The sequence below is a fragment of the Marisediminitalea aggregata genome (assembly GCF_900129565.1).
Classification (GTDB): Bacteria; Pseudomonadota; Gammaproteobacteria; order Enterobacterales; family Alteromonadaceae; genus Alteromonas; species Alteromonas aggregata.
The window spans coordinates 1-230,686 of record NZ_FQWD01000002.1; the positions used below are offsets into that span (position 1 = coordinate 1).

The following is a 230,686-nucleotide window of genomic DNA, read 5'->3' on the forward strand; positions in this document are numbered from 1 at the left end:
AGACACGGCTGATGCAGACGCCGAAGAACTGAGCCCTGAAGCTCAGCGCAAAGCAAAAATTGCCGCCGCTGTTGCTCGTGCCAAAGCCAAAAAAGCAGCACGAGAAAACAGTGAGGATCAGGAGCAAGATAACGCATGAAGTTAACCTTATCGAGTTCTCCCCACCAGCATGTCAGACGCACTACCGATCAGGTTATGCGCTGGGTCCTGTACGCAATGGTGCCTGGCATTATTGCTCAGGTCATCTTCTTTGGCTGGGGCGTCATTATCCAAATGTTATTGGCGGCAATCACAGCGCTTGTAACAGAAGCCACCATTGTCGCCCTACGTAAGCGTGAGATTGGCCAGGCCCTTGGCGACTACAGCGCCATTGTTACCGGCCTGTTGCTGGCAGTCAGCCTTCCTCCCTTTCTGCCATGGTGGATGACCGTACTGGGTACCTGGTTTGCTATCGCTATCGTAAAACAACTTTATGGCGGCTTGGGTTTTAACCTGTTTAATCCGGCAATGGCAGCCTATGTCATGCTACTTATCTCCTTTCCGGCAGCAATGAGTGGCTGGTTGCCTCCCTCTTCGCTCGCCCTACACGACATTTCGTTTGGCGACGCTGTATCAGTTATCTTTACCGGCTTCAGTCAGGCCGGGTACGACTTAACCCAGTTACGCGCCGGGGCCGATGGTTTTACTATGGCCACACCGCTGGACTACGTAAAAACCCAGTTGAGCCAGGGGTACACCTACACGGAAGCGCTCTCACACCCGTTGTTTGGACAAGGCATAACAGAAGCAGCCGGCGCTGGCTGGGGCTGGGTTGCAATAGCTTACCTTGCCGGCGGTCTCGTGCTGCTCCAGCAACGCATCATAAGCTGGCATATTCCGGTATCTCTGATTGCAGGCGTTGCAATTACCGCGACCTTTTTACAGCTCATTAATGGCGACTTGTATGGTTCGGCCCTTTTCCACTGGACCAATGGTGCGGTGCTCTTTGGCGCATTCTTTATTGCTACCGACCCGGTTTCGGCCTCGACTACACCTAAAGGGCGTTTAGTCTTTGGTGCAGCCATTGGTTTTTGGATCGTTATTATTCGCACTTTCGGCGGCTATCCGGACGCCATCGCTTTTGCTGTTGTTATCATGAATATGGCAGTACCGCTGATTGACTATTACACCCAACCAAGGGTGTATGGGCAGCGTGCTAAACAAAAGCAGCGGGAAGGAGACGCCTGATGCCAAATAGCATAATTAAAAACGGTGCCCTGCTAGCCTTATTTGCTGTGGTTACAACGGCATTAATTGCGTTTACTTTTGCCGGTACGGAACAAAAGATTGCGGAGCAAAGGGCTAAGCGTTTGCTCACTACCCTGAACGAAGTAGTGCCACCAACACTTTACAATAATCAATTAGCTCTGGACTGTTTACAGATTGATGATGCAGCCCTGGGACGAGGTTCTCATGCTATTTACCGTGCCCGGCTAGACGGTGAAAATCAGGCTTTAGCCGCTGAGTTTACGGCCCCCGATGGCTACAGTGGTAACATTCACTTAATTTTGGGTGTTAACACACAGGGCGAAGTACTGGGCGTTCGAGCACTCGACCATGCCGAAACGCCCGGACTGGGTGACAAAATCGAAATGGCAGTCAGTGACTGGATGCTTTCATTTAACGGTAAAGTCTACAAAGCAGAAGACGCCAAACGCTGGCAAGTAAAGAAAGATGGCGGGCAGTTTGACCAGTTTACCGGCGCAACCATTACGCCCCGCGCTGTCGTTGGTGCTGTGGCGAAAACACTGGCCTACCTGAACCAACAGCAAGCCACGCTGTTTAGTCAACCCGCTAACTGCCCTGCCCCGGCAGAATCTCAGGAGTAAGTGCGTATGTATCAACAACTCACACTCGAGGGCCTCTGGAAAAATAACCCTGCCTTAGTGCAGCTATTGGGCCTGTGCCCATTGCTGGCAGTCACCTCCAGCGTCATTAACGGACTTGGATTGGGGATTGCCACCACACTGGTTCTTGTAGGCTCCAACGCGACTGTGTCACTGATTCGGCACTACGTTACGTCAGCCATACGGATCCCGGTATTTGTGATGATCATTGCCGCCTTTGTTACCGTGATCCAGCTACTCATGAATGCCTACACGTATGAACTGTACCTGGCATTGGGTATCTTTATTCCGCTTATTGTGACCAATTGTGCCATTATCGGCCGTGCCGAAGCCTTTGCTTCCAAAAACCCGTTAGGCACCTCAGCTTTTGACGGCTTAATGATGGGCGTCGGTTTTACACTGGTTCTGGTCATCCTGGGAGGACTTCGCGAAGTATTGGGTAATGGCACGCTGCTTCACGGCGCTGATCGTCTGTTTGGCCCTATCGCATCAGACTGGTCCGTTACTCTGTTTAGCCCGGAGAATCCTTTCTTACTGGCAATCCTGCCGCCCGGCGCCTTTTTAGGGCTTGGCTTCCTGATTGCCGTTAAAAATATTATTGATAAAAAACTGGCCGACAAAGCAGCCGCAAACGCCCCGAAGAAAGTCGTGCGCGCGCGTGTCACTGCAGAAAGCTAGCCAGCGATAGCGTTGAACCGGTACCTTTTATGAGCAGTTCGTTGACCAAACAACAAAAAGTGCAAGCCATTATGGACATTCTGGATGAGCTTTATCCGGAAATTCCCATTCCATTGGATCACAAAGACCCTTACACACTCCTGATAGCGGTGCTGCTGTCTGCGCAATGCACCGATGAAAGGGTAAACCAGATCACCCCTAAATTGTTTGCCCGCGCCGATAACCCCTTTGACATGGTGCTCATGAGCATCGATGAAATCAAAGAGATCATCAAACCCTGCGGATTGTCACCCATGAAATCAAAAGGGATTTGGCATCTGTCTGATATGATCATCAAGCAACATGGCGGTGAAGTACCACAAGACTTTGAGGCGTTGGAAGCCATGCCCGGTGTCGGTCACAAGACCGCATCTGTGGTAATGTCCCAGGCATTTGGTGTTCCCGCCTTTCCGGTTGATACCCATATTCACCGACTTATGTATCGCTGGGGGTTGTCGAACGGTAAGAGTGTGGAGCAAACCGAGCGCGATGCAAAACGCCTGTTCCCACGAGAACGCTGGAATGACCTGCATTTGCAAATCATTTATTACGGCCGAGAGTATTGCCCTGCACGGGGTTTCTCGCTGGACAAATGCATAATTACTCGCCAATTTGGCCGCAAAAGTTTTATAAACGAAGTACTGAAAGAGCAGGAAAAAAAGCTACAGGCAAAGCAAAAGAAAGCCGTCAAAAAGCCAAAAAAATAGGCAGAGCCTGAAATAAGTACCAAAGGCGTATTGACGGATACGCCCCATTTTCTGACATATTACCCCAGTATAATCATCATTTTTTCAAGGAGAATGCAATTTGGAAGCATGGGTTGAGCGCGTTATGTATGCATCGCGATGGTTACTTGCGCCCATTTACATTGGATTAAGTCTGGCCCTGGTGGCGTTGGGTATTAAGTTCTTTCAGGAGCTCTTTCACCTGTTACCCCATGTACTGGAAATCAGCGAGGCTGACATTGTACTGGTGGTGTTGTCACTTATAGACATCGCGTTAGTGTCTGGCCTGATCATTATGGTGATGTTCACCAGCTATGAGAATTTTGTCTCGCAAATTGATTTAAAAGAAGGCACAGAAAAGCTGGCCTGGCTGGGCACACTGGACACCAGCTCACTGAAAAGCAAAGTTGCCGCTTCGATCGTCGCTATTTCGTCCATTCATTTACTCAAAGTGTTCATGAATGCCAAGAATATCGATAACGACAAACTCATGTGGTATGTGCTTATTCACCTTACCTTTGTTGTCTCGGCTTATGCCATGGGCTCGCTGGATAAAGCCAGTCGCAAGCACTAGTTCCTAATTCCTGAAACCAGCCATATGGCTGGTTTCAGTCTCATTTGTCTTTAAGACGCCGTAGACTGTTAAGAAGCAGCTGCGACACGCAAGCGTTCAACTGGCCGTTCATCTATCCACAAATGTAACAGCGCAGTAATGATAGCGATGCCGCATGCGGCCCACCACACCACGTCGTAAGAGCCGGTTACGTCAAACAGATAACCACCTAACCACACGCCGCTGAACGAACCAAGCTGATGGCTTAAAAACACGATGCCGTAAAGCAATCCCATGTAAGGCAAACCGAACATTTGCGCAACCAGACCTGACGTCGGCGGCACCGTTGCCAACCACAACAGGCCTGTAACTATCGAAAAAGCGTACACCGACGTGGCCGACATCGGGAAATACATAAATGCGGCTATCGACACAGCGCGTAACGCGTAAATCCAGGTAAGCAGCTTGGCTTTGGAATATTTCCCCGCCCAGGAACCTGACAGTAAACAACCGAATATATTAAACAGACCAATTAACGCCAGACTGGCCACTGCGACATCAGACTCAAAGCCCCGGTCACTCAAAAATGCCGGCATGTGCACGGTAATAAACGCCAGTTGAAATCCACATACAAAGAAACCTGCCACCAGCAGCCAGTAATGTGGATAAACACACGCTTCTTTCAGCGCTTCTTGCATAGATTGCTTTTTTGCCGACACATTGCCCCCTGAATCAGGCACCGATGCATCGCGTAACGGAGACGCTAACAACATCATCAGCAACGCACAGGCTGCCATGAGTAATAATGCAGTACTCCAGCCATAACCTGCGATAAACGACTGGGCAACCGGTACTACAAGCAATTGTCCGGCTGAACCCGCCGCACTGCCCAGACCTAATGCAAAAGACCGTTTCTCTGGCGAAACCATTCGCGCCATGGCGGGCAATACCACGCCGAATCCGGTGGCCGCAATCCCCATTCCCATTAACAGCCCTGCCCCTGTGTTGAGGCCCAACACAGAATCTGTCGTCGCTGTTACATAAAGACCCAGTGCGTACAGCAATGTACCAGCAACAACGGTTTTGACTGTACCGAATCGATCGGCAAACGCACCAGCAACAGGCTGGAATAATCCCCACCACAAATTTTGTAGTGCTAACGCAAAGGCAAACACTTCTCTGCCATAACCAAATTCGGCAGACACCGGTGCCATAAAGAAGCCCATCGAAGAGCGCAGACCAAAGTTCAGAGCCAACAACACACACGCAAATGCAATAGCAATGCTGAGTAATTTCTTATATTGAGACATAGTGAATCCTTCTAACTGGTCTCACAGTATCCCTTTTACTCTCAGGTAAGCAAGCCAAGTCATATGAATGTATAAAACCATCGGATGAGTTCTGTTTAAATAATCAACTCGCGTCCGATATTTAGCGCATTGTGTAAGGATCTTAGCGAAGAAGCGCTATTTTAAATCCAATTCGTGGTAACTTTACCCATGTTCATGACACACTGTTTCAACATATAAATACAAAAGAAAAGACGCTGTCATTACAGTGACATGAACACCAACCAGACTGTCTGAAAGAGGAGAATCACAATGCGAATGCTTCACACCATGTTACGCGTCAAAGATCTTGATACGTCACTGGCGTTTTACGTCGATACCATGGGCATGAAATTGCTGCGCAAAAGCGTAAACGAAGAATACGAATACACACTGGCTTTCGTGGGGTATGCCGACGAGTCAGAACAAGCCGTGCTGGAGTTAACCTATAACTGGGGCGACAACGAGTACGATATGGGTACTGCTTATGGTCACGTTGCGTTTGCAGTTGACGATATTTATGCTTTTTGCGAGCAATTGGAATCGAAAGGCGCAGATGTATATCGCAAGCCTGGGCCTGTCAAAGGTGGCAAAACGGTCATCGCGTTCGTGCGCGACCCGGACGGTTACGCCATCGAACTCATTCAACCGGAATAATTTGTTATGCGTGTAGTCCCCTTATCTTTTGTTTTATTGTTATCAACGAGCGCGATGTCGTTTGCCAGTCAGGCTTTCGATATTGTTGCTCACCGCGGCGCTTCGGGTTATCTCCCTGAACACACGCTGGAAGCTATGGCGCTTGCGCACGCTCAGGGCCCGGCCTTTATTGAACAGGATCTGGTACTCACGCGCGACAACGCACTGGTGGTATTGCACGATATTCATCTGGAAACCGTAACAGACGTCGAGCAGAAATTCCCAAATCGAGCCCGTGAAGACGGCCGTTTTTACGCCCTCGACTTTACCCTGGCAGAGCTAAAAACCCTGCAGGTCCATGAACGTGAAAACGCTGACGGTACGCCGGTATTCCCCAATCGCTACCAGGGCAAAAGCCATTTTACTGTTGCCACCTTTGAGGAACAGCTGACCTCTATTGCTGAATTGAATCGCCTCACTGGTGCCAACATCGGGTATTACCCGGAAATCAAGTCACCGGCCTGGCATCGGGCTGAGGGCTATGACATCAGCAAAATCGTGCTGGACACGCTGAGAGCGCATAACTTGGATACCCCGGACGCGAATATTTATTTGCAGTGCTTTGACTTTGAAGAAGTGAAGCGTATCCGTAACGAATTGGGGGCCAAAGTGAATATGGTGCAACTGATTGCGGATAATGACTGGGGTGAGTCCCCCACCAATTACGCAATGCTAAAAACACCAGCGGGCATGCGAGAGGCTGCGCAATATGTGCAAGGCATTGGCCCCTGGCTAGGTCACGTCACGCAATCCACTAACCCACCTTCATTTGAATTGGCGGACTGGGTGCAAACAGCGCAAGCTGAAGGTCTGCAAATTCACCCATATACATTCAGGCTCGACGCTTTACCGCCGGGTATTACCGCAGAGCAATTGCTTCAGCTTATTGTGGGTAAATGGAAATTTGATGGCGTATTTACCGATCAGGTGCCGCCGGTAAAAGCCTTTATTGAGCACATTGAACAAACAGCACACTAGGCGTGTTGTGTATTGAATAGCAAAACGGCCGCATCATGATGCGGCCGTTTTCGTTCAAATCAGTTTAAATCTATGACTTCGCCAGCCTGACGACTACGCGACGGTTAGCCGCTCGGGAATGACTGGTAGTATTCGGTGAGATATGGCGCTTCTCACCGTGACCAGTTAATTCGATGCGATCCGGATTGACGCCTAGGTCTGTCAGATAACTTTTTACCTCATTGGCGCGACGCACGGAAAGCTGCTGGTTGTTCCACGAACCGCCGTAGCTGTCGGTATAGCCGTCTAACAACACCAACTCCAGGTCGTTGTCTTCTCGCAGGTAATCGCCAATCATGGCCAGACGTTTCTTAGAGTATTTAGACAGCTCGACGCTGTTTTTCTCGTAACTCAACACCGTATAGCTGATATCTTCAAAACTGTAAGGCAACAGGTTTGACACACAGCTTACAAATTCCTGATACACCGGCATGAAATTACTGGCATTCAGGCCAACCGCTACCTTGTCTGCGGGGTTGTACCAATCCTGATAGTAAATGGTTGGCCAGAAACCTTTTTCGAGTTCACTGAGCATGGTCCAGGCGGTGTCTTCCGGCAAATCGCCATCGTACTGAGTGCGAATGGTCATATCCGCTATCTGACGGGCGCGCTGTCCTGGCATCCAGGCCGGCGGCACTGAATACACAGCAGCAGTATCAAAACGTTTCGGCAAGCGTTGCATATCCAGCACAAACTCCATGTTGAGCTGCTTTGATGCGACACTGGTAAACTGAGCCTCACCGTAACCCGGCAACGCATGCGACAGCGTGCAGCTTAACCTTGATGGTTCGCTGACCTGCCAATCCGACGATTCTACCGTGGCGTGATACTGACGCATGGCGCCGTTAGCAGCGCATGTTGTCAGACCCAATGCCAACACAATTGAACTATGCAAAATGGATTTAACCATACTAGCCTCTGAATATGCCTCGTTAACTTATCGACAATTGCCGAGAAAAGTTTAGTTCCAGGTAGATACTCTTGCCTAATGTTGACATAATTTGCCCCTGAATGAGAACTGACTTTACGTTTAATTCGCGACTTCCGCGTTATTCGATTCGTCCACAACGTTTTTTTGAGTGATATGTCCGACACCAAACCTCAGCTTGCACACCGTTTCAGAGGCTACTTTCCCGTTATTATCGACGTTGAAACCGCCGGCTTTAACGCTAATACCGATGCCTTGTTAGAAATTGCCGCCGTAACCCTTCATATGGACGAAGAAGGTATGCTGCACCCGGATCAGACGTATCACGCCCATGTTACGCCGTTTGAAGGCGCGAACCTCGAGCCAGCCGCGCTGGAATTTAATGGCATTGATCCGAACTGCGCATTGCGCGGTGCCATCGACGAAGATGAAGCCATGAAAGAGCTGTGTAAAACGATTCGGAAACAACAAAAGGCCGCAGAATGCCAACGTTCTGTCATCGTTGCGCATAATGCTACTTTTGATCAAGGCTTCGTTAATGCTGCCATTGAGCGTTGCAACATCAAACGCACGCCGTTTCACCCTTTTGTTTCTTTCGATACCACAACCCTGTCAGGTCTGGCGGTCGGTCAAACCGTGCTGGTAAAAGCCTGCCAGGCTGCGGGAATTGCCTTCGATCAGAAAGAAGCCCATTCCGCGTTGTACGATGCACAGAAAACTGCCGAGCTGTTTTGCTACATCGTCAATCGGTATGCCTCGTTAGGCGGATGGCCGCTTCCTTAGCAGACCATCTCTCCCCACTTCGTTAAATAATTGTAAAAAAGCATTGTAACTTCGTCGTTGAGTTGTACACTTAACAAACTTAAACGATTAAGATCCTATTATGCTGAACAATAAATTACTGCTTTGGAGTATTACCGTCGCCTGTGCCGGGTTCTTATTTGGCTTTGATACAGCTGTAATATCCGGAGCAGATCAACCCATCCAAGCCTTGTGGCAAACCTCTGATCTGACCCATGGTTTGTTTATCATGTCATCGGCCCTATGGGGCACAGTACTGGGGGCATTAGGCGCTAACATTCCCTGTGACCGGTTTGGCCGCAAAACCACACTGATTGCTATTGGGGTGCTATATCTGCTGTCTGCATTGGGTTCAGCGCTGGCAACAGATCCTGTTACTTTCAGTGTAATGCGCTTTATTGGCGGTATCGGCGTCGGTGTCTCCTCGATAGCGGTGCCCGCCTACATTGCTGAAATAGCACCAGCGGCTCAGCGTGGTCGACTGGTTGCGCTTTACCAGTTCCAAATTGTGTTTGGCATATTAATCGCGTTTTTATCGAACTATCTGCTGGCAGATACATTTCTGCTCAGTTGGCGCTGGATGCTGGGCATAGAAGCCCTTCCTGCAGCTATCTACCTGCTGTTGGTTTTCTTTGTACCAGAAAGTCCCCGGTGGCTGCTGCTACACAAACAGGATCACCAGGCAGCCAGTCAGATTCTGCATGCTGTAGGGGAACCTTCGCCGCAACACCTGATAACCCAAATTGAAAGTGAACATCAGCAACGCGCTAGCGAGAACCTGTTCAGTCATGCGTATCGCTGGCCAATACTGCTGGCGTTTTTACTGGCTTTCTTTAACCAGCTCTCGGGTATTAACTTTGTGATTTACTTTGCCCCACGCATCTTCAGTCTGGCGGGGCTGGACAGCAGTGCCGCGTTGTTGTCGAGTGCGGGCATTGGCCTGGTCAACCTGTTATTTACCGTGTTGGGGATGGTGCTTATTGACAAGGCTGGCCGTAAAACCCTGCTCGTCATAGGTTCAATAGGCTACATTCTGTCTTTAGCCGCACTCACGATAGCGTTTCAGTTGTCGTTAGCGGGTAATTTAGTGGTTGCCTTTATATTCATGTTTATCGCGTCACACGCGGTGGGCCAGGGTGCGGTGATCTGGGTGTTTATTTCTGAAATATTCCCCAACTCGGTGCGCACCAAGGGGCAAAGCCTGGGCTGCGGTACCCATTGGGTTCTGGCGGCTTTGATTACGCTTGTGATGCCAGCTGTGTTAGGCAGCTTTACGCCCACTGTCATCTTTGGCTTCTTTACCGTGATGATGGTCCTGCAGCTAATATGCGTGCTGTGGTTGTTTCCTGAAACCCGTGGCAAATCCATTGAGGAACTGGGTATGTCACTCTCAGACAGCCGCTAACACCAACGAAAAAGGCGCCAACCGGCGCCTTTCACTTAAATATCGTTCAAGCTTAGAGCTCTTCTGATTTTTCAGCCAGGTACTTAGCAACACCTTCAGGGCTCGCGTCCATACCAGATTTTCCTTCAGTCCAGCCAGCCGGACATACTTCACCGTGCTCTTCGTGGAACGCCAGTGCGTCAACCATGCGCAGCATTTCGTCGATATTACGGCCCAGAGGCAGATCGTTAACTACCTGGTGACGTACCTGACCAGCTTCGTCGATCAGGAATGAGCCACGGAACGCTACACCTGCTTCAGGGTGCTCTACGTCATAGGCCTGGCAGATTTCGTGCTTCACGTCTGCAACCAGAGTGTACTTAACCGGACCAATACCGCCTTGGTTAACCGGCGTATTACGCCATGCATTGTGAGAGAACTGAGAATCGATAGACACACCAATCACTTCCACACCGCGCTTGGCAAACTCGTCATAACGTTTGTCGAAAGCGATCAGCTCTGAAGGACATACAAAGGTAAAGTCTAATGGATAAAAGAAAACAACGGCTTTTTTACCCTTAATGGCTTCGCTTAAAGAAAAGCTATCAACAATTTCACCGCTACCTAGCACTGCAGCAGCAGTAAAGTCCGGGGCCGGACGGCCTACCAGTACGCTCATAATTTGCTCCACTTGTGTTTGTGATTATTCCTAATGGCAGTATTGCCATGGGCGCTGACACTGTTGTACCAGCCATGTCTATTATTGGTGCGCTTTTTTATAAAACAACAGCATCTGATTAAAACTTTCAAATAATCCGACCAGTTTTTTTGTGATTGATGACGCATAAAAGCAAATCCGGGTTTTCCCCTATGGCATTTGCCTAGGGGCTGTTCAAAAATCACTACAGCCTGATAAAAGCACATAGCTAACTTTTGGCTAAATTTGCGGAAAAGCATTTGCAAAGATAACAAATAACAATTATTATCATTTGCAACACTAGTTAGAGGTTTTTTTATGTACGTGTGTATGTGCTACGGCATTACCGATACTGCTATTAAACGCGCTGTCACTGAAGACGGTGTGGGCAACATGCGTCAGTTAAAAGAGCAACTGCAAGTGGGTTCACAATGCGGGCGTTGTATCCAAATGGCCCAGCAAATAATTGATTCTACTATCATCGACGAGTCTTTATTCAAAGACGTGGGCTAGTACCCGCCCCGGTAGTACTGCGCTTTACAATCACAGTTACCACTTGGCATTGATTGCCGCAAAATAATAGCTTCCGTCAATGCCACCCGGACTGGTTGAAGGATATTTCGCGCCTGCAACAAACTGATAAGGGTTGATATCGGGTTGGGTGTTAAACAGGTTATTTACCCCAAACGTCACCCCCCACACCGGGGTAAAGGCATATTGCCAGCGCGCATCCAGCGTGAAACGCCCGCCTGACTCTATATCCAATCCTGCAGCAGCATCGAGATGATCTTCATAGAAGCTGCCGTAGTAGTTGAGCCGCCAACTTAATTCATTCGGTCCGAATTGCTGATTCAACGTCACATTCGCACGCCAGGCTGGTAAGTTATCTTCCAGCATTCGAATGCGTTGACGCGTCAGATTAGTATCCTCGCTGGCACCGGTGTCATTCAAGGTAACTCGGGTAACCTGCGTATCCGTCCAGTTCACACTGGCCAGCAGATCGTTCTGCCAGTCACCAGACGCAAAACGCCAGTGGAAAATAAGATCCATGCCCCGGGTCAGGGTGTCAAAATCATTGGTGAAATACTTGGCGCTGCGATAGGTTTCGGCTTCTTTGAAACCCTGTGCCAACAGCAAATCAATAGTATCCTCAGACAGCGGAATCGCAGAGGTTGTGCTAATCCGGTCAGACAATCGAATCTGGTAAAAATCCAAAGTCAGTTGGGCGACAGATTTTACTTTTGCTACCAGACCGACACTGATGTTAGTTGACTCTTCTGGGGCCAGTGCCGATGCACCCAATTGCTTCGCTACCGGATTAGAGGGCGGCAATGTCACCTGGTCTTCTAACCCGTTCAAGCCGAACTTGGTACTAATATTAATGATATTGCTCTGGCCAACTGTTGGCGCTTTGTACCCCGTACTCACTGAGCTACGCAGAGCCATCGACGAGGTAAATTGCCAGCGCGCACTGAATTTTCCATCCAGGTGGGTACCGAAATCCGAAAAATCTTCAGCACGAATGGCTGCGCCAAACAGCCATTCAGCCGAAAAGGGAATAGACGCATCAACGTACACAGCACGATTACTTCGCTGCCATTGACCGGATGTTTCCGGGCGATATCCCGGAAAGCCATTGGCGCCTACCGAAAACCCTGAATGAACACCCGTCACATTCTGCGCAAAGGGACCTACTACGTATGACGCTTCCTCACCTTTAACCTGTTTGTACAACTCGCTTCGCCATTCAATGCCCATGGCCAGCGTAACTGGCTGAAACATCTGTGCATCCACTTCTTTCACCAGATCCACGCTGGCGTTTTTCTCCAACTGCGCAGCGCCACCGGGGTTAAAGGAAGTAGGCGAATCCGGCCCTAAAGAGGGATTGACCGTATTGTCGATATAATACTGAATTCCCGAATACCCCACTCCGGCACTGACATCGAAAAACCAATCATTGCCCAGGTCACCACGTACGCCTGTGTACCAACTGCCGTCTTTCACCTTGCCACCGAAACGGGGAGTAAACCCGCCGGGGAACCATTCGTTGAAGGCAAAACAATTGCGCCCAACATCGCTAGAGGGGTCATTTATTTGCAGAAAAGCCGGGTTGGTCAGTACGTTTTCATTACCGAGTGTAATAACGGGGCACGCTATCCCCTGCCCTAAGCCATCCAAATCTGCAATTAGCAGTTGCCGGGGGCCGGTTGTATTATCGGTTACAAACACCCCCTGGCGGGTTTGCGGATTGCGGAAATAAAACTCCCCTTCCATTTCCCGTAGTGTACCTAACGCGAAGCTATACCATTCAGTGCCATTCGATAAAGGAACCGCAGTATTTACAGCTAACTTCAAATCACTGTCCATATCGGCACTGCCCCACTGTTGAGCAGGGTTTGCAATAAATGAATTCCCAGCCTCTATGAGACTTTGAGCGTCACTTCGCTGCACACTTCTTGAGGTTGGTTGTTGCTGTTGAAATTCGGTACTGATATGTAAAAAGCCGCCGCCTTCAAATCCCATACCCTGGCTGTATTGCACGCCAATCATCTCACCGTCACCCGCGCTGTGCTGACCAATGGTCAGGGTAAATGAGCCGCTCTCCGGGGCACTCTTCAACTTAAAATTCATAACACCGGCGATGGCGTCTGAACCATATTGAGCTGCAGCGCCATCTCGTAGTACTTCCACCTGCTCAATGGCACTCACGGGTAACACGGAAATATCCGGTCCTTGCGCACCGTCGGACAATCCACCGCCGAGAAACGTGATCACCGCTGAGCGATGCCGACGTTTGCCGTTTAACAAGGTTAAAGTATGGTCCGATGCGAGACCACGCAAATTGGCAGGGCGCACCAGCATGGCGGCATCGTTGGTTGTTTGAGCATTAACGTTTAGCGAAGGTACCGTCTGCGTCAGGGCATCCAGCATATTCTGGCTACCCTGAAAAAACGGCTGATCCAGGGCAATAATATCCAGTGGCACTGCTGAGTCGTATGCGCCGCGTGCCGATGCCCGGGTGCCAAGTACCGAGATCCGCTCAAATTGTGGCAACGTTTCTTCTGTTGCCGCTAAGCGAACCGCGTCAGGTAGTTCATCGTTATTGGATGGCGGCGGTAATGCTTGTCGCTGAACAATAGTAAGGAAGCCGTTTTCATCCGTATTGATTGCCAGTGGCGTGTTAACAAGCAAATGTTGTAACACCTCTTCGAGCGTATAAACCCCCTCTACGCCGGGCAGTGCGACCTGTTGAGCAAGTTCAAAAGGAAATAACAGTGTGGTTTTAGCCTGGGTGGCAACCTCAATGAGCGTTTTGTCAGCCGTTTGAGGGTGTATCGAAAAGTGATATCGCTGCGCTGTTAGCTGGCTATTTGCGTGTTCTGTTGACTGGGCATGCACAGATGCTGGCGTGGCGAGGCCGCCTGAAGCCAGTAACAGAATGAGAGAAGCGTTTGTCCAATGCCTAACGTACAATGAAAAATAAAAATGCCGCGTAAAATTCCGCTAATATTTACATAAACTCAACCGCAGTGCACCCATTCTCTGTAAATAGCTGTTTGTATGCAGTTAAATCGAGCTATCTGCCCGGTGTAAATGGATATTTTGCTCGGCGTCCTGATAAGACTGAATGTCAAAACTGTTTTCCAGTGCCGCTAATAAGCCATTGATGTCGCCCACGCGGAAGTAGCCAGCAATACGGGTATCAATAATGCGATCGTCATCAATCACAAATTTCACCTGGGTGTACCGGCTGATTTCATCCAGCGCTTTGTTAAGCTGTTGACCGGTAAAAACGATCTGTCCGTCTTGCCAGGCCAGACTCTGGGCAATTTCTGACTGGGTTAAAGCCGTTCTGGCTGACACGCTCTCTTTCACCAGCGCCTGTTCACCAGCAAACACCATCACACCTTCCAGCTCAATAGGTAGTGGCGCCCGATTGCGTTCTGCTGTTGTAGTGCTGTCAGAGACCGATTGTTGCGATACACGGACTTTTCCTTCGGTCACCACCAATTCAAACGCATTGTCCCGGGTGAATTCCATATTGAAAGCGGTACCTACCGCTGTAACCGCATTCTCGCCCGCGAACACGGTAAAAGGTCTGGCCGGGTCGTGGGCAACGTCAAAATGCGCTTCCCCTTTCAGTAACTCAATTTGTCTGAAACCCGGATAAAAATTAACACGGATTTGTGTATCCGTATTCAGAAATACTTTGGAGCCGTCGGCCAATAGCACCGTTTTTTGCTCACCGATCTCGGTTGCTGATTCTTGTGTAACGCTGGCAACGGTTTCAGTAGGCTCGATAGCAGACAACATGTTCCAGCTCAGCGCGCCGGTGACAGAGACTGCGAGCACCGCAGCGGCCGCCAGCCACTTGTTAACACGTCGGGGTGTTTTGTGAGGTTGATAGGTCACCAGTCCTTGTAAGGCGTGCATTACGCTCATATCGTCCCAAAGACGGGCCATTTCGAACAGCATTTTCTGATGCGACGGATTGGCCGCCATCCACTCTTGAAGCGCAGCGCTTTCTTCCGCTGACAGACCGCGGTCGATGGCCGCTATCCACTCACAGGCTTTAGCCTGAATGGTTTCTTTGCTGTTGAATTGACTAACGTTATTCATGACTACTGCTCTGCTCTACCCCAGATTAGACTGGCTTTCGTCCCTGTTATGGGGTTGCTGCTGCCGCGCTAAAAACTGTGCACACTGCATCAAACCTTTAGCGACATGCTTTTCAACAGTGCTTTCACTGATTTGCAAAAGCTCTGCAATGTCCCTCTGGCTCATATCGTACACTTTCTTTAACAAAAATACGCGTTTTACTTCAGCTGACAGGTTTTCAGTAGCCTGACAAAAATGAATAAATCGCTGTTTGCTCTCAACCTGCCGCTCAATCATTTCGTCACTAAAGTCGGTAGCAAGTACATCCATATTCTCAATTTGATCATTGAGCTGATGTGCTGCTCGGTTGACGTGATTCAGCGCCAGATTCCGCACTGTTCTGAGCATGTAAGTGCGTTCGTATTGTATCTCTTGCTTTAATTCTGCTTCGTAACTTTTTACAAAAGCATCCTGCACAATGTCTTCTATATCGTTAGCATCCACAATTGAGCTTATCGCGCGCATCAGTTTGCTGCGATATTTCATGTAAGTGGAGGCGATCTTCGATTTTTCGCTCATTGCCAGGTCTTATAAACTCGTTTTTACTGCTAAGTATAGTCGTGACCAAAATGGCCGGCCGGCATTATACCGGTCGGCCAGGTCACAGGGAAAAACAATTACCTTAGAAAGTGTAAATACCCCTTAGGTAATAGAAGCCACCGTTAATACCGATTGGTGACGTTGTTGGGTACTGAGAACCGGCAATTTCATTGTCGTACAGTACGTTTTCGTCAGGACGCTCGTCGAACAGGTTTTTCGCACCAGCAACCAACTGCAGGTTGTCTGTGAAGTGATAACCCACTTCTAAATCGAATGTGTATTCAGAGCTAACCTGACCGATTGGCAGGCCTGAATCCAAGTGATCTTCGTAGATACTACCCGCGAAGTTCAAGCGGCCCAGTACGCGCCAGTCACCATTGGTGTGGTTCGCAGTGAAGCTGTAACGTGTAGCAGGCAGGTTGTTTTCCAACATGCGAACACGCTCTGCTGAGATGTTATCTGATGCTTCATCTACAGTGGTGGATGTCCAGTTATAGGCCAGTGAGAACTTGGTATCACCGCCTAACATGTCCATTGAGTAGTTAGCAACAATGTCCACACCTTCAGTCGTGGTGTCGAAGTCATTGGTGAAGAAGCTAACTTCTGAGAAGCTTGACGCGTCATCAACACCTTGTGCTAGCAGCGCTGCGATGTCTTCTTCAGTTAACTTGATACCTGACGTAGTACTAATACGGTCAGTCACTTCGATGTGGTAGTAGTCAACGGTCAGGAACAGGCCGCTATCGAATTCAGCAACCATACCAACGCTCATGCTTTCTGACTCTTCAGGCGTGAGCTGCGTACCGCCTTTTTGTACAGAAATCGGGTCTGTTGGTGGTAACGTTGCACGGTCGATTAGCTTACCATCAGTACCAAACGCAGTCGTTACGTTACGTACGTTGCTTTGACCAATTGTAGGTGCTTTAAAGCCTGTGCTGTAGGCACCACGGAATGCGATGCTGTCAGTAGCCTGATAGCGCAACGACACTTTACCTTTAGTGGTATCACCAAAGTCAGAGAAATCTTCGTAACGGATTGCCGCAGTCAGCAACAAATCGTCAGTCAGATACGCTTCTGCATCAACATACAATGCAATGTTGTGACGAGATGCTTCACCCGCACTACGCGCAGACAACCCAGGGAAGCCGTTTGAACCAATACCAAAGCCCTGAGATGCCAATGGACCAATCGCCCAAGACGCATCATCACCAGCGATGCTTTCATACGTTTCATGACGGTACTGGAAACCACCGGCTAAGTACAATGGCTCAGACAAACCCACTTCAATTGGCTTGTTCAGATCAACGTCGAATGATTTTTCAGTCTGGATATATTTACCCGGCTTGAAAGATGTCGGCGTATCTGGGCCCAAAGACGGGTTGATGGTGTTGCTGATAGCGAAATCAACTTCGTTCTGACCAAAGTTCAGGCTAACGTCGTAGCCGATTTCATTGCCAAATTCGCCACTGGTTCCCAAAATCAATGACATGTCTTGTACGGTACCACCGAAACGTGGTGTGAAACCACCCGGGAACAGTTCATTGAAAGCAAAACAGTTTGCGCCAATCGGCGTTGAGTTATCTGCGATAAGAGCATAATCAGCGTCGTCAAGTACGTTACCGTCGGTAATACGCACCGTAGGACATTCAAGCCCCATACCTACGCCATCCAGGTCACCTACCAGCAACAGTGGCGTATCGTTGTCGTCAGTACCACCGTCGTATACACCACCACGGGTGTGCGGGTTACGGAAATAAAAACCACCTTCTACTTCACGCTCAGCGTAGTTACCGAACAAGTACACGCGTGAATCAGAACCCAGGTCCATACCGAGGTTAGCAAATAGTTTCACGTCGTCTTTGATTTCAGGACTACCCCAGATTTGCGACGGGTTAGCAACGAAGGTGTTACCTGCGGAAATCAGTGCTGCAGCATCGTCACGCTGAACGCTACGAGAGGTTGCGTCAGAAGTGCGGTATTCCGCAGTGAAGTTTGCGAAACCGTCATCACCTAAAGGCATGCCCACGTTACCAGTGAGCTGAAGCATGTCGCCGTCGCCTTCGTAGTAAGAACCAGTGCGCGCTTCGAACATACCGCCTTCAGCGTCGTCTTTCAGCACGAAGTTCACAACCCCAGCAATCGCGTCAGAACCGTACTGTGCAGCAGCACCGTCACGCAGTACTTCAACCTGCTTCAACGCAGCAGCCGGAATGGTAGAAATGTCAGGGCCCTGTGCACCGTCTGACAAACCACCACCCAGGAAGGTGATAACTGCAGAGCGATGGCGACGCTTACCATTTACCAGTACCAGAGTATGGTCAGAAGCCATACCACGTAAGTTCGCAGGACGAACCAGGGTTGAGGCGTCGTTAATAGGCTGGTCGTTAACGTTCAGTGAAGGCACAACTGTTTGTAACATGGATACCATGTCGGTAGAGCCTTGGTTAACAAACTCTTCTTCTGAAATGATATCGATAGGTACTGCTGAGTCGCCTATAGAGCGAGGTGCAGCACGCGTACCAACAACAGCGATTTTTTCAACGTCTTTTGCGTTGCTTTCTTCTTGAGCTAGTGCAGGCGTTGCTACCACACTACCAGCAGCAACCGACGCTGCCAGAATCAGCCTTAGCTGAGAAGTTAGTTTCGTCAAACTTGTGTTCATAATGGTTTCCCGGTTTTTTGTCAGGCCATTTTTTGGGTGACATTTGCTGTGCAAAAATCACCGGCCTTTTATCTGTAAATTTAACCTTCAACACCATCTCGTAGATTCGAAATAGCCCTTGCGTTATAGTCGCTAAACCATTAGAAAACAAACAAAATATACTAAATTAAAAATATATTTTTTTATGATGGAGGATCGTGAATTGTGACTTGTCTATGTACTTTTAGGCGGGGTAAAAATCACGTGTTTTTAGCGTAATTTTGATTAAAAAACGACTAAATAGCACTCATAAAAAAACGGCTTATAAAAAGCCGCTTTTTCGAAATCGATATGTGTGCCAGCACACTTTTCAACGCTTATTCTGCTTTATTTTTCTCAGCAGTTTCTTTGATTAGCGTTTGTAACTCACCTTGCTGGAACATTTCTAACACGATGTCACAACCACCCACCAATTCACCATCTACCCACAACTGAGGAAACGTTGGCCAGTTCGCGTATTTTGGCAATTCGGCGCGAATATCCGGGTTCTGCAGAATATCAACATATGCGAACGGTTCTCCGCATGACATCAGCGCCTGTGACGCTTGCGCAGAAAATCCGCAGCTTGGGAGTTTGGGTGAGCCCTTCATGTATAACAGAATCGGGTTTTCCGCGATTTGCTGTTGAATACGTTCTACTGTGCTCAGTTCACCATTGTTTTCCATGAGTGCCTCGTTAAATCTGATTCTGAATGACCAATATGGTCATGGTTTACGCTTTTTCAAGCTGTCATCGTTAAATGTTAAACTGCGACAGCTTGTAATGGCGAGCACTTTATCATCTTTTGTGCTTTATCCCTATGCGTGCACTGACAGCAATCCGGTTTATGCTTAGATCACATCACTCTATGCCATTCTCTTTTGGATTGATCAGATCCGTCGTGTTCGCGGTATTATGTTTACACTTAACATTTATTGGCATTTGCGCAAATCATCATATAGTCTGATGATTCTTAGCAGTCGCTGTCGACGAATTAACCTGAAAAAACACCAACCCATCGAAAAATCCGAAATTTGTCATTGGGTTAGTGAGATTCGTCCCTATATATCAAAACAGTCGGGGTAACCCCCATGTATAACAACACTTACTCTGACAACAGACTACGTACAATCAACCACGAAAATGGAGACTCATATGGCTTTTGAATTACCAGCGTTACCTTATGAAAAAGATGCACTGGAGCCACATATTTCAGCAGAAACGCTTGATTTTCACTACGGCAAGCACCACGCCACTTATGTGACCAAGCTAAATGGTCTAATCGAAGGAACAGACCTGGCATCAAAAAGCCTGGAAGAGATCGTTAAATCTTCTGAAGGCGGCGTATTCAACAACGCAGCACAGATCTGGAACCACACGTTTTACTGGCACAGCCTGAGCCCGAATGGCGGCGGCGAGCCAACAGGTGCGTTAGCAGACGCGATCAACGCGAAATGGGGTTCATTTGACGACTTCAAAGCGGCGTTTAATGACAAAGCAGTGAACAACTTCGGTTCAAGCTGGACCTGGTTAGTTAAGACTGCTGACGGCGGCCTTGATATCGTAAACACCAGCAACGCAGCTACTCCGTTAACTGACGAGAGCCTGACTCCGCTGATGACTGTAGATTTGTGGGAGCACGCGTACTATATCGATTACCGCAACGTGCGTCCTAAGTACCTGGAAGGTTTCTGGGCACTGGTTAACTGGGAATTTGCTTCTGCAAACTTCGCAGCTTAATTGCAAAAAACTAAACAATTAGTGTAAAAATACCCGGCCATGGCCGGGTATTTTTTTGTCTGATAATTCATCGTTTCATCAGCTTTTCAGCATAAACAACTCCGCGAACAATGTCGCCGAACATTCACTAAAATACCGCTAAAATTCATGAACTCCATCTGATATCACAGCCCAATAAATCTGTGGCCTCCATGATTTTATTAACATTTTTGTTGCAAAAATAAACGATAAATAACCGATCGCCCCCCTTTGTTTTCTCGTATTTAAGGTCTATGCTGGAACTACGGGAGACCGTTTTTTATACAGGGGTATTTATGGGTATTTTCGAGCATTACCAAGAGCGCTATGAAAAACATAAGCAAGAAGAGTTCACCATCCAGGAGTTCTTAGACATCTGTAAAAACGACCCGATGGCCTACGCAAACTCTGCGGAGAGACTGCTACAGGCCATTGGTGAACCCGAGATGATAGACACTTCGACCGATCCAGCGCTCAGTCGTATTTTTTCAAATCGTATCATCTCGCGTTATCCGGCTTTTCACGAGTTCTTCGGCATGGAAGAAGCAATAGAGCAAATCGTTTCTTACCTCAAGCATGCCGCTCAGGGCCTGGAAGAGAAAAAACAAATTTTATATTTACTGGGGCCAGTGGGTGGCGGTAAGTCGTCTTTGGCTGAACGTCTCAAAGAGCTTATGCAAATGGTGCCTATTTACACCCTGCAGGGCTCACCGGTAAACGACCATCCGTTCTGTTTGTTCGACGTTAACGAAGACGGCAACATACTTGAACAGGAATACGGCATTCCGAAGCGCTATCTGAAAACCATCATGTCGCCCTGGGCACGCAAACGCCTGCACGAATTCAATGGCGACATCACCAAATTTAAAGTGGTTAAAACCTTTCCGTCTATTCTCGACCAAATTGGGATTGCGAAAACCGAACCGGGCGACGAAAACAATCAGGATATTTCGTCACTGGTGGGTAAAGTCGATATTCGTCGTCTTGAGCAGTTTGCCCAAAACGACCCGGATGCATACAGCTACTCTGGTTCACTGTGTAAAGCAAACCAAGGGCTGATGGAATTCGTGGAAATGTTCAAAGCGCCCATTAAAGTGCTGCATCCACTGCTGACCGCGACACAAGAAGGCAACTACAACCCTACCGAAGGTTTCTCAGCGCTGCCTTTTGACGGCTTAATTCTGGCCCACTCTAACGAGTCGGAATGGCAATCCTTCCGCAACAACAAAAACAACGAAGCCTTCCTGGATCGTGTGTATATTGTGAAGGTGCCTTATTGCTTACGCGTTTCAGAAGAAATGCGGATCTACAACAAACTATTGGAGAACAGTGAATTATCGGGCGCGCCTTGTGCACCGGACACATTGAAAAGCCTGGCGCAATTCATTGTGTTGTCACGTTTGAAGGCCCCAGAAAACTCCAGTATTTATTCGAAAATGCGGGTTTACGACGGTGAAAGTCTGAAAGACACCGATCCAAAAGCCAAATCATACCAGGAATACCGTGATTACGCGGGTGTCGATGAAGGTATGGAAGGTCTGTCCACGCGTTTTGCATTCAAGATCTTGTCACGGGTATTTAACTTCGACCACACCGAAGTGGCGGCCAACCCGGTGCACCTGTTCTATGTATTGGAGCGTCAAATCGAGCGCGAGCAATTCCCACAGGAAACCGCTGACCGCTACAAAGAATTCCTGAAAGGCTACCTGATCCCCCACTACGTGGAGTTCATTGGCAAAGAAATTCAAACCGCGTACCTGGAGTCTTATTCAGAGTACGGTCAAAACCTGTTCGACCGCTATGTCACTTATGCTGACTTCTGGATACAGGATCAGGAATACCGCGATCCGGAAACCGGCCAGTTGTTTGACCGGGCTTCACTGAATGCCGAACTGGAAAAAACTGAAAAGCCAGCCGGTATCAGTAATCCGAAAGACTTCCGCAACGAAATTGTGAATTTTGTACTGCGTGCCAGAGCCAATAACGGCGGTAAAAACCCAACCTGGACCAGCTACGAAAAACTGCGCACGGTCATTGAGAAGAAAATGTTCTCGAATACCGAAGACCTGCTGCCTGTTATTTCGTTTAACACCAAAGGCAGCGCGGAAGACAAGAAGAAACACGATGACTTCGTCAATCGTATGGTGGAGAAAGGCTATACCCAAAAACAAGTGCGTTTATTATGCGAGTGGTACCTTCGCGTCCGCAAAGCATCGTAAGCCAGTAGCATTCCGCGAGTAAAGCTTGAATGAAGGGGTTGTATGGCACATTTTATCGACCGCCGGTTAAACAGTAAGGGAAAGAGTACGCTTAACCGGCAGCGTTTCTTAAAACGCTATAAGCAACAAATTAAACGCGCCGTTTCTGACGCCGTGGGCGAACGCTCAGTGACCGACGTTGATTCTGGCGAACAAATTAGTATTCCAAAGCGCGATATTTCCGAGCCGGTATTTCATACCGGCAAGGGCGGAAAGCGCACAGCGGTACATCCTGGCAACGACCAGTTTACTGCCGGAGACCGAATCGACCGTCCGCCTCAACAAGGCGGTGGTGGCAGTGGTCAGGGCGACGCCAGTGATTCAGGCGAAGGTCAGGATGATTTTAGTTTTTCAATTTCAAAAGACGAATATTTGGACCTGCTGTTCGAAGACCTCGCCCTACCCAACCTGAAAAACAGTCAGTTTGATCAGGTGGTGCAATACGAAACTTATCGGGCTGGTTTTCAAACCGACGGGGTGCCCAGCAATCTGGATATAGTGCGTTCATTGAAAGGCTCTATGGCCCGCCGAATCGCATTAACCGCCGGTGATCGTCGTAAATTGCGCGAGTGTGAAGAAAAACTCGAAGCGCTTCGCAACGACAAGCACGACAACACGGTTGCCATACTGGAACTGGAACAGACCATCGCGAAGTTGAAAGCCAAAATTGCCGGGGTGCCGTTCATCGACACCTTCGATCTGCGGTTTAAAAACTACGCCAAGAAGCCGGTTCCCACCAGTAAAGCCGTTATGTTTTGCCTCATGGATGTCTCTGGTTCAATGGATCAGGCCACCAAAGACATGGCAAAACGGTTTTATATTTTGCTGTATTTGTTCTTAACCCGCACCTATGAAAACGTTGAGGTGGTCTACATACGCCATCACACTCAGGCCAAAGAAGTCGACGAACAGGAGTTTTTCTACTCCCAGGAAACCGGCGGAACGATTGTGTCCAGTGCACTCAAGCTAATGGATGAAATTATTCAGGCCCGCTACCAGGACAGCGATTGGAACATTTACGCCGCACAGGCATCCGATGGCGACAACTGGGCTGACGACTCGCCCCAGTGCCGTGAGCTCCTGACGAAAAAGCTACTTCCGGTAACGCGGTATTTTGCTTATATCGAAATCACCGAGCGCCAGCATCAAAGCTTGTGGCGTGAATACCAAACCGTGGAGGAAGGCTGCGAAAACTTTGTGTGTAAACATATTACGTCGGTGAATGACATCTATCCGGTATTCCGGGAGTTGTTTGAAAAGACCAATTCATCGACTGCTTCGGGAGGAAGTTAATGGCTGCAAATTCTGCTGTAAAAACACAGCCTTTGAGTGACGGTCCGGACTGGACCTTCGACATGCTGGAGCAATACGAAGCCGAAATCGACCGCATTGCTAAAGCCTTTCGACTGGATATTTACCCCAACCAAATAGAAGTGATCACCGCTGAGCAAATGATGGACGCCTATGCGAGCATAGGCATGCCCATCAATTACACGCACTGGTCCTTCGGCAAAAAGTTTATTCAAACTGAGCAACAATACCGTCGTGGCCATATGGGGCTGGCCTACGAGATAGTGATCAATTCCAATCCGTGTATTGCTTATCTGATGGAAGAAAATACTATCACCATGCAGGCGCTGGTAATGGCACACGCCTGCTATGGGCATAACTCGTTTTTCAAAGGCAACTACCTGTTCCAAACCTGGACAGATGCCAGTTCCATTATCGATTACCTGGTATTTGCCAAAAATTACATCGCCAAATGTGAGCAAAAATACGGCTATGAGGAAGTTGAACAAACCCTCGACTCCTGCCACGCATTAATGAATTACGGCGTTGACCGTTACAAGCGCCCACAGAAGTTGTCTCTTCAGGAAGAAAAAAGCCGCCAGAAGCAACGGGCAAAATATTTGCAGTCGCAGGTAAATGAATTATGGCGTACCTTGCCTGAGGTAAAACACGAATCCAGTAAAGAAGCCCCTCGCTTCCCCGCAGAGCCTCAGGAAAACTTGCTGTACTTTATTGAGAAAAACGCCCCGCTACTTGAGCCCTGGCAACGGGAACTCGTCAGGATAGTTCGCAAAGTCTCACAGTACTTTTACCCGCAAAAACAAACGCAGGTAATGAACGAAGGCTGGGCCTGTTTCTGGCACTACCATATTCTAAACACACTGTATGACGAAGGCCTGGTTACCGACCGCTTTATGCTGGAGTTTCTGCACAGCCACACCAGCGTGGTCACCCAACCCGACTATAACAGCCCGTATTACAGTGGGATTAACCCCTACGCTCTCGGGTTCAATATGTTTATGGATATTAAACGCATCTGTCAGGAGCCAACGGAAGAAGACCGCTACTGGTTCCCTGACATCGCCGGTAAAGACTGGTTGGACACGGTGCATTTTGCCATGCATAACTTTAAGGATGAAAGCTTTATCAGTCAGTTTCTGTCGCCCAAAGTAATGCGGGACTTTAAGCTGTTTGCGGTTGAAGACGACGATAGCAAACCCTATGTCAGCGTATCGGCTATTCACGATGAACAGGGTTATCACGCAATAAGAGAAAAACTGTCGGCCCAGTACAACCTCAGCAACCTTGAGCCTAATATTCAAATCTACAACGTTGATGTGCGTGGCGATCGCTCGCTGACGTTACGCTATGTGCCACAAAACGGTATTCCGCTGGCGGACAGCAAAGACGAAGTCATGCGTCACCTGCACCGCTTGTGGAAATTTGATGTAAAACTTGAGCAAGCTGACGAAAACGGGGACAGTAAGGTCCTCGCCAGTTGTCTGAGGGTCAATGGCGCGGCCTGAACGAAAGTCATCTCAGCCGGGCATGTCACGTTGCCCGGCTTACACTTTACCTACAATTTCACTGCCACCAACGCTTTAATGCAATGCATGCGCAGTGGCCTTTAACTGTGCAGAGGGTGTCGTTGACTCATTTGAGCAGGCTTAATCAACAGTAACAGTAGCCCACCAGCAACAGCACATAGCGATGCCGCGGCAAACGTTTCGAATGCCCCACTGCCCTGTTGCCATATTTGTCCGGCTGCGTAATTGCCGATAGCGCCCCCCAAGCCGAAAGCCAGGCCAATGTAGGCAGCCTGAATACGCCCGTGAATGTGTGACGGAAAATAGTGATGAATAAACTGCATCGAAGTCGAATGATTCAAGCCAAAACTCAATGCATGAATAAACTGGCTGAAGAATACCAGCCAGAAATGCTCAGCCAGCGTTCCTAACACCCACCAGCGCAGTCCGGTAGCCAGCAAACACAGCATAAGCAGTCGCCACACGCCGAATCGGGCGATCAGTTTTTGTGCGATAAGGAAGATACCCACTTCGACCAACACGCCCAGCGCAATCAACAGGCCGGTCTCCATTCCCGTATACCCCAAATCGCGCATATACAAGGCAAAGAAGCCGTAATAGGCCCCAAAACTCACCTGCAGCAAACCATTGACGATAAGAAATACAATCACAACCTTATTGCGCAAATAGCCCCAGATACTGCCAGACTGACTGTGATTACGCTGCATAGTGTCAGGCTGCCTGAGTGCCAGTGTACTGACAAACAACGCGCTGAGAACCAGCATAGAGGCATAAATCGGTGTTTCTGTAGAAAAAAAGTCCAGTGCCTGCCCCACCAACACGGTCAGCACAATAAAACCAACACTTCCCCAAAGCCGCACTCTGCCATAGCGCTTTGAGTCACCATCCACGGTATGAAGGGTCAACACTTCCAGCTGCGGTAACACGGCAGTCCAGAACATCATCATCAACCCCATGGTCAATGTGAGGTACCAGAATGAAAACGCCCAGAACACACCAATGAAGCTAAACACCGTGAGTGCACAACCAAGGCGAAGAATAAACAGGATTTTACCGGTCTTGTCGGCTATCCCTGCCCACAGCGAAGGCCCGATAATGCGCGCCAGGGTAATTACAGCGAACAATTCGCCAATTTCGGCAGAGGTGAACCCTCGTCCGTCTAAGAAGACGCCAAGATAAGGGGTAATAACACCAAGTTGGCCGAAATACAGCGCGTAGGTAAGGCTGAGTGCGACAACGGTAAAGCGATTTACCGTTGTCATGACAGATTTAATATTGCAGGTCGAATCACTTGGCTGCGTTGCCAGGGATCACGGGGGTTTGACTCATTACATCGGCATTCTGCGCACGATGACGCAGGCAGTGATCCATTAATACCAATGCCAGCATGGCTTCAGCAATTGGCACTGCCCGAATGCCCACACACGGGTCGTGACGACCTTTAGTAACGATATCAATGGCATTGCCTTCGGTATCGATGGTTTTACCCGGTACCGAGATACTCGAGGTCGGCTTAAGTGCCATGTGTACCACCAGATCCTGTCCGGTAGAAATACCACCCAATACACCACCTGAGTGATTTGAGGTAAAACCTTCCGGTGTCAGCGTATCGCGATGCTCGCTGCCTTTTTGTGTGATCACTTCAAAGCCGTCACCCACTTCCACGCCTTTCACTGCGTTAATGCCCATCATTGCACCGGCAATATCTGCATCCAGACGATCGAAGACGGGTTCGCCTAAGCCAACCGGCATGTTGGTTGCCACTACCGACACTTTGGCACCAATTGAATCACCGGATTTCTTGAGGTCACGCATGTACTCATCCAGCGCTTCCAGCTTGCTTTCATCGGGGCAGAAAAACGGGTTCGTATTGATCACATCGTAATCAACGCTGTCGATGCCAATCGGTCCTAATTGCGACAAGAAACCGTGGATTTCGATACCGTACACCTGCTTGAGGAATTTTTTAGCAATTCCCCCCGCAGCAACCCGAATCGCAGTCTCGCGGGCCGATGAGCGGCCGCCACCGCGGTAGTCTCGCATACCGTATTTTTGCTGGTAGGTATAATCCGCATGCCCCGGGCGAAAACGGTTGGCGATATTGGAGTAATCCTGACTGCGCTGATCTTTGTTTTTGATCAGTAAACCAATGCTGGTACCCGTGGTTTTACCTTCAAACACGCCCGACAGAATTTGTACTTCATCGTCTTCACGACGCGCCGTGGTATACCGCGAGGTACCCGGTTTTCTGCGGTCCAGGTCGACTTGTAAATCTTCTTCACATAACGCTAATCCTGGCGGGCAACCATCAACCACGCCACCTAAAGCGATACCATGACTTTCACCAAAGGTGCTAACGGTAAAAAACTTTCCGAATGTATTTCCGGCCATTTACACACTATTCCTGTTGTTAAATCGTTCAAGTGCCGCTTTGGTTACGGCAAAAATCCCATGGCCCCCTTGTGCCAGCTCAACCCATTCCAGTTCTAACCCCGGGAAACGGTTGTCCATATGCACCAGTGAATTACCCACTTCCACTAACAACACACCATTATCAGACAAGTGTTGTGGGGCCTGTTGTAATATAGTCTCAACCAGATCAAGACCATCGTCGCCTGCGGCGAGTGCCAGCTCAGGCTCGTGTTGGAATTCGTTTGGCAAATCAGCCATGTCCTGTGCATCCACATAAGGCGGATTAGACACAATCAGGTCGTATTGCTGTCCTTCAAGCTGGTTGAACAAATCTGAATACAGCGGGAACACACGATGCGATAACCCGTGTTCCTGAATATTCATTTCAGCCACGGTTAACGCATCTTCGCTGATGTCCACCGCATCAACCTCGGCTTCGTCAAACGCGTACGCCAGGGCAATAGCAATACAGCCGCCGCCGGTACACAAATCCAGAATGCGTGACGGTGGCTCACTCAACCACTGAGCAAATTTGTTCTCGATGAGTTCGGCAAACGGTGAGCGAGGAATCAATACGCGCTCGTCGACGTAAAATGGCAACCCGCAAAACCAGGCTTCGTTGGTAATGTATGGCAACGGCAAGCGGGTTTGCACGCGCTGCAACACCAGCTCAGCCACTTTACTGCGCTCACTTTGCGTTAGCCTGGCAGCAAACAGACCGTCACCGGTTTGTTGCGTTAACCCATGGGGTAAATGCAGCGCCTGAAACACCAGACTGACGGCTTCATCCCAAGCGTTGTCGGTACCGTGTCCAAAAAACAAATCTGCGTCGTTAAACCGACTCACCGCCCAGCGCACCATATCTAAAATAGAGTGCAAATCGGCAATGGCCTCGTCGAGGTAAAATTTGTCTGTCATGTTGCTTAATATGCCCGGCTTTAAGAAAGGTGGTATGATACATAATGTTGACCATTTCGGACATGCTTAATTTGTCCAATATATGCAGTTCGTAACCAGAGGAATGTTGAGCGTGAAAAAGTATTCGGCACCGTCCGCAGAAGAACCGGACGACCTGTCTCTTTTTCAGTCAGAAGTAAAAGGGGTTAAGCCGCTCACGCAGGATACCTATGTGCCCCCGCAACCGGCCAGGAAAATCGCCGTAAAGCGCCAACAAAAGGCAGAGCGCAACGCCCATGCCAGCTTCGAATTCTCCGATGCCTTTGAAGGCTTTATTGCCCCGCAGGGTGCACTGCGTTACTGCAGGGAAGACGTCCCTGCTTACGAACTAAAACAGCTAAGACGGGGCGACTACAGCCCGGAGTATATTCTGGATTTACACGGCATGACCCGGCAACAAGCCAAGATGGAACTGGCCAGTCTGCTCCATACAGCCAAACAGGAACACGTCGACTGTGTTTGCCTGGTACACGGTCACGGTACCGGCGTGCTAAAACAAGCACTGCCCCACTACCTGATTCAGCACCCGCAAGTACGTGCATTCCACCAGGCCCCGCTGGAATACGGTGGCCAGGGGGCACTATTGGTATTACTGACGGTTGACTCGCCTTTCGCCAAAAAGCGCTAAGCCAACCGTAATTAACAGTAACCGCGTTAGTATCACTGAGGGTTATTTGTGGTCATCGGCACTGTTGTGAATAAACATATAGGCGTAATACGCCATCATCACGCAGATAATAAAAATACCTAACAGAGAGCCCCATACCACTGGATCTTTAAATAACATGCTCCACATAACGTTCACCTTTTTTGCAATTTCTATGGGTTAAGTTTGCCCTCATTCCCTTCCAAAAATGCTGATCCAAATCAATCCCCCCGAGCTGCCCTCGCGTGCAATATGATGTAGATCAAAGGTTGTGGTAAATCTTGATAGCCTAGTGTGAAGGAAGCCTTGTTAGCACAGACTATTCGAAGAATATTAGCCCCATATACGCGGTAACTAGGAGGTAATACTTGTGATGGGAACTTGGTGAATGTGATCGTTCTTTGATTTACCGCCCCGGCTGTTCAATGCCGTTATCAAACGTCCCCTTATACAGCATTTCCTCTTTATCATTATAAATAAAGTAGACATCTGAAAACGAGGTAGGGGTAGCGTTAGGTGCTGCGCATTTTGTCTTAAGTAACTGAAGGGCTTGCTCCAGGTTAGGTAGCTCATCGATGAAATATTCGCTGTAGTCGTATTGATCGTAACCAACCACACGGTATTTGCCTGTCGACGCTTTGTTACTGAATGTATTTGACATACTCATCCTCTTACATATCACTACCTGGAAAACAACATTCACTTTTGGTTGTGGTTTCGTTTATGCCTGAACCTAAAAAACCATTTTAAACAATAACTTAATTGAATTCTCTTTCGAATTTCTATGGTTTGATGATGTCGAGTGAATAGCGAGATTTGGGGCAACTGAGTCGTATGAAACACGTTTAACTATCACGTTGTGATATCGCTATGTTATTTCACGACGAAAAAAAACCAAATCACAACTTGATAATAATTATCATTTAGATTACCGTAGTTATGCCTGTTGGGTATCTGATGATTGACGGTCTTGGGCAGATACCCATTTCTTTGGGCAGGCATTTTGCCTGCCCGATTTTTCTTTACTCTTTTTCTATACTCTGCCTTTATACCGAAGCCAATTTTGCCGAAATCATCTATGTCGCCAACATGTTGGCTAACATAATTTATATTGCAAGCGCTTGTAGCTCAATCAAACAATTTCCAGAACCAGCTTTTTTGCAAGTCCGCTTCGCAGGTTTTCAACTGACTCGCATAACGCAGTGAGCGGTCTTTAACGCGTTTAGCCACTTGTTTTAACCAGGCCTTTCTGTTGTATGTTTTCTTGCGGTAGCCGCCCCAACCTTCGTGATAATTCAGGTATTGCGCATAAGCGTCCCACTTCGAAATGCCATTTACCGTGTGTGTTTTACTAATGAACCAGCCCATAAAGTCCATGGCGTCTTCAAAATCATCGCGGTCCGCACCACTGTTACCCGTTTCACGAATATAGTCGCTCCAGGTGGGTGTTTTAGCCTGAGAATATCCATAAGCTGAACTCACCCGGCCCCAGGGAATTAAGCCGAACAGAATATAATCGCGAGGAGGTAACGCATCGTGCCGGAATGAGCTTTCCTGATACATCATGGCCATAGGTACATGAATGGGTACGCCCCATTTGTCACGCATCTCTGCAGCGGCATCGTACCAGTCTTCTTTTTCGTAGAAGATTTCACACAGGTTACTGATGTCTTTTGGCGGTGTTGTGGCACACCCCACAAGCATCAGCGGCATTAACACCACCCAACCCGAAAAAAAAATACAAAATTGTTTGAACTTTTTGTACATACATTGTCCAACCTAGTGTTCCGAATGTGTGTTTCCCTGGAACGAATTCTTTATGCCTGACCCGTGTCAGGCATTTTTTTTGCCCTAATTTTGTGGCGGACGGGCAAAGTATTCCTGGATAAACGCGTCAAATGACACCTTGTCAGCAGCCTCAATGTCTTGCTGGGCAGCGTGAGAACGCGTGGCCTCTTCAACAAAGTCCGCTGCCGTCTTATAACGGTATTCAAAGGCTTTAATGTCATTGCGATAGCTATTTGCCAACTCTCGCCCTACCACCGCGTTGTCGCCTTCACTTAATAATTTATTTAACCAGCGACCTGAAAAAGTCTTATCGGGGTCAGTGATTTTTTGCCACTCTCGTTCAACTGCCAGGCTATAGCGATTGTCATCATAGGCGTTATCCATGAACTGCGCTACGTCGCCGAACCTGGCAAACAATTGCTCAGCCCACACCTGCATGCTGACTTCCTGTTGGTTGTGCAGCAAGGTTAATCCAGGCTTACGTCCTTCCAATACAATGCGGTTTAAGTTCACTTCCGTTTCTTTGTAACGATCTGCGGTGAACTCCGGGCTGTCCATAAGCAAACAACTGATCAAAAACACGTCAAGAAAATCGATTTGTTCCCGGGAAATGCCTGTCGCACTGAAAGGATTAACATCCAGCGCACGTACTTCTATATAACTAACCCCACGGGTAGCCAGCGCATCGGTTGGCTTTTCCATGGAACGGGTTGGCTGCTTGGGGCGTATCGGAGAATAGAATTCGTTTTCAATTTGTAGCACGTTTTTACTGAGCTGCTGGAAGTTCCCCCCCTCACCGGCTGCAAATCCCGCATAGCGCTGCGATGGCTGATACATCGCCTCTCTGAGCACGCGGATGTAATTATCCAGCTCGTTGTAACAAATCCGCAGCGATGACTGTTCGGTGCTGGTGTAGCCCAGTCCGCTCATACGCAGTGACGTCGCATAGGGCAAATACAAGGTACCTTTGCCCAGTTGCTTAAAATCAAGACCGTGTTCGCGCCCGGCGACAAACGAACTGCACAGTGCCGGCGACGCACCAAACAAAAAAGGAATTAACCAACAGGTTCTGCGGTAATTCCTAATCAGGCTGAAATACTGTGCAGAGATCCAATCCTGAGTCGGTTCAACGTTTTGCTTTTCCGCCAGGTATTGCCACAGGCTGTCAGGTACCGAAAAGTTAAAATGCACACCCGCGATGACCTGCATCATGCTGCCATAGCGGTTGCGCAAACCAACCCGATACGCTTTTTTCATTTTACCGACATTTGACTCACCAAAGTACGCAATCGGGATTTCAGCTTCGCTTTTAATAAAGCACGGCATGCTAAGCGGCCAAAGGCGCTCTTCACCCAGATTGTCCAGGGTAAACTTGTGTACGTCAGCCAATTGCGCCAGGGTTTTATTCGCGTCGGTTTCTGGCGGCGTAATAAATTCCAATAAGGATTCTGAGTAGTCAGTTGTAATACTATCGTGCGTCAGCGCCGCGCCAAGTGACACCGGGTGGGGTGTTTGTGCCAACGAGCCTGTGGGGTTGATTCTGAGACATTCTCTTTCTACGCCGCGTTTAATGCCTTGAATACTATTAATGGCAGAGGAATGACTTAACGCGTTTAGGTCGTAGGTAAAATCTGAAGTCAATGGAAGCAATGTCAATATCCAGGTGTACCCCCGCAGCGTACGTGCTGCGGAGTGGTTAGTTCTGCGGGTATCTTATCAAATAAATCACCAGTGTTAATGCCTGATTGTCTGAATTTCACGTGGGTCTGTGGTTATCTCAAACAAGTCACTGGATCACTTGCTTTGACGAATGCCTGGTGTGGCTAACCACCAGCAAAGGAAATATCGTAAACTGGCATCGCCAATGCTTCCAGCTGCGGTTGCAACGCTTGTTTGTCACCGACAATAATAATTTGTAAATCCTGCGTATTTAACAGGCGGCTAGCCACTTTGTCGAGCTCAGGCTTGGCAATGCCTCGAATTATCGACTTTTGTGTTTGCTTGTAATCACTGGGCAAATCATACGCCACCAAACGGCGTAGAAAAGCCGCTTTATCCATTGGCGTTTCATACTCCAGCGCTTCACTTAACGTAAACGCGTTCTGCATAAACGCTAGCTCTGCTTCGGTTATCCCTTGTTGTTTATACTGGTTAATTTCTTTCATTAGCTCAACAATACCCGCTTCGGTATATTGCTGTTTAAGCTCGGCGCCCGCTTCAAACCACCCTAATGATTTGCCACCGTTAAACGAAGAATAAGCGCCGTAGGTGTATCCTTTGTCTTCCCTCAGGTTTTGGTTGATGCGACTGTTAAAGTCGTCACCCAACGGGAAGTTCATTAATTGGGCGTGAAAATAGTCACCCGTGGCGTCATAAGGCAGAGAACGCGAGACCATTCTTACCGTACTTTGTGTCGCCCCGGGCACATCGACCAGATAAATCTGGTTAGACTGATACTCCGGGAAGCTGGCATAGCCCGGAATGGTATAATCACTGCCCTGCCAGTCAGATAAAAAAGCCAAACGGTCAATCAGCGCCGCCTGCGATATATCCCCCACCATCACTAGGGTGCTTTTAGCCGGCACATAATAGTTTGCATAAAATCGTTTAACATCGTCGAGTGTGATGTTTTGTATGGTTTCTGCTGTTCCGGTTTGCGACAAGCTAATACGGTTTTGTTTACCCCATAACACTAACGACGTGGCTCTCTCGGCAAGCGCAGAAGGATTTTTAGCCTGGGAATTGATGCCATCAATCACTTGCTTTTTCAATCGGTCGAAATCTGACTCAAGAAATGCAGGGCGAAACAATTTCTCTTTCAGTAAAGCCAGAGTGGCGTCGAGGTTTTCTGTCAGGCTGGATACAAATACCTGGGTGTATCGTCCATTACTGGTGAAGCTAATAGAGGACCCAAGTTTAGCCAACTCATTAGACATGGCTTCGTTGCTGTAGCCCTGAGTCGTTTCGTTCATCATCATAGCTGTCATTTGTGACAGCCCGGCTTTTTCCATTGGATCCAGTAACATGCCGCCTTCCATGTCCAGGGTAAAACTGACTGTAGGCGTCTCATCGCTGGTCACACCGATAATTTGCATACCGTTGTCTAAACGGTCGCGCCAGTACTCAGGTACGGTAACGGATGGCGCAGGTCCGGCTTCTGGTACCACGGAGCGGTCAAAGCCGGCGGACGACGTCCGGGACGTTTGTCTGGCAACGTCAATTGAAGTGGTTTCTTGTTGAATTGCGAATTCACGCGGGGCTGATTGAAAGGTTTGTGGCGCAGCTGCCAGTGCAGACTGACCGTGAGGCACTACACTCAATACAACCGCTTTCTGACCTTTGATGTATTTTCGGAACACGCGGTAAACATCTTCTTTGGTGACGTTATTATAACGGGCAATGTCCTCGTTAATCAGGTTCGGATTGCCAAAGAAGGTTTCGTTATAAGCCATTGTTGACACCTTCCCACTCACGCTCTGCAATCCATAGATGGTAGACGCCTTAATACTCGCTTTTACCCGCAGGAGTGCGTCGTCGTCAAACGGACGCGACTCAAACGTATCCAGCATGGTTTGAATGGTATCGTACATGCCGGCCAGACTTTCTCCGGACTCCGGAGAAATTAGTGCCATCAGATTAAATTCGCAGGCCAGCTCGCTACAGGGGTGCGACACGCCCGCTTGAACGGCTTTACCGGTTTTCACTAACGACTCGTAAAACAGTGACGTTTTACCACTGCCCAGAATATTCGACAGTACGTCCAGCGCAGCTTCATCTTCATGTCGGGCATGTACTGTTGGCAGCACAATTTGCAACAACGGTAAATGAATATTGTCTTCCAGCGTGACAAAGCGATTGTCAGATAATTGCGCTATCCCAGGCGCTTGGGCCGGAATATCGGGTCCTGCAGGTATTTCACTAAAGTACCGGGAAATCCAGGCTTTTGTTTGTGCTATATCGATGTCGCCGCCGATGGTAAGTACGGCATTGTTAGGCCCATACCAGCGCTGAAAAAACGCTTTTAAATCGTTTACATTAACTCTGTCCAGATCTTCAACATAACCAATAGTCAGCCACCCATAAGGATGGCCCTCGGGATACAGGGCCTCGGCAATTTTTTCATGGCGACGTCCATAAGGTTGATTGTCTACCCGCTCGGCCCGCTCGTTTTTTACGGTTTCACGCTGTATTTCAAACTTTTCCTGCGTTACCGCAGGCAATAAAAAACCCATTCGGTCGGCTTCCAGCCAAAGTACTTTTTCCAGCTGATTCGCGGGTACGGTCTGGAAGTAATTCGTGCGATCGCGGTTGGTTGTGCCGTTCAGGGTGCCACCTGCGTCCGTCACTATTTTAAAGTGCTGCTCATCGGCCACATTTTCTGAGCCCTGAAACATCATATGTTCAAAGAAGTGGGCAAAACCGGTTTTGCCCGGTAACTCTCTGGCAGAGCCAACGTGATACGTCATATCAACGTGCACCAGTGGATCAGACTTATCCTGATGCAAAATAACAGTTAACCCGTTGGCCAGTTTATATTTTTCATAATTGATGTGAACTGGCTGTGCTACACTGTCAGACGACGCCTTTGATACAGCAACAAGGGCAGAATCGGTTGTGTTATTCGCATACTGGCAAGCTGACACCACAAAAATACACAAACCGACTAAAATGAATCTAAACAACATGAAGTAATTCCAGGAAAATGATCGCCAGTAGCTGAAGATAGGAAAACGTTAAACTAAAGTTGAGCACTTTAACAATAAATATAACTAAAAGTGTACAGCAAATACGAATACCATATACAAATACATTACACAAAACTCCACAGTTGAAACGAAAGGCGCTATGACAACAACAAACGAACCTATTGATTTCGAGTTTGGACTCAGACAACTCAACGGCAACGAAGCGCTACTCCATCGCCTGTTGCGAAAGTTCGCCGATGAATACAGAGACATCGGCACCCGGCTTCCTGCACTGTTAAGCGCTCAGGATATTGCTGGCGCTGAAATTCTTGTGCACACATTAAAAGGCGTTTCCGGAAACCTGGGTTGCAATGCCGTGTTCGAAGCAAGTCGCTCGATCAATCAGCAACTCAAAGCATCTGACGTGAATAACAATGATATTGCCGATTTATTGCAGCAGGTCAACCAGACTATTGCCCTTATAGACGCGTTGCCCAGCGGCGATGACGCAACGAATAGTACCAGTGAAGAAAAGCCTGAAAGTAAAATTGCGCTGCAGGCACTGACTGTCGCGCTAAACAACCATGAGTTTATCAGCAACGACAAGCTTAATAGCTGGTTAGACGCCATGCCCGCTTCACCGATGCAGCGACAGCAAATTACCAACGCCATCGACGAACTGGATTACGATGCCGCTAAAGCGCTGTTGTCAGAATTAGCCTAATCGCGGGCAATCAGGTTGAACATTCTGTTTTCTCATCCCGACTTTATCGTAATTGATAAACCGCCGGGAACAACTATGCATGATCCACAAGAAGGTGTGGTTCATCAGGCTGAAATGGCGTTTGGCCTGTCTGATCTTCATTTGGTACACCGGCTTGACGACGGTACATCGGGCTGTCTGATTCTGGCAACAAACCGAGCAGCAGCCGCTCACTTTGAGCTGCTTTTCCGCACTCACCAGGTGCAAAAATACTACCTTGCGCTAAGTGACAAAAAGCCGAAGAAGAAACAAGGCACCATCCTTGGTGACATGAAAAATCGCCGTCAGGGCCAGCATATACTGCTGAAAAGCCGGCATAATCCGGCCATTACACAATTCTTCAGTTATGGGTTTGACGGGGCTCCCCGAACGTTTGTCGTTCGCCCATTAAGCGGCAAGACACATCAAATTCGCGTGGCCCTGAAAAGTCTCGGCAGTCCGATTTTGGGCGACGCATTGTATGGTGGGACGCATTCGGATAGGCTTTATTTACATGCATGGTGCGTGGCTTTCCAATGGTATGGAGAATCAATTGCTGTGTTTAGCTGTCCACAGCAGGGGGAAGCGTTCATCAATCCGGTATTTTCAACCTGGCTCAACAGCCAGTCAGACCCGGCCCTACTTGCCTGGCCAAGCGCGCCAGGAAAACCCAACGCTTAATAAAAAGGAAAAATGGATGTCCTGGCGTATTAATATACTCGGCAGTGGTGCCATCGGTGGTCTTTGCGCAGCCGGGGCCCACAAGGCTAAACTGACTTATCGGTGTTTTGTACGCCAGGATCGCAATCCCCTGCGCTATGCAGAGGGCCTGGACGGCCAGATAACAACGCTGGAATATGCGTCAAATGACAGCTACCCATTGGGTGACACTGACTTGCTGATCATGCCACTGAAAGCCTTTCAGCTTGAAGACGCGTTGCGTCAGTGGCAGGGGAAAATCAGTCTGAATACGCCTGTTTTACTGCTGCACAATGGCATGGGTGGCGTTGAATTAGCCAGAGATATCATTCCTGACAACCCGGTATTGCTGGCTACTACAAGTCACGGTGCATTAAAGCTGAATGCAGATACCGTGAAACACACCGGTTTGGGCGCTACCATGCTGGGTATGGCTTTTCACCACCCTAAGGCAATTTCGCTGCAACATCAGCTCACCCCAATTATGGAGGCCTGTATCGGTCCGGTTACCTGGCGTGATGACATGCACAACGCACTGTGGCAAAAGCTGCTTATTAACTGTGCCATTAATCCGCTGACCGCATTGGCCAATGTTAACAACGGTGAGCTCGCTCAGGCCTCGTATCGCCCTACCCTTCAGGCTATATGTGAAGAGGTATGCCTCACTGCGCAAGCTTGCGGCATTTTCATCGATGCCAAATCAGCATTGGAGCAGGTCTTAAACGTCATCGAAAATACCGCTGAGAATTATTCCAGCATGCACCAGGATATCGCCCATAAGCGTCCCACTGAAATCGATGCAATCAATGGCTATGTGGTAAAACAGGCACAAAAAAAGGGTATTGACGTTCCCGTCAATACCCAGATGTTACTCGCGATTAAAGCGTTATAAACGTCGCTTACTGATCCTGGCTCTCTGGCTTCATGTGCGGGAACAGGATCACGTCTTTAATGGTCGGGCTGTCTGTAAACAACATGGTCAGACGGTCAATACCAATGCCTTCACCGGCCGTAGGCGGTAAACCGAATTCCAGTGCGCGGATATAATCTTCATCGTAGTGCATGGCTTCGTCATCACCCGCGTCTTTCTCTTCCACTTGTTTGCGGAAACGTTCGGCCTGGTCTTCCGGGTCATTCAACTCGCTGAAGCCGTTTGCCAGTTCACGGCCGCCAACGAAGAACTCGAAACGGTCAGTAATAAACGGGTTGTTGTCGTTACGACGCGCCAGCGGTGATACTTCCCACGGGTATTCAGTAATGAACGTAGGCTGTTCCAGCTTCTCTTCCGCCGTCGCTTCAAAAATTTCGCAAAGGTATTTACCTGCACCCCAGATACCGTCAACTTCCGGCTCCTTGATATGCAGTTGTTTAGCCATTGCTTTCAGCTCGTCCAGATGCGCTTCCGGATCGCGGATTGCCACTTCGTTCGCTTCCGGCCAGTATTTCAGGATAGCTTCACCCATGCTCAGACGATCAAACGGCTTACCAAAATCGTACTTCACTTCGCTCAGCACATTGCCTTCGGCGTCTTTGGTGGTGTTTGTAATGATCGCTGTGCCCAGAATATCTTCTGCCAGTGTACGCAGCATGTCTTCTGTCAGGTTCATCAGGTCATTGTAATCCGCGTACGCCTGGTAGAACTCCAGCATGGTGAATTCAGGGTTGTGGCGCGTAGACAGACCTTCGTTACGGAAGTTACGGTTGATTTCGAACACGCGCTCAAAACCACCTACTACAAGGCGCTTCAAATACAGTTCAGGGGCGATACGCAAATACATATCGATATCCAGTGAATTGTGGTGCGTAACGAACGGTTTTGCAGTCGCACCGCCTGGGATCACCTGCAACATTGGCGTTTCCACTTCAATGTAGTTACGGGTAGTCAGGAAGTTGCGGATACCGTTAACAATTTTGCTTCGAACCACAAACGTTTCACGGGTTTTTTCGCTGGTGATCAGGTCAACATAACGCTGGCGATACTTGGTTTCCTGGTCAGTCAGGCCGTGGAATTTCTCAGGTAGCGGACGCAGAGACTTAGTCAGCAGTTCATACTGACTCATGTTGACATAAAGATCGCCTTTACCCGACTTGTGCAGCGCACCAGCCACACCGATGATGTCACCGATATCCAGCGAGCCGTAGCGCGCCTTGATGTCTTTTTGCGTGTCTTTGTCGGCATAGGCCTGAATACGGCCAGTCATGTCCTGTAATAACAGGAATGGGCCACGTTTAGCCATAATACGGCCGGCAATGCTCACCTGATTGTCTTGTTCAATCAGGGTTTCTTTGTCCAGTTCACCAAATTGCTGCTGCAATTCGTCGGCGTAATTTTCACGACGAAAGCTGTTAGGAAAGCCATTGGCACGGCAGGTTTCCCGAATCGCGCTCAGTTTCGCGCGGCGCTCGGCAATCAATTTGTTTTCGTCGAGTTGTTGGTCGCTCATAATCTGTTCACTTTCTGTTAAATGGCTTAAAGACCTGACTTAAGGCTGGCCTGAATAAACTTGTCTAATCCGCCGTCAAGAACCGCTTGTGTGTTGCGGGTTTCAACGCCGGTGCGCAAATCCTTAATACGGGAATCGTCCAGTACGTAAGAGCGGATTTGGCTACCCCAGCCGATATCAGATTTGTTGTCTTCCATCGCTTGTTTTTCGGCAGTTTGCTTTTGCAGCTCATACTCATAGAGTTTGGCTTTCAATTGCTTCATTGCCTGATCTTTATTCTTGTGTTGCGAGCGGTCATTCTGGCACTGCACTACGATATTGGTAGGTACGTGCGTGATCCGCACCGCGGAGTCAGTCCGGTTAACGTGCTGACCACCAGCGCCTGACGCGCGGTAGGTGTCGATGCGCAAATCCGCCGGGTTGATTTCGATTTCGATATCGTCGTCAATTTCCGGATAAACGAAGGCCGATGCAAATGACGTATGACGGCGATTGCCTGAGTCAAAGGGCGATTTACGTACCAGGCGATGCACGCCGGTTTCCGTGCGTAGCCAGCCAAAGGCATACTCGCCTTCAAAGCGAATCGTCGCACTCTTAATACCGGCAACGTCACCGTCTGACACTTCAATCAGTTCAGTTTTAAAGCCGTGCTCCTCACCCCAGCGCAAGTACATTCTGAGCAGCATATTGGCCCAGTCCTGCGCTTCGGTGCCGCCAGAACCAGACTGTATGTCGAGGTAGCAATCGCAGCTGTCGTTCGGGCCGGCGAACATGCGGCGGAATTCCAGCACTTCCAGTTGCTCTATCAGTTCATCGAGCTCACTTTTCGCTTCGTTGAAGGTGTCTTCGTCTTCGGCTTCTACAGCTAATTCAAGCAGACCTTCGACGTCTTCGGCACCTTGCTCCAGTCGCTGAATGGTTTCGACAACCTGTTCTAGTGCGACTTTTTCTTTACCAAGGGCCTGCGCGCGCTCTGGCTCATTCCAGACATCCGGACTTTCCAGCTCGCGGTTAACTTCTTCTAGACGCTCCGACTTAACATCGAAGTCAAAGATACCCCCTAAGCGCTTCACTACGCGCCCGGATATCCCGAATCGCATTTTGCACTGGGTTAACTTCAAACATGGGTAACCTTAATACGTTGGTGTTGTAGATAAGACGCGCGATATTACCGAATTTAGCCGATATTTAACAGCCGTTTGTCAGTACCGCGCGTTATGGATTATTCGCTTTTCAGCTTAGTGGCCAGGTCGACAACCTGTTTCGCCAGATTCGCCAGTTGCTTTTTCGTTTTCTCGTCGCTGATAGCACCCGACTCATCAAGCTTGTCGGCGACATTACCTACTGCGACCTGGGCTGGGGCAACAATACAGCTCAGGTTCTGCATTAGCATGCGCAATACCACCAGCACACGCATGCCGCCCAGCGCACCTGGCGAAGCCGCCATTAAGCCAACCACTTTTTGCTTATACGCCGCAAGTACAGGCTCATCTCCCGCTTTACGCGATGCCCAGTCAATGGCGTTTTTCAGTACCGCAGGATAGCTGCTGTTGTATTCCGGACTGGCGATAAGGATACCATCGTGCTCAATCATAAGCTGTTTAAAAGCCTGAGCGCGCTCCGGAATACCGTACTCAGCCTCTTCATCTTCGTTAAAGATCGGCATCGCATAGTCAGCCAGGTTGATCACGGTTACTTCCGCACCGGCATCTTTAGCAGCCTGCGCCGCACATTCAACCACGGCCTGGTTGTAAGAGTTTCGCCGGGTACTGCCTGAAAACGCAAGAATCTTAGTCATGGTATAAGCCTTCCTAGGTCTGTTATCTGTAATTAGGGTGAGAGTGCGGCTTCTCTGAGCCGCTACATTTTATCCAGCGTTTCGATGCCCAGCAGGTCTAAGCCCAGCTTCAGCTGTTTTGCGACCAATGCAGACAACGCCAAACGGCTTTGACGCGTGTTACTGTCTACGTCGTCCTTGAGAATCGGACAGGCTTCATAGAAACTCATGAAGTGGCTAGCTAAGTCGTAAAGATAGCTACACAGCACGTGTGGCGTTGCATCACGGGCAACTACAGCCAATTGTTCTTCAAACTGCAATAGCTGAACAGCCAACGCATGTTCCTGAGGGTGTTCGATATGAATAGCCTGAGACAACTGTGTTGGCGCAACATCTGCCTTGCGGAACAAGCTTTGCACACGGGTAAACGCATACTGTAAATACGGTGCCGTATTTCCTTCAAAGCTCAACATGGTGTCCCAGTTAAACATATAGTCTGTGGTACGGTTTTTACTCAGGTCTGCGTATTTCACCGCACCGATGCCCACTTTACGGGCTACCGCGTTCAGTTCATCTTCTGACAATTCCGTATCACGTTGAGCAAGTAATTTCGCCGCGCGTTCAACCGCCTCGTCCAGTAGCTCAACCAGTTTTACAGTGCCGCCAGAACGGGTTTTAAACGGTTTGCCGTCGCTGCCCAGCATCATACCAAACGGGCAATGCTCGTAGCTTTGCTCTGGCTTCATAAAGCCCGCCTTACGGCCTACAATTTCGGTTTGCTTGAAGTGCAGAGCCTGACGCGCATCCGTCAGAATCAGGGTTCTGTCGGCGTTCAGTGTACCGCTGCGATAGCGGATTGCGGCTAAATCCGTGGTGGCATACAAGTAACCGCCACCGGATTTTTGTACGATGTACACCGCTGGATTACCTTCTTTGTCGGCCAGTTCAGGAATAAACACGACCTGTGCGCCCTGATCTTCTACCGCAATGCCTTTTTCTTTTAACTCAGCAACCACGTTAGCCAAATCGTCGTTATAGGCTGACTCGCCCATAATGTCTTTTCGGGTCAGGCTAACGTTCAGCTTGTCGTACACTTCTTCACTGTGTGAAATCGAGACGTCGATAAACTGTTTCCACAATGCCAGACACTGTGCATCACCGCCCTGAAGTTTTACAACATACTCACGGGCGCGGTCGGCAAAGCCGTCTTCTTCGTCGAAGCGGACCTTGGCTTCACGATAGAAATCTTCCAGATCAGACAGCGCCGTTTCTGCAACTTCGTTGTGGCTGAGTTTGTCGCTTAAGTGTGCCAGCAACATGCCAAACTGCGTGCCCCAGTCACCCATGTGATTCTGACGAATCACCTTGTGGCCAAGAAATTCCAACAACTTAACAACCGCATCACCAATAATGGTTGTGCGTAAATGGCCAACGTGCATTTCCTTGGCCAGGTTGGGCGAAGAGTAATCGACTACAACAGTTTGCGGTTGTTGAGCTGGAATGCCTACCCGCGCATCATCCAGTGCCGCATTACATTGTTCTGCTAACCAGTCATCGCGCAGGTGAATGTTAATAAAACCCGGACCGGCAATTTCCAGCTTGCTGGCAACGTCGTCCAGTTTTACCTGTTCTAAAATTTGCTGTGCGATATCGCGAGGTTTTTGCTTCAGCGTTTTTGCCAGCGCCATAGCACCGTTGAACTGATACTCACCAAATTCCGGGCGACCACTGCGCGCAACCGGTACTGGTGCGTCAGAAATACCCATTGAGGTTAATGCCTCGGAAAAACGTGATATTAGTAAAGCGTGAATATTCATATCGGTGATTAGTGCTCGCGTGTTGTTGTAAATTCAATATCCGGGTAACGCTCCTGCGCTAACTGCAGGTTTACCATAGTCGGGGCGATATAGGTCAAGTTATCACCGCCATCCAGAGCTAGGTTTTGCTCGGCCTTACGCTGGAATTCGTCAAGTTTTTTGGCGTCTTTGCTGTAAACCCAACGCGCTGTTGCCACGCTAACGTGCTCATATATCGCGTCAACGTTGTATTCCGCTTTCAAGCGGGCAACCACCACATCAAACTGCAGCACACCCACTGCGCCTACAATTAAATCGTTATTGATTAACGGGCGGAACACCTGCACAGCCCCTTCTTCTGATAGCTGAATCAGGCCTTTTTGCAGTTGCTTCTGTTTAAGAGGATCTTTCAGGCGGATACGCTTAAACAATTCAGGCGCGAAGTTAGGGATACCGGTAAAACGGTAATCCTCGCCGGAAGAAAACGTATCGCCAATGCGAATAGAGCCGTGGTTATGCAAACCAATGATGTCGCCTGCGTACGCTTCTTCAAGCAGTGCACGGTCGCCAGCAAGAAACGTCAGTGCATCGGAAATTCGTACATCCTTGCCAATCCGCGTGTGGCGCATTTTCATGCCTTTTTCGTACTTGCCTGACACAATACGGCAGAATGCAATACGGTCACGGTGTTTCGGGTCCATGTTGGCCTGGATCTTAAACACAAAGCCACTGAATTTCGGATCAGTCGCTTCGACTGCGCCGCTGTCGGTTTCGCGTCCCTGAGGCTCAGGCGCCCAAGCCACCAGCCCATCCAGCATATGGTCAACACCAAAGTTACCCAATGCCGTACCAAAGAATACCGGTGTAATTTCACCGGCCAGGAATAACTCCTGATCAAATTCATTGGATGCGCCCATCACCAGCTCAAGCTCATCACGAAACTCTGCTGCTAATCCGTTGCCTACGGCTTCATCTAACTCCGGGTTGTCTAACCCTTTGATAATTCGCACGTCCTGGATGGTATGGCCTTGGCCAGACTGATACAGGATCGTTTCATCGCGGTGAATATGGTACACACCTTTGAATTGTTTACCGCAGCCAATGGGCCAGGTAACAGGGGCACAGGCAATATTCAGCTCGGTTTCCACTTCATCCAGCAACTCCATAGGGTCACGGATATCGCGGTCAAGCTTGTTCATAAAAGTAATGATTGGCGTATCGCGCAGACGGGTAACTTCCATTAGTTTGCGAGTGCGGTCCTCTACCCCTTTTGCCGCGTCGATAACCATTAAACAGGAATCAACCGCAGTCAGTGTACGGTAGGTGTCTTCCGAAAAGTCTTCGTGTCCGGGGGTATCGAGTAAGTTCACAAGATTATCGGCGTAGGGAAACTGCATCACCGAGGTGGTTACGGAAATCCCACGTTCCTTTTCCATTTCCATCCAGTCAGATTTAGCATGCTGACCTGACTTTTTGCCTTTCACGGTACCCGCTGTTTGCAAGGCATTTCCGTACAACAGCACTTTTTCTGTGATGGTGGTTTTACCGGCGTCGGGGTGCGAAATAATCGCAAACGTGCGGCGACGACTAATTTCTTGTTGAACTGTACTCATTAATCCAATGCTTTTCGGTTAAAGAACTGCAGATTGAAGCTGTTGCTCCAATAATTTATTGGCCGCGATTATATAGGTATTTGGCCGGTGTTGGTAGGTTAGTCCGCCTGAATCGTTTTTCACTGTATGGTGACTCTCTGATCTCGTTATCAGACACAACCGTAAAAATTGCCAAACGCTAATTTGAACAAATTCAACACATTAACGAATTTCAATTGTTTGTAAATTTGAATTTATAAAATCCTATGATCTTTTAGGTTACCTCCAGCGTTAAATAGTTGTTAACAATGTAAACGACACTGGAGAACACCATGAAGTTACACAAGTTTGCAGTCGTGGGGTGCGCGGCATTCCTCGCTGCTTGTATGCATGACGATGATAAAAAAGAGGAAGTGGTCACTCCACCTCCTGCCCCCACCTTCAGCGCGAGCGCAACATTCGATATCGATCTGAGTGGTAAGCAGCAAGTCCCTGCCAACATGTCGATGCAAATGGGCACCGCCACCATTGAGCTGGACGAATCCCTCGGACTAATTCGTGCCTCAGTTGACGTGAGCAATGTTGAAGGGGTACAGGCTGTCCACATTCATGATGGAGATATTGGTCGAAATGGTGATGTAGCATTTGGTTTTGAAAGTGCTGGCGACGGCACCTACACTCTAGATGAAACCAGTGTTGACGCAGACCTGATTGAAGACTTGCTGGGAGGCGAATGGTATGTAAACGTGCATACTGAGACCTTTTCAGACGGTGAACTCCGTGGTCAGATAGTGTCTGATGACATGGCGATCGTAACCTTCATGCTGGATGGCGAACAAGAAGTACCGGCCGTCTCCACCCTCGCCGACGGTTATGGTTACGCATTGGTATCCACCGCAACCTACGATCTCGATTTAGTTGTTTATACCGACGGCATTGATGACGCAACAGCGGCTCATATTCATACCGGTCGCGCTGGTAACAACGGCGATGTGTTGGTGGCTCTCGAGCAATCAATGGACGACATGACCATGTGGATGACGCCTGAAGGTACCATGATTGACGAAGATATCTTCGCAGTACTGGCGTCAGGCGGCCATTATGTCAACGTACATACCACCAGCCAGCCAAGCGGTGAAATTCGCGGTCAAATCCTGACCGACGATTATCAACTGGCGACGTTTGCGCTTAGTGGCGCTCAAGAAGTACCCGCAGTTGATACCGATGCATATGGTAGTGGGTATGCACTAATTAACACTTCCACATATGCCGTCGAGGTTACGGTAGTGACTGAGGGCGTAGACGATGCTACTGCGGCACACATTCATACTGGTCGTGTGGGTATGAACGGTGATGTGCTGGTCGCGCTTGAACAGTCGGCCGATGACATGGGCAAATGGGTAACGCCAGAAAATCTCGCCATCGAAGCGTCAATTGTCGACGTGCTCATTTCAGGCGGTCACTATGTGAATGTGCACACCCCGGCCAACGGCAGCGGAGAACTAAGAGGCCAGATCCTAACCAACGACTATGCGCTGGCAACGTTCGAACTTAACGGCGACCAACAGGTACCCGTAGCCTCGACATCTGCGATGGGAAATGGTTATGCCGTTGTGAACACGTCGACATATGATTTAGAACTCGTTGTTCATACCACTGGCGTAGACGATGCAACAGCTGCCCATATTCACACCGGCGGTATTGGCATGAACGGTGATGTTCTGGTGGGATTGGAACAGTCAATGAGCGATCCAGGCATGTGGATGACACCGGCGGATACAGCGATTAACGCTGATATTCTGGCAGTGTTGGCCTCAGGCGGCCATTATGTGAACGTGCATACGCCAGCATTCCCGGGTGGTGAAATCCGTGGTCAGATCGTAACGCCAGAATATGTTATTGCGACCTTTGGACTGAGCGGCGCTCAGGAAGTGCCAGCTGTAACGACTATGGCGTCAGGCAATGGCTATGCATTAGTGAATACAATGACTTACGCATTAGATCTTGTTGTGCACACCGAAGGCGTTGATGACGCAACGGCTGCTCACATTCACACTGGTCGTATCGGCATGAACGGTGATGTGCTGGCTGCCCTTGAACAATCTATGGACGATCCGGGCATGTGGATGACAGCGGAAGGCACAATGCTAACGGCTGAAATCTTTGCGGTACTGGCTTCAGGTGGACACTATGTCAATGTACATACGCCAGCCAATACGAGCGGCGAATTACGCGGTCAAATCCTTACCGACAATTACGTAATGGTAGCGTTCGGGCTGAGCGGTGAACAGGAAACTCACGCAGTGACAACAACTGCAACGGGCAGCGGCTATGCGTTGGTCAACACCGACGATTACAGTCTAGAACTGCAAGTGGTTACCAGTGGCGTAGCAGATGCAACGGCTGCGCATATCCATACCGGTGCAGCAGGTGTAGACGGCCCGGTACTGTTGGCACTTGAACAAGACGCTAGTGATGTAAATCGTTGGATGGCACCAAGTGGTGCAATGCTAGACGCGGCCATCTTTGCGGTACTGGCCTCAGGTGGTCATTATGTCAATGTCCACACACCAGCTTACACTGCAGGTGAGCTTCGAGGGCAAATCCAGTAGTCACAATTTAACTTTCTACAAGAGGTGCTTTATGCACCTCTTTTTTATTTCCACAAATGCACAGGTTACATCTTGCGATTCACAGGCTGTGTGCGTAACGTATAGAAAACATACAATAAATAACAATAAAACTCGCAAAGGAGTGGCTACATGAACCGACTTAAAACCGGAATGCTGTCGTGCTTATTCGCAATTTCTCCCTCCCTGATGGCCGATCAATACCACTACGGTAATTTGTTAGTCGGCGGCCGTGCCATCGGTTATGGCGGCGCTTTTATCGCAGTAGCTGATGACCAGTCTGCAATGTATTACAACCCTGCAGGTCTCAGTTTTCAGTCGGGAGCCAAATCAGCCTCTGTAAACACCATGGCATTCGAACGCACCCGTTTCGAACAGGTTTATTCAAACGGCGACGATTTTGAGCGCGCCTCATTTGCTGTTGTACCCGGTTTCCTAGGGATCAGCACAGAACTGGAAAACTGGCACATCGGTAGCTACTTTACCGTTACCGACTTTTCTCAGGAACGGGTCGACAGTCGCTCCGACTATACCCTCCCCGCTACTGAGGTAAGTGCACAGCAGCAGGTAACAGAATCGGTCGTTTACGATTTCGACAATGCGGCCTACCGCTTAGGTGGTGTCGCTGCCTATAAAATAAATTCAACGTTTTCACTTGGCTTTGGTATGAACCTACAATATGCCGAGACAGTACTTAATCAGTCATCAGGTGCGGCTATTGTGATCGATTCCCCAATGGGGGAGATTTATACCGGTTTTGATGCGCGGCGACGTATTACGGAAAAGCAGTTTTTTATTTCTCCTCAGCTCAGTGTGCTCTACAAAGAAAACGGTTGGCGCCTGGGTGCTTCTGCTACCTATACGGCATCATTAAATCGAAGCTATCGTTCAAACAGTGTCATAGTGGCGCCGATGGTGACTTTACTCACCGGTTCCCCAAACACCACCTTCCGCGATGAAATCAACACCGACAAAGACCAAAAGCAACCGCTTAAATTGTCTGCCGGTGCTGCCTATGAAAGCAATGGCTGGCTGATTACCGGGCAGGTTAACTATTTCACTAAAGTAGATTTAGCCAACAAAACCACCGACAGCGTGCCACTAAACCGGGAATTAAAGCAAGTGACCAACTACGCCCTTGGCGTAAAAATTCCGGTTAGCAACACTTCGGCAGTCACCTTCGGTGTATTCACTGATAACAGCAACAGTGTGATTGACCTGACTCAACCGTTCCAGCGCGAAGAAGCCATCGATACAACCGGCGTCAGTGTGGCATTTGAAACGCATATCATGAGTTACCCGCTGACAATCGGCATGTATGCGAAACATGGCAGTGGGCAAGTACGCTATGCTGACGTGCGGTATGTTGAAGCCGTAACGGGTCTGTCGCTTTACCCTGAAAATGACTCGTTTGATGTAAAACCGGCATCGAAACGATCATTTGTGTTATTCGCCAGTATGGATTTTTAAACCAACAGTCTTAATTAATCACGTTATGTTGCCTTGGAGGTCGTAACTATTTACTATTCGGTGTGAGAGTTGTTGTAATTTTCTTAACAATAACGACAGCAACTCAATCTCTTTCTAAAATCCAATGGTTTAAATTTTGATTCCAATAATAATAATAAATTTAGATGACAGCATTGAGCGATGGGAAAGTCTGAGTAAGCAACTCTCTAATATCGGACTCAATCCTATCAGACTTGCCGGCACCTTGGGGTGCGCTCTAAGCGAACAGGACAAGTCAATATGGGCGAATCACAAAAAAAATCGCAAGCAACATCACCGCAATCTCACGGATGGTGAAATTGGCTGTTACATAAGCCATTACCGGGCCTGGGAAAAGATTGTAGAAGACAATATTTCTGCCTGTATCGTGCTGGAAGACGACTTAAATGTTGATCCTGGTTTTACGTCTGCTATCGAGACAATAGAAACACTGCCTAAAAGTTGGGATCTCATAAAACTCTATGATGGCAGACCCACTCCATTTTATCATTCAACGCCCATAGACAATGAATTCTCAGTGGGAAACTACAAAACTGTACCCAACGGTTGTCAGGCATATGCAGTTAGTTTAACTGGCGCAAAGAAACTCTTGGCCAGAAAGCCTTTTTTCCGTCCTGTGGATATAGATATTCAATTTCATTCAGAAATTCAATTAAATGTAATTGGAATAAAACCCTACAAAATCAAAGTGAACCGCGAGTTTGAGAGTGATATTGAGCGGGTAAATAAAGGGCGACATTCCAATCACAGTTCTTTGATGAGAAACCTTAAGTATCGGATAAACATGTTCATAGAACGTCAAAAAGTATCGGGAAAGCTACCTGAGTAGATCGCGCTTCATTACAATCGCATCTTCTCGCCCCGATGACGTCGGGTAATAACCTTTTCGCGTTTCTACGGTTTCAAATCCCTGTTTGGTATAAAGGTGAATAGCAGGTGCGTTAGACGCTCTCACTTCAAGCCAACAGCTGTGCATGCCTTTCGCTTTACAATGAGACAGTACAAATGTCAGCATCTCTCTGCCCAGTCCTTTGCCCTGTTGCTCCGGCGCGACCGCGATTTCCATTAGCGTTACTTCGTCCAGTACGTACAGTAAAATACAAAAACCGTTAATGCTGCCATCTTGCTTAAGCATCCAACCTTCATAGGGCTGGGTCAGGCAATCTTCAAAGGTTTTTCTCGACCATGGCTTGTATTGAACAGCGGTGTGTATGGCGTGGGCTTGCTCTGCATCGGCCGCTAACAGAGGGAGTAATGTCATAACAGGGTTCAGCTTGCTGACAGCGCAACCAACGCTTGCCATAACGCACGTTTGTGCTCTGCTGTTAGTTTGTCAGGTTGGGCAGGTAGTACCAACTCTTGCTGGTTTACGCTTAGTTCTTTACCTATCCAGACGGCTGCTTTCTCATTAAGCTTGAGAGATGCTAAGGCGTTAGAGACATCATCAGTAAATGCGCTGAACTGTTCGCCAACCGGCTGCTTTGCAGGTGCTGAATTGGTTACAGAAACAGCAGCGGTAGTTTGATTTTTATCGGCTTTACCCTCTGACGACATGGCTGCTTTGAGACTGGCTAGACGAGATTGTGCATCAGACTTTGAAACGGGTGTGCGCTTGGGCTTATCTGCAGGTACCGGGCTGGCAACCTGTTCTGCTGACTGCGTTACCTTTTGTGCATCCTGGCGTTGGAATACCGGAATGTTCATGGCTTGCAATACAGCAATTTGATAATCAGACAATCCTGTCGTCATTTACGACACCTGATGGAAAAAACGAAGTAGGAAAAGTGTATCAGATTAAAGAGAGAAGTGGCAGGGGTGGAGGGACTCGAACCCCCAACCATCGGTTTTGGAGACCGCTGTTCTACCAATTCGAACTACACCCCTAGCGCGCTGTGAATTATACGTATGCCCGATCAAAGGTAAAGCACTTTTAACGGAAAATCGTCAAAATTGAGCCAACCGGGCAATAAATAACCATATCGGTAAACCTTATGGTAATGCCGCCATCCATAAGTCGTTGGTAAATTGAACAATGGGTAGAAATATGTCGGTTTGCTGCTTTACGGTATGAAGCGAAATGGCAGAGACATCCGCATAGGCTTCACATAAAGCCTGTTGCTGTGCACTATCCATTTCATTGATCACGACACACGCGGCTAAATCGAAATAGCGATTGCCAATTGCCGCGTATTCCCAATCAATAATCAGGTCTCGCTGCGCACCCACCAAATGGGCAAACGACAGGTCATTATGGCAAAAACAGTAATCGTCATAGTGACTGTAGCGAGCAAGTAACTGAGTCAGCTTGTCTCGCTGTGCAACAAATGGCCTGGCTTCCCGTGAGGAAAGCTGTTCCAGGTAATGCTGCCATACTGGAACAAGGGCTAAGGTCGGTGCGTTTACGTCACACTGATGTACCCGCCATAACGCGTTGGCCAGTAACCTGGTATCAAGGTGAGTTTGTTCCGGCGTTTCAATCCAGCTTTCCACCCAAATTCTGGCGTGCTTGTCAAAACCGCAGAGAGACGGAGCAACGCCCTGCTCGCTCAACTGTTTCTGCAAACCGTACACGTTTGTATAATCAACGGCGCTGAAGGTGTCCGGACCAAGTACTTTGACCGCCCAGGCCTGATGACCATCAGAGACTTTGAATACCCTGTTTGCCGGCCCTTGACGCACTAACTGCCAGTCAAACGCTGATGCATTAGGTAAGATGGGTACCAGTGTCCGTACTAATTCATCACTGGGGAATGACTCACCCATTCTTTTTTCCATTGTATATATCCGTACAAAGAGAATCCCACATACCCAACAAACAGGCAAGCAGACAACGCCAGTCCGCTCTGCCAGTACAAGTACACTGCTGCACAATTAATGAAAAACCAATACACCCAGTTCTGCAGCACTTTATGGGCAACCATAAAGGTAGTCACCACACTGAACACGTTGACCGCCGCATCCAGCCATAAATGCTCGTGATTAAACTGCGAGGCCGCCAGTTTTCCCAACAGCACAACAACGCCTGCCAACACCATTACCAGCAACGCGTGGAGCCAGAAGGGCCAACTTACCACCTGGTTGTTATCCGTTGCTTTGTGATGCCATTGCCAATAGCCGTAAACGGCCATCACCATATAAAAGACATTTAAGGCAGATTGGAATGGCAGGGACACCTGCCAGAAAATCCAGGTATACAGTGCGGTGCTGGTAAATGCAGCAGCCCAGCACCATACGTTCTGACGAGCAGCCAGCCACACATACGCTATAGCCAGTATTACTGCCAACCATTCCAACACCGAGGTCTGCAGAAATTGTGACACAAACTGTGTAGCCAACTGTTCCATGGTGAGTTACCTGCTCTGCATCGCGTCAAAATTCAGGAATTTGGCCACAAAGATTGCCTGGCCCACTTCCTCATGAACGCGCTGCATTTCCGTTCCCAGGATTTGCATTACGGTCTGGTAATCGCCGGTTACCTGCGTGCTGGTAGAACAGGTTGTCACTGTCAGTGCCTGATGACTATTCAGCCGTTCAATAAAGGCTTTAATGGGCGGAATAAACTCGTTCACCAAAGGATAAAGCGACAACTCAACCATGACTTGCATCAGATATTCTCCTAAAACTGATATCGAACCGTGACACCGACCTGACGACCATTGCCGAACTGATAATAAGGTTCTTCAAACTCGTAATAATCCCGCGGGTCGTTACTGAATCCGCCGAAACCGCGCGTGTAATAGGTCTCGTCGAACAGGTTGTTAACCCACAGCGTGGTTTCCAAATCGTTTTGTTGCCATACCAACTGCGTGTGCACCAGGGTCGCGGCTGGCGATTTCACATCGTGACCATCTGAGAAACGGTAGCTGGCCGTATAATCGACCTCAAGGTTCCACGTCAGGCTGTCAGTGAAGCTGTACTGACTGAATGCGTTAGCAGTTACAGATGGCGATTGCGCCAGCGTTTGCTTTGCAATGAAACTGTCGTCCACACGCGTGTAGTTTTCAAAATACGCATCAAGATAACCAACAGATGCATTCAGGGACCAGCGATCATTTGCCTGCCAGCTCAGTTCAACTTCCGCGCCCTGATTGGTGCCTAGGTCGGCGTTGGTAATAATGCTGAAGAATTCAGCCGAGTTGTCCTCGCGGTACTGCAGGTCGAAATCGCTCACCTGAGTATCTTCACGCTTCATGACAAATACCGCAGCACGCAGATTAACGCTGTCGGCTAAGGGTGCCTTCACCCCGATTTCATAGTTCCAGTTGTATTCAGCATCGAAAAAGCGATTCACTTCCTGGACGTTTTGGTCAGGGTTAATACCTGCCCCTTTGAAACCACGTGAAATACTCGCGTACCACAATTGATCGCCCATCAGGTAATTCAACGCCAGCTTGCCGCCTAACATGGTTTCGTCATGCTCACGGGCCAGCCCTTCATTGTCTGCATAAGAGAAATTGTAGTTTTCTGCACGCAATCCAAATGACAAACTCAGGTTGTCTGCGAGTTGACTGTCGAGCTGACCGTAAAATGCAATCGTTACTGGCTTGTACTGACTGGCGAAATCACCATCGGCATAAGTATATTCACGCAACAGGTCCTCCTCTGTACCTTCGAGGCGCGCACCGACGACCCAGCGGGTTGTATCATTGAACAGGGACACTGCCTCGCTGCCAACAAAACGAATTTCGGCAGTATTGGTATCCACTTCGCGGTAGTAATGGTCGGTGGACGTATAGCCCCACGGGTGGAAACCGGTGTAGGTCCAGTCTTCATCGTAACCATAGCCGATATTGTGGCTGGCATGGGTTACGATTAATAGTAATTCACCCGCCTGTAGTTTGGTTGCCATGTTGGCACTTACCGCGTGTGTTTGCTGACGATCGAAGCCTGGTTCATCAGACTGGGTAATGTTGTCGTTATCCAGCGAGAACGCATCGTAGCCATTGTCAATGTCGTACCAGCGATAAGCCAGGTTCAGCGTCGTTGCGGTATCGATTTGCCATTTTGCCGCCAATTTTACCGCCGACTCATCAATGTTATTGGTGTCTTCGCGATTAAGGTGCGCATTTTTTACGAAGCCGTCACTGCGGTTATGGTACACCGCAGCCCTGACTGCAAGATCGTCGCTCACCGCGACACTGTTAGCCAGCTCAACGCGATAGCTGTCTTTCGTAGCTACGCGTGCGCTTACGAAATTATTGTCAGTGGCATCAGCGTCATTCGACTTTATTAACACCGCGCCGGCCAGAGCGCCAGTACCAAATACCGTGGCTTGTGGCCCTCTGAACACCTCGACTTGTTGGGTGTCAAACAAAATGCCCGAAGCGCCCAGCCCGGAGAAATCGAAGTCATCTACCATTAAGGCTACAGACGGATTAATGGGCTCTGCAAACTGTGAACGCTCACCGATACCACGAATTTGAACAAAACGACCACGCGACGCGCCGGCACTAAAATTAACGTTAGGGGCAACACGCAACAAGCCATCCAAGTGGTCGGCCTGACGTGATAATACGCGAGTATCATCGATAACCGACGCACTGGCGCTTAGCTGAGACAAGGTTTGCTGGTAAAAATCACCGTAAACGGTGACGCGCTCGATATCGGATTCTGGTTCTGCTGCAGCGCTGAATGCAACGCTTAACAACGACAATGGAAACAGTGTTTTAGAAACTTTCATACAGGATCTCTTGTGCAATAGTGACCAAAAGATCCGGCTTTTACGGCAGGTGAATAGGCTGTTTTGTTAACCATCCCTACGCCGGTATTATCCGGATCAGGTAAAAGGGTTCCCACGTGGTGGATCTCAGCCTCATTCGGCACCCCTTGGTACGCGCTGAACCTAGAAAATAAAGACAGGTATGTCAGCGCGAGGGAAGTCTACCAATACGCACCGTGAATGCAAGTGATTCTGTATTCAGAAAATAAAATGCCCGCCTGTGACGTGGCGGGCATGACGGTTATCGCTGTCCGGACCGGACAGATTCCGGTGGTGACGTCACCGGACATTACCTGCACTAACTACTCGGAGTAACTTCGCGGTTGGCATCGCATACTCACTAGTGCCGGTAACGCAATCCGTACTACTTAAACCGGATTGTGTATGAGTTAACTATAAAGTTGCGGGGAAAATCAGAGTAGGACATTTAATACAAAACTTTAGGACAATTTTGTTCAACTTCCTTCGAAATCTGACAGTTATGTGCAATGATTAGCTCATATAAACGACAAGGAGCTTTCGATTGACCTACACAGGAACGTTTTGGTCCGCCGTATTGCGTGCTTTACTAAGCCTGCGTCGCGACAAACAGCTAAACACCAAGGATGATGAACAGGTTGTTGCTTTGCTACCTCGGGTAGAGTCCAATGAAGTAACGGCGCAACAATTAGCTCAGCTTTGCGATATGTTAGTGGCTGAGAATACCGCGCTCACAGGGCAGTCTTTGCTTGGCTACCTGGATTTCAACAAAATGGGCGCCGTACATTGCTACGCCTCTCTTAGCAAAGATATCCGGTCGGCATTGAGTGCCAGTGAGAACATCACTCAGGCCTGGTTTCAACCCGAAGAAACCCTGCAGTTGTGTACTGATGATAACGTGGCGACACTCGTATTGAAGCATACACTTCCGGTTTCACTCGTCCCCTTTCAGATTGCTTTCTTTCTCCTGCTGTTCAGACATTTAGCCGGGCGCGATTTCGAATTTACCGCGATCGACGTACCAACAAATGACAACCTGGCGTTGCTGACACCCATCAGCCGGGCGCCAATATCGGTAACAGAACAGCAAACCGAATTGCGGTTGTCTTTCAACGCAGACTGGCTGGACAGGCAGTCTTTTTTCCATAGTCCTAATCTGCAGCAGGTACTGGCCCGAAACTTTCAGCAATATGCACACCAGGATAGCGAAAACTCACTGCTGGTCACCCTGTTAAAAGCCTTCGATACCTATCACCAACCAGCCCGGATCCGCGCCGAGGGCATTGCTGAAAAACTCAATATGAATATGTCGACGTTCAGGCGCACCCTGCGCAACGACGATATTTCATTTAGTGCGGTGCTGAAGGGATATATTCACGAGAAAAGCGTGCACTACTTGTTGAGCGGAAAAAAAGTCGATGACGTCACAGACTTGCTGGGCTTTTCTGACAGACGGGCATTTGACCGCAGCTTTAAGGAGTTTACTGGTGTTAGTCCGGGGCAACTGCGTCAGATAGGCAGTCGCCTGCGTTTTCAACGGGGTAACCAGGCCTTGCTGGAGGTGTCAGATAACCTGCCGCCGTTGCCGGAGACAATTAATCAGATCATCCAGTTACCCGAGGAACAACAGACTGTGGGCAAACTTGTGGCGCTTATTGCGTCCGACCCGGTGTTCCAGGCACATATTATGGGCAAAGCCAGTCGCGCCGTTTACGGAACCACGCCGGTATCACTGCAACAGGCTATCGGGCGCAACCTCGGTGTCAGTCAGGTGCGTCATCTGGCGGTATTATTCGCAGCACAACAATTCCTGACCGTTCAGAGCGTACATCCGGACGTGGCCAAGCTGATTGATGCAATGTTATTGAGCCATACGCTGTTTCAGGCACTATTCGCCAACGAATACAGTGAGGCCCAGAACGACATCCTGAATCAGGTGGTGATGTTTGGCCCCTTATCGTTACTGCTTATTTTTCACGCTGAACACATTTCCAGTGAGACGCTCTATGCACAGTGGAGCCAATCAGTCAGCTTTGAAGCGTTTGTGCAGCAGCTCGACGCAGAATTTAATGTGTGTTTGTACGGCGCCTCTTCACTGCTATTGATTAACTGGGGCATTACCAGTGAAGTGAATCAAATGCTGTGGCAGTTATGTCGTGGGGGAGAGTCGCTGATGCAGCAGCGCATCTTGCTTTGTCATCAAATGGCGTTTAACAGTTTGTTTTTCGATAGTGACGTCAGCACGCTGTCAGATATCAGTCAGGAACAAGGATTGAGTGCTGCTCAGCTTTCTGCGATGCAAGCCGTGTTGGAAAAGTGGTAGTTTTACAGGCTGGCGGCTAACGCTGTTGCCGCCAGACTATTACTCAACGCTACACATCAATATTGAGTTTGCCAATCTCTTCGGCCGTCTGCTGCTCCAATACTTCCATGGTCTTTCCATGCGGCACAGGCAAGCGGGTTTCAGGATCTACTTTTACAAACACAATATCATCTGCCAGACAGATGGTTTTCTTGGTTGCCTTGTTTCGCACCAGGCAGGAAACGCTAATTGAGGTTCTCCCAACGGCTTTCGTCGCCAGTCCGAACTCGACAATGTCACCCTGTAAAGCCGGTGATTCAAATGAAATTTCACCAATGTGTTTTGTTACCAGACAATTGGTTTCCAACTGACAAATGGCATAAATAGCGGCTTCTTCGTCTATCCACTGCAATAAACGACCACCGAATAAAGAAAAGGCATAATTGAGGTCATTCGGCATGACCAGCCTGCGCGTTAAAAATCGCATAGTAATCTCTGTAATTTGTTGCTGTGGCTTTATTTTACCTTATCAGGATGCGCAAGCCCATGTGTCTTCGCAGTTGAAAATGATAAACTCAGACACGACAGTTTAATTACCAGTCTCTGTGGTGCTTAGTTGCTCATTCACACAACAATTACCCACAGACGCTGACAACACGGTAGCGATAACGGTCAGTAACATGAGCGGTGTAGACTCACAACAAATATCAGATTGGTTGCTTGCCAGAAAACAGCGTTGCTGTCACCGGCAACTCGTTGTTATTAGCGGTAGCCCGGCATTTTGTAAACAGCAGCTGTTACCGTTTGTTAGCCATTTCAGCACTGAGTCGGTTCTTGCATTGGGGCGTTCACAGGTTAGCGTCCCGGGCGCCCTGCCCCTCAAGCAAGCTACACAACTACTCGGACAATCCTGCAAACTGGGCATATACGATGCTTTCGAGGCATTCAGACCCAGCGCCCTATTGTCGTTAGCAGGGACAGTAGCAGATAACGGGATACTGTTACTTTGCGTCCCTCCAACTGCTGAGTGGTCTTACTACACTGAGCACACAACTAACCATTATTTGAGCTATGGTCAAACGTGCGAAAACAGCCTATTCAGAGCTTATATGGCCCAGTTATTTTGTTCCCGACAAGACATTGCCCTGATAGAGGACGGTGGTATATGCCGACTTCCCAAGCCAGAGCCTGTAGCACAAAATCTAAGTCTGCTCGCCCCTGCCCCGTTTGCATCATTAGACCAGCAACAGGCATTCGACCAGCTTAGTCCCGTCAGAGAGTCCGGTATGTGTGTTTTAACTGCCGACAGAGGCCGCGGTAAATCGACGTTATTAGGTATGTTAGCGGCTCACTGGTTAAAGTTCGGTAAATCAGTGATCATTTGCAGCCGTTTCCCTGACTCAGTAAACGCCATATTTAAGGGAGTCAGACACATCGCCCCCGATATACCCGAAACGTCAGCCCGACAAATACAACAAGGTGAACATTGCATTCGCTGGCTACCTGTTGATCACCCTGAACTGTATAAAGACGCTGAAGCGGTTCTGATCATTGATGAAGCAGCCAATTTGCCTATTCCCACATTACAATCTCTTTGTCTTCACTTTAAGCGCGTTGTACTAAGCACAACAATGCGCGGTTATGAAGGTACCGGCAGAGGCTTTCTAACGCGCTTTATTCCCTGGCTTAAACAACAATTTAAAACGTATGAGCGTGTATCGCTTTCAATGCCATGCAGATGGGCGCCTGATGATCCTGTTGAAGAGACGTTATACCAGGCTCTGCAATTGGATGATGAACCTTCGCAAGGCGACTCAGTGACTCTCCCAACATCAACAAAAGGGAAAGATACCGAAGAGGTTCGGTACACCTTTCTGTCTGCTGAATCGCCAGAGTCGTTTAACAAAGTGCTGTCTTTACTAATGACCGCTCACTATCAAACGACGGTAGACGAATTAATCAGACTCTGTGATTCACCAGAGAACTATACGCTGGTTGCAACGCATCAGGATGACGTGATGGGCGTCATCAATATCCAGATAGAAGGCGGTACAATTCTACAACCAGTGGCCAACGATATAGCTAGCGGAACACGGCGGGTCAATGGCCATTTATCGGCTCAGGCGCTTAGCTTGTATCTCGCCGACCCTGCAATGGCAACTCAACGCTATTGCCGGATTAATCGAATTGCCGTGTCTGAAGCCTATCGCCGTAAAGGCATTGCAACTAACCTTATACATGCTCTGATACATTGGCTGAACGAACAGTCGATAGACGCGCTTACGACCTCCTTCGGCGCCACCGAATCGCTGATGAGATTTTGGCAATCATGTGGGTTTGAAGCGGTGAAAGCCGGCTTGAAACGCGATGCCTCAAGTGCCGAATACAGTTTGTTAATGTGGAAACCCTTCACAGCAACAGCACGTAGTAAACGGAATCTGGTTGCACAACGGTTTTATCAGGAGCTCTCTGTTCACCCTACCCCCGAGTTTTTCAACGCAGTGATAAAACAAGACGGGGCTTCGGAGACTTGCTTAGCGGCAGAGAATGACGATTTTGTAACCTGCAATACTGACATTCTGAAACAAGTAATAAATGGGCACCGACAAATTCAACATGCAAGAGGCAGTGTGGTTTGGTTATTGGCACGTTGTAACGCGACAGCATCAGATATGAATAATAAGATGACTCACTCTTTAGACGTACTTAACAATTTTGTAGCTTGTTTTGACGACTTGTTTCCGTTTATTAAGCAATATGGCTTAACCGGTAAAAAACAGGCTTATGAATTTGCAACTAGACAGCTAACGCCATTAGTGTCACATGGCAAATATGGTTGAATGAAACATGTTGCGCAAGCAGGTAATAAAAAAGCGCCCTGAGGCGCTTTTTTGATTAGATATTGATGCCGCGATTCTTCGCTTTTTGCTTAATGTAAGGTTCCCATGCATTCGCGTTACGACGCATAGATGAATCCTTTTTCGCTTCCTTCACGTGCTCGTAGGCTTGTTTAAAATTGCCTGCGTAGAAGTTAGCTTCCATCAAACTGAAGTGTACTTTACCTGCGTCTTCAGTACCACGTGCTAGGGCGTTGTTTAACGCTTTAATTGCACCTTTGTAGTCTTCAGCAACCAGTAATAATACGCCTTGCTTACGATAGAATTCAGGGTCAGAAGACAGTTCAGCAGCTTGCTCGTAATACTTTGCTGCTTCCTTGTATTCCATTGCCTGGTGATAGCTGTTCGCAATCGCCGCAAGGTTATCTGCAGTTTTCTCAACTACGCCTTTATTTACATTTTCAGCCAGTACTTCAGCTGATTTGAAAGGCATGTTGTTGGTAGAGTATAACTGCGACAACATCTTGATCAGGTTTGGCTTAGTCAGAAAACCGTTGTTGTAGGCAATTTCCAAAGTTGACAGAGACTTTTTAAAATCTTCTACCATCAAATAGAATTGACCTAACTGAACCCACCATTTACCTTCTTCAGGGAAGGTGTTTACGATATCTTCTGCAACCTTAACCGTTTCAGGATACATCTTACGCTCATAGTAAGATGACAGTTTCAGAACATAAGGATTCTTATTCGGCTTCTCGTACAACGCAATGGCTTTGTCAGCAGGAGCGATAAGCTTATCGAACTGCTTAAGCTCGTAATATGCGTTTGCCATACGTGTATAAACTTCTGGATCTTCCTTACAGGTAAAATCCAACCACGCCTGATAATACTTAACCGCATCGGTGTACTTCTTCTCCTGAAGGCTCAAATCAGCAATCAGCTTTAACGTTTGAGCATGTTCAAGATCATTCAGTACTTTGGGGTTAACAGAAGACGCCAGATAACCAAGAGCTTTCGGCCCTTGCCCATCTTTAGTCGCCAACATGTTACCCAATAAGCGATTTACATAAGCTTTGTCGAAGTCTTCTGACGCATCGATGTCCATTAACTGGGCAATCGCTTCATCAACTAGATCTTCGCCATACGCTTCATACGCTTTCTGTACTTTCTTACCGACGCGTTCGCCAACCAGATTAGTTGTACCCTTTTCGTAGCCCGGACACACAACTGGCGGATTAGACTGCGCCAGAACAGGTGCTGATACAGCAGCACCCAGTGTGAAAGCAACGGCTACAAGTGACTTTTTGAACATTGCTGATTTCATCATCATTATTGCTCCAGTTTAAAGTCAAGTTGTACGAACATGTTAGGTTGTTTTACAGGTTTGCCGTCAACGATCTTAGGCTTGTATTTCCACTTTGCCAAAGCACGACGTGCTTCGCGGTCGAAAATACGTTTTGGGTCAGCATCCATTACTTCAATATCGCCCACTGAACCGTCTTCGTTGATTGTAAACTGTAGTTTAACCCAGCCTTCTTTACCATCGCGTGCAGCTTGCGGAGGATATTTAGGATCGATACGTACAATTGGTGTAGCGTCACCATCGCTTTGCATCGCGCCAACACCACCAATGTTTACACCAACACCGCCGGTGTCAACATTTGGGATATCCAAACTAAATCCATCCGCATCCGGCTCCGCATCTTCCGGCTCTACTGGCTCCATTTTAGGAGGCTGTTGAGGCGGCGGCGGTGGAGGGGGTGGAACACGAGTACGCGTCTGCACATCCTCATCCGGAGCTTGCATCACAATATCAATTACCGGCGCAGGTGGTACTTCGTCTGCCGGGCGAGCGGAGTTTTCAATCAACTTCGCCATTACCACAAACAGTCCGAATGCAACCGCTGCACCTACTAAAATAGAAGCAATCAATCGTCCCATGTTAATTCCTCGCTGCTACCGCAATACGGTCAATGCCTGCAGCTTTAACCTGGTCCATAACTTTCACCACTACACCGTGCTTTGCTTTTATATCAGCTTGAATAAAAACATAGTCCGTTGGCTGTTCAGTTAGCAGACGCTCTAAATTTGCCCTTACGCTGTCTAGCGCAACCTCACGTTTATCCAACCACACATCTCCATCTTCTGTAATAGCAATGAAGACGTTGGCATTTTTGTGTAGGAACGCTTGGCTCGCATCGGGCTTGTTAACTTCAATACCGGCTTCTTTTACGAAAACCGTTGTCACGATAAAGAAGATAAGCATGATGAACACGATGTCCAACATGGGCGTCATGTCAACCTGAGCATCTTCTTCTTCGGTTCTGACTTTTCGAGCCATAATCTCTCTCTCTACTCAAACGGCAGGCTATCGACTAGCTTTTCCCGCGCGATCTTAACTTTGGCCTCTATACGCGTACTGATAAACAGACCTGAGAGCGCTGCTACCATTCCAGCCATAGTTGGAATAGTTGCCATCGAGATACCGCCCGCCATAAGACGTGCGTTACTCGTGCCCTGCGTTGCCATTGTTTCGAATACGTTGATCATACCGGTAACCGTACCAAGCAGACCGATAAGCGGACACATGGCAACTAACGTACGTATAATCAGCATTCTGGCATTCAGTTCATCAGATGCTTCAGAGATCCACGCTTCACGGATTCTATGCGCATACCAAGACTTGGTATCTGACCGTGCTTTCCAATTATGAATAATTTGATTTCTCATTTTTGGAAACACTGCTGTCACAAACCAGTAGCGCTCAATCATTAATACCCACATGAGAAAGAGCGCGGCAGCAACGAAGTAAAGTACGTCACCGCCGGTAGCGATAAAGTCCCTGACCGATTCCCATAATCCAATCAGGTAAACCATATTATGCTTTCTCCGACTCTGCGTGAGCAGCAATGATACCCGCAGTCTGCTCGTCCAGGATGTGAACGATTGACTTGCTCTTAGAAGCAACAATGCTGTGCGTTAAGATCAACGGCAGTGCTGCAATAATACCTTGAGCGGTAGTTACAAGTGCCATTGAGATACTTCCTGCCATCATACGTGGGTCACCAGTACCGAACAGTGTGATAGTTTGGAAGGTTGCAATCATACCAAGTACTGTACCTAACAGACCCAGTAACGGTGCAATTGCAGAGAAGATTTTAATGATGTTGATACCCGCTTCGATACGTGGCAGTTCTTTCAGAATTGCTTCGTCCAGTTTCAACTCGATGTTTTCAGCGTCAGTGCCTTTGTTCTCAGCATACACTTTCAGGATGCGGCCCAGAGGGTTAGATTCTGAAGGTGAACCTGGGTTTTTAAGCTGTGAACGGATTTTGCCACCAACCAGAGTCAGAGTGATCAATTTATACAGACCAATCAACAGACCCAAGATCAACATACCAGTGATAACGTAACCTACTACACCACCAGCGTGATAACGCTCAGACATAGTCGCTTTTTGCTTCAACAGGCCCAGGATTTGGCCTTGTGAAGGGTCAGCATAGAAAGGAACGATACCTGAAGTAGCATTACGCAGCGCTTCAGCAGAAGCAACTAAGTGGCTGTCAGGCTGACGACCAAGTGGTTGGATTACTTTGTTTTCGCTGTCGTAAGTCAGGTAACCTTCGTCACCAATCAGGTTGAATGTACCAACACGAACAACTTCTTGTGTGTTTGTACCACCGTCAAGGTCGATTACGTCCGCAGAGAATCGAACAACCTGACCCTGTTCAGTCATTTCAGTTTGCAGAGAGAACCACAGTTCTTCCAGCTCGTTGATGTTAGGCAGACCTTTTGATTCTTCTGACATGCGAGCCAGGAATTCATCACGACCTGGGTATTGTGCGCTAACGATTGAAGTAGCAATACGACCAAACGCTTCAGAAGACGCCTGACGTACAACACCGAACATCTCACCCAGCGTACCTGTAGCTTGATCTAATTCAGCAGCTTTCTCGTTTAACGTTACTTCGTTATCAGAGAATTGTTTCTGCAGACGATCACCGCGTGCTTGCTCTGCTTTCAGGTCAGCTTCAGCTTTGCGCAGCAGTGCTTGCTTGTCAGCACGTGCTGATGTGAATTCAGCTTCACGTTGTGCATTGATTTTTTGCTCAGATGCACGAGAAGCCTTAACAGAATTTAACAGGTCTTCTAAAGATGCAGGCTCCTGAGCCTGAACTGCTGTAGAAGACATAACCGCGACTGTAGCTGCGGCAATTAGAGATTTAAATACTGGTTTCATTAACGCTTACTCCGCCGCTTTGATAGGAAGTTTAATCAACTCAGGTGGGGTCAGACCTTTCGCCATTTTCACAGCGTCGTTTACTGAACCAAGATATTCGTCACCCAAAGTTTCCCATGAACGCGTGTCATTGTTCCAAACCCAAGCGTGTTTTTGGTCCAAAGACAGCGCTAGCATTGCCGCACGGCCTAAGTTAAAGAAATCAACGGTTACCTGAGTACCTGCGTTATCAAGTGTACCTTGATAAGACGCGATACGAGTACCGTATTCAGTTTCGATAAGGTATGCATCAAGTACCTGACGGAACTGCTCAGAAACAGTTACGTTAGAGTTAGCCATCAGATCGCGAAGTCTCTCGATACGCGCTTGACGCTCAGCCAGACGAATAGGAACGTCAAGCTCTACAAATTTTTCCAGGCTATCGATCATACGGAACATCAGAGGAACGATACCTTTCTTAGTATCTTCGATGCTGTCGATTTGGCTCTGTAAAGAATCAATACCACGCTGCTGGTCAGCAACCAGGCTTGCAAGGTAATCGTTATAAATTTTCAGGTTTTCCGTTTCGTCAACAACCGCACGGTATTCAACCAACAACTCCTGTGACTGTTCGAAAAGTGAGTTGATTTTTTCCTGAGATTTCGCTGCAGCCGCATGCATCTTTGCTTCTTCTTTATGAAGATCGCTCAGAGTAGTTGCAGAGACGAATGCGCTACCAGTCAGTGCGAATGCACCCATCACAGTAGAAGCAATAAGAGTTCTCTTGCTCATTTTGGACATAGTTCCCAACCAATTTCTTATTTGAATCCTTGCGTTTGTAATAAAAGTACTGTCACGCAAGGGGCGTATAAATTTCTATATTTAGGAAGGTAGTATTAGCCGTCGAGACGGTAGTACTACGAACTTCTTATAGTCACACGAGATTGTGGAAAGAGTCAAGTAACAAGCTCTTTACACAAGCCCAATGACAGGTTAATTGCTCAGTGAATATACAAACAGATTGTTTTATTGTGTCTAGTCAGTCATGAAATTGTAAATAAATTACATAACCTTAACAATACAAGTCATTCTCAGTTACTGAATCATCGGACCAGACACTTGTGCAATCGAACGCGGAATGACTTTCCTTTTCACTATCGCACTGTAAAAAGTATGAAAAACAGACTTTCACCGAACCATATTTGCACAGCACAGAGTTTTATAGGATGCATTCTGTCTTTAATTTAATTGAATACAACGCAGATTCTATAAAATATCTAAGGGAGAGTTAATTCAGCGAAAATATGACCACAGTCATAAAATAGCGACAAAAGATACACGGTTGTTCGGGTGTTGCTGATCACGTTACATTTTTCACTTAACGAACTTCACCTATGTCATGCGTATGTTATTGATCAATACTCTCGTTTTCTAGTTAACCTATTTATAAGTAACTACATAGAAGTGTATAGCCGTGGATAGATGAGGCTTATACCGGTTCATCACAATTTTGTAATATTACCCAGATGTTTCTCTGTGCTAATTAGCTCTTCGATAAAATAGCGGATAAATCAAACGACCATTTTCAGGCGTATTACCGAAACTTTTACCTGCATCGTGAAACAGCCATGGCCTGAATAGAATTAAACGATTATAGCGCATAGGTATATGTGTCGTTAATGTCCACTTTGCATAATCAACATTGTCTCGTTGCATTATGTTTTTCCAGAAAGATTCGAAGTTATCCAATCCCATTTTTACTAGATCTTGCTTCGTTAAAGGAGCTCTATCACTGTTCAACTGATTGTGCCGATAAAAATCTGTCCCTCCCTGACAATCTTTGTCTTTTGACAGATACAGAATACCTGACCAATCACAGTTGTCGATATGCACACCGCCTTTGCCTCTTTCCCCCTCTAGCGCCAATCTGAATTTTCCATGGCTGGTACCTTCCGCAGGCTGCAAGGGTTCTCCTACAATTCTGCTAATTAACTCGTCCATCCCCTGGATACGTAATGATTCGGCTGAGTTTCTACCTGGAAAATACTGTTCTCCTGGTAGTACCGGATAATCCATAGCCAATGCTCTGGAACGAATCTCGTCCGCAATGTCCAAAAAGTCGTCAATAACCACAAGGGTCTGATACATATTTGCTCCGAAAAAAAAGGGCTTCATAAAGAAGCCCGTTTATCACTTAATAACAGTACGTTAGAAGTTGGCGGTGAAACCTACATTGTAAGTTCTTCCATAGGTATAGCGTCCAATTGAAATTTCAATTGGGTTTGGATACCAGTCTGTTGCATTTTGAACACTTGCACGCATCAAAATATTTTCCGTTAACTGATAAGTCGCACCCACATCAATTAACATGCGAGAAGGCACTTTAGTGTACGGATTACCATTTTGATCAATATACTGTAGCGGTTCAGTCTGCTCAACGTTACGCTCTGTTTCTGCGGTATAGTTGAAGTCAACAAACGCGAACAAGTCACCTACAGAATAAGAAACTTGTAGGTTAGCTGTCAGGTCTGGATCATTCCACTGACCAGTATCGTCTGTAAAGTCGAAACCAGTGTTTGAAATTTCGTTTTTACGCTGCTTGAATGCACGTAATGACCAGTTCAGATCACCACTGCCTTCACCGAAGAAACTTCCCACCAGCGGATAGTCTGAAAGTTCATTGCGATAGTTAACAGCGTATTCGATACCTTCGAAATTACGTAATGCTGCGTTCACATAACCAGATGTAAATGCGTTAACACCAGGGAACTGGCCATTTTCCATACGGTTAAACTGACTACAGAAAGAATTCGGGAAGTCAGTCGCATCGTAACAGGCATTCAGAATGTCTGTAATCGAGAATTCAACAATCGCATCAGAAATATCAATTTTGATAAAGTCGATTGACAAATCAAGACCTTCAGCCCAACTTGGCGTATAAACGATACCGTAGTTAACACTTTCTGCCTGTTCGTTATTCAGCGTTGCATTTCCACCTGTAAAGCCCCGACGAGACGCATTTTGTATCTCACTCAGGAAGCCTTCAGGAATACCGTCTGCGCGACAGTTAGCTTCACGTACTGAAGGGTTAGGCCCATCACCAATGTTACGGTTATCACAAGGGTCTGTAGCAAATGAGCTTGTTTCTACTACTGGCAGGAACAACTCAGTTACAGCTGGTGCACGGACTGTTTCAGCGATATTACCACGAATCATAACGTCTTCAATTGGACGCCAATTCAAACCTAATGCCCAAACATCATCCGAGCCAGAGCGAGAATTATCAATTTTACGATAAGATGCATCAAGACTCAGAGAGTAGAATACAGGAATATCCATGTCTTCAGAGAAAACAGGAACGCTGATCTCTGCATAAGTATCTTCAGTCTTATATGAACCCGCAGTCGCATTTGGTGCAAAACCTAAAATTGTTGCTGTACCGTCAGGACGGAACTCGGCAGATTCAATACGACGCTCGTAACCAGTTGCAAAGGCTAAAGGACCAGCTGGAAGTTCAGCGATTTCACCAGAAAGGTACGCATAGAACATTGACTGTTCTACTCGGCTTTGGCCTTGGTCGTTATACAATACGTAAGAAGCTGCTGCATCGGTAATCGAACCGAAAGGGTTCAAAGGCGCACAGTCTCCAACAGGGCCAAGCACATTTTCAAACGCTGCTACACCACTACCTGATGGAACAAATCCACCTTCGAAATCCGGATCATAATTGTAACGACAATCAACTTCACCAGTTTCGGGGTTGATACCTACGTCCATAGCATTAAGCCACTTAGCTGTATCAAGACTCTGTCTTTGCGAATAGATAGTGCTGATACCTTTCTGGTACCCAACCGACCAATCAAAGAATTTATCGTCCAGCTCAAATTCACCATTTAACTCGGCGTTTGCACTGTAAACATTAGATTCGTTAATGATTTGACGTTGACCCAAATTTACCCATGCTTTGTGCATGTAGAATTCACCAGGTCCACCCAGATAACCTTCCAGCGTTTCACGAGCACTGTCCACAAGGAATGGGTTGTCTGTAGAAAATTTTAGTGCGGCCCCGTCATACTGGAAAGCACCGGAGCTGTACTGAACTGCTTGATAACCTTGGTTAGACGCATCTGAACGGTTCGCAAAAAATGAAACGTCTAAATTCACGTCATCGGTAATTTTATAGCTACCGAGTACAGTCAGGTTATATCGCTCGAAGCCTTCACGAGCTGTATTTGCTTCGCCCAGATTTAGGCCATCACCGCCTGAAGCCCAAACAGCATTATCTTGTGCGATACCCGGATCGTAAGGAACGATTGTACCGGAGCCATCAGGATTAAACTGAATGAAGTTCCCATCCCATGCGCCAATTCCATAGTTTGTCAGCCCCAGTGAACCCGGAGTGATCAAACCTGAATTTGACAGAATGCCTGCTCGAGGGTTTGGAACCAAACGTACCTGGTTTACAGGGATTTCACCGTCTGCATTTGGTACACCATTTTCAGGGAATGGAGTGAAGCTACTCCAGTCATTGGCGAGACTTGGAACTCTGAATGCTGCAATATTGTCTTGTTCGTTATATTCGAAGGCTACCGTTACGTTACCACGGCCACCGTCGAAGTTTCCGCCTAATAAAGTACGTACAGACTGGTCGCTTGAAATACCATCCTGATAAGTGTAGTCGTAGGAAATTTCAAAACCTTCATAATCGCGCTTCAGAATATAGTTAACTACACCGGCGACGGCATCGGCGCCGTATACAGGTGCACCACCTACCTTCATGACTTCAACGCGGTCAATCAATGATACAGGAATATTGTTAACGTCAACCTGCGCTCCCGGCGCACTGCCGCCACCAACAGGTGAGTTACTGGAAATAAAACGTTTGCCGTTAATCAGTGTCAGCGTACGTTGAGATCCCAAACCGTACAGACTGATCGTGTTTTGACCTAAGCCTTGAGAGCTTGCCGCTGTGTTACCACCAATTTCAGGCGTTGTACCCGCAGCAACGCCAGGCAGGTCTAAGAGCGCGGTAATTGCATTAGTCATACCGCGGTCGCGGATATAGCTGTCGTCGATAGCATCTACAAGCTGAGTCGGCTCCATGTCGATGCGAGAAATACGTGAGCCGGTGACTTCAATTTTCTCTACAAGTTTGCCTTCTGTCTCGTCAGTATTTTCGGCATCTTGTGCAAATGCTGGCGTCGCCGCCGTAACTGTACCGAAAAGTAGTGCCAGTCTAACGCTTTTTGATAGCTTAGACATGTTATTTTTATTCATTGTAATCCCCTGGATTAATGTAATTTTTTTATATATAAAAAACAGCGTTACATCGATTTACAAACATTTACACAATCTTTGCCAACCGTACGCTCATATTCTTTTAGCAAATAAATTTGAACCAATCAATTAATTGGGTGGTCGGAGTGGCATTTTTACTTTTACGCTTATCAAGAGACGTTAAGCACAAATACTTACTTGACTTTTACAAAAAAACACATAAATGGAACAAAAAACCAACAAAACGACCTTGCACCTAGCAATTTTCGACCACAAATAAATTAGATAGTCAAGTTTATTTTAGATTTAAAAAGTAATGATTATTGCAATACATAAACACCCTCGGGCCTTTATTTACAAGGTACTAAAGCTATTGGCCAAGCTAGGTTCGACTCAATATCCGTTATAGATGAAGGTTATAATAGGGCGTCAGCCATTCTGCACGGAAGTGTAACCATATATTTACACATATAAAGGAGTTATTTTTATCTAAGACGGAACTTTAAGTCACGTTGACTGTTTTGTAGCCGAAGTTCAGTCTTCATGATGTTTGGCAAAGGCTAATATAGAACACAACCTCAATAATTTAATTCAAGCACGCTAGTCGAGTTAAATTTACGAATAACGACTGATGACTTGCATTGTTGAAAGACGAAAAAAAACCCTCACGATGTGAGGGTTTTTTGTTTTACGCTAATCAGAATTTAACAAACTTCTTAGTATCTGAAGTTTACACTGAATCGAACGTAACGAGGTGACTGCCAAGCAGTTGGCAAACCGAAGTTCGGGTTAACTGCACCAGAACCAGCTACATCACCTTCGTCATCATAGATTTCATTAACTTCAGTAACGGTGTCGTTATTAAGAACGTTAAAGATATCTGCACGGAGTGTCAGATCGTAATCTTCACCAATTTCTACATTATAAGAAGCGGTAAGATCTAAGTTCCAATAGCTGTTAGTGCGACCTTCTGAGCCACGTGGAGCCAGAACACCGTTTTTGTAGAATGACTCAGAACCGTACGCCTGAGCAAACACGTCTGTAGGGTGGTAACCGAATGCATTTTTCGGACGACCAGTCCAGAACTGAAGGTTTGCACCAAGGTTAAAGTTTTCAGTTACAGCATAAGAACCAAATACTTTGAACTGATGACGTCTGTCATTAGGCAGATCGCCATAAGCCCCGTCAAGTAATCCCGGTTGGTCGAACAAGGTCGTCAAACCCGCATCGTCCTGACCGTTGTCTGAACGCACATAACCTTCGTTGTTACCCCAGCTGTGTGACCAAGTATATGCTGCGTTTAACAACCAAACACCGTCCCATGCTTTTTCAAAAGTAACATCTACTGACGCATATTTACGAATTGACTCTGGATAGCCTAGATCTTCTGCAGACAGGTCCATGTAAATCATTTCACCGTCAGTTCCAGGCAGCTCATTTGTACCAACAGTTATGTCTTTGCCAGGATTAATTAGTACATACTGGTGGAAACCCGTCCAAATGTCAGTAACATCACCGTATCCATTTTCTGCCGCCCAATCAATAACTGCAGCATCGATTGCAGCATCTTCAATGGTTGTAGACAGTTCACGGTAAGTACCTTGAATTGCCATACTCCAGTCGTCACTTAGCTGGAACTGATAACCAGCAATAAATTCATCTGAATACATGGAATCAAGATTACCAGCCACAATAGCATCAGGAGCAGCGGCCTGACCGTTAGCAAAAACTTCGTCTGGACGCGTTTGAGCACCAGTTAGATTTGGAATACCTAGAGCTTCATCGGCAAAACCTTCAAACTCATAGTACTCCTGGATGTATGTTTCTGCGCCGGCCAAACGGATGTTTGTATTTGCTGCAACAGGCAAATAATAACGACCGTAGCTCGCCCATAATTTAGACTCGCCATCGCCCATCACATCATAAACAGCACCTAAGCGTAATGCCCATTGGTTATCAAGCTTCACAAAGGTTTCGCCGTTGGCATTGAAGTTTTCGAATGAGTCGTTACGGATACCCATGTTAAGTACAAGGTCATCCGTTACTTGCCACTGATCATTCACATAGAATGCAAAGTTTTCAGATTCAAAATCACCACCAACTTCATAAGTACGATGACGAACCTGGTAGATTTCATTTGCATCAGTACTGTCATCGACGTAGTACAAGTAATAAGCGCCACCAGAGTTAATTGTACTCGAAGTAGCCGTTAGTTTTTCGTAATCCACACCAAAACGAATAGAGTGATCACCAACAAACCAGTCAGCATCTACACGGAAAACTTCTCGCTCATCTTCACCTTGTTCTACAGTGAAGTTAGCAAACGTACTTGCCGGAACAAAGGCAGCAGTACTGTCATAACGATAATAAACAGCTGGGTTCGCATCCAATGCACTACCAACAGTACGGTCTTGCTTGTTGATACCATACATAGCAGATACTGAGAAATCGTCTGTCAGAATACTGGTCCATTTCACGCTGGCGTTTAAGCCACCGTCGTTTTCTTCGGTAACTGTAGGCTCGTCGTCCTCAACGCCGTCACTATAGAACCCCTTAGTTACTTTCGTTGTTCTTTCATCAGAAAAGGCGGTAAGTTCAAGAATGTTGTTTTCGGTTACATACCAGTCTACCTTTGCAACCCAAAATGTATCGTCGTCTTTTTCTGTGTAACGGTTTTCGAATACCCCACCTTCAACGATAGACTGTTGACCACGGTACGATTGTTCAACATCACGCGGGTTTACCAATACATAGTAGAATAATTTATCTTCGATTAATGCGCCGCTTGACCAGATGTTATAATCCAGTGAGTCGCTTTTATCGAAGTCGTTGTTGATTCTGTAAAGATCATTGGCTGGAGAAAAAGACGAAGGACGATCTTCGCGTAATGAATCAGGCTCATAGTAAGCGTTTACGCCCCACTTGAATTCGTTTGTACCGCTCTTAATTTTGGCGTTAATAACACCACCAGTTACGCGACCAAACTCTGCTGAATAACCACCTGTTTTTACTTCAAACATGTCGTACATATCGAATGGTGGTTCACTAGAACCAACACCAGTACGGAAGTTAGTGATGTTCAGGCCGTTTACATAATAAGCATTCTCACCTACAGATGCACCACCGATAGAAGGTAAATCACCGAATGCAGAGTCACCACGCGTTGTGCCTGGCGCCAATAAAGCAACTGACGTCAAATTACGAGGCACCGGAACTTTATCTAAAGTAAGCGTGTCTACAACAATACCTGTAGTCGAACTGGTAATGTCTACCATTGCAATTGAAGAACCAACAACTTCAATTGTTTCAACATCTTCACTTGCCAGAGAGATATTGATGTTAGTTTTACCACTGATACCAACCGCTACACTTTCTTGAATGGTTGTTTTGTACCCGCCCTTTTCGGCAACAATTTTATAATTACCTGGAGGTAGTAATGGAAAACGGAAAACGCCATTTTCATCAGTCACAACTGAGCGGGTCAGACCGGTTTCCAGATTAGTAATTGAAACACTGGCATTACTCAACTTCGCACCTGAAGTTTCAACCGCATTACCTTGAATATATCCTGTCGTGCCATCTGCATATACTGGAACAGATAAGCCTAGGCCAACCGCGATACTAATCGCAGTAAGGCTCTTTTTCATATTTATCATGTGTTGTCTCCCTGGACCACAATATTGGAATAACTAAGTCGTTTTATCTCGACTTTTAGACTGGGGAACCCCACCAAGATAATAACTGCATGATAAGTTTGGGGTCAATAGCGATAAATTATTCAATAGCAATTATACAAAATGATGAATCAACCACCTCCAAATTTTGTACACATATATTTACAAAATGTAAAAAGTTAAGCATCCTTCAGCGCTAACAACGCTAACTCAGCAAGTCACCATCCATACTATAAAAGGGGAAAGCAAAATTATAGACAAATATAAAACATAAAATAAATCAGAAAATACATATAATAATACACATTAAAATTAAATATTTTATTGCAAATAAAACGTAAATATACGAATTAATTATTACTTATTTATTACCACTTAACTCACATAAATGTCACTTATCGCATATATTGGTATTTTATTTCTTGAAGTGTTCTGAATTTCGCCGCTTTTGTCACAATAGCTGTCCTTCGGGGCTGTCTTTTTAGGCATGAATATAGGAGTTAGGTGCTTGTGACATTTGATTGTAAAGATATTCTGTTTACCCGTGCCGCATTAATTCTCAATGTCATTTTTTTCAGATTTATAGGAATCAACTCGACATACCCTGCAGACAAGCTATAAATGAAGAGAACATAACAACAAGGAAAACACTGTGAAGTTAGATGACGACATCCATAATTATTACGAGCATCTGGTTTTAGAACGCATTGCACATCTGGGACTAGACCGAACAAAATCTGCAGACTACCTGGCTGATTTGTGTTGCCTGGCATTAAATCAGGTGCCGCCACGCTACATTCGATACGAAGTGGACATGGCATTTTATTTGCCGCAAAGCGAACGCCAACAAATGGAGATGAACGTGGAATATGCGGTGGAAAAAGCGATTAAGTTTCTGGATCAGGTCGTAAAGAAAGACGAAGAATAGTAAAAGCTGGATTGGGAATTTGGGTGGCAGGCTCTCAGCCACATCCCGGCACATGAGTCGTCTGCTGCGGCTGCTCCCTTCCGGGCCTGACCGGGTTCACAGAGTATCATTGCGAGAGGACCAAGAGCCCACCATAGAAACCTGCGCTCCTTTGCAGGAGCGCGGCGCATTATGACGACTTGTGTCGCAAAGTTCAACCCTGAGTTGTAAAACGTTCCTCAGCAATTTGATTTGCAACCAGGTTCGTCGCGCGATTTTCTGCTTCTGCGCGCTCGTAAACCTCTACCAGGGTTTCGCCAATTTTGGCAATATGTGCTCGCATAGCGTCGTCTGAAGAGTCATCCAGCTTCTGGTGATAGATATCGATGATACCACCCGCATTTATGACGTAATCCGGCGCATACACAATGCCTTTTTCTTTTAATGCGGTACCCAGTGACTCCCTTGCGAGCTGGTTGTTTGCAGCACCGGCAATAATTTTTGCCTGAATGTCAGGCAACGACTCATCGTTAATGGATGAACCCATTGCACAAGGTGCTATTACGTCCAGTGGTAAAGTCAGAATCTCTTCTGGCGCTACAATCGTTGCACCCAGCTCTGCTTCGGCTTTAGCTAATCCTTCAGGATAAATATCTGCCACGTAAAGCTTGGCCCCTTCGGCATGTAATTGCTTTGCCAGACGATAGCCTACGTGTCCCATGCCCTGAATGGCGACTTTTACACCGTTTAAGTCACTTTTAAGTACGTGTTGTACCGTGGCTTTTAATCCCACAAACACACCGTATGCCGTTGACGGAGCCGGGTTGCCGGTTGGCGTTTCGCCCAGAGCATTATACTGCGCCGACGTGCCTGCAATGTGTGATGACTGTGTCGCCATAGCCTGCAGGTTTTCAACGCTAATCCCTGAGTCTTCTGCAGTGATGTAACGACCATTGAGACTTTCAACAAAACGTCCCATGGCCTTCATCATGTCTTCCGTTTTATGCTTGCGCGGATCACCGATGATTACTGACTTGCCACCACCCTGTTTCAGGTTTGCCATGGCTGCTTTGTACGTCATTCCTTTAGAGAGACGAAGTACATCAGTCAGCGCTTCAGCGCTGTTCAGATATGGCCACATGCGACACCCACCCAATGACGGGCCAAGGTTCGTATTGTGAATGGCAATAATGGCTTTTAAGCCACTGGCTTCGTCATGGCAAAATGCCACGTGTTCATGTTTATCAAATTCCGGGTGATCAAAAACAGACATAGGGTAAACCGTTCCTGGACAAGAAAACGCTATACTAGCGCACACCACTGAGGACAGGTTTTGCGAGTTTATGCCGTTTAATTTACAGCGTAGAACGGCAATTTTTTTCGTCAGTGCTTTGTAGGATGTATATCCTAGTATTATAATGTACGCACAATAACTATCATAATAGCGAAATCACGAGTACCTTAATGAAACTGGATAAATTCGACCGCGAAATCCTACGTGTGTTGCAGCAAGATGCCACGATTTCCATGGCAGATCTCAGCCAACAGGTTGGCTTGTCGCACACCCCTTGCTGGCGTCGGGTTAAGCGCCTGGAAGCCGAAGGGATCATCCTTCGCAAAGTGACCTTACTCAACGGCAAAAAACTCAATTTAGGGGTGTCGGTATTTATTTATGTCTCGCTGAAAAATCACGATGGCGATTCACTTACCGACTTTGAAAAAGCCGTTCAGTCCATCGACGAAATTGTAGAGTGCCACACCACCAGCGGCGAGAAAGACTATCTGTTGAAAGTGATAGTGGAAAGTATTGAAGAGTACGAACACATTCTCAAAACCAAGCTCACGCATCTCCCCTGCGTCGATCACTTAAGTTCCACCTTTGCGTTGAAACAGGTGAAGAACACAACGGCGCTACCTATTAAAAGTCAGTAGCAAATTCGATTTCTATAACATGACATCCCGACGCTATTGCGCGTCGGGTTGATTTTCCGGTTCTGCCTGCTGAAACGCTTCTAACGCCTGGCAATTATCGTATATACGCAATATGAGTGGGTAGCGTGTCATATCAACACCAAATCGCTTCGCGTTATAAACTTGTGGCACCAAACAAATGTCAGCCATGGTGACATCAAAATCAAAACAGAATCGTCCTGCCTGAGTCTGTAGTCGACGCTCGATACCATCGAAACCTTTTTCAATCCAGTGTTTGCACCAACCGTTAGTCTGGTCACTGGACAACTCATACTGATTAGACAGTGACTGCAAAACACGCAGGTTCGCCAGCGGCTGAATATCACAAGCAATATCTTGCGCCAGTCCTCTCACTCTGGCCCGCTCAACCGCATGAGCCGGCATAAGCGAATAGGGCTCAGGGTAACGTTCATCAAGGTACTCAATAATACTCAGTGATTGGTTCAGAATAATGTCTTCGTCATCATCAACAAACGTGGGGACTAGATGTGAGGGATTCAGGGAATCGTAAGCGGCCTGGTGTTGTTCGCCACCGTCTTTAACTAAGTGCACCGGCACGTATTCATACTCCAACCCTTTCAGGTTCAGCGCAATGCGGACCCGGTAGGTAGCCGAAGAACGCCAGTATCCATATAACTTCAAACTCATCATGGATTTCCTAATTGTGCGGTACCCGCCAATCGCAGGTACCGGTTAGCACGTAGCCGTTAGTTCAGCACACTTACGCGTTGCTCAATGGCACCAAAAATACTTTGTTGCTGGTCATCGAGCATTTCAATACGCACAGTGTCACCGTTGGCCATAAAACTGGTCGACGGTTTGCCATCACGGATGGTTTCAATCATGCGAACTTCGGCAATACAGGAGTAACCTACCCCTCCCTGAACTATAGCAGATCCATAATCAGTGCCCTGTTTATTTGACACTGTACCTGAACCAATTATCGTTCCCGCGCCCAGATTCCGGGTGCGAGCCGCATGCGCAACTAACTGAGCAAAGTTAAATGTCATGTCCACACCGGCATTAGGTTTACCAAACAGTTCATTGTTATAATGGGTCTGTAGCGGCAGATTTACCTTAGTATCGGTCCAGCTGTCACCCAGCTCGTCAGGCGTCACAGCTACCGGCGAAAAAGCACTGGCCGGCTTGGATTGATAAAATCCAAACCCTTTAGCAAGTTCACCGGGAATCAATCCGCGCAATGAAACGTCATTTACCAGCATCAGTAGTTTGATGTGATTACCAGCCTGTTCTGCTGTAACGCACATTGGTACATCGTTAGTGATAACCGCTATTTCAGCCTCAAAATCGATTCCCATTGCAACATCTGGCACAACCACATCGTCGTAAGGACCAATGAAATCGTCACTACCGCCCTGGTACATCAGCGGATCTGTCCAGAATGATTCTGGAATTTCTGCGCCTCGGGCTCGGCGTACCAGCTCTACGTGATTGACATAGGCACTGCCATCGGCCCAATGATAAGCGCGTGGTAAAGGCGAGTGACAGCGTTTCGGGTCAAACGCCTCGCATTCAATTTCACCACTGTTGAGCTTTTCATAGCGCGACTGCATTTGCGCCTCAAGCGCATCCCAGTTATCAATAAACTGTTGCAGAGTTTGCGCAACCGGCGCCGCCGACACTGCGCGTGTCAAATCGCGGCTTACCATCATTAACTCACCATCACGCTGCGCATTCTTATAAGTAGCAAACTTCATTCTGTTCTCCTGTTAACCTTTCCAGCTGTACACGTATTCCGCGTTTTCTACAGCCTGACTTGCTGCCGTGATCTCAAGCGCATCGCGGGTATCGAGCATGACAGCAACTTCGTCGGTAAAGGTTTTCTTATGTGCCTGACCGGCAGCAAACGCTTTTGGATGAGGCCCGTGGGTAAAGCCTGCCGGGTGGAACGTCACCATGCCCGCCTCAATGTTGTCTCGACTGAAAAAGTCACCCGCGTGATAAAACAACACTTCATCAAAATCGTCGTTACTGTGATAGAAAGGCACCTTGAGCGCGCCAGGATCGCTTTCAATAGGGCGCGGTACAAATGTGCAAACCACAAAACGCTTAGCGACGAACGTCGTATGCGCTGACGGCGGCAAATGATAGCGATGGCTCATTAACGGACGAATATCCCGCCAGTTAATTTTCATTACTGTCAGGTCACCATGCCAGCCCTGAGCATCCAGTGGATTAAACGGGTAAGTTATCCGCGACAAACGTTGATGTCGCTTCACCTCAACCTGCCAGGTATTTTCATCCTGCTGTGCCAAAAACTGGTCGTTAATCTCGGGATAACGAAGCATAGCCGGATCGAAGATGGCGTGATTACCTACCAGGCCTTTTTCGGGCAACTGGTAACTATCGTCCGTTGCTTCGATCATCAGCAACTGCATTGGCACGCGAGGCGCCAGTCGCCACATAGTAGAGCGAGGGATCACAACGTAATCCCCTTCTGTTACCACAAAGTGACCGTAATCACAGTATAAGTCACCTTCTCCCTTGTGCACGAAGAGCAAATCGTCTCCATCTGCGTTACGAGCCAGCTTTTGCATCGGCTCATTACAATGCCAGAAACGATACTGACAATGGGCGTTATGCAAAATAACCGGAGCCGAAAACGGCGAGTTGCCTTCAGCTAGCTGATTAAGCTGCATCAGGTCGAACGCACGTGGACGCAGCTCCCCTTCCCACTCAGTCCAACCTGTTGGCGCATGCTTATGATGAATATGAGATGCCGGGCCAAAAAAGCCGTCCCGTCCTACTTCGCGTTCATACAGTGCCTGCTCAGGTAAATCAGCATGGGCCTGACGGGAATGCAGGCCTTGCTTTATGGGAAAGCGCGCTGGATTACGCATTGTCACCCTCGGCATTCAATACACCGCGACGGATTTGGTCTTGCTCAATGCTCTCGAACAAGGCTTTAAAATTGCCTTCACCAAACCCTTCATTGCCTTTGCGCTGAATGATTTCGAAGAACACAGGACCAATTACCGTGTCGGTGAAAATTTGTAGCAAAATGCCATCCTGCTCTGGCGCACCATCAATCAGGATCCGCAAATCCCTTAGCACATCAATCGATTCACCGTGACCCGGAATACGGGTGTTCACAGCATCATAATAAGTGTCTGGAGTATCCATAAAGGCCAGCCCGCGCCCTTTCAGCTCTGATACTGTTTTATAGATATCGTCGGTAGATAAGGCAATGTGCTGAATGCCCTCACCGTTGTAGGCTTTTATAAACTCCTCAATCTGAGAGTGATCATCAACCGACTCGTTAATTGGGATGCGAATACGGCCACAAGGTGATGTCATGGCTTTACTTACCAATCCGGTGAGCTTTCCTTCGATATCGAAGTAGCGTATTTCACGGAAGTTACCGATGTTCTCGTAAAATTCAGCCCATACCGCCATATTTCCGCGTTTCACGTTGTGTGTGAGATGGTCGATTAACTGCAGGCCGGCATCCGCTTTTGCAACACGCTCCTGCCAGTCGGGATAGAACGAGAAGTCAACGTCGTAGATGCTGTCTGAGCCATAGCGGTCGACAAAATAAAGCGTGCTTTCACCGATACCGTAAATCGCCGGAATATTCAGCTCCATGGGCCCCAAGTTGCCGCGGAACAGCTTGCCACCATTGGCCAGGGCATGTTCAATGGCTACCCCGGCGTCTTTCACTCTGAATGCCATGCCGCACACGCTCGGCCCGCGCAAGCGCGCAAATTCTTCAGCTTGTGATGCGGGTTCTGCGTTGATAATAAAATTGATATCACCCTGGCGAAACAACCATACACGCTTGGATTTGTGAACAGCGACTTCAGCGAAGCCCAGTGAAGTGAACAGCGCTTTTAGCACCTCGATGCCCTCATCATTCGCTGCCGTGTATTCGACAAATTCGAAGCCGTCAGTGCCCAGAGGATTGTAGTTATTAGAATGCGTTGTCATTGATGTCTCCGATTAACATGTTTGCAACAATATAATCAGAGAACAGCCTGCGACAGAAGCTTTAGCAATCAGACAATTAGCAAGCTGTATTTACATCTTTTGTAAACATAAAGTAACAGGTTGATATAAACCTTTTTTAAGACACAAAAAAGCCGCGCAGAGCCCGTCAGCGCGGCTTTGTCGGCATTTCAACAATGTAACTATAGCTTTACAGTGGCTTTGTTTATGCCATATTCACGGAGTTTATTGGCGATCGCCGTATGACTTAACCCCAGCTTTTTCGCCAGTTGACGAGTACTTGGATACGACGGATAAAGTTTCTTGAGCAAATCACGCTCAAACTTCTTCACTTCCTCATCGAGCGTACCTTCGAAGTTTTCATCGACGTAGGTCATGCTGGGTGTACAACTGGGCAGTTGAATGTCTTCTTTGGTTATTTCGTTTCCGTCCAGTAACGACAAGGCGCGAAACAAAGCATTTTGTAATTGCCTTACGTTACCAGGCCAAGGGTAATGCTGTAGGAAGTCCACACACGACTTACTGAGTTTGGCTGGGCGTCGTCCAAGCTTGGCACTATGTTGAAGAATAAATGCCTCAGACAAAGGCACAATGTCTGAGCGACGTTCGCGAAGCGACGGCACGACCAGACCCAATACGTTTAACCGGTAATACAGCTCTTTACGGAATTTACCTTCTTCTACCAATTGCCCCAAGTCCTGACAGGTGGTGCAAATAAATCGCACGTCAACGCCGACCGGGTTTACGTCACCAATGCGACGAAACTCACCATCTTCCAGTACTCGCAACAACTTTGCCTGGAGTTGGGTTGACATGTCGGCGATTTCATCGAGTAGTAAAGTACCACCTGCGGCCTGTTCAATCAGCCCCACTTTGGCCTGGGTTTGGTTGAATGTACCTGCCGCATAGCCAAACAGTTCAGTTTCAGCCACGTTATCGGGTATAGCACCGCAATTTAGTGCAAGAAAAGGTTTGTCGGCTCGGCGACTGCTCTGATGACATGCTTTTGCCAGCATTTCTTTGCCCGTACCGGTTTCACCAAAAATAAGAATAGGGGCATCGAGATCAGCAATGCGTTTTGCCTCGTCGATAGTCTGCTGCATGGTCGGCGACTGCGTGATCAATTTGTCAAAGCTACCGGTATCGTGTTGTTGAAACACAGTAATTTGCTGACCCAGACGTACTTCTGACTTCAACATTACAACCGCCCCCGCCAACACGGTTTTGTCGTCGGAATCATCGACGGTAATGGGTAAAATATCTGCAACAAAATCTTGTTGTATAAACTTCACCTTAGTGCTGTGTGGCGTTGGATTTTTACTTTCCAGCCAACGGCTGAAATTAAATCCCTTAACATACTCGCCAATCTCAGTGAGCAACAGGTCGTTTTCATCCATCTCGAGGCCGCTGGTCACTGCATCGTTGCACAACAACAGTTTGCCGCGGTTATCAATGGAAAAAACCGGATCAGGCAACGTTTGGACAATCGCAAATAATTGATTACGCTCCCGCTCACCTGGCATAAACAGCGTGGTTTTTACGTCTTCAATCCCAGGAATACGGCGAATTTTCGGCATCAAATGCTGAAAATCTTCGAATTTGATATTAGGAAAGTTGAGGAAGATTTTACCGACTTCGTCGATTTCTATACCGCGGAGGTCAATGTTATGGGTAACTAAAATATCCAGCACATCCTGGGCGATCCCGAGTCTGTCCTGACAACTGATTTCTAAACGCATCCAAACACCTGGCAGCTGTAAACTATATTTTACAGAATATCACAATTTAATAACTATTCTAGCGTAATACGCAATTAGCAACTGAAATGTTCATTTTTCCATAAAAATGCAAAAAACCGTGCATGACAGGCATGCACGGTTGCTAATTTTAGTATAGTTAGCTTGCTTTTTTCTTGGGTTCGAAGAGAGGTTCAAACAACCCCAGCTCTTTGGCTTCCTGAACAAGTGCCATCAGATCCATTTCTGAAATGTCCAGCAACTGGTCGAAGTTTTCCAGAATGTAGTAAAGCGGTTGCAGAATATCGATGCGATATGGCGTTCTGAGTACATCAGTTACCATAATGTCGCGACGAACCGGTACGTCACTTTCCAGCGCGTATTGCGTTTCTTTCGGCGAAGACAGTATTCCACCACCGACAATGCGCAGGCCGTCGTGCTGTTTTACCAAACCAAACTCAACGGTGAACCAGTACAAACGAGCCAAAAAGACACGGTCTTCTTTACTCGCAGCCAGACCCAGTTTGCCGTATGTTTCTGTAAATTTGGCAAAGGCCGGATTGGTCAACAGCGGACAATGTCCCATAACCTCGTGGAAAATGTCCGGCTCTTGTAAGTAATGAAAGTCTTCTTCGCTACGAATAAAGGTGGCAACCGGGAAACGCTTGTTCGCCAGCAATTCAAAAAACTCGGCAAAGCTGATCAACGCCGGCACCGCAGCGGTTTGCCATCCGGTAGCTGCCTGCAGCGCCCGGTCTATATCAGGGAGCTGGGGAATAACGTCAGGCTGCAAGCCCAGTAACTCCAGGCCGTGAAAATACTCATCACAGGCTCTGCCTGGTAGCAACGCCATTTGTTGGTCATACAATGCCTTCCACACGCGGTTCTCTTCCGCTGACCACTGAATAATTCCGCCTGGGCCGGGAGTTTTTGAATGATATTTTAATTGCTTAGCCATACACCGAATTTAGTTAACAATTTATTGACTAAAGTGTAATGATTTTGGCGCTCAGCAACACTCCCGAGCGCTTCACACCTGCTCATTCGATGTAACATTAAATTTACAAAATACGACTTAATGACACTGCCGGAAATTTATAAAAGGCATTAAAAAAGCCCGCTAAATCAGAGACTAGCGGGCTTGTTTATGTTGGTTGAGTGCAGTGCTATAAACGGCTGATTTCGCGGTTTAACTGATACTCTCTGGACGTTACGTAAGTTTCAATTTTGCGCAAACGTTTTTCGATTCCCTGGAAACGGTTCGCAATATCGTGAAAAGCTTGTCTTGGCGGCTCACCGGCCTGCCACACCTTGGTTTTCACTTCTACGCGCTCGTTGTCGTCGGCTCCACCGGCATCACTGTTCCGCCATCCCTTGCTGGTGTCGCTGCCATCGCGGTAGGTGGGCACTTGCTCCACGTTCGCCGGGCGCTTGTCAAAAATAAACCAGCACGCAATGTAGGTAACGAAAACAAACGGCCCTGCAAGTAAGAAAAACGCCGTGACCGTCAGGATACGTACCAACCAGACTTCAAGTCCGAAGTACTCGGCGATGCCGGCGCACACACCGGCAATCCGGCCGTGCTTGGTGTCACGATAAATCGTTTTCTTAGTCATGCGCGATTTCTCCACTCAGGTGCTTCTGAATCAAGAATTGCTTCCAGGGTTTTAATTCTGTCTGCCATCATTTCGGCTTTGCCAGCCAGTTCCTGTAGTGCAATCTGATCTTCAGCCGTTAAGCCCTGGTTGACCTGCTTCTTACTGCGATAGTGCAGAATCAACCAGATAGGTGCAACAAAGATCAAAAAGATAATCAATGGTGCAAGTATTAGTGCAACCGTGCCTTCATCCATAATATACCTCCGATATGAAGCGCTGAAATCAATCAGCCGAATACGTTATTAACTTATTTCGCTTTGGCTGATTTGCCAGCAGGCTTTGCAGACTGCTTCATTTTGGCTTTCAATGCTTCCAGCTCATCATTAATTTTATCGCCGGCTTCTAACTCTGCAAATTCATCGTGTAACGATTTTTTACCCAGGTCATACGCTTCGACTTGCGATTCAATGTCGTCAATTTTGCGCTCGTATTGCTCAAAACGTCCCATTGCTTCGTCGATTTTACCGCTATCCAGTGTTTTGCGAACTTCCAGTCGCGAAGTCGCGGTTTTCTGACGCATGATAATGGTTTTCTGACGTGCCTTGGCATCGGCCAGTTTTTCCTGCAGCTGTGCGGTTTCAGTTTGAAGCTTACCGATTTGTTCTTCAACAATCTGTAGCTCTTTGCTGAGTGACTCAGCCGCTTCGTTACTCTTTTTCTTTTCCTGAAGCGCTGCGCGTGCCAGGTCCTCACGGTCTTTGCTCAGTGCAAACTCCGCTTTGGCCTGCCAGTCTGCGGCATCCGCTTCCGTTTTACTAATTTGTGCCACGATGTCCTTTTTACTGGCAATGGTTTTGGCTGACGCTGAACGTACTTCTACCAGCGTGTCTTCCATTTCCTGGATGATCAGGCGAACCATTTTCTCCGGATCTTCAGCCTTATCGAGTAATGCATTAATATTTGAGTTCACAATGTCAGTGAAACGCGAGAAGATACCCATAATTACTTACCTCTGGCTCGTGTTGAAAACGAATGGTTAATCTTGGTACTAACCATACAAATACCCTGCCAACTTCAAAAAATATTTTAACACACTGTTTTTAAACAGTTTAAATAGAAAAAAAGAAATACTCGAATCGGCATCTTTTTTAATCTACACTATTAATTGGTCGATTTGGCTACTTTTTGAGGGAATTAATGAGTCGGTTTCGCCAACAGGACAATTTGCTCGGGCAAGCGAACAGTTTTTTAGAGATTCTGGAACAGGTTTCTCAAATTGCGCCGCTAAATAAACCCGTATTGATTATCGGTGAACGTGGAACCGGTAAAGAACTCATCGCAGCGCGTTTACACTTCCTGTCAAAACGCTGGGATCAAAACTATGTGAAGCTCAACTGTGCCGCGCTGAACGAAAATTTACTGGAAAGTGAATTGTTCGGGTATGAAGCCGGGGCATTTACCGGCGCAGCCAAACGCCGGGAAGGTCGTTTTGAGGTTGCTCACAACGGTACCTTGTTTCTGGATGAGCTGGCCAACACCTCGGGATTGATTCAGGAAAAACTACTGCGTGTTATAGAATACGGTGAATTTGAGCGCGTAGGTGGCAGCCGAACGTTAAAAGTCGATGTTCGACTCATTGCCGCAACCAACGAAGATTTACCTTCGCTGGCAGACTCAGGCGAATTCAGAGCCGACTTACTCGACCGACTTGCTTTTGATGTTATTACCATCCCCCCGCTTCGCGAACGCAAAGACGACATTTTATTGCTGGCAGAGAACTTTGCCATCAACATGGCGCGGGAACTGGAAATGGAACTGTTCAGTGGCTTTACCGAAAAAGCCAAGCGGACCCTGCTTGAATATGACTGGCCCGGTAACATCCGTGAATTGAAGAACGTGGTAGAGCGGGCCGTGTACCGTTGTAATAATCCAAACCTACCGGTGCACGAGATTATCCTCGACCCGTTTGAATCTGCATTTCGTCCACAGGCCAGAGTCAAAACCCAGGATAGGATTGCACAATCGCCGTCAACCGCACCGACAGATACTCAGCCGGTTGCCTCGGCGCCAACAGCTCAGCCAGCGGCAGCTGAACCTCCAACACTTATGCCGGCTATTGCAGACTATCCGTTGGATTTAAAGCAGCTCAGCCAGGATTACGAGATCAATATGATCCAACAGGCATTAGCTGACAGTCAGTACAATCAGAAAAAGACCGCTGAAAAGCTCAGTCTGACTTACCATCAACTGCGTGGTTATCTGAAGAAATACAACCTGCTTGATTCCACGGCCGAGGAAAACTGATCATGCGCTATCCGTCAGCCAGTCATTTGCTTACGGTTATTTGTTTTTTTAGCCTGGCTGGTTGTTCGCCGCAAAAATACAGTGAAAAATTTCAGGAAGGGCTGGTGTATTGCTCTGAGAGCGATCCGTTATCGATGAATCCACAATTGGATACATCAACCACCACGGCCGATGCTACCGCACACCAAATCTATGACCGCCTGTTAGAGTTCGATACCGAAACCGGCCGTATTCAACCGTCTTTGGCCAGCGAATGGTCAGTCAGTGAAGACGGCCTGATTTACCGATTTACGCTGCGGCCAGATGTGGTGTTTCACAGTACCGCCTATTTCACGCCTACCCGACCGTTTAATGCATCAGATGTGGTGTTTTCGTTCAATCGCTGGCGTTTAACTGAACACCCGTTTCACCGTGTTTCCGGTGGCTATTACCCGTATTTTGAAAGTCTGGGCCTGGCGTCAAACATTGCTGATATTCGTCAAATATCTTCGAACGAGGTAGAAATAGCGTTGTTCGAGCGAGACAGCTCTTTTTTGGCCAATATCGCCAGTGACTTCTCGGTCATATTGTCGGCTGAATACGCTGACTATCTGATGTCCATGGGAACGCCCGAAGAGCTGGACGAATTCCCGATCGGTACCGGCCCTTATCAATACCAGAGCTATAAAAAAGACCACTATATACGCTACAACGCCAACCCTTCTTACTGGCGGGGACAACCCGACAGTAACACATTGATTTTTGATATCACGCCCAAGAGCTCCCTGCGACTGGCAAAACTCATGACCGGTGAGTGTGATGCGATTGCATTCCCGGCCCGAGTCGACCATGAAATTATTCGTGAACGCGACGATTTGGTCCTGGCTGAGAAAGCCGGTTTGAATATTGGCTTCTGGGCCTTTAATACCGAGCGTCCGCCGTTCGACAATCCGGATGTTCGCAAGGCGCTGGCCTATGCCATCGATAAAAACACCTTGTTGGAAGCCGTGTATTTCGACAGCGCGACCCGCGCCAGGTCCTTGCTACCAGCTGCGAGCTGGGCGTATCAGGCTGACGCCGATGACACTGGCTATAATCCGGTACTGGCGCGTAAGTTACTGGACAATGCCGGTGTACCACCCGGGTTCACTATGAATGTATGGGCCATTCCGGTAGAGCGTGCCTATAACCCCAATGCGAAAAAAATGGCAGAACTCATTCAGAATTACCTGGCGGAAATCGAAGTAAACGTGAACATTGTGAGCTACGACTGGACCACATTCAGACGCTTGCTAAGAGAAGGCAATCACGATTCAGTGTTAATTGGCTGGTCTGCTGACAATGGCGACCCGGATAACTTCTATCGGCCGCTGCTAAGTTGCGATGCGATCCCTTCCGGCACCAATCGCGCACGTTGGTGTGAGCCTGCCTACGATGAAATTCTCGACAAGGCGCTGCAAACCGAAGACATTGAAGTGCGAAAAGCGCTATATTTGCAAGCTAATCAATTAATTTTTGAAAAACTTCCACTGGTGCCTATTGCGCATGCATACCGCTATCAGGCCTACCGGAAAGAACTCAATGGCATGATCATCAATCCATTCGGTGGCGTTCGACTTGGCGGGGTAACCAAACCCCGTGATTAATATCCTACTGCGCTACACTATTTTGTTTGTGCTGACATTGCTGGCTTTGTCAGCTTTGTCTTTTACATTGATATACCTGTTCCCTGCAGAGCCGATCATCAATCTCACTGGTATCACCCCGCAGAATAGTATTCAACACGATGCCCTTGTTCGCCAATACCGGCTGGACAGTGCCTATTTAATTCAGTTTTGGCACTACCTGGAGCAGCTATTCAGCGGCAACTGGGGCTACAGCCTGATCTCGGGTCAACCACTCAAGGAAGAAGTACTTACCGCGCTCCCCGCTACCGTAGAACTTAGTACATACGCGATGATGATTGTGATATTGGTGGGTATTCCCATTGGCTGTTATAGCGGTTTACGCGCCTACACGAATGCCGATTTCACCATTAACTCGCTCAGCGTCACCGTCTATTCGGTACCGGTATTTTGGCTTGCCGTGTTGTTTATACTGACGTTTAGTCTGCAATTTGGCTGGTTGCCTTTATCTGGCAGACTGAACTTATTGTTCGATATACCCAGTCAGACCGGCTTTTTGTTCATTGATATTCTGCTTGCAGATGACGTTGATACCTCTCTGGCCATGCGGGATGCATTCTTGCATCTGATTCTGCCGACGTTGTCGATAGCCTGTATTTCAACGGCGGCGATTATTCGTATCACCCGTCGCTCTATTATTGATGTACTCAATAAGCCCTATATCACAGCAGCTAAAGCGCGCGGACTATCAAATCGCCAGATATTTTTCCGGCACGTATTGCGCAACGCGCTGCTGCCAATATTGCCGCTCATGGCCATGCAGATTACAACCCTGATCACGAACGCTATGATTGTAGAAACCTTGTTTTCCTGGCCAGGTATTGGCAACTGGCTTATTCAGGCAATTTATCAGCGTGATTATTCAGCACTGCGGATTGGCATGCTGGCGGTATCGACTCTGGTAGTCATTATTACCATTTCGATAGATTTGTTTAACCGGTTAATTGACCCCAGCAGGGAAAAATTCGAAAGTGTCACGATTTAGTCTCTACGAAGATGAAATTCGCCCGTCACCGTGGCAGCACACATGGCGCGAGTTTAAATCCAGTCACGTAGCTCTGGTGGGGTTAGCGATTCTGCTGCTGTTTGTCTTCTTTGCATTCTTCGCTCCGTTGGTTACGCCTTATGATCCTTTATTCCAGAATACGGAGTCCATTTTAGTGGCCCCAAGCTGGCACCCGAATGGCTCGATTACCCATTTATTTGGCACCGATGCACTGGGCCGGGATCTATTTTCACGGATTATGTATGGCTGCCGGGTAACCTTTGGTACCAGTCTTCTGGTGGTCATCATCGCCATGGCGGTGGGCGTGTCTATAGGCACCATTGCGGGCATGTTAAGCGGAGTGCGCTCAAGCGTCGTCAATCACTTACTGGATGCGTTAATGGCCATCCCTACCCTGCTGATTGCCATTATCATCGTTGGTATTTTAGGCAGTGGTCTGGTCAACAGTATGTGGGCCATCACACTGGCGCTTATCCCGCAGTTTATTCATCACACCCGTACCTTTGTGCGCGCCGAAATGAAAAAAGACTACATTCAGGCGTCGACATTGGACGGCGCAAATCGCCTGCAGATTTTTTACTATTCAATTTTACCCAACATGATTGAAATGCTGGTCGTGCAAGGTACCCTGGCCTTGTCTATTGCCGTTATTGATATAAGCGCCCTGGGCTTCCTGAATTTAGGCGCACAGCCGCCATTACCCGAGCTTGGCGCTATTCTGGCAGCAGGTCTGGATGTCGGGTATTTGTCGCCGTGGAATATTGCCATTCCGGGGATCGCCATATTCCTGATGGTACTGTCGATCACCGTGGTAGGTGATGGCCTTCGTTCAGCATTGAGAAAAAGGGTAAATCGCTAATGCCATTGTTAGACATTAAAAACCTTACCCTTGAAATCAATACCGGCTCCCAGTCCATTAAAGCGCTGGATAAAATTAACTTAACGGTGAACTCCGGCGAAATTCGCGCGCTGGTTGGCGAATCGGGTTCAGGGAAAAGCCTGATTGTACAAGCCATCGCTGGTGCTACGCCCGGCAATTGGCATCTTACCGCCGACCGCATGAGTTGGAACGGTGAAAACTTGTTGTCGATGTCTGTTGAGCAACGCCGTCAGGTATTGCGCAAAGACATCGGCGTGGTGTTTCAACACGCCATTGCCTCGCTCGACCCTTCCGTGACGTTGGGAGAACAGCTTGAGGAAGCCGTACCGGATGAATTAATTGAAGGTAAGTGGTTCTGGCAACGCGCTCAACAACGGCGCAGGGAAGTCATTAGTACCGTGCACAAAGTCGGAATAAAAGATCACAACCACTACCTGCGTGCTTATCCCCACCAAATTCCAACCGATATCGGGCAAAAGCTGATGCTGGCCATGGCGTTGGTGAATCAGCCTAAAATGCTGATAGCCGATGACCCGACCCGAGGCATGGAAACCACCACCAAGGTGCAGGTACTGAAATTGCTCTCGCGGTTGAACCAAACACGCTCACTTGGCATTTTATTCGTCAGCCACGACCTGCTGGCGATTGCCAGTATGTCGCATACCATGACGGTATTGTATTGCGGGCAAACCGTTGAGTCCGGCAAAATGAAACACATACGCAAGCGTCCATTGCATCCTTATACCAAGGCGCTATTAGACAGCGCGCCCAGTTTCAGTAAAGATTTGCCGCCCAAGTCCCAGTTACCCACACTGGCGGGGACGATCCCAACGCTACAGCACTTGCCTATTGGCTGTCGTTTAGGGCCGCGCTGTCCAAGAGCACAGCGCGCCTGCGTAAACGTTCCGGCGGTGCGTAAAATCCACGATCACAGTTACAGCTGCCACTTCCCGCTGCATATGGAGAAATTATGAAGCAGGTATTGGATGTCAGTGGCCTGACGTTCAGGCACAGCAGTAAAAAACGTTGGTTGAAGAAACCTGAGATTTTTTCGCTAGGCCCAATTGATATGCAGGTAACCAAAGGCGAAACCATTGCTATCATTGGCCAGAACCGCTCGGGGAAATCACTGCTGGCAAAAATGCTGGCCGGCGCGGTAGAGCCTGATGAGGGTAATATTCACCTCATGGAAGAGAAGTACTGGTCTGTTCGACATCGCGCAGCGCGCAAAAATGCCGATATCACCGGTATTCGTATGATCTTTCAACACAGCAGCGAGTCCATGAACCCTGGCATTACCGTTGGCCAGATACTCGATGAACCTCTGCGTTTGAATACGGGCCTGTCAGATGCTGAACGCAAGGCCCTGATTGCCGATACCCTGGTGAAGGTAGGGTTACTGCGTGAGCACATCTACTTTTATCGGCATATGCTGTCTGACGGACAGCAACAACGTGTCGCCCTGGCCCGTGCCATTCTGCCCGAGCCCAAAGTATTAATTGCCGATGAACCATTCGCGGCATTAGACCCGACGATACGATCACAAACCGTGAACCTGATCTTAAAGCTGCAACAAGAGATGGGGCTGGCTTTTATATTTATTTCTCACAACCTGGGGATCGTTCGACATATCGCCGACCGGGTGATTGTGATGGATGGTGGTCAGATTATAGAGAGTGGAAAAACAGAGACCATCTTTCGATGGCCTCAGCATGAAACAACCAAGAAACTGGTGTTGTCTTATCAGTCACTGATCCCGCAGCAAACGCTGCGGTGATCAGCAGTTAATAGACTAGCCTACCAGCGCCAGTAATACACCGGCAGCCACAGCAGATCCCAATACCCCGGCTACATTCGGGCCCATCGCATGCATCAACAGGAAATTGTGCTGGTTTGCTTCCAGACCGACTTTATTCACTACCCGTGCAGCCATTGGCACGGCAGACACACCGGCAGCGCCAATTAATGGGTTAATAGAACCACCTGTTAAGCGGCTCATCAACTTCGCCATTAATACCCCTGCCGCCGTACCGATACCAAACGCAACCGCACCCAGTCCTAAAATACCTAAGGTTTCCACCGTCAGGAATTTATCGGCAGACAGCTTTGAACCAACCGCCAGACCCAGGAAGATAGTCACAATGTTGATCAGCTCGTTTTGCGCGGTTTTGCTTAAACGGTCAACCACACCACATTCTTTCATAAGGTTACCGAAGCAAAACATGCCCACCAACGGCGTAGCCGACGGCAGGAACAAAATAGTAAGCAGCAGTACGCCCAATGGGAACAGGGTTTTCTCTTTCTTACTGACATGACGCAATTGCGCCATTTCAATTTTGCGCTCTTCCGGCGTCGTTAACGCTTTCATGATTGGCGGCTGAATAATTGGCACCAGCGCCATGTAAGAATACGCTGCTACCGCAATTGCCCCCAGTAAATCAGGTGAAAGGCGCGAAGCCAGGAAAATAGCTGTCGGACCATCCGCCCCGCCGATAATGGCAATCGCAGAGGCATCTTTAAGGGTAAAGTCGAACCCAGGAATGAAATTCAGCGCAATCGCACCAAACAAGGTGGCAAAAATACCAAACTGCGCGGCTGCACCGAGTAATAACATCTTGGGGTTTGCGATTAACGCACCGAAGTCAGTCATAGCCCCTACGCCCATAAATATGAGCAGGGGGAAGACGCCTGAGTGAATACCGACCTCATAGATGTAATACAACAATCCGCCCGGATCGGTAAAACCTGCCAATGGAATGTTGGTCAGAATAGCACCAAAGCCAATTGGAAATAACAGTAGAGGTTCAAAACCACGCACAATGGCAAGGTAAAGCAATAGCGCCCCTACCGCCATCATGATCACCTGCCCCAGCTCAAAGTGAGCTAAGGCGGTGCTGTCCCATAAAATTGCTAACTGTTCCATGGGCTTACCCTAATTCAATTAACGGCTGACCGTTGGTAACGCTGTCGCCTTCTTTCACCAACACAGACGAGACTGTGCCATCGAATGCGCTGCGGATTTCGGTTTCCATTTTCATGGCTTCCAAAATAATAACAACATCACCATTACTCACCTGATCGCCAGGGCCTACCAGTACTTTAAACACGTTACCGGCTAACGGTGCATTGATTGCCTGACCACCTGCCGATGGTGCTGGCGCAGCGGCTTGTGCTGGCGCAGCAGAAGCAACCGGTGTAATCGCCCCCAACTGGCCAGACGCAGCCACTTCCACACTATACACTTTGCCGTCGACACGAACGTCGTAACTGCTTGGCGCATCTGCACTCGCAGTGGCTACAGGAGCAGCAGGCGCAGCGGCTGTTTGTTCAGAAGGAGCCGGCTCAAAGGCATCCGGATTACCGCGGTTTTCCAGGAATTTAAGGCCAATTTGAGGGAACAATGCATACGTCAGTACGTCGTCAATTTTTTGCTCCGCCAAAGTAATTGACTTCTCCGATGCCAGTGAATCCAGTTCTGTTTCCAGTTTTTCCAGTTCAGGGTCGATCAGATCCGCCGGGCGACATGTAATGGCTTCACCGCCATCCAATACGCGCTGTTGTAATTCGGCGTTTACTGGCGCCGCTGTGGCACCGTACTCACCTTTCAACACGCCAGCGGTTTCTTTGGTAATGCTCTTGTAGCGCTCACCGGTCAGCACGTTCAGTACTGATTGAGTGCCGACAATTTGTGATGTGGGTGTTACCAGCGGAATAAAGCCTAAATCTTCACGAACGCGCGGGATTTCTAACAGTACGTCGTCGAACTTTTCTTCTGCGCCCTGCTCTTTAAGCTGATTTTCCATGTTTGTCAGCATGCCACCTGGTACCTGAGCAAGCAGAATACGGGCGTCCACGCCTTTCAGGCTACCTTCAAACTTCGCGTATTTTTTGCGAACTTCGCGGAAATAAGCGGCAATTTCGCTTAAATCCGGCAATGACAATCCGGTATCACGCTCGGTGCCTTCCAGAATAGACACCATCGTTTCGGTCGCAGAGTGACCATAGGTCATGCTCATCGACGAAATCGCGGTGTCGAGGATATCAATGCCGGCATCAATAGCTTTCTGATAAGTGGCCGTACTCAAACCTGTGGTTGCGTGACACTGCATGGCAATCGGTACATCTACCGTTTGCTTAAGTTGCGTTATGAGCGTTTCACACTCGTAAGGCTTTAACAGGCCAGCCATGTCTTTAATGCAGATGGAGTGTACACCCATGTCTTCAAGCTGCTTGGCCATGTCCAGCCACAACTGCAGGTTGTGTACCGGGCTTACGGTATACGAAATCGTTCCCTGAGCATGAGCACCACAGTTGACTGCAGCTTTTACCGCCGTTTCCAGGTTACGAACGTCGTTCATTGCATCGAAAATACGGAATACGTCTACACCGTTGTCGTGCGCGCGCTCAACAAAACGCGTTACCACGTCGTCGGCATAATGGCGATAGCCCAGCAGGTTTTGGCCACGCAGTAACATTTGCTGCGGTGTGTTTGGCATGGCCTGCTTCAACAAGCGAATACGCTCCCAGGGATCTTCACCCAGATAACGAATACAGGCATCAAACGTTGCCCCACCCCAGGACTCAATTGACCAGTATCCGGCCTTATCCAGTTTTTCAGCGATTGGCAGCATATCCTCTATGCGCATTCTGGTGGCGAGCAGGGATTGGTGTGCATCCCGAAGCACCAGTTCGGTAATGGCCAGTGGCTTTGACATGTGAGCTCCTAAAGTGTGTTAACGGTTAGCTTGACGGTGTGCATGTACGGCAGCAGTAATAGCAGCAACGATATTTTTATCTTCATTTGCCTGTGCTGGACGTGCAGCCTTTGACGACGCTCTGGTTGGCGCCTGAGGCTCCTGGCCTGGAAAGCGTTCACAGAACGCCTTCAGAAGGTTCACCGCCGCGATCAATATGGTAAGAAATACGAACACGAAACCCATCCCTACCATGAGCAAGGTAGCAGCTTCGAACAATAAATCGTTTATAGATTGTGCGGACATAGATTTTCCCGGCCAAAATTTTGGAAACGAATAAGTACCATGTCGGTATATAAAACACAATACAAACACCCGTTTGAATTGCATAAAAAGTCAATATAGGCGTTTTAACTGAAATAATTATTCGTTTTTGTGAATAATATATTCATTTGGTGATGGGTCACATAGATTTGATGAATATATCAAACCAACTAAAAACGGTGCTCACTGCCACCCATCAGAATATCATTTAAATTTATACATCCCATAAACAACAATGATAAATAGTGCTTTAGCACTATTTATCATCCCACTCGAAGACATCATTCACGCTAACGTCAAATACCCGCGCTATGCGAAACGCCGTTTCCAGCGAGGGCGAATAGCGCCGTTGCTCGATGGCCGCCACGGTTTGACGCGTTACCCCTACGGCTTCCCCCAATTGGGATTGCGTCATCTCTCCATGTGCTTCTCTGAGCGCTTTTATTGAATTAGTGATCAGTAACTGCTTTGCCATTAAATAATCGCGCTCCGGTGCAATACAATGCGATATACGTAATCGACAATGGCTGCTAATGCCATACTGCCCAGCACCATATAAAACAGCATGTCTCCGTTGTTCCAATGCAGATAGTGCGACATCGATACAACAGCGCCTACCCCCATGATCCAGCCCGACGTATAGCCAGCCTTCCGCTCAATATGTATTTCCCGTTCATCGGCTGGTGTTGATGCCTGTTTGGGCGAGCAGATACTGATCACAACCTGCCCAGCCACCACAATGACTACCAATACCAGGGTGTAGGATGAAATCAATCCAATAGACGGTGACACTAAGCCACCCGCCGCAACTGATGCTTTATACACGGACCACCCGCACATAATAGATATTACTGTTAGTGCCAGCGCCATGACCCACGCTGATTTTTCCTGAAATGACATTTTGTTCACCCATGTTAACTATTTTTAACATGGTTAGTATTTACTCAGCTCAGTTTGATGTCAAAAATTTTTAACATAGCAATTGTTAGTGAATGTGTCGGAGTTGATATATCAGAGTGTAGCCAGGTTAATAATAACGGTACTGATCCAGGTCAGTATGCGGCGCTTAAATTGTCTCGCAGACAAGTTTGTTATGACACGGCATCATGCCCAACGTCTTATTAGTTTAAACGGGGAAAAGGGTGTGAGTTATGAAATTGATATTTACGTTTAGGCCTGTAGCGCAAACCAAGGCGCTGCGTGGCAAACTGAGAATGGCGTGAGTTAAATACTAGAAAGTGTGTAGCAATGTAATCAGGTCATTTGCGAAGTAATATACTCAGCCCGTTCTGACGCAGGCCAAAAACAAAAAAGCCCGTTCGCATTGAACGGGCTTTCGTAATGTGGCGCGTGTGGAAGGATTCGAACCTCCGACCGCCTGGTTCGTAGCCAGGTACTCTATCCAGCTGAGCTACACACGCGTGGTGCATTTTAGTGAGTGGCGCGTGTGGAAGGATTCGAACCTCCGACCGCCTGGTTCGTAGCCAGGTACTCTATCCAGCTGAGCTACACACGCGCAATATCACTAAAATTAATGGCGGAGAGGGAGGGATTCGAACCCTCGATACGTGTAATACGTATGGTTCCTTAGCAGGGAACTGGTTTCAGCCACTCACCCACCTCTCCGTCATGTGGGGCTGCATTCTAATGACTAACGGGTAGAAGTCAATGCTTTTTTAAGGAAAAACAAACCGTATGCCGGGATTTTGTGCAATCCGGTTTTTTTGCCTAAAAAGCAGACAAAACAAACCCTGTTCCTGGTTAAATATAGCGCAAATCCCGTTTTTAGTCCCATTTCCCACAAACCGTTGAGATTTTTCTCTCGCGTACAAAAAAGGCCGGATAAACCGACCTTAGTATGATTATTCTGCGTCTGAGGGTTGCGACCCTTTTTCAGCCTGAATTCTCATATATATTTCTTCGCGATGCACTGATACTTCTTTAGGCGCATTCACACCGATTCGTACCTGATTACCTTTTACACCTAAGACGGTTACTGTGACATCGTCACCAACCATCAGTGTTTCACCCACACGACGAGTTAAAATAAGCATTCTTTTGCTCCTGTTCCTTTAATACGGCGCCTTCCTGGCCAATCTGACGTCTCCGTCCGTACAGACGCGGTGATGGATGCTGAAACCCTGGTGTCACGACAGGGTTTCTCCATCGATACTTGCATTATAGCTTATCTTTTAGCCATGCGTTAACTGACTGTAACGCTTCTGATAAATTTTCTGGCTGACTGCCGCCGGCCTGTGCCATATCCGGACGACCACCGCCTTTACCGCCAACCTGAGCAGCGATGAAATTAATCAGTTCACCCGCTTTCACTTTATTGGTCAGGCCTTTGGTCACGCCGGCGATTAAACTGACTTTTCCATCAGCGGGAACGCCCAGCACAATCACCCCTTCGCCAATACGGTTTTTCAGGTCGTCGACCATACCGCGCAACGACTTGGCTTCAACACCCTCAAGCTCAGCAATAAGCGCTTTAACGCCATTAATTTCAACAATGTTAGACAATACGTCTGCACCCTGCTGGCTGGCCAGCTTCTGCTTCAGGGCAGTCACTGTTTTTTCCAGTTCTTTCTGCTGTGTTTGGGTTTGCGCCACTTTCTCGGCAACGCCCAGTGCGTCAGTTTTCAACAAACTTGCAGCTTGTTGCAGCACCGCTTGTTGTTGTTGTACAAACGCCAGTGCCCCCATACCGGAAACCGCTTCAATACGGCGAACACCCGACGCAATCCCCCCTTCAGAGATAATCTTAAACAAACCAATATCACCGGTTTGTTTGACATGCGTTCCACCACACAGTTCCGTCGAGAAGGGTCCCATGGACACAACGCGTACTTTTTCATCGTACTTCTCGCCGAACAATGCCATTGCACCAGACGCTTTGGCTTCATCCAAATCCATTAACTGTGTCGTCAATGCATGGTTAGCCTGAATTTCTTCATTCACACGCTGCTCAATGGTTTGCAATTGCTCCGCCGTTACACTCTCAAAATGCGAAAAGTCGAAACGCAAACGTTCGGCGTTCACCAATGAGCCTTTCTGAGTAACGTGATCGCCCAGCACTTCACGCAGTGCTGCGTGTAATAAGTGAGTTGCACTGTGATTCTTACGAATCGATGTGCGTTTTGTATCATCAATTTTTGCAGCGGCTTTATCGCCTTTCTGAATAACACCTTTTACAATGCCTTTGTGAGCAAAAGCATTACCCAGTTTTTGGGTATCTGTTACCAGGAATTCGCCGTTGGCCACTTTGAGGACACCCGTGTCACCCACCTGACCACCAGACTCAGCGTAGAATGGGGTGCTGTCTAACACCACGACACCTTCTTGTCCATCAGTCAGCTGTTCACAGAAGTCGTTGCCACAAATTAACTCAACGACATTAGACTCTTGTTCACCTTTGTCATAACCAGTAAACGCAGTCTCCTGCTCCACTCTGAGCGTATCGTTGTAATCTGCACCAAACTGACTGGCTTCCTGCGCGCGTTTGCGCTGAGCTTGCATCGCAGCCTGGAAACCGTCTTCGTCGATGGTGTAATCGTGCTCACGGGCAACGTCAGCCGTTAAATCGGTTGGGAAGCCATAGGTGTCATACAGCTTAAAGACCAATTCACCCGGAATCACCGTACCTTCCAGTGCTTCAAGGGCTTCGTTAAGGATGTTCATCCCGCGAGACAGTGTCTTACTGAACTGCTCTTCTTCAACTCGAAGTACTTTTTCAATAACCGGCTTCTGATCTTTCAGTTCAGGGTATGCTTCACCCATCTCTTTGATCAGCGCTTCAACCAGCTTGTAGAAGAAGATATCGCTGGCACCTAACTGATAGCCGTGGCGCACAGCACGACGAATAATACGTCGCAATACATAACCACGACCTTCATTGCTAGGCATAACACCATCGCAAACCAGGAAGGCACAAGAGCGAATGTGGTCGGCAATAACGCGCAATGACTTGTTCGACAGATCTTCGGTACCGACAATCGTCGCAGCGGCTTTGATCAGGTTATCAAACAGGTCTATCTCGTAGTTACTGTGTACGTGCTGCATGATCGCAGAAATACGTTCCAGGCCCATACCGGTGTCAATCGACGGCTTAGGTAACGGCTCCATAGTGCCATCTGCCTGACGATTGAACTGCATGAATACCAGGTTCCAGATTTCAATAAAACGGTCACCGTCTTCTTCTGATGTGCCCGGAGGACCACCCCAGATATGTTCGCCGTGATCGTAGAATATTTCAGAACAAGGGCCGCAAGGACCCGTGTCGCCCATCGACCAGAAGTTGTCTGATGTCGCGATGCGAATAATTTTTTCTTTCGGCACGCCAATCTGGTTTTCCCAGATATCGAAGGCTTCATCGTCTTCGGCGTACACGGTCACCAGCAGCTTGTCTTTGGGTAGTTTTAATTCTTCAGTCAGAAACGACCAGGCAAACTGAATGGCTTCTTGTTTGAAGTAATCGCCAAAGCTGAAGTTACCCAGCATTTCGAAAAAGGTATGGTGACGCGCGGTATAACCAACGTTTTCCAGATCGTTGTGTTTACCCCCTGCACGAACACAGCGCTGTGACGAGACTGCGCGGGTGTAGCTTCGTTTCTCAGAGCCAAGAAACACGTCTTTAAACTGGTTCATACCGGCGTTGGTGAACAACAAGGTAGGATCATCTGCCGGTACCAGAGAAGAACTGGCAACGGCCTGGTGGCCATTACGACTAAAATACTCGATGAATTTACGGCGAATATCGGCAGTTGATAGAGTCATTGAGAACCTGAAATCCTTTGTTGTTTATAAAGCCTGTATGCGGTTTTATTGTCGCTGATTAATTGGTCTGGCTGCACAAAAACCGCATGTTCTTGAGGGTCGCAACAATATCATGGATGATGGCGCTTTGTTAAGCAATGGCGTGGTCAGAGGGCAGAAATAATTACTATCAGGCAGATTGATTGTTTCGATTAAACCACAGTATTTATTCTTCTGTTACTGAAAGCGCGTATTCAATGTGGTCCTGATAAAATCCACGATACTGTAAAAAACGCATTTGTTTGTAGCGTAGCTCTCGGTCTGAGATGCGTTCAATGCCGTATTTTTTTGCCCGTACTTGCAAAGCAAGTTCAAACCAGTCGATTTCGTTTTCCTGAATGGCTTGTTCTACTAAGTGTTCATCGACCTGCCACTGCTGACAGTCCATTTTTACCCGACCCGGGCCCTGTCCTTTCGCGGCGCCTGCGCGCACCTTCATTTCGGCAAAACGGGCATCGCTTTGGATACCGGCTTCGCGATATTCTTCTAACACCGGCACAAACGCGTTTGTCTGAAAGCCTTTTTGCTGTAATTTTCGTATGAGCTCAGCATACGCATGTTCTCGTCGTGACAACATGCGTGTAATCGAATCCATAATGATTTTGCGGTCGCTATCTGTCATGTTTAAATCAACTTTTTTCATTACCGGGGCATACTAACGAAATGGCGTACGAAGTAAATATCCAAGGGTACCGCGTGCGATGCCTTGATGCCATTTCAGAAATCGCTCAGGACCAATGGGACTCACTGGCTGTTCATGCAGCAACGGGCGGCCCCTTCGTGCAGTATAACTGGCTTGCACTGCTGGAGGACACTGGCTGCGTAGGTCAGGATACCGGTTGGCAACCTGCCCATTGGGTTATCTACAAGGACGATGTGCTGGTCGCACTGGTGCCGGGTTACATTAAAACCGACAGCTATGGTGAATACGTTTTTGATCACAGCTGGGCCAATGCTTATCACCAGCATGGGTTTGCATATTACCCAAAGTGGATTGCAGCGATACCGTTCACTCCGGTTACAGGGCCTCGCCTGCTATTGCGGCCTGGCATACAGCTTAACGATTGCCTCAGCACCTTAAAACAAGCTCAGGAAGCCTGGGCCAACCAGTCAGGTATTTCGTCTTTTCACTGGTTATTTCACGATCACAATTGCGCTGCGTTTGAACAGCTGGCTCTCCCCACTCGCAGAAGTGTGCAGTTCCAATGGGTCAACCGCAATTATTCAAGCTTTGACGATTTCCTTGCGGTGTTAACATCGCGCAAGCGCCGGGATATCAGAAAAACACGTCAACGCCTCGCGGGTAACGGGCTCGTCATTCAAACGTTAACCGGGGAGCAGCTCACCACTGCGCACATGACCACTTTTATTGATTGCTACCAAGATACCTATCTAAAACGCAGTGGGCACACTGGGTATCTGACACCGGCGTTTTTCTATGGATTGCAGGAAATCATGGCAGATAACGTGTGTTTGGTAATGGCCAGCCTGGATGAGCAACCCATTGCTTCCGCGTTGTTCCTCTATGATAAAACCGGCTTATACGGTCGCTACTGGGGCTGCTTGCAGGATATTGATTCATTGCACTTTGAGTGCTGTTATTTTCGGGGAATTGATTTCGCCATTGAGAAGCAATTGCCTGTCTTTAACCCGGGGACTCAGGGAGAACACAAAATTCTGCGCGGATTCGAACCCATATTTTGTTATTCCCAACACGCCATGCGGCACCCAGATTTTCATCAGGCTGTAGACAACTTTTTACAGCAGGAATCGCCAGTTATTGAACAGTATTTCAATCAGGCGCAGGATGTATTACCTTTCAACAACACTTTTATAACAAAATACATTAACATCAACAATAAACCGTCTTCTGACGACATCTAACACAGAGTATCAAAATGAAGTACACGTTAATTGCAGCATCTGTTGCAGCTACACTAGCCCTAACGGCTTGTAGCAAACCTGAGAACCAAACCACACAACAAACTCAGACCGAAGCGCAAGCCAGCGCTCAGATTGGGTCTTTTGGCGTCGATTTAACTGCCCGTGATATGAGCGTTAAACCTGGCGATGATTTCTTTATGTATGCCAGCGGTACCTGGTACAAAAACTATGAACTGCCTGCAGATAAAACCCGCTATGGTGCATTCTCTCAGCTAGCGGATCGCAGCGAAGAACAGGTCAAACAAATTATTGATGACATTATGGCATCGGATGATTTAACACCTGACGAACAGTTAGTGCACGACTTCTACACGGCCTACATGGATACAGACACCATCAATGCAAAAGGCATTGCACCATTGAAGCCAACCATTGAGGAAATCAACAACATCAACTCGGTTGACGCACTAACAACCTTCTTTGGTAAGAGTTGGCTACACGGCACTAACTCGCCACTTTGGGGTGGTTTAGGCTATAACCGACTGGACCCGAATGAATATCAGGTGTCTGTTGGTGTAGGTGGTCTTGGCCTGCCAGATCGTGACTATTACCTGAGTGATGCAGAACGATTCGTAGATATCCGCAGTGCCTACCTCAAGCACATTGAAACTATGCTGAGTTTTGCGGGTGAGACCGACACAGAGCAGAAAGCGCAGACAATTCTTGCACTGGAAACCCGCATTGCAGAGATTCAATGGCCAAGAGAAAAGCGTAGAAACCGCGACCTGACCCTGAACCAGATCGCGCGTGAAGAACTGAGCGATGCTTACCCTAACTTCAACTGGAACGCTTGGTTAAATGCGCAGGGCTACAAAGCGCCGGAACTTAACATTTCACAACCCGAGCCGGTTAACGCGGTCATTGAAATTGTAAATGACACATCGCTGACAGATTGGAAAACCTACCTGACTTACCATGCGATATCTAACAACGCGTCTATGTTGTCAGACGATATTTACATGGCGAATTTTGATTTCTTCGGGAAAACATTGTACGGACAGCAAGAGCCTCGTCCACGTTGGAAACGTGCAATAGGCGCAATGTCAGGGACTGAGTCCCTCGGCTTCGCTATTGGTAAGAGCTATGTCAATCGCTTCTTCCCGGAAAGTTCAAAAACGCAAATGGCCGAACTGGTTGAAAATCTTCGCGCTGCACTTGGCGAACGCATTGACGGCCTGGATTGGATGGGCGAAGAAACCAAAGTCAACGCCAAGGCCAAGCTGGCTGCATTCCGTCCTAAAATTGGCTACCCCGATGAGTGGATTTCTTATGAAGGCTTGTCGATCACAGCCGATGATTTGCTGACAAATGAACACAATCTGCGTAAGTTCTTCAGAGCGCAGGAACTGGAAGAAGAATTAAAACCCACAAATCGTGAGAGATGGGGTATGACACCACAGCGAGTGAACGCCTATTACAACAGTTCATTCAATGAAATTGTGTTCCCTGCTGCGATTCTTCAGCCTCCGTTCTTCGATCCAAATGCGGATCCAGCGGTAAACTACGGTGCCATTGGTGCGGTAATTGGCCACGAAATGGGTCACGGCTTTGACGACCAGGGTTCTAAGTCAGATGCGAACGGTATTCAGCAAAACTGGTGGACCGATGAAGACCGCGCCGCGTTTGAAGCTAAAGCCGATGCCCTTGCTGCGCAGTACAGCGCATACGAGCCTATCGAAGGTAACTTCGTAAATGGCCGCAACAGCCTGGGTGAAAACATTGGTGATGTAGGTGGTCTGGCAATGGCATATCACGCCTATCAACTAAGCCTGAATGGCAAAGAAGCGCCTGTCATTGATGGCCTGACTGGCGACCAGCGTTTCTTCCTGGCCTGGGCTCAGGTATGGAAAGAAAAGCGCACAGAACAAAGCATGCTGAGTCAGTTGCGTGCAGGTACTCACGCTCCGGGTCAATTCCGTGCGTTAGCACCGCGTAACCACGACGCTTGGTACAAAGCTTTTGACGTGCAGCCAGGTGATGCACTTTACCTGGCGCCAGAAGAGCGTGTACGTATCTGGTAATAATTTGCTAAAACGTAAATCAAGCCACCGTTAATCGGTGGCTTTTTTTTGCCAGATAAGCAACAAATTATTGGCCGGCATTGGACGAATCTCGGTGAGTTGTAACCCCTCTCCCGCCCAGACCTTCAGGCTGTTAATGTCTTTGTAGCCGCCATATCCGCGGCTTAGCAAACTGTCGTGGAACTGCTCGTTACTCAGTGATGAAAACTGGCCATTCAGCGTGAAAGGACCATATTGACAAAATATCCCCTGTGCAGGCAATTGTTGGGCAATGCTACGCATCATTAACGCCACTTCATCAGCAAACATAATGTGAGCAGTATTGGCAGAATATACGGCGTCGAAGGGGATAGCAGGGAACGGATGTTCACCAATTTTCAACGTGATGGGGTCAAACAGATTCACTAACCCGGCTTCATGTATCCAGGCCTGAATGCCAGCGTGATTGTCTTCAACATCGCTGGTGTGCCAGCTGAGATGAGGCAGGTTACGCGCAAAATGCACCGCATGTTGCCCGGTACCACTGCCTATCTCCAGCACCGTTTTGCTGTTAGCAAATGCCTGCGACAACTCAGCCAGTATCGGCTGTTTGTTGTTTTCGCAGGCCTGGCTAAAAGGCTTAGTCATTCAGATTGGGACCCAACCAGCGCTGAGCAGTTTCGATATCCCACCCTTTGCGCGTAGCATAATCTTCAACCTGATCCTGTTGGATTTTCGCTACCGCAAAATAACGGGCTTCCGGATGCGCAAAGTACCAGCCCGACACTGACGCGCCAGGCCACATTGCATAGCTTTCGGTGAGCTTCATGCCGGTGTGTTCTTCCGCGTTCAACAAGTCCCAGATCAATTGCTTTTCAGTATGCTCAGGACATGCCGCATAACCAGGTGCCGGTCGAATGCCTTGATACTTCTCGCGGATCAGGTCGTCATTGCTCAGCGATTCGTCCGGAGCATAGCCCCAGTATTGCTTACGAACCTGTTCGTGCAGATATTCAGCAAAGGCTTCTGCGAGTCGGTCTGCAACCGCTTTTACCATAATGGCATTGTAGTCATCGCCTTTTTCTTCATAAGACGCTGCCAGCTCATCTTCGCCAATGCCGCCTGTCACTGCAAACGCGCCGACATAGTCATTAATGCCAGAGCCTACTGGTGCCACAAAATCACTTAAGCAGTAGTTCGCGCCCTTTGGCTTGTCGGTTTGTTGACGTAAATGGTGCGCCACGCCCAGGGTTTCCTGACGACTTTCATCGGCATAAATCACCACATCGTCATCCTGGCGATTGGCAGGAAACAGTCCGATGACACCTTTAGCCTGCAGGCTTTGATTGGCAATCACGGTGTCCAGCATGGCATTGGCATCGTCAAACAAGCTTTGAGCCTGCTCGCCAACAACGTCATCGGTCAGGATGCGCGGATACTTGCCGGCCAGTGACCAGGTCAGGAAAAACGGCGTCCAGTCAATGTAATTGCGCAGAGTTTCAAGCGGCACCGTTACGGGCGTTACGCCTAATTTATTGGGTGTGACCGGCGCAGTGCTGAAGTCTGGTACATGCGCATTGTCGCGCGCTTGCTGCAAGCTTACCGGCTTACTGCGCGGTTGCTTACGCGCATGCTGATCACGCACAATGTCGTATTCTTTGCTGAGCTGCTCAGCAAACTCAGCGCGGGATTGTGCATTCAGCAGCTTCTGACACACACCCACTGCACGACTTGCGTTGGGTACATACACCACGGGCGCATGGTAGTGCTGTTCAATTTTTACAGCAGTATGCGCTTTAGAGGTGGTCGCGCCGCCAATAAGCAGAGGCAAGTCGAACTCCAACCGCTCCATTTCCTTCGCCACGTGCACCATTTCATCAAGAGACGGGGTAATGAGCCCGGACAGCCCAATCATGTCGACGTCTTCTTCTTTGGCTTTTTGCAGGATACTGGCACACGGCACCATCACGCCCATGTCGATAACTTCAAAGTTATTACACTGCAGAACCACACCCACAATGTTTTTACCAATGTCATGAACATCGCCTTTCACGGTCGCGAGCAGGATTTTGCCGTTGCTCTTCTGACCTTCTGATTTTTCTGCTTCAATATAAGGCTGTAGGTAGGCAACGGCCTTTTTCATGACACGCGCGGATTTCACAACCTGCGGCAGGAACATTTTTCCTTCGCCAAACAAGTCGCCCACTACGTTCATGCCGTCCATCAGCGGGCCTTCGATTACGTTCAGCGGCTTTTCTGCAGCCTGTCGTGCTGCCTCCGTGTCGTCTTCAATATAATCCGTAATGCCTTTTACCAGCGCGTGTTCCAAACGCTTATTCACCGGCAACTCGCGCCAGGCCAAATCTTCCTTAACAACAGTTTTACCGTCGCCCTGATACTTAGGAGCCAGCTCAAGCAACTTGTCGGTTGCGTCTTCATGACGATTTAAAATCACGTCTTCAACGGCATCGCGCAGTTCTTGCGGGATCTCGTCGTACACTTCCAACTGCCCGGCATTCACAATCGCCATATCCAGGCCCGCGCGAATGGCGTGATACAGGAAAACTGAGTGCATCGCTTCACGAACCGGGTTATTGCCCCGGAACGAGAATGAAATGTTCGACAAACCACCCGATACGTGTGCATAAGGACAGGTCTGACGAATGACTCTGGTTGCTTCAATGAAGTCGACGGCGTAGTTGTTGTGCTCTTCGATCCCCGTCGCGACGGCGAAAATATTGGGGTCAAAAATGATATCTTCCGGCGGGAAGCCAACTTCTTCCACCAGTAATTTGTAACTGCGCTGACAAATCTCAACCTTACGCGCCTGCGTATCGGCCTGTCCGGTTTCGTCAAATGCCATTACCACAGTAGCGGCACCGTAGCGCTTGATAAGGCGCGCCTGATGCAAGAACGGTGCTTCACCTTCTTTTAAGCTAATTGAGTTCACAATCGCTTTGCCCTGCACACACTTAAGGCCGGCCTCGATGACTTCCCACTTAGAGGAGTCAATCATGATAGGCACACGGCTAATGTCGGGCTCTGACGCGATCAGGTTCAAAAAGGTCGTCATCGCGTTCACCGAATCCAACATGGCTTCGTCCATGTTGATATCGATGATTTGGGCACCGTTTTCAACCTGCTGGCGGGCTACGTCTAATGCGGTTTCGTAATCGCCATTTAAGATAAGGCGTTTAAACACGGCTGAACCCGTCACGTTAGTGCGTTCACCGATATTAATAAAACTTGAAAATTCTGCAGACACGTCAATACCTTAATGCACGAAGGGTTCTAAGCCAGACAACCGCATTTTGGGTTCAAATGCAGGAACGGCGCGAGGTGCAACACCGGCAACGGCGTTGACCAAATCCTGGATATGCTCGGGAGTGCTGCCACAACAGCCGCCGACGATGTTGACCAAACCTGAACCGGCCCACTCTTTAATATGTTCAGCCATTTCAGGCCCTTCCATGTCGTATTCACCAAATTCGTTTGGTAAACCGGCATTGGGGTGAGCAGACACCAGGCATTCTGATACAGAAGCAATTTCGTCTACATACTGACGTAACAAATCCGGCCCCAGTGCACAGTTTAGACCGAAAGAAACGGGCTTAATGTGACGCAGTGAATAATAAAACGCTTCGGCGGTTTGGCCAGACAGCGTGCGACCTGATGCATCGGTAACTGTCCCGGAAATCATAACCGGCAATCTGAACCCTTGCGCCTCAAAGACGGTTTCCACCGCAAATGCGGCAGCTTTGGCGTTTAACGTATCAAAGATGGTTTCAATAAGAATGATATCGGAACCGCCTTCAATTAAAGCTTCACAGGACTCAGTATAAGCCTCTACGAGTTGGTCAAAGGTCACGTTGCGCTTTCCCGGATCATTCACATCTGGCGATATGGACGCCGTGCGGTTTGTCGGGCCCAGTACTCCGGCGACAAAGCGCGGTTTATCCGGTGTTTTCGCCGTGAATTCGTCTGCGGCTTTGCGCGCCAGCTTAGCGGCAGCCACATTGATATCCCTCGATTGCGCTTCCATGTCATAGTCAGCCATGGCAATGGTGGTCGCATTGAAGGAGTTTGTCTCGATAATATCTGCACCCGCAGCCAGGTACTGACAATGGATGTCGTAAATGATATTTGGCTGAGTAATGGACAACAGATCGTTATTGCCCTTGATATCGCAATGCCAGTCGGCGAATTCCTTGCCCCGGTAATCTTCCTCTTCCAGTTTGTGCCGCTGGATCATGGTGCCCATTGCGCCATCCAAAATGAGAATGCGCTGAGCCGCCAGGGCATAAAATTGCTCGTCTGTTAACCTGGTCACGTGTTACCTCTTATGCTGGTTCTTTTCTACCAGCTGATTCAAATCGTACGGCGTTGTCTGGTAAACATAGTAGTTTATCCAGTTAGTGAAAAGAAGGCTGCCGTGAGAGCGCCATCTTACTAGAGGAGACTGTGTCGGGTCATCCCCGGGGAAGTAATTACATGGAATATTGGGATTCAGACCAGCCTGAACATCACGTTGATATTCGTCTGCCAGTGTTTCAGGATCGTATTCTGGGTGCCCGGTAATAAACACCATGCGCTTGTCATCAGATGCCACCACATAAGCCCCGGCCTCTTCAGATTCGGCAATCACTTTAACGCCCTCAATGCTCTCGTATTCATCGGTATTGATATAGCCGTAACGCGAATGTGGCGCGTAGAACTCCGGGTCAAACCCTCGCAACAACTCGTTATGCGGGTCTTTTACCTGATGATGGTATACCCCGGACAGCTTTACATCCCGGAGTTTTCGCTGGATACCATAAAAATGATACATGGCCGCATGCGCCGCCCAACACAGATACAATGTTGACTGCACGTTGCGATTTGCCCACTCCAGAATGGTTTTCATGGTGTCCCAATAGTTGACGTCTTCGTAATCGAGCAGCGCCAAAGGCGCGCCGGTTACAATCAGGCCATCATAGCGTTTATCTGCCACATCGTTGAAGTCATGATAAAACGCATCCATATGCGATTGTGGAGTGTGCTTTGGCGCGAGATCATTAATGCGAATTAAATCGACATTGATCTGCAATGGCGTATTGGACAACAGTCTCAACAGTTGCACTTCGGTCTCAATCTTATTTGGCATCAGATTAAGAATAGCCACCTCCATAGGGCGGATATCCTGACTCGCAGCACGCTGGCTATCCATGGTGAAAATATTCTCACCCAACAACACATTTTGTGCAGGCAAATTTTCTGGGATCCTGATAGGCATAGTCACTCCGGGCATAAATCTCGTTGTGCTATTGTCGCTAAAGCGCAGGCAATGTCAACATCTTTACGTCTAGACGTCTAAATGTTTATACGGGCATTTACCATGACGTGACTCCTAGCGTTTCGCATTCGGAAAGAAAAACACATTATGAGTAACGCAACGCAGACAACACCCACACTGCTCTGTAATGATAATCCTCAGACCTTAGCCTGTTGCTTTACCCACACTAAACAACAACGTTCAGTTTGAAAGTAGCTAACGAGAGTAGCTAAACGAAAATAAGAGTGATAAGGACGATTAAAAATGCCTGACCAACTATACAAACTGGCGTTGTCTCGCAGGCAGTTTATTCAGGGCAGCCTTGCCTGTGCTGCTTTATCAGGATGTTCAACAATGAAGCAATTACCCGGGCAGACTTCACTGCCAGCAACAGAAACCATCAAGGTGAACGCGCCTTTTGCAATGCCGGGAATCACTGTTCCCGATTTTAGTCAGGCTATAAAGTTTGATATCCGCGATTTCGGTGCAGTCGCGCAGGACAAATCCGCAAACGATAGTGCACTACGCAGCGCGATAGCTGCAGCCAATCGTGCGGGTGCGGGCACCGTCATAATTCCACCTGGTGAATGGCTATGCGGGCCCATACACTTGCGTAGCAATGTAAACCTGCACCTGACAGCCGGTGCCACTCTGTTGTTTTCTGAAAACCCCAACGATTACCTGCCTGAAGTGAAAACCAGTTGGGAAGGCATGGAGTGCTATAACTATTCGCCACTTATTTATGCTTATGAATGCAGCAATGTAGCCATTAGCGGTACAGGAACACTTCGGGCTAAGTTAGATATTTGGCAAGACTGGTACGCGCGCCCCAAAGCCCATATGGACGCCATTGCCAGCCTTTATCACATGGCGTCGAAGGATATCGCCGTTGAAGAACGGCAAATGGCTTATGAAGGTGCAAACCTTCGCCCTCACTTTATTCAGTTTAACCGTTGCCAGCATGTGTTAGTCGAAGGGATACATATTCAGGACAGTCCGTTTTGGGTATTGCACCCCTATATGTGCAGAGATGTTGTATTACGCCATGTAAGCGTATCAGCCCATGGCCACAACAATGACGGTGTCGACCCCGAAATGACGCAAAATATGCTTATAGAGCATTGCACATTTGATCAGGGCGATGATGCCATAGCGGTAAAAGCCGGGCGCAACCAGGATGCCTGGCGCTTACATACCCCGTGCCGGAATATTGTTATGCGCCATTGTCGAATTAAACGCGCACACCAATTACTCGCCATTGGCAGTGAGCTGTCCGGCGGCATAGAAAATATATGGGTACATGATTGCCACTTTGACGGCGGGGAAGCGTTCACCTCTGATGAACACAAATACCGCGGAACGGGCAACATCGTGTTTATCAAAACCAATGAACGTCGCGGAGGCTTCGTGCGAAATATCATTGTTGAACGCGTAAACGCCGATACTATTGGCGGTGGTGTACTGGCCATTGACACAGATGTGCTTTATCAGTGGCGAACCCTGGTTCCAACCTATGAGCGACGCCTGACAGCCATTGAGAATATACAAATAGCCGATATTACTGTGAATAATGCCGCTTTCATCAGTCAGATATCAGGTCAGGCAGAATTACCAGTAAATGGCGTGCAGTTGTCTAATCTTGCAGTGAGTGCTTTGTCCGGAGACGCTTTTCTACACGAGCACGTACACAATGTGCGGATTGAATAGCTGATTGTGCGACCTGTTTTAAAGTTAAGTCGCCTCGGGCTACGCGGGTTTGTGAATATTCATTAGCAACTGGACTTCAGCGGCAGGTAGGTCGCAGCTATGCATGACTTCATCCATACTGGCGCCTGCTTGCAGCATCTCAGCAGCACGCTGATAGAGGCGGCTATCGGGATCCTGTTCACTAACCGTTTTAATTTGCTTTGCCAGTGCTGCTATATCATTTTCCAATGACGTTACTGAGCGCGCCACCGCCATACTGCGGGCCTGCCCTTCTTCAATCGTATTGTAAAAATTTTGCTGCGATCGGGTCAATTGCGCTATCAGCTTTTTATGATCGTCGAGCTCCAGCTTGAGTAAGCGGATTTGTTTGCGCGTATTCAGCCAATTAACTAAAAAGCCTCCTGTCGCCAGGAGGCAAGCGAATACGGCAATAAGAAGTGGTTTTGATACTTCCATGTGTTCGTCAGGCCGTTACAGGCTGCTCAGTTCGTCCCACTCTTCATCGCTTAATAACTTGTTCAGATCTACCAGAATAAGCAGTTCACCATCGCGGTTGCTTACGCCCTGAATGAACTTCGCACTTTCCTCGGTACCTACGTTAGGCGCACTGTCGATTTCTGAAGAGCGCAGGTAAACGACCTCAGCAACACTGTCTACCAGAATACCAACGACTTGCTCGTCAGATTCAATGATAACGATACGGGTATTGTCAGTGACGTCTTCTGGCGGCAAACCGAACCGGGCACGGGTATCAATAACGGTAACAACATTGCCCCGTAAGTTGATAATCCCCAGAACATAGTCCGGTGCACCAGGCACAGGCGCAATTTCGGTGTAACGCAGCACTTCCTGAACCTGCATTACATTAATGCCATAGGTTTCATCACCCAAACGATAGGTGACCCATTGCAACACCTGATCGTCTACATTTGCAGCGTTATTATTTCTATCATCACTCATGTACTTGGCTCCAATTGACTATGGCACCTGGTCTTTACTGCCCAAGCCATTATCTAGCATTGCAATTAGTTCATCAACGTCAAGCAATGCACACATTTTATCTTTCACCATACCCGCCAACCAAGGCCGTTTGCTGGACGCTTCACGCCACTTCACATCAGCTTTTGTCAACGATACAGTATTGACTAGTTTTTCACTGGCGAGTCCCCACGAACTATCGCCTAACATAATAAGATATTGATAGTTTAGCTGATCTGCCAGATTTTGATCGTATTTTTCGGGCATAACCCATTGTGCAGTATCAACAACACTCAATTTTTCTTCCCGATGCAGCATGATCCCCATAAACCATTTGGGTTTACCGAAAAGCGGACCGAGCTTGGTAAGCTGGTGAATACCGCCCAACGTTATCAAAGGCACTGCCAGGGTTAACCCCGCCACTTCAAAGAACAACGCCTGAAACTTATCATCAAGTCTTTTTTCAAGTGGTAGTGCAGGCGCATTTGGCGGCGCAGCATTTTGCTGTTGTGCAACGACCGCAACCTGCTCTTCTACGTCTTTTATCACCTGCTCGTCGGGCGATGACACCTTGGCGACGACCCGTTCCCGGGGCTTCTCTACAACTGGTTTTTCTACAACAGGCAGCGGTACGACAGGCGTAACATCAGGCACTTCAACGGTAGCTTGCTCGAGTAATTTTGCCGTACGCGCAGTCGCCTCCGCAGGATCCTCGACATCCCGCAGTAAACTGCTGAGGTACTCTTCCATTACCTCCTCTTTGGCGAACGGCGTGTTTTTACTCATTACTAGTCGTCACTGTCCAATGTATTCAATAATTTCTGATACGCAAACACCCCACGAGCTTTCGGATAAACAATCGAAGCGGGGGCCTGCATCTGGCTGGCATCACGGAACCGGGTGTCTACCGGAATCATGCCCATCCAGGTTTGCTCTTTGTAATCTAACAATAACTGTTTGTGGGCTGCGATGGCCGCGTTTATTCTCCGGTCAAACATGGTAGGCACAATAATGGTGTCAAATTCACGTCCTAGCATTTTGCCCATAATCGCCATGGTATGCATCATTCTGTCCAGGCCTTTGAGTGCAAGGAATTCAGTTTGCACCGGCACAACCACTTTTTCGCAGGCTGCTAACGCATTCACCATTAACACGCCAAGCACTGGCGGACAGTCAATCAGCACATAATCAAACTGTGATTCGATTTGCTTCAAGGCCTTTTTTAGTACCAGGCCCATGCCCATCTGATTGCCCATTGAGCGATCTAAGGTGGCCAATGCCATTGTCGACGGCAAAATAAATAAGCTGTCCAGCTTACTTGAACACAAACAGTCTAGGACTTTATCGTCGCTTAATCCGGAAGGATTAGCAAAAATATCGTAAATTGAATGTGATAGCTCTTCAGAATCAATGCCGAAGTAGTAGCTCAATGAAGCGTGCGGGTCCATATCAACTAGCAACACATTGTGGCCCTGCTTTGCCAGCAGCCCACCCAGTGTGACCGTTGTGGTTGTTTTCCCTACCCCGCCTTTTTGATTGGCAATGGTCCAGATTTTCACCGCTACTCTCCCAACAGCGCTAATATTGGCTCACCGGTTACATCTCGGTGATAATGCAGCTACCTATATCATCTATATTAATATTCACTTCCGCCAGTTTATCGACGGTAACCGCTTGTGGCATGCCATAAACCACACTGCTTGCCTGGTCTTGCGCCCATACTTTAGCCCCCAGGCCTTTCAATGTTCTGCATCCCTCACGTCCATCAGCGCCCATTCCGGTTAAAATAATGGCTAGCGTATCACCGCCGTAGATTTTTGACAGACTGTTGAAGGTAGTGTCGACACTGGGCTTATAACCAATATCCGACGCGTCAGATTCAGTTATTACAATTTTAGGCTGTCCTGACGACTTATCCACTGTCATCTGCTTGCCGCCGGGGGCAAGATACGCCCAGCCATTCTGCACAACATCACCGTGTTCTGCTTCTTTGATGCGGATATTACAGTGCTGATTCAGCCGCTCGGCAAACGCTTTCGTGAACGTGCCTGGCATGTGCTGTACCAGAAAAATCGGATACGCAAAGCCTTCAGGCAATACGCTAAGTACTTTTTGTAATGCCACCGGACCGCCTGTCGAAGCGCCTATAGCAAGACAACGATAGCGCTTTCCGCTGCGGCGTACCTGCGAGACGACCTGTGGTTCTACCTGTTCACTCCGACCAGCTAACAGCGAAGAGCTTCTTAAAAAAGACGCTTTAGGCGCATTAGTGGGTAACGTTCTGGTCGGTGCAGAAGGTGCTGGGCGACGTGAGGTAATACTCGAGGGTGTCGTCAGCGGTCTGCGCTGTGTAGACAGTGGTGTCCGTCTTGCGAGAAGCCTGACTTTCGTTCTCAGAATAGTTGCCGCATCGCTGCGGTCTTTGGCTATTTCTTCAAATCGCTTGGGCAAAAAGTCGACAGCACCCGCGTCCAGCGCGTCCAATGTCGCTTTGGCTCCCTGATGCGTGAGAGAAGAAAACATGATTACGGGAACAGGACATTCATCCATAATCCGTCGCACTGCAGAGATACCGTCCATGACAGGCATTTCTACGTCCATGGTGACAACGTCAGGGCGCAGCTTTTTGATTAATTCAATCGCTTCGCGCCCATTTTTTGCTTCGCCAACCACATCCAGTGAACGGTCTTCATTCAGAATATCTTTAACCCGGCGGCGATAAAAGCTCGAATCGTCGACCACCAGGACTTTGAAGGCCATTTAACAAGAATCCTCTATTATTATTTTAATGCTTTTCGTGCGTAGCGTTTCAGCAGACTTGGGATATCCAGAATCAAGGCAATACCACCATCGGAGGTTATCGTTGCTCCCGCCATACCCGGCGTGCCCTGTAACAGCGCATCCAACGGCTTGATAACTACTTCTTCCTGTCCTATCAGTGCGTCAACCACAAACCCGACTTGCTGAGTACCAATTTGTACCACAACAACATGCCCTTTGTGACGGTCAATGTTTTTGGGTCCGCGTATCAACCATTCTCCAAGGAAGAATAACGGGATAGCTTTTGAACGCACAATCATGGTTAGCTGGCCATCAACCGTATTGGTTTTCTTGATGTCCATATTGATAATTTCGTTCACCGCACCCAATGGCAGTGCAAAGGTTTGTTTGCCTACCACAATCATTAATGTAGGCAGGATAGCCAGGGTGAGCGGCACTTTGATTTCAAGGCGGGTGCCCCGGCCCAGTTGCGAGTCGATATTAACGGTACCGTTGAGCTGGTTAATTTTGGTTTTCACCACGTCCATACCAACCCCACGACCAGAAATATCACTGATCTCGGTCTTGGTTGAAAAACCTGGTGCAAAAATCAAATTAAACGCTTCGACGTCAGACATACGGGCTGCCGCATCGGCATCCAACACACCGCGGGAAATCGCGATGTCTTTGAGTTTGTCCGGGTCCATCCCTTTACCGTCATCTTCAATGACGAGCAGGATGTGGTCGCCTTCCTGAGACGCCGACAATTTAACTTTACCCATTCGGGGCTTCCCAGCTGCCGCCCGGTCATCCGGCATTTCAATACCGTGGTCAACTGAGTTTCGAACCAGGTGAACCAATGGATCGGCCAGGGCTTCAACCAGATTCTTATCCAGATCGGTTTCTTCACCTTCCAGCTCTAGGGTAATTTCTTTTTTCAGGCTTCGCGCCAAATCCCTGACAACGCGAGGAAAACGACCAAATACCTTTTTGATTGGCTGCATGCGGGTCTGCATTACCGCACCCTGCAAGTCACCGGTCACCACATCGAGGTTGGCGATGGCTTTGGACATTGATTCATCATTGATGTTTATGCCCAGACTTAACAAGCGGTTACGCACCAATACCAACTCGCCCACCATATTCATGATCTGGTCCAGACGTCGGGTATCTACCCGAACGGTCGTTTCAGCTGGTGGTGGCGCAGGTGTGGCTTTCTTTTCGTCTTTTTTAGCTGTAGCGGGTGCCGCAGCGGGCTTGCTCTGCGCTGCAGGTGCAGCAGGCTTAGCTGCGGGAGCAGGCTTTTCAGGCGCTTTTGGCGCAGGCGTCGGCTTCGCTTCGTTTTCTACCTTAACCCGAGGTTTTTCGGCAGGTGCAGGTTTTGCGGCTTCAGCGGCTTTTGTCTCGCCCGGGCCTTTGCCCTGTCCGTGTAACTGATCAAGTAACGCTTCAAACTCATCGTCGGTAATTTCATCATCACCGCCAGCTGGCGTAGCCGCTGGTGCTGCAGCAGGCGCTGGCGCGCTAGGCGCTTCAGCTTCACCGCTAAACTTACCTTTGCCGTGAAGTTCGTCCAGCAGCGCTTCGAATTCGTCGTCGGTTATATCATCGTCACCAGCAGGTGCAGCACTAGCTGCAGGCGCAGGTTTTGCGGCTGGCGTTTCTTTGGTTTCGTTCTTACCCGGCGCGCCACCCGTACCGTGAAGTTCGTCTAACAGTGCTTCAAATTCGTCTTCGGTGATATCGTCGATAACACCAGACGTGTCGCTTGTTGCACTCTCGGTTTCCTCGGGCTCTTCTTCCAGCTCGAAGGTTTCCTCAACAACTTCCTCAGCAGCAGGCGCTTCAGAGGCGGCACCGTCAAAAATATTTTCGTCGGCCGTTTCGGGATGGCTCAGCTTGTGGAGGATATCTACCAGGTTGGCGTCTGCCGGCTCTAGCGGCTCACGCAGTTTTACTTTTTCGAACATCTCTACGACAACATCCGTTGCCTGCAGAATCACGTCCATTAATTCTGGTGTCAGCGAGCGCTGTCCGTTTCGCATGACGTCAAAGACATTTTCAGCGCCGTGACAAATTTCAACTAACTCGGTTAGTGACAAGAAACCAGCGCCACCTTTCACCGTGTGATAACCACGGAATATGGCATTGAGCAGATCTTTGTCTTCTGGGTTATTTTCCAGATCTACCAGTTGCTCTTGTAATTGTTCGAGGATCTCTCCGGCTTCAACCAGAAAATCCTGCAAAATATCTTCATCGACATCAAAAGACATGCACCCGCTCCCCTAGAACCCTAAGCTGGACAAAAGGTCGTCAACATCATCCTGACCAGACACCACGTCATCACGGGTCTCTGCATCAATAATCGGTCCTTCAGCTTTGATTTCATCGTTATCGGCTTGTTTAGTGGAAGCTTTGACGTTTTTCGTCACTTCTGAACCACCAAACACTGTCAGCATGTGAACCAGACTATCTTCAACTTCTTTGACCAACTCGATAACCCGGCGAATAACCTGACCAGTCAGGTCCTGGTAACCCTGTGCCATAAGCACCTCAGTGAGTAACGACATGAGGCGATCTGCATTTTTGGACGAATTTTCCAGAAAAGAATCCAGGTCCAGGCACAACGATTTGAATTCTCCGAGCTCGATTTCACGATTCATCAGCTTTTTCCATTCAGGCAAAACACCGTCGATTTGCGCTTTCATGGTTTCCACAATTGGCATGCTGTTTTCAACAGCGTCCATTGTAGTATTAGCCGCTTTTTCAGTTTCTTCAATAACGTAAGTCAATCGGCTTTGTGCGTCAGGGATGTCTTCGTTAGCGAGGCCAGCAATACGCTCGTCTAATTGGAAATTATTCAGCGCATTGTGTAATTGGCGGGTAAGCTTGCCTACTTCGGCAAATAACTCGACAGACTCTTTCATTGCCACGGCATCAAGCAATGCATTGGCTGATTCGTCATCTCCGTTCTCCAGAAATACGACCAACTGCTTTGCTTCTTCCAGAGTCATCGGAACTTTTCTGTTTTCTGTCATCCAGTTATCCTCAGGCGGTTAAACACTTAACTGGATTAACCCAAGCGTTCAAAGATCTTTTCTAGTTTTTCTTTTAGTGTTGCTGCAGTGAATGGCTTAACGACATACCCGTTAACACCGGCCTGTGCGGCGGCAACAATCTGTTCTTTCTTCGCTTCTGCGGTAACCATTAAAACAGGTAAATGCTTCAATTTGTCGTCGGCGCGAATAGCGCGCAACAAATCGATTCCCTGCATCCCGGGCATGTTCCAATCAGTGACTACGAAGTCAAAATCGCCTTGCTGTAACATAGGCAGCGCCGTGCTGCCATCGTCGGCTTCCTGAATATTGGAAAAGCCCAGGTCTTTGAGTAAGTTTTTGATAATTCGTCTCATTGTAGAAAAATCATCTACAACAAGAATTTTCATATTCTTATCCAAAATTGCCTCCAGTGAGGATAGTCATATTGTTAGTATAGTTATACGAATCCGTATAGATGTTACTCACCAGTCCGCCAGGACTTCATACGAGCTTTTAATTTTAACATCGCCTGACTGTGAATCTGGCTCACTCTGGACTCACTGACTTCGAGAACTTCACCTATCTCGCGCAGGTTAAGTTCTTCATCGTAGTACAGAGACAACACTATAGCTTCACGTTCCGGTAATGTAGTAATAGCATGCGCCAGCGCTTTTTGAAATGCGCCTTGCATTAAATCATCTAACGGCGCATCGGAGCCACGCGAATCTTCCGTGGTAATAACATCTTCCGACACACCTAAATCTTCGATACCGACCAATTTGCCTGCGTTTACTTCAGACAACATCTGATGGTATTCCGCCAGGCTGACATTGAGTTTTTCTGCAATGTCCACATCCCGGGCATCACGGCCAGTTTCTTTTTCTACCTGAGCTATCGCCTCAGAAATCGCCCGGCCGTTTTTGTGTACTGAACGCGGCGTCCAGTCGCCTTTTCTAATTTCGTCGAGCATTGCTCCACGAATGCGAATCCCTGCAAAGGTTTCAAAACTGGCGCCTTTGCTGCCGTCAAAATTCTTGGCGGCTTCCAGCAGGCCAATCATGCCTGCCTGAATTAAATCATCAACAATAACACTGGATGGCAAGCGCGCCATTAAATGATGGGCGATACGTTTAACTAATGAAGCGTGTCGCTCAACCAGCTGCGCTTTATCTATTTGTTGTTGATACGCTGCTGCTCTGCTATTCACACTCAGTTACCTGCCACCTTACCTGCAACCAGTTGTTCTACGAAAAACTCTAAATGGCCACCTGGCTGTGCCGGGATTGGCCATCCCGCAGCTTTGGTCGCTAACTGGCTGATTGCTACTGCTGCCGGTGATGCCGGGAACGCATCAACAATGGCACTTTGCTTGCGAACCGCACGCCGGATATTCTCGTCGAACGGCACGGTCGCCACTAATTCTAATGCAACATCCAGAAAACGCCCGGTTACTTTCGACAATTTACTGAATAATTCTTGCCCTTCCCGCACATCGCGCACCATATTGGCCACAATTTTAAAGCGGAATACGCCGTAGTCCCGGTTGAGAATTTTGATCAACGCGTAGGCATCTGTTAACGAGGTAGGCTCGTCGCACACAACCACCAGGATATCCTGTGACGCCCGGGCAAAGCTCAGTACCATGTCTGAGATACCCGCCGCTGTGTCCACAATCAACACGTCAACCTGAGAGCGCAATTCACTAAACGCGCGAATTAATCCCGCGTGCTGCGTGGGAGATAACTCAGTCATTGACTGCGTGCCTGACGTTGCCGGCGCAATTTTAATACCATGAGGCCCGGTTACCAGCACTTCGTCTAAAGTACATTCGCCAGACAATACGTGGGACAGGTTTTTCTCTACCCTTAACCCTAACATCACGTCGACGTTAGCCAGGCCGAGGTCGGCATCCAATACCATTACCCGTTTGCCCTGCTTTGCCATTGCAATAGCGGTATTCAGGGTAATGTTGGTTTTCCCTACGCCACCTTTACCGCCGGTTACGGCGATAACTTTGATTAATCGAGATTGATTCATCTTTCTTAAGCTACTCGCTTGGTCTTCAATCATACTGCCTGTGCTGAATTTACTGCTGTATTCCCATTAGTATGATTCAATCCATACTTTTTATAAAGCTTTGCTGCTAAAGAGATTATAGATTTTGCATTTGCCACATGAATATCCTCTGGCACCTGCTGTCCATCAGCCACATAACTCACCGGAAGCTGCGCTTCGATGACGCTGCTGATCACCTCCCCTAAACTATAGCACTCATCTAACTTAGTGATGATACAACCTTGCATATCAATACTGCTGTAAGCACCAATGATATGTTTTAGTGTAGCCTGTTGCGTATTACCCTGCACAACTAAATAATTTTTTATTGTTTGACCGCCAGCTTGCTGGAACGTAGCTAACTGACTGATTAAACGGCTATCCCGCTGACTGAAGCCCGCAGTGTCAACCAACACCAGGCGCTTGCTGCGGAACTGAAACAGCAAATCAGCAAGTTGTTCACCCGACTGCGCTTTGCGTACCGGGCAACCAATGATCTTACCGTAGGTTGCCAATTGCTCGTATGCCGCGATGCGGTAAGTATCGATGGTAATCAATGCAACCTGGTCAGCGCCATACTTTTGTGCGTATTTGGCAGCCAGTTTGGCAATCGTGGTAGTTTTACCTGTACCAGTTGGCCCAACCAGTGCAACTACGCCCTTCTGGGATAAGATATCATCATCGTTGGTCATTAATCGATTAGACAGAAGTTTGAGTAAGTACAACCAGGACTCGCGCTCATTGGCCTGTGCAGGCGCGTAGCTAACCAACTGTCGCGCCAGCGGTGCGGAGATCCCCATATCAATCATCTGCTGATTCAAGAAACGCTGCTGTGGCTTCATGCGTGACTGATGCTGTTGCTGCATATCCGACAGTTGGAACTGCAAGACATTGCGCAACGAGGCCAATTCAGCGCGGATATCTTCCAGATTACCCTGAGATGCAGCAGAACCTGACTGCTGAGACGGCGTATCAAACTCATCGTCAAAGCCCCCCATTGCAGGCTTAGCCGCTGACTGTGTTTGTTGCTGAGCTGGCTGAGCAGGTGCCGCAGGCGCTGAGGTTTGCATGGCTTTGGCAATAGACTGCGCTTGCTGCCTGCCTGCATGTTGTTTGCCCGCTTGTTTTTCCAGTAACTCTCGTAGGCTGTCCGGGCCGTCATCACCAATGATCTCACTGAGGGTTGGTAACGGTTTTTCACCCGGATGCCCTGGCTTGCCCTGCTGTGCTTTGCCAGCTTGCATGTCCAGTTTAGCAGCAGGCTCTTTGTCGTAGGCTGCTACCAATTCAATGCCATCGGCCACCTTGCGATTTGACATGATCACGGCATCAGCACCTAATTCATGCTTTACCTGATTAAGCGCTTCGCGCATGTCTTTACCAAAAAAACGTCTGATTTTCATAATGACCTCGTTAAATCGGGTGCGTCAGTTTATTGACCCACCGATGCCACAATTTTTACCTGCTTGTCGTCGGGGATTTCCTGATAAGACAACACATGAAGCCCGGTTACCGCATTCTTAAGGAAGCGGGATAACACCGGACGCAACATGCCCGATGTCAGTAATACTGCGGGCTCACCCGCTAATTCCTGCTGCTGCCCTGCTTGCTGCAACGATTGTTGTAAGCGCTCAGCTAAACCAGGCTCAATACCTGCGCCATCGTCCCCGCCTGCCTGCAACGACTGATGCAACATTTGCTCCAACTCTGGCGCCAACGTAATGACAGGCAATTCCCGACCGCCGTTATTGATTTCCTGCACAATGAGACGCTTCAGAGAAATCCGCACCGCTGATACAAGTACGTCAGGATCCTGACTCTTCGGCGCGTACTCTGTCAGCGTCTGCACAATGGTGCGCATGTCACGAATAGGCACGCCTTCATACAGCAGGGTTTGCAACACTTTCACCACGGTAGACAGCGACACCAGATCCGGAACCAGACCTTCAACCAGCTTAGGACTATGCTTAGCCAGCATATCCAGCAGTTGCTGTACTTCTTCGAATCCGAGTAACTGATAAGCGTTGGTGGTCAGTAGCTGACTGAGGTGAGTGGCAATAACCGTTGCCGCATCGACTACGGTGTAACCCAGTGTTTGCGCGTGTTCACGCTGATTAGGCTTAATCCACACCGCATCCAGTCCGAACGCAGGATCCTTGGTAACACGACCTTCCAGTTTGCCGAATACCTGACCCGGATTAATAGCCAGTTCTTCATCGTGGCTCACCTGCGCATCACCAATGGTGACGCCCAGCATTGAGATATGATAAGCATTGGGGTCTAAGTCGAGGTTGTCGCGAATATGCACGGGGGGCACCAAAAAGCCCAATTCCTGGGACAGCTTTTTACGCACCCCTTTGATCCGGCTCAGCAGTTCGCCCCCTTGGGCTTTATCTACTAAAGGAATTAACCGATAGCCCACTTCCAGTCCAATGGTGTCAACGTGTTGTACGTCATCCCAGCCCAGTTCTTTTACTTCAACCGGCGCTGCATCCTGATCATTAGTGACAACGGGTTTAGCCGGTTCCATGGCACGTTTTTTCTCCTGATACGTCTGATAATAAGCATACCCGCCTGCAAGCGCAGCGAATGTCAGGAAAGCCAGGTGTGGCATGCCAGGCACAATGCCCATCACAAATAAAATCACCGCTGCAATGTACAAGGCCTGTTTGTTCCCCAATTGCTGCTGAATTTCAGAACCCATTTCCTGGGTCTCGTTTTCACGCGTAACGATTATTGCTGTCGCAACTGACAGCAATAAAGATGGGATCTGCGCGACCAGGCCATCACCAATGGTCAGGATGGTATACACTTCGAGCGCGTTGCCGAAACTCAAATCGTGCTGGATCATACCGATGAACAACCCACCCACGATGTTGATTAACATAATGAACAAACCGGCGATTGCATCGCCTTTTACGAACTTTGACGCACCGTCCATTGAACCGTAGAAATCCGCTTCAGCGGTAATGTCTTCACGGCGGCGACGGGCTTCATCCTGGTCGATATAGCCGGCATTAAGGTCGGCATCAATGGCCATTTGTTTGCCGGGCATGGCATCTAAGGTAAAACGTGCGCTGACTTCCGAGATACGACCTGCACCCGCGGTAACAACCTTAAAATTAATGATCAGCAAAATAGCAAAGACGACCACACCGACTGCATAGTTGCCACCGATGACCACTTCACCAAATGCTTCAATTACGCGGCCTGCGGCATCTCCACCTTCGTGTCCGTATAGCAATACCACTCGGGTAGAGGCTACATTCAACGCCAAACGCAAAACCGTGGCGATAAGTAAAACCAGAGGAAAAATACCAAAGTCGACAGGCCGTTGCGTGAGAACAGCTACCAGGATAATGACTAATGAAAGCGCAATATTAAAACTGAAGAGCACGTCCAGTAAGAGGGGTGGCATAGGCAGGATAACCATGCCCATTATTGCCAGTAAAACTAAAGGTACACCCATTCCCTGGGACAGTCTTTGCAACTGCGCTTTATCAAAGCGTTGTAGATAATCAGATAGCACCATAAGTTAAATTCTTACCAACAGATTTTTGACGCAATAACGTTTCTTTCTGTAGGTATATCAATCTACGTGCCAGCTTTTACTGCTGTGGTGCTAACTGATTATTAATCCATCACAAAAACACAACAGCCCGCATAAGCAGGCCGTTTAATGTCAATTTAATAGCGCATATCCGGTGGGATCGGCAGATTATTTGAAATTGGCTTAGGCCGTTTGCCCTTACCTGCTTTAAAGGCTTTAAGCTGGAATACATAGGCCAACACCTGAGCGACAGCCATAAAGAGCTTGTGAGGAATTTCCTCATCGACTTCGGTCGTGTAATAAATTGCCCGGGTGAGCATAGGTGTCGCAACCAGTGGCACACCATGAGCGTTAGCAATTTTTCGAATATGCATAGCCAGCTCATCGCCTCCTTTGGCAACCACCACAGGCGCTCGGTTACCATTCTGGTCATATTTTAATGCCACTGAATAGTGTGTCGGGTTAGTCACAACCACGTCGGCCTTCGGCACTTCCTGCATCATTCGGCGAGCGGCAGCCTGATACTGCAAGCGACGAATGCGCCCTTTAACCTGAGGGTCACCATCAGCGTTTTTCCGCTCGTCTTTGACCTCCTGCTTGGTCATCTTCATTTCTTCTTTGTGCTTATGCGACTGGTATGGCACATCAATCAACGCAATGGGAATCATACCCAGCGTAAGGAAGAAAAACGCCCATTCAATCATGTCCAGCGCGTGAAACACATTAAGCGGGAAGATCTCCTGATCAAGATGTAACGCCTCGTCCTGGAAAAAAGACAATGACAATAGTGCCATACCGCCAATAACAAAAAATTTAGCAATGGCTTTGAGTAGTTCTACCAGGCCATTCATACCAAACATACGTTTAAAACCAGCCATCGGGCTAAGCTTATTCCAGCGTGGTTGGGCGGAATACCAGGTAAAGTTGTAACCACCCAGCGCAATCGACCCATATACCCCGGCGATCATAGCGACAATCATATAACCAAGTACGGGAATACTGACCGCGGTTAATGCCTCTCCCCAGGCCGAGAACATGTGAGTAGGATCGTAGGTTTCATCACGAGACAGTGTGAAAACACGCTGCATGACAGCAAATAACGCATCGGCAATATACCCCCCCATCAGCAGAAACATTACACTGCTGACAACAAGCACTAATGCGGTAGAGAGTTCACGGGAGCGGGCAATCTGCCCTTTTTTACGGGCATCGCCCAACCGTTTCGACGTCGCGTCTTCTGTTTTATCACTCGTATCAGCCATACTGGCCTACCCCCATTTAGGTCGGACACACTGCCAGCAGTTCACACATAAACTGCAAGGCACGCTGCCATTGGTTTTCGAAGTGGCTGGTAAAATTGTCCAGCGTGAGCCAGATAATGATCAGGCCCATTATTTGCGCAATCGAAAAACCGATACTGAAAATATTTAACTGTGGTGCCGCTTTGGTCATCACACCAAAGGCCAGGTTAACAATAAGCAATGAAATAATCGGCGCTAACGCCAGAGTCAAAGACGCGACAAACATCCACCCTGCCCAATGGGCGATATCGCGAAGTTGCTCGGGTGCAAACCAACTTTCACCAATAGGAAACGCATCGAAGCTCATCACCATCATCTGAATCATCGATAGGTGGCCATCTAATTGCCAAAACAATAACGTTGCCAGAATCAGGTAGAACTGACCTACGGCCGGCACGTTAATCCCATTCACGGGGTCGACAATGCTGGCAAAACCCAAACCAGTTTGCATGGCTATCACCTGACCGGCCAGTACGAACGTATTCAGCACCATCATGGAAATAAAGCCGATGGCAATACCGATAAGTAATTGCTGAATACCCAGTAAAAACACACCGACATCAACAAGATTAGTGACCGGTGATGGCGGCACTACCGGCATGATCACCAGTGACAAAAAAATAGCTAGTAACGCGCGAACAGGTGTTGGAATCGATTTAGCACTAATGCCAATCATGGCGGCAAACATGCCGCTGATGCGCATAAAGGGCAGCATTAAATCAGCCAGAAACTGATTAATGGCAACCAATGAAACATCCATTTAGCCAATCACCTGAGGAATTTGATCGACCATATGGAAGGTAAAGTCCATCAGCTTTTGCACCAGCCAGTTTCCGCCCCAACTCAACGCCAGCAACGTGACGATTAAACGAGGCAAAAAACTCATGGTTTGTTCGTTGATAGAGGTTGCCGCCTGAAATACGGCAACAATAAGACCAACGATCAGGCTGGGGACAATGACCGCAGACACCAGCAGAATAACCATGAACATGGATTCGCGCAGGATTTCAACAAACACTTCTGGTGACATGACGCTCTCCTACACACCCATACCAAAACTGGTTGCGAGCGTGCCGAATATCAGGTTCCAACCGTCCACCAGCACAAACAACATAAGTTTAAACGGCAATGACACAATCATGGGTGACAGCATCATCATACCCATGGCCATTAGAATGGAAGCAACGACCAAATCGATGATCAGAAAGGGAATAAACAACATGAAGCCAATCTGAAACGCGGTTTTTAGTTCACTGGTGACAAACGCGGGGATCAGAATATTCAATGGCACATCAGCAGGATCCTGATATTTGTCCTCGTCTCCGGCAATCGATACGAACGTTTCTAAATCCTTCACTCGGGTTTGCGACAACATGAAAGCCCGCATTGGCCCTTTTGCTTGCTCAATGGCTTCCATTGAGGTCATTTCTTCTTCCAGATACGGTTGCAATGCCCGTTCATTAATCTCGTCAAATACCGGAGCCATGATGAACATCGACAAAAACAAACTGACCCCAATCAGGATCTGGTTCGACGGAGACTGCTGTAAACCAATCGCCTGACGCAGAATAGACAACACCACAATAATTCGGGTGAATGACGTCATCATCATAATAAACGCAGGCAGCAAGCTCAGCGCTGTCATAATAAACAGCGCTTGCAGCGTCATGGTGTAATCCTGACTACCGTCGTTGTTGGTGGTTACCGTGACTGCTGGAATCCCCTGCTGAGCCAATACTGGCGCAGCCAGCAAGTAAATTGGCAGGGCTACCCCCAACCATTTCATAAGTTTACTTGTCATCGCCACTCTCCTTAAGCGATGGATTCATTTTTTGCGCCATCGCCTGCACCAGTTTTTGTTTGAACATCGCGCCGCCCTGATTGTCTTGTTGCGTAACAATCGGGGTGTCTAGTTTGCTCAGGTGATTAATGTTCTGTGCGGTAACGCCTATCAGATGTTGCTCTTCGCCAACCTGAATGACCATCACCCGTTCTCTGGCCCCTGCAGAAAGGCTCGCAACGACTTTTAAGTGCTGGCTGTTACCGGGAGTGACATTAAACCGACGCATTACATACGCCAGCGAAAAAATGATGCCGACTATCAGCAAAAGTGATAGAAAAATTGACAGTACCGAGGTCGGGTTGGTGATACTGGCAGCGGCGTTTGCCGTAGGTGAAAGGAGGATTGCCAGCGGGGTAAAGAAATACCCCACTGATTTTAATAGGTTTTTACCTGAGCTTTTTAATTCTTTCGATTTGACTAATAACATCCGTTAACCGAATACCAAATTTATCGTTGACCACTACTACTTCTCCATGAGCAATCAACGTGCCATTTACAAGCACGTCCAGTGGTTCACCGGCAACTCGGTCCAACTCAACCACGGAACCCTGATTAAGTTGCAGTAAGTTTCGGATGCTGATCTGGCTACGGCCCACTTCCATTGAAATGGTCACGGGAATATCCAGAATCGTATCTAGTTTTTTCTTTTCTTCCTGAGTAATGGGTGCATCGTCAGAGAGCTCGTCCAGTTCTGCGACTTGAACATCATCATCGGCGCCGCCTTCGTCAGCCTCTGCTTCAGCCTGTTCAGCCATGGCTGCGGCCCAATCGTCCATACCGTCTTCTTCACTCATGATCCTGCCTCTTTCTATCGCTTAGGATTATAAATCTTCTTCTAACACCTGCAGCTCTGCATCATTGTCGATAATGCGTCCGCCGCGGGTAAGTAACTGTAATTCCGACTTCACGGAAGTCGGCCGTGCTATTTTCTCAGTGATCTTCAGCGCCAAATGTTCTCTGGAGCGCCCTAACTTCGCCCTGAACGAAGGTAATTCTTCAATTAACACCGTGATGTACTCCGGCATTTCCACCGGAATAATGTCGCCGGCTTTAAAGTCCATCACGTCGCGTAAAGGTATCTCAAAATCCAGCATATGGGTGGTAAGTGCCACTTTGACATCCATGATTTCGTCGCGCAGTGCTTTACTCCAGCGTAAGTCGGTGTCTTCCTTGTCGCTTTGTACACCCGCGTCAAGCAATTCACGGATGGGTTCCAGCATCGAGTACGGCAGTGACACGTGGAAATCACCGCCCCCCCCATCAAGTTCAATGTGGAACGAGCTGATCACCACGACCTCGGTGGGACTCACAATATTCGCCATGGCCGGGTTTACTTCTGAATCCAGGTACTCAAATGACACGTCCATCACCGGTGCCCAGGCTTCTTTGTAATCCTCAAAGATGATTTTCAGCAACATCTGAATAATACGCCGTTCGGTTGGCGTAAATTCACGACCTTCAATTTTGGCATGATAGCGCCCGTCGCCACCAAAGAAGTTGTCCACCAGAATAAACACCAAGCGCGCTTCCATGGTGATCAAGCCAGTACCTTTTAACGGTCTGAAACGCACCATGTTCAAACTGGTTGGTACAAACAAGGTATGAATGTACTCACCGAACTTGATCATCTGGATACCGTTAATCGACACTTCCGCACTGCGGCGCATCATATTGAACAAACTCACCCGCAAGTGTCGGGCGAAACGTTCGTTCACAATTTCCAGCGTTGGCATGCGGCCACGAACAATCCTATCCTGCGATGAGAAGTCATATTCCAGGGCTGATGTGTCCCCGGGTTCTTGTGTAACCTCTTCTTCTTCGACGTCGTCTACCCCGTGTAACAGGGCATCAATTTCATCTTGAGATAATAAATCGCTCACGGCTCGCTCCGGTTACTGCATCACAAAGTCGGTAAACAGCACTCGCTCTACCACTTCACTGCCCGCAATGTCTTTCAATGCTGACTGCACTGATTCCAAGGCATTTTCACGCAGTTCAATCTTTCCAGCTTCGGTGACTAAGTCATCGGCATTGCTGGAACTGAATACTTGCAACAAGGTTCCCTCTATCAGAGGGATATGGGTTTTAGCGGCTTCTTCGTTGTCAGAACCACGCACCATGAGTTGCACTTTAATTTGTACTAATCGGTCGCGACCAGACCCAGGTACGTTAAATACGATTGGCCGTGGCATAGCCACGTACAGCGCAGTACCAACGCTGGCATTAGTTGGTGCTGCTGCCGCAGGCGCGGGTTGTCCTGTGCCATCGGCTGCCAATTGCTCAGCCGCAGTCGGCTCGTCACCACCAGCAAACAAAAAGAAGTAGGCTGCTGCACCACCGCCAATTAACACTACGGCAATAATGATAATCAGCATCAGTTTGCTTTTCTTACCGCCTTCTTCTTCAATTTGTAATTCTTCTTCCGCCATCTCACACTTCTCTCAATTTAAACTAGGCGTATTATCTATCACAGCCAACAAATCGCAACGACTAATGCCATGCTGTTGACTGCTTAGTGTTAAACATAGTCGTCAATCAGGCCATTTGCCTGTCGAACAACCCGGGTTTCATTCATTTTTGCGTCTTCGGGCACATTGTCATCGAAACCGCCACCTGATTGACCACCGCTCTGTTGTTCTCCTTGTTCCCCTGTTTGTTGTTGACTCACAAAGGATTCACCCAGGTCGATACCCTGTTCAGAAAACATATCTCTTAAGCGCGGCATTGCATCAGCCAGCATCTCTTTGGCGTGCTGAGATTGCACGACAAAGCTCACTGATGCCGAGTCACCCGACACGTTGAGTCGAATCTGCATGCTTCCCATTTCAGGAGGGTCCAGACGAATTTCAGCCATTGATTGTCGGCCATTCACCATCCAGCGAATTTTTTCAGCCAGTTGTTGCTGGCCTTGAGGCTGATTCAACGGCACTGGCTTGTCTAATGCTGCTTGCTGTTGAATGGATTTCACCGTTTCAGAATGTTGCTGACGCGTTTCCTGAGTAATCAAATCACGGGTGTTATGAAGCAATTCGTTGAGCTGCAGCTCTTTTTGATCGGACATCACTGACGTGGCTGCCAATTGTGCAATGTGCTGTGCATCCTGCAGTAGCTGCTGAGGTAATACAGGCTGTTCTGGCTGAACTTCAGCTGATACCTGAGCGACTAAGGCCGTTAAATCAATCGCCGGCTGATGCCCCTGCTTTAACTGGGCACGCATTTCTTCCATGCCGCTTACCAGCATGCCTTTCATTTGCGACTGCTGCGCTGCACTCAGCTCCGGATTTGCCGCTGACGCTGTGTCTGTAATTACCTGTGCTACCTTGGCAAGCGTGTCATCGCTGGCTTGCTCCAGCATAGACTCAAGCGCAACGACACTGTCTGCCGGGTTGATTACCGCTTCTGTTTTCGCTGCGGCCACCTGACCCGACGAAGCGGTTTTGTCTGCTGTTGGCTGTGTCATTAATCCCACCAGCATCGCTGCCTGGTTCAAAAGTGGATCGGCGCTTTCCTCGACTTCAATGACCGATTCATTGATCTGCTCAACATCCAGAGTGAGCATAGTGTCGGCATCGGCTATTTGGGTTACCAGCTCCTGCTCGGGAGCAATCTCTGCGTTGTCTTTTTTATTCAACGCTTCAATTTTTGACAACAAACTAATGGCGACTGACAAAGGTTGTGGTGCAAGCGCGGTATCGGTATCGACATCAGCAGCGAGCTCGGCATTTTCAGTTTGCACTTCCACCGGCAATACGTTGTCAGTCAGACCCAGCGTTGGCTGAACGGGCTTTTCCAGACTCGCGCCGTCATTACCTTCCGCGCCTTTGACTTCAGATTTGTCCGCTTTACCTTTGAACTGTGCAATCAGCGTCATAAAGTCAGCCAGGATGGCTTCCGACTGCTCCACGGTGATTGCAGCTGATTGGCCACTGGCATCCAACTCAGGCGCTTCGGCAATTTGTGCCATTAATGCATTGAGGTCTTCAATGATTTGCGCTTTACCATTTTCCAGTTGATGCACATCGAGTCCGTCAACGGGGGGCTTCATTTCCGGCGCAACCTCAGCCGGCAGAGGCTGTTTATCGCCGGTTACGCCCGGCCATTTCTGTTCAAATGTGCGCAGTGCCTCCACCAAAGCCAGGTAATCCGTTTCAGATGCTGTATTGTCTACCTCAACGGCGGGAATGACGGCATCAGGCAGCGTATTTAACGAAACGTCATCTGTGTTTGCTAAATCAGCGCTTTCTGACGTCGAGACGTCGTCGGTTGTGGCTGTAGACGACGTGTTTTGGGAATTACCTGACGTAACCGTTTTGTCTACAGTAGCGGCTTGAACCTGTTCGCTCGCTTCAACAGACTCTGTGGGGATACTGTCCTGCTCTGTTTGGGTTGCCGCATCGTCCGCGTTTTTCGGTGCGGTTTGTGGCGGAACGGCTTCTGACTTTGGCGCAGCCTGAGCCGCTTTTCCGGGCCTTTCAAGCGCACGTTGATGTTGAGAAAACACGTCAGCAAATTGTCCGGATTCAGCGCTGGTTTGCGTTGAATCAGGGGAAAGCGTTACCGGATTGTCCGGCAAGGCGGCAATTTGTGAACCCTGCGTGGCAAGCTGTTGCATCATAACCGTGTCCTCATCACCTAACTGCTTGATAATTGGTGTTTGTTGTTTTGATGTTAAGGATTAGAGCAAAGACCGTTCCAACTTTGGAAACAAACGGAAGTGTGTGTTATTAACCCGCGAAGTACTGGTTCCGCAATAACCGTTGAAGCGCAAACTCATCCATGGCTTGCTGTTCCTGACGGTTGTCGAGCTGTTGCAACGTAGCGTGTTTTTTGCCGATGAGCTTCTCTACGGCCTGACGTTTGCGCTGCTGCGCCAACCATTGTCTTTTGCGCTGGTCGGCTACTACACTGGCTTGCGCAATGATTTGATTTTGTTGTTCACAGGCCTTGTCCAGCTTGGCAACGAAGGATAAGCGCTGTTGGTAATGCCGTGCACCAACCCCATTGCCCCCTTCCTGTTGCAACTGACGAAAGTAGTCCAGACGATATTGCTGCAAACTGGTTAGTTTTGCTTTTTGTTGTTGATAGTAATCCTGAGCAACGTTAAAGGCGTGAAGGGTATTTTTCTCCTTGTCTGTTTCCAGACGCAGTACCACATTCATTTGCTGTAGCGACTTAGCCACCTGGGTGCGACTCATTTACTCACCCCTTTCCTAATCCGCCAGCCAGTTGCGCCATGGACGCGAGGCTCTCGTCGTAGGGCAGCACTTGCTTCATACCCTGTTGCAATAACGCGTTAATGGCAGGCTCGGCATTGATAGCCAAATCCACACGGGGATCGGTCCCGCGGGTATAGGCGCCAAGTGTAATTAAATCTTTGTTTTGCTGATACGTGGAGTAAACCTGACGCACCCGACGCGCTTGCATCAGGTGCTCTTCACTGACTACCTGCGGCATCACCCGGCTGATTGACGCCTCGATATCAATGGCAGGATAATGCCCACTGTCGGCTAATTGACGCGACAAGACTATATGCCCATCCAATATAGCCCGTGCTGCGTCGGCAATGGGGTCCTGCAAGTCATCGCCTTCGGTGAGAACCGTATAAAACGCCGTGATGGAGCCTTGGTTTTCACTGCCGTTTCCGGCGCGTTCCACCAATGCGGGCAGCCGCGCAAATACCGATGGCGGGTAACCTTTGGTTGCGGGCGGTTCGCCGACGGCCAGCGCAATTTCACGCTGGGCCATGGCATAGCGAGTCAGTGAATCAATCAATAGCAGTACATTCATGCCCTGATCGCGAAAATACTCTGCCACTGTCACCGCGGTTTCGCACCCTTTAAGGCGCATCAGCGGTGACGTATCGGCGGGTGCGGCAACCACAACAGCGCGCTCACGCTCTTCGGGAGTCAGAATATCGTGAATAAATTCTTTAACCTCTCGTCCCCGCTCTCCTACAAGGCCGACAACGACGACATCGGCTTTCGCGCCGCGGGTCATCATGCCCAGTAATACACTTTTACCCACGCCACTACCGGCAAACAGGCCCATGCGCTGACCTATTCCAACGGTATTCAGCGCGTTAATGGCTCTTACGCCAACGTCCATGGGTGAGTCAATCGGTCTGCGGGTGAGAGGGTTAATTGGCGGCTTTACGGTTGGCACTCTTGTTGTGCTTTCTACTGGCCCTAAACCGTCAAGCGGCTGACCATTGCCGTCGATAACCCGGCCTAGCAACCCCAGGCCAACCGCCAGGCCACTTTCCCGGTTCAACGGTAATACCCGGGAGCCAGGTACAATGCCACGCACGGCTTCGGTTGGCATCAGGTAGGTAATGTGTTCGCCAAAGCCGACGACTTCGGCTTCAATTTCGCCGTCTACTGTTTGCACCATGCACTGACTGCCAACCGGTAACTGACAGCCCACGGCTTCCAGCGTCAGCCCAATACCGCGAACCAGTTTACCGGCCGCGACAACGGGCGGTGTGGGCACCTGTTTTTGCAGTTGTTGCAAATGCGACAACAGACTAGTGGTCATCCGGCAGCCCTTGCTCTAGCAGGAACTTGTCCAGCACATTCTTACAACGGCGTTCGATAGACAAATCAACCGCGTTGTTTTGCGTAACAATATCACAACCGCCCCGCGACAAGGCGGGCGTGTCAATTAAGGTCCAGCCTTTTGCCTGAATCGTCTCTTCGCCGAAATGCTCGGTAACCAGGGCGATGTCTTCAGGGTTGAGGTGAATCTTGTATTGGGTTTCTTCTACCGGCAGGGCTTTCAGGCCTTCACTCAGCGCCTGTAAAATCACATTTTCAGACAGCGTGACTTCGGTGCGAATAACCGAACGTGCCAGTGCGACCGACAGTTTCACTATTTCTTTGCGGACCTGCTCGTCGGCCTGCTGTAACGGTGCATGCAGATTTTCAACCAGGGATTGCCATAGCTCAGTTTGCTGCTCGATTTGCGCTTTACCGTCTTCCAAACCCTGCGCCAGTCCTTCCTGGTGGCCCTGTTCAAGACCTTCTGCCTTACCGGCTTCCAGTCCTTCCGCTTTCCCTTCATCAAAGCCGTTTTGCTTGCCTTCTGCAAAGCCTTCATCGTAAGCGGCTTGGCGAATAGCTTCGATTTCTTCAGCCGTAGGCGGAAGAATTTCCTCCGGCTCTTCCGGTGGTTCGTACTTCCAGTCACTGCGACGGTTTAATGCATTTGTTCGGGTCAGGTCCAGCTGATCGGTTGTCTCTACATGAGGCAGCTCCCAGCCTTTGGCCTCTTCGAGTTCTTCTACCGTAAAACGTTTAGTGGTTGCCATAGTTTATGCCGGTGCTAGAGGAACTCTTCACCACCGCCTCCACCAAGCATGATTTCACCGGCGTCAGCCAGGCGACGTGCCACCGACAGAATTTCTTTCTGAGCGGTTTCCACCTCACTGATACGCACAGGTCCAAGCGCTTCCAGATCATCCACCAGCATTTCAGCTGCACGTTTAGACATGTTCGCCGTAATTTTGTTTTTGAGCTCTTCGTCCGCACCCTTAATGGCTTTAAGCAGCGAGTCTTGCTGTACTTCGCGTAGAATCGCCTGAATGCCGCGGTCGTCCACGTCCACCAGGTTGTCGAAGACAAACATCAGGTCCTGAATCTGCTGACTCAACTCTTCGTCCTGCTCGCGGATAGCATCCATTAGCTGGCCTTCGATGTTGGTATCCAGGTAGTTCATAATATCGGCAGCTGACTTCAGGCCGCCCATCTTCGCCGCCTGTGTACCCGCCTGACCGGCGAACTGTTTCTCCATGATCTCGTTGAGTTCCTGCAGTGCCGCTGGCTGAACTTCTTCCAGGTTGGCGACCCGCATCAGCAAATCGAGACGAACTTTCTCCGGGAACTGCGACAAAATCTCGGCGGATTGCTCTGGCTCCAGATACGACAATACAATGGTCTGAATCTGCGGGTGCTCGTTGCGAATGATGCTGGCAACCTGTTTGGAGTCCATCCACTTCAATGAATCCAAACCTTTGGCCCCTGATCCCATGAGGATCTGGTCGATTAGGTTGGCCGCTTTGTCTTCGCCCAGTGCCGCAGTTAAGGCACGCTTCACGAAATCCTGACTCTGGAACCCGATGGTCGAGTAGTTTTGAATTTCATCGATGAAGTTTTTATGCACGGCGGTGATTTTAGCCTGCGTCATATCATCGATACGGGCCATTTCTGCACCGAGCTTTTGTACCTGCTTGGGTTCGAGATGCTTTAAAATCTGCGCGGCATCTTCTTCCGACAAGCTCAGCAGCAAAATAGCGGCTTTCTCGACGCCTTCCAGTTTACTGACGTCGTAGGCAGGTTCTTGTTGTGTTGCGAGTTCTTCTGCCATGGTCTACCCCTTACTCATCCTGCATTAACCAGCCTTTCACCACTTGCGCAGACAGCTCTGGCTCATTGGCCACCAGCGCGCGCACGGCTTTCAGGACATCTTCATCTTTGTGTAAATCAGGCAACATCAGTGAGCCATCTGGCGCAAAGCCCACCTGACCTTCATCAAATTCTGATGACAACATATTAATGGTGTCATCGCCCAAATCCAGCCCTTCGTCGGCGTCAAAGTCATCGCCAGACTGTCCATCATCAGGATTGATAAGGCGAGACAGCATTGGACGTATCACCGCAAATATTAGCGCAATAACCACCAGACCGCCCATTACCCACTTCACCAGTGGCATAAAAAACGGCTGCTCCCAGATAGGCAACTCTTCTTCGGCACCGGTGTCGATGCGACTAAAAGGCATGCTTACCACTTCCAGGCTATCGCCCCGGGTTACGTCAAAGCCTATTCCGCCTTGCAGTAATCGACGAATGCTTAACAACTCTTCCGGCGTACGAGCTTCACTGGTTACAGTGCCGTCTTCACCGGTTGTTTGCAGATAATCGACAGCCACAGACACGCTCAATCTGCGGATCACACCGGTTTGCTGCTTAGTATGACTAATTGTAGTATCCAGCTCGTAATTGCGCGTTGATTCTTTCGTCGTTCTACCAGGCACTGGCGCTACCTGGCCATTGCCACCTGCCTGCTCAGGAATATTAGCATCCAGTGGCGGCTGATTGCTCACAGCGCCAGGAATACCGGCAGCAATGGAACCTACAGAATTTTCTTCTACTACCATTTCGCTGCGCACGGCAGGCAGATCAGGATTGTAACGACGCTGGGTTTGCTCGACGGCAGTAAAGTCCATGGTAACATCGACCTGGGCGGTATAGTTACCAATGCCAATAACCGGAATCAGAATAGAATCGATTTTTTCCTGGTATTCTGCTTCGCGTTGACGTTCGATTTCATATTCTTTGCGGGCTCGTGCACTCAGCGAATCCTGAGAACCAGAATTCAATAACCGGCCATTGCTGTCGGTTACAGTAACACGTTCTGGTTCCATGCCTTGTACCGCTGAGGCGACGATATCAACCACAGCGTCTACTTCTTCGCCGCTGATAACCGCGCCGCGGTTAGCAGTAAGCACGACCGTTGCACTGGCTTTCTTTTCGCGACGGGCAAATACATTTTCTTTTGGTAACGCCAGCAACACGCGGGCTTTTTTGATACTGGCAATGTCTTCGATTGTGGCGGCGATTTGTTTTTCACGCGCATGTTTCAGGCGTTCCATTTCAACGCGCTGGCTCACACCAAAGCCCATGTCCTGCATGATGATATCAGCCCCGGCTTGTTCAGCTTGTGCCAATCCTTCACGGCTCATACCCAGTTTGATTTTCTGGTATTCGTCGACCCGCACCTGAATAATGTTGCCTTCCAGTTTATAGTCAATCAGATTGGCGTCGAGGTAATCGAGGGTTTCGATGAGCTCTTCCGTATCCATTTTGGCTAGTGGACGATAATCAGGCTCTTGCACAAACAACACCACGAAAATCGCAATGGCAACGGATATCACCAACACCACTACTAACGTCATCTGACGCATCATGTCGGTATTACCAATGCTATCCATGAAGCCAGACTTTTGCTCAGTCTCGCCGCCTGCTCCCGCGGAGTCACTTACTGCCAGATTTGTACCGGTTGCTTCAGCCACAGTTCACTACTCCACTTACACAGGCATATTCATGATTTGTTTGTAGGCTTCCAGCACTTTATTTCTGACCTGCACGGTCGCTTCAAACGCAATGCCTGACTTCTCTTTTGCCAGCATTACATCAGCCATGCTCAAAGAGCGATCGCCCATTTCAAAGCGCTGCTGCATGTCTTTGGATTCCAACTGCATGTCGTTAACCTTCTCAATGGCATTACTCAATAACTGCGAGAAATCACTTTTAGAGGTGTTGAGTTCGACCTGCGGCTGCGGATTTACGTCCAGACGAGTCTGCGCGATCATAGCCTGCATTTCCTGATACAAACTGTTGGCTTTAACGTCCATAACGGCTCCTGATTGATTATTTGTCACTTCCATCGTCGGGAATATGACATTTTCTTTGACTTATGCAGAGATACAGCAAGGACCAGACCAACTTTTCAAGTTAATAAAAATCAGTGGGTTAGCATGAAATGCCAAAAATATGACGGCAAAGGTAGGTAGGTAGATAGATAGGTTGGTATTGAGGTTACCAATAAAAAGAGGCGCAATTACTGCGCCTCTCAAAACATAACATTTTTCGTTAAGCCGGTACGTCAATACCCTGATCGCGCATTCGCGCTAACTTGTATCTCAAGGTACGAGGGCTGATCCCCAGTTTTTCAGCCACGTCTTTCCGCTTGCCTTTGCAGGCGGTCAGGGTATCCAGAATGATCTGATGTTCCTGATGACGCAACTCATTGCCTAATCTGCTGTTGTCTTCATCTGGCTCTTCGATGGTTGGTACCGCAACGGCTTGACCTGTTGCAGGTTCTATCATTAGATCGGTCGCATCAATCGTGTTGCCTTCACATAAAATTAATGCACGCTGACACACGTTTTCCAATTCCCGCACGTTACCTGGCCAGGCGTGTTGCAGCAGTTTATTGCGCGCAGACGCACTTAACGTAAAGCTGCCAAGACCTTGCTGGGAAGCATGCCGCGAGATCAGGTGCTCTGCCAGCGGAATAATGTCACCGCTGCGTTGACCCAAAGGCAACCAGGTAATAGGAAATACGTTCAGGCGGTAATACAAGTCTTCACGGAACTCGCCTCTGGCAACCGCTTCTTTCAGGTCGCGGTTACTGGTTGCAATGACCCGTACATCCAAAGAGATGGTTTTACGTGCACCCAGTCGCTCGACTTCTTTTTCCTGTAGCACACGTAATAATTTGGCTTGTAACGCCAAATCCATTTCGGTGATTTCGTCGAGTAACAGCGTACCGCCCTGGGCTTGCTCAAACTTACCCGGACAGGCCTGAATTGCGCCGGTAAACGCCCCTTTCTCGTAACCAAACAAGGTGGCTTCCAGCATATTCTCCGGAATGGCGGCGCAATTAATTGCAACAAACGAACTATTTGCCCGCTGGGAGTTGTCGTGAATATAGCGAGACAAGACTTCTTTACCCGAACCACTTGGCCCCAACACCATCACAGTCGCTTCTGAACGCGCGACTTTGCGGGCTAACAGCAGCAACTCTTCGCTGCGCGGATCGCCTACTACCGGCTGACGGGATTCGACCTTTTGCGCAGGTGCATACCGGCCCACAAGGTTTAACAATACTTCCGGCGCGAATGGCTTGGAGAGATAGTCTGTCGCGCCGTCGCGCATAGCCTGCACGGCATCGTCGATAGTGGCATAGGCCGTCATCAACAACACGGGCAGATTGGCGTCTTTGGCTTTAATTGCTTTCAACAATGCCAGGCCATTCATTTCGCCCATTTGGATATCACTCACCACGATATCAACAGGTTGACGGCCCAGCATCATAATGGCTTGCTCGGCACTGTCGGCAGCAACGACCTGATAATCTGCTAATAACAGGGTATCGACTAATGCTTCGCGCAGACCGGCATCGTCTTCTACGATCAAAACAGTTGTTTTTGACATGGTTTACCCCTCTTGTACCGACGTTAATGGTTCAACGTCGCTGGAAAACGCCCGAGGTAGCATCATGGCGAAACACGCGCCGCCCTCTGGCAAATTGGTGACTTGAATTTTACCCTGATGGGCTTTAGCGACCGATTGCACTACAGCAAGTCCCAGGCCTGTGCCATGGGTTTTGGTAGTGAAGAACGGTTCAAATATCTTTTGCTTTGTGGCATCGGTAATACCCGGCCCCTGATCGGACACGGCCACCACCAGCCAGCGATTACTCACGCGAAACTGCACCTGAATCGTACTTTCTTTCGGGCTGATCTGGCTGGCATTTTGAATCAGGTTTAATACTGCACCCTGCAGCGCCGTGAGGTTGCCGGTAATGCGTGCGTCAATATGCTGACCTTTGAACACCAGTGTCTGATTCATTCCCACTGCCATGGTTTGCGCGGTGGGCTCAATGGCGTCGAACAAAGTTGCTACGCTTATGTCATTAACCACTTGCTGTTCACCACTCTTGGCAAACAACAGCATGTCGTTAACCTGATTTTCCAGCTCTTTCAGACGATCCTGCAGTTTATTAGCAAACTGATGACTGGCATCAGCGCCTAATCCTTTGCGGGTCAGGTTGGCTGCATACAACATGGCAGCCGACAATGGCGTGCGAATTTGATGCGCCAGTGACGCGACCATTTTACCTAGTGATGACAAGCGTTGAAGGTGACTCAGACGCGCTTGTAACTGACGGGTTTCTGTTAAGTCGGTTAGCACGATAAGCTGACCCGGCTCATTCACAAGTGGCGTAATGGACAGCTTAACCCGGCGTCCATCGTACAAAGACACCTCGTGACCATCGTCGGCGCGGGGTTTAAACGAGCGCGCGATAATGGTACGCCACAGCTCGCCTTCCAGCGGTTCCCCCAAAAAGACTTTTGCCTGCTCATTTGCCTGACGAACAATCCCCTGACCATCGATAACCACCACGCCTGCAGGCATAACCTGCAATAAGTGGTTAAGACGAGAAGCCTGTTGTTTCAATGAGGCCAGCTCTTGCTGCTGAGTTTGAGCCTTGTCTCGGGCAACACTCAAATCGGTGAGTGTTGCGCCGGCGCCGCTTGGGGCGTCGGTGATATCCTCAATAAGATTGGCAGAACGACTTTTTAATGCCATGGGATCCTCGTCAATTTGCAGACACTGATTAACTTACCCAATGATTTAGCATTTGCCGTGCCAGAAATTACACTTTTAATTTCATATAGTTACAGCGATTTTGATAATTTAGTTTTACGTCAATTAACTGACGGCGAGGTTAATTAGCAATTGACGGAGGGATGAACATTTGAAAAAAGTGGTGTTCAGAATAAGGTTAAGACGCTTGTAGCGTTAGTATTGAGAGGCAAACACTATCGCTGAATATCGTATTTACGCATCTTTTCAACCAGCGTAGTCCGGCGCATACCCAGTTTATCGGCGGCCCTTGCAACCACCCATTCCTGCTGCTCCAGCGCCTGTTGAATCAAATTGATCTCAAGCTCTGAAAGGTACTCTTTCAGGTTTACGCCTTCATCAGGCAAGAAGCCATTGATGGCAGGTTCCGCTTCAACATCGTCCTGTGCGGCGCTTTCGGCAAACAATTCATTGAAAGCTTCGCGCTCAAGCACTTCTTCAGGGTAGTCCGGCTCGAAAGGTTCAACGTCGCCATACTGGTATTTTGCAGGTAGTTCCTGCACGTCGACAATTTGGCCCGGATACAGAATCATCAAACGTTCGACCAGGTTAGACAACTCCCGCACGTTACCCGACCAGGTATGTTCCATTAACGAGCTGATAGCGCGTTCGGTAAACTTAACCGGCTCAACGCCCTCGCCATGAATACGTGTAATCAGTTCCTGTAACAACAACGGAATATCTTCACGGCGCTCGCGCAATGCAGGGCTGTCGATTGGGAATACGTTCAAACGATAATACAAGTCTTCGCGGAATTTATCGTCGGCGATCATTTTTTCTAAATCGCGGTGCGTTGCGGCAATGATTCTGACGTTACACTGCATGGGCTTGTGGCCGCCTACGCGTTCAAACGTGCGTTCTTGTAATACGCGAAGCAACTTAACCTGCATTTGCAGTGGCATATCGCCAATTTCGTCGAGGAATAATGTGCCGCCTTCGGCGAGTTCAAAACGGCCTTTACGGGCACTGATAGCACCAGTAAATGCGCCTTTCTCGTGGCCAAACAATTCACTTTCCAGCAGTTCACCGGGTATTGCTCCGCAGTTTACCGGAATAAACGGCCCGTCTTTGCGCTCAGACAAAAAGTGGACATTACGCGCGACTACTTCTTTACCGGTACCCGACTCGCCTAGGATAAGCACGGTCGCGTCTGTTGGCGCTACCTGCTCCACCAAGCGGCGAACCAATTGAATTTGTTCACTCTTACCGACCAGACTGCGGAACAGTCGGGTTTTCATAGGCACCGCACTATTGCGGACCGGATGGCTGCGAATGTATTCCTGACAACGGTGTATAGCCTGCGTGAGCACCGGATAAGTAATGGGCAGACTGACATGCCCCACCAAATTGCCAACCGTTGGCGTTGGTTGGTCGTCAACGTTAATCGCAACAAAGGGGTGCATAGGGAAAGTTTTAACCAGGGCTAACGCCTGTTCACCTGACGCGATATCCAATAGTACGCCGGTTGGCGACAGCTCGGTTAATTGCTCAGACGCTTCGGATACCGAGAAGGAACGACAAGATTCACCCAAAAAGGTCAGAATTGTATGTAAATTCTGAACCAGAGCATTGTTGTCGCTGACCAGCAGGATATCCTTCATTCGTTCCCCGAAACGCTTTTGTTATTATTACTAGTTTATACCAATCCTCACAAATGTGTGCAGTCGCGCAGTAAAGTTCTTGCCGATACCGCCTGCTCTGCTATGCAAAAACAAATTTGAATAACGATGCACTGTTGAAAAAGCGTGAGAATTGCAAACTGTGCACAGCAATTGTAGCGGTAACGCAGTGAATCGCAACGAAAAACCGGTTCTTCAGATACAAAAAAGGCAGGAAACCCTGCCTTTGATTAATTTTGCGACAATTTAGCCGTTCAACAGACTCAGTACCTGACCTTGTTGTTGGTTGGCCTGCGCTTGTACCGTTAATGACGCTTGCCCTAATACATCGTTTGCGGCTTGTTGAGACACAGCCTGGGCATAATCGGTATCCTGAATACGGCTACGTGCCGCGGCGGTATTCACGTCAGACTGTGTTAAGTTTCGCGCCGTGCTGGCTAATTGATTCTGCACTGCGCCCAAATCGCCCCGGGCACTACCAACAACTTCTACTGCCGCATCAGCCGCTGCAAGGACATCCTCACTGGACTGGCTGGTAACATCAATATTCAGCACACCGTTTAACTCGCTGGCGATGTCACGCGTGTTCACACTGATTTGCTGACCAGCCTGAGCACCCACCTGAAAATTAATCTCGCTGTCAGACGACAATAATGGCTTACCGGCGAAACTCGTTTGATCGATGGTTTGGGTAATGTTTTCCTGCAGTTGGGTGATCTCAGACTGGATAGCCTGTTTGTCCGCAGCACTTAAAATGCCGCTACCGGCTTGCACCGACAGCTCCCGAATGCGGTTAACGTCATTATTGATGCCTTCCAGACCGCCTTCGGCGACCTGAGCAAGTGATATACCGTCGTATACGTTATTAATCGCCTGGCGGTTGCCTTCTACTTGCGAAGTCAGACGATCGATAATCTGCTGCGCAGCCGCACCATCAGCAGCGCTGTTGATTTTTTTGCCTGAAGCCAGTTTTTCAAACAGCGAGTCCTGCTTTTTTTGAACTTGCTGGAGCAACGAGCTTCCGGAATCCGAATTGAAGTTGATCATCATCCTCTCCTCTACCTCTATCAAATATAACAAAACATCGACGAAAAAGTAAGCAATCCAGGATTATTCAGTTATCCATTTTAATAACTATGTATAATCCCTCGCCATGCATAGCGTCAATATTCTAACGTCGGACACTGGAATGATTTTTGAATACTAATTTTGAATAGTATTATAGATTGTGCATGCATTACCTCCGTAGGCCAGAAAACTCACCGGTTAAGGCAAACGGAAAACAGGCCGATAACCTAATTATCGTCGACAAAAAGTATCATGATGACTATTACAGCCGCAGTGCTTACTGAATGTGGTAAGCCATTGGAAATCATTGAAAATATAGCGATCCCTGAACTGGGTCGTGGTCAGGTGCTGGTGAAGATTCACTATACGGGAGTTTGCCACTCTCAGCTAATGGAGGCGACCGGAGCGCGTGGCGAGGACCGCTACCTGCCTCACATGCTGGGGCACGAGGCAACGGCTACCGTGGTTGATATAGGACCAGACGTGTCCACTGTTTTGCCTGGCGACAAAGTCGTGCTGGGCTGGTTGAAAGGAACGGGTATTGACGCCGGTGGTTGTGTTTATGAATCCCCCATTGGCAAAATCAATGCAGGCCCGGTGACAACATTCAGTAATTACAGCGTGGTGTCCGAAAACCGCTGCTATTCGTTACCTCCGCAAATAGGACTGCAGGAAGGCGTACTGTTTGGCTGTGCGCTGCCTACCGGGATGGGGATGGTGCAAAACCAGTTGTCGCTGTCATCAGAGCACAGTGTAGGAATAATGGGACTGGGCGGAATAGGTATGTCTGCACTCATCGCAGCGGTAAATTGTGGTGCACGACTCATCGTAGCCATTGATACGAACGATGACAAACTCGCACTCGCCAGGCATATTGGAGCGCACATTACGCTGAACCCAACGTCCGAATCACTGGCAGAATCAATTCAACAAGCCAATCAGGGTGAATTGCTCGATTTTATTGTAGAAGCTGCCGGCAGTTGCCGTACCATCGAATCTGCCTTTTCATTGATTCATCGCCAACACGGTAAATGTGTCTTTGCTTCACACCCCAAACACGGCGACAAAATTCACTTAGACCCGTTTGAGCTTATTTGCGGAAAAACCATTGAAGGTTCCTGGGGAGGCGGCGCTAACCCATTGACCTTATTGAATCAGGCCGCAAATAATAAACAATCATTAGCGCCTCTGCGCCATTTGTTGTCTGACGCATATCCGCTGTCACAGATAAACCAGGCCCTGGAAGATCTCGCCAATCAAAAGGTAGTCAGAGCCATCATTAAACTGGATGGTAACGAAGATGAATGATAAACATGCCTCGCTCCAACACATCCTGACTGAGAAACAGGCAGGGAAATCTGTCTGTTTTGTGTCGGGCAACTTTAACATCATCCATCCCGGGCATTTGCGTTTTCTGCTATTTGCAGCAGAGCAGGCAGATATGCTGGTAGTCGGACTGTATGACAGACATGAATCCCTAAGCGCTTGTTTCGACAATGAAGAACGGTTACTCGCATTAAAGGCGCTGACGTGTGTCGATGAGGTATTAGTGGTCAACGGCGATCGTTTGGATGTCATTGCCCAGATTCAACCTGACGTTATTGTGAAAGGGAAAGAATTCTCCAAAGCAGACAACCCGGAGAAAGCCATTGTTGAAACCTATGGCGGGCGCTTAATTTTCAGTTCCGGCGAAAAATTGTTTTCCAGCCGAGAACTACTGCAGCAACAGTTACGTCAAAATTCACAGTTGTCGCAACAGCTGCAGCGATATCACGAACGCTATGACGTTGCTCAGGATACGCTGTCTCATTTTCTGGAAAAGTTTGGCAATCTGAATGTCGCAGTGCTCGGCGATATTATTGTCGATGAGTATCAGGAATGTCTGGCAATTGGTATGTCTCAGGAAGATCCCACTATTGCCGTTAGTCCGTTAGAGTCTTTTCGGTATTTAGGCGGAGCAGGTATCGTTGCGGGACATGCCGCAAGTTTAGGCGCAAACGTGACCTTTTTTAGTGTCTGTGGACGCGATGAACACGGCGAATTTGCCCAGCAAAAACTCAATGAATACGGCATCGAGGCCGTCCTTAAATACGACGCTTCCCGCCCCACCACACACAAACTGCGCTATCGTGCCAAGGATAAGACGCTTCTGCGAGTTAACAGTTACCGCAGACACGATATTGACGCCCCACTGATCAATGAATTTGTTCAGGCATTTGAAGCGAATGCGGCGCATTATGACATCGTACTGTTTGCCGACTTTAACTTTGGCTTGCTGTGTCCCGCGCTGGTCAATCGAATCAGTGACATATGCCGGGCGAAGAACATCCCCATTGTGGCTGATAGTCAAACCTCTTCACAGGTCGGTGACTTAGGTAAATTTAGAGATTTACTGCTGACAACGCCAACTGAGGTGGAAGCGCGTCAAACCATGCAGGATGACAGCAACGGTCTGATTGAGGTGTCCAAAGACCTGGTAGAAAAGCTAAACGCACAAAACCTCATGGTGACACTGGGAGGCGAAGGTGTACTCATTCGCCATATGAACGAGGACGGTTTACTGGAAACCGATAACCTGCCTGCATTTGCAGACTCAGCCATTGATACCGCAGGCGCCGGTGATGCTATGTTTGTTACCTGTGCTTTGATGTTGGCCAGTGGTGCCAGTATCTGGCAAGCCGCCTTTGTTGGTAGTGTAAGCTCCTCCATTCAGGTAAGCGTGAGAGGTAACGTGCCTATCGCTAAACAAGCGATCTATCGCAAACTGGGAGAACTCTGATCCATGCAGGCAGTTTTGCTGGCCGCAGGACTTGGCACCCGACTACGGCCGATTACCAACTCGCAGCCTAAATGCATGGTGCCCATCAACGGACAACCGCTACTGGATATCTGGTTGAAGCAGCTTACCCATTCTACATCAATCTCCGACATTTTTGTTAACACGCATTACTTTTCAGATGCAGTAGCAGTCTTTCTCAACGACAAATGGGCTGCCTTCCCGCAGGTGAAAAACTGGTATGAGCCTGAACTACTGGGAACTGCCGGCACTTTGAAACACAATGCTTCACAACTACTCAATGAGGATGTTGTGGTGATCCACGCCGATAACCTGTCGGTCTTCGACCTGGATGCTTTTATTCAGGCACATCAGCAACGCCCTGATGGCTGTGAAATGACCATGATGGTATTTGAAACCGATACGCCGTCGTCTTGCGGCATTGTCGAATTACAGGGAAAAACTGTGGTAGCCATGCATGAAAAGGTGGCTAATCCGCCAGGTAATCTGGCTAATGGTGCGGTTTACATCATGAGCCAAAAGGTGTTGCATTGGATTGTAGAGCATGACGCAGAGGATATCAGTACGCAGGTCATTCCAGCCATGCTGGGCAAAATCCAGGCCTGGACCAATCACACATACCATCGGGATATTGGCACACCGGAGAGTTATACGCGGGGGCAACAGGAATATAAAGCAATAGTCAGACATGACTAAATTTGCCTGCGCTTGCCTCCATCAATGGTAAAGTCGGAACCCGTGATATAAGCCGCACCCGGCGATGCCAGATAACTTACCAATCCAGCGACGTCTTCTGCTGTACCCAGCCGTTTCAAAGGAATATTAGTACCCGCCTGTTGCCTTGCATTCGCTAGTTTTTGTTGTAAATCGTCATCGCCCAATGAGTGACGCATATGTTCTCGCCAGCCCTCGGTTTCGATGATGCCCGGTGAGACTGAATTGACGGTTACACCTTGACTGGCAGCGATCTGAGCAAAGTGTTTGGTGAAATTATTCTGTGCCGCTTTGGCTGCAGAGTAATGCGGGTTGTAATGACCAGGCTCGTTAGCGGTAATGCTGGATATATTAATAATTCTGCCGTCTTTGTTTATACGTGGCAGCAAAACTCTGCAAAGCCGTACTACTGAAAATACATTAACCTCAAACGTTCTATACCAGTCTTCGTCTGTCAATTCACTGAAAGGCGCACTGGTTTCAACGCCTCCGGCATTGTTTACCAGCACCTGTAAAGTGCCGTTATATTGGCTTAGCCATTCCACGATCAGATCGGCAGAATCCGGATTGTATAGATCCGCGGACAAAGCAAATACATTGGTATTGGTTAACGCCTTAACTTCAGACTGACTTTGCTGCAATTTATCTTTATTACGAGCAACCATTAATACATCAAAGCCTTGTTGAGCTAACGTTATGGCGCATGCCTTACCGATACCTGCACTTGCGCCGGTAACAATAGCTAAAAGATTGCCGGATATTGCCACCATCGCGTCAGCCCTTCAATTCAAAGTCGTTCAACTGGCACCACCCATCCCTAAGGTTAAGACCGCCATCAACACTGAGTGTCTGACCGGTAATAAATGCAGCATTCGACGATGCCAAAAATAACACGGCGTCAGTGACGTTTTGCTCAGAGCCCACACGATTAAGCGGATGTGCCTTACAGGCCTTTTCACGATATGCGGTGTTTTCTTCTGAGTTAAACCTGTCGCTGTGCGCATCTGCCACAATAAAGCCCGGCGCGACGGCATTCACTCTAACACCTTTTTTACCACCGTATACCGCCAGGTAACGGGTCATGGATTCAAGCCCGGCTTTTGCCAGATGGTAACTCACACTCTCTCCTGACACATAGCTGGCACACACCGATGAAATATTGACTATCGCTGTTTGCAGGTTCGTTTGAGAAGGAGACTGCATAGTTATGAAATGTTGTGAAAGTAATAACGGAGCCCGCAAGGCTATGTTTATACCCGCATCAAACGACGCCGCACTCTCTGCAAGAGGCGCATCGCCCCGGGGCCCACGGGCAGTATTAATCAGAATATCAACACCCCTCTTCACCTCTTCATGTTTAAAGAGATTATCTATTGAAGTGACGTCAGCAAAATCACAGGGAATGTATAGCGCATCGCTTAACACATCTTCGGGCGCAGCCTTGTCGACAATAATCACCTTTGCACCCGCAGCCAGGAGACGCTGGGCAATTTGCGCCCCTACTCCGTTGCTGCCACCAGTTACCATCGCAGATTTGTGTTTAAACGCCTCTGTGTTGAACATGATTAACCCTTATCTTTCATTGCCTGCAGCATGTTACTGGTTTCAGTCACGATATTATCAACCGTGTCGTGGGCGATACACATTTTTTGTCCCTCAATCGCAAACGGAAACTGATTGTTCTGATTGAGCTCTCTCGCCATGATATCTGTATGATGACCGATGTGTTTCCACACTCGATAAGGTTTAGCGCCCAGTATTGCCGCTGCGCAAAACGCACTGGACATGCCAATAAAAGCGTCGGCCTCACACACTACGGAAAAGTAGTCACCAATACTGCCTTGGTATTTCTCAACACAATCCAATGACGCAATAGCAGTCGGAATGTCGTCGTCACCAACAATAACAAATTTGACGCTGCCATACTGCTTGCTGAGCATGACAAAAGCACTCAGCCACGCATCGTGATCGGCATTGCTTTGAATGTCATTCGGATTGTTTTTTAAGTGCACTGCCACCACTGTTTTATCGTTATTTTTGGATAAACAGTCGGATGTATTCGCGCAGGGTTGCACTCGATTGCTCTGGGCATACAAACGGCCAATCCATTGCATACTTCCCGTTCTACTGGTCGTTGACGGGTCCAATTGGTCGTGAATGAGTGACGGAATTTCTAACGTAGAAAAATCGTTTACCACGATACGATGCTTCGAAAATCGCTGACAGACGTCAATCAACCCCTGATGTTGTGGCAGAACATTTAAAAAATGTATCGTACCAGCACTTTTCTCAGCGCAATTTAACTCATGAATGAAGATAAACAGGCTGCCCAGCCTGGTATCCAGCTGTTCAAAATCCCAACAGCCAACAATACGCTCGTTGGTTTCCCACTTTCCTGTCGTTACCATACAGTAGTCTTGTTGGCGGACAGGAATAAACTGCCCTCTCTATGACTTACCGGCATGTCTTTAAGACTCGCGACCTTTTCCCAACCGGTTTTCTGACTAAACATACTAAGCCCTATTGATTGGGCATGCTCAAAGATTCGCTTCGCGTTATCGTCACTCCCCACTTCCAGCATTACGTCTGTATGTTGCCAGTCTTCGGCGTCAGTTGCACAAATAGCATCGGCTTCAGCGCCTTCAATGTCCATTTTTATAAAGTCGAATTCTGTCATTAAGGGAGCAAAGGCAAGACACGATACGGTAAACTCTTCGGTGTCACCATACACATCTTGCTTTTTGCCTTTGATATGACTACCAGTGCGGTTGCCCATCAGCCGTGTGAACACTAATTCAGCGTTTTCTGCACCAACAGCATTTTCCTTTACGGAGAGGGACGTTACCTGATTCAGTGCCATGTGTTGCTGAATCTTCTCAACATGAATAGGATCCGGCTCAAACGCAGTAACCTGCCAACCAATTTTTGACATCAACGTGCTGTGCAAACCTATATTTGCGCCCATATCAGCAACGTTTTTATAGCTTTCTTTATGACGCAAATAAAACGCAAACAGGATAAGTTCATCAAGACCAAATAATTTTAGCGAGTCGATATTGCCCATCGAATAATAAGGTAGTACCAGCGTGCCAAATGGACCAAAATCACACCCTTCCGGCTCGGTCCTGGCGAAGGCACTTGATGCAATATAGTCTGCACACACCTCATTTGTGAACTTATACAGTGGGGATTGATGACAATGAAACGCTGAAGTTTCAGAGAGCATTCCAAACAAATCTTTAAAATTAATCACAGCGAAAATCCTTCAAAAACGTTGGCTTGAAAGCGACGTTGTATAACCGACTGCAATAACGGTATGTTCTCATAGGACGTCACCAGCATGGCCGCCGTCTCCGGTATAGTTTGATCTGCAGGCAAGGACACCTGCACATTCGGTATGTTCTTATAGGTGAGTCCCGCTTTTTCCGCATCGTCATCAAGGATCACGTGAATTTCCTTAGATGCATCACCAATATGATAAAAAATCACAGGTAGCAGCAGGCTTGCCCCATAACCAAATACGATGTCTTGTTCTGTTATCCAATTGGCAATTGCATGATTGCGCTGCAAGAATGCACGCTTCGTTTCCTCAAAGCGTTGGACGCGATCAGTTTGCTGCGGTGTAGGTGCAGGGTTAGATTGAGTGTGCGACTCACTCTGTTTAAACACTACCATAAGTGCCCCTCCGCAAGTTGGGACGCTGCTTGGCTGCATCGCAACAATCTCACCGCCACACTGGTGTATTAAATGTTGCAGGCTATCGACGTGAAAGTAATGCAAATGCTGATGAAAGAATGCATCGAATCTCAACGCCCCTATCTGCCGGTCAAAACACGGCACTTCCAATGCGAAATACGTGGTTTCCGTGCAACTTTCAAATAGCTGTGAGATAAAGCCTTTAGGATCGACCATATGTTCAAGCACGTGAGAAAACACCACTAAGTCGGCATTCAATTCAGCTAAATTTATATGCTCTGCAAACGCTTTTACGAACGTGACGTCATTTTTCACTTCACTTTTTTGAATACTGGGATCAACGACATATCGCTTTGAACAGTCGAAGGTACTGACCAATGATTCGTCATTACCACCTATATCAATAACCACGTCAGGTAAGGCTGGAAGAAACTCACAAACGAAATCATGAAAACACGCGAATCGCTTTGGGGTTGCGCCTGAATTGGCGGTTTTGTAATGGTAGTCGTCCTGATTGTAGAGCACGGCAGGATCCAACTGACACTTCAGTTGAACATGCTCACAATGAGGGCACATCACCAACTGTTGATCATAATGTCTGAATGTCGGGTCGTACTTACCATACGTTTCCGACAGAGGCAGCTGTGGCAGATCCCATAACAATGTCAGATCCGCGTTATCACAGAGCGTGCAACGCTCAATCCACTTCATGATGCACCAGTGATTTCACGGCTTGTTCAATATTGGATGCAGACAATCCGCTGCGCTCACACAAGTCGTCGTAGCTGCCATAGCCGTGAATAAAGTGATCTATAGCCAGCTGTTTGCTCTGCATTTTACCGCGGCCATTCCATGCCCGTAATACAGCATTATAGACACCATCTTGTGCCGACAATTCTTCAACTACCACTACGCGGCCCGTTTTGGCAACGCTGTTGACTATTGCGTCACTGTCGAAAGGTTTGACCGAATGCACGTACAGTACTTCAGCATCAATATTCTCTTTTGCTAATGCCTCGGCTGCAGCTAACGCATTTTTGAGTTGTGGACCCAATGCGACTATGGTGGCCTCACTCCCGGTTCGGGCACAAATGATTTTGCCCGGCTGAATGTCTTTCCGGTCGAATTCCACACCGTGCGGGTTTTCTGTTAAACGAAAATAGTTGATGGCCGATGCGCGATATTCAGCGCTGAACAAGACGTCAAACTCTTCTGCAGAGCCTGGGCAAAATACCTGACTTCCCGGTAAATGCGACATAAGAGATACGTCCGTGTAGCAATGATGGCTGCAACCCAGCTGCGCGTAATCAAACGCGCCACCGACAGAAATAAAGTTACCCGCCAGATGTTGATAACCGAAATCGAGTTTCAGTTGCTCAAAAGAACGTTCAATCAAAAAAGGAGCGATGGTGTGTGTAACCGGTGTTAGCCCTTGTTTCGAAAAGCCTGCCGCAACGGATACCATGGACGGTTCTAAGATACCGATATTGAAGAACCTACCAGGGCATGCTTTAGCGAAAGGCTGAAGGATCCCATGACTGATATCCCCTACCATAACAACCAGAGAGTCATCCTGCTGGCCCAGTCTCAGCATAGTATCTGCAAATTGTTCACGTAAGCCTTTCATGACAGCACTTCCATTAATTCTTTGTATTCAGCGTCATTTGGAATACGGTGATGCCAAGGCCCATGCCCTTCCGTCAGGCTGGCGCCAAAACCTTTAATATTTTGCGCCACCAATGCCAGCGGTTTGCCCACTTTACCCACTTTAGCAAACGCATTTTCAATGTCTGCAGCATCATGACCGTTAAACACATGCACGTCCCAGCCAAATGCTGCCCATTTGGCGGGTAAATCATCTACCGGACACAATTGTGCACCAGACTGGTTCCAATCCACTACCACAGTCAGGTTATCCAGTTTTTGGTTTGCCGCAATATGAGCCGATTCCCAAATAGTGCCCTCGTGACACTCACCATCACCCACCAGGGTGATCACACGCCCTGGTAACGACTTGATCTTATTTGCAATGGCAATGCCGACCGAAAATGGAAATCCGTGACCTAAAGAGCCAGTTGACGCTTCTACGAATGGGACTGTCGTGCGATCGGGATGCCCACCAAGAATACCGTCTTTTAAGGAATAGTTCGCAAGGTCATCAGCAGATAGCAGGTTATACTTTTCCAGCACGACATACAGGCCGGCACAGCCATGACCTTTCGATAAAATAAACTGATCTCGTTGTTCCCAATTTGGGTTTGATGCGTCATATCGCAACACATGACCATAGATGTGTTCGATCACATCAACGATCGAAAAAGAGCTGGGAATATGGCCTTCTTTAGCCCGGGTAACGATTTCGACAATTCTTCGTCTTAGCGATTTATTCAACATAAGCTAGCCTTCAAAGAATACTCGTCCCTGGCCACCATCCAGTAAAACGGATGAGCCCACTGCAAACGAGGCATGTTCAGATACTAAAAAGGTCACGAAATTACTGATTTCTTCTGGCGTGCCAAAGCGTTTAATGGCCATGCGCTCAGAGAGGTATTTTTCAACATGCTCAGGACGCTCTGATAATGTCTTGTCCCAATATCCACCTTCGGTGAACACTGCGCCTGGTAAGACTGCGGTCATAATGACGTTGTCAGGCGACACATACCGGCCAACACTCCGAACATAAGCATTGAGCGCGGCTTTGGCTGCGCAATACATGGGCGTGCCCTGATTCTCCAGCGAAGCAATGGACGAAACATGACAAATCCGCCCCCACTTTCTGGCTTGCATTTCAGGCATAAAAGCATTGTTGATTTCGATGGCGTTGAACAAATTAAATTCCATCACGTCGCGCCAGCTATCTGTAGGGCTGAGTGGGTCTGGCATATCAAGGTTACCGCCGACATTATTAATAATGATGTCAGGCGACAGGGCTTTTTCCTGCAGTTCCCTGATTAACGCCAGTGTCCCCTCTTTATTTTTCAAATCTGCCTGGATGGCATATTGCTCGGTACCATACTGTTTGGCAGCGGAGTCTGCCAGTGTCGTAAGCGTATCGATATTTCTGGCCACCCACACGACGCTTGCCCCTTCAGCGCAAAGCGCCTCTGCGATAGCCTGTCCCAGCCCGCCTGATGCGCCGGTTACCAGTGCAAGTTTGTTACTAATATTTAAATTCATGGTGTTTAAAAAGGTCCTTTAAACCAGTCGCCCGGCACATCGTGAGGCCGGATTGGCTCATCGCTCTGCTCTTTACCATCAGGTAATGCCACGCGAGCAGGCACGGTATTTAATACGCTGTTAACAATGTTATCGGCGGTTGGATAAAAATGCTTAGTCAATGCAACACTGGTTGGCTCCGGGTAATCCGGATAGCCCATGCGTTGTGGTGCCTGCTTCAGGTTGGAAAAGCAATTTTCAGTGACCCGACTAACGACTTCCGATGCAACAGAAAAGGACGTGTGCGCGCTATCGCACACCAGTAAGCGACCGGTATTGTTTACCGACTCATACACAGGCTGCCAGTGAGACGGCGACAATTCACAGGTTTCCAGCACATCGACGCCTATGCCTAGTTGCGCCAAATGCCTGGCAGCTCGAAGTGCTTCGAGCACCATGTAACTATTTGCCACAATCGTAAAATCATTACCAGCGTGATGCTTTCTTACTGGTTGTGAAGGTACGTCAAGCGATACCAGTTGCGATTGTTCACATTGCTGTTGATGTAACCAGCGATGCTCGATAAAAATCACCGGACTGTCATCCATAATGGCAGAATACAGCTGATTAGCCACCGCATCCGTTGTACTGGGAACGATCACTTTCAAGCCCGGGATATGCGCAAACCACGACTGTAAATTCTGTGCGTGGGTGGGTCCCTGACCCCAGCCGCGTCCAATTATCAGCCTGATAGTCAAAGGGACTTTCATCTGTCCGTTGAACATGTAATGCCATTTTGCGGCGTTGTTGACCAACTGATCCATGGCCAGTAAAAAGAAATCCAGGCGTTGATGTGTCATTAACACCCTGCTGCCAGCTAACGCAGCACCAACAGCAATACCGGTCATGCCATTTTCGGCGGTCGGCATATCAAATGCCCGCTGTTCACCGAAGGCTTCGCCCAACCCGGAAGTTGTGCCAAAAATCCCTTTTGGATCAGTCAGACCTAATCCAAAAGCCAGCATTCCCGGATCGGCCTTCATGGCTTCATGCTGAGCGCGATTGACCTGCTCGGCGAAGGTCGTCATTGCCTTAGTCTGCATAAACATACTGCCCGTTATTAGCTGGATCGGGAAACGGTGCAGCCAATGCGCTATCGAACGCATTATCAATCTCGCGTTGTATTTGGCTTTCCACGTCGTCAAAGTCTGCATGAGAAACCCCTTGCGCAGACAATGCATCAGCCAACGCTTTAACGGGATCCTTTGCTAACCATTGTTCTACCTCCTCCTCGGGACGGTAACCTAAATCATCATCGAAGTTGGGGCCACAATGTTCGCGGTGCCGGTAGGTATGACATTCGATTAGTGCAGGGCCGTTTCCGGCGCGAATGCTGTCAATTAACTGTGCACTCACGGACGCCACTTGCTCGACATCATTGCCGTCGACATCAACGGCGTTCAGCCCGATTGCTTTTGCTAATTGAACGATAGAGCGGCCCTCAGGTTGTCTGACCGACATTGGGCTATACACGGAGTAGCGGTTGTTTTCACACACAAACAGCACTGGCAGTTTCCGCAATGCTGCGAAATTTGCGGACTCGTAAAACGCGCCTTCTTCGGTAGCCCCTTCACCAAAGTAGCTCACCGACATTTCATTCAGGCACTGCACCTGCTGATGCAACGCATTTCCAACAGCCAGAGGAATACTGTTGCCCACGATTGCGGTGCTGGCCACAAAGCCAGCGGCTAAGTCACTCAGGTGCATAGAGCCACCACGGCCACCCGTGCACCCCGTTTCCTTGCCATACAATTCAGCAATAAGTCGCTCCAGTGACCCACCTTTAGCGAGGTAATGCGCGTGAGCCCGATGAGAACTGTACACTTTGTCGGCAGTCGTCAGGTTAGCGGATATCCCCACAGCAACGGCTTCTTGTCCTATCGACAAATGGGTAGGACAACGCATTTGTTGTTCACCGTATCTGGCCGCAATCGCCTCTTCGATTCGCCGAATACGCAATACCTGCTGATAGTGCTTGAATAATGCACTCATGGGATAAACCAGAAGTAATCGCCGGTGTAGCCGACTTCGTTAAAAAAGGCTTTCCACTCATCAACGTGCATAATCGTTTTAGCGGTGAGGTTCCACTCGTACATACGCGCTTCTTCTTCAGCATTGCGATATGCATCAACGGTAATGAAGGCGTTGCCACGCGATACGCGCATAATTTCCTGCAGGGCCTTCCCACACGCCTCTCTTTCGAGGTTGTGCACGGTATTGACACTCATCACCAAATCAAAGCTGTCGTCGTCGAAAGGTAAGTCGGTTGCACAACCTACCTGCATGTTGGCCGCCACTTCGGGTTTTGCATTGGCGATAGCGTAGTCGGATATATCAATCCCTTTACCAGTGATACCAGGAATAATTTGTTCCAGATCGTACAGAAAGAATCCTTTGGCACAGCCTACGTCCAGTACAGCACTTTCAGCACTAAGGCCATATTGAGCCTGCAGATCAGGGATAACCGGTTGCCAAAACCGGGCATTGTAGCTAAATCCACCATAACCATACTGGCGATCGCCATCGAAAAATTCAGCACCAAACTGGCGGGCAATGGCACGAACTTCTGGTGTTTTTTCTTCGCTTCGGGCCTGCGTGTTGCGCTTGGTTTTTGGATAATTTCTTAGCAGGTCGATTTCCATGTAACTGATTTCCTATTCTTTGTGTTCGTAGGAGAGCGGCTGATGCTTTAATACGTCAAAGTAAGTGTTTACCCAGTTCAACGTTTGCTCAATACCACTCTCTAAACTAATTTGGTCACACCAGCCCAACTGTGTTCTTAATTTAGTTGCGTCGAGTAGATACGCGGTATCTTTGCCCGGACGGTCTTCCGTAATTTCGCACACGTTGTGTATATCAACGTTCATCAGGTCACAAATCATTTCAACCAGAGCACGGATAGTGACTGTGCGTTCCGTAGAGATATGATAGCTCTCACCCAGCGTACCCTGCTCACAAATGCGTTGTGTGGCAGACGATACGTCGTCGATATGAATAAATGATCGCTCTGAATGACCACCGCCGTGCAACGGCAGTGTTTGCCCCAATAAAATACTCATGATGGTTTTGGGAATGATTCGATAAAGCTGCTGCCCCGGGCCGTACACATTTGCCGCACGGGTCGACACCACCGGAAACTTGTGGACGTCAAAAAAGGTTTGCAAACTCAAATCAGCTGCAGCGCGCGATACCGCGTAAGGGGTACTGGGACGATAATGATCGTGCTCGGCAACAAATCCCGACATAGAACCATAGACTTCCGGCGTGGAAATATGCACGTAACGGTCGAGGTAATCTTTGTGACGCAAGCGATTATGAAACTTGATGGTTGAGACTGCGTTGGTCATAAACCAGTGTTCTGGCCAATCCCAGGACTGACCAACCATACTCTGTGCAGCAAAATTCACTACCGTAGGCACTTTGTATTTATCGAGTAGCGCATCGATAGCGTCGAGATCTTTATTTAAATCCAGTTGGTGGAATGTCAGATTACTGTGATCAACCCACTTATAAGGCAGGAGCGCATCAACCGGTTCTTCTGATCGACTGATTGCTATCACCCTTTTTCCCTGTGCTAACAGGTATTTAGCATAACTTGCACCTGAAAAAGAATTACTGCCTAAAACGGCGATGGTGTCAGTCATTTCGCCAGCTCCTCATGCAAATATTGCATCAGCATATGCCCGACAATCAGTTGCAGGTCTTCGGCGACTTGCATATCGTCCACTGCATTGTGAATAGCACAATCGGCCAGTGTTAACGCCTTGCCGCCGCTATAGCCAAGCAAGGCAAATGACGTCATACCAATCTCTTTGGCCACTTCAAGTGCGTTAACAATGTTTGGTGAATTGCCGCTACCGGACAGCACAATAAGTACATCACCCGCCGAGGCTTTTACCACCAGCTGATGAGAAAAAATCTTGTCGTAGCCTAAATCATTACCCAGACAGGTAAGCACCGATGTGTTGGCGGATAACGCTTCCACCTTCAGTGCTCGCTCACCACTTGGGCAAATACCGTAAAGAAAATCATTGGCCAGATGCACGGCATTACCGGCACTGCCGCCGTTGCCACAAATAAAAACCTGCTTGTTACTGGCAATACAGGCTAAAAGGGCGTCGCCAAGCTGGCTAATAGCGTCTACATTCAGTGCTGCCACCTGCTCAGAAAGGCGCGACTGATACCGTTCAATTAACGCTTTCATTACAGCACTTCCTGCTGCATCCATTTCAGATTGTACCAACGGTCTTCGTTGGTTAATGCACCTGAATGGTAGGCTGCGGTAATTTCATCAATGGCATCCTGCACCGTTTTCTTCGGAGCAAAGCCAGTTGCCAGTAATTTATCTGAGTTCACACGATATGAGCGCGGATCATTGGACGGTGTTACGGTAATCTGAGTATCGATACTCTTGCCGATACGATCAGCGATATCCATGATGGTGATATTTTCAAAACCGGCGTTGTACACACCCGTTACTTCCGGATGCTCAAGCAGGAAAATATAAAGATCGGTAATATCATCAATATGAATATTGGGGCGGGCCTGGTCGCCGCCAAATACCGTGATCTCGCCATTCATCAGTGCCTGCATGGTAAGCATGTTCACTGCCACGTCTAATCGCATTCGCGGAGACAAGCCACACACCGTTGCCGGGCGTACAATTTGTACGGTCATGGCGTCAGCATAGCTAAGCAACACCCGCTCTGAGACCATCTTGGTTTTGTTGTATTCCGAAATAGGCTCCAGCGTTAAATCTTCGGTAACCTGCTCTTCTTCTTTTACGCCATACACACTGCCCGATGACGCATAGATAAAGTGCTTGATACCTTCCCGGGCTGCCCTGTCGGCCAATTGCATGGTTGCCAGTGCACTGACTTCCCAGGTTAATTTGGGATCTAAGTCGCCGCAGGGGTCATTGGCTACAGAGGCCAGATGTATAATGGCATCGATGCCAGACAAATTGATAATGGCCGTGTCGCGAACGTCGTGTTTTATAACGTTGAGCTTTTCATGTTCAGGCAGAAAGTTACCAAACCACTGAATATCCAGGGCATCGACCGTATAGCCTTGCGCAAGCAGTTTCGGTATTAAAACCGAACCTTTATAACCACAAGCGCCGGTTACTAATATTTTCATTGGATCTTCACTCCAAACTTTTGTTCTATTGCAGACAACACGTTTTCTACAGAAATGTCGTCCCAGCAGATGTACTGGTCTTCGCCAGCACCTGCGATTTGATCTTTACCCTTGACGATACCGACCTTTTCAAGGTGTTCGTAAGTATTTGATGTGCAAGAAGCATTATACATGCCAAAGTACAAATAGCGACATTGTGGCATCAGGAAGCAGAGGACTGCCGGGCCATTACAAACCCCCAAGTTTAGCCATGCTGACTCATAAAGTGCGGTGCGCATTTCCACATCCAGTGCCGCTACCGGAAACTCTACAACATCACCCCAGCCCAGGTTCAGCAAGGCTTTGGAAGTATCTCTTATTACCACTACTGTATAGCCATGTCTGGAGAGTGCTTCGGCGACTTTGCGCCATACTGCCAACTCACTATTTCTATCGTGATGCGCACTGGATTCCCGGAGTGTGAGTGTAATGAGCTTATCTGTACTTACGCCAAGTTCCGTTTTCCACTCCTGAATCCGTTCCCGACAAATTTCTGACGCCTGCAATATTTTGTGCTCAACATTTTGTTCAATGAACTCAAAAAATTCAGAGTAAAAGTGTCGCGCTACTGGCTTAACAAAGTTGTGTAGCTCAGGGAACCTGCATGGAGCTTGCAAAAACATCTCACGCGCCTGTTTCCGGCTGGAACACAAGCTAAACGCGGCAGTGGGGTCAACCAGTTTGATTAACGGCAACAATAGATGCGTTACCCGGAAGGCCATTTCAGAATGAGAAAAGAAATCTATATTTTCCCGAAAACCGCCTTTATCACCTGGCGCTATCAGGACATGCAGCCCATGCAGTCCTCGCTGTCGAGCAACTAATAAACTCTTTACTAAAAACACGGCAAAATCATAGGTGGGCGGAGCGATACGCATGTCGTAAACAACGGTAAGTCGCTGCGAAGCCAATGAATGGGAAGTCTCGTTATCCGCGAAAGGGTCAGTCAAATACGTTAACTCATTCGTCTTAGCATTGAACCAATAAAGCTGAACACGTTCAATTTGGCGAATTAACGGCAACAATTCACCATAGTCGTACACAGCAAGGATAACCCTATCGTAATTTTCGGATACCAACTCCTGCACCGCTTGTACATTTTTCCCCTTAAACTCCCCAACACCTGTGGAGTTATAGAAATCACATACGGTTTCTGCGTTCAGATGCGTAAGCAGTGCTTCAGCACTGCTTCCCGTTCCAATAATGGCTACTTTTTCAGTTGCCATGACTACCTCTTTACAATTACGCCAAATACACGCAAGCGACACCCTGCTCTTCGAGCGGCTTGGCGAGTTGTGCAGACGATCCCACCGACGTCAGAATAACCTGAGCGGCGGATTCCGCTTCAAAGTCAGCCGGAGTAATAACCGGTAAACCTGCAAACTGCTGCCCGGCTCGTGCCTGTGAATCAATAAAGCCACATACCTGCACACCTTTTTTAGCCAATGCCTCACAGACTTTCTGCGCAACCACACCGGTACCCCAAATGTGGATGTTGTCACGGCGTGCTAAATTCATCGCTTTCGCCACCAGCTTATTAACAAAAGATTGCGCCACCAGTTGCATGTCAGCTTGCACCGTAAGATCTGATGACTTACGGTACTTTTCAACCAGGTTAAACAAGCCAAACCGTTTGTTCTGCTCCCATTCAGCAGCCTGACGCAAAATGTGAGACGTACTTTGATTGTGAGACAATGCTATCGCCATCTTATTCAGTAAAGCGCCAGCATCGAAAAGCTCGGCCATTTCCGACCACAGGAATTCGCCAATCTGGTCCTGCTGTTGTTCAACAGCCTGTTTAAATACCGCCGTTGCTTCAAATACCAGGTGTTTACCCGTATTTAGTATGACTGTGGCTTGTTCACGCTGCTCTTCGTAAAGTGCAATTTTTGCCAATGCAAAGCAGGCCTCTACCGCTTTGACATTGAGTACCGGGCAGAACGCGCTGCAATTTGCATCCAGTACGCGTTGAAATAATCCCTTTGCCCGTAAAAAATCGCCTTGCTCGTAACACTTGATAGCGCTCAGATACGCCAGTGAGACTAACCAGCGTATTGCAAAAGGATGGCGTTCTGTATCTTGCTCTACCTGATCCAACGCTTTTTCAGCTGAATCCAGCCAGGCATTAATTTTCGCAGGGTTGGCTTCCAGTGAATAACCTTGAATGGTTAACAGCAGACAATGATCTTTTGCCCCGCTGGCTAACAGTGATTCCACGTAACGACGCCGAATATCGGCATCTTCAATGCGTTGCCCCACCTGAACCAGCTGACGATGCAACCAGGGATTGTGATAACCCGCGTCAAAGTCCACGAAGGCAGGTAATGAAGCCTGTGGGTATTGTGGATTGCTGTATGCCAACGACTGCTGAGACTGCCACAGCGGGTGAGTAAGATCCGGCGTCGCGACCACCACCAGCCACTCTGTTTCAATTTCCCCGGCGTCTACTGAGGATTTGTCGAATCGTCGCGGCGTAGAGGTTAACTTAAAACCACCCGGCGCAGTCTGATGATATCGCGCCTCAATCACAAAACCGTATTCAGCAAATAAGGCCGCAAACTTTTTCCAGTCGAACTCGTGAAAATGATAAGGATTGGGATCTTTGCCGGTTTCATCCACCCACATATACGGCACGCTGGCAATTACCCGGCCATCCGGCTTTAAGCTGCGCAAACACAGTTTGAAGAATGAGTGATAGTCTTTTACGTGTTCAATGGTTTCAAACGACGTGATCAGATCGAAGGGTTCAAACTGCGTATCCGCATAACAATCAATGTCCAGCGTTTCATAATGCAGTTTGCCATGACCATAGACCTGATTAGCGTAACTCACACTTTCACTACAAATATCAACCGCTGTAATGTTGTTCAGGCGGTCATTCAGTGACATCAGATAACTGCCGTACCCTAAACCGCAGGCGCAATCCAGCAACCTGTCTCCGGGGCGAATCAAATGCTGTGCAAAAGCATAACGGAATACATGTGCATCTGAACGACAGGAGAACTCCCTTAACATGTCCATGTGCAAATCGCGCTCTGCCAACAGGTTGTTCAGCGTGCACAATGGGTGTCCGGTTTGTTTGACTCGACGAAAGGTTGTCGTGTCAAATGCCCGGTTGTCTTGTAACCCTGCATAGTCACGTTGCAGCCACTCCCGGGCATCCAAATGAAAGCCAGCCTGATAAAACAGGTTTTCTAACGCTTGTTGTCCCAGCTGATCGTTAGCGGACTTTGCTACGGTGACATACAGTTCATGTTGCGCCTGCCACTGCCCGGTTAACGTATCCAGATAACCAAGCAGATCAGCAACATGCTGCTGCTCGCACAAAAAATGTTGGTCACCTTGCGTGTCGGGATTGGCCAGCATAACAGGAGAATAATGCTTTGCCATGCACGCTTTAACGTGCTCGTTGAACACGCTGAACACGGGCGCATCTGTGTAAGGTGCCATTGGCAAACTTTGATCAGCAGACAGTTTCATGGGTATCTCACGCTCCGGCGTAGGTCGGTTAATTATGTTCTACAAACTCAAAATATTGAGGTTGCCCAGGCCACGTTCTACAGATTGCTCGTGAATATTACGGGCAATCTCTTCCTTAAACGCGAAAGAAGAAATCAGAATGTTGCCACAGCCTTCATCCAGTGCCTGTTTTAACGGTTTAACAGTAAAGCCTGCTACTTCGTAGGGTCCCGATATATCCGCTTTTCGATCAATCAGGTGCTCAATATTCAGGTTGTACCTGTTCAGGTACGGCAGTAGCTTTTCGAAAAACAACCCCGCGCCATACACCGAAAAGGATTGCCACTGCTGATCTAATATCCGCTCTACCAGGTTCAGCACATCCGTATCGGTGTCCATCGACATCAATCCATACTGGCGAGCCAAAAACTTGTCATCACACAGGGTAATCACCGCCTGTGGCCAGTGAATTCTTCCTACTTTAATTTTGGGATACTGGCTGAACGTCAGGTAAAAGTCAGTGATTGGCCACTCTGCCACTTCTTCACACTGAGCCTCAGTGATAATCGGATACGCCAGATTGGAACCAAAATTATCCTGGTGAAGCAGTTCGGTAAACAGCTGTGCTTCAGGTTTACACGGCAGTTGTAAATAGCGAAACAGGATAGGCAACACCTGGTCTGCCGTGGCAAATGGCAAATCATAACGGTGATGCACCGAAAAATAGGCATGTAATCCGGCCAGGAAAGCCTTCACATTTGCACTGTTCTCTTCAATCCTATCGGCCTGAACCGGTGTCGCATTGATATCGTCACTGTAGCCGGTCACCGTACCACAGTCCCCCACCAGAAACGGTTCAATACATTCAGGTGAACGCGACAATAGCTGACGAACATTGCGGCTATCAGATTGGGCACCAATGAAGGTGCTGAAATGGGTTTTCTGTGCGTAGCGGTAAATGCGCTCAGAACTGTAAAACAGCAGGTTTGCCGCGCTCTGACAGCCGAGAATACATTCAATATGATGAGGAATGGTACCGCCGTTCCCCAAATCCACTACACAACTCTCAGACAATGGTGTGCCAATGTGGTGTTCGTAATAACGCACAAATCGCGCACGTTGCTCATTAATATAGGCTTCAACCGCGGCTTTGTTATCTCTGGCTTTGTCAGTAAGCAGTTTCAATAAATTCATGCCCTGATGAAACACGCCGTCAGTATCGCGAATAGCGACGGCTTCATACTGATGATAAATGTCATCCTGTGGCAGTCGAAAATCGCGATAGAAATCACTTACTGAGTATCCCCGGCGCTGGACAAGCACATACACTAAATCTTCAAACCACTGTTCAGCCGTCACGTCGATTGCAGGCCAAAAGGTAGATTTACGCGACGCATAGAGTTTGTGAACCGCGATGCCTTTTACCTGTCGATGTGCCAGTCGCCATTCGACAATTGGCGCGAATACTTCTGCTTCGCGCATCAGACACAGTATACTGCGACTGTTTGACGCCCTGGCCTGGTCGATTATCCAGTCAGCAAAGGCCAGTAATATCGGCCCCCACACAAATGTTGCGAGGGAGAACGCTGTCCCCGCACCGCTTGGCGCATACAAGGTGCTGGCGATTAGGCGAGCGGCATTAAAAGGCTGCGGCGTACTGAACAGCCCGGCTTCCTGACGAAGGATCGCGGTTTGTTCTAATTGACTGCTCAGTAACACTGCGTGCATGCCAAGTTTGGCAGGCATGTCCTGATCGGCGACCCGGTTATCACCTACATGCAACCAATTAGCATAATCGATCTGGTATTGCCCCTGAACGAGGTGGAACAAGGTGCCCGAGGCTTTATTCTTCTGATATTCGCTGGAAACAAATAATGGCAATCCCAGCAACTGCGGATAGTGCGTAAAGAAGGTTTGTTGAATTTGCGTCTTGCTCAGATACATATCTGAAATAAGCACTACAGGCACATTCATGTCACTCAGTGCTTCAACCAATTGCACCATTTCTTCGCTGACAAAACCGTATTCGGCTTCGGTAGCAAGTTCTGCCTCAAGTAATTCAGCACGCACCTCTGGCTGGAAAGGCAACCCGGCAATAATGGTTTCTAAACTCACTTCACCGTGAGCGGTTTCACGTTTGACCCGTACTTCAGTACTCACGCGCAGTTCACAGTATTCGGCCGCCGTCATGGGCAACGATAGCGAAGATTGCACTCGCTCAAAGGCGAATTTGAATATTTCCGTAGGCCGTGTCACCCGTCGGTATACCAAGGTATCAAAAATATCCAATGAAACCAGTTGTATACCTTGCTCCTGCACGGTAGCAAGCATACGCTCAACAAAAGGTGTATAACCGGATACGGTTGTAGTAAAGCCATTCATGCGTGAATCACTCCGCGGGCCGACAACATCTGATAAAGCAAGGCTTTGGCATAGGCCTGTTCTTTGGTATCCAGCGTCTTACGAGTCTGGTCACTGCCCAATAGTGAGACCTGGTTGAACAGTCGGTCCATCCATAACAATTCGCCGTCGCGAATAAATCCGAAGTTTGCCGGGGAATTGCCTTTTAATGTGGCGGAATGAGCAAAGTACGCAAACTCGCGATCGTCGAGGCCTAATGGGTTGCCCAGACAATCGTGGGAATAATCAATTCCCAGTAAATCGAAAAACGTCGGAAACAGGTCAAAATGACTCGAATGCTCAAGTGTTTTCGCGGGTAAATTAGGATGACTGAGCATAAAGGGGACGTGTATCTGTGGCAGGATCACGGAATTGCTGTGAAAGCTATAGCCAAACTCCCCAAAGGATTCACCGTGATCGCCGGTAAACACGACGATGGTATTGCTAAGATCCAGTTTTTCACCTAATCGACGTAAAAACTCGTCAAGAATATAATCAACTTCTTCTACCGCATTCAGGTATTTGGCTTTTTGGCTATTCCCGCGGTGGCGGTTAAAACGGGCGCTATCTACAATTTCGTAGGGCATGTGGGTCTGATCGTTGATCACGTGTAAGAAAAAGGGTGTGTCGGCGACTTCCTCTGCAATCACGTCAACCATATTCCACAAGCGGTAGTCAGCCTGTAGGCCGTTTGCCGGAATATCCTTGGTACCCCATACGCGGTCGAAGCCAATCCGCGACAATAAGCGATGATAATCGTACAAGCCCGTGTCGGCGCTATCGACGAACAAGGCTTTGTAGCCGTGTTTCTGCAAGTGATTAATATGCTGGGGCGACTTGCCTGGAAACAGCGAATCAGCCTTATTGTAAGGGTTGTTAGAGTAAAACCCGGTGTACATTTGATTGGTTGATACCGTGGTATTCGGACACAGGCTAAAATGCTGTTTCGACAACCAACTGTTTCCTGCAAGGCGTTCTGCCAGTCTGGAATGTGCGCCCTGGCCACTGTTGGGATTGATATAGGGATTGATATAACAGCCCAGCGATTCCATGGTCACCAGAATAATGTTCGCCTGCTTACAATGCCCAAAATAACGGCTTTTTTCTTTGGGTGGAGTGTCAGCCGAAACGAATTTTTGATGCTCGATACGTGCAGCAAACCCCTGTGGTGCGTCAAACTCGTCGCTGGCAACAATATTGGCCAGTAAAGTGGGAGCAGTTAAAAATTCGTGCTGAGACACGAACAACTTGCGCATTAATAACATCAGGCCAATTAACGCAACGACACCAAGAAACATACTGCCTGCGATGTCCAAGGCCACCACAGGTACATCAGGTGACCAGTTCATTACCATCACCATCAGAATCAGCAATACGCCCACTTCGGCGATACCCGCCTGAATGCGCCAGAGGCACACTGCAGTAAGCAGTACACAAACAACCAACACGTTGAGCGGCAACGGTGGAACAATCAGTGAGGCGATTGCCATACACCAAATAACCGGTATTAATAACGTTACCGGGAAGCGGGAAAACAGCGCAAGTAAATGGGGTAAGCCTTTCGCCAGGCCTCTGCTGCCTGTAAAAAACCAGGCCAGCGTTTGGCGATTAATTTCAATGCGATACTGCACGAATAACACGGCGTCCAACCACACTAGCACGCCGTACAATCCCATCGCGAAAACCGAAATCAGCGTCAAGACCGGCCAGTTAACAACATGGGTAAACAGTACGATTGCCGATGGCAGTAGCAGGCATACGAGGTCATCCAGACAAATCTGCTGGGTTAACGCACCGCGCTGCCCGCGCAGCGCTTTTACCGCGCGCAACAAACAGAGACTTATCAACAGTGTAGTAAAAGCAAAAGCAAACGGTTGAAGCATTAACCCCAGTCCAGTTGAACATAACGAGATAGAGAGACCAATAATCGATAGCCATCCCACTCTGGTGAAAATGTCAGCGCTTTACCCACCGACACGCACCGATCTACACCTTGTATCGACGGTTCGGCCAGTAACTTTAATAGTGCATCACGTTCTACCCCCCAATAGGTAAGGGTTTGCACGCGGGCGGGTAAACAATCTGCAAGGTCGTTCAGGGTATCGAGTGTTCGCATTAAAAACAGTGCATCCCCACAATGCATCTCCATCATTTGCGCATTAATCTGATGGACTGGTATAACACTCACGCGGTTCATTACCAGCGGGGCATCGGCAAGGGACTGACATTGTAACCACTGGGACATTACCAGATGTTCATTTACTCTTGAGATACCATCGCTTGGGGCAGTGTCCTGACCTATCGCCTGCTCATTTAACAATCGGGCGAATTCACCTTGTAGTGACTTGTCGCCCAACCAAAACAGTACACGGGGGGATGAGCAGGCTTGCTGCGCATAGGGCTTAGCATCCTGCCAGAGCAGTTCGCACAAGGTATTCAGCTGCTCACCGTCAGTGAGTTCGTCACCATTAATGACCACTGCGGAATACCTGTCAGCAAAGCTGATATCCCGACAACGGGGTTTCGCTTGGTACTGCTTAATGCTTAACACACTGTCGTCGCCGCCCCACAACACCCTTGCGTCTGCAACCTGAGCCAGAGCATGGTTACTTTCATCGCTTTTGGCGCCCTGAACAAACAGATTTCTGAATGCAATATCAGCATGCTCTGGTAAAGAAAACAGTCTTTCCAGACAGGTCAACAACATTTGCTTTGCCGGGCTGTCAGCACTGCCAAGCCGCACCACATTTCGGTTCCCCATTAACAATGCACACACCCAACTGTATAAAAACATGGTATCCACATTGTTTGGCGTGTAATGCACTACCGTACCGACGGGTTTAATTAATGCCTGTTGAGCACTACTGTTTATCTGCTTGACCAGTCGTTTAATGTTGCCATCGCGCAGCCAGAATCCAAGTGCGACAACATCGGGAAACGCACGACATGCCGGGTCTTTAAGCAATGTGTCTGACAACGCCTGAATGAAATTAAGTATAGACTGGGACGCCACAGGCATTGGCGGCTGTGTCAAAAGATCATCCAAAGACAATGTTGCCGGCATCACACTATCGAACAGATTCTGCTTATCCATTGCTATGCTCCTAAGCCGGGCGAACTGCTGGTATCACTGCAGCCACGCACTTCCACTTTAGGCAACCGTCCTTGCACGGTAAAATAAGTGCCAGACCGACCGCACTTACAGTCACCCACGCCGTGTATGGTCCCGCGGTCTTCCGTTAAAATGCTATAGCCCGGATAGGAATACGGTAACGCTGACAGCACTTGGATCAGGCCGCTTTCACCAGTTTTCGCCAATGAAAGATCATAGGGGTTTCTGACTATTACCTCAGCAGTTACCGGCGCGTGCAACATGCCCTCCTCGCATTCCATAAAGACTGAGCCAACCTGTTCAGCCATACCATAAAAGTTGGTTACGGCAGATATACCTGCCACAGCAAGAAGTTGTTGTTTAAACGTCTCATTACTGACCTTTTGCGCTTCCAGTTTTTTCCATCCGCCACTGTGGAACAAATGTGCATGCGGTAAATGCAGCGTCATACCTGACGCTTTTAATGCGCTGACGAAATGTTGCCAAACCATAAAAGTAAAGCCGAATACCAATACAGGCTGGTCATGGTAGCGTTGGCTAAACGCAGATATCGCTTCAGTATTGAGGGTCATATCCGGGTTAAGCGCATAAGTATGATCGCGCCCAAACATCGCCAGCCCCTGAATGCCGGCAGCTCTGGCATTGAGCTTTCCATCTGCGCCTTTAACGTCAGGACTATCAATAATCAGCATGGGCAGTCGCTGTTTGCCTAAAAACTGCTGAAGAATTTTCACCAGGGCCTTGGATTGCATGCGACTGGTCAGGCTATCGAGGAAGATCCTTGACGGCACCTGCCCGCTGGTGCCCGACGACATCAAACATTTCACAACGTCGTTATCCGGCACACTTTTAAGCGCAAACAGCTTAAACAAACGCACAGCTATGAACGGCAACTGGTCCAAAGGCGTATTGCAAGTCACTGGCTGTCTGAACATATTGTGATAGGCAGTGCAGTGCTGATTATGATGCTCGTGCAATAACGCAAACACCGCTTGCAAGCGGGTCAGTTTTTCCGACTGCGATAAGCCGTAAACCGGCTCATCCAACAATGCACTCAGCGCATTTTGGTAATCTTCAGCCATCGTCATAGGAACCCGTTTCCTGACCTTAATCCACAATTATTGTAATGCGTCGTGACATTCATCTGACTCAGTCCTTGTGGAACGTTCGCTTTAAATTGAAAAACTCTTTTTGCGTTACGGTTTCCCCGAGCAGATGCTCAGCACTCAACGGCTCCTGCACCCATTCAGCTCGCCCGCCCAACGCATCTCGTATAGCCGGATGATTGGGATCTCTGGGGATGGCGAGATAACCCGGATACAAAACAAAGTTATCCCACGCGGGTAATTGTTCCACCAGAGCTGATAACCACGCCAGCGACGCTTCACGGTTTCCTGCCACAAAACTGAAGCGCGGGATAAACCACAGTGCATCTTCGCGCATTAAAAAGCACTTTTTCATTTGAATTTCGTACATATGCTGATTCATGACAGGCTTGAATCCAAGACATATATCGGGGGCATCTGCGTCAAAATTCGGCAGAGGGGGAACCATACTGTAACTGTGTTTGCCAGACGCCTCTGGTTGCCAGTTTAGAGCCGGACTGACCAATGAGAGCAGCCAACAACTGTCAGACGCAAGTTGTTGCTGAGCCTGATCCAACACGCGCGGATTGTCGGCCCAATAAATGCCCGAAGGGTTGGATGGTAACGTATTCGGATCCGTTTCTGTTTCAAACCAGTTACTGTAATCAAATTCAGCGCCTGAGCAACAGCCGGAAAACTGTCTTACCAGCGGAATAATAGGCTTAACCGGCAGAGCCCGCAGATATTCCCTTTCACGTAAACCGCCAAACGATGACGTAATATCAAACCCAAATACATTGGCATTGATCTTAGCGGCAATTTGCGTGAAGCGTTTACCGAATATGGTCAGTGCCTCTTGCACCGCGTCTTCGTTATCCTCAGCACCATCAATTTTTAACAGAAACGCGTTCGCGAAATTAATCGTGCCGTACAGGTAGTAAAACAACAAGGAGCGGCCTTGTGAATAAGAGGAGAAAAGCTGATTCTTAAGTTGTTCTACCAACCATGGAATATCCCGCTCCCCCTGTCGAGTAGACTCTATACACTCTGCCATTTTTGTTAGTTCACGATGTGTGATCACCGACTGATAGCGCTGATAAAAGTCTTCCTTATAGTTTTCGGTTTGAATTGGCGAGAACGCTCTCTGTTCGAGGCTTTTCATCGCAGATGCTTTCAGTGCCGGGGAAGACAACACCAATACGTTTTCGATTGGCAAGGGCTGAGTATAATTAATACGGGCACCATTACTGGTGTTATAGCAGTCCCCTTTATAATTCCTCAGTAAGTCTTCCAATAGCATCTTCGACACTTTAAATTCGTGCTTGGTACTGACTTTGGGCACAAAATTACCCGGCACGATTAACCCTGTATTGTTTTTCTCTTCGTAATCGTACAGCGGATTGCCTTGTTCATCGTAATAGCCCGACGACTTGGAATGGTGATGGGATTTGTCAATAAACCCTAAATCGATACCAAACAAATACAGCTGTTTAAAACCCAGTAACGTAAATAGGTTTAGTGAGAAATTACTGACCGTCGGGAAGGCAAAACTCAATTGTGCATAGTGCGACTGTTCCAACAGATTCAGGTTTGACGACGTAGACGACTCGCCTTCTTTAAATGCGACCATCGTCGATTTATACAATTCACATGTATCAGGGTGAATGCCGTTACACGACAGTAGCGTAACTTGTTTGAGGTACTCTTTATCCCCCAATCGCACTGCCCAGTCGTAGGTAGAACGATTCTGCTCAATCTCAGCGTGATAATCCGGCACAATCCCATGTCGATGCAGCGTTTGCAGTGCTGTGCCGCAGCTTACCACAATGACACTGTCGCGATTTTCTTTGATGACCTCAATGGAATAGTCCAGTGAAGGCCCATTCCCCACCAGGAATACCGGGCATTCTTTTTGTTCGGCTGACAGCATCTGCTCGGCATTTTTCAGCAGGTGCGGATACCCTCGACTGATCCCTTCCACGGTTTGATTTATGCCGTAGTAAGCGTGATCAAAGTATTCTCCCATCGCGATCACGACTTGTAATTGCTCGCGCAACTGAGAAATAGCCAGATTTAATTCTGCGTTGTAGTACGCCTGATAAAAGTACGTCTGCGCCAGATTATAGGGGCCGATCGCATAAAACTGACTCAATAAATCGCGAAACAAGTTGGCGCCATCGTCGCCGATATTAATGTAGATACGATAGCCTGCGTCATCGGTCTTTTTGAGAATGCCAGCCCAATCGATCGCATGCAGTGATGCATAAAAGAAATCTTTATTCGGCTCACAAAGAAACAGTTTTTCGACCTGGTGGTGCTCTAACAGCGATTCAAGTTGATACCCTGCACCTAAACCAAACATGATAAGCGATTTAATGGTGTCTGGCAGCGCCCCATTTTTTTCACTAATTGATAGCAACAGCGCCTCGCTCTCCATCACCATTTTATAATGAAGATAATGGCGCAATTTAGTGCCGTTGTACCCCAGGACCAATCCATCGCGATTGGGGTGAGAGGCATAGGCCTGGTAAGCACTTTCCGATTCAGCTTTCGGAGAATCACCGTACCAGGTATGCAAGCTCGCCTTGCTCAGTAAATTACATTCATCATTGGGACCGCTAACGGTTTCCCAACATACGGGTTGGTAATCCTTGAACTGTTGGTAGATATCGGGAAAGTAGTGTTCGAATGCAGCCAGATTGCGCTGAAAACGCTCAGCCTCTTCCGTTACCGGCGATAAAGGTGACAAATCCACTGACTTCAGCCACAACGGTTCAAATTCGTCACGTTTAAAGACTGTCTGAACTGACAATCCTTGTTCCACGTGTTGTTGCCAGTCTTTCTCTTGTAACTGACGGGATACGGAATTAAACACAGGGCTATTGTAGTGCTGATACAAATAGAATTCGGTAAACGCGACGTGCTCCCGTAATTCACTAATATCGGAGGGAATATCACGACCATCTTTTTCGAGCTGAATAAACAGTGCGGTTCCTTTTTGCTGCGCCAATGAAAATATTTCTTTCCAGCTACTGATCATACATGAACAGGAGAAGTACTGAGCTTCGGGTTCATAAATGATCATGTTGCTGATTTGGGTAGTCTGCAATAACTGCTTTATGTGCTCCCCTAACCCAATACCTAATACCACGACAACATCAACAGAAGACGGAAGTTGCGGGTAGCGTTGCCATTTTTCAATTGGGTTTACTGGCGTGGAGCTCGCAGAGCAATCAGAAGATTGCGCTTCAATGCTAATACAAGGCGCATGGGCCATAAAGAGTTCAACCTGTTCCTGAACCTCGCGCTTTGGCTCAAAACCGTACAGGACCCGACCGGTACCGTAATCGACCACGTTCGGTTCGCCGGTCTTATTACAAAATATCGCAACATTGTGACTAACCGCGTTTCTGACAAATGGCACCAGATTAGGAATATTTCTTTGAAAGGCCTGAATATTTTCCTTCAACCTGAATTGAATAAGGTTAGCAAGCTGCGATTCCAAATCAGCTTGCAGGGCTTCGTTATCTTCAACGTGCAATTTTATATTTTTTAACATGCTCTATTGTCACAATACGTTGTTAACTATTGTTCGTTTAACACCTGGGATGCTAGCTGTTGATAGTCTGGTTTCCCATTTGCCAAATACGGCCAGGTTTCGACCGCAGCGGCGGTCACATTCCGAGCAGGTAGCAATGACTGTGTTGTCAGTTTCTCCTGTAATGCCGAAAGCTGCTTATCCAGTGTAATCAGCACGACCAGATTGTCTTTACCAACACACCTGACCGGTAAATCGTCATCACTGAAATACTGTTCCATGGCGTCCAGATTGACCCGTTCACCCGCCACCTTAATGATTCGTTTTGTGCGACCAATAATAAATAAATCGCCGTCAGCATCCCGTCGCGCGATATCTCCGGTTGCCAGCCATGCCTCAGGTGTAAAGCTGGCCAATTGCTGGTTATTTTCTACATAGCCAAGCATGACATTGTCGCCGTGATAATACAGCTCTCCCTCATCACTGCTCTGTGTATTTGAGGAGCGTAACTCAATTTGCCCACCAGGAATGGCCTGCCCAATAGAATCCGGTTTGTCGAGCACCTTCTCCGGCGCAAGAAAAGCCATTCTGGCGGTCGCTTCAGTTTGGCCGTACATCACGAAAAATTGCTTATCGTGCTCCTTCGCGTAAAGCCCAAGAGCCTCCACATTCTCTGGCGAAAGCCTGCCGCCGGCCTGGGTAAAATACCGCAAGTCAGGTAATGCCATACGAGTGAAGCGCAAACGCAAAAGCATTTCATAAAAAGACGGTACACCGGCGAGGGAATGCACTGGCAGGGACTTGACCCGCGTCCAGAATGCTTTATCGAATACCGTATGTGCTGTAAACCCTGTACAGGCCCCTTTCATCAGATGGGTATGAAGTACCGACAAGCCATAGGAATAGCTCAATGGCATGGTCGCAAGCGTAATATCCGTCGATTCGACAGGCAAATATGCCAGTATCGATTCAGCATTGGCTATCAGATTGTGTTTGGAAAGGGCCACGCATTTTCCAGCCCCTGTACTACCCGATGTAGATAGCAAAACACTCACATCGTCATCCATCTCACCTTGCTGGCAGTGACACACAGTGAGGGCTCCTGACTGGATAACCGCATTGGGTTTGAAAGCATCACAATATTGATCGCGAATATCCTCGTCACAAGACGGGTTAACCAACAACATTACCCAATCCAGGCTAAGTGCCGTCAGATAATCCACAACACTGGTGATACTGTTCTCAATAACCAGCATCACAAGACTTCGCTTGGGCAAAGTGTATGACAACCATTGTTGCTGGCGTTGAACGATCAATTCTGACAGCGCGCGGTAACTCACTGTCTGCTCATCGTCAAACAGCGCCGTTGCCTCACTGTGCCGGTGAGTCTGTATAAACGGAATAAGGTCTTGCTTTGCCATTTTCACGGCGCAAACATCCCGTCTACAGGCAATACATGACCTGTGGTATAAGACGATTGGGGCGACAACAGATAAAGAATTGCCTCAGCCACTTCAGCAGGGTCACCCGCTCGCTGCATTGCTGTGCGTTGTAATACCTTATTGCGAGCTTCAGGTTCAAAATGCTCAGTGAGGGGTGTATCAATAAATCCGGGGGCCACCGCATTCACCCGTATGCCAACCGGACTTAACTCTTTTGCCAGTGATTTTGTCGCGCCGGTAAGTGCGGCTTTACTGGCAGCGTACGCACTCATACCTGCGCTGCCTTGTTCTGACACCATAGACACCACATTGACAATACTGCCTTTGCGCAATCGACTCATCAGGCGCGCAGCGTATTGCATGTGCTGGTAAGGCGCTAAAAAATTCACGTTCAGTTGCTGTTTCAGCTTATCCATACTGGTCACGGATAGCGGTGACTCCATCATAATACCGGCGTTGTTCACCAATCCGTAAAGGGGCGGTACGACGCCGTCCGACACTTTTTTCTGGATCTGCCTGAACGCGTCTTTCACCGCGTGTTCATCAGTAACGTCATAGACGAGAGGGAATATTTGCTTGTCAGTAGAATAGTCGGCAGATTCCAGGGTCGCCTGGTCACGGCCAGCAACGAAAACCGTTGCACCCTGAGCCAGGCAGCGCGATACCAGTGCACGACCAATCCCTCCGGTCGCACCGGTAATGAGTACCGTTGAATTATTCAGCGTGCCTTTAGGCGAAGTCGATATCATATTTCTGTAAAATCAGCCGGGCGTGTTTTACTGAACTCATATCAATGATGTCATCGGTATCCAACATCACGTCAAAGACGTTTTCCAATTCAGCGATGAGCACCATGTGGGCAGTTGAATCCCATTCCGCAATAGTATTGTACTGAAGCTCATCGGTTACCGTCTCAGGCTTAACACCCAATGCAGTAACAAATGCCTGTCGAAGTTTATCCTGATTATTCATGTCTTCCTCTTTACGGTGTTTGCCTTGCGTTCCCGGGAGAGAAACTGACGGATTGTTTTTGTATGTTGACGATAGTCTTCAACATTGAGTTCCAACACACACAATTCGCCCTCCTCTACCCGTTGATAGCCAAGTTTTTCATTGTAATGCATGGCTGGTGTATTCGACGATTTCACAATGGCTCGAAACTGCTGCACATTGAAATGTTCAAAACAGAAGTCATACATAGCCAGCGTTGGCGCAAATGCAATAATGTTGTTCTGGTAAGCCTGCTCACCAATATACAAACCCGGCTCGAGCACGGTAGCCTGTGACGCCGCTTTGCCCATTTCCAGCGACTTTACGTTTGTTACCCCTATCGGCCTGCCACGAAAATGCACTACCCAGTGCAACTGCTTGGGATCATACTTTGTCTTTTTAAACCAGGCCTGTTGCTGCTCTTCGCTGATTTCCTCGGAAGCCAGCATTTGCTGGCGAATTTCAGGCTGATTTCGCCACGCTCTGATTTGGGCCTGATGCGCTTCAGCAATGGGTGTTAACGACACCTGAAATGCGCTGACTTCCCATTGATTAACCGGTGTGTCACTGCGCATTGTGTTGTCTCTTTTCAGCAATCGCATTTAGCACATTAAAGGCGCCGTCGGTCACAGCAAATTCAGCGGCTCGTTGATGCATAGCGAACAACGAATCTGCGTCCTTCCACAAATTTACGACCCGCTGGGTCAGTTCAGTGACAGGCGATGCAGAAATAAAGTCAAACGCTTCACACCAGCCCTGGCTTTGCGCTTGTCGGGTTGCTTCGCGCTGATTGTCTGCCACACAAAGCAACAGTGATGGAGTCTGACATGCTGCTAATTCAAATTGACTTCCTCCCGCTGCGGCAATAGCCAACCGGGCATTATTCCAAACGTCAGCCATGTCCTGGCAGTTTTCAATGAGCTGTATGGCACAGCTGCTATGCCTTACAAAGTCCTGTAGTGCTTCTCGCTGTTGCTGAGACATTCCCGGACCGGCTACCACCCGTATAGGCGCATCTGGCAGCGCATCAGCGACGGATTCAAGTACAGGCAGGGTCAATGCTTGAGGATCGCTCCCCCCCATATTGATAGTCAGGCTGATCCGCTGATGCAATGGTAAGGTCAATGTGGCGGCAAACTCCCGGCGCAGCAGCCGAAAATCAGCCCCTACGCACAAGGTCGCAGCAGCATTTCCTTGTTCATACTGTAAGCGATATTGCTCACCAGCCGGATTACAAATCACATCGGCATACTGCCATCCAGGCTGCAATATATCGTCCATTAATACCAACGGCACTGGTAGTGTCGACAATTGCTGTAAAAACTGCTCAGAATAATCATAACCGTCAACCACGATGGCGACGGGCATTTCAGTCTCACAATACGCAAGAATATCGTCGGCAAGGGACCGCTGTTCATCGTTGGCCAAGACAATTTTCCCTACCCAGTCGTGGCGTGACAAGGCAAGCTCTCTGGCCCCCTGAGTCAACCAGTATACACTGTCTACATGTTGCTCTTCGGCCACTTGTGCGAGTGCCTGACATCGCATGAGATGTCCGATACCACTGTTGGATGAAGCACCTGCACAAAACAGCATGACACTCATTGGGCAATAAGCTCCCATGACAACGCGGTACCTTTCGCAATAAATCGTTCTGCCTGTTTGCCCTGCACAGCGTCCCAGTATTTGGGCGCTAATCCAAACGCCGGGCGTACAATTTTCAAGTTGTCCGGCCCAAGTGGTTCACCGGGTTGAATATCCTTACACGCATAAATGGAACGGCGATATTGCTTGGACTTATCTTCTGCCGGGCTGCCGCCGTAACGTACTTCGCCGAGTGCTTGCCACGCCCGTTTTGATTCGAGCACTAATGCCGACAACTCGAAGGGCTCCAAAGAAAAAGCAGCATCAACGCCACCGCCATCACGGTCAAGCACAAAGTGTTTCTCAATGACTGTTGCGCCCAGCGCCACTGATGCAACAGCTGCGCCGATACCGCCGGTATGGTCGCTTAATCCCACCTGACACCCAAAGGCTGACCGCAAATGCGGGATGGTAACCAGGTTGGTATTACCCGCTTCAGCCGGATAAGTACTGGTGCACTTTAACAAAATGATGTCGTTACACCCAGCAGCGCGCGCAGTGCCAACGGCGAGTTCAATTTCACTCAGCGTGGCCATGCCTGTCGACATAATAAGGGGTTTTCCTTTACTGGCCGCTTTGCGGATCAACGGAATGTCGGTGAGCTCGAATGACGCAATTTTAAAGCACGGCACATTTAAGTGATCGAGAAAATCAACTGCATGCTCATCAAACGGTGAACTAAATGCCAGCATGCCGAGGGAATTAGCCAGTGAAAATAATTCAGCATGCCATTCATAGGGCGTCGACGCCTTTTCGTACAAACTGTATAAACTTGCTCCGTGCCATAGGCTGTCTTTTTCTTCTATGACAAAGCCTTTTTCCTGCACGTCCAGCGTCATACTGTCTGCGGTGTAGGTTTGTAACTTAATCGCATGTGCACCACACTCAGCCGCTGCTTTTACCATTGCTTTGGCTGTTTCAAGTGACTGGCTGTGATTGCCACTCAATTCGGCAATGATAAAGGGAGGCTGTTCTGGACCAATTTTTCGATCACCAATCACAATATCAGAGGCTGTGTACATGTTAGTCATGGTCGATGTGCTCTTTATAGGCTTTATACATTAACTCAGCGCGTATCCAGTCCTCTTCCGTGTCGATATCCTGAACCAGATAATGTGGTAACACGACAGGTATACTCTGGGGGCTGAACATAGGATGGTGATCAAGCCACGCCTGTCTGCGTCCCCAGTAAAACTGTCCTGCATCATGATATAGCGTTTCCAGATCCTGGGACCGTTTACCAATTTGAGCATAGTCGACAGGCGACACGCCCCGACCGTTCATTCGAATCGCGCGTTGAACTGGGAAATCAAACGTTGTAACGGAAAATGCATATTGCATATCGGCAGTCTGGCTGAGCAGCTCGAGGCCTTGGTTAAGATAGACAGCAGATAGAAAAGGCGCGGTTGCATAAATACAACAAACAAATTCAGCGTTTTCGGGGTACGTTTTTATAGCGTGCTGCACCACTGGCGTCGTGCCGGTGAAGTCATCAGCCAGCTCTGGTGGACGCCAAATAATATCCGTCGCACCCAGTGATATCGCCATTTCGCCAATGTCTTCGGCATCGGTAGAGACAACAATGGCATCAAATATATTGGCTTGTTTCGCTGCGCGAATGGAATAGCCTATCAACGGCTGACCTGCAAATGCCCTGATATTCTTACCCTTAATGCGTTTACTGCCGCCACGGGCAGGGATTACCGCAATATTCAAACCAATACCTCTTTTAACTGCCGGATTACCTCCTGTTGGTTATCGGCCGTTAGCGCAGGAAATAAAGGCAGGGTAATCGCATTGTTATAGTAATGCTCTGCATGAGGAAACTGACCCGCTTTAAATCCCAATTGCTGATAATAAGGATGTAAATGGATGGGGATATAGTGCACATTGACGCCAATACCACGCTCTCTTAATGCCGTAAACACCGTGGTGCGGTCATGTTCAGTAAGTTCAATGGTGTACAGGTGCCAGGCACTGTCCATATCCAGAAGAGGTCGCTTAACGGGCAACGATTGCAGCGCATCATCGTACGCTTTCGCCAGCGCTCGGCGTGCCTGAACAAAGGTATCCAGCCGGCGTAACTGAGAGCGTCCCAATACTGCGTGAACATCGCTAAGGCGATAGTTATACCCGAGCTCTATTTGCGCATAAAACCAAGGCTCGTTGTGATGTGTAGCGTCAAATAACTGCGGATCACGAGTGATACCGTGACTGGCATAGCGTCTGGCAGACTCTGCATACTCGTCGTCATTCGTCATAACGGCGCCACCTTCGGCGCTGGTTATTGACTTTACCGGATGAAAACTCATCACCGTCATTGCTGAGTATTTGCAGGCCCCTACCCGATTTCCTAACGCATCATTTGCGCCAAGTGCATGGGCTGCATCCTCTATCAACACGATACCATAAGGTTCAGTAACCGCTGAGATCGCCGCCATATCACAACTGCTTCCCGCAAAGTGAACCACAATTAACACTTTGGGAATACGTTTTTCTGCAGCGGCCAGGTGTAACTTGTCAATCAGCGCGTTAACACAAATATTTCGGCTAACCGGGTCGATATCGACAAAGTCCACTTCTGCGCCACAATATCGGGCACAATTTGCCGATGCGGCGAAAGAATTAGGGACAGTCCAGACAACATCGGACGCTTCTACACCGGCAGCCAGACATGCGATATGCAACCCGGACGTGCCACTATTACAGGCAACGGCAAATGATGCTCCGGTATACTCACACAACGCATTTTCAAATAAAGGGACCTGCTCTCCCTGAGTCAGAAATCCGTTTTCAAGTACGTCACTGACTGCCTGGATATCTTCTTCGAAAATAGAGTGCTTTCCATAAGGAATCATAATGTACTCTTATCTAATACCTGAAGTTCTTCCACGGTTAAAAAGTGCGGGTTAGTCCCCGAATGGTACTCGAATTTGTCTGTCACAGGTCGACCCGTTTCCTGCAGACGATTTACTTTATAATTTACATTCTTGTCAAAAAAGATGATCGCAGGCGCAATAACATAGTGATCATCAAACTCGATGGTATGGTGCGCCATTTCTTCAGGTACCATTACCTCGTGTAGCTTTTCGCCCGGGCGGATGCCTACCACCTTGTAATCGGCCTTGCCACTCATCGCGACCACTAAATCAGTGATGCGTATTGAGGGAATTTTGGGTACAAAAATTTCTCCGCCTTGCATCCTCGAGAAATTCTTTACAACAAACTCAACGCCCTCATCCAACGTAATCCAAAAGCGTGTCATTTCCGGATGGGTGACGGGTAATTCTTCACAGCCTTCGCTAAGCAGTTTTCTGAAAAAAGGAACAACGGAACCACGGGAGCCGACTACATTGCCGTAGCGCACCACGGAAAAGCGCGGCCCACTGGCTCCGGAAATATTATTGGCAGCTACAAACAACTTATCTGATGCCAGTTTAGTGGCACCATACAGGTTAACGGGATTTGCCGCTTTATCTGTCGAAAGCGCTATAACACGAGAAACGTCATTGGCAATAGCGGCATCTATAACATTCTGCGCACCATTGATATTCGTTTTTATACATTCATTAGGATTGTACTCGGCGGCGGGAACTTGCTTTAGTGCTGCAGCGTGAACAACGTAATCGACACCTTTCATTGCGATTTTTAATCGTTCGTTGTCTCGAACATCACCAATGAAATAACGCATACAAGGCGCATTGAACTGCTGTTGCATTTCAAACTGCTTGAGCTCATCGCGAGAATAAATGATCACTCTCTTGGGCTTTGATTCAGCCAATAAATAGCTTACAAAGCGTTTGCCAAACGAGCCCGTTCCGCCCGTGATCAGTATAGTACGATTATCAAACACGTTCATGTCTTCACCGTTTGTTAATTATTATTAATGCACAGGGCTGCTTGCAGCCTGAGCATTACTGCGAGGCGTATCAGCTATACTGACACAGCGTCAATTCGTTGTCGCTGAATTCGCAATTACTCGCCCTATTTGCAAACCAATGCCATTCGTTACACACACGAAAAACGAAATCTTATGGATTACAAACGCTTAAGTAGCCATTCCCAATGCAAATATAGTCAGTCTGCGGTTAAAAAGCTATTTAATGTCTGGATTTGGGCGCTAAATGCCGCTTATTTATACTTTTTGATCGCTGCCTGACTACGGATAAACTGGCTTACATCGTCCTTTGCTGACTTTAGCAAGGTTTGCGCCACATTATTCAGGTTGTCGTTGACTACTGACTCGTTTAGAGCAAAAAGCCGGGCTTGTTCGGCATCGAGTTCAGCCAGGACAGATTGAATAATGTCGTCCCGCTGAGTGATAAGTGAGCTGAAATGTTTGTACTTCTCGGGGGAATCAGAGAGCAAACACTCGCTGATTTGTTGATTTAACGCCCGCAAATCATCGGGCGTCAATGGATGATTTAATTCGTCGATTTTCACACAGCTTCACGTTTTTGACGCTGCGCTTCGTAAGCTTCCTGTTTAGCCTGTTCAGGAATTTGAACCCAAGCGTCTCGAATTGGAGTAAGCAGGTTAGTCACTTCATCCAACAACTTCAAGCTATTCTTCATGTGCGCTTCGTTCAATCTGTCTAACATGTAATCGTAAAGCGCATACATATTTTCCGCTGTTTCGCCGCCAAGCTCCAAATCCAGCGTGTCGCGCAAATTCATTAAAATCGCCGATACACGTGATATCAACTGCGACTTTTGCTCGAATTCCCTACGCTCCATTGCGCCTTTTGCATAGGCGATCCGGTCCAACGCCCCCTGCATCAGCATCAGTGTCAGTTTATGTGGATCCGCATTGGCTATGTCCTGCTTAAGATTGCCAGTTCGATATGCATTGATGCCAGTAAGTGCCATGTTAACTCCTATACACTAGCGTTAACCAAGCGCAGCCAGCAAAGCAGAACCGGTTTGGTTCAGCTTTGCGACGGTTTGGTCAAGGTTAAGGTATTTATCTCTTAGAATCTGCTCGTAATTCGTCATGCGTAATTCAAAACGTTCCCGATCATCATTCAGCTGATCACGATCATCTTTAGCAGAACGCTCGCGCAAACTGATTAATCCACTAAACGACGTGTACTCTTTGGTAAGCTCATAAAGGCGTGTTGCAATCCCCTGATTTTCATCAGTGAATAACTTCGCAATTTCGTCGAAGTTATCGTCCAGAGCATCACTCAATCGCTCTTCACCGGAGCCTAAGCCGAAATCGAGACTACTGATTTCTAATTTACCGTCGGAGTCCAGTTCCACACCCAGTGAGAATAAACTACCTAATGACGACGAATCGACGCTTGAACCAACAATACTAGCCAGTGAACCACTGATACCCCGAAGCAATGAATCGCCAGCCAGCGCCCCATCTTCTTCCAGTTCAGATTCACCGTAACGAGTAAGCGTTTTGATATCGTCGATGATTTTGTTGTAGTTATCTACAAAATCCCGGATTTTGGACTCCAACCCATTGCGGTCGTAACCAATTTCCAACGTAGACGTCATCCGGGTTATCCCGTCGGTATCCAGTGGTGAAATTTTCGTCGCTTCAAAAGACACGTTTTGAATGGTGTTTTCAAAGTTGTTAGTTTCACTCTCAACCGCGATACCGTCTATGGTCGCTTTCGCATTTGCCGCCGATTTAACGGCACTCAAATAGGTCGCGGTTTCGGTGGAGTCCGTTGTAGTCAGTTTATCTAGCTCAGCCCGATTACCGTCGTTGACAATCTTAAGGTCGTTCCCGGCCCCAGTTGTTGTTGAGGTAAAAACGAGTTTTGCACCACCGGCTGCGGTGCCTGTGTCGATGATGTTCGCGTTAACACCGAAGTTATCGCTGTGGTCGTTAATTGCTTCACGCAACTGCGCCAGCGTCATATTTTGAGTCACACTCACGGTAAAGCTATCGCCAGTGTTGTCAATTTTGAACGTCATGGTGGCAGGACCAGCGGCGTCGGTTAGCACCGCATCAGAACTATCTGCAAAGTCGGCATCTGCGGTTTCTATGCGACTTCCTGAAGCCAACTGGGTAACCGCGATTTCATAAGAGCCGCGCAACGCAGAGTTGGCCGCTTCAGCGGTAAATATCTCGGAGTCTTCCGATGGATGGGTAATTGTAGGTTCCCGGCCGTTGATATCAGAATCACGGCGCATTTCATCAAGCGTATCCTTAAAGTCTGACAATTTCGATTTGATTTGGCCTAGCGCCGAGATCTCAGCTTCTATCTGCTCTTCTTTTGCATTCAGGCGCTCTTCTTTGGGCGCACGTTCAGCGTCGAGCAATTGCGAGACCAGGTCGTCAAGCGCAAGCCCGGAACCAACACCTAACGATTGAATTGTCATGATTCACCTCTACACTTGTTTGTTTAAAAGCACCCCCACACTACTTCCGATGTCTTGCTGGAGATCTTTTATACGTTCCGCTAACCTCAACACTTCATCTGATGGAATTTGTCTAATCACATCACCTGATGAAGAATCTTTAACCGTTACCACAGACCGCTTGGTATCGTCATCGATAGAAAATGCCAGATTGCGGTTTTGCACCTGCAAAAATGACTGAATTTCCTCAACGGCGATATCCAGGTCCTGACTACGCCCCTCTCTTTGAAAGTTATCGGCAGAATCTGAATTAGCTTGAATATCTTCTGCTGAAGGCGTGCTATTTTTTTCCAGGTTTTGCTGTTCAACGCTATTTTCAGGACGAACCTGATCTAACGATTTGTCAGTCTGTAACTCGTTTGAGCTTTTAACACCAGCAAAATTCTGGCCAATTTGTGACGTTGAAATTTCCACAATTAACCCCCTGATTACAAACGCCAAAACGGGCCTGCTAAAAGCAGTTGCCCGTTTACCATCTTAACTCATTGCCGGAGTGTTCCGGCTAGCTAACTTATCCCAGAAGCGACAACGCTGTCTGTGGACGCTGGTTAGCCTGACTCAGTACAGAAACAGACGCCTGCTGAATAATCTGGTTTCGTGTTAATTCTGCAGTTTCTGCGGCAAAGTCAGTATCACGAATACGTGAACGTGCGCCTGACAGGTTCTCAGAAATACTACTTAAGTTACGAATAGTAGATTGGAAACGGTTTTGCAAGGCACCTAATGACGCACGTTGCGCACCGACTGAAGAAATCGCTGTATCTACTGCTGTTAACGCTGCTGAAGCACCTGTGATAGATGACACGGAAACCGTACCTACACCCAGACCTGAAGCACCGAAACCACCAGAACGAGACAGGTTTACAGAGATTGTTTGACCACCGTTAGCACCAATCAGGAATTTTGAAGAGAAACCACCCGTCAATAAATCAACACCCGCGAACTGGGTATCGGTAGATACACGAGAAATTTCTGCAACCAAGGCTGTTACTTCTTGTTGCAGTGCAACGCGGTCAGCTGAGCTGTTGATACCGTTTTGAGACTGAACCGCCAACTGGCGAATACGCTGCAAGCTGGTTGTTACCTCTGACAAAGCACCTTCCGCCGTTTGCGTTAACGAAATCGCATCGTTTGCGTTACGTACGGCTTGGTTCAGACCCTGGACCTGCGTAGTCAGACGATCTGAGATTTGCAGACCCGCTGCGTCATCAGCAGCACTGTTGATACGGAAACCTGATGACAAGCGCTCAAATGATGTACTTAGCTTATTACTGACATCGAATAACTGACGCTGTGCATTCAGGGCCGAGACGTTTGTATTTACATATAAAGACATTATCTAACCTCCTGGGGTTTCAGCTAGTTGAATTCAGTGAATTCTGCTAAACTAAAACCTTACGTACCTGATTCAGCGGACTGATATCCAGCTAAACCACCTCATATTTGTAGCGCCCTCCGGCGACTACGCAATTCATAGAATGAATTACCCCTCAACTATAGGTATCGGCCATTCCTTGAGTTTCTTTAGTTTTTTTTCTAACTTTTTTTAAATTATTTTTAAACCGCTGTTTTGTAACAGTTTTTATCTTGTTTTTTTATAACCTAACACACTAAAGCGCTTAAAATGCCGGTACAAAAATGCGCAATTAGCGTGGAAACGCTATCGCGAAATGTGCTGTTAAATGAGCGGATGAGTAAAAACAAAGTCAATGGACGTCGTCTGATGACTTGTCTGTTCTTTTTGTTCTGTTGGCGCTTATTCAGCACAGCACGTTTAAGCAATTGGTGGTTCGACGTCGCCGATCCAATTATCAGCCTGGTAAAATTATCAATGCATAAACAAGGCAGCTTGATGCTGGGTAAATATTCAATGGGTGCGGGAACGATAAAGTAATTAAAAAGTGTTTGCTGAGACAGTAAGTAATTCAATTAGCGGCAATAAATCGCCAGCTCATATTTGCCATGTGGCAATGCCTGTTCATTGGCAAAGGTAAATGTAGCAATCAGTCATCGTGATAGTGACCGGATGTTTGGCGTATTTTTCTGCTCGGAGTGTAATAGTGATTGCCTCAAAAAAGCCGCTAGTCATGCGAGGCAAAAGGGTGTGGACAGGAACAGACGCAGAAAAAGTAAAAATATTAATGTGTCAAAAAAACGTTGGCACAGGATTTGTATGATAGGAATCTGTAAGTTGACTGGTGATGATTCGGCGATAAGAATAAAAAAGGCCGGGTCTAAAAGGCGACCCGGCCAACTTGCTCACGTTAGGAGTTTGAGCAAATTCGGTTTCTGCTGGCTGGCAGGATTAGTAGAAATATACTGGCCTCTCAACCTTAAATTCTACACTCTCAGTTCTGTTAGTCGGCGTTTTCTTCCCTTTATTGGTGGCCTTTCGGCCGCCATCCTTGGCTGGGGTTGGCCTCTCAGTTCCACCCTCTCTTTGTATTCAAGTTTAGCCTAATAACGACAATGCTGCTTGTGGTCGCTGATTGGCCTGTCCCAGTATGGTTGTGCTTGCTTGCTGGATAATTTGCCAGCGGGTAAGTTGTGCCGTTTCGGTGGCAAAATCTGTATCTCTGATGCGAGATCTTGCCGCTGAGACGTTTTCAGAAATACTGCTCAGGTTCCGAATCGTTGACTGAAAGCGGTTTTGAATTGCACCGAGATCGGCACGTTTCGCATCGATAATTGAAATTGCTGTATCTACGGTAGTGAGCGCAGCAGATGCCCCTGCGGCAGATACTACCGTTAAATCTGTTCCATTGGTAAGACCTGAAAACCCGAAGCCACCGTTACGCGAAATATTAACGCTAATATACTGACCGGCATTTGCCCCCACCAGGAATGCTGCTGAATAGGCTCCTGACAAAATATCGACGCCACCAAACTGCGTGGTAGATGCAACACGTGAAATTTCCGTTTTCAGTGCTGAGACTTCTTTCTGCAGTGCCAGTCTGTCTGACGACGAGTTAATACCGTTCTGGGACTGGATAGCCAGCACCCGTATACGTTGTAAAGCCGTTGTTATTTCCGACATTGCGCCTTCGGCGGTCTGAGCAAGAGAAATCCCGTCATTCGCGTTTCGTACCGCCTGGTCGAGCCCCATCACCTGACTGGTCATCCGGTCTGAGATTTGCAAACCTGCAGCATCATCTGCAGCTGAATTTATGCGGAAGCCCGAGGATAAACGCTGAAACGCGGTATCCAGACCATTTGAAGAGGTAAACAGTTGTCGGCGTGCATTTAACGACGACACATTGGTGTTAACGTATAGACTCATGGATTTCTCCTAACAGTTAAAGTAAGCGTTGTATTTTTTGTTGTTATCAACGCAGTTTAAAATTCACTTCAACGTGTTGGCACAGCCTATGCATTATCTTTCGCGTCAGTGATAAAAAACTGACGCTTTGCTTGGCAAATGCCTGGTTAAGCAGCGCTAAACTGAGCAAAAGCTCTTGCTGGCGGCAGGTATGATGTTCAGACCTCATACCTCTCACTACCTCCTGGCTTCATTCCTGTCAGTCAGCAGCTTTAGCACAGCACAAAAACCCCAGGGTTTTAATTTAGTTTGCTTAAACACGTTGTCTTGCAAAAAAACACTCTACTCACCGGTCGATTGCAGTCTGCCCCCACATATTGCAACTCGACCGTTTTTCTTATTTTCTACTCATCGTTATTCGATTATCGACTGCAGTCTGCCCCCGCATTTGTACAGTCTTGAGCATCATCATGCGTTCACTCTGATTATTGCAGTAGCTGCAATGCCGCTTGTGGACGCTGATTTGCCTGGCTAAGTACCGTAGTACTGGCCTGCTGGATAATCTGCCAGCGTGTCAGTTCTGCCGTTTCGGTGGCAAAATCTGTATCCCGAATTCGTGACCGTGCAGCCGACGCATTCTCGGAAATATTACTTAAGTTTCTGATAGTTGACTGAAACCGGTTTTGTACCGCACCCAGGTCTGCCCGCTTGGCATCGATAGCAGAAATTGCCGCATCGATAACTGGTAGCGTTGCTGAAGCCTGTCCAGCTGTCAGTACACTGGCGTCATACCCGTTGGTAAGACCAGAGAAACCGTAACCGCCCGTACGAGACAAGTTAAAACTGATAAACTGGCCCGCTTGAGCTCCCACCAGGAATGCGGTAGAGAATGACCCTGTCAAAATATCGCCACCAGCAAACTGTGACGTTGCCGCGATACGGCTAATTTCCAGTTTCAGTGCTGATACTTCTTTTTGAAGTGCTAAGCGGTCTGCAGACGTATTGATACCGTTTTGAGCCTGAATAGCCAATACCCGGATACGTTGTAGTGCAGTGGTAATTTCTTGCATGGCGCCTTCAGCAACCTGAGCAAGAGAAATGCCGTCATTGGCATTACGAACAGCCTGATCAAGACCCATAATTTGAGACGTGATCCGATCTGATATTTGCAATCCAGCCGCGTCATCTTTGGCGCTGTTGATCCGGAAACCGGAAGACAAACGCTCAAAAGCGGTACTCAACTGCAAATTTGAGGTAAATAGTTGCCGCTGAGCATTCAGCGACGACACATTCGTGCTAACATATAAGCTCATTTTGTAATCTCCTAACGATTTTGTATTACCCAGGTTTTTATTGTTTTTGTTAACCTGGTTTGGCCGATCATGTTGTTGTTATTGGGGCGATCAGCCTGGCACTTTTGCGTATTTATTATTTTTATTCGCAGTGCCTTTGTAATAGTTATCGTGCAGGCAGGAGAAATCCTTTAGCCTTTTTTTACTAAATTTTTTTAAGCTTATTTTTCAGTTAGTTAGAAGCAATAAAGCGCCGGACTTTCGTCCGGCTTTTGCTCTTTTTTGAGAGAGTGAGCTTACTCTCTGCTGTCAGGTGGATACCTGGTTCACTACCTCCTGGCCCCATTCCCTGACTTAGGAATCATTACGATTAACCTAATAACTGCAACGCGCTTTGCGGACGCTGATTCGCCTGCGACAATACCGTGGTACTTGCCTGCTGGATAATCTGGTTACGCGTCAGAGCAGCAGTTTCTGCAGCAAAGTCCGTATCTTTGATACGTGAACGTGCACCAGAAACGTTTTCAGAGATATTGCTCAGGTTACGAATAGTAGATTGGAAGCGGTTTTGTAACGCACCTAACTGAGCGCGCTGTGCACCTATCGCTGAGATTGCAGTATCAACGGAGGTTAACGCAGCTGATGCAGCAGCAAACGATGATACAGACACAGAGCCTACACCAAGACCCGATGCACCAAAGCCACCACTACGAGACAGGTTTACAGAGATGGTTTGGCCACCATTGGCGCCTACCAGGAAGTTTGCAGAGTAACCGCCGGTCAGAATGTCCAATCCACCGAACTGGGTATCAGTTGAAATACGAGACAATTCACTGATCAGAGCATTCACTTCCTGCTGAAGCGCAACGCGGTCTGCAGACGAGTTGATGCCGTTTTGTGACTGTACAGCAAGCTGACGGATACGCTGTAATGCGTTTGTCGTTTCTGCCAGGGCACCTTCAGCGGTTTGCGTTAATGAAATGGCGTCGTTGGCATTTCGCACGGCTTGGTTCAGACCTTGGATCTGAGAAGTCATACGATCGGTAATTTGCAGACCTGCCGCATCGTCAGACGCACGGTTAATGCGGAATCCTGATGACAGACGCTCGAAAGACGTGCTCAAAGCATTAGAAACATCGAACAACTGGCGTTGCGCGTTTATTGCAGACACGTTGGTATTGACGTACAAAGACATAAGTCTCTCCTACACTCTCAATCCAGCTAGAGCTGGCTGCCGGGATCCCCGGCGTTACATTGTATTAGTAGTCATCAAAACCTGAGGGGTAATTGATGAACTGGCTCTCTCAAGTCCTTTATCGACATTGTTGAAATTCCCTTTAATAAAATTTTCAAAAAAACTTTAGTCGTCGATCTGAAGCGCTATACTGAGCCCGCATCATTTTTTCAAAGTAAAACCACAAGCCACGATAAACAGATAGAGTTAATGTTGAATATTCAGTTAGATAACATAAAGCGAGTTTGCAGCGGGCACAGCCATAACGCATTTGGTGATGCCGTCATGTTTGATGGCGATTTATTCATCAGTTATCGGTGTGGTAAGAGCCACATGAGTGAAGATGGCAAAATCGTCGTATTACAATGCACGGTTACTGGCCAGCGAATATCCTGCCAGCAATTAGTATTGCCAGGATATGACTTGCGCGATCCTCATTTCACTAAGGTCCGTGACGGCAAGCTCATGCTCATAGCGCATACTCGCTCATCCGACGCTCATCCGGTGCCGGAAACCGTCAGTTGGTTTTCAAGGGGTAACAATACGTGGTCGGGCATTAGCTTCCCGGGCCCTAAGGGTTGGTGGTTGTGGCGTGCTGAAGAATTCAATGGAAAATGCTGGGGCTTGGGCTATTTACGCCAAGCTAATCAACTAAATTTATATTCGGGAAGCCTACGCGGTCGAATGGAAATCGCTAGCAATGAAGTACTCTCTCTGCGAAAACACGGTTTAGGCTACCCAAATGAAAGCGATCTTGCTTTTACTTCTGATGGGCGACTCATTGCGGTGGTCCGCCGCGATGCCGACAGTTTTACCGCCCAACTCGGCATAAGTAAGTCGCCGTACCGTCGTTGGCAGTGGCAAGATCTGGGTGTGTATATTGGCGGGCCGGTCATGCATTTACTGAATGATGATACCGCTCTTGTCGCAGGACGAAGCTGGGATGGCAAAGCCTTGCATACCCGATTATGGCTGTTAGACACTGTTACAGGCAAACTTACTACGCTAGCCGTGTTGCCCAGTGGGGGTGACAACGGCTACCCCGGCCTTACTATTCATGACAACACACTACTCATGAGTTACTACTCGTCGCATATCGACAACCAAAGCCGCATGTACCTTGCCACTTTTAGCTTAGCTAACAAAAATCAGAGGTAGTTAAACAGACTCAGGTTGGAAATTTTAGGAAAAGTCGACAGGGCAGCAGTTAGTGCTGCTTCCTGCTTAGCAAACTCGGCAGACGCTTCGGCATAGTCAACGTCCTGAATGGCAGAACGTGCGTCTTTGGTTGCCACTTCTAAATCCAGATTGGTTTCATACACGGATTCTGCAACGTTCAGTCTTGCGCCTATCGATGATACTTCGAAGCCGATTTTCTCAAGTGCGTTATCGATACCGACCAAGGCATCGCTTAGCCCTTCGCGGAAGTCTTCGTCACTAACGTTTTCGTTATCCAGAATCCCTTCCAGTTCATGCAGCGTTTGCGCAATATTTTTCTTTTCCGGCGCATCTAACTGGAAGTTAAGCGTTGACCCGGTTGTGCCGGTTAAGGTGAAATCAATACCCGCAAAGGTAAACGGCTCACCACTGCTGTAGCCTTGTGTCGCCACAACATTACCGGTACCTGTGTTGGCGATCTGCACCTGCGTAGGTGAAATAACACTAACCTGATAGTTGTTGTTAGCCGCGTTTATCGGGTCATAGTTATTACGATAGAATTTATCGAAATCGCCCTGTCCCTCCACCAGCGCATAATCCACAGTCATACCGGATGTACCGGTAATGGAAAAATTGCGGCGCGCCGCTACATCTTCGAAAACAGATTGCCCGGAAGCGCTGCTGCGAATGGTTACACTACTCGACAGTTGGACTTCGTTAGTACCGCTATCACCCTGAAACGTATAGGCATTGCCCGTTGACCCCGGATTAAACACAAACGGCTGAGTTTCAGACTGATAACCGGCAAAGTAATAGTCGCCATCGGCGTTTTGCGAATTCATCAAATCAAACACTTCGTCTTTGATCTGGGCAATTTCCGACGCCAGTGCTTTGCGGTCTGCATCAGACAGCAATCCGTCACCGGCTTGTAGCGCTAACACCCGCGCGCGATTCATGGTATCGGTCATGTTGCGCAGTATGGATTCCTGCTGCGCCAGCGAACCGGTCACCAGATCGTTATTGCGTTGAAATTGTGTCAGGCTGTCCAACTCTTCCGTCATGCGGATAACCTTGGCGGCACCCACCGGATCATCAGACGGTTTATTAATGCGCTTGCCAGAAGACAGTGCCAGCTGCGTATCCGCCAGTCCGGCCTGATTATCCATAATCGCGCGGATATTCTGATCGTAAAGCTGATTGGTCGTAATACGCATAGTGACTACCTAACTGAAGACAAAATGGTGTTAAATAATTCTTGAGCGGTAGACAGGATACGCGCCGCCGCCGCATAAGACTGCTGATAGCGCACCAGATTAGCCGCCTCTTCATCCAGACTCACGCCTGACACCGAATCAAACCAGTCCGTTGACTGCACTTTCATGGCTTCTGCCGCCTGCAACGCAATACTGGCCGAAGACGCATCCTCACCCACCCGGCTGACCAAGGTTGAGTAGCTCTCATGCAAGGTGCGTGGTTGACTCACACTGTTGGTGCTGAGCTTGGTTAAGCCTTGCTTTTGCAGACTGGCCAATGACAAGGCGTTAGTATTGTCGTAGCTACCGTCAGTATTGTAGCTTATGGTGAAGCTGTCACCGGCTACGGGCTTGCCTTGCAGACTGAAATCATAGCCCGGATAGTCGTTAAGTGCAGAAAATGACGCAGGCCAAGCCGGGACACCTGACGCTTCGGCCTGAGCCAGCAGATCCGTGTAGTCTGTTACGCCACTCACACTGGTAATAACGTTGGCCGGGTTTTCACCGTCCAGCACGTTAAAGCTGGTTTCCGAGGTAAAAACAATTTGTACCGGTGCCCCTACAGTTGCACTGGGTGATCCAGCCAGACCGTGAATACCGCCGGCGCCATCAAAGGCTGACGCATCCGCACCTAAGGTAGCGTCTACTTCGGTATTGGTGACTTTCGTTGCAACAACTTCGGCATCGCCAAGGTTGCCATTGTTCACGTCGACGCGAATCGGACTGGCGAAGGCCAAATCTTCCGGGCGCGTCGTAGCCATTTCAATATCCGTTGCGCTGTATTTTACCGGCTGAAATAAAAACTCATTGCCAACGCTGTAGCCCGATGCTGACTGAAACTGAATTTCGATACCACCGGGAAGTTCAGTAAAACCGCCCGTAACCGCAATACCGCTAAAACTGACGGGTTGATTATTTTCGTCCGTTTTGGGACTGCCATCTGCATTCAATAATTCAACAGACACTTGTGAAGGCACGCCGCCAGACACAGCGGTAACGGTTACGCGGATATCTGCGTCAGTCACTTCACTCCCCTGCCCGGGTGTAAACTGACCTGAGACCCGCAAGGTGTCAGGGGTGCCTGTGTAAGGCAGCCCGGTTAATTCTGGCAAGGTGAAGATATCGCCACCCAACTGGAAGTCGAGGTCCATACCCAGCCGGTTCTGGCTGTTAACCGCATCCGCAAAGGCCACGGCCAACTGGCCGATATCGCGTTGCGCCGGCCCTAACACTTCATCACGGTAACGGAATAAGCCGCCCAGGGAACCGCCCAGATCATCTTCGGTAATACGGATATTGGTATTGGCTTTCGTGCCCTCGAACGTGGTGCCTAGCTGTAGCTGTTTGTACATCACATCAGCGCTGTCGGTGAGCTCAAACAGATTAAAGCTACCATCTTCCAGTACCAGTGATTCACCGCTGGTTAAATTTACCAGCAGCGATCCGCTGGCATTACTACTCTCGCGGATCTCAATCGACATCAGTTCGGCGAGTTCATTAATAGCATTGTCGCGTTCATTCAACAGTGCAGTGGGTTCTCCGCCGGTGTGATTGCCCTTCACCACCAGAATGGCTTTGTTTAAATCACCGATTGTCTGAATCAGGCTGTTGGAGCGATTCACCATACTTTCGAATTCAAGGTTGAGTTCGTCTTCCTTGTAATTCATGAAATCAGCAATGGAACTCATGCGGCGCAACATGGCATCGCCCTGACTTAACACCAAATCGCGTGAAGCCAGATTGGTCGGGTCATCCGCTGCGGTCTGAATAGAGGCAAAGAACTCACTTAAGCCCGTAGACAGCGAATTCGCTTCATTGGCCAGTAAGTTATCAATGGCTTCTGTTTTGTTGTAGTAGGTTTGCCATTCGCCAACCTGGGTGATATCCCGACGCATTTGATTTTGCGCAAATTTATCAATGATCCGTTCGGTGGTCGCTTTGCCCACACCGCCTAATAATTCATTGGTAAACACCGTCCGTTCGCGAACGTAACCTTCGGAGTTAACATTGGCAATATTATTACTGGTAGTGGCTAACAGACGGCTACTGGCATTAACACCACTGGTCGCAATGGAGTACAGATCCACATTACTGCTCATAGGCTAGCCTCCCGAATCACCGACTTCATGGTAAATAGTTCCGGAACTGATCGCTGTTCAACACTGACATAATCTTGTCTGCATACTGTGGATCCGTCGCGTAGCCAGCTTGTTGTAAAGCATTAAAGTAAGCTTTGGGATCATTGGCCTGCTCTACGGCGCCTTTGTAGCGGTCCTGATCACGAATGAAATCAACGTAGTCGCCTAAACCTTGTTCCAGTGATTCATAACTGCGGAACGCCGCTTTTTGCTGCCGTGCAACGGTGCCATCAAACTCAACGGTGTCTACCGTGGCCGCTTCACCTTTCCACTGACTGTTGGCTTTAATACCAAACAGATTATTCGAACTGTTACCTTTACTGTCGTGAATGACATATTGGCCCCAGCCGGTCTCGACTGCCGCTTGTGCAACGAGCGCTTCAGGCGCAACACCCAGTTTTTCGGCAGCTTTTGACGCTACCGGATACAGGGCTTCCACAAATGCCGCCGGGTTGTCGAACGCCGCGGCTTTAAACGCTTGCTGCACGGCTTCTTCTGAAACCGACTCTGCCAGCGCCTGTGCCTCTTCGACCTGGGTGCGATTTTGCCAGTTAAGCGACGATAAATTGCCGTCGTTGCGCAACACGCTGGCCGGCATAAACTGGCCTTTTTCGGGTTGACCTAACTGCTGAACAATCAGATCTGCCAGCCCAAGGCCACCACCGCTGGACATGTCCGCCGCCATTTGCTGGTCGTGCATGTCACGGTAAAATTTCATTTGCTCAGAATTAAACGGGCTGTCTTCATCGGCCATGGCATCCTGTGCTTTACGCATAGACTTCAGCATCATTTGCACGAAAATCGCCTCGAACTGCTGCGCAGCTTCTTTCAGCACATCTTTGTCGTCGCTGTATACCGCTTCTTTGAGGCGGTTAATACTCGACATATCGTGTACGTTACGAGCGTTTTCCAGTGTTGTTTTGCTGTTGAGTAAGTCCATTAGATCACCACCAGCTCACCCTGTAGCGCGCCTGCCTGACGCAAGGCTTCGAGTATTGCCATCAGGTCGCCTGGCGCGGCGCCAACTTCGTTCACGGCGCGGACCAATTGATCCAGTGTTACACCTGGCTCAAACTTAAACATGCGGCTGTCGGCCATATTCACATCGATGATGGATTGTGTGGTCACCACCGTATCGCCATCAGCCAGGGCATTAGGTTGAGATACCTGTTGATTCTCGCTAATCGTTACCGTAAGACCACCATGCGTAATAGCAGCGGGAAGTAAGCGCACATCACGTCCGATAACAATGGTGCCGGTGCGGCTATTTACCACCACACGGGCTGGCGCGTCGGCGGGCGTAAACTCAAAGTTCTCCAGTGTTGCCAGAAAGCCAACTCGTTGCCCCGGATCGCGTGGCGCAGTCACGCGCACAGACGCCGCATCCAGTGGTTCAGCAATGGCGTAGCCTTTTTCAGGTTGGGCACCAAACCGCTCGTTAATAGTGTCTGCCAACGCTTTGGCTGTTGAAAAATCCGGGTAGTTAAGGTTCAGAGTTAAACTGTCGCCGGCAGCAAAGCCACTCGGTACAGCGCGTTCAACTAACGCGCCATTAGCAATGCGCCCCACCGTTGGGGTATTAACAATAATGCGCGACCCGTCGCCGCCCTGAGCGCCAAAGCCACTAACGACCAGGCTGCCTTGTGCAACCGCATAAATATTGCCGTCGACGCCTTTCAGGAAGGTTTGTAGCAGCGTACCGCCTTGTAAACTGCTCGCCTCACCAATTGACGATACCGTAACGTCAATAGTTTGACCCGGCTTGGTAAATGGCGGCAGATCGGCGTGTACCGCAACAGCGGCAACGTTCTTAATTTTAGGTTTGGTATTCGGGTCCAGGCTGATACCAAAATTACTCAGCATTGTACGGAAACTCTGCTCGGTAAACGGACTTTGCTCACCGGTACCAGGTAAACCCACTACCAGCCCGTAGCCAATTAACTGGTTGCTTCGCACGCCCTGAATACTGGCTACGTCTTTAATGCGCTGGGCAAATACCTGATGGCTGAACAGGGCAAAGCTAAGTAATACACACGTGAATAATCGCATAGGACCTCCTTACATCGGCCACCATTCAGAGGAGAAGAACTTGGTTAACCAACCCTTTTCCTGTGAACGGGCGAAGCTGCCGGTACCACTGTACTGGATCCGCGCATTGGCAATTTTGGTAGACACAATTTCATTCGCCGGGGAAATATCGGCCGGCCGAATAATGCCGGTCAGGCGAATGTATTCGTCACCGTGATTCAGGGTGAGCCACTTTTCGCCGCGGATCACCAGATTCTGATTAGCGAGCACATCAACAACCGTGACGGAAATACTGCCGTTCAAACTGTTGCTTTGGTTCGCCTGGGCGTCGCCGGTAAATTCATTGGACGAACTTACACCCAACTGAATAGACTCGGGACCAATATTGATAGCATTGCCACCTAGTCCGGTGATGGGCTGTAAATCGACGCCGGTTTCTTTTGACGTGGTCGTCCCGGCCGACTTGGATGCCGCCGTATTTTCGCTCAGCGTCACGGTAATAATGTCACCGACACGGCGGGCGGTGACGTCGGAATACAGACTGTTGGCCATATAAGGGCGAAACAAACCACCGTCTTCAACGATGTGCTCGCGCGGGATATCCGGGATCACAGGTGCAAACGACGGGTCGTTTGCCTGCACGTGATCTGCCGCTGTGCTGGCACAGCCGCTGTTAATTATTCCGGCGATCGCAATGAATATAAGGCGCTGCATAACCGTCTCACTTATTTGTTATAACTGCTGAATGACCTGGCCAAGCATCTGATCTACCGATGAGATAACCTTGGAGTTCATTTCATATAAACGCTGACTTTCAATCAGATTCACCAGCTCTTCGGTCACGTTGACGTTTGACGTTTCAAGGGTGCCCTGCACGATGGTGCCAAGTCCCTGAAGTCCTGGAACGCCCTGGATTGGCGCGCCGGAAACAGCAGTCTCAACGTAAAGGTTTTGTCCGGTGGGCTGCAGACCCGTTGGGTTTACAAAGTCCGATACAGTAAGCTGCCCCAGCACCTGTGGCTCAGCCTGACCACGCACTGACGCTGATACTTCACCGTCCTGAGAAATAGTGATTTGCTGGGCATCTTCAGGAATGGTTATTTGCGGTTGCAGCAAGAAGCCTGCGCCCGGGGTTACAATTTGCCCCTGGTCGTTTAACGTAAACTGTCCATTGCGGGTATAGGCAATCGAGCCATCCGGCTGCAGAATTTCAAAAAAGCCACGGCCCTGAATAGACATATCCAACGCATTGTCAGTCGTGAGCAGGTTGCCCTGCGTGTGCGCTTTTTGCGTTGCCACAACCTTCGAACCTGCGCCAACCATTAATCCGGATGGCAACTCGGTATCGGCAGATGACCGCCCACCCGGCTGATTAATATTCTGATAGAGCAAATCTTCAAATATTGCGCGGTCTTTTTTAAAGCCGACAGTTGATGCGTTTGCCAGGTTATTCGACACCACGGACACGTCGGTTTGCGCCGCGTCGAGCCCGGTTTTACTGATCCAAAGTGCAGGATGCATATGATTTCTCCTCTGCCTTGTTTCTGTTGATACCGACTGGATTAGATGATGCGCAGCAGCATGTTGCCGCGAGTATCCAGGGTGTCAGCTTTCTTCATCATTTTGACTTGCAGCTCGTAATGACGCTGCAAACTGAGCATATTGACCATTTCGTCAATCGCATTTACATTCGAGCCTTCCAGCATGCCGGTGCGGATAGCCACAGTCTCATCTGCCTGGGCAATACTGCCGTCCTGCATGCGGAATAAACCGTCGTTACCCCGCTCCATGTCGCGGTATTCTGGTTTAACTAATTTCAATCGCCCGACTTCTTCCAACACAGACTCTGGCGCGCCCTGTGGACGAATAGAGATAGTGCCATCAGCGGCGATATTAAGGTTGTCCAACGGTACGGGCAGAAAGATAGGGCCTGTGTCGCCCATCACCATATTGCCATGCACATCTTCTAACACACCGTCGGCGCCCAGTTGGAAATTACCATCGCGACTGTAGGCTTCATTACCTTGCGCGTCCTGAACGGCAAACCAACCGTCGCCTTGCACGGCAACGTCAAGATCCCGACCCGTTTGAATCATTGGGCCACTTTCGTAGTTGTTGGTCGGGCTTTCGGTCATGGCAAACACCCGGGTCGGCAAACCTTCGCCGTATACCGGCATAGATCGGGCCTGTTCGAGCTGCGCTTTAAAGCCGTTTGTCTGTGCGTTTGCCAGGTTATTGGCGCGCAAAGACGTTGCAACCAGGTCCTGATTGGCCCCACTGCTGGCGATATAGAGTAATTTGTCCATGACTGCCTTTTGACGCTTTATTTACACTTAACAGTGAATGTGCAAAGGCAATGCCAAAAGTGCCAAAACAAACGAGATAAAAGAAAAGGGCTGCAGTTGCAGCCCTTTAGGGAAATGCCGAAGGCTTATCGGATGTTCAGAATAGTCTGGTTAAGCTGGTTGTTAACTTCCAAGGATCGCGAGTTAGCCTGGAAGTTACGCTGAGCAATAATCAGGTCAATCAGCTCAGTGGTCAGGTTTACGTTTGCCTGTTCCAGTGCTGATGAGTTGATTTCACCAAATGTACCGGTAGTCGCTTCACCGGCAAGCGCTTCACCCGACAAAATACTCTCTTTCCACTGGGTATTGCTTTCCTGTGTCAGACCCTGTTCGTTTGAGAAACGCACCAGCGCAACTCGTACAATTGGCTCTGATGTACCGTTTGAGAATGTAGCACGCACCAGACCGTCAGGACCGATATCGATGCCGGTCAGACGACCAACAGGCAAACCATCCTGTTCCAGTGACGTTACCTCGAATGCAGAGGCAAACTGCGTCGGTTCATTCGGAGTCGCGCCATTCGGGTCAAGGTTGAAGTCTATAGAGATTTGCTGCGTTGGATCTGAGCCATTCGCCAGAATCGTGCCGCCAAGGGCTTCGGTTTGAATTTTCAGGTTTGATTGTGCAATGCCGTCGGGTGATTCGATACCAGAAAACTCCCCGCCCTGACTGAAGATCAGTTTCGCGGCAGTCACACCATTACCCGTGTTTGTACCAGCGCTGTTAACCGCTGTTGTCGGGTCCGAATTCGTGCCATCCGAATTCACCATATCAACCAGGGTGTCGTCTACCGCAGCAACAACGTACCATTCGTTGTCGGTCCCTACCGCATTGTCCTTGATAAAGTAGTAGGTCATAACATGGCTGTCACCCAAAGAATCATAAACGGTCACAGATGTTGCGGCGTTATACGTTAATGGATCCTCCGGATCAAAATTAGCTGGATCCAGCGCTCCGTCGCCTGCCGGCAGGTTCATTCGAATATCCACTTCAGACGTTTGTTGTGGGTTGCCCGATGAATCAGGAATACGCACGGGTACGGTTGTACTTAACGCCACTGACGCACTTGTGCCGTCAGAGTTAACCGGGAAACCCACCAGGTTGTCACCCGCGCTGTTTACCACAAAGTTATCTGAGTCCAGTTTAAACTGACCGGCACGCGTAAATGAGAAATCACGAGAGGTGATTTCAGGCACGGTGGCAAAGAAACCATTACCGGTAATTGCCAAATCCAGTGCGGTATTGGTAAATTGCAAACTACCTTGGGTAAATTGCTGCGCGACTTCTTGTGTCAGTACACCGTCACCCACTTTGGTTTTACCGCCAGCCAACAAAGAGGCTGCGTACACATCACCAAATTCTGCACGTGACTCTTTAAAACCTACCGTGTTGACGTTTGCAATGTTATTGGCGGTGGTGTCCAAATCTTTCTGTGCGGCAGATACGCCACTTAATGCAATATTAAAAGACATGAGTTCTTTCTCCTACTAACTGCCGATTTGAATGACGTCACTGAGATTAATGCTGACATCACCTTCTAAATTCAAAATAATTCCCTGACTACTGCTAGCCAGACTAACGCTGCTGACGTGACGGTGAATAGCGGTAGAAATTGCCACGCCCTCACCGTTAACTTCACCAGATGCACTGACCACGTAGTCGCCGGGCGGCATAATATTGCCGCTGCTGTCAGTGCCGTCCCAATTAAATTCGATATTACCTGCCGGCTGGGTGCCAGCATTGATAACGCGTACCACTTCACCGTTGGGGTTGGTGATGGTAATTTCCATGTTCTGCACAGTTTGGTCGTTAACCACAAAACCACTTAAACCCGCGCCTTCACTGGCCATATGACCGATGTTGCTCTCGACCAGTACATTCTGGCCAATTAACCCGGAAGCCTGTAGCGCCTGGTTTGAGGTCATTGACGTTGCGAACGTCTCAAACTTTTCGTTGAGCTTGCTGATACCGTCTGCCGTGGTGAACTGGGTCATTTGCGACACCATCTGATCGTTGTCTACCGGCTTGGTCGGATCCTGATTGGCCAGCTGCTCAGTCAGTAAGGCAAAGAAGTCTTCCTGACTCAGTGACTGTTCGGAACCATCGACAACCGGGACCGTTTCTTCCTGCCAGTACAAGTTGTCGGTTAAGCCTGTTGTGGTGTTAACTATACTCACAATACTATCCTCTTAAGGCCTGCCATTACTGGCCTTGGCCGAGCATCATTACACGACGGAAGATGCGTTTGGTGGTATCTGCTACCTGAATATTGGTTTCGTAAGCTTTTGACGCCGACATCATATCTGCCATCTCTTCAACGATGTTGACGTTTGGCTTGTAGATGTAGCCATTTTCATCTGCTAACGGGTTGTTTGGCGCATATTCGACATTTAGCGGCTTATTGCTCTCTACCACGCCCAGTACTTTCACTTCAGTACCTTTCATTTGTTCACCGGATGCGCGCTGCAGCTCAGCAGCAAATACAGCGTGGCGTGCCCGGTATGTATCACCTTCGCTGCTGCTCACTGTATTGGCATTGGCAATGTTACTGGCTGTGGTATTCAGACGAACGCTCTCGGCGTGCATACCCGTTGCAGAAATTGACATAACATCAAATAAACTCATTAGCCTTGTCCTCCACCGCTAAGCGCTTTTTTCATGCCTTTAATTTTGCCATCCAGGAACTGAATGCTGGCCTGATAACGCATAGATGTATCTAAGAATTCGTTACGCTCGCGCTGCACTTCCACCGTGTTACCGTCTCCGGTGTCCGGTTGTGACGGAATGCGGAAACCGATTTCCGCCGACGAGGTCATGCCACCGCTGATATGATTTTCGTGAGTACGTGTCATTTTCTGACCGCTACTGTATTGCGCCGACGCCATAGCTTGTTTGAAGTCTATGCCTCGGGCTTTGTAGCCTGGGGTGTTGGCGTTCGCCAGGTTACCGGCGATCACTTCCATTTTGTCGTTGCGAATATTCAACGCCTGTTGATGGAAGCCGGTCAGTTTGTCTAGATTAATTGCCATGAGCACTACTCCTAATACTTAGTCTTGACTAAGCAAGGGCAGTGCCAACAAATATCAAAAAAGAGGATAAAAAGACAAAGTACTTTTAATACAACAAGTTAACTAGTCTTTCTTAGCGTAATACAAACCAGGATTACATTTGACCATGCGGTAACTCTCTGCCGCAGAGGCAACCGACTCAGACGCACCAAGGAAGAGGATGCCGCCTGGTTGTAATTGTCCGGCAATTTGTTGCAGTATTTTTTGTTTAATCTCGGTAGAGAAGTAAATCAGCACGTTACGGCAAAAAACGATATCGAATTTGCCCATCATGCTATAACTGTGCAGCAGGTTCAGGCTGCGAAAGCTCACCATGCGACGTACTTCGGGGCTAACCTGCATCATGCCGCTTTCATGCTGTGTAAAGTAGCGCTGGCGACGATCTGCCGACAAACCTCGCGACAGTGAAAGCTCATCGTATAGCCCTTGTTCGCATTTTTTCAGCATATTGCTGGACAGATCTGTTGCGACTATTTCTACACTGAGGCTCCTTGCTGCCGGACTTTTACGCTGGAACTCCAGTACAGACATACCAATGGAATACGGCTCTTGCCCTGATGAGCAAGCCGCGCTCCAAATGCGCAACCGACGCTGTTTTGTAGCCAACTCGGGTAATATCTGATTAATCAGCAGGTCGAAGGGATAAGAGTCTCGAAACCAGAGCGTCTCGTTGGTGGTCATTGCATCGATGACTTGCTGTAGCAAGTTACGATTATGACCAGAGATAGCAACCCCCAGTAATTCATCCATACTGGCCAACTGATGTTCATACAACAGCCCGGCCAGTCGGCTTCGCACAAGGTACTGCTTGTTATCTCCCAGTACTATGCCGCACTGCTGCTCAAGAAACTCCCTGAAACGGCGGTAAGCGTCGGGTGATACATCCTTATTAACCAATCGGTTAGTACTCCGTTAATTTATTCAGTGGGTCCGAGCCATTTTTGTACGGCTGAAGCCAATTCGTCAGGGTGGAATTTTGCGATAAAGTCGTCTGCACCGACTTTCTTTACCATGGCCTGATTAAACACACCACTCAATGACGTATGCAGAACTACGTGTAGTTTTTGCAGTTCCGGGGTGTTCTTAATTTCAGCCGTAAGGGTATACCCATCCATTTCCGGCATTTCGATATCGGAAACCAGTACTCCGACTTTATCGGTGACATCACCAGTTTCTGCAGCGATCTCTTTTAGTCGGTTAAGCGCTTCCAGGCCGTTTTTTGCCATTTCGATTTCGAGACCCAGGGTTGTCAGGGCACGTTTAACCTGATTACGGGCAACAGAAGAGTCATCCGCAATGAAAATAATCTTGTCTTTAAACGCTGTTGTGTCCAGCGCATCGGCCACCTCAGCGCTAACGTCCGTATTCAGCGGCGAAATTTCGTTGAGGATTTTTTCCACATCGAGAATTTCAACCAGTTCTTTATCTACCTCAGTGACCGCAGTCAGGTAGCTAGCGCGGCCAGTACCCTGAGGCGGCGGCATAATCGCATCCCAATTGGTGTTGATAATGCGTTCAACGGCCCCGACCAGGAAGCCTTGTACAGAGCGGTTGTATTCAGCAATGACAATAAAGGCGGTTGATAAATCTTCTATGCGGCGGCCGCCGGTTGCCATACTCAGGTCGATAACCGAAATGGTTTGCCCCCGGATGTGAGCAACACCACGCACCAGCGGATTTAACTTCGGCATTGAGGTGAGTGCAGGACATTGCAGTACTTCACGAACTTTAAATACGTTTATTCCGAATCGTTGTCGGCCATTTAGGCGGAACAGCAACAACTCCAGTCGGTTCTGTCCGACGAGTTGCGTGCGCTGATTAACCGAATCCAAAATTCCAGACATACATCACCTCAGTATTAAATGTGGGCACAAACTTTGCTGCCCTAGTGTTATTGACGACGGTGTCAAAAACCTGTCATTCAGGCTCTTTCATCATCAAACTTGCTGATTTACTTTAATAATAGTCAAAATGAAAATATCTGAACATGAAAAAATTTGAAAGTTTTTTTACACGCACTCACATCGCATTCATCTTGACTGCAGCTATCACAATAGCTCACTTTCAGGCAATTGCCCAACAAAACCCCGTGTCTCAACACGAAAAAATTGCGCTGGGCGTAGAACAGTTTATTACCCGGCAACTTGAGTCGAATCAAACAGATGAATTTGCCGACAATCTGCTAATTGATGTCACACCGGTAGACAGCCGTATCAAGATTCCGGATTGTAGCCTGCCGTTTGAGTATGACGTTGATTCCGCCACCCTCTCACAAAGCTATCTGACCGTAAGAGTGAGTTGCAATGACAATAACTGGTACCTGTTCACCACGGCCAAAGTCACCCGTACCCGCACGATTGTGGTGACGGCCAGTATGATTAGTCCGAATACGGTTATTTCTGCCGGCAATGTGACATTGGCCGAAGTTGATATAAAGCAGCTCCGCCACACACCTTACACGTCAGTCGATGCGGTTGTCGGCGCTCGATTGAAATACCGGGTGCGGGAAGGTCAACCCGTGCAAAGTAATATGCTGTGTTTTGTATGCAAAGGCGATAGAATTACCATTAGTGCTCGCGCCGCAGGCATGGCCGTTAAAACATCCGGCATTGCTCAGCAGGATGGTGTGATTGGTGACACCATCAGAGTCGAAAACAGCAACTCCAGAAAAACAGTCGTCGCCGAAGTCGCGAGTACGCAGGAAGTCGTTGTAAATTTATGATATGCTTGGCAAAGCACAAGTAAGAATTTAGTTGTAATTAGATCTAAAGATAATCCGCCTTTGGCCGATATATATACTGAGGTTTCAAAGGTAGTGGAAATTAATTATGGCAATTAATAACGTAAACAATGGGTTACCCAAAGCGCCTGTTGACAATAACAAAGTCAATACGCAGCAGCAAACCCAACAGAATCAGTCTGCAGCTAAACAATCGGCAACTGCTCAGGCACAACAGGCAACCACCGCGCCCCGTCAGGACTCGGTGTCGTTGACGCAGTCTGCGCAGCAGCTTAGTCAGGTGCAGAAGAAAAGCGCAGATGCGCCGGTAAATCAAGAAAAGGTCGACAAACTGAAGAAAGCCATTCAAAGTGGTGAGTATAAAGTTGATCCGCAATCGCTAGCGAAGAAAATCGCGCGGTTGGAATCTGAAATTTTTGGGCTGAAGTCTTAGAAAACAGGTCACAATGGCTACAACAATCTCTGAACAACTGGCAAAGCAAATCGAACAGCTCTCAGCGCTAAAAGCGCTGCTGGAAAAAGAATTGCATTTGATTAGTTCCAGAGATGCAGAGTCGCTCATGACATTGTTAAAAGACAAAGAGCAGCTCCTGTCAGATATCCAACACCTTGATGAAACCGTAAACCCTCAATTAAAGGCGCTTCAACAAGAAGCGCCTTTGTCGTCTGAACTCAACGAACTGGTCGAACAGGCCAAAACCTTGTTGAGCGAATGTCAGTACTGTACTGAAGTTAATCAGGTTGCTGTAGAGCAAGGTCAGCTTAGGCTTGCACATTTGCGTAACCTGATGATGGAAGTACGCGCCAAAGAATCGCTTACCTACGACAAAGCCGGTAAGAAAAAAGGCGGCTTTTCCGGCAAGGGCGTGAGCGCCTGATTTAACAGGCTGCCCCCTGTCTTTCCTTTTACTGCTGTTCGCTAATCCACTGCTGTACATTCGCTTCAAGCACGTTTAATGGAATTGAGCCCGAACCTAACACCACGTCATGGAAATCCCGGATATCAAACTTATCGCCGAGCGTGATTTCCGCCTGCTCTCGCAATTCGAGTAGTTTGAGTTGCCCGATTTTATAGGCCAGCGCCTGACCCGGCATGGTAATGTAGCGGTCAATTTCGTTGACGATATCTTCTTTGCTCTTTGCCGCATTTTGCGTGAAGTAGTCAATGGCTTGCTGACGTGTCCAACCTTTGTAATGAATACCGGTATCAACGACCAGTCGCACTGCTCGCCACATGTCATAAGTAAGCTGACCGAATCGCGAGTAAGGATCCTGATACAAGCCCATCTCATAGCCGAGCCGCTCGCTGTACAAGCCCCACCCTTCTATGAATACAGTGAATCCCTGTAACCGGCGAAACATAGGCAAATCCCCCAGTTCCATTTGCAGTGCAATTTGCAAGTGGTGCCCCGGTACCGCCTCGTGCACACTGAGTACTTCCATTTCATATTTTGGCCGCGTACCGGGCTCGTGCAGATTCACAAAATAGTAGCCAGCACGGAGGCCATCGGCCGACGGAGGTTGGTAATATGCGGTTGTTGTATCCGGGGCAACTGCGTCAGGTATGGCTTTTAACCCATATGGCATGCGCGGCAATTTCCCGAATAATTTTACCAACTCGGGATCCAGCCGCTTACTCACCGCTAAATAAGCATCAAACAGGGCTTCAGGCGTCTCATAATAAAATTGCGGATCCGTTCTTAAGAAATGAATAAATGCATCGAATCCACCTTCAAAGCCAACCTCGTCGATAATGTCCATCATCGCAGCTCGGTTTTTTGCCACTTCCTGCAGGCCTATCTGATGTATCTCATCCAGTGTCAGCGCTGTGGTCGTGAAATAACGCACCAGGTGTTCATAAAATTCACGGCCTTTAGGAATGTCCGACAAACCATGGGTGTCCCGGCACGCCGGCAAGTAGGTGTCGTTAAAGAAGGTAGTAAATTCCCGGTACGCGGGAATAACCTGACTGGCCAGCACCTGTTTGGCCCGGCTTTGCAAACGCTGTTTATCCTGCTCACTAAACGCGTCAGGCAGTGTTTTAAAGGCTTTGTAAAACAGGCTGTCTTCAGGATTGTCGACCAATTGTTTGGCAAGCTGCCCTGAGACTCTCGACAAGGTTTCACGCGGCGGCATGACACCCTTTTCAATACCTGACTGCATTAAAGCGGTGGTCTGTTGAACCAGTGTTGGCAACGCTTCTAATCTCGACAGCCAACGCTCATAATCGGCTACACTGTTCAGAGGAACGTAGTTGGCAAAGTTATCAAGGGTTTGCACCCCGCCTCGCTGATTAACCTGCATTAGATACGATTGGAACTGATGCTCATCGATGGCCATTTCTAACTGCCACTTATACAAGTCATAATTCAGTCGTTGCTGTTCGGAAAGCGCCTCTTTGTCTATAGCGTATAATCGGGACAGCGCTTGTTTGTCTTCCTCGTGACGGCGCTGGATGGCAGCCATAGACAAGTCACTCCATTGGCCGTGAAGCTTCTCATCACCCAATCGGTAATAACTGGCCATTTCAGGGTTCTGGGTAATGAAGCGTTGCCATTCCTTGTCCAGGAAGTCGGTAAGCAGGCTATCCGCTGTCGCCACGGTGATTGCCTGTGCGGATTGACTCGCAGACTGAGAGGGAGTTAAAGTCGTGCTACTGCAACCGATCAGGCTGCAACAGCTCGCGATCGCAAAAGGGACCGCCAGAAGTGATGTTCTCATGATAATTCCGTCGTTAATTAAGGCCGGTTTCCAAATGGCCTTTTTATTGTTCGGAATAACTATAGCAAGCGAACACACATCCGCACAGAAGGGCAAGTAGCCGGATTCAGTTCACCACGTTCAAGAATTCAGTTGTCGGCGAATATCAGTTAATAGTAACGCACGTTCTTCACCCGCTGCGGGCGTGCTGTAGACAAATAAATATTATATACCTGCTGCATGTCTAACTGCAGTTCGGTTGCATAGGTGTCGTCACCTACCGGATAGGCTTTTACCACTTTTGCTCCGCGAATTACCCCTTCTACGGAAGCCTGAAGCTGGGCATTATTAATCACCATGTTTGCCAGTGACTGTTTGCCATTGATACGCTGCCCGTATACCTGCTCGGCCAGTTCGCGATAAGCATCAAGCTTGGAGGCTTTCATCGCCATAATATTTTTTTCCGCATCATTCACGCCCATTTGCGAGCCGATAGGCGCATAACCTACTGCGGTAAGTACCGGATACTCCGTTGGCTCAACGGTTTCCCACTCTACGTGTTTGTCGAACATCGACGTACAGCCTGTTGCAATGAGCACTGCGACAACGACAGCCAGTGAACGTAGAACCTGAGTAGACATTTGCAAAAAAATCATAATGTATTGCACCGTTTAATGACCAACGTAATGGCAATGACTACGCAATAACCGTGCCCAGGTAAAATACGGAACAAAAAATGCTATCAGTGTGTATAAATTGACACTGTCTGTGTCGAATAACCCGTGTACGAAGCACAGAAAATGCACCGTATACACGTATGAAGCCAGTACTAACAGGCTTCGACGATGAAGGTAACACGCAGCGATTGAGTATGAATATGTGCAATAAGTCGAATTTTGCAGCGGGCGTCAGCCGGTCTTTATGGGCGGCATTCTGCCTGTTTACTTGCCTGTGTGGGCAATCTTATGCCGCCTGGTTTGAAACTCAGGGGCAAGCGGCCGTGCTTAACGGCAACAAGGTACAAGCCAAGCAACAGGCCACGCAGGAAGCATTGAGACAGGCGATGTTGTTCGCCGGGGCATCAGTAACCAGTGTCCAGCAACTAACCAATGGCCTGCTTAACAGCGAGCGCATGGAAATTTCTGCCTCAGGCGAAGTAAAAGAGCTGCAACTGGTGTCAGAAACCTGGCACGACGACTTCGTGACGGTGCGTGTCCGTGCCGATATTTTTCCCACAGATCAACATTGCGCGTCGGCCGGCTATACCAAAACCATCGCAACCAGTTATTTTCCCGTAATGGAACGTCAGCACACTCAGGATGGGCAAATTCAGGAAATTGGTCAGCAACTTGCGCAAAAACTGCAATACGCCTTTGACACCACAGCCCAATACGGTGTGATAAGCACGATTGAGCCGTATACTGTTAGGTGGCAAGCTCGTCAGGTGAGAGCTCAAGCCACAGCACTGGCAGCACAAACTCAGGCGCAATTTGTTTTGACTGGCGTTATAGAAGACATCAGTGTGCATCGTCCGCAGCATTCAGCGTTAGCATTCTGGAAAGACAATGCGCCAACCCGCAGCTTTCGCTTTAAGACCGAACTTATTGATGGTGTAAATGGCGCCCCGGTCTTTTCTAAAACTTATAGTATGTCTGCTGCGTGGGAATTCGATAAGTTTGCACAATTAGACGCGAGTACGCATGCCTTCTGGCAAAGTGCGTTTGGTCAGTCACTGCAAGAGCAAATCCAGCAAATGCAGAGCGATATTGATTTGTCGTTGGCCTGTGTGCCGGCAACGGGGCGGGTAATTCAGGTTGTTGCCAACAACAGTCTGTCAGTGTCGTTAGGGCGCCAGCACGGCGTTATGGTAGGTGATGAACTGGCGTTGTATCAAATTCAGGAGGTCAATAACCCCCGCGGAGAGACGTTCTTGCAATACCGCATTCACCCTGTCACGGTAACCGTTGTTGAAGCCTATGCTGACAATGCGTTAGTCACTGCCAGCGACGACAGCCTGCTGGGTAATATTCAGCCTAATGACTTTGTGGCAAAACGATAACGGTTCTACAACGCGGCAATAGCGTCGGCTATTGTCGCTCTGTATTGCGACTCCTCAAATACGATTGAAGGAAAGTCCTTATAACACCAGTGTTCGTTGGTTGGTTTAACTTGCTTATCCCGATAGGGATTTCGCCATTGATGCCAACTGACGAAACCATTACTGATGTGAACAGCACCGGTAACGAACCAACACTCCCATTCTCCACAGTCACACGCCAATGGCATAAAACGCTCTCCGCTGCTCAGCATTCGAAGCTTGAGATCGCCAACGGTAAGCCAGTCTGTATAGGCACCCGCAATGGTATCAGTGAAGCGCGACTCATAGGTCTCAAACATGGATAACAAGGGTTTACCGTCGACCATAACTCGCAGACGCTGATCTTCTTTGCTGTGGACGGGGAGTAGCTCCAGAGTCAGTGAATTAATCATGTCGACTTCCTTTTAAACAGCGTGAACAGTGTGTCAGCTTACAACAACGTACAAATAATCAGCAAATAAACCCGTATTGACAGGACGATAGTTAACATAGCGCGGCAGACTGGTTATGATACCGATCTCGTCCCTGTAGTTTAATGGATAAAACAAGGCCCTCCTAAGGCTTAGATCCAGGTTCGATTCCTGGTGGGGACGCCATTACACCTGCAAAACCGGTATTTACAAACACCACGTTAAACGCCTCCAAGATACAGTGTTAAACATCACACCGTTGAACAATACTCTTTACCAATGCAGTTCGTCTGGCAGCACACTTTTTAAAATCCGGGTTAAGCACAAACAATTACCGCAGATTAACTACGATTATGATCGGTTACTTCAGCGTGGCGTGTGTGCAAGGCTTTAATCCGAAGGTCACGCTGGTTGTATTCGTGATATCAATAGGGTATTTATTACTGGCATTACTCACTCGGCATGAAAATAAAATGTGATTTGCCGAGACGCGGTTGATCAAGACAACCCGGCAAGCAGTATAATAGCAGTAGTGAAGAGGGTGTTATGTACGATCACAACGACGATTTTCAGGATTTCTTACAGGAAATGGGCGACGTGAAACCGATTAAACCGGACGACCGCGTGCGCCTGGATAACACCCAACAAACGCTTGCCAAACAACTGCGCCGTGAAGCAATTGCCGCGAACCAACAGCGCTTAAATCCCTTTACCATGGAAGGGGTGAAGCCGGTCGATCCGCTGGATTACCTGGAGTACAAGAAACCCGGAATTCAGGATGGTGTGTATAAAAACCTGCGATTGGGTAAATACGACATTGAACAAAAAGTGTCATTGAATGGCTTGTCGCTTAAAGATGCCAGCCAGTTACTTTACACAAAACTGGAGGCCGCTCACCAGCGCGGTGTGCGCACGCTGCTTATCCAGCATGGTAAAGGTGAACAAAGCAAACCGTTTCCCGCACTGAAAAAATCTTACGTCAAACACTGGCTGCCGCAATTGGATATCGTCATTGCTTTTCACACAGCACAACCGCAACACGGCGGCTTAGGTGCAACCTACGTACTGTTGAAAAAGCATCCGAATCAGAAAATGATAAATCGCGAAAAACAGGCAAAGCGATAACCTGCCAGGACTGGCCGAATTATCGTAATTATTTGATTTTATTACTTACTTTGAAGTGATATGTTCTGCGTTGTTGCTGATTTCGCTGGATTGAGCCGACGTGCTGAATGCTGCAGTAACGATCATAAACAATACCGCGATTGCAACACCGGTCAAACCGAAACCTTTACTAGAACGATTCATGTTCGTCTCTTATTATGCCAAGACCACTGCTAGGAGGTAGACAGCGATGATAACTCAACCCCTACAAGTCCTTGTAACCATTCAGCATTCCATACTGATTGCACTAATTTAAAGCAATATTGAAATGCTGGCAAGGTGTCTGGACAAATTTTTGACACCTTACCGTCATATTTTTGAAATTATTCTACAAACACACGTGCATTGCGGAATATACGCATCCATGGCGAGTCTTCTTTCCACTCGTCAGCACGCCATGAATTCGCCACTGCGCGGAATACCCGCTCTGGGTGCGGCATCATGATTGTGGCGCGGCCGTCGGTACTGGTTAAGCCCGTGATCCCCATTGGAGAGCCATTCGGGTTAGCAGGATACTGACTGGCGACATCGCCGTAGTTATTCACATAACGCAGCGCTACGTGAGGCTGTGCAGCATGTAATGCGCCATCGCTGGCAAACTCTGCGCGGCCTTCACCGTGAGATACCGCAATTGGCATGCGCGAGCCTGCCATGCCGTCGAACAGCACCGACTTGGACTCCATCACTTCAACCATCGCCACCCGCGCTTCGAAACGCTCTGACTGGTTGGTTACAAAGTGTGGCCAGTGTTCGGTACCAGGAATAAGCGATTTCAGGTTAGACAGCATCTGACAGCCATTACATACCCCCAGACTGAACGTGTCCTGACGGGCAAAGAATGCCGCGAACTGTTCACTGGCCAATTCATTAAACAGAATGGATTTCGCCCAGCCTTCACCGGCGCCCAGTACGTCACCGTATGAGAAGCCACCGCAGGCCGCAAGCCCTTTGAAGCCATCCAGCGTAACTGCACCACTCAACACGTCACTCATGTGAACATCAATCGCAGTAAAGCCAGCGCGGTTAAACGCTGCCGCCATTTCAAGGTGCGAGTTCACGCCCTGCTCACGCAGAATAGCAATACGCGGACGAATGCCTTTAGCAATGTAAGGCGCTGCCACGTCGTGGTTAATATCGTAGCTCAACTTCGCATGCAGACCCGGGTCGGCCGCGTCCTGTTTCGCTTTGTGTTCTTGTTCCGCACAGCTTGGGTTGTCACGCAGGGTTTGCATGGCATAGGTAGTTTCAGCCCAGATTGTGCGGTACGCCACACGTGAATCAGACAGTACCGTGTCACCATTTCGGGTGAAGGTTACTGTATCATTCTGGTTAAGCTCACCAATTACGTGGGTAACCGAAGCAAGATCGTGCTGCTTAAATACCGCCAACACGTCTTCCAGCGCACTTTCACTAACCTGAATGACTGCGCCCAGTTCTTCACTGTACAGTGCAGCCAGATCGTCCGCGCCCAAATCATCAAGGGCTACGGTAACACCGGTTTTTCCTGCGAATGCCATTTCAGCCACAGTGACAAATAAACCGCCGTCTGAACGGTCGTGGTATGCCAACAGCTTGCCGTCTGCCAGCAATGCCTGAATAGCGTTAAAGAAGTTGCTTAACAGTGCCGGAGAGTCCAAATCAACCGGCGTTTTGCCCAATTGATTGTAGACTTGAGCCAGACAGCTGGCGCCTAAACGGTTTTGACCTGCCCCCAAATCAACCAATAACAAACGCGTGTCGCCTTTGTCGGTACGAAGCTGAGGGGTTACCGTGCGGCGAATATCGGTTACCGCACCAAATGCTGAAATCAGTAGCGACAGCGGAGACGTAACCGCTTTGTCGTTGCCCTGCTCGTCCTGCCAGGCGGTCTTCATCGACATCGAGTCTTTGCCCACCGGAATGGTCAGGCCTAAAGCCGGGCACAACTCTTCACCCACGGCTTTAACGGCTTCGTATAAACCGGCATCTTCACCCGGGTGTCCCGCTGCGGACATCCAGTTTGCAGACAATTTGATGCGTTTCATGTCGCCAATGTGCGCTGCGGCAATATTGGTAATTGACTCACCAACCGCCAAACGCGCAGAGGCGGCAAAGTCGAGTAAGGCAACCGGCGTACGCTCACCCATCGCCATCGCTTCACCATGATAAGTGTCAAACGCTGACGCGGTTACCGCAACGTCTGCAACAGGTACCTGCCAGGGGCCGACCATCTGATCGCGGCTGACTAAACCCGTTACACTGCGGTCACCAATGGTGATCAGGAAGGTTTTCTCTGCGATGGTTGGCAAACGCAATAAGCGCTCGGCGGCATCCGACAGTGTGATTTCACTGCGGTCTAATTCAGGCGATGCCTGCGTTGCCGACGCCACGTCGCGATGCATTTTAGGCGCTTTACCTAACAATACGTCCAGCGGCAAATCAATTGGCTGGTTGTCGAAATGTTCGTCGTTCAGTAACAGGTGTTGCTCTTCTGTGGCTTCACCGATTACCGCAAACGGCGCGCGCTCACGCTTACAAATAGCTTCAAATACAGGCAGTTTCTCAGGTGCAACAGAAAGCACATAACGTTCCTGGGATTCATTACACCAGATTTCCAGTGGTGACATGCCCGGCTCGTCTGACAACACTTTGCGCAGTTCAAAACGACCGCCACGACCACCGTCATTAACCAGTTCTGGCATAGCGTTAGACAGACCACCCGCACCCACATCGTGAATGAACTGAATGGGGTTGTCGTCGCCCAGTTGCCAACAGGCATCAATGACTTCCTGACAGCGGCGCTCCATTTCAGGGTTGTCACGCTGCACAGAGGCAAAATCCAAATCTTCACTTGACTGGCCTGATGCCATTGAAGAGGCTGCGCCGCCTCCAAGACCGATATTCATTGCCGGGCCACCCAGCACGATCAGCTTGGCGCCTACTGTGATCTCGCCTTTCTCAACGTGATCCTGACGAATGTTACCCAAACCACCAGCAAGCATGATTGGCTTATGGTAACCACGGACTTCGGTGCCATTAAAACTGGTCACTTCCTGCTCATAAGTACGGAAATAACCCAGCAGGTTTGGACGGCCAAATTCGTTGTTGAACGCAGCACCGCCCAGTGGGCCCTCAATCATAATATCCAGCGCGCTAACAATACGCGATGGTTTGCCGTAGTCTATTTCCCACGGGCGAACTGCATCTGGCAGCTTCAGGTTTGACACAGTAAAACCGACCAGACCCGCTTTTGGTTTGGAACCGCGTCCTGTAGCACCCTCATCACGAATCTCACCACCTGAACCTGTAGCAGCGCCAGGGAATGGCGAAATCGCAGTGGGGTGATTATGCGTTTCGACCTTCATCAGGATCGCAATGTCTTCGTGGTGGTACATGTATTCATGAGACTGTGGCTCAGGGAAGAAACGGCCAGCCTGCCACCCCTGCATTACCGCCGCATTGTCTTTGTAAGCGGAGAGAACGTATTCAGGGCACACTTCGAATGTGTTCTTGATCATTTTAAACAGCGACTTAGGCTGTACTTCACCGTCGATGGTCCAGTCGGCGTTAAAAATTTTGTGACGGCAGTGCTCTGAGTTTGCCTGCGCGAACATATAAAGTTCGATGTCGTTCGGGTTACGACCCAGCTTTACAAAGTTTTCGTAAAGATAATCAATTTCGTCTTCGGCCAACGCTAAACCAAGGGTTTGGTTTGCTGATGCCAATGCTTCGCGGCCATTGGCCAGAATGTCGACCGAAGTGAACACCTTGGGCTCAGCTTTTTCGAACAGCACACTCGCTTCGTCAAGTGTACCGAATACGCTCTCAGTCATACGGTCATGTAATTGAGCTGCAATGAGTGCGCGCGTTTCGTCCGATACTTCGCCTTCTACTTCCACGTAATAAGCACAGCCGCGTTCAACACGTTCTACCGCTGCCAGACCACAGTTGTGGGCAATATCGGTGGCTTTACTAGACCAGGGTGAAATCGTACCCGGGCGAGGGGTAACAAAGAACAGGTTGCCTTGTGCGCTTTCCTGCGAGGCTTTTGGTCCGTAAGTTAACAGTTTATTCAGGACTACCTGCTCGGCATTACTCAGTGCCTGACTGGCGGAGACCAGATGCACAAATTCGCTGTAGAGGTGAGTTACCTTAACGCCAGCATTTGCCAACCGTTGAATTAGTTTTGCTGTACGAAAGTCAGATAATGCAGGTGCGCCGCGTAGGACCAACATATTAAGCTACCCAAATTGTGAGAACGCCCGCTGTTTAAACGCTAAGCAAAAAGCAGGGTTCTGGTTGTGAAGTCGTGTGGCGCGGATTATAGTGGAAAAGCAGCGGCTTGATAACCGCTAAGCGGTAATCTATGGGATATTTTTTGTCTGTTTCGCAATGCATTGCCGAAACTCATATACACCACAGCTGTACGGCCATATAACAATGACATTGCGCTTTAAAAAATGCAGCCGATTGCGGCGCTCAATAAGACGGACGCTTTGTGCCCTGTTCGCACTCACACAGTCTGATTCACTGATAGCCGCCACTCTACCGGACATACTTGAATCCAATCAACTGCGGGTGGGTGTTATTAATAGCCCGGTTGGCGATACCATTGGACGTGCGGGTTATCAGGGTGAAAACATCGCCCTCGCCAAAGGGTTTGCAGATTATCTGGGTGTCTCGCTGAATGTTCGTCATTTTTACCATTACGACGAATTGCAAGATGCCTTAGCAGCAGGGCTGATTGACGCGGCCGCGCCACTATCCGTTCCCGATATTTTGCCTCCAGCGTACACAACCGGCCCGGTCTATCAGCAGCGTCCACAGCTTGTAATCGGCCAACCTGAATCCGCTTCAGACTGTCGTGAGGATCACAGCGTTTTACCTGCTGTACCAGTAGAGTCGATAGTAAAGAAAGTAGCTGCCCGCTCACTCCCATGTGCAGTCTTACCAGAACAATGGTTAAATCAGGTTCAACATCATACCCCTCAACCACTTGAAACCAAGCCGGTACCGGCCACATTGCCACACCAGTGGACGCTCATGGCCAATGCTCCGCTGTTACGCGCTGCACTCTTTGATTTTACTCACCGCAGCCGAGTCAACCACTCTTTAACCTTGGCACTCTCTTTACCCGCAGTAACCCAACGTCTGAATGGACCGCTACCTACCCGTCAGTTTATCGCTGACAGCCAGCCACACCTCGAATTGCTAAAAAACACTTTTAGTTTTCCCGGCCAGACTTTTCCCTGGTATTTGCTGGCCGCTATTCACTATGCTGACCGGCAACTGGCCATTGGCGATAAATCTGCCACCACAACGCCTCCCGCGCCATTCAGGATGCCGCTAAGCATGACGACACCTTTAGCGCTGGAGCGGCCTTTTTCACAACAGGCGCTTGTGCAGGCACTGGATGCCTATTTGTCTGAGATAAGCAGAAAATTACCAGCCAGGCTGCAGTTGCCTGATAAGCAACTAGTGATGTTAGCGGCCTATGTACTGGGCCAGGAGCACATGCAGGACGCCATTTATCTGACTCAGCAAAATGGCGCAGAACCGTTTCTTTGGGCCAACATCAAACAACAGACGACCTTGTTAGCAACGCCAGATAGTTACCAAAAAACGCGATATGGCTATGCCGATGGCCCTTTAGCCGTCCGGTATGTCGATTGGGTAATGCATTTTTCAGACACGCTTCAGCTACTCGAAAAGCAAAATCAATAGCGCTACAGCGTTTATTTTTAGGGAACTTTTTCGAAATTTCTTGACCAAACAGTCAATATGAATGACATTGTGCAGGTAATCATGTCACCCGGCTTGTTTTTTTGTCACATCACCTTCATATAACTTTCGTAGCATAAACAAGTCGGTCATAGTGACCAGGTAAGAAATTTAAAGAAATAGTAAGGAATAAATATGAAACATAGCCATCGCAGACGTTTTCAGTCGCGTAAAACACATCAGAAGATTTTTCAGCGCCGCCGCCAATTTTTAGCGTTTGAATTGTTGTTCCCAGCAAAACCCAACTAAGCCTGCTTTTTCGCTGCTTTCTTCTCCGCTCTACGCCGCTTAAAAAAGTCTGAAATCATTGTTGCACACTGCTCGGCCATCACGCCGCCTGTTACATCGAGTTGATGATTAAGTGCCTCATGCTGGCATAATTGCATAACACTGCCTGCCGCGCCGGTCTTTTCATCGAAAGCCCCAAATACCACACGGGAAATGCGACTATGCACCAGTGCACCTGCGCACATTGGGCAGGGCTCCAGCGTAACATACAGTGTGGCATCTATTACCCGGTAGTTGGCACGGTTACCGGCCGCCATTCTAATGGCCTTAAGTTCAGCATGAGCGGACGGATCGTGATCACTGATGGGGGTATTCCAGCCTTCGCCGATCACGGTGTTGTCGGCAACCACCACAGCTCCCACAGGCACTTCACCTGCTTGTTCAGCTTTTCCTGCCAGCTCAAGGGCATAGCGCATCCAGTGTTCGTCTTGGTGAATTTGCTCACTCATTGGCAAAATAAACCTATTGGTTCGTCAATACCGCTATAAGATATTGGCGCTTTATCGCCAAAAAAACGGTATTATATTGATTTTATTGAACTTTATAATATTGGCGAACAATTTGCTGTATAACGTTCATATTACGTTGTTGCTAAGGCTACAATGAAATACTTTACGCAATACAGTGACACCAACGCGGGCAAGTTCTGTTTACTATTGCCAGCAATAGATGCAGAACAATTTTTATACAAACGATAAAAGTTGCCCTATTATAAAACATTGACGTTGGGATACCTATTGCGAAACGCTTTACTGGTTAATTAAGAAGGGAAAGAAAATGAGCTTTTTTACAGCAGCTGTTGCCATTGTGGCCATCGTAGCCGGTGTGTTTGTTACATTGATCAAACAAAAATACCGCCATGCAGAAAATGCCGATAACGGCAAGGTAGCTGCACTTGAGAATGAAGTCTCTGCGTTAAAGGAACGTATTGCGACGCTGGAAAAGATCGTGACCGACTCCAGCTATGACCTGAACAAGCAGTTCAAAGATCTGGAACAAGACAAAGTCGCTTAATCCCCTTCCAGTAAATATCGCTCGGCGCGTTCAACGCGCCGTGGCTTACCCGCAACAACCACAACATCACCCGACGCCAGGGCCTGATGCCAGTCAGCAGGATCCCAGTCAACCGTTCCACGACGAATAGACTTTATCTTTACTTTTTCCGTTAATTTACCCAACTCAGCAATGGTTTTGCCAATCGCAAACGCGTCGGCGCCTAATACCACAGCGTGCATAAACTCAAGCTTATCCGCAGTCCCATAACTGATTTCCGTTGTTTCCCCCGGATAAAAACCGTGCAAGTGGTCATAACGCCCTTTTCGCTCTTCCCGCACCCGTCGTAGAATGCGTGACATGGGTATACCCGCATAATGCATGACCTGAGTAATCAGCATCAGACTGCCTTCTTGTAATTCAGGTACAACCTGACTCGCACCCGCTTTGTAAAGCGCGTCCAATTCAGCGTCGCGGTAGGTTCGAACCATCACGTCAATATCTTCCCGGCATTGCCGCGCAGCATCGATAACCAATTTAGCTTGCTCAGCGTCAGAAAACGTAATCAGTACCAGCTTCGCATCCGTTATGCCGGCGTTTAACAGAATGTCTTTTTGTGTGGCGTCTCCAAAAATAACCGGCTCACCGGCACTGCGACTTTCATGTACCCGAATAGGATCGACATCAACCACAACGTATTCCACATCTTCCATGTCGAGCATTCTGGCCACCGACTGCCCTACCCGACCAAACCCGCAGATCACAACGTGCTCGCGAATGTCTTCAGCTTCAAAGACAGGTTGTTCCAGGGTATGCAAGGCCCGCTTGTCCGGGGCAAGCCATTGCGCAATTTCCAGACTGCGCTCGATAAGATACGGCGTGAGCGCCATGCTAATAACACCAATACATACAATAACAGATGACTGGGTAGGCGTAATGACCCCGTGAGAATTAGCCAGTGCCGCAATAACAAAACTAAATTCGCCCACCTGACAAAGCTTGATACCGGCCGACCAGGCATCGACGCTGGACATGGCAAATAAACTGGCGGATATGCGCACCAACACCACTTTTGTCACCATTAATAAGGCTACGCCCAGAATTATCCAGTACCAGAATTCGAATAACACGCGCAATTCCAACTGCATACCCACGGTGGCGAAGAACAACCCCATAAGAATATCCCGGAAGGGACGGATATCCGCTTCAAGCTGATATTTGTACTGACTTTCACCCAGCATCATACCGGCCAGAAATGCGCCTAAAGCCATAGAAAGACCAAATGCGTAAGTCAGGCCACCAGCCAGAAGCGCAACCAGAATGGTGGTAAGGACAAATAACTCATCGGTGCGGGTACGAGCGACTTCTCTGAATACCCAGGGAAGTAGCCACTTACCCACTGACATCAATACCGCCACTACGACGACCCCTTTTACCAATGCGAGGCTTAACGCCCAGGCAAGACTGGACGAGTCGGCACCGGAAAGCAGCGGGATAACAATCAGGAATGGGACGACCGCCAGGTCCTGAAACAACAGGATACTAATAGCCAGTTGCGTTCGGACATTATTCAAAATGCCCATCTCGGTAACCTGTTTAATTACAATGGCCGTTGAACTCAGCGCGAGCATACCACCGAGTACAATGGCGGCAGACACAGACACATCGGTCACCATTAATACCACAAGACATCCCAGTAAAGTGGTAGTCAGCATCTGCAACAGCCCGGCACCAAATACTAACGATCGCATTGCTAACAGTTTTGGCAGCGAGAACTCTAAGCCGAGTGAAAAGAGTAAGAATACGATGCCGACCTCAGCCAGCAGGTGCATTTCTTCAGGATGCGCAAACAGCGATATTCCGCTGGGTCCGGCAATCACACCGGCAAACAGGTAAGCAAGAATGGGTGGCAGGTGAATACGCTTGAACACAGCGACACTTACGACTGCAATGAGCATGAGTAAGACGATTTGAACAAAGCTGTTATCCACTACACATTACTCCGTTGATAAGCCAAATAGCGTCAAAAATAAACTAGGCATGCGTTTTGCAGAATTTCTTATAAGGATAATCAAAGCACAGTTTGACGGATTTCACGACAAAATTTTGTCATTCATTTTTGATTAGTCCAAACATCAATACGTTAAGGGGCATTGTGTGGATATATCAATGATACAGTTTGAAACTACCGCAGATACTGCGTTTTCGCCAATTACTGAGCGGGAAGTATTATCGTCGGATCAAATTAACAGCGTATTGAGCCAGCTCACATCGACGATTGAATTATCTACACTGGGGTCACTCTATTTTACCCAGTTGGCCACGTTTTTACCGGTGGAAAGCCTTGATTTAAGTGATTTTGGTGAGACGTTGCGGTACGGCTTACGTCCGAGAGACAACATTGAAACGATTTCACTGCCGGTATCGTCGATTAAATGTGGTGAAAATCAAACTTCCGCGTATATCCGATACCAATTCGGCGAAATGCTGGCGCCAACCCAACGCCGAATTCTGGCCAATTTACACCATATTTTTATCAGGCCGTTAAGTCATGCGCTGGAATTTCGTCGCCTGAAGCTTATGGCGACCAAAGATCCACTGACTAATCTGGGCAATCGCAACGGCTTCAATGATGCTGCGCAGCGCCTGATCAACCGCAACGTGCGCAGTGATCAACTATTTGGCTTACTCGTTGTTGATTTGGATAACTTTAAGCAAGTGAATGACTGCTATGGTCATCAACAAGGCGACAGAGTATTGCAGGAAACTGCCCACATTTTGCTGGACTGCATTCGCGGGCATGAAGAAGCTTTTCGCTTTGGTGGCGACGAGTTCTGTTGTTTACTGGACGTCGATAACGCGCAGGAACTCAACACGGTTGCGCAGCGCATTCAACGAGCCATGCACCGTCATCCATTGCTAACCAGCCACGGCGTCACATCCAGTATCGGCGGGTCGTTGTTCAGAGCGGGGGACAGCCTGGAAATGATATTTGAACGCGCAGACAAGGCATTGTACGAAGCCAAAGACGGCGGTAAAGATACTTACCAAGCGGCATAACTGTCTGCAATATAACGGCAAGGACTTGCCGTTTTAAGCGCTTATTTGCAGCTCAAATACACCCGCTGCCCTTCCTCTCGCCCTAAAGGCACTATTTTTAGCGTATCAGGTATCAGCAAGGCAACGGCCTCATCGTTATCAAAAAGTAACCACAGCGATTCGCGCTGCCACGGCGGCATGTTCCATAACTTGCACCATTGCTTTAATGGCTTGTGATGTTGCTCGCCTCTCGGCTTGACCGGTAAGGTCAATGGCGCAGGCCTTATGGCTAATTGGGTTGGATCACGTGTAAATAATTGCTCGGCTTCGTCACTGGCCTCAAAAGACAGCGATATTGTCATACCGTCAATCGATACCGGTTTATCTACTGCAACAGCCATCGCATCAGTAAGCTGTGTTGCATCACAATCCTGCTTGTTGTTAACAATGTACAACTTGTCTCTGAAGCGCCGGACACTGTACTGCCCGATTACCACTGCAGGTTGCCGACCGGCTGCCGCATAGGGAATGCGTAGGATTTGTTCAAGCTGAGCATTGCTGGGCATTGGCAGAGCACGCATTTCAATCCAACGGCGTATCAGAGCCTGTTGCCACGCTTCAGAATACGCCAGCAAACCAGCGATTTGTATTGCTCCGTCATCCACAAGCAGCGAGCTCAGACGCTCATCACAGACCTCTTCAAGCAGGCTTTGTTGCGACGCACACAGCGCTGCGCTGCGGGTAACTGTGCGGGTAAAACCGGGCCAGCGTTCCTGCAAGGCGGGTAACAGGGTTTGCCTCAGGAAGTTGCGGTCGTAACGCGTGTCAGAATTTGACTCATCTTCCACCCATGTTAACTGGTGATCACTGGCGTAGCGCTCAATCTCAACACGCGACAGGCCAAGTAATGGCCGCCAGATATCAACCTCGTTAAGTCTGCTGCTTTCTGCCATCCCCGAGAGTCCTTTTGGGCCGGCCCCTCGTTTTAACTGCAACAGTACGGTTTCGGCCTGATCGTCACTGTGATGGGCGGTAAGCACAGCCGCCGAAAGCGACATCGCCTGAGCACACAACGCTCCGTAACGCTTATCACGGGCAGTAGCTTCCAGGCTGGTGCGCGCAGTGTGTTCTACCGTAACCTCAGCACAATGAAAAGGCACATCCCAAACGTTACACAGCGTTTCACAAAACGCCTGCCAGTCGGCGGCGTTTTGACTTATACCGTGATTGATGTGCATAGCGGCCAGCGGCGGCAGTTCCATCGCTTGTTCATCACGCAACCCGACCAGCGCATGCAGCAATACCACAGAGTCTACCCCACCGCTTAAACCGATAAGCAGTGTCGCCGGGGTATGTTCTCTTAACCGCTGTGTTAGCGTGTGTTTTAACGTCGAAATCAATGATGTCATGCAATAAAAAAGGAGCCGACAGGCTCCTTTAACTGATTCTCTGTAATGACTTAGCAATAGCCAAAGGACATGATGCGATCATAACGCTCGCTCATCAGTTGATCCAGCGGCAATGACTTAAGCTGGCTTAACTGTTGTTTAAGCGTCGCTTTTAAATTCGCGGCCATACTGGCGTGATCGCGATGTGCACCACCTAAAGGCTCATCAACAATGGCGTTGATCAGGCCCAGTTCTTTGATTTGTTGTGCACTTACGCCCATGGCTTCTGCAGCCAATGGCGCTTTGTCTGCACTCTTCCAAAGAATTGACGCACAGCCCTCAGGAGAAATTACCGAGTAGGTACTGTATTGCAGCATGTTAACGCGGTCGCCAACACCAATGGCCAATGCACCACCTGAACCACCTTCACCGATAACGGTACAGATAATTGGCACTTTCAACTCGGCCATTTCTTTCAGGTTACGGGCAATAGCTTCACTTTGTCCACGCTCTTCTGCGCCTACACCAGGATATGCTCCGGGTGTGTCAATCAGGGTAATAATAGGCAGATTAAATCGCTCGGCCATTTTCATTAAACGCAGTGCCTTGCGGTAGCCTTCAGGTTTAGGCATACCAAAGTTACGCTTAATTTTTTCTGGCACGTCGCGGCCTTTTTGATGACCGATAATCATCACAGCCTGATCGTCCAGTTTAGCCAAACCACCCACAATGGCTTTGTCGTCGGCAAACGCGCGATCACCGGCTAATTCATCGAACTCCTCAAACGCGTGCTTGATGTAGTCCTGCGTATAGGGGCGCATTGGATGACGGGCTAATTGCGAAATCTGCCAGGCACCTAAATTTGAAAATATCTTACCGGTCAGTTCGGCGCTTTTGTTGCGCAAACGGGTGATCTCTTCTTCGATCCCCACATCAAACTCACCACCTTGATTTACCAGCCTTAGCTCTTCTATTTTTGCTTCTAGTTCGGCAATCGGCTGTTCAAAATCCAAAAACTGTATACTCATTACATGTCCTATCTTTACTTCCGGGCAAATCCACTGTGTTAATGAAAGGCCAGCTTCACTGCCTGTTCACCCAAACACTGCTTCAACTCGTGCAGTAACTGATCTTCGGGTGTGATGTACCAGTGTGCACCGCACTTAAGGGAAACTGCAACATCTGGATGTAAAATATCTAACTGTACCGGACAACTTCCGCCGGAATAGGATTGCAAAATTGATTGCAACGACGCTAACTTATCAGGTTTACACCATTGCGTATCAACTTGCAATGCCAGGGCTCGCGCGTTTTTCTCGCGGGCCTGTACAATGTCCATTGCATCTCGGGCGGTGATTGTATTGCCACCCGAGAAATCATCAAAGCTGACCTGTCCTTTTATCAGCAGAATTCTGTCGGATTCCAGTATAGACTCGAATTGTTCATACATATCGGGGAAGAAACGCACATCCATTCGTGCACTTTTATCGTCGAGGGTAACGATAGCCCAGCGACGCCCCTTTTTGTTGGTCATTACCCGTACACCAAGTACCAGACCCACAGCTGTACTCATCTGGTCTTTGCCCGTTGGACGCAGGTCTACGAGTCGCCCGTCAATGTAATTTCTTATCTCGTCTGCATACTGATTTATGGGGTGTCCGGTCAAATACAAGCCCAGCGTCTCTTTTTCCCCTTCTAACCAGACTTTTTCCGGCCATTTAGGCACGTCGGCAAAGGCTTGCTCAACCTGCTCTGGCTCGGTAGTTAACAGGCCAAACATATCGGATTGGCCGAACGATTCGGCTTTGGCATGCTGGTCAGCGGCGGCAATCGCTTCTGGTAACGTTGCCATCAGCGCCGCACGGTGAGGACCGAGATTGTCCATCGCTCCAGACAGCACCAGCTTCTCCAATACACGCTTGTTGACGCGCTTTAAATCAACCTTGGCGCAGAAATCGAATAAGTCAGTAAACGCACCGTGTGTTTCACGGGCTTCAATAATCGCTTCAATCGGGCCTTCGCCCACCCCTTTAATTGCGCCGATACCATAAACGATGCGACCTTCTGCATCCACGGTAAATTTGTAACGACCTTTATTCAAATCCGGCGGCAGGATTTCCATTTCCATGCGACCGACTTCGTCTACCAAGGTGACGATTTTATCGGTGTTGTCCATATCCGCTGACATTACCGCCGCCATAAACTCGGCAGGGTAATGCACTTTTAGCCAAAGCGTCTGGTACGACACCAGCGCATAGGCTGCTGAGTGTGATTTGTTAAATCCGTAACCGGCGAATTTTTCCACCAGGTCAAAGATTTTCATCGCCAGATCAGGGTCGATATTGTTGTTCTTTGCGCCATCCTCAAAGGTTGAGCGCTGCTTGGCCATCTCTTCGGGTTTCTTCTTACCCATAGCTCGGCGAAGCAAGTCAGCGCCGCCCAGGCTGTACCCTGACATTTCCTGAGCGATCTGCATAACCTGTTCCTGATACAGGATGATGCCGTAGGTGGGCTCCAGGATTTCTTTCAGGCATTCGTGCTGGTATTCCGCATCCGGATACGAAATCTCTTCGCGGCCGTGCTTACGGTCGATAAAGTTATCTACCATGCCTGATTGCAGAGGACCCGGGCGGAACAGGGCTACCAAAGCGATGATATCTTCAAAGCAGTCAGGCTTCAGGCGCTTGATCAGCTCTTTCATACCGCGGGATTCCAGCTGGAATACTGCGGTGGTCTCTGCCGCTTGTAGCGAGCGGAAACTCTTTTTGTCTTCTAATGGAATGGCGGCGATATCGACGTCTATACCCTGCCCTTCCTTGATCATGTCCAGCGCCCACTGAATAATGGTGAGCGTCCGTAACCCCAGGAAGTCGAACTTAACCAGACCCGCGGTTTCAACGTCGTTTTTATCGAACTGGGTAACCGGGTTTTTCCCTTCATCATCGCAATACAGTGGGGCGAAGTCAGTGATTTTGGTAGGCGCAATAACCACGCCCCCGGCGTGTTTACCGGCGTTACGGGTCACCCCTTCCAGAATCCGCGCCATATCGATGAGCTCACGGACTTCCTCATCCATGTCATACAGCTCAGGTAATCGCGGCTCGGCTTCAAAAGCCTTTTTCAGTGTCATGCCCGGATCAGGCGGTATCAACTTAGATATACGGTCAACAAAGCCGTAAGGGTGACCAAGTACCCGGCCTACGTCACGAACAACGGCTTTTGCAGCCATGGTTCCGAAGGTAATGATCTGCGATACCGCGTCACGGCCATACAATTCCGCAACGTGGTCGATGACCTCATCCCGGCGATCCATACAGAAGTCAACGTCGAAGTCGGGCATGGATACCCGTTCCGGATTAAGGAATCGTTCGAATAGCAGGTCAAACTCCAGCGGGTCCAGATCGGTAATCTTTAGCGCGTAGGCCACCAATGAACCGGCACCAGACCCCCGTCCGGGCCCAACTGGAATATTGTTGTCCTTACTCCACTGGATAAATTCCATTACGATCAGGAAGTAACCCGGGAACCCCATCTGGTTGATAACCCCAAGCTCAATTTCCAAACGTTCATCGTATTCCGGACGCCGCTTCGCCCGTTCTTCTTCGTCTGGGAATAGAAATTCAAGACGCTCTTCCAAGCCTTCTTTAGACACTTTTACCAGAAAATCTTCGGTGGTCATGCCGCCGGTTGGAAATTGAGGCAGGAAATATTCACCAAGGCGAACGGTCACGTTACAGCGCTTGGCAATTTCAACCGTATTCGCTAATGCTTCGGGAATATCTTCGAACAGCGCCGCCATTTCCTCGCCCGTGCGAAGATACTGCTGATCGCTATAAAGCTTAGGACGACGCTTATCGTCCAAGGTATAACCATCGTGGATACTGACACGGATTTCATGAGCGTCAAAACCGGCTTGCTCAATAAAACAGACTTCATTGGTTGCTACCACAGGCAAGTCGGCAGACTCAGCTAAGGCTACCGCACTGTGATTATAATCTTCCTCACCGCGTCGGCCTGTTCGCATTAATTCTAAATAGAACCTGTCAGGAAAATGGGTCTGGTAAAACGCCAGATTATCTTCCAGCAAGCGAGGGTTATTCTTTGCCAGGCACAGCCCTATATCGCCACGCATGCCCCCCGACAACACGATAACACCTTCGGCGTGTTCGGCCAGCCAGTCTTTGTCTATGACGGCGCGCTGAGCGACATGCCCACGCAGATAAGCCTTGGATATCAGCAGGGTAATATTCTTATACCCATCATTGTTCATGGCCAGCAAAGTTAAGCGGAAAGGATCTTCGTTAAAATCGTCGCTTTGTACCCAAAAATCACAGCCAATAATGGGCTTAATCCCACGAGAATGTGACTCGGAATAGAACTTAACCAGTCCACACATGTTCATTTGGTCGGTGATCGCCACCGCAGGCATGCCGAGTTCCTGGACTTTATCCAGTATGGGCTTCACCTTGTTCAGGCCATCCATCATAGAGAAATCAGAATGGACACGTAAATGAACGAAATTCACTGACATAGTTGTGATATACCTTTACTACTTAGCCGCGGCTTCAGGCCCTGCCAGTACCGCTTGAACCGGCTTAAAACTCTTTCGATAACAGGATAATACACCGTAGCGGGCAATGGCTTCAAAGTGCGCTTTGGTGGGATACCCCTTATGCGCAGCAAACCCGTATTCCGGATGCAGTTTGTCTAGCGCAATCATATCATCATCCCGAGCCACTTTGGCGATAATAGACGCCGCTGAAATTTCCGCGTGTTTGCTATCCCCTTTCACAACGGCTTCAGCACTATACTTCCATTGAGGCAAACGGTTTCCGTCGACTCTGACAAATTCAGGGGTAATTATCAGTCCTTCGACCGCACGGACCATGGCTAACATGGTGGCGTGTAAAATATTGATGCGGTCGATTTCCTCTGGCGTCGCGCGCCCGATCGACCAGGCCAGCGCATGTTGCTTAATCTGCTCAGCCAGTAAAAGACGTTTTTTCTCGCTCAGCTTTTTTGAGTCAGCCAAGCCTTCAATAGGATGATTGGGGTCCAGAATGACAGCAGCGGTAACCACATCCCCAACTAACGGGCCGCGGCCTACTTCGTCTACCCCGGCTATTAAGCGGTAGTCATTACTCATTAATTACCTCAATTACTGCATCAGCGGCACGCTCATCGGCATTTTGTTTTAGTGACTGATGAAGTCGGGTAAAAGCAGCCATTAACGCCGTGGTATCAGAAGAGAATAACGCAAACAGTTCCTGACTTAATCGTTCTGGGTTGACGTCTTCCTGCAGAAGTTCAGGAATAAGTGCTTCGTTGGCTAAAATATTCGGTAGCGCAAAGTATTTCGGCTTGTACATGCGTTGCATCATTTTATGTGTAAGCCACGACAACAAATAAGCGGCTACCATCGGTCGTTTACATAACATGGCTTCGAGTGTCGCCGTGCCGGAGGCCAGTAAAATAACATCACTGGCGATCATGGCTTCGCGCGACTGCCCTTCAACCAGCACAACGCGTTTGTCGTTCAACCAGGCGGGTAGATGGTCCTGTAAGTACTCGTGAATTTGCTGCGTGCGGGCCTGATTAGCGGCCGGAATGACGACCTGGAGATCGGGTATTTTCTGCCACAGCTTTTCTACCGTTTGAGCGAAGACTGGCAGTAGTTTAGCAACTTCACCGCGTCGGCTACCGGGTAACATCGCCAGACAGGATGAATCTAACGACAACTTTAACGTTTGTCTTGCTGCAGCCTGATCCGGTTCAATAGGAATAATATCGGCCATGGTATGACCAACAAAAGAATACGGTATTTGGTACTTGTCGTAGACTTCGTGCTCGAAAGGAAAAATCCCCAACACGCGATGGGTTGCCTTGGCGATTTTGAATATACGTTTCTCACGCCATGCCCAAACGGTGGGACTCACGTAATGAACGGTTTTAATGCCTTTTGCTTTTAGGACTTTTTCGACCCGTAAATTAAAGTCTGGCGCATCAACGCCAATATACACATCCGGGGGATGCTTTTCGAAGTGTTCAATCAGGGCGTTTTTTACCCCCAGAATGCGGCGAATACTGGAAAGTACTTCCACTAGTCCCATCACAGACAAAATTTCAATGTCGAATAAGCTCTTGCAGCCAGCGGCCTGCATATTCGGACCAGCAATGCCTTCAAATACGGCATTGGGGTAACGGCGTTTTAATGCGCGGATCATACCCGCAGCGAGGACATCACCTGATGCCTCGCCAGCGACGACCGCTATCCGTAACGGTGCATTAGACATGTGCTATCGAACAATACCGCGCTCTGCGCCGGCTAAAAAGGTAATCAACATACCTATTTCCGGGCATTCGTCGGCCATTTCCGTTAGCTTTTTGATGGCTTCTTCCAGCGTGTTGTTGTCTCGATAAATCACTTTATAGGCCCGTTTGATAGCCATAATCGTTTCTTTACCGAACCCTCTACGCTTGAGGCCTTCTGAATTGATTCCCTGCGGAATGTGCTTGGTGCCACTTACCATCACGTAAGGCGGTACATCTCGCAGTATAATTGCGCCACCGCCGGTAAAGGCGTGTGCGCCAATTTTACAGAACTGGTGTACCGCTGTGGTACCACCCAAAATGGCATAGTCGCCAATTTCAACGTGTCCAGCTACCGCCACATTATTCGCCAGAATGGTGTTATCGCCGATAACACAATCGTGGGCAACATGTGCGTTGACCATCAGCAGGTTGTTCGAACCGATACGGGTTATCCCTTCGTCCTGCACTGTACCGCGATGGACTGTTACGCCCTCGCGAAAAATATTGTTGTCGCCAACAATCAGTTCAGTACGCTCACCGGCGTATTTTTTGTCCTGACAGTCTTCACCAATCGACGTAAACTGGTAAAAGTGATTACCGCGACCGATGCGGCTGGGACCTTTGATCACTACATGCGATTCGACCCGGCAATCATCACCAAGTACGACATCGTCACCAATTATCGAAAACGGGCCTACTGATACGTTGTTGCCAATCTTCGCGTTTGGTGAAATCACAGCAGTTGAATGAATCACGTTATTGTTTCTCTCTCATTGCACACATGAACTCTGCGCTACAAGCTTCTTCGCCATCTACACTGGCTACACCTTTAAACTTCCAGATGCCACGGCGTTCTTTCACCAGGCATACCTCAAAGTCGAGTCTGTCGCCCGGTGTTACCGGACGCTTGAAGCGCGCGTTATCGATACCTGCATACAAGTATAGCTTATCGCTTTTACCTACGGTTTTAAAACCGAGAATACCCGCTGCCTGCGCCATGGCTTCTAAAATTAACACACCTGGAAATATAGGATAATCCGGGAAATGGCCAGTAAAACAAGGCTCGTTAAGGGTGATATTTTTATACGCCTTAATGCTCACGCCCAGTTCGTAATCAGTTACGCGGTCGATAAGTAAAAATGGGTACCGATGTGGTAGTAAATCCATGATTTCACGGATTTCAATAATATTAAGTGAACTGGCCAAAAACTCTCTCCTTTGACACGATAGTAGCAGCAGGCGTCCTGAATGGCTTTTGCTGCTATGACTTCATCTGGGCCGCAACCTTACGCGTTAATCACTTAAAAACAAATCAGACCAACACCTGCGTATTGGTCTGATTCGGGTCGTATTTCGATGAAGTGAATCCGAATTAGTTTATCTTGCTAACCTGATCGAATACTTGTTGAGATAAGTCGTTGCTCTCGTCCACATAAACGATAGCTGGCGCATCCAGAACAATGTCATAGCCTTCTTTCGCAGCAACTGCGTCGATGGCCTGCTTGATCAGGGCCAACAGCTTGTTGCGCTCTTCGTTTTGGCGACGTTGGATGTTTTGCTGAAGCGGCTGAACTTTTTGGCTCAACTGCTCACGTACTGAAAGGATTTTCTCTTCCAGCTCTTTCTTTTCCTGGGCGCTCATGGTTGCTGCGTCACGCTGAAGTTTTTCAGTGTAAAGCTGACCATCACGTTGCAATAAGTTTACTTCATCTACCTGCTCTTTGAATTCCATTTGAATGGCATTCTGAATCTCGGCTGCCTGAGGCAGAGATTGGAAAATTTCCTGAACATTTACCACACCAATTTTCTGTTCTGCCATTGCTGCAGTACTAAACATTGCGCTACCTAACATAGCCGATGCGATTGCGTATTTTGCCAACTTTTTCAAAAGGTGCTCCTTTTCAATTCTGGTCTATGCCAGCTTAATTTTAAAATGTTTGTCCAATATTAAAGGTAAAGAACTTAGCGTCATCACCGTCACGCTCTTTAAGCGCTCTGGAGAAACTAAATACCATTGGTCCCATTGGAGAAATCCATTGTACCGATAGACCGGCGGAACTTCTAAACAAAGTCCAATCCGAGAAATCTAATAGTTCGGCCCCCGTTGTACCGTTGTTTAACTGCGCGTATTCTTCGTAATCAAACTCAGTATCCCAGACGTTACCCACGTCAATGAACATACTTGTTCTGACTGAGTTAGATGAGTCTTCTTCCACAAATGGCGTGGGAACAATCAGCTCAACACCACCCAGCGCCATGGCGTTACCACCCAGGCTACGTCGGGACAAAGCAATCGTATCATTAGAAGGATCACCCGGTACAACGGTACCGTCGGGTAGTGTCGTAGAGTTACCGACACTACTTCTTCTAATTCCACGAGGCCCTACTGTGTTGTTCTCAAAGCCGCGCAAGGTATCTGCGCCACCTGCAGTAAAGTTTTCGTTAAATGGCAGTATCTGGTCATTACCATTGATGTCGCCATAACCATTACCATAACCCAACCGCAGTTTTGTCAGAACCGACCAACGCTGATTACGGGTCAATGGGAAATAGAATCGAGCATCATATACTGTTTTAAAGTAGTTCACATCAGAATTTGGTGTGGTGATACTAAATGAGGCGCGCTGTGATGACCCCGCAGTTGGGAATAAACCACGGTTCAGTGTAACACGGCTCCAGGCCGCCGACGCTTGCAAACTGGTGTAAGCAATAGGCGCATCCGGGTTATTCTCATTGGTAAACTGCTCGTAGAAGCGGTTTGTTTGTTCGTAGTACCCACGATTCGACAACTCAATATCAGAGTACGTCAAACCAAACGTGATACGGTTAAATTCATCGATAGGGTAACCAATCGTTCCACCTACAGACCAACGCTTTGAATTGTACTGAATAACGTTAAAGCTTGATCCGTCGAACTCACTGTACGCGATGGTACCGCCCAAACTAATACCGTCGATAGTGAAGAAAGGATCGGTATAAGATAGCTGGGCCTGTTTCTGGTATGACACTGTACTCAGGTTGATGCCGATTCTCTTACCCGTTCCCAGGAAGTTATCCTGCTGAATACCCGCTTGTAAGCCCAGTCGGGTCTGATCACCATAGCTGATGCCCGCATTGAACGATCCTGAAGGTTGTTCTTTAACATTAAACTCTACGTCTACCTGATCGTCTTTACCAGGAATACGCACAGTTTCAAATTCTACCTCTTCCATGTATGTCAAACGCGACATGCTGTTTTTGGACGTCTCCAGCATGGAGTTTGACAACCAGGTACCTTCCATTTGCACGACATTTTGACGCAGCACTTCATCGGCAGTGATGGTGTTACCGTTGAAGTTAATACGACGCACATAAATACGTTTGCCAGGGTCGACCCGCAGCGTTAACTTAACGGTTTTGTCTTCGTCGTTGATTTCAGGCACTGTTGTGACGGTAGGATACGCATAACCAAAGCGGCCGAGATACTTGCTTATATACTCTTCGGTATACGTCACCTCTGCCTGACTGTAAAGTTCACCCGGAGTCAACGGCAGCACTTTCTCAATGAAATCTTCATGCCCCAGTAAGTCGCCGACTAACTCTACATCTGAAATAGTGTACTGCTCGCCCTCGGTAATATTGAGTGAGATATAAATACCGTCTTTTTCAGGTGACATAGCCACCTGGGTCGAGTCAACATTGAAACGCAGGTAACCGCGGTCCATGTAGAAATTACGTAGAGTTTCCATATCGCCTTGCAGCGTTTGCTGCTGGTAGCGGGTTTCCGACAAGAAATCATACCAGGCGGTGTTGTATTGCAGCTCAAAGTCTTCCAGCAATTCGGTATCGCTGAACAACTCGTTGCCGACAATATTAATTTGCTTAATTTCGGCGGCATCACCTTCTTCAAACAACAGCTTCAGGTCAACACGGTTTCGAGGCAGCGGCGTAACAATAGCGGTTACATCTGCGTTGTATTTACCAATACTGTAGAAGAAGTCTTTCAACCCGTTTTCAATCGACGTGAGTACGGTTTTATCTAACGGCTCACCCACGCGGATGTTGTTACCGTCCAGACTTTCCTGTAACTGCTCGTCTTTAATATCATCGTTGCCTTCAAAAATGATGTTACTGATGGTTGGACGCTCGGCCACGCGTATGATCAGCGTATTGCCATCGCGCATTACCGCAATATTTTCAAAGTGGGTCGAGGAATACAGAGAACGAATAAGCTGGGTAATACGGAATGTATTCAGCTCGTCGCCCTTCTGCACAGGTATGTACGTTAACGCGGCACCTAATGCCACACGCTGTAACCCTTCAACCCGGATATCTTCAACTACAAATTCGCTATTGCTGGATGCAGCGTTCGCTAAGCTAGCACTGGAGTACAAAAGTCCGGCTACAACTAACTGATTAAACTTCATCTATTCTTTTTCTTCCTGCTGCGTTCGCGTTTTTCTTGCTACGACCGTCTGTTTAAGACAGCCGCGTAATATCGTTAAATATGGCGATGCTCATAATCGTAAACAGCAGCATGGCGCCAATCTTAAATCCCCATTCTTGTATCTCTTCGGATACCGGCTTTCCAGTTAGCCATTCGATGGTGAAGTACATTAAATGCCCGCCATCCAACATTGGCAGGGGTAACAAATTCACTATGCCCAGGTTCACGCTGATCAAAGCCAGGAAACTCAGGAAATACACCAATCCGTAACCTGCGCTACTGCCTGCACCTTGTGCAATGGAAATGGGGCCACTTAGGTTTTTCACTGACACATCGCCAGTCACCAGCTTGCCAATCATTTCAATACTCAGCGTCATCAAACGCCAGGTTTTGTCGACCGCTTTCCCCATGGCTTCAAACACACCATACTGGTGAGTGAATACATACCCTTCCGGCCATGCCTCGGCATAGGGACTTACGCCCAGATAGCCATCTTGCCCCTCTGGGGTATCACGGCGCCCAATTGTGGCAGAAAGGTCATAGGTTT

204 protein-coding genes, 5 tRNA genes, 1 other RNA gene and 1 riboswitch (1 of these 211 cut by a window edge) are annotated in these 230,686 nt (G+C 48.4%); of the genes, 47 read left to right on the forward strand and 163 right to left on the reverse strand.

Going from position 1 to position 230,686, the window contains the following annotated elements:
• Window positions 1-135 precede the first annotated feature (135 nt).
• The 5 genes from rsxD (at window position 136) to BUB81_RS04085 (ending at window position 3,902) form a co-directional block, all read left to right on the forward strand.
• Window positions 136-1,227 (forward strand): electron transport complex subunit RsxD, encoded by a 1,092-nt coding sequence (gene rsxD / locus BUB81_RS04065; protein WP_073318773.1) that lies wholly within the window; start codon window positions 136-138, stop codon window positions 1,225-1,227.
• Window positions 1,227-1,868: an electron transport complex subunit RsxG gene (gene rsxG, locus BUB81_RS04070; protein WP_084526215.1), complete on the forward strand. Its 642-nt coding sequence runs from the start codon at window positions 1,227-1,229 to the stop codon at window positions 1,866-1,868. Before rsxD ends, rsxG begins: the two co-directional genes overlap by 1 nt.
• Window positions 1,869-2,564, forward strand: a complete 696-nt coding sequence (locus BUB81_RS04075; protein ID WP_139241502.1) for an electron transport complex subunit E — start codon at window positions 1,869-1,871, stop codon at window positions 2,562-2,564.
• Between the two features lie 29 nt (window positions 2,565-2,593).
• Complete coding sequence (gene nth / locus BUB81_RS04080) at window positions 2,594-3,310, forward strand: endonuclease III (RefSeq protein WP_175555765.1); 717 nt, start codon at window positions 2,594-2,596, stop codon at window positions 3,308-3,310.
• Window positions 3,311-3,410: 100 nt separating this feature from the next.
• Entirely contained in the window at window positions 3,411-3,902 is a 492-nt protein-coding gene (locus BUB81_RS04085) for a TIGR00645 family protein (RefSeq protein WP_073318779.1), read from the forward strand.
• A gap of 68 nt (window positions 3,903-3,970) precedes the next feature.
• On the opposite strand, the gene BUB81_RS04090 is transcribed toward BUB81_RS04085, so the two are convergent.
• Window positions 3,971-5,191 carry an MFS transporter gene (locus BUB81_RS04090; protein ID WP_073318782.1) on the reverse strand — a complete coding sequence of 407 codons (1,221 nt, stop codon included), beginning with the start codon at window positions 5,189-5,191 and terminating at the stop codon, window positions 3,971-3,973.
• A gap of 291 nt (window positions 5,192-5,482) precedes the next feature.
• On the opposite strand from BUB81_RS04090, the gene gloA reads away from it, so the two are divergent.
• Complete coding sequence (gloA, locus tag BUB81_RS04095) at window positions 5,483-5,866, forward strand: lactoylglutathione lyase (protein ID WP_073318786.1); 384 nt, start codon at window positions 5,483-5,485, stop codon at window positions 5,864-5,866.
• Window positions 5,867-5,872: 6 nt separating this feature from the next.
• Window positions 5,873-6,883, forward strand: a complete 1,011-nt coding sequence (gene glpQ / locus BUB81_RS04100; RefSeq protein WP_073318789.1) for a glycerophosphodiester phosphodiesterase — start codon at window positions 5,873-5,875, stop codon at window positions 6,881-6,883.
• 70 nt (window positions 6,884-6,953) lie between these two features.
• Here the strand turns inward: glpQ and BUB81_RS04105 are convergent, their stop codons facing one another.
• Entirely contained in the window at window positions 6,954-7,760 is an 807-nt protein-coding gene (locus tag BUB81_RS04105) for a flagellar protein MotY (protein WP_370167299.1), read from the reverse strand.
• 246 nt (window positions 7,761-8,006) lie between these two features.
• Here BUB81_RS04105 and rnt point away from each other — a divergent pair, with 246 nt between their 5' ends.
• Window positions 8,007-8,633 carry a ribonuclease T gene (gene rnt / locus BUB81_RS04110; RefSeq protein ID WP_073318795.1) on the forward strand — a complete coding sequence of 209 codons (627 nt, stop codon included), beginning with the start codon at window positions 8,007-8,009 and terminating at the stop codon, window positions 8,631-8,633.
• 100 nt (window positions 8,634-8,733) lie between these two features.
• Complete coding sequence (locus tag BUB81_RS04115; RefSeq protein ID WP_073318798.1) at window positions 8,734-10,056, forward strand: sugar porter family MFS transporter; 1,323 nt, start codon at window positions 8,734-8,736, stop codon at window positions 10,054-10,056.
• Window positions 10,057-10,108: 52 nt separating this feature from the next.
• Here BUB81_RS04115 and BUB81_RS04120 read toward each other — a convergent pair whose 3' ends face one another.
• On the reverse strand, window positions 10,109-10,714 hold the full coding sequence (locus tag BUB81_RS04120; RefSeq protein WP_073320904.1) for a peroxiredoxin: 606 nt from the start codon (window positions 10,712-10,714) through the stop codon (window positions 10,109-10,111).
• Window positions 10,715-11,050: 336 nt separating this feature from the next.
• On the opposite strand from BUB81_RS04120, the gene BUB81_RS04125 reads away from it, so the two are divergent.
• Window positions 11,051-11,245, forward strand: a complete 195-nt coding sequence (locus tag BUB81_RS04125) for a (2Fe-2S)-binding protein (protein ID WP_073318801.1) — start codon at window positions 11,051-11,053, stop codon at window positions 11,243-11,245.
• Window positions 11,246-11,281: 36 nt separating this feature from the next.
• Here BUB81_RS04125 and BUB81_RS04130 read toward each other — a convergent pair whose 3' ends face one another.
• The 5 genes from BUB81_RS04130 to BUB81_RS04150 form a co-directional block, all read right to left on the reverse strand.
• Window positions 11,282-14,206, reverse strand: a complete 2,925-nt coding sequence (locus tag BUB81_RS04130) for a TonB-dependent receptor plug domain-containing protein (protein ID WP_245819117.1) — start codon at window positions 14,204-14,206, stop codon at window positions 11,282-11,284.
• A 93-nt stretch (window positions 14,207-14,299) separates the two neighbouring features.
• Window positions 14,300-15,352, reverse strand: a complete 1,053-nt coding sequence (locus tag BUB81_RS04135) for a FecR family protein (RefSeq protein WP_073318807.1) — start codon at window positions 15,350-15,352, stop codon at window positions 14,300-14,302.
• A 15-nt stretch (window positions 15,353-15,367) separates the two neighbouring features.
• Window positions 15,368-15,910 (reverse strand): RNA polymerase sigma factor, encoded by a 543-nt coding sequence (locus BUB81_RS04140; protein WP_073318810.1) that lies wholly within the window; start codon window positions 15,908-15,910, stop codon window positions 15,368-15,370.
• A gap of 103 nt (window positions 15,911-16,013) precedes the next feature.
• Window positions 16,014-18,593 (reverse strand): TonB-dependent receptor plug domain-containing protein, encoded by a 2,580-nt coding sequence (locus BUB81_RS04145; protein WP_073318813.1) that lies wholly within the window; start codon window positions 18,591-18,593, stop codon window positions 16,014-16,016.
• A gap of 356 nt (window positions 18,594-18,949) precedes the next feature.
• A complete protein-coding gene (locus BUB81_RS04150; RefSeq protein ID WP_175555766.1) occupies window positions 18,950-19,297 on the reverse strand; it encodes a Grx4 family monothiol glutaredoxin in 348 nt (115 codons plus the stop codon).
• A 469-nt stretch (window positions 19,298-19,766) separates the two neighbouring features.
• On the opposite strand from BUB81_RS04150, the gene sodB reads away from it, so the two are divergent.
• From sodB to BUB81_RS04170, 4 genes are all read left to right on the forward strand, one after another.
• Window positions 19,767-20,351, forward strand: coding sequence for a superoxide dismutase [Fe] (gene sodB / locus BUB81_RS04155; RefSeq protein ID WP_073318816.1), 585 nt, complete (start codon window positions 19,767-19,769; stop codon window positions 20,349-20,351).
• A 314-nt stretch (window positions 20,352-20,665) separates the two neighbouring features.
• The gene (locus BUB81_RS04160) at window positions 20,666-22,588 is read left to right on the forward strand and encodes a PrkA family serine protein kinase (protein ID WP_073318819.1); all 1,923 of its coding nucleotides are present in this window, start codon (window positions 20,666-20,668) and stop codon (window positions 22,586-22,588) included.
• 42 nt (window positions 22,589-22,630) lie between these two features.
• Entirely contained in the window at window positions 22,631-23,920 is a 1,290-nt protein-coding gene (locus BUB81_RS04165) for a YeaH/YhbH family protein (protein WP_073318823.1), read from the forward strand.
• Entirely contained in the window at window positions 23,920-25,443 is a 1,524-nt protein-coding gene (locus BUB81_RS04170; protein WP_073318826.1) for a SpoVR family protein, read from the forward strand. The genes BUB81_RS04165 and BUB81_RS04170 overlap by 1 nt, the downstream gene beginning before the upstream one ends.
• Window positions 25,444-25,544: 101 nt before the next feature.
• Here BUB81_RS04170 and BUB81_RS04175 read toward each other — a convergent pair whose 3' ends face one another.
• The 3 genes from BUB81_RS04175 to prmB are packed head-to-tail and all read right to left on the reverse strand — an operon-like array spanning window position 25,545 to window position 28,794.
• Window positions 25,545-26,726, reverse strand: coding sequence for an MFS transporter (locus BUB81_RS04175; RefSeq protein WP_073318829.1), 1,182 nt, complete (start codon window positions 26,724-26,726; stop codon window positions 25,545-25,547).
• Between the two features lie 25 nt (window positions 26,727-26,751).
• Window positions 26,752-27,855, reverse strand: a complete 1,104-nt coding sequence (gene aroC / locus BUB81_RS04180) for a chorismate synthase (protein ID WP_073318832.1) — start codon at window positions 27,853-27,855, stop codon at window positions 26,752-26,754.
• A complete protein-coding gene (gene prmB, locus BUB81_RS04185) occupies window positions 27,856-28,794 on the reverse strand; it encodes a 50S ribosomal protein L3 N(5)-glutamine methyltransferase (protein ID WP_073318835.1) in 939 nt (312 codons plus the stop codon).
• A 103-nt stretch (window positions 28,795-28,897) separates the two neighbouring features.
• Between prmB and smrB the strand changes: the two genes are divergently transcribed.
• The gene (gene smrB, locus BUB81_RS04190; RefSeq protein WP_073318838.1) at window positions 28,898-29,461 is read left to right on the forward strand and encodes an endonuclease SmrB; all 564 of its coding nucleotides are present in this window, start codon (window positions 28,898-28,900) and stop codon (window positions 29,459-29,461) included.
• 42 nt (window positions 29,462-29,503) lie between these two features.
• On the opposite strand, the gene BUB81_RS04195 is transcribed toward smrB, so the two are convergent.
• The 5 genes from BUB81_RS04195 to BUB81_RS04215 form a co-directional block, all read right to left on the reverse strand.
• Window positions 29,504-29,629, reverse strand: a complete 126-nt coding sequence (locus tag BUB81_RS04195) for a DUF3149 domain-containing protein (RefSeq protein ID WP_073318841.1) — start codon at window positions 29,627-29,629, stop codon at window positions 29,504-29,506.
• 256 nt (window positions 29,630-29,885) lie between these two features.
• Entirely contained in the window at window positions 29,886-30,140 is a 255-nt protein-coding gene (locus BUB81_RS04200; RefSeq protein WP_139241503.1) for a hypothetical protein, read from the reverse strand.
• 467 nt (window positions 30,141-30,607) lie between these two features.
• Complete coding sequence (locus tag BUB81_RS04205) at window positions 30,608-31,246, reverse strand: transglycosylase SLT domain-containing protein (RefSeq protein ID WP_073318848.1); 639 nt, start codon at window positions 31,244-31,246, stop codon at window positions 30,608-30,610.
• Window positions 31,247-31,330: 84 nt separating this feature from the next.
• Entirely contained in the window at window positions 31,331-32,917 is a 1,587-nt protein-coding gene (gene gshA / locus BUB81_RS04210) for a glutamate--cysteine ligase (RefSeq protein ID WP_073318851.1), read from the reverse strand.
• A 173-nt stretch (window positions 32,918-33,090) separates the two neighbouring features.
• Complete coding sequence (locus BUB81_RS04215) at window positions 33,091-35,952, reverse strand: M16 family metallopeptidase (protein WP_073318854.1); 2,862 nt, start codon at window positions 35,950-35,952, stop codon at window positions 33,091-33,093.
• Between the two features lie 160 nt (window positions 35,953-36,112).
• Between BUB81_RS04215 and BUB81_RS04220 the strand changes: the two genes are divergently transcribed.
• The 3 genes from BUB81_RS04220 to BUB81_RS04230 are packed head-to-tail and all read left to right on the forward strand — an operon-like array spanning window position 36,113 to window position 38,285.
• Window positions 36,113-36,676 carry an Hpt domain-containing protein gene (locus BUB81_RS04220; RefSeq protein ID WP_073318857.1) on the forward strand — a complete coding sequence of 188 codons (564 nt, stop codon included), beginning with the start codon at window positions 36,113-36,115 and terminating at the stop codon, window positions 36,674-36,676.
• Window positions 36,677-36,691: 15 nt separating this feature from the next.
• Window positions 36,692-37,375, forward strand: coding sequence for a TIGR01621 family pseudouridine synthase (locus BUB81_RS04225; RefSeq protein WP_281250806.1), 684 nt, complete (start codon window positions 36,692-36,694; stop codon window positions 37,373-37,375).
• Window positions 37,376-37,391: 16 nt separating this feature from the next.
• Window positions 37,392-38,285 carry a ketopantoate reductase family protein gene (locus tag BUB81_RS04230; protein WP_073318863.1) on the forward strand — a complete coding sequence of 298 codons (894 nt, stop codon included), beginning with the start codon at window positions 37,392-37,394 and terminating at the stop codon, window positions 38,283-38,285.
• A gap of 7 nt (window positions 38,286-38,292) precedes the next feature.
• On the opposite strand, the gene lysS is transcribed toward BUB81_RS04230, so the two are convergent.
• The 5 genes from lysS to prfC form a co-directional block, all read right to left on the reverse strand.
• Window positions 38,293-39,837: a lysine--tRNA ligase gene (gene lysS, locus BUB81_RS04235; RefSeq protein WP_073318866.1), complete on the reverse strand. Its 1,545-nt coding sequence runs from the start codon at window positions 39,835-39,837 to the stop codon at window positions 38,293-38,295.
• Window positions 39,838-39,863: 26 nt separating this feature from the next.
• Window positions 39,864-40,962, reverse strand: a protein-coding gene (gene prfB, locus BUB81_RS04240) for a peptide chain release factor 2 (RefSeq protein ID WP_139241505.1) whose coding sequence is annotated in 2 segments (ribosomal slippage) — window positions 39,864-40,886 and window positions 40,888-40,962 — 1,098 coding nt in all. Because the reading frame shifts where the segments join, the coding sequence is not laid out codon by codon here.
• Between the two features lie 97 nt (window positions 40,963-41,059).
• Window positions 41,060-41,635, reverse strand: coding sequence for an NADPH-dependent FMN reductase (locus BUB81_RS04245; RefSeq protein ID WP_073318872.1), 576 nt, complete (start codon window positions 41,633-41,635; stop codon window positions 41,060-41,062).
• 62 nt (window positions 41,636-41,697) lie between these two features.
• Window positions 41,698-43,431, reverse strand: coding sequence for an arginine--tRNA ligase (argS, locus tag BUB81_RS04250; RefSeq protein ID WP_073318875.1), 1,734 nt, complete (start codon window positions 43,429-43,431; stop codon window positions 41,698-41,700).
• Window positions 43,432-43,439: 8 nt separating this feature from the next.
• A complete protein-coding gene (prfC, locus tag BUB81_RS04255) occupies window positions 43,440-45,023 on the reverse strand; it encodes a peptide chain release factor 3 (protein ID WP_073318878.1) in 1,584 nt (527 codons plus the stop codon).
• Window positions 45,024-45,334: 311 nt separating this feature from the next.
• On the opposite strand from prfC, the gene BUB81_RS04260 reads away from it, so the two are divergent.
• The 3 genes from BUB81_RS04260 (at window position 45,335) to BUB81_RS04270 (ending at window position 49,970) form a co-directional block, all read left to right on the forward strand.
• Window positions 45,335-47,614: a CHRD domain-containing protein gene (locus BUB81_RS04260; protein WP_073318881.1), complete on the forward strand. Its 2,280-nt coding sequence runs from the start codon at window positions 45,335-45,337 to the stop codon at window positions 47,612-47,614.
• A gap of 150 nt (window positions 47,615-47,764) precedes the next feature.
• Window positions 47,765-49,102, forward strand: a complete 1,338-nt coding sequence (locus BUB81_RS04265) for an OmpP1/FadL family transporter (protein ID WP_073318884.1) — start codon at window positions 47,765-47,767, stop codon at window positions 49,100-49,102.
• 136 nt (window positions 49,103-49,238) lie between these two features.
• The gene (locus BUB81_RS04270; protein WP_245819119.1) at window positions 49,239-49,970 is read left to right on the forward strand and encodes a glycosyltransferase family 25 protein; all 732 of its coding nucleotides are present in this window, start codon (window positions 49,239-49,241) and stop codon (window positions 49,968-49,970) included.
• Here the strand turns inward: BUB81_RS04270 and rimI are convergent.
• From rimI to BUB81_RS04305, 7 genes are all read right to left on the reverse strand, one after another.
• The gene (rimI, locus tag BUB81_RS04275; protein ID WP_073318890.1) at window positions 49,959-50,402 is read right to left on the reverse strand and encodes a ribosomal protein S18-alanine N-acetyltransferase; all 444 of its coding nucleotides are present in this window, start codon (window positions 50,400-50,402) and stop codon (window positions 49,959-49,961) included. The two genes, BUB81_RS04270 and rimI, sit on opposite strands and share 12 nt — an antisense overlap.
• An 8-nt stretch (window positions 50,403-50,410) precedes the next feature.
• Window positions 50,411-50,890: a hypothetical protein gene (locus BUB81_RS04280; RefSeq protein ID WP_073318893.1), complete on the reverse strand. Its 480-nt coding sequence runs from the start codon at window positions 50,888-50,890 to the stop codon at window positions 50,411-50,413.
• A gap of 58 nt (window positions 50,891-50,948) precedes the next feature.
• Window positions 50,949-51,025, reverse strand: a tRNA-Trp gene (locus BUB81_RS04285).
• A gap of 105 nt (window positions 51,026-51,130) precedes the next feature.
• A complete protein-coding gene (locus BUB81_RS04290) occupies window positions 51,131-51,916 on the reverse strand; it encodes a phosphotransferase (protein ID WP_084526219.1) in 786 nt (261 codons plus the stop codon).
• The gene (gene pnuC / locus BUB81_RS04295; RefSeq protein WP_073318900.1) at window positions 51,874-52,485 is read right to left on the reverse strand and encodes a nicotinamide riboside transporter PnuC; all 612 of its coding nucleotides are present in this window, start codon (window positions 52,483-52,485) and stop codon (window positions 51,874-51,876) included. The genes BUB81_RS04290 and pnuC overlap by 43 nt, the downstream gene beginning before the upstream one ends.
• A gap of 6 nt (window positions 52,486-52,491) precedes the next feature.
• Window positions 52,492-52,746, reverse strand: a complete 255-nt coding sequence (locus BUB81_RS04300; RefSeq protein WP_073318903.1) for a YkoF family thiamine/hydroxymethylpyrimidine-binding protein — start codon at window positions 52,744-52,746, stop codon at window positions 52,492-52,494.
• 11 nt (window positions 52,747-52,757) lie between these two features.
• On the reverse strand, window positions 52,758-54,821 hold the full coding sequence (locus BUB81_RS04305; protein WP_073318906.1) for a TonB-dependent receptor: 2,064 nt from the start codon (window positions 54,819-54,821) through the stop codon (window positions 52,758-52,760).
• 56 nt (window positions 54,822-54,877) lie between these two features.
• Window positions 54,878-54,978, reverse strand: a riboswitch (TPP riboswitch).
• Between the two features lie 405 nt (window positions 54,979-55,383).
• Here BUB81_RS04305 and BUB81_RS04310 point away from each other — a divergent pair.
• The gene (locus BUB81_RS04310; RefSeq protein ID WP_073318909.1) at window positions 55,384-57,162 is read left to right on the forward strand and encodes a helix-turn-helix domain-containing protein; all 1,779 of its coding nucleotides are present in this window, start codon (window positions 55,384-55,386) and stop codon (window positions 57,160-57,162) included.
• 49 nt (window positions 57,163-57,211) lie between these two features.
• Here the strand turns inward: BUB81_RS04310 and BUB81_RS04315 are convergent, their stop codons facing one another.
• Window positions 57,212-57,628 carry an acyl-CoA thioesterase gene (locus BUB81_RS04315; protein ID WP_073318912.1) on the reverse strand — a complete coding sequence of 139 codons (417 nt, stop codon included), beginning with the start codon at window positions 57,626-57,628 and terminating at the stop codon, window positions 57,212-57,214.
• 193 nt (window positions 57,629-57,821) lie between these two features.
• Between BUB81_RS04315 and BUB81_RS04320 the strand changes: the two genes are divergently transcribed.
• On the forward strand, window positions 57,822-59,981 hold the full coding sequence (locus BUB81_RS04320; protein WP_073318915.1) for a GNAT family N-acetyltransferase: 2,160 nt from the start codon (window positions 57,822-57,824) through the stop codon (window positions 59,979-59,981).
• A 55-nt stretch (window positions 59,982-60,036) separates the two neighbouring features.
• Here the strand turns inward: BUB81_RS04320 and BUB81_RS04325 are convergent, their stop codons facing one another.
• The 9 genes from BUB81_RS04325 to BUB81_RS04365 all read right to left on the reverse strand — a co-directional run bounded on the left by BUB81_RS04325 (window position 60,037) and on the right by BUB81_RS04365 (window position 73,130).
• On the reverse strand, window positions 60,037-61,302 hold the full coding sequence (locus tag BUB81_RS04325; RefSeq protein ID WP_370242701.1) for a tetratricopeptide repeat protein: 1,266 nt from the start codon (window positions 61,300-61,302) through the stop codon (window positions 60,037-60,039).
• A 5-nt stretch (window positions 61,303-61,307) separates the two neighbouring features.
• Window positions 61,308-61,919, reverse strand: a complete 612-nt coding sequence (locus tag BUB81_RS04330; protein ID WP_073318918.1) for an energy transducer TonB — start codon at window positions 61,917-61,919, stop codon at window positions 61,308-61,310.
• Between the two features lies 1 nt (window position 61,920).
• Window positions 61,921-62,319 carry an ExbD/TolR family protein gene (locus tag BUB81_RS04335; RefSeq protein ID WP_073318921.1) on the reverse strand — a complete coding sequence of 133 codons (399 nt, stop codon included), beginning with the start codon at window positions 62,317-62,319 and terminating at the stop codon, window positions 61,921-61,923.
• An 11-nt stretch (window positions 62,320-62,330) separates the two neighbouring features.
• Complete coding sequence (locus tag BUB81_RS04340) at window positions 62,331-62,855, reverse strand: MotA/TolQ/ExbB proton channel family protein (protein ID WP_073318924.1); 525 nt, start codon at window positions 62,853-62,855, stop codon at window positions 62,331-62,333.
• A gap of 1 nt (window position 62,856) precedes the next feature.
• Window positions 62,857-64,218, reverse strand: coding sequence for a MotA/TolQ/ExbB proton channel family protein (locus BUB81_RS04345; protein WP_073318926.1), 1,362 nt, complete (start codon window positions 64,216-64,218; stop codon window positions 62,857-62,859).
• 6 nt (window positions 64,219-64,224) lie between these two features.
• The gene (locus BUB81_RS04350) at window positions 64,225-64,989 is read right to left on the reverse strand and encodes a DUF3450 domain-containing protein (RefSeq protein WP_073318928.1); all 765 of its coding nucleotides are present in this window, start codon (window positions 64,987-64,989) and stop codon (window positions 64,225-64,227) included.
• A 747-nt stretch (window positions 64,990-65,736) separates the two neighbouring features.
• On the reverse strand, window positions 65,737-66,345 hold the full coding sequence (locus BUB81_RS04355; RefSeq protein ID WP_073320913.1) for a DUF6445 family protein: 609 nt from the start codon (window positions 66,343-66,345) through the stop codon (window positions 65,737-65,739).
• A gap of 60 nt (window positions 66,346-66,405) precedes the next feature.
• Complete coding sequence (locus BUB81_RS04360; protein ID WP_073318930.1) at window positions 66,406-69,474, reverse strand: TonB-dependent receptor domain-containing protein; 3,069 nt, start codon at window positions 69,472-69,474, stop codon at window positions 66,406-66,408.
• A gap of 716 nt (window positions 69,475-70,190) precedes the next feature.
• Window positions 70,191-73,130 carry a TonB-dependent receptor gene (locus tag BUB81_RS04365; protein WP_073318932.1) on the reverse strand — a complete coding sequence of 980 codons (2,940 nt, stop codon included), beginning with the start codon at window positions 73,128-73,130 and terminating at the stop codon, window positions 70,191-70,193.
• A gap of 670 nt (window positions 73,131-73,800) precedes the next feature.
• Between BUB81_RS04365 and BUB81_RS04370 the strand changes: the two genes are divergently transcribed.
• The gene (locus BUB81_RS04370; RefSeq protein ID WP_073318934.1) at window positions 73,801-74,076 is read left to right on the forward strand and encodes a late competence development ComFB family protein; all 276 of its coding nucleotides are present in this window, start codon (window positions 73,801-73,803) and stop codon (window positions 74,074-74,076) included.
• A gap of 29 nt (window positions 74,077-74,105) precedes the next feature.
• On the opposite strand, the gene ffs is transcribed toward BUB81_RS04370, so the two are convergent.
• An RNA gene (gene ffs / locus BUB81_RS04375) (signal recognition particle sRNA small type) lies at window positions 74,106-74,202 on the reverse strand.
• A 67-nt stretch (window positions 74,203-74,269) separates the two neighbouring features.
• Window positions 74,270-75,328 (reverse strand): Glu/Leu/Phe/Val dehydrogenase dimerization domain-containing protein, encoded by a 1,059-nt coding sequence (locus tag BUB81_RS04380; protein ID WP_073318936.1) that lies wholly within the window; start codon window positions 75,326-75,328, stop codon window positions 74,270-74,272.
• Window positions 75,329-75,519: 191 nt separating this feature from the next.
• On the opposite strand from BUB81_RS04380, the gene BUB81_RS04385 reads away from it, so the two are divergent.
• Window positions 75,520-75,987 (forward strand): Lrp/AsnC family transcriptional regulator, encoded by a 468-nt coding sequence (locus BUB81_RS04385; RefSeq protein WP_073318938.1) that lies wholly within the window; start codon window positions 75,520-75,522, stop codon window positions 75,985-75,987.
• Window positions 75,988-76,020: 33 nt separating this feature from the next.
• Here BUB81_RS04385 and maiA read toward each other — a convergent pair whose 3' ends face one another.
• The 9 genes from maiA to pspA form a co-directional block, all read right to left on the reverse strand.
• Window positions 76,021-76,674, reverse strand: coding sequence for a maleylacetoacetate isomerase (gene maiA / locus BUB81_RS04390; RefSeq protein ID WP_073318940.1), 654 nt, complete (start codon window positions 76,672-76,674; stop codon window positions 76,021-76,023).
• Window positions 76,675-76,733: 59 nt separating this feature from the next.
• The gene (locus BUB81_RS04395; protein ID WP_073318942.1) at window positions 76,734-77,744 is read right to left on the reverse strand and encodes a fumarylacetoacetate hydrolase family protein; all 1,011 of its coding nucleotides are present in this window, start codon (window positions 77,742-77,744) and stop codon (window positions 76,734-76,736) included.
• Window positions 77,745-77,756: 12 nt separating this feature from the next.
• Complete coding sequence (locus BUB81_RS04400; protein WP_073318945.1) at window positions 77,757-78,887, reverse strand: homogentisate 1,2-dioxygenase; 1,131 nt, start codon at window positions 78,885-78,887, stop codon at window positions 77,757-77,759.
• Entirely contained in the window at window positions 78,880-79,974 is a 1,095-nt protein-coding gene (gene hppD / locus BUB81_RS04405) for a 4-hydroxyphenylpyruvate dioxygenase (protein ID WP_073318948.1), read from the reverse strand. The genes BUB81_RS04400 and hppD overlap by 8 nt, the downstream gene beginning before the upstream one ends.
• Before the next feature lie 200 nt (window positions 79,975-80,174).
• A complete protein-coding gene (gene tyrR / locus BUB81_RS04410) occupies window positions 80,175-81,731 on the reverse strand; it encodes a transcriptional regulator TyrR (RefSeq protein WP_073318951.1) in 1,557 nt (518 codons plus the stop codon).
• Between the two features lie 157 nt (window positions 81,732-81,888).
• Complete coding sequence (gene phhA / locus BUB81_RS04415; protein WP_073318954.1) at window positions 81,889-82,686, reverse strand: phenylalanine 4-monooxygenase; 798 nt, start codon at window positions 82,684-82,686, stop codon at window positions 81,889-81,891.
• Between the two features lie 208 nt (window positions 82,687-82,894).
• Window positions 82,895-83,344 (reverse strand): envelope stress response membrane protein PspC, encoded by a 450-nt coding sequence (gene pspC, locus BUB81_RS04420; protein WP_073318957.1) that lies wholly within the window; start codon window positions 83,342-83,344, stop codon window positions 82,895-82,897.
• Complete coding sequence (pspB, locus tag BUB81_RS04425; protein WP_073318960.1) at window positions 83,341-83,580, reverse strand: envelope stress response membrane protein PspB; 240 nt, start codon at window positions 83,578-83,580, stop codon at window positions 83,341-83,343. The genes pspC and pspB overlap by 4 nt, the downstream gene beginning before the upstream one ends.
• Window positions 83,581-83,633: 53 nt before the next feature.
• On the reverse strand, window positions 83,634-84,326 hold the full coding sequence (pspA, locus tag BUB81_RS04430) for a phage shock protein PspA (protein ID WP_073318962.1): 693 nt from the start codon (window positions 84,324-84,326) through the stop codon (window positions 83,634-83,636).
• A gap of 197 nt (window positions 84,327-84,523) precedes the next feature.
• On the opposite strand from pspA, the gene pspF reads away from it, so the two are divergent.
• The 6 genes from pspF to BUB81_RS04460 are packed head-to-tail and all read left to right on the forward strand — an operon-like array spanning window position 84,524 to window position 90,957.
• Window positions 84,524-85,630, forward strand: a complete 1,107-nt coding sequence (gene pspF / locus BUB81_RS04435) for a phage shock protein operon transcriptional activator (RefSeq protein ID WP_073318964.1) — start codon at window positions 84,524-84,526, stop codon at window positions 85,628-85,630.
• Window positions 85,631-85,632: 2 nt separating this feature from the next.
• Window positions 85,633-87,255 (forward strand): ABC transporter substrate-binding protein, encoded by a 1,623-nt coding sequence (locus BUB81_RS04440; RefSeq protein ID WP_073318966.1) that lies wholly within the window; start codon window positions 85,633-85,635, stop codon window positions 87,253-87,255.
• Window positions 87,248-88,279 (forward strand): ABC transporter permease, encoded by a 1,032-nt coding sequence (locus BUB81_RS04445; RefSeq protein WP_073318968.1) that lies wholly within the window; start codon window positions 87,248-87,250, stop codon window positions 88,277-88,279. Before BUB81_RS04440 ends, BUB81_RS04445 begins: the two co-directional genes overlap by 8 nt.
• The gene (locus BUB81_RS04450) at window positions 88,266-89,159 is read left to right on the forward strand and encodes an ABC transporter permease subunit (RefSeq protein WP_073318971.1); all 894 of its coding nucleotides are present in this window, start codon (window positions 88,266-88,268) and stop codon (window positions 89,157-89,159) included. Before BUB81_RS04445 ends, BUB81_RS04450 begins: the two co-directional genes overlap by 14 nt.
• A complete protein-coding gene (locus tag BUB81_RS04455) occupies window positions 89,159-90,154 on the forward strand; it encodes a peptide ABC transporter ATP-binding protein (RefSeq protein WP_073318974.1) in 996 nt (331 codons plus the stop codon). The genes BUB81_RS04450 and BUB81_RS04455 overlap by 1 nt, the downstream gene beginning before the upstream one ends.
• Entirely contained in the window at window positions 90,151-90,957 is an 807-nt protein-coding gene (locus BUB81_RS04460) for an ATP-binding cassette domain-containing protein (RefSeq protein WP_073318977.1), read from the forward strand. Before BUB81_RS04455 ends, BUB81_RS04460 begins: the two co-directional genes overlap by 4 nt.
• Window positions 90,958-90,972: 15 nt before the next feature.
• On the opposite strand, the gene BUB81_RS04465 is transcribed toward BUB81_RS04460, so the two are convergent.
• The 11 genes from BUB81_RS04465 to BUB81_RS04515 form a co-directional block, all read right to left on the reverse strand.
• Window positions 90,973-92,103, reverse strand: a complete 1,131-nt coding sequence (locus BUB81_RS04465; RefSeq protein ID WP_073318980.1) for a sodium ion-translocating decarboxylase subunit beta — start codon at window positions 92,101-92,103, stop codon at window positions 90,973-90,975.
• A gap of 4 nt (window positions 92,104-92,107) precedes the next feature.
• The gene (gene oadA / locus BUB81_RS04470; RefSeq protein ID WP_073318983.1) at window positions 92,108-93,895 is read right to left on the reverse strand and encodes a sodium-extruding oxaloacetate decarboxylase subunit alpha; all 1,788 of its coding nucleotides are present in this window, start codon (window positions 93,893-93,895) and stop codon (window positions 92,108-92,110) included.
• 18 nt (window positions 93,896-93,913) lie between these two features.
• A complete protein-coding gene (locus BUB81_RS04475) occupies window positions 93,914-94,180 on the reverse strand; it encodes an OadG family protein (protein ID WP_073318986.1) in 267 nt (88 codons plus the stop codon).
• Window positions 94,181-94,454: 274 nt separating this feature from the next.
• Complete coding sequence (locus tag BUB81_RS04480; RefSeq protein WP_073318989.1) at window positions 94,455-94,673, reverse strand: helix-turn-helix transcriptional regulator; 219 nt, start codon at window positions 94,671-94,673, stop codon at window positions 94,455-94,457.
• Window positions 94,673-95,023, reverse strand: coding sequence for a DUF2178 domain-containing protein (locus tag BUB81_RS04485; protein WP_139241506.1), 351 nt, complete (start codon window positions 95,021-95,023; stop codon window positions 94,673-94,675). Before BUB81_RS04485 ends, BUB81_RS04480 begins: the two co-directional genes overlap by 1 nt.
• Window positions 95,024-95,542: 519 nt before the next feature.
• Window positions 95,543-95,619 (reverse strand) — tRNA-Arg (locus BUB81_RS04490).
• 18 nt (window positions 95,620-95,637) lie between these two features.
• Window positions 95,638-95,714 (reverse strand) — tRNA-Arg (locus BUB81_RS04495).
• A 19-nt stretch (window positions 95,715-95,733) separates the two neighbouring features.
• Window positions 95,734-95,824 (reverse strand) — tRNA-Ser (locus BUB81_RS04500).
• Between the two features lie 236 nt (window positions 95,825-96,060).
• Window positions 96,061-96,252: a carbon storage regulator CsrA gene (gene csrA / locus BUB81_RS04505; protein ID WP_073318995.1), complete on the reverse strand. Its 192-nt coding sequence runs from the start codon at window positions 96,250-96,252 to the stop codon at window positions 96,061-96,063.
• Between the two features lie 124 nt (window positions 96,253-96,376).
• The gene (alaS, locus tag BUB81_RS04510; RefSeq protein WP_073318999.1) at window positions 96,377-98,974 is read right to left on the reverse strand and encodes an alanine--tRNA ligase; all 2,598 of its coding nucleotides are present in this window, start codon (window positions 98,972-98,974) and stop codon (window positions 96,377-96,379) included.
• Between the two features lie 205 nt (window positions 98,975-99,179).
• Window positions 99,180-99,656, reverse strand: coding sequence for a regulatory protein RecX (locus BUB81_RS04515; RefSeq protein ID WP_245819120.1), 477 nt, complete (start codon window positions 99,654-99,656; stop codon window positions 99,180-99,182).
• Between the two features lie 20 nt (window positions 99,657-99,676).
• Between BUB81_RS04515 and BUB81_RS04520 the strand changes: the two genes are divergently transcribed.
• On the forward strand, window positions 99,677-100,897 hold the full coding sequence (locus BUB81_RS04520; protein ID WP_073319002.1) for a GNAT family N-acetyltransferase: 1,221 nt from the start codon (window positions 99,677-99,679) through the stop codon (window positions 100,895-100,897).
• Between the two features lie 14 nt (window positions 100,898-100,911).
• Window positions 100,912-102,978 carry a M13 family metallopeptidase gene (locus tag BUB81_RS04525; RefSeq protein WP_073319005.1) on the forward strand — a complete coding sequence of 689 codons (2,067 nt, stop codon included), beginning with the start codon at window positions 100,912-100,914 and terminating at the stop codon, window positions 102,976-102,978.
• Window positions 102,979-103,008: 30 nt separating this feature from the next.
• On the opposite strand, the gene BUB81_RS04530 is transcribed toward BUB81_RS04525, so the two are convergent.
• Genes BUB81_RS04530 through metA form a run of 4 tightly spaced genes read right to left on the reverse strand, consistent with a single transcriptional unit; the run spans window position 103,009 to window position 108,229 of the window.
• Window positions 103,009-103,605, reverse strand: a complete 597-nt coding sequence (locus BUB81_RS04530; protein ID WP_073319008.1) for a DUF938 domain-containing protein — start codon at window positions 103,603-103,605, stop codon at window positions 103,009-103,011.
• Window positions 103,598-106,222: a methionine synthase gene (metH, locus tag BUB81_RS04535; protein ID WP_073319011.1), complete on the reverse strand. Its 2,625-nt coding sequence runs from the start codon at window positions 106,220-106,222 to the stop codon at window positions 103,598-103,600. Before metH ends, BUB81_RS04530 begins: the two co-directional genes overlap by 8 nt.
• A gap of 9 nt (window positions 106,223-106,231) precedes the next feature.
• The gene (locus BUB81_RS04540) at window positions 106,232-107,287 is read right to left on the reverse strand and encodes a homocysteine S-methyltransferase family protein (protein WP_073319014.1); all 1,056 of its coding nucleotides are present in this window, start codon (window positions 107,285-107,287) and stop codon (window positions 106,232-106,234) included.
• A gap of 3 nt (window positions 107,288-107,290) precedes the next feature.
• Window positions 107,291-108,229, reverse strand: a complete 939-nt coding sequence (gene metA / locus BUB81_RS04545; RefSeq protein ID WP_073319017.1) for a homoserine O-acetyltransferase MetA — start codon at window positions 108,227-108,229, stop codon at window positions 107,291-107,293.
• 303 nt (window positions 108,230-108,532) lie between these two features.
• On the opposite strand from metA, the gene BUB81_RS04550 reads away from it, so the two are divergent.
• The gene (locus BUB81_RS04550; RefSeq protein ID WP_073319020.1) at window positions 108,533-109,975 is read left to right on the forward strand and encodes a glycoside hydrolase family 28 protein; all 1,443 of its coding nucleotides are present in this window, start codon (window positions 108,533-108,535) and stop codon (window positions 109,973-109,975) included.
• A 39-nt stretch (window positions 109,976-110,014) separates the two neighbouring features.
• Here the strand turns inward: BUB81_RS04550 and BUB81_RS04555 are convergent, their stop codons facing one another.
• The 31 genes from BUB81_RS04555 to BUB81_RS04705 form a co-directional block, all read right to left on the reverse strand.
• Complete coding sequence (locus tag BUB81_RS04555; RefSeq protein WP_073319023.1) at window positions 110,015-110,431, reverse strand: DUF2802 domain-containing protein; 417 nt, start codon at window positions 110,429-110,431, stop codon at window positions 110,015-110,017.
• Between the two features lie 15 nt (window positions 110,432-110,446).
• Window positions 110,447-110,935, reverse strand: coding sequence for a chemotaxis protein CheW (locus BUB81_RS04560; RefSeq protein WP_073319026.1), 489 nt, complete (start codon window positions 110,933-110,935; stop codon window positions 110,447-110,449).
• A gap of 18 nt (window positions 110,936-110,953) precedes the next feature.
• Entirely contained in the window at window positions 110,954-111,739 is a 786-nt protein-coding gene (locus tag BUB81_RS04565; protein ID WP_073319029.1) for a chemotaxis protein CheW, read from the reverse strand.
• A gap of 2 nt (window positions 111,740-111,741) precedes the next feature.
• Window positions 111,742-112,512, reverse strand: a complete 771-nt coding sequence (locus BUB81_RS04570) for a ParA family protein (RefSeq protein ID WP_073319032.1) — start codon at window positions 112,510-112,512, stop codon at window positions 111,742-111,744.
• 37 nt (window positions 112,513-112,549) lie between these two features.
• A complete protein-coding gene (locus tag BUB81_RS04575) occupies window positions 112,550-113,713 on the reverse strand; it encodes a protein-glutamate methylesterase/protein-glutamine glutaminase (protein ID WP_073319035.1) in 1,164 nt (387 codons plus the stop codon).
• A 20-nt stretch (window positions 113,714-113,733) separates the two neighbouring features.
• Complete coding sequence (locus BUB81_RS04580; RefSeq protein WP_073319038.1) at window positions 113,734-115,986, reverse strand: chemotaxis protein CheA; 2,253 nt, start codon at window positions 115,984-115,986, stop codon at window positions 113,734-113,736.
• 12 nt (window positions 115,987-115,998) lie between these two features.
• Complete coding sequence (locus tag BUB81_RS04585; protein WP_073319041.1) at window positions 115,999-116,751, reverse strand: protein phosphatase CheZ; 753 nt, start codon at window positions 116,749-116,751, stop codon at window positions 115,999-116,001.
• Between the two features lie 35 nt (window positions 116,752-116,786).
• Window positions 116,787-117,170 carry a chemotaxis response regulator CheY gene (gene cheY, locus BUB81_RS04590; protein ID WP_070175545.1) on the reverse strand — a complete coding sequence of 128 codons (384 nt, stop codon included), beginning with the start codon at window positions 117,168-117,170 and terminating at the stop codon, window positions 116,787-116,789.
• A 59-nt stretch (window positions 117,171-117,229) separates the two neighbouring features.
• Window positions 117,230-117,958 carry an RNA polymerase sigma factor FliA gene (locus BUB81_RS04595; RefSeq protein WP_073319044.1) on the reverse strand — a complete coding sequence of 243 codons (729 nt, stop codon included), beginning with the start codon at window positions 117,956-117,958 and terminating at the stop codon, window positions 117,230-117,232.
• A 2-nt stretch (window positions 117,959-117,960) separates the two neighbouring features.
• Window positions 117,961-118,821: a MinD/ParA family protein gene (locus BUB81_RS04600; RefSeq protein WP_073319046.1), complete on the reverse strand. Its 861-nt coding sequence runs from the start codon at window positions 118,819-118,821 to the stop codon at window positions 117,961-117,963.
• On the reverse strand, window positions 118,818-120,209 hold the full coding sequence (flhF, locus tag BUB81_RS04605; RefSeq protein ID WP_073319049.1) for a flagellar biosynthesis GTPase FlhF: 1,392 nt from the start codon (window positions 120,207-120,209) through the stop codon (window positions 118,818-118,820). Before flhF ends, BUB81_RS04600 begins: the two co-directional genes overlap by 4 nt.
• A gap of 29 nt (window positions 120,210-120,238) precedes the next feature.
• Complete coding sequence (gene flhA, locus BUB81_RS04610; protein WP_073319052.1) at window positions 120,239-122,338, reverse strand: flagellar biosynthesis protein FlhA; 2,100 nt, start codon at window positions 122,336-122,338, stop codon at window positions 120,239-120,241.
• 155 nt (window positions 122,339-122,493) lie between these two features.
• The gene (flhB, locus tag BUB81_RS04615) at window positions 122,494-123,618 is read right to left on the reverse strand and encodes a flagellar biosynthesis protein FlhB (protein ID WP_073319055.1); all 1,125 of its coding nucleotides are present in this window, start codon (window positions 123,616-123,618) and stop codon (window positions 122,494-122,496) included.
• A 16-nt stretch (window positions 123,619-123,634) separates the two neighbouring features.
• Window positions 123,635-124,417 (reverse strand): flagellar biosynthetic protein FliR, encoded by a 783-nt coding sequence (gene fliR, locus BUB81_RS04620; protein WP_073319058.1) that lies wholly within the window; start codon window positions 124,415-124,417, stop codon window positions 123,635-123,637.
• Window positions 124,418-124,687 (reverse strand): flagellar biosynthesis protein FliQ, encoded by a 270-nt coding sequence (gene fliQ / locus BUB81_RS04625; protein WP_073319061.1) that lies wholly within the window; start codon window positions 124,685-124,687, stop codon window positions 124,418-124,420.
• Between the two features lie 9 nt (window positions 124,688-124,696).
• Window positions 124,697-125,458, reverse strand: a complete 762-nt coding sequence (fliP, locus tag BUB81_RS04630; protein ID WP_073319064.1) for a flagellar type III secretion system pore protein FliP — start codon at window positions 125,456-125,458, stop codon at window positions 124,697-124,699.
• Window positions 125,448-125,927, reverse strand: coding sequence for a flagellar biosynthetic protein FliO (gene fliO / locus BUB81_RS04635; RefSeq protein ID WP_084526221.1), 480 nt, complete (start codon window positions 125,925-125,927; stop codon window positions 125,448-125,450). The genes fliP and fliO overlap by 11 nt, the downstream gene beginning before the upstream one ends.
• Window positions 125,887-126,294: a flagellar motor switch protein FliN gene (fliN, locus tag BUB81_RS04640; protein WP_073319067.1), complete on the reverse strand. Its 408-nt coding sequence runs from the start codon at window positions 126,292-126,294 to the stop codon at window positions 125,887-125,889. Before fliN ends, fliO begins: the two co-directional genes overlap by 41 nt.
• 27 nt (window positions 126,295-126,321) lie before the next feature.
• Window positions 126,322-127,380 carry a flagellar motor switch protein FliM gene (gene fliM, locus BUB81_RS04645; RefSeq protein ID WP_073319070.1) on the reverse strand — a complete coding sequence of 353 codons (1,059 nt, stop codon included), beginning with the start codon at window positions 127,378-127,380 and terminating at the stop codon, window positions 126,322-126,324.
• Window positions 127,381-127,392: 12 nt separating this feature from the next.
• On the reverse strand, window positions 127,393-127,929 hold the full coding sequence (gene fliL, locus BUB81_RS04650) for a flagellar basal body-associated protein FliL (protein ID WP_073319073.1): 537 nt from the start codon (window positions 127,927-127,929) through the stop codon (window positions 127,393-127,395).
• Between the two features lie 89 nt (window positions 127,930-128,018).
• Window positions 128,019-130,115, reverse strand: coding sequence for a flagellar hook-length control protein FliK (locus BUB81_RS04655; RefSeq protein ID WP_073319076.1), 2,097 nt, complete (start codon window positions 130,113-130,115; stop codon window positions 128,019-128,021).
• Between the two features lie 109 nt (window positions 130,116-130,224).
• Window positions 130,225-130,695 (reverse strand): flagellar export protein FliJ, encoded by a 471-nt coding sequence (gene fliJ, locus BUB81_RS04660; RefSeq protein ID WP_073319079.1) that lies wholly within the window; start codon window positions 130,693-130,695, stop codon window positions 130,225-130,227.
• A gap of 4 nt (window positions 130,696-130,699) precedes the next feature.
• Entirely contained in the window at window positions 130,700-132,034 is a 1,335-nt protein-coding gene (fliI, locus tag BUB81_RS04665; RefSeq protein WP_073319082.1) for a flagellar protein export ATPase FliI, read from the reverse strand.
• A complete protein-coding gene (gene fliH / locus BUB81_RS04670; protein WP_073319085.1) occupies window positions 132,024-132,806 on the reverse strand; it encodes a flagellar assembly protein FliH in 783 nt (260 codons plus the stop codon). The genes fliI and fliH overlap by 11 nt, the downstream gene beginning before the upstream one ends.
• Window positions 132,807-132,820: 14 nt before the next feature.
• Window positions 132,821-133,861 (reverse strand): flagellar motor switch protein FliG, encoded by a 1,041-nt coding sequence (fliG, locus tag BUB81_RS04675; protein WP_073319088.1) that lies wholly within the window; start codon window positions 133,859-133,861, stop codon window positions 132,821-132,823.
• A 10-nt stretch (window positions 133,862-133,871) separates the two neighbouring features.
• Window positions 133,872-135,566 carry a flagellar basal-body MS-ring/collar protein FliF gene (gene fliF / locus BUB81_RS04680; RefSeq protein ID WP_073319091.1) on the reverse strand — a complete coding sequence of 565 codons (1,695 nt, stop codon included), beginning with the start codon at window positions 135,564-135,566 and terminating at the stop codon, window positions 133,872-133,874.
• A gap of 15 nt (window positions 135,567-135,581) precedes the next feature.
• Complete coding sequence (gene fliE / locus BUB81_RS04685; protein ID WP_073319094.1) at window positions 135,582-135,908, reverse strand: flagellar hook-basal body complex protein FliE; 327 nt, start codon at window positions 135,906-135,908, stop codon at window positions 135,582-135,584.
• A gap of 238 nt (window positions 135,909-136,146) precedes the next feature.
• Window positions 136,147-137,493 (reverse strand): sigma-54-dependent transcriptional regulator, encoded by a 1,347-nt coding sequence (locus BUB81_RS04690; protein ID WP_073319097.1) that lies wholly within the window; start codon window positions 137,491-137,493, stop codon window positions 136,147-136,149.
• Window positions 137,494-137,496: 3 nt separating this feature from the next.
• On the reverse strand, window positions 137,497-138,651 hold the full coding sequence (locus tag BUB81_RS04695) for a sensor histidine kinase (RefSeq protein ID WP_073319100.1): 1,155 nt from the start codon (window positions 138,649-138,651) through the stop codon (window positions 137,497-137,499).
• 233 nt (window positions 138,652-138,884) lie between these two features.
• A complete protein-coding gene (locus BUB81_RS04700) occupies window positions 138,885-140,309 on the reverse strand; it encodes a sigma-54 dependent transcriptional regulator (protein WP_073319103.1) in 1,425 nt (474 codons plus the stop codon).
• 264 nt (window positions 140,310-140,573) lie between these two features.
• A complete protein-coding gene (locus BUB81_RS04705) occupies window positions 140,574-141,374 on the reverse strand; it encodes a flagellin N-terminal helical domain-containing protein (protein WP_073319106.1) in 801 nt (266 codons plus the stop codon).
• 273 nt (window positions 141,375-141,647) lie between these two features.
• Between BUB81_RS04705 and BUB81_RS04710 the strand changes: the two genes are divergently transcribed.
• Genes BUB81_RS04710 through BUB81_RS04720 form a run of 3 tightly spaced genes read left to right on the forward strand, consistent with a single transcriptional unit; the run spans window position 141,648 to window position 144,888 of the window.
• A complete protein-coding gene (locus tag BUB81_RS04710; protein WP_217653450.1) occupies window positions 141,648-142,703 on the forward strand; it encodes a zinc-binding dehydrogenase in 1,056 nt (351 codons plus the stop codon).
• A complete protein-coding gene (locus BUB81_RS04715; protein WP_073319112.1) occupies window positions 142,696-144,174 on the forward strand; it encodes a PfkB family carbohydrate kinase in 1,479 nt (492 codons plus the stop codon). Before BUB81_RS04710 ends, BUB81_RS04715 begins: the two co-directional genes overlap by 8 nt.
• A gap of 3 nt (window positions 144,175-144,177) precedes the next feature.
• Entirely contained in the window at window positions 144,178-144,888 is a 711-nt protein-coding gene (locus tag BUB81_RS04720; protein ID WP_073319118.1) for a nucleotidyltransferase family protein, read from the forward strand.
• Here the strand turns inward: BUB81_RS04720 and BUB81_RS04725 are convergent.
• From BUB81_RS04725 to BUB81_RS04920, 38 genes are all read right to left on the reverse strand, one after another.
• Window positions 144,885-145,676 (reverse strand): SDR family NAD(P)-dependent oxidoreductase, encoded by a 792-nt coding sequence (locus BUB81_RS04725; protein ID WP_073319121.1) that lies wholly within the window; start codon window positions 145,674-145,676, stop codon window positions 144,885-144,887. The two genes, BUB81_RS04720 and BUB81_RS04725, sit on opposite strands and share 4 nt — an antisense overlap.
• Before the next feature lie 4 nt (window positions 145,677-145,680).
• Window positions 145,681-146,469 (reverse strand): SDR family NAD(P)-dependent oxidoreductase, encoded by a 789-nt coding sequence (locus BUB81_RS04730; RefSeq protein WP_073319124.1) that lies wholly within the window; start codon window positions 146,467-146,469, stop codon window positions 145,681-145,683.
• Window positions 146,470-146,471: 2 nt separating this feature from the next.
• On the reverse strand, window positions 146,472-147,314 hold the full coding sequence (locus BUB81_RS04735; RefSeq protein WP_073319127.1) for a hypothetical protein: 843 nt from the start codon (window positions 147,312-147,314) through the stop codon (window positions 146,472-146,474).
• The gene (locus tag BUB81_RS04740) at window positions 147,308-148,159 is read right to left on the reverse strand and encodes an FkbM family methyltransferase (protein WP_084526225.1); all 852 of its coding nucleotides are present in this window, start codon (window positions 148,157-148,159) and stop codon (window positions 147,308-147,310) included. The genes BUB81_RS04735 and BUB81_RS04740 overlap by 7 nt, the downstream gene beginning before the upstream one ends.
• Window positions 148,156-149,313: a class I SAM-dependent methyltransferase gene (locus tag BUB81_RS04745; protein ID WP_073319129.1), complete on the reverse strand. Its 1,158-nt coding sequence runs from the start codon at window positions 149,311-149,313 to the stop codon at window positions 148,156-148,158. The genes BUB81_RS04740 and BUB81_RS04745 overlap by 4 nt, the downstream gene beginning before the upstream one ends.
• The gene (locus BUB81_RS04750) at window positions 149,300-150,229 is read right to left on the reverse strand and encodes a transketolase family protein (RefSeq protein ID WP_073319130.1); all 930 of its coding nucleotides are present in this window, start codon (window positions 150,227-150,229) and stop codon (window positions 149,300-149,302) included. Before BUB81_RS04750 ends, BUB81_RS04745 begins: the two co-directional genes overlap by 14 nt.
• On the reverse strand, window positions 150,226-150,996 hold the full coding sequence (locus tag BUB81_RS04755; protein ID WP_073319132.1) for a transketolase: 771 nt from the start codon (window positions 150,994-150,996) through the stop codon (window positions 150,226-150,228). Before BUB81_RS04755 ends, BUB81_RS04750 begins: the two co-directional genes overlap by 4 nt.
• A 3-nt stretch (window positions 150,997-150,999) precedes the next feature.
• Entirely contained in the window at window positions 151,000-151,779 is a 780-nt protein-coding gene (locus BUB81_RS04760; RefSeq protein WP_073319134.1) for an SDR family NAD(P)-dependent oxidoreductase, read from the reverse strand.
• Window positions 151,780-151,784: 5 nt separating this feature from the next.
• Window positions 151,785-152,861, reverse strand: a complete 1,077-nt coding sequence (locus BUB81_RS04765; protein ID WP_217653451.1) for an alpha-ketoacid dehydrogenase subunit beta — start codon at window positions 152,859-152,861, stop codon at window positions 151,785-151,787.
• Window positions 152,851-153,810, reverse strand: coding sequence for a thiamine pyrophosphate-dependent dehydrogenase E1 component subunit alpha (locus BUB81_RS04770; RefSeq protein WP_073319136.1), 960 nt, complete (start codon window positions 153,808-153,810; stop codon window positions 152,851-152,853). Before BUB81_RS04770 ends, BUB81_RS04765 begins: the two co-directional genes overlap by 11 nt.
• Complete coding sequence (locus tag BUB81_RS04775; RefSeq protein WP_073319138.1) at window positions 153,807-154,460, reverse strand: class I SAM-dependent methyltransferase; 654 nt, start codon at window positions 154,458-154,460, stop codon at window positions 153,807-153,809. The genes BUB81_RS04770 and BUB81_RS04775 overlap by 4 nt, the downstream gene beginning before the upstream one ends.
• A 12-nt stretch (window positions 154,461-154,472) precedes the next feature.
• A complete protein-coding gene (locus BUB81_RS04780) occupies window positions 154,473-155,462 on the reverse strand; it encodes a GDP-mannose 4,6-dehydratase (protein WP_073319140.1) in 990 nt (329 codons plus the stop codon).
• Entirely contained in the window at window positions 155,459-156,022 is a 564-nt protein-coding gene (locus BUB81_RS04785; RefSeq protein ID WP_139241508.1) for an SIS domain-containing protein, read from the reverse strand. Before BUB81_RS04785 ends, BUB81_RS04780 begins: the two co-directional genes overlap by 4 nt.
• Entirely contained in the window at window positions 156,022-156,957 is a 936-nt protein-coding gene (locus BUB81_RS04790; protein WP_073319144.1) for an NAD-dependent epimerase/dehydratase family protein, read from the reverse strand. The genes BUB81_RS04785 and BUB81_RS04790 overlap by 1 nt, the downstream gene beginning before the upstream one ends.
• A complete protein-coding gene (locus BUB81_RS04795; RefSeq protein ID WP_073319146.1) occupies window positions 156,954-158,222 on the reverse strand; it encodes a hypothetical protein in 1,269 nt (422 codons plus the stop codon). Before BUB81_RS04795 ends, BUB81_RS04790 begins: the two co-directional genes overlap by 4 nt.
• A gap of 16 nt (window positions 158,223-158,238) precedes the next feature.
• Window positions 158,239-160,476 (reverse strand): class I SAM-dependent methyltransferase, encoded by a 2,238-nt coding sequence (locus BUB81_RS04800; protein WP_073319148.1) that lies wholly within the window; start codon window positions 160,474-160,476, stop codon window positions 158,239-158,241.
• 39 nt (window positions 160,477-160,515) lie between these two features.
• Window positions 160,516-162,837, reverse strand: a complete 2,322-nt coding sequence (locus tag BUB81_RS04805; protein WP_084526227.1) for an HAD family hydrolase — start codon at window positions 162,835-162,837, stop codon at window positions 160,516-160,518.
• Window positions 162,834-164,738 carry a sulfatase-like hydrolase/transferase gene (locus BUB81_RS04810; RefSeq protein WP_073319150.1) on the reverse strand — a complete coding sequence of 635 codons (1,905 nt, stop codon included), beginning with the start codon at window positions 164,736-164,738 and terminating at the stop codon, window positions 162,834-162,836. The genes BUB81_RS04805 and BUB81_RS04810 overlap by 4 nt, the downstream gene beginning before the upstream one ends.
• Window positions 164,738-165,949: an acyl-CoA reductase gene (locus BUB81_RS04815; protein ID WP_073319153.1), complete on the reverse strand. Its 1,212-nt coding sequence runs from the start codon at window positions 165,947-165,949 to the stop codon at window positions 164,738-164,740. The genes BUB81_RS04810 and BUB81_RS04815 overlap by 1 nt, the downstream gene beginning before the upstream one ends.
• A 2-nt stretch (window positions 165,950-165,951) precedes the next feature.
• Window positions 165,952-167,055, reverse strand: a complete 1,104-nt coding sequence (locus BUB81_RS04820) for a LuxE/PaaK family acyltransferase (protein ID WP_245819121.1) — start codon at window positions 167,053-167,055, stop codon at window positions 165,952-165,954.
• 61 nt (window positions 167,056-167,116) lie between these two features.
• Window positions 167,117-170,611 (reverse strand): motility associated factor glycosyltransferase family protein, encoded by a 3,495-nt coding sequence (locus BUB81_RS04825; RefSeq protein ID WP_073319156.1) that lies wholly within the window; start codon window positions 170,609-170,611, stop codon window positions 167,117-167,119.
• Window positions 170,612-170,637: 26 nt separating this feature from the next.
• Window positions 170,638-172,011: an AMP-binding protein gene (locus tag BUB81_RS04830; RefSeq protein ID WP_073319159.1), complete on the reverse strand. Its 1,374-nt coding sequence runs from the start codon at window positions 172,009-172,011 to the stop codon at window positions 170,638-170,640.
• Between the two features lie 2 nt (window positions 172,012-172,013).
• Window positions 172,014-172,781 carry an SDR family NAD(P)-dependent oxidoreductase gene (locus BUB81_RS04835; RefSeq protein WP_073319162.1) on the reverse strand — a complete coding sequence of 256 codons (768 nt, stop codon included), beginning with the start codon at window positions 172,779-172,781 and terminating at the stop codon, window positions 172,014-172,016.
• Window positions 172,762-173,004 (reverse strand): acyl carrier protein, encoded by a 243-nt coding sequence (locus BUB81_RS04840; RefSeq protein ID WP_073319165.1) that lies wholly within the window; start codon window positions 173,002-173,004, stop codon window positions 172,762-172,764. The genes BUB81_RS04835 and BUB81_RS04840 overlap by 20 nt, the downstream gene beginning before the upstream one ends.
• A complete protein-coding gene (locus tag BUB81_RS04845) occupies window positions 173,001-173,597 on the reverse strand; it encodes a GNAT family N-acetyltransferase (RefSeq protein WP_073319168.1) in 597 nt (198 codons plus the stop codon). The genes BUB81_RS04840 and BUB81_RS04845 overlap by 4 nt, the downstream gene beginning before the upstream one ends.
• Window positions 173,587-174,627, reverse strand: a complete 1,041-nt coding sequence (gene pseG, locus BUB81_RS04850) for a UDP-2,4-diacetamido-2,4,6-trideoxy-beta-L-altropyranose hydrolase (RefSeq protein WP_073319171.1) — start codon at window positions 174,625-174,627, stop codon at window positions 173,587-173,589. Before pseG ends, BUB81_RS04845 begins: the two co-directional genes overlap by 11 nt.
• The gene (gene pseI, locus BUB81_RS04855) at window positions 174,624-175,688 is read right to left on the reverse strand and encodes a pseudaminic acid synthase (RefSeq protein WP_139241533.1); all 1,065 of its coding nucleotides are present in this window, start codon (window positions 175,686-175,688) and stop codon (window positions 174,624-174,626) included. The genes pseG and pseI overlap by 4 nt, the downstream gene beginning before the upstream one ends.
• Before the next feature lies 1 nt (window position 175,689).
• Window positions 175,690-176,382, reverse strand: coding sequence for a pseudaminic acid cytidylyltransferase (pseF, locus tag BUB81_RS04860; protein ID WP_073319177.1), 693 nt, complete (start codon window positions 176,380-176,382; stop codon window positions 175,690-175,692).
• Window positions 176,379-177,524 carry a UDP-4-amino-4,6-dideoxy-N-acetyl-beta-L-altrosamine transaminase gene (gene pseC / locus BUB81_RS04865; protein WP_073319180.1) on the reverse strand — a complete coding sequence of 382 codons (1,146 nt, stop codon included), beginning with the start codon at window positions 177,522-177,524 and terminating at the stop codon, window positions 176,379-176,381. The genes pseF and pseC overlap by 4 nt, the downstream gene beginning before the upstream one ends.
• Entirely contained in the window at window positions 177,521-178,519 is a 999-nt protein-coding gene (gene pseB, locus BUB81_RS04870) for a UDP-N-acetylglucosamine 4,6-dehydratase (inverting) (RefSeq protein WP_073320934.1), read from the reverse strand. Before pseB ends, pseC begins: the two co-directional genes overlap by 4 nt.
• Before the next feature lie 278 nt (window positions 178,520-178,797).
• A complete protein-coding gene (locus BUB81_RS04875; RefSeq protein WP_073319183.1) occupies window positions 178,798-179,109 on the reverse strand; it encodes a hypothetical protein in 312 nt (103 codons plus the stop codon).
• Window positions 179,106-179,534 carry a flagellar export chaperone FliS gene (gene fliS / locus BUB81_RS04880; RefSeq protein ID WP_073319186.1) on the reverse strand — a complete coding sequence of 143 codons (429 nt, stop codon included), beginning with the start codon at window positions 179,532-179,534 and terminating at the stop codon, window positions 179,106-179,108. The genes BUB81_RS04875 and fliS overlap by 4 nt, the downstream gene beginning before the upstream one ends.
• Before the next feature lie 21 nt (window positions 179,535-179,555).
• Window positions 179,556-181,007, reverse strand: coding sequence for a flagellar filament capping protein FliD (fliD, locus tag BUB81_RS04885; protein ID WP_073319189.1), 1,452 nt, complete (start codon window positions 181,005-181,007; stop codon window positions 179,556-179,558).
• Between the two features lie 9 nt (window positions 181,008-181,016).
• Window positions 181,017-181,460, reverse strand: a complete 444-nt coding sequence (locus BUB81_RS04890; RefSeq protein ID WP_073319192.1) for a flagellar protein FlaG — start codon at window positions 181,458-181,460, stop codon at window positions 181,017-181,019.
• 97 nt (window positions 181,461-181,557) lie between these two features.
• Window positions 181,558-182,382: a flagellin N-terminal helical domain-containing protein gene (locus BUB81_RS04895; protein ID WP_073319195.1), complete on the reverse strand. Its 825-nt coding sequence runs from the start codon at window positions 182,380-182,382 to the stop codon at window positions 181,558-181,560.
• Window positions 182,383-183,498: 1,116 nt separating this feature from the next.
• Window positions 183,499-184,326: a flagellin N-terminal helical domain-containing protein gene (locus BUB81_RS04910; RefSeq protein WP_073319205.1), complete on the reverse strand. Its 828-nt coding sequence runs from the start codon at window positions 184,324-184,326 to the stop codon at window positions 183,499-183,501.
• Between the two features lie 464 nt (window positions 184,327-184,790).
• Window positions 184,791-185,618 (reverse strand): flagellin N-terminal helical domain-containing protein, encoded by an 828-nt coding sequence (locus BUB81_RS04915; RefSeq protein ID WP_073319209.1) that lies wholly within the window; start codon window positions 185,616-185,618, stop codon window positions 184,791-184,793.
• A gap of 349 nt (window positions 185,619-185,967) precedes the next feature.
• On the reverse strand, window positions 185,968-186,792 hold the full coding sequence (locus tag BUB81_RS04920) for a flagellin N-terminal helical domain-containing protein (protein ID WP_073319212.1): 825 nt from the start codon (window positions 186,790-186,792) through the stop codon (window positions 185,968-185,970).
• Between the two features lie 249 nt (window positions 186,793-187,041).
• On the opposite strand from BUB81_RS04920, the gene BUB81_RS04925 reads away from it, so the two are divergent.
• Entirely contained in the window at window positions 187,042-187,989 is a 948-nt protein-coding gene (locus BUB81_RS04925) for a hypothetical protein (protein WP_084526235.1), read from the forward strand.
• Here BUB81_RS04925 and flgL read toward each other — a convergent pair.
• The 13 genes from flgL to BUB81_RS04990 all read right to left on the reverse strand — a co-directional run bounded on the left by flgL (window position 187,980) and on the right by BUB81_RS04990 (window position 200,665).
• The gene (flgL, locus tag BUB81_RS04930; RefSeq protein WP_073319215.1) at window positions 187,980-189,203 is read right to left on the reverse strand and encodes a flagellar hook-associated protein FlgL; all 1,224 of its coding nucleotides are present in this window, start codon (window positions 189,201-189,203) and stop codon (window positions 187,980-187,982) included. The two genes, BUB81_RS04925 and flgL, sit on opposite strands and share 10 nt — an antisense overlap.
• Window positions 189,204-189,208: 5 nt before the next feature.
• Window positions 189,209-191,341, reverse strand: coding sequence for a flagellar hook-associated protein FlgK (gene flgK, locus BUB81_RS04935; protein ID WP_073319218.1), 2,133 nt, complete (start codon window positions 191,339-191,341; stop codon window positions 189,209-189,211).
• A gap of 25 nt (window positions 191,342-191,366) precedes the next feature.
• Window positions 191,367-192,320 carry a flagellar assembly peptidoglycan hydrolase FlgJ gene (gene flgJ, locus BUB81_RS04940; RefSeq protein ID WP_073319221.1) on the reverse strand — a complete coding sequence of 318 codons (954 nt, stop codon included), beginning with the start codon at window positions 192,318-192,320 and terminating at the stop codon, window positions 191,367-191,369.
• Complete coding sequence (locus tag BUB81_RS04945) at window positions 192,320-193,429, reverse strand: flagellar basal body P-ring protein FlgI (RefSeq protein WP_073319224.1); 1,110 nt, start codon at window positions 193,427-193,429, stop codon at window positions 192,320-192,322. The genes flgJ and BUB81_RS04945 overlap by 1 nt, the downstream gene beginning before the upstream one ends.
• A 9-nt stretch (window positions 193,430-193,438) precedes the next feature.
• Entirely contained in the window at window positions 193,439-194,122 is a 684-nt protein-coding gene (gene flgH / locus BUB81_RS04950; protein WP_073319227.1) for a flagellar basal body L-ring protein FlgH, read from the reverse strand.
• 18 nt (window positions 194,123-194,140) lie between these two features.
• Complete coding sequence (gene flgG / locus BUB81_RS04955; protein ID WP_073319230.1) at window positions 194,141-194,929, reverse strand: flagellar basal-body rod protein FlgG; 789 nt, start codon at window positions 194,927-194,929, stop codon at window positions 194,141-194,143.
• 41 nt (window positions 194,930-194,970) lie between these two features.
• The gene (gene flgF, locus BUB81_RS04960) at window positions 194,971-195,714 is read right to left on the reverse strand and encodes a flagellar basal-body rod protein FlgF (protein WP_073319233.1); all 744 of its coding nucleotides are present in this window, start codon (window positions 195,712-195,714) and stop codon (window positions 194,971-194,973) included.
• A gap of 125 nt (window positions 195,715-195,839) precedes the next feature.
• Window positions 195,840-197,225: a flagellar hook protein FlgE gene (flgE, locus tag BUB81_RS04965; protein WP_073319236.1), complete on the reverse strand. Its 1,386-nt coding sequence runs from the start codon at window positions 197,223-197,225 to the stop codon at window positions 195,840-195,842.
• Between the two features lie 15 nt (window positions 197,226-197,240).
• The gene (flgD, locus tag BUB81_RS04970) at window positions 197,241-197,924 is read right to left on the reverse strand and encodes a flagellar hook assembly protein FlgD (RefSeq protein WP_073320943.1); all 684 of its coding nucleotides are present in this window, start codon (window positions 197,922-197,924) and stop codon (window positions 197,241-197,243) included.
• 31 nt (window positions 197,925-197,955) lie between these two features.
• Window positions 197,956-198,378 (reverse strand): flagellar basal body rod protein FlgC, encoded by a 423-nt coding sequence (gene flgC, locus BUB81_RS04975; protein ID WP_073319239.1) that lies wholly within the window; start codon window positions 198,376-198,378, stop codon window positions 197,956-197,958.
• Window positions 198,378-198,782, reverse strand: coding sequence for a flagellar basal body rod protein FlgB (gene flgB / locus BUB81_RS04980; RefSeq protein WP_073319241.1), 405 nt, complete (start codon window positions 198,780-198,782; stop codon window positions 198,378-198,380). Before flgB ends, flgC begins: the two co-directional genes overlap by 1 nt.
• Window positions 198,783-198,884: 102 nt before the next feature.
• A complete protein-coding gene (locus BUB81_RS04985) occupies window positions 198,885-199,718 on the reverse strand; it encodes a CheR family methyltransferase (RefSeq protein WP_073319243.1) in 834 nt (277 codons plus the stop codon).
• Window positions 199,719-199,738: 20 nt separating this feature from the next.
• A complete protein-coding gene (locus BUB81_RS04990) occupies window positions 199,739-200,665 on the reverse strand; it encodes a chemotaxis protein CheV (protein WP_073319245.1) in 927 nt (308 codons plus the stop codon).
• Between the two features lie 245 nt (window positions 200,666-200,910).
• Between BUB81_RS04990 and flgA the strand changes: the two genes are divergently transcribed.
• The 3 genes from flgA (at window position 200,911) to flgN (ending at window position 202,439) form a co-directional block, all read left to right on the forward strand.
• Window positions 200,911-201,543, forward strand: a complete 633-nt coding sequence (flgA, locus tag BUB81_RS04995) for a flagellar basal body P-ring formation chaperone FlgA (protein ID WP_245819122.1) — start codon at window positions 200,911-200,913, stop codon at window positions 201,541-201,543.
• A 106-nt stretch (window positions 201,544-201,649) separates the two neighbouring features.
• Window positions 201,650-201,994, forward strand: coding sequence for a flagellar biosynthesis anti-sigma factor FlgM (flgM, locus tag BUB81_RS05000; RefSeq protein ID WP_073319249.1), 345 nt, complete (start codon window positions 201,650-201,652; stop codon window positions 201,992-201,994).
• Window positions 201,995-202,007: 13 nt separating this feature from the next.
• Window positions 202,008-202,439, forward strand: coding sequence for a flagellar export chaperone FlgN (flgN, locus tag BUB81_RS05005; RefSeq protein WP_073319251.1), 432 nt, complete (start codon window positions 202,008-202,010; stop codon window positions 202,437-202,439).
• 28 nt (window positions 202,440-202,467) lie between these two features.
• On the opposite strand, the gene BUB81_RS05010 is transcribed toward flgN, so the two are convergent.
• Together BUB81_RS05010 and BUB81_RS05015 are read right to left on the reverse strand one after the other, a co-directional pair.
• Window positions 202,468-204,282, reverse strand: coding sequence for a DUF885 domain-containing protein (locus BUB81_RS05010; RefSeq protein WP_073319253.1), 1,815 nt, complete (start codon window positions 204,280-204,282; stop codon window positions 202,468-202,470).
• A gap of 149 nt (window positions 204,283-204,431) precedes the next feature.
• A complete protein-coding gene (locus BUB81_RS05015; protein ID WP_084526338.1) occupies window positions 204,432-204,833 on the reverse strand; it encodes an LPP20 family lipoprotein in 402 nt (133 codons plus the stop codon).
• 245 nt (window positions 204,834-205,078) lie between these two features.
• Here BUB81_RS05015 and BUB81_RS05020 point away from each other — a divergent pair, with 245 nt between their 5' ends.
• Window positions 205,079-206,320 (forward strand): flagellar assembly protein T N-terminal domain-containing protein, encoded by a 1,242-nt coding sequence (locus BUB81_RS05020; protein ID WP_084526239.1) that lies wholly within the window; start codon window positions 205,079-205,081, stop codon window positions 206,318-206,320.
• A gap of 5 nt (window positions 206,321-206,325) precedes the next feature.
• Here the strand turns inward: BUB81_RS05020 and BUB81_RS05025 are convergent, their stop codons facing one another.
• Complete coding sequence (locus BUB81_RS05025) at window positions 206,326-206,751, reverse strand: hypothetical protein (RefSeq protein WP_073319255.1); 426 nt, start codon at window positions 206,749-206,751, stop codon at window positions 206,326-206,328.
• A gap of 129 nt (window positions 206,752-206,880) precedes the next feature.
• On the opposite strand from BUB81_RS05025, the gene BUB81_RS05030 reads away from it, so the two are divergent.
• Both BUB81_RS05030 and smrA read left to right on the forward strand, forming a co-directional pair.
• Window positions 206,881-206,955 (forward strand) — tRNA-Arg (locus BUB81_RS05030).
• Between the two features lie 360 nt (window positions 206,956-207,315).
• Window positions 207,316-207,894, forward strand: a complete 579-nt coding sequence (smrA, locus tag BUB81_RS05035) for a DNA endonuclease SmrA (RefSeq protein ID WP_073319257.1) — start codon at window positions 207,316-207,318, stop codon at window positions 207,892-207,894.
• 45 nt (window positions 207,895-207,939) lie between these two features.
• Here smrA and BUB81_RS22095 read toward each other — a convergent pair whose 3' ends face one another.
• Both BUB81_RS22095 and purL read right to left on the reverse strand, forming a co-directional pair.
• Window positions 207,940-208,077: a hypothetical protein gene (locus BUB81_RS22095; RefSeq protein WP_175555767.1), complete on the reverse strand. Its 138-nt coding sequence runs from the start codon at window positions 208,075-208,077 to the stop codon at window positions 207,940-207,942.
• Between the two features lie 179 nt (window positions 208,078-208,256).
• Window positions 208,257-212,147, reverse strand: coding sequence for a phosphoribosylformylglycinamidine synthase (gene purL, locus BUB81_RS05040; RefSeq protein ID WP_073319259.1), 3,891 nt, complete (start codon window positions 212,145-212,147; stop codon window positions 208,257-208,259).
• A 343-nt stretch (window positions 212,148-212,490) separates the two neighbouring features.
• On the opposite strand from purL, the gene BUB81_RS05045 reads away from it, so the two are divergent.
• Window positions 212,491-213,636 (forward strand): membrane-bound lytic murein transglycosylase MltF, encoded by a 1,146-nt coding sequence (locus BUB81_RS05045; RefSeq protein ID WP_073319261.1) that lies wholly within the window; start codon window positions 212,491-212,493, stop codon window positions 213,634-213,636.
• 302 nt (window positions 213,637-213,938) lie between these two features.
• On the opposite strand, the gene tadA is transcribed toward BUB81_RS05045, so the two are convergent.
• Window positions 213,939-214,430, reverse strand: coding sequence for a tRNA adenosine(34) deaminase TadA (gene tadA / locus BUB81_RS05050; protein WP_073319263.1), 492 nt, complete (start codon window positions 214,428-214,430; stop codon window positions 213,939-213,941).
• A 328-nt stretch (window positions 214,431-214,758) separates the two neighbouring features.
• Here tadA and BUB81_RS05055 point away from each other — a divergent pair, with 328 nt between their 5' ends.
• Window positions 214,759-214,995, forward strand: a complete 237-nt coding sequence (locus BUB81_RS05055) for a hypothetical protein (protein WP_073319267.1) — start codon at window positions 214,759-214,761, stop codon at window positions 214,993-214,995.
• Here BUB81_RS05055 and BUB81_RS05060 read toward each other — a convergent pair.
• A complete protein-coding gene (locus tag BUB81_RS05060) occupies window positions 214,992-216,965 on the reverse strand; it encodes a monovalent cation:proton antiporter family protein (RefSeq protein ID WP_245819123.1) in 1,974 nt (657 codons plus the stop codon). The genes BUB81_RS05055 and BUB81_RS05060 overlap by 4 nt on opposite strands.
• A 178-nt stretch (window positions 216,966-217,143) precedes the next feature.
• Between BUB81_RS05060 and BUB81_RS05065 the strand changes: the two genes are divergently transcribed.
• A complete protein-coding gene (locus tag BUB81_RS05065; RefSeq protein ID WP_084526241.1) occupies window positions 217,144-218,034 on the forward strand; it encodes a GGDEF domain-containing protein in 891 nt (296 codons plus the stop codon).
• A gap of 41 nt (window positions 218,035-218,075) precedes the next feature.
• On the opposite strand, the gene tilS is transcribed toward BUB81_RS05065, so the two are convergent.
• The 10 genes from tilS to rseP all read right to left on the reverse strand — a co-directional run.
• Window positions 218,076-219,422: a tRNA lysidine(34) synthetase TilS gene (gene tilS, locus BUB81_RS05070; RefSeq protein ID WP_073319274.1), complete on the reverse strand. Its 1,347-nt coding sequence runs from the start codon at window positions 219,420-219,422 to the stop codon at window positions 218,076-218,078.
• A 50-nt stretch (window positions 219,423-219,472) separates the two neighbouring features.
• Complete coding sequence (gene accA / locus BUB81_RS05075) at window positions 219,473-220,429, reverse strand: acetyl-CoA carboxylase carboxyl transferase subunit alpha (RefSeq protein ID WP_073319277.1); 957 nt, start codon at window positions 220,427-220,429, stop codon at window positions 219,473-219,475.
• A 38-nt stretch (window positions 220,430-220,467) separates the two neighbouring features.
• The gene (dnaE, locus tag BUB81_RS05080) at window positions 220,468-223,932 is read right to left on the reverse strand and encodes a DNA polymerase III subunit alpha (RefSeq protein WP_073319280.1); all 3,465 of its coding nucleotides are present in this window, start codon (window positions 223,930-223,932) and stop codon (window positions 220,468-220,470) included.
• 18 nt (window positions 223,933-223,950) lie between these two features.
• On the reverse strand, window positions 223,951-224,547 hold the full coding sequence (gene rnhB / locus BUB81_RS05085; RefSeq protein ID WP_073319283.1) for a ribonuclease HII: 597 nt from the start codon (window positions 224,545-224,547) through the stop codon (window positions 223,951-223,953).
• Window positions 224,540-225,694, reverse strand: coding sequence for a lipid-A-disaccharide synthase (lpxB, locus tag BUB81_RS05090; protein ID WP_073319286.1), 1,155 nt, complete (start codon window positions 225,692-225,694; stop codon window positions 224,540-224,542). Before lpxB ends, rnhB begins: the two co-directional genes overlap by 8 nt.
• A 3-nt stretch (window positions 225,695-225,697) precedes the next feature.
• A complete protein-coding gene (gene lpxA / locus BUB81_RS05095; protein WP_073319289.1) occupies window positions 225,698-226,468 on the reverse strand; it encodes an acyl-ACP--UDP-N-acetylglucosamine O-acyltransferase in 771 nt (256 codons plus the stop codon).
• Window position 226,469: 1 nt separating this feature from the next.
• Window positions 226,470-226,919 carry a 3-hydroxyacyl-ACP dehydratase FabZ gene (gene fabZ, locus BUB81_RS05100; RefSeq protein ID WP_073319292.1) on the reverse strand — a complete coding sequence of 150 codons (450 nt, stop codon included), beginning with the start codon at window positions 226,917-226,919 and terminating at the stop codon, window positions 226,470-226,472.
• A gap of 166 nt (window positions 226,920-227,085) precedes the next feature.
• The gene (locus BUB81_RS05105) at window positions 227,086-227,601 is read right to left on the reverse strand and encodes an OmpH family outer membrane protein (RefSeq protein WP_084526243.1); all 516 of its coding nucleotides are present in this window, start codon (window positions 227,599-227,601) and stop codon (window positions 227,086-227,088) included.
• Window positions 227,602-227,641: 40 nt separating this feature from the next.
• Window positions 227,642-230,119, reverse strand: coding sequence for an outer membrane protein assembly factor BamA (gene bamA, locus BUB81_RS05110; RefSeq protein ID WP_073319295.1), 2,478 nt, complete (start codon window positions 230,117-230,119; stop codon window positions 227,642-227,644).
• Window positions 230,120-230,171: 52 nt separating this feature from the next.
• Window positions 230,172-230,686: the 3' end of a sigma E protease regulator RseP gene (gene rseP, locus BUB81_RS05115; protein WP_073319298.1), read on the reverse strand. The gene runs 841 nt beyond the window's last position; only the last 515 of its 1,356 coding nucleotides appear in the window; its start codon lies off the right edge, out of view; its stop codon occupies window positions 230,172-230,174.

Bases quoted from the DNA above. Each gene is read 5' to 3' on its own strand.
- phhA (WP_073318954.1), bottom strand. From the start codon at position 82,686: ATGGCTAAGCAATTAAAATATCATTCAAAAACTCCCGGCCCAGGCGGA.
- sodB (WP_073318816.1), top strand. From the start codon at position 19,767: ATGGCTTTTGAATTACCAGCGTTACCTTATGAAAAAGATGCACTGGAG.
- fliG (WP_073319088.1), bottom strand. From the start codon at position 133,861: ATGGCAGAAGAACTCGCAACACAACAAGAACCTGCCTACGACGTCAGT.
- rsxG (WP_084526215.1), top strand. From the start codon at position 1,227: ATGCCAAATAGCATAATTAAAAACGGTGCCCTGCTAGCCTTATTTGCT.
- BUB81_RS04520 (WP_073319002.1), top strand. From the start codon at position 99,677: ATGGCGTACGAAGTAAATATCCAAGGGTACCGCGTGCGATGCCTTGAT.
- BUB81_RS04730 (WP_073319124.1), bottom strand. From the start codon at position 146,469: ATGTTCAACACAGAGGCGTTTAAACACAAATCTGCGATGGTAACTGGT.
- BUB81_RS05015 (WP_084526338.1), bottom strand. From the start codon at position 204,833: ATGTTCGACAAACACGTAGAGTGGGAAACCGTTGAGCCAACGGAGTAT.
- BUB81_RS04145 (WP_073318813.1), bottom strand. From the start codon at position 18,593: ATGAACACAAGTTTGACGAAACTAACTTCTCAGCTAAGGCTGATTCTG.
- BUB81_RS04265 (WP_073318884.1), top strand. From the start codon at position 47,765: ATGAACCGACTTAAAACCGGAATGCTGTCGTGCTTATTCGCAATTTCT.
- smrA (WP_073319257.1), top strand. From the start codon at position 207,316: ATGTACGATCACAACGACGATTTTCAGGATTTCTTACAGGAAATGGGC.
- BUB81_RS04120 (WP_073320904.1), bottom strand. From the start codon at position 10,714: ATGAGCGTACTGGTAGGCCGTCCGGCCCCGGACTTTACTGCTGCTGCA.
- BUB81_RS04810 (WP_073319150.1), bottom strand. From the start codon at position 164,738: ATGCTTCAACCGTTTGCTTTTGCTTTTACTACACTGTTGATAAGTCTC.
- fliH (WP_073319085.1), bottom strand. From the start codon at position 132,806: ATGGCAACCACTAAACGTTTTACGGTAGAAGAACTCGAAGAGGCCAAA.
- BUB81_RS04175 (WP_073318829.1), bottom strand. From the start codon at position 26,726: ATGACAACGGTAAATCGCTTTACCGTTGTCGCACTCAGCCTTACCTAC.
- BUB81_RS04690 (WP_073319097.1), bottom strand. From the start codon at position 137,493: ATGTCAAAAACAACTGTTTTGATCGTAGAAGACGATGCCGGTCTGCGC.
- pspC (WP_073318957.1), bottom strand. From the start codon at position 83,344: ATGACTAAGAAAACGATTTATCGTGACACCAAGCACGGCCGGATTGCC.
- BUB81_RS04525 (WP_073319005.1), top strand. From the start codon at position 100,912: ATGAAGTACACGTTAATTGCAGCATCTGTTGCAGCTACACTAGCCCTA.
- tyrR (WP_073318951.1), bottom strand. From the start codon at position 81,731: ATGCGTTTAGAAATCAGTTGTCAGGACAGACTCGGGATCGCCCAGGAT.
- dnaE (WP_073319280.1), bottom strand. From the start codon at position 223,932: ATGTCAGTGAATTTCGTTCATTTACGTGTCCATTCTGATTTCTCTATG.
- glpQ (WP_073318789.1), top strand. From the start codon at position 5,873: ATGCGTGTAGTCCCCTTATCTTTTGTTTTATTGTTATCAACGAGCGCG.
- BUB81_RS04925 (WP_084526235.1), top strand. From the start codon at position 187,042: ATGTTGAATATTCAGTTAGATAACATAAAGCGAGTTTGCAGCGGGCAC.
- prfC (WP_073318878.1), bottom strand. From the start codon at position 45,023: ATGAGTACAGTTCAACAAGAAATTAGTCGTCGCCGCACGTTTGCGATT.
- bamA (WP_073319295.1), bottom strand. From the start codon at position 230,119: ATGAAGTTTAATCAGTTAGTTGTAGCCGGACTTTTGTACTCCAGTGCT.
- hppD (WP_073318948.1), bottom strand. From the start codon at position 79,974: ATGACAACGCATTCTAATAACTACAATCCTCTGGGCACTGACGGCTTC.
- BUB81_RS04550 (WP_073319020.1), top strand. From the start codon at position 108,533: ATGCCTGACCAACTATACAAACTGGCGTTGTCTCGCAGGCAGTTTATT.
- BUB81_RS04480 (WP_073318989.1), bottom strand. From the start codon at position 94,673: ATGGCAAAGCAGTTACTGATCACTAATTCAATAAAAGCGCTCAGAGAA.
- BUB81_RS04280 (WP_073318893.1), bottom strand. From the start codon at position 50,890: ATGACGACAGGATTGTCTGATTATCAAATTGCTGTATTGCAAGCCATG.
- flgN (WP_073319251.1), top strand. From the start codon at position 202,008: ATGGCTACAACAATCTCTGAACAACTGGCAAAGCAAATCGAACAGCTC.
- BUB81_RS04585 (WP_073319041.1), bottom strand. From the start codon at position 116,751: ATGACAGAAAACAGAAAAGTTCCGATGACTCTGGAAGAAGCAAAGCAG.
- BUB81_RS04755 (WP_073319132.1), bottom strand. From the start codon at position 150,996: ATGTTGAATAAATCGCTAAGACGAAGAATTGTCGAAATCGTTACCCGG.
- fliJ (WP_073319079.1), bottom strand. From the start codon at position 130,695: ATGAGTCGCACCCAGGTGGCTAAGTCGCTACAGCAAATGAATGTGGTA.
- BUB81_RS04515 (WP_245819120.1), bottom strand. From the start codon at position 99,656: ATGAAAAAAGTTGATTTAAACATGACAGATAGCGACCGCAAAATCATT.
- BUB81_RS04920 (WP_073319212.1), bottom strand. From the start codon at position 186,792: ATGTCTTTGTACGTCAATACCAACGTGTCTGCAATAAACGCGCAACGC.
- fliI (WP_073319082.1), bottom strand. From the start codon at position 132,034: ATGACCACTAGTCTGTTGTCGCATTTGCAACAACTGCAAAAACAGGTG.
- BUB81_RS05025 (WP_073319255.1), bottom strand. From the start codon at position 206,751: ATGATTAATTCACTGACTCTGGAGCTACTCCCCGTCCACAGCAAAGAA.
- BUB81_RS04200 (WP_139241503.1), bottom strand. From the start codon at position 30,140: ATGTCAAATACATTCAGTAACAAAGCGTCGACAGGCAAATACCGTGTG.
- pspA (WP_073318962.1), bottom strand. From the start codon at position 84,326: ATGGGTATCTTCTCGCGTTTCACTGACATTGTGAACTCAAATATTAAT.
- BUB81_RS04775 (WP_073319138.1), bottom strand. From the start codon at position 154,460: ATGGAAATCGACCTGCTAAGAAATTATCCAAAAACCAAGCGCAACACG.
- BUB81_RS04290 (WP_084526219.1), bottom strand. From the start codon at position 51,916: ATGGAAAAAAGAATGGGTGAGTCATTCCCCAGTGATGAATTAGTACGG.
- BUB81_RS04325 (WP_370242701.1), bottom strand. From the start codon at position 61,302: ATGAAATCAGCAATGTTCAAAAAGTCACTTGTAGCCGTTGCTTTCACA.
- BUB81_RS04260 (WP_073318881.1), top strand. From the start codon at position 45,335: ATGAAGTTACACAAGTTTGCAGTCGTGGGGTGCGCGGCATTCCTCGCT.
- BUB81_RS04760 (WP_073319134.1), bottom strand. From the start codon at position 151,779: ATGAATTTAAATATTAGTAACAAACTTGCACTGGTAACCGGCGCATCA.
- BUB81_RS04815 (WP_073319153.1), bottom strand. From the start codon at position 165,949: ATGGATAAGCAGAATCTGTTCGATAGTGTGATGCCGGCAACATTGTCT.
- BUB81_RS04790 (WP_073319144.1), bottom strand. From the start codon at position 156,957: ATGAAAATATTAGTAACCGGCGCTTGTGGTTATAAAGGTTCGGTTTTA.
- BUB81_RS04795 (WP_073319146.1), bottom strand. From the start codon at position 158,222: ATGGCAACTGAAAAAGTAGCCATTATTGGAACGGGAAGCAGTGCTGAA.
- lpxB (WP_073319286.1), bottom strand. From the start codon at position 225,694: ATGTCTAATGCACCGTTACGGATAGCGGTCGTCGCTGGCGAGGCATCA.
- BUB81_RS04780 (WP_073319140.1), bottom strand. From the start codon at position 155,462: ATGACTGACACCATCGCCGTTTTAGGCAGTAATTCTTTTTCAGGTGCA.
- BUB81_RS05065 (WP_084526241.1), top strand. From the start codon at position 217,144: ATGATACAGTTTGAAACTACCGCAGATACTGCGTTTTCGCCAATTACT.
- BUB81_RS04215 (WP_073318854.1), bottom strand. From the start codon at position 35,952: ATGTTGTTTAGATTCATTTTAGTCGGTTTGTGTATTTTTGTGGTGTCA.
- pspB (WP_073318960.1), bottom strand. From the start codon at position 83,580: ATGGATGAAGGCACGGTTGCACTAATACTTGCACCATTGATTATCTTT.
- BUB81_RS04220 (WP_073318857.1), top strand. From the start codon at position 36,113: ATGACAACAACAAACGAACCTATTGATTTCGAGTTTGGACTCAGACAA.
- BUB81_RS04205 (WP_073318848.1), bottom strand. From the start codon at position 31,246: ATGTACAAAAAGTTCAAACAATTTTGTATTTTTTTTTCGGGTTGGGTG.
- BUB81_RS04230 (WP_073318863.1), top strand. From the start codon at position 37,392: ATGTCCTGGCGTATTAATATACTCGGCAGTGGTGCCATCGGTGGTCTT.
- pseI (WP_139241533.1), bottom strand. From the start codon at position 175,688: ATGTACACAGCCTCTGATATTGTGATTGGTGATCGAAAAATTGGTCCA.
- maiA (WP_073318940.1), bottom strand. From the start codon at position 76,674: ATGAGTTTGAAGTTATATGGATACTGGCGTTCTTCGGCTACCTACCGG.
- flgB (WP_073319241.1), bottom strand. From the start codon at position 198,782: ATGGCAATTAATCTAGACAAACTGACCGGCTTCCATCAACAGGCGTTG.
- BUB81_RS04655 (WP_073319076.1), bottom strand. From the start codon at position 130,115: ATGATGCAACAGCTTGCCACGCAGGGTTCACAAATTGCCGCCTTGCCG.
- flgL (WP_073319215.1), bottom strand. From the start codon at position 189,203: ATGCGTATTACGACCAATCAGCTTTACGATCAGAATATCCGCGCGATT.
- oadA (WP_073318983.1), bottom strand. From the start codon at position 93,895: ATGTCAAAGCCACTGGCCATTACCGAACTGGTGCTTCGGGATGCACAC.
- fliO (WP_084526221.1), bottom strand. From the start codon at position 125,927: ATGTTATTAGTCAAATCGAAAGAATTAAAAAGCTCAGGTAAAAACCTA.
- BUB81_RS04565 (WP_073319029.1), bottom strand. From the start codon at position 111,739: ATGAGTAAAAACACGCCGTTCGCCAAAGAGGAGGTAATGGAAGAGTAC.
- tilS (WP_073319274.1), bottom strand. From the start codon at position 219,422: ATGACATCATTGATTTCGACGTTAAAACACACGCTAACACAGCGGTTA.
- flgH (WP_073319227.1), bottom strand. From the start codon at position 194,122: ATGCAGCGCCTTATATTCATTGCGATCGCCGGAATAATTAACAGCGGC.
- BUB81_RS04725 (WP_073319121.1), bottom strand. From the start codon at position 145,676: ATGGTGGCAATATCCGGCAATCTTTTAGCTATTGTTACCGGCGCAAGT.
- argS (WP_073318875.1), bottom strand. From the start codon at position 43,431: ATGAATATTCACGCTTTACTAATATCACGTTTTTCCGAGGCATTAACC.
- BUB81_RS04895 (WP_073319195.1), bottom strand. From the start codon at position 182,382: ATGTCTTTATATGTAAATACAAACGTCTCGGCCCTGAATGCACAGCGT.
- BUB81_RS04840 (WP_073319165.1), bottom strand. From the start codon at position 173,004: ATGAATAATCAGGATAAACTTCGACAGGCATTTGTTACTGCATTGGGT.
- BUB81_RS04830 (WP_073319159.1), bottom strand. From the start codon at position 172,011: ATGGCAAAGCAAGACCTTATTCCGTTTATACAGACTCACCGGCACAGT.
- BUB81_RS04800 (WP_073319148.1), bottom strand. From the start codon at position 160,476: ATGAAACTGTCTGCTGATCAAAGTTTGCCAATGGCACCTTACACAGAT.
- BUB81_RS04090 (WP_073318782.1), bottom strand. From the start codon at position 5,191: ATGTCTCAATATAAGAAATTACTCAGCATTGCTATTGCATTTGCGTGT.
- flhB (WP_073319055.1), bottom strand. From the start codon at position 123,618: ATGGCTGATACGAGTGATAAAACAGAAGACGCGACGTCGAAACGGTTG.
- BUB81_RS04105 (WP_370167299.1), bottom strand. From the start codon at position 7,760: ATGCGTCAGTATCACGCCACGGTAGAATCGTCGGATTGGCAGGTCAGC.
- BUB81_RS04575 (WP_073319035.1), bottom strand. From the start codon at position 113,713: ATGGCCTTCAAAGTCCTGGTGGTCGACGATTCGAGCTTTTATCGCCGC.
- BUB81_RS04400 (WP_073318945.1), bottom strand. From the start codon at position 78,887: ATGCGTAATCCAGCGCGCTTTCCCATAAAGCAAGGCCTGCATTCCCGT.
- BUB81_RS04195 (WP_073318841.1), bottom strand. From the start codon at position 29,629: ATGTGGAGCATGTTATTTAAAGATCCAGTGGTATGGGGCTCTCTGTTA.
- BUB81_RS04750 (WP_073319130.1), bottom strand. From the start codon at position 150,229: ATGAAAGGCTTACGTGAACAATTTGCAGATACTATGCTGAGACTGGGC.
- BUB81_RS04440 (WP_073318966.1), top strand. From the start codon at position 85,633: ATGCGCTATCCGTCAGCCAGTCATTTGCTTACGGTTATTTGTTTTTTT.
- BUB81_RS04455 (WP_073318974.1), top strand. From the start codon at position 89,159: ATGCCATTGTTAGACATTAAAAACCTTACCCTTGAAATCAATACCGGC.
- pseC (WP_073319180.1), bottom strand. From the start codon at position 177,524: ATGATTCCTTATGGAAAGCACTCTATTTTCGAAGAAGATATCCAGGCA.
- csrA (WP_073318995.1), bottom strand. From the start codon at position 96,252: ATGCTTATTTTAACTCGTCGTGTGGGTGAAACACTGATGGTTGGTGAC.
- BUB81_RS04465 (WP_073318980.1), bottom strand. From the start codon at position 92,103: ATGGAACAGTTAGCAATTTTATGGGACAGCACCGCCTTAGCTCACTTT.
- nth (WP_175555765.1), top strand. From the start codon at position 2,594: ATGAGCAGTTCGTTGACCAAACAACAAAAAGTGCAAGCCATTATGGAC.
- BUB81_RS04330 (WP_073318918.1), bottom strand. From the start codon at position 61,919: ATGGGACGATTGATTGCTTCTATTTTAGTAGGTGCAGCGGTTGCATTC.
- fliP (WP_073319064.1), bottom strand. From the start codon at position 125,458: ATGACAAGTAAACTTATGAAATGGTTGGGGGTAGCCCTGCCAATTTAC.
- flgE (WP_073319236.1), bottom strand. From the start codon at position 197,225: ATGTCTTTTAATATTGCATTAAGTGGCGTATCTGCCGCACAGAAAGAT.
- BUB81_RS04125 (WP_073318801.1), top strand. From the start codon at position 11,051: ATGTACGTGTGTATGTGCTACGGCATTACCGATACTGCTATTAAACGC.
- BUB81_RS04360 (WP_073318930.1), bottom strand. From the start codon at position 69,474: ATGAATAAAAATAACATGTCTAAGCTATCAAAAAGCGTTAGACTGGCA.
- BUB81_RS04555 (WP_073319023.1), bottom strand. From the start codon at position 110,431: ATGGAAGTATCAAAACCACTTCTTATTGCCGTATTCGCTTGCCTCCTG.
- fliR (WP_073319058.1), bottom strand. From the start codon at position 124,417: ATGGATGTTTCATTGGTTGCCATTAATCAGTTTCTGGCTGATTTAATG.
- BUB81_RS04530 (WP_073319008.1), bottom strand. From the start codon at position 103,605: ATGACTAAGCCTTTTAGCCAGGCCTGCGAAAACAACAAACAGCCGATA.
- BUB81_RS04380 (WP_073318936.1), bottom strand. From the start codon at position 75,328: ATGTCTGTTTTTGATCACCCGGAATTTGATAAACATGAACACGTGGCA.
- BUB81_RS04170 (WP_073318826.1), top strand. From the start codon at position 23,920: ATGGCTGCAAATTCTGCTGTAAAAACACAGCCTTTGAGTGACGGTCCG.
- BUB81_RS04990 (WP_073319245.1), bottom strand. From the start codon at position 200,665: ATGTCTGGAATTTTGGATTCGGTTAATCAGCGCACGCAACTCGTCGGA.
- flhF (WP_073319049.1), bottom strand. From the start codon at position 120,209: ATGAAAATCAGACGTTTTTTTGGTAAAGACATGCGCGAAGCGCTTAAT.
- fliL (WP_073319073.1), bottom strand. From the start codon at position 127,929: ATGGCGGAAGAAGAATTACAAATTGAAGAAGAAGGCGGTAAGAAAAGC.
- BUB81_RS04705 (WP_073319106.1), bottom strand. From the start codon at position 141,374: ATGATCAACTTCAATTCGGATTCCGGAAGCTCGTTGCTCCAGCAAGTT.
- rnt (WP_073318795.1), top strand. From the start codon at position 8,007: ATGTCCGACACCAAACCTCAGCTTGCACACCGTTTCAGAGGCTACTTT.
- BUB81_RS04395 (WP_073318942.1), bottom strand. From the start codon at position 77,744: ATGAAGTTTGCTACTTATAAGAATGCGCAGCGTGATGGTGAGTTAATG.
- BUB81_RS04845 (WP_073319168.1), bottom strand. From the start codon at position 173,597: ATGCGCAGTGACACACCGGTTAATCAATGGGAAGTCAGCGCATTTCAG.
- BUB81_RS04695 (WP_073319100.1), bottom strand. From the start codon at position 138,651: ATGGCATTAAAAAGTCGTTCTGCCAATCTTATTGAGGATATCACCGAC.
- BUB81_RS04385 (WP_073318938.1), top strand. From the start codon at position 75,520: ATGAAACTGGATAAATTCGACCGCGAAATCCTACGTGTGTTGCAGCAA.
- BUB81_RS04915 (WP_073319209.1), bottom strand. From the start codon at position 185,618: ATGAGCTTATATGTTAGCACGAATGTGTCGTCGCTGAATGCTCAGCGG.
- BUB81_RS04245 (WP_073318872.1), bottom strand. From the start codon at position 41,635: ATGACTAAGATTCTTGCGTTTTCAGGCAGTACCCGGCGAAACTCTTAC.
- BUB81_RS04820 (WP_245819121.1), bottom strand. From the start codon at position 167,055: ATGACGATGGCTGAAGATTACCAAAATGCGCTGAGTGCATTGTTGGAT.
- fliQ (WP_073319061.1), bottom strand. From the start codon at position 124,687: ATGTCACCAGAAGTGTTTGTTGAAATCCTGCGCGAATCCATGTTCATG.
- BUB81_RS04305 (WP_073318906.1), bottom strand. From the start codon at position 54,821: ATGAAAGTTTCTAAAACACTGTTTCCATTGTCGTTGTTAAGCGTTGCA.
- fliN (WP_073319067.1), bottom strand. From the start codon at position 126,294: ATGAGTGAAGAAGACGGTATGGACGATTGGGCCGCAGCCATGGCTGAA.
- BUB81_RS04355 (WP_073320913.1), bottom strand. From the start codon at position 66,345: ATGTATCAGACCCTTGTGGTTATTGACGACTTTTTGGACATTGCGGAC.
- tadA (WP_073319263.1), bottom strand. From the start codon at position 214,430: ATGAGTGAGCAAATTCACCAAGACGAACACTGGATGCGCTATGCCCTT.
- BUB81_RS04460 (WP_073318977.1), top strand. From the start codon at position 90,151: ATGAAGCAGGTATTGGATGTCAGTGGCCTGACGTTCAGGCACAGCAGT.
- BUB81_RS04350 (WP_073318928.1), bottom strand. From the start codon at position 64,989: ATGAGCAAGAGAACTCTTATTGCTTCTACTGTGATGGGTGCATTCGCA.
- rnhB (WP_073319283.1), bottom strand. From the start codon at position 224,547: ATGAGTAATGACTACCGCTTAATAGCCGGGGTAGACGAAGTAGGCCGC.
- BUB81_RS04365 (WP_073318932.1), bottom strand. From the start codon at position 73,130: ATGATAAATATGAAAAAGAGCCTTACTGCGATTAGTATCGCGGTTGGC.
- pseG (WP_073319171.1), bottom strand. From the start codon at position 174,627: ATGAGTGTCATGCTGTTTTGTGCAGGTGCTTCATCCAACAGTGGTATC.
- pnuC (WP_073318900.1), bottom strand. From the start codon at position 52,485: ATGGAACAGTTGGCTACACAGTTTGTGTCACAATTTCTGCAGACCTCG.
- prmB (WP_073318835.1), bottom strand. From the start codon at position 28,794: ATGACAGACAAATTTTACCTCGACGAGGCCATTGCCGATTTGCACTCT.
- BUB81_RS04340 (WP_073318924.1), bottom strand. From the start codon at position 62,855: ATGGTTTACCTGATTGGATTATGGGAATCGGTCAGGGACTTTATCGCT.
- BUB81_RS04560 (WP_073319026.1), bottom strand. From the start codon at position 110,935: ATGAGTGATGATAGAAATAATAACGCTGCAAATGTAGACGATCAGGTG.
- BUB81_RS04910 (WP_073319205.1), bottom strand. From the start codon at position 184,326: ATGAGTCTATACGTTAACACCAATGTGTCGTCGTTAAATGCACGCCGA.
- BUB81_RS04345 (WP_073318926.1), bottom strand. From the start codon at position 64,218: ATGAAACCAGTATTTAAATCTCTAATTGCCGCAGCTACAGTCGCGGTT.
- BUB81_RS04335 (WP_073318921.1), bottom strand. From the start codon at position 62,319: ATGGCTCGAAAAGTCAGAACCGAAGAAGAAGATGCTCAGGTTGACATG.
- BUB81_RS04320 (WP_073318915.1), top strand. From the start codon at position 57,822: ATGAGCGGTGTAGACTCACAACAAATATCAGATTGGTTGCTTGCCAGA.
- aroC (WP_073318832.1), bottom strand. From the start codon at position 27,855: ATGGCCGGAAATACATTCGGAAAGTTTTTTACCGTTAGCACCTTTGGT.
- BUB81_RS04700 (WP_073319103.1), bottom strand. From the start codon at position 140,309: ATGAAGGATATCCTGCTGGTCAGCGACAACAATGCTCTGGTTCAGAAT.
- BUB81_RS04720 (WP_073319118.1), top strand. From the start codon at position 144,178: ATGCAGGCAGTTTTGCTGGCCGCAGGACTTGGCACCCGACTACGGCCG.
- pspF (WP_073318964.1), top strand. From the start codon at position 84,524: ATGAGTCGGTTTCGCCAACAGGACAATTTGCTCGGGCAAGCGAACAGT.
- BUB81_RS04735 (WP_073319127.1), bottom strand. From the start codon at position 147,314: ATGGTAACGACAGGAAAGTGGGAAACCAACGAGCGTATTGTTGGCTGT.
- BUB81_RS04115 (WP_073318798.1), top strand. From the start codon at position 8,734: ATGCTGAACAATAAATTACTGCTTTGGAGTATTACCGTCGCCTGTGCC.
- lysS (WP_073318866.1), bottom strand. From the start codon at position 39,837: ATGAGCGACCAACAACTCGACGAAAACAAATTGATTGCCGAGCGCCGC.
- fliS (WP_073319186.1), bottom strand. From the start codon at position 179,534: ATGGCACTTACTGGCATCAATGCATATCGAACTGGCAATCTTAAGCAG.
- BUB81_RS05010 (WP_073319253.1), bottom strand. From the start codon at position 204,282: ATGAGAACATCACTTCTGGCGGTCCCTTTTGCGATCGCGAGCTGTTGC.
- BUB81_RS04315 (WP_073318912.1), bottom strand. From the start codon at position 57,628: ATGCGATTTTTAACGCGCAGGCTGGTCATGCCGAATGACCTCAATTAT.
- BUB81_RS04765 (WP_217653451.1), bottom strand. From the start codon at position 152,861: ATGCAGACTAAGGCAATGACGACCTTCGCCGAGCAGGTCAATCGCGCT.
- BUB81_RS22095 (WP_175555767.1), bottom strand. From the start codon at position 208,077: ATGAATCGTTCTAGTAAAGGTTTCGGTTTGACCGGTGTTGCAATCGCG.
- BUB81_RS04715 (WP_073319112.1), top strand. From the start codon at position 142,696: ATGAATGATAAACATGCCTCGCTCCAACACATCCTGACTGAGAAACAG.
- BUB81_RS04835 (WP_073319162.1), bottom strand. From the start codon at position 172,781: ATGATATCGACTTCGCCTAAAGGCACGCTGAATAATTCAACGGTACTC.
- rsxD (WP_073318773.1), top strand. From the start codon at position 136: ATGAAGTTAACCTTATCGAGTTCTCCCCACCAGCATGTCAGACGCACT.
- flgG (WP_073319230.1), bottom strand. From the start codon at position 194,929: ATGCATCCTGCACTTTGGATCAGTAAAACCGGGCTCGACGCGGCGCAA.
- BUB81_RS04805 (WP_084526227.1), bottom strand. From the start codon at position 162,837: ATGAATGGCTTTACTACAACCGTATCCGGTTATACACCTTTTGTTGAG.
- BUB81_RS04150 (WP_175555766.1), bottom strand. From the start codon at position 19,297: ATGGAAAACAATGGTGAACTGAGCACAGTAGAACGTATTCAACAGCAA.
- BUB81_RS05020 (WP_084526239.1), top strand. From the start codon at position 205,079: ATGAAGCCAGTACTAACAGGCTTCGACGATGAAGGTAACACGCAGCGA.
- fliD (WP_073319189.1), bottom strand. From the start codon at position 181,007: ATGACAATTCAATCGTTAGGTGTTGGTTCCGGGCTTGCGCTTGACGAC.
- flgC (WP_073319239.1), bottom strand. From the start codon at position 198,378: ATGAGTTTATTTGATGTTATGTCAATTTCTGCAACGGGTATGCACGCC.
- BUB81_RS04580 (WP_073319038.1), bottom strand. From the start codon at position 115,986: ATGTCTTTTGATGTCGATGAAGATATTTTGCAGGATTTTCTGGTTGAA.
- BUB81_RS04160 (WP_073318819.1), top strand. From the start codon at position 20,666: ATGGGTATTTTCGAGCATTACCAAGAGCGCTATGAAAAACATAAGCAA.
- BUB81_RS04475 (WP_073318986.1), bottom strand. From the start codon at position 94,180: ATGTCCGCACAATCTATAAACGATTTATTGTTCGAAGCTGCTACCTTG.
- metA (WP_073319017.1), bottom strand. From the start codon at position 108,229: ATGCCTATCAGGATCCCAGAAAATTTGCCTGCACAAAATGTGTTGTTG.
- flgJ (WP_073319221.1), bottom strand. From the start codon at position 192,320: ATGGACTTACTCAACAGCAAAACAACACTGGAAAACGCTCGTAACGTA.
- BUB81_RS04300 (WP_073318903.1), bottom strand. From the start codon at position 52,746: ATGCAAGTCATGGTTGAGTTGTCGCTTTATCCTTTGGTGAACGAGTTT.
- flhA (WP_073319052.1), bottom strand. From the start codon at position 122,338: ATGGTGCTATCTGATTATCTACAACGCTTTGATAAAGCGCAGTTGCAA.
- rimI (WP_073318890.1), bottom strand. From the start codon at position 50,402: ATGACATTACTCCCTCTGTTAGCGGCCGATGCAGAGCAAGCCCACGCC.
- BUB81_RS04135 (WP_073318807.1), bottom strand. From the start codon at position 15,352: ATGAATAACGTTAGTCAATTCAACAGCAAAGAAACCATTCAGGCTAAA.
- BUB81_RS04770 (WP_073319136.1), bottom strand. From the start codon at position 153,810: ATGAGTGCATTATTCAAGCACTATCAGCAGGTATTGCGTATTCGGCGA.
- accA (WP_073319277.1), bottom strand. From the start codon at position 220,429: ATGAGTATACAGTTTTTGGATTTTGAACAGCCGATTGCCGAACTAGAA.
- alaS (WP_073318999.1), bottom strand. From the start codon at position 98,974: ATGACTCTATCAACTGCCGATATTCGCCGTAAATTCATCGAGTATTTT.
- BUB81_RS04745 (WP_073319129.1), bottom strand. From the start codon at position 149,313: ATGAAGTGGATTGAGCGTTGCACGCTCTGTGATAACGCGGATCTGACA.
- purL (WP_073319259.1), bottom strand. From the start codon at position 212,147: ATGTTGGTCCTACGCGGCGCACCTGCATTATCTGACTTTCGTACAGCA.
- fliE (WP_073319094.1), bottom strand. From the start codon at position 135,908: ATGGACGTTAAAGCCAACAGTTTGTATCAGGAAATGCAGGCTATGATC.
- gloA (WP_073318786.1), top strand. From the start codon at position 5,483: ATGCGAATGCTTCACACCATGTTACGCGTCAAAGATCTTGATACGTCA.
- BUB81_RS04825 (WP_073319156.1), bottom strand. From the start codon at position 170,611: ATGTTAAAAAATATAAAATTGCACGTTGAAGATAACGAAGCCCTGCAA.
- flgF (WP_073319233.1), bottom strand. From the start codon at position 195,714: ATGGACAAATTACTCTATATCGCCAGCAGTGGGGCCAATCAGGACCTG.
- BUB81_RS04785 (WP_139241508.1), bottom strand. From the start codon at position 156,022: ATGAAAGCGTTAATTGAACGGTATCAGTCGCGCCTTTCTGAGCAGGTG.
- flgM (WP_073319249.1), top strand. From the start codon at position 201,650: ATGGCAATTAATAACGTAAACAATGGGTTACCCAAAGCGCCTGTTGAC.
- BUB81_RS04165 (WP_073318823.1), top strand. From the start codon at position 22,631: ATGGCACATTTTATCGACCGCCGGTTAAACAGTAAGGGAAAGAGTACG.
- smrB (WP_073318838.1), top strand. From the start codon at position 28,898: ATGTTGAGCGTGAAAAAGTATTCGGCACCGTCCGCAGAAGAACCGGAC.
- BUB81_RS04600 (WP_073319046.1), bottom strand. From the start codon at position 118,821: ATGATTGAAGACCAAGCGAGTAGCTTAAGAAAGATGAATCAATCTCGA.
- BUB81_RS05055 (WP_073319267.1), top strand. From the start codon at position 214,759: ATGAGCTTTTTTACAGCAGCTGTTGCCATTGTGGCCATCGTAGCCGGT.
- BUB81_RS04140 (WP_073318810.1), bottom strand. From the start codon at position 15,910: ATGAGCGAAAAATCGAAGATCGCCTCCACTTACATGAAATATCGCAGC.
- BUB81_RS04945 (WP_073319224.1), bottom strand. From the start codon at position 193,429: ATGCGATTATTCACGTGTGTATTACTTAGCTTTGCCCTGTTCAGCCAT.
- BUB81_RS04710 (WP_217653450.1), top strand. From the start codon at position 141,648: ATGATGACTATTACAGCCGCAGTGCTTACTGAATGTGGTAAGCCATTG.
- flgK (WP_073319218.1), bottom strand. From the start codon at position 191,341: ATGAGCAGTAATGTGGATCTGTACTCCATTGCGACCAGTGGTGTTAAT.